Genomic DNA, 168238 nt, shown 5'->3' with positions numbered 1-168238 from the left:
CTACCCATGCTTTTTTTATTATCTTTCTATTTGGCCTATATTCAGCCAAAAAAACTCCATTAGCCTTCGATTCTTCTATTGTCTCACTTATCTGGGTAGATAATGTTCTATCAGGAACATCGATATTGCACCCTACCATACTTAGTAGGAATACACTTGTTAAAATTTTTCGTATTTTTTTATTCATACCATTTTTTAGGGTTATAATGATAATATATGTTGTAAAATCCATTATTAGGAATAAAAGTTCCCAATCCCCCTCCATAGATTCCTATGGAGTTTAACGCATCTTTAACTACATGAAAACAGTTGGATAATATAAAATGATATCTGGATGTGGCACTTTGATATGCAACATTCAATGCTTGGGCTACTTCTCTATAGCTTAGTTTTTTTATAGTCATCATTTTATTGTACATACCTGAAATTTTTTTATCATTCATCATAGATTTAAAGGAAGAAAAATATTTATCAAATTTCTTTGACTCACCCCCAATTATTTCATTTCCATCCAATTGATTACGTCCTTCTTTGGATATAAAGCGATAAGATTCTTCTCCTGAATCTTTTAATTTTCCTCCTATTGCTGAATGACCGTATCCATTTACAGATTTTGTATTTTCAAATATATACAGCTCTCCTCGCTTAGGATCCAGCATTTTATGTGCCACATGATTCAATCCGCTTACAATTAATCCTGTAGCCGCACCTTGCCAGAAATTTCCGTCGGACAATACCGCTCCAAAACCTCCGCTTAAAGTTCCAAAAAATAGTGTTCCGCCTATTGTATTTTCGTCCATTCCTGCAAGCATACCTCCAATTCCTACTGTTGAAGATACCAGACTACTTATGCCTCCGCTGCTGATCCCTTGTTGTATATCTCCCCCGCTTATTCCCTGTATGATTCCTTGTGTCAATCCATTCATAACTCCCTCTATGCCTGAGGCTAATATGTCAACCTGTAAATTTGTCAAGGTTTGCGTAGAAGTACATATTCCGGTTCGTATTACACCCGCCAAGCTTCCTACACCATAAGCAGCAACCCCACCGGCACTGCCCAAGGCTAAACCTTTTAAAAAGCCTCCCCAAAGAAAAGAATCGGTGCATAATGCATAAGTGGTATAAGTTACGGTTCCTATAGCAGCTCCTAATACTGCCGCACCTAACCAGGCTGATCCTGCTAGAGTAAATAACTCTCCGCTCGGGTCGGTATATTTTAAAGGATTATTCAATACATATCCATAGCGATTGTAATTCTGTGAATTGTAAGGATCTTGGATATTATTATCGGGAGATAAAAATTGTTTTAAAACCGGATCGTACATACGTCCGTTCATATGAATCAACCCTACTTGGCTAAAATGTTCATGACCGGTATATCCACGGTCCATAAATATAAGTTTCGGATTTTTAGTTTCTATATTTCCTTGCCTATCGGTTACTTGAATAAGTTTCCCCCAAGGATCATACAATCTTTTTTCAATAATACCTCCTTTTTCATTTGTTATAGCCAGTATGGAACCTTGATAATCTCTATGAAAATAAACTAAAGATTCATCCGTTTTCTGATAATTCCCTTTTTTAAAATTAGTGATATTGGCAGCCGGTGCTTCGTAGGGATTCCCCCCTATATAGGTTATAATCGTGGTTGAATTCTTATCGGTAACAATTTCTACATCTTGGGCATTTGAATAATATTTTTTTTGTACTTCCTTTGAATTTAATTGAAAGGAAGCCGAACTGCGGTTACCATGTATATTGTAGATAAATTTTAAGTCATGAATATTCTTAAATTCCTTATTAGAGCCATAAGATAATTTTTCTACTGCTCTAATTGATGATGGTTTTTTAAATGCGTTGTATCTGATTTGTTGAAGTGGGGCAGTTTCGTAATAATTTCTACCCTTTGAATTAAGATATATGTCGGATTTTTTATAATGTGCCAATGTTTGATATTGATATTCTCCTACATGCGAATTATCGGTAATTCTCCCATCGTTTGCATAGCGAAGAGTATGAATTCCATTGGCATCGTACCAGGCAACTAATCGCTCAAATCGGTCATAATCAAACTCTTCATTCCAATTGGAGTAATTATTGATTCGAGTATTTAAGTTCCCGTTTCTCCAATTAAATTCATATTCAATATCAAGGAGATGAGACCTTCTTGATGAATGCCTCATTCTTGTTATATATCCAGCCTTATCAATAGTATTATGAATATTTATACCATTACCCAACTTAATCGAAAGAGCTTGCATTCTTTCATTGACTCCTGTTATTTGCCAAACAGGTACATATTTTCCATTTTCTAAACGATCTATTTTTTCCAACATTCCGTTGTTTTCATTATAGCCGTAAGCAACTATGACAGAAGAATATAAATTACCATAGTAAACTATTTTTTCTTCCTTTACTATTTTTCCATAAAAATTATATTTATATTTATTTAAATATGTCACATCCTGCGTAATTTCTTCTGTTCCTACCAACAGGTTATTGTTGTTGTAAGTATAATTATACGTAAAACGTTGATTGTTATTATATCCGTATTCTTTTTTCAATAAACCTGTGTTGGAATATTCATAATTAACATTTAGATAATTACCTATATCATCCATTTTTTTAGTGAGTAGTCTTCCGGTGGGTGAATAAGTATAAGTAGTAGTTCCTTCCGGAGTGGATTCTTTCAACAATTCTCCATAATTATTATATTCTTGAGTATAAGGTTTGGTGCTGACCGAAGGATCCTTAAAAGATATTCTTCTACCCCACCCGTCATATAAATAAGTCAGAGTGTGGTCACCATATTTAGCTGTTTTTTGATTTCCGTTGGCAAAGTAGGTATAGTGAATTATCTCACCATTATCGTTAAGCATACGTATATTTCCATTTGCATCTCGAGTTAATGTTTGTTTTTTAACTTCATCATCAGTAGTAACGGACAATCCTTTATAAGTAGTCGTTATGGTTTTACCTGTAAAAAGTTTTTGTTTTACAGGTCGGCTGAATTCGTCGTATTCTATCGTATTCCATCTTAAGGGTTCTTGCCCTTCAATGTATGGTTCACTTTCTTTTATTTTTCTTCCTAATTCATCATATACGGTTTGTTTGGATATATACATTTCAGGTTGATCTCCTTTGATCGTGGATTTTATTTCATTTCCAAATATATCTTTATGTATCCGGGAATATTCATGGGTATCTTCATTGAAAGTGGTTATTTTTATCCCTCCCCCTTCTGTTCTTTCATATAGGGTAATATTAAATAGTGGATCAATTGTAGAACCTATTATTCTTACATCTTCAACTTTCCCCCAATTATCATATCGTGATTCTGTAAGTACACCCTGTGGACTGGTATGACTCAATACCTGCCCCAAATTATTATAAGTGAAATATTCGGTTAGATTATTTATATCTGTTTTTTTAACAACAAATCTTCCGGTAGGATCATATTCTTCTTTAGATGTTCGAGGAGAAACTCCCGGAGCAGATACTGTTTTTTCTATCAAATTGCCAAAAACATCATACTTCATATCCTCGGTTATATAATCGGTACGGTGCCCTTTTTTCATTACCTTGGAAACTAAGTTACCTGAGTAGGAATATTTCTCTTCCGAAGTATATTCATCTCCATATGCTGATATTTGGCTATTGGTTTGAATTAATCTTCCTACATAATATCTGGTATCATAGGCATACGGAAAATCATCGTACGTATAATTTATAGTTTTTATTTCTACTCCATTATCGATGGTTTTTTGTTTTATATTATAAAATCCATCATAACTATATTTTGTTTTAGTTTCAATACCTGTTAAGTAATCTTTTTCATATTGTTTATCAAGTAATTTTGTCCACTTTTTATCACTTGATCTCATGATTGAATATTTAAAATCTTTTTTACTTATTAAATAGTCTTCTTTCCGCTCATTCATAATCAAATTAAGATTATTTCCTCGAGTTATCCAGTTGGATAGCGGGAGACCACGATATTGAGGTGAATATTGAGTAACATTCCAGTTAATTGAAGAAATATTTTGAGATTTCCAACTTGATTCTGCAACTTTTTTAAAACCTAGTAATCCCAATCCTTGAGCATGAGATACTAACCCGAAATATTTGTACTCTTTTTCCCGTTTTTTTCCTCCGGCTGTTATAGAGAGTTTTTTGACAACATCCAAATTAGATGCTTGTGAAATTTCTTTAAAGGGATATTTTTCTGTTAAAGAAGAATGATAAACTCCTTCTATATTTCCTAATCCGTTATTTTTTGAATTAGGTTCCAAAGGAGCATATTCAATTTTAGTAACAATATTTCCATCAGACTCTGAAATGCCTGTCAATAATATATCTTTTCTCAAATCTTTATTAAAAGCGCCTTTCCAAATTTCATTTCCTTGTACAAAAACTAAATTCCCTGTTTTTTGATTATTACTATAATCCGCAAGAAGCAAGGTAATTGGATCACTATATCCGTATTTAGACCATATGCCGGTATCAATGGGTGAGGCAAACATCGGTTTTTGTTCTCCTCCCAAATTCTCATAGTATTGCAAACTTGCTTTTCCGTTTCTCGATCCGTCCCATCCGTTTCCATATGATTCATATATTGAAATTATAAAATCCGATTTACCGTCTTTATTGAGATCTGCTACCCTATAGGTTTTATATCTTCTTCTTTTGGTGTGACTTTTACCTTTCCATAAGGGAAGATATTCTGCTAAATTTTGATAAAAGACTTTTTCAAAATCGTTTCCTTTGGATAAATATAAATACCAGTTAGAAGATCCTTCCTTTTCAGGAATCAAAAGGTCTGTTTTTCCGTCTCCGTTGAAATCGCCAAAAAGAACGGGTTTTATACCATCATATTCCGGTATATTACCACTTACTATAACTTTCAACTCTTTTTCTTTGGTTAGTGTCGAAATACTAAAATCGCCAACTTTTCCATAACCGGCTTTTTTATTAAAACTGATAATATCTGATTTTCCGTCTCCATCAAAATCAATCACATAATTGTTTGTATACATTAAAAAATCAGCTTTATTTAAAACTCGATAACTTTCCTTATCAGGCAATAAGGGATTCATATCAACATAATACGGTAAAATATATTCTTTACTTGGGCTGCTTATACAATGGAGGTTCGGCCTTCTTGAATGTAGATAGTCTCCATTTTTCCGGTAATCTGTACCGTCTATATCACGTAATCTTTTTATACTTTTATCAGCACTCCCCAAAACTATGATCTCAGATATTCCGTCTCCATTAAAATCGCCTTCGATGAAATCATAATATACTTTATTGGTATAAGTAAATTTTTTACTCGGATCACCGGCACATTCATCTGCATGAAAACCTCCGTGCGGATACTTAATTTTTCTAATGTAGTTTTGTTTAAATTTATTTTGTTCCTTATTAAAGTTAGATACAGTCAAAATTAATTCATTATCCGTATGATTTTTGAAATCTGAAGGTGCCAAATAACTCAAATCGTTATTCTTATAAGTTACTATTGATTGAAAATTATTCATTTTACCCCGAGTTAAGGTTGAAATTGGATAATTTAAAAGCTTTTCTGTATTTATCTGAATTACACTACCGCTTTCTTTTCCAAGATTTTGAAATAAATCTTTATACAACTTTCCTCCGGCTATTACATCTACTTGGCCGTTTCCACTGAAATCTCCGATCATTTTTATATACTTTAAATCCCATAAAGCATCGGATTTATCTTTTATATATGAATCAAATGTATTATTTGTTGTATTATAAGAAAAATTAATTGGATTGGACGGTTCTCCATTTCCATTAAATTCTTGTACTGAAACCACTCGTTGGTAATTGCCTGTGATTGCCTTATGATTAATTTGATATTTTCTAAATAATTGATTACCTGCAGTTACCTCTATTTTATCCAATATACGGTTATTGACCATTTTTATTCCATGTACATAAGCAAACTCCGGACGCTCTCTTTTTTTATAATAAAATTGAATAGTGTTACTGTATCCGGTATCTTTCTTTTCATTTTTTCCCCATACTATTTTATTAATATAGGTTGTATTTTGATTCTTGTCATAAAAGTATTCGATATAATTACCTTGTAAATCAACCCATTTTTTTATAAGCCATTCGGTTACACCTCGGGAATCGTCTGATGAACCGTATAATGCCATGGTCCCATCCGGAAAAAGTACTTTAAAATATTTTGGCCTTTTCCCATCTATTCCCGGCATTGATACCATACCCACAGACACAATATAAAGATTCGAATAAATTTCAGTTTGATATACTGTATTTTCTTTTCCGTAGTCTCCTTCTCTAATAACTAAACGTTGTCCATCTAAGGAATACTTATCATTTTCATTAAAATTAACTCCATCCACAAATCCATCAATATCTATTCGGGTAGAAACTAATGAAATAGAAGAAATTCCGGCTATATTCCACCCATACCCGGCTACTCCATTATCTGAAGAGCTGTTGTAAGTTAAAGCTATTTGGGGAGCAACATTTTTTATTCCGGGCGGTAAAGCTATGGGAACTTTATAATTAGTTGACCCGAAAGTGGAAACATTTAATTCTCCTTTAGAATCCGCAAAGTGGGCTAATGGTCCGTTTTCCGGAGGGTACAATTCGTTGCGATCTTCTTCGATGAAATCACCTATTACACGAAGCAAAGGTTTATTAGGGTTCTCGAGATCTTCCTTATCCATTTTATTTTTAATTCCATTTACGTTTTTATCTAAATCATTATCTTCAGATAAAAGCGATTGGGCTGTAATCGGTAGTGTCATAGAGAGAAAGACTGACATACCTAGGGTATATATAAATTTCATTTTTATGTAATTAGTTTGAGGGTTGTGGCTTATTTTTTAATAATGGAGTGATTAATTATTCTTCCATCTGAACAATATATTTTAATATAATATACTCCTGAAGGCCTTTGATTCATTGAAAGAACTGCTTTTTGATCCGAAGCCCTAAATTTAACTTCTTCTATCAGTTTAGCATTATAAGCAGACAATTCTATCTTAACTAGTAAGTTAGCTATTTGAGTATCCCACTTGATGATTAATTCAGTTTCCACCGGATTAGGATATATCTCTAATCCATTTGTGGCAGTATACATTATAGGTTCTTCAAGAATGGGCATGACATCCTCAGGATCCAGCCGTTTGGGAATGGGCTTATGATCACCATCATATTGTAATATTCTTAACTCTTGATTTCCGGAAATATCATAACCAAAGTGAAGACTCTGGGCAGTTAAAGAGATTATTCCTATTAACAAACAGAATAGAAAGAAGAAAAAATATTTCATAGTAATGAATTTAAAATAGTTATTATCTATCAAAGGTATAAAATAAAATTAATTTAATACCATGTAATTATATTTTTATTTAAAAAAATAAGGGATTGCTATAAAATAAAGCAATCCCTCGGGGTTATTTTTGGTTTTTTGTATCTATTTTAACTCTTTAATTCCGAAATTTTTAAAAGCAAAAGCAAATTTATCTGCAGTTTCTTCAATAAGTAAATCAATAGGTTTTCCGGCTCCATGTCCGGCCCTGGTTTCAATTCTTATTAAAACCGGATTTTTGCAATTTTGTTTTTCTTGCAATTCTGCAGCAAATTTATAGGAATGAGAAGGAACTACTCGGTCATCATGATCTCCGGTAGTAAGTAATGTTGCAGGATAGCAAATTCCTTTTTTAACATTATGTACCGGAGAATAGGATTTAAGATAAGTAAACATTTCTTTATTATCTTCTGCTGTTCCATAATCATACGCCCACCCGGCTCCGGCGGTAAACGTATGATATCGTAACATATCAAGAACACCCACAGCGGGTAAGGCAACTTTGGCTAAATTTGGTCGCATGGTCATTACTGCTCCTACTAACAATCCTCCATTGGATCCTCCCGATAAGGCTAAGTATTCTGAAGAGGTATATTTGTTGGATATTAAATATTCACCGGCGGCTATAAAATCTTCAAATACATTTTTTTTCTTTAATTGAGTTCCTGCGTCATGCCACTTTCTACCGTATTCCCCTCCTCCTCTAAGGTTAGCAACTGCATAGACTCCTCCATTTTGTAACCACACGGCAGTCGCTACAGAAAATACGGGAAGCAGACTAATTTCGAATCCTCCATATCCATATAAAAGGGTTGGATTTTTCCCATTGAACTGTGTCCCTTTTTTATAAGTAATTGTCATCGGAATTTTCGTTCCGTCTGATGAAGTATAAAAAATTTGTTTACTCTCAAATTGATGCGGATCAAAGTTTATCTCTGGTTTTTTGTACAGCTCTGATTTTCCGTTTTCCGTATCTAACTTAAAAACGGTTGATGGATATATGTAGCTGGTAAAGGAATAATATATTTCTTTTTGATGAAATTTTCCTGTAAAGCCTGTTGCCTGACCTAATCCGGGTAATGGTAAGGTTCGTATTAAGTTACCATTTAAATCGAATTGCTTCACTTCAGAATGTACATCAACAATATAGTTAGCAAAAAAATATTTATTAGCACCGGTCACATGTAAGACTGATTCAGACTCCGGTATGATCGTTTCCCATTTCGGCTCTTTCTGCCCTAATTGTGTTACATTCAATCTAACCAATTTTTTATTGGGTGCCTGTTCATTGGTTTCAATATATAACCAATCTCCATCGGTAGTGATTACTTCGTAATTATTGGTAAAACCGGTTACGATGGGTTGTATTTTATTTTTATTTTGGGTGTCCAGAATATATAGTTCATTACCCGATGTTGAATTTGCTGCCGTGATTATTATATATCGTTGATCTTCGGAAACCTTTGCATTGATATATCTTCTTGGTGTTTCTTCTCCCCCGAAAATTATCGGGTCTTTGGATTGAGATTCCTTTAAGGAATGAAAATACAAGATATGATGTTCTGTTTTCCCCGATAATTGACTTCCTTCTTTCGGCTTTTGATAACTCGAATAATAAAATCCTTCATTGGATTTCCAAGCTATGTTTGAAAATTTAACGTGAGTTAATGTATCTCCAATCTGTTTTTTAGTTTGGGTTTCTATTACTACTACTTTCCTCCAATCTGAACCACCTTCCGATATTTGATAAGCGGCCAGGCTTCCGTCTTTACTGAAAGAAATATCACCTAAAGAAGATGTACCGTCTTTAGAAAAGGTATTGGGATCTAAAAATACCTCTTCTTTTCCTCCGGAAGTTAATTTTCTATAAAGCACCGACTGAGGCTGCAATCCATTATTTTTATAATAATAGATATAATTTCCTTCCTCAAAAGGTGCTGAAATTCTTTCATAATTCCACAGCTTTTTAAGCTGGTCTTTTAGTTGATTTCTAAACGGTATGTTATGTAAATATTCAAATGTCAACTCATTTTGAGTTTTTATCCATTGTTTAGTTTTGGGAGATTGATCATCTTCCAACCATCTATAAGGAGCCGGAACTTTTTCTCCAAAATATTCGTCAACCACCGATTGTTTTTCTGTACCAGGATATTTCATGTGTTGTGCATTTACGGTTAAGCATGAGACTAAACTTAACGCAATTATTTTTGGTTTTATCATAAAAACTAATTAATAATTATAAAATTAAAAAAAACCTTTAATTAACAAATTAAAGGTTAGATAAAATTATGGATGTTAAAAATATTAAAAGCTGTAATTATATTCGGTCAAATTTTTGAATTCATTAAGTCTATTTTCATATTCCATGGAAGATAACTCTTGTAATTTCTCTGTACCGAATTTTTCAACCGTGAAAGAAGCTAATGCACTTCCCACGATAATGGCTTTTTTCATGTTTTCATAGGATAAATCTGCCGTTTGGGTTATGTAACCTGCAAATCCTCCGGCAAAAGTATCTCCGGCACCCGTTGGATCAAAAACATCTTCTAAAGGCAGAGCGGGAGCAAAAAATATTTTATTTTCATTAAACAATAAGGCACCATGTTCACCTTTTTTTATAATCACTACCTTGGGACCCATGCTTTGAATTTTTTTTGCTGCTTTAACTAAGCTGAATTCCCCCGATAATTGTCGGGCTTCTGCATCGTTTACTGTTAATACATCTACTTTAGAAATAATTTGAAGCAATGAATCCCAAGCGGTATTCATCCAGAAGTCCATAGTATCTAAGATTACCAATTTTGGTTTATCAGTCATTTGTTCTAAAACGGATAATTGTATGGCGGGATGTAAATTTCCTAACATTACAATTTCAGAATTTTTTTGAGAATCGGGTATTTTTGGCTCAAAATTTTCCAACACATTTAATTCGGTGATTAATGTGTCTCGATTATTCATATCTATATGATATTTTCCTGACCAAAAAAAAGTTTTTCCGTCTTCTATTTTTTTTACTCCTTCAATACCTATGGAATTTTTATGAAATACCTCTATATATTCAGGTTTAAAATCACCGCCTATTACAGAAACAAGGTTAACTTCTGCTCCCAGCTTGGAAGCAGCCAAACCTATATAAGTGGCAGCTCCGCCTAAAATTTTATCAGTTTTCCCAAATGGGGTTTCTATGGCATCGTATGCTACGGTACCCACTGCTAGTAATTTCATTTATTTTAATTAAAATTGTGTGTCTACAAAGATAAACCTATTGTAAAAGATAAGAAAAGTTTTACCGAAAAATATATCCTGTTTTATAAAATATTTTTTACTTAAATGCCTATTCTTCAATAGTTATTAAATATATGTTTAAATTAATTCAGGTTGATTTTTATTTTCGATAACTAATTCTATTCTCCTTACGGCTATTTATTTTTTGACTTAAATCCGTAGGATAAGCCTATCCCAAATGTTTGTCTTGTTTGAACTCTTTCTATTTGATCGTGATCATAAATTAAGTCAAAGGTTAGTTTCGTGGATATATGGTTATTGACTTTCATATCTATAACACTTCCAAAATTCACATCAACCCTTTCGGTGTGAGATAAGTAATTGGTAAATAAAGACAAAGCATTATCCCAAACAACATTTTTCATGATTTCAACTTTATATTTAGCGGTAACCATTGCCCCAAGTTCCATAAACATACAGTCTCCGTCATGTTTTAATCCGTAATTATCTTTTTTCTGCAATTTTCTGTCCAGAACAAATGTATTTTTAGAGGTTATGGGTAATAATGATAATTGAAAATTTCCATCCGGTTTATATTCAAAACCAACCCCCAACGTTAAATAGCCCGGAGACATAAAAGAGGAAATTCTGTCTTTGGAAGTGTAATCCGGATGGGCAGAATAATCATATCCGTTAAACATTTGTGTTTTAAAAGACATATCTATACTTGCATACCAATTCTTAGATATGCTCCGTCCATACATCGATTCAAGTAACAAGATATCATCTGTTTTTCTCATCTTATCGTTTTTGTTGTTAACTTGACCATAACCGATAGTTATTGTATTTTTAAAAATATTTTTTCCTTTTTTGTAATCTAAGGAATATTTTATTCTTGCTGATCCTCCAAAAGAATTTGTTCCTCCGGCTATCCAATGTGAAAATGAACTTTGATTTACTATAAGTGAATGGTCTCCACTAATTTTCCAATTTTTAGTTTTCTTGGGAACGGTTACCGTATCTGTAACAGGATTTTCTGTACCTAATTGTTGAGCATAAATAAATTGTGAAAGGATGGATACAAATAAAAATAATAAAATTTTCTTCATCATTCTTGATCGATTTATTGGTTTTAAAAAAAAGTTAAATATAGCAAGTATTCAATTTACGCATTAGTTTACATTTTACTTCGTTATTTATCAATTAAAGGATTGAATTGATATTGTTTTTCTTGTGTTATGTAAGTTTCTTGTTTAATGAAATAAATAATATACGAATATATTCGTATATTATCTAAATTCAAAATTAAATATGCGTATTGTTGATAACCTTACTAATTATTTATTAAAAAATGAGAATTTTTAAGTATTTATTGGTCGCAAAATACTTCATAGAAATATAAATGGAGAGTGTTTTATAGTGAGGTAAAATCAAAATGAACATGAATGCAAAAAAAATAAAAATAACTATAAGAGCTATATCATATATAGCTATTGTTATTATTCAGCTATATATGATGTAACTAAAAGATAAATTTTATTTTTTGCTTTTATAAAGAACCGGATTTAATTCATCATCATTGTACATCTTCATTTGTTTATATACTTTCATATACTTTTTCCCGGCTAAGTAGTCTTCTAAAAGTTCTTCTATTGCAGTAGACAGATCCACATACTGTTGTTGTAAAACGTCTAATTTTTTCTGACAGCTTTCTTTGTGTTCTTGCCCTGCATCCGGACGTTCAACCTCAGCTTTCATATGATAAATCTTTAAAGATAAAATAGATAAACGATCTATCGCCCAAGCCGGACTTTCTGTATTTATTTTTGCATCGGAAAGAATTTGAACGTCTTTATATTTATTTAAAAACCAGCTATCCAAATTTTCTACCCTATCAGTCCTTTCTTGATTAGATTTGTCAATCCACCTTTTTAATCGTAAGGCTTCTATCGGATCAATATTTTCATCTCTAATTAGGTCTTCCAAATGCCATTGAACGGTATCAATCCAATTTTTTAAATACAATAAATGTTCAAGGCTATCTTGAGGATATGGGTTGTTAATTTTCTGGTTTACATCATCTTTTACATGATAATCCTGAATACTTTGGTTAAATATTTCCCAGGCTTTTTCTGTAAATTTCATGTTGTTATTTATTATTTTACTAATAATTAATTTGTGATTAGTTTTCGTCTTTAGAATTGGATGATGATTGAGAATCTTTATTCTTTTCGTCATCTGACTTAGTAGCATCTTTAAACTCCTTCAAACCTGTTCCCAAACCTCTCATCAATTCAGGAATTTTTTTCCCACCAAACAATAATAATACTACAATCAATATTATTACTATAGACATAGGATGTTCAAATAATCTCATAATTTTTTTGATTTGTTTCAAAGTTAATGAATTTTTGAAAATTCTTAACTTCAATAATACATTTTCTATAAATAACTTACATACCGGATAACCAGTTGGATGGATTTTGAGGAACAGTACCTTTCCATACCTGGAACCCTAAAAGGGTGGTATTCGTATCGTCTGTGTAAATTTTACCTAACGCTTGACCTGTTTTTACTTTGTCTCCTACGGAAACAATAACGGTTGAAAGGTTTGAATATAAGGTAAAATAATTTCCATGACTGATCAATACTGCTTTCCCTCCTCCGGGAACTATCAAAATTCTGCTTACCGATCCGTTAAATACGGATTTAGCCAAACTACCCGGTGCAGCAGCTATCTCAACGCCTTGATGCTCTACATAAATATTCGGTACTACCGGATGTGGCGTTCTTCCAAATCCGGAAACCACTGTTCCTGCAACCGGCCAAGGTAGTGAGTTTTTATTGGCTTCAAAATTTCTAGACAGTGTTTCTGAAGCACTCGTATTTATGTTAGGAATATCTAAGGACTTTTTCTTTGCAACTGCTTTTTCTTCTGCAATTTTTGCATCTTGTGCTTTTTGGGATGCTAATTTTTCGGCTGCCGACTTTTCAGCAGCTGCCTTTTCTGCAGCTTTTCTAGCGTCGTCCGCTCTTTTTGCGGCTGCTTTATCATTAGCCTCTTTTTCAGCGGCTAATTTAGCGGCTAAGGCTTGTTCTGCGGCCTTTTTAGCTGCAGCCGCTTTTTGCGCAGCCATTTTTTCTGCCGCCATATGAGCCTCCATTGCTTTTTTAGCTCGTTCTTCTTCTATTGTTTTTTTTCGTAATCTTTCCGCTTCTTCTGCCTTTCTTCTTTCTTCAGCCTCTTTTGCCTTAACAACTCTAAGCTCTTCTGCGATAATCGCTTGAACTTGTCTTTCCAAAGCCTTTCTTTGTGATTGCTTTTGCTTTATTTTTTCAGCTAAATCACCTTGCTCCTTCATATATCGCTCAACTAAAATTTCTTTTTCTTTCTTTTCTGTGTTTAGTTGATTGATTTGGGCTTGTTGTTGAGCCAAAACCTCTAATTTTTCTTTTTTTGCGGCTTCTCTCAATTCGATGGTATGCAAAATTTGCTGTTGTTTTTCATTAATTTCGGCAACTTTCTCATCTTGGAATTCCGAATATTTCTGTAAATATTTTATGCGTCGAAAAGCTTGGGATATGTTTTCTGACGATAATATGAATAAAATCTTATTTTGAACGGATTTATTTTTGTAAGATCGTATCAATACATCTGCATAATCTTCTCTGAGCTTTTTTAATTCTCTTCGTAATTTATTAACTGCTAATTGATTTAAATATATTTCTTCATCTAACACTCTGGCCTCTTTCCGTGTGGTGTTGATCAATTTTGCCCGTACGCTGATTTTTTTATTAAGATTCGCAATATATGTAATAGATGTTTTCGATTCATTTTTACTTGAAATCAAAGCCTTGTTTAGTTCGGCAATCTCTTGTTTTAACTGAGCACTCTGTTTTTGAAGGTCTTCTTTCTTATAGGGTAACTGACTATAGATAAATATAGTTAGTAAAAGAAAGAAAAATGTATATATTTTTTTATTAATAGCCATTAATTAATTTTTCTTTGCGAATATCCCTTTGGAATTTCAAAAGGCGTTTCCATATTAACGAACTCAAATTTATTATAATTCAATGTAATTTTAATCTCTTTTTCTCCTTTTATGAAAATTTTAATATTTCTTGGCAAAATTTTATTCTCAATATTTATATAATCATCATAATCTATCTGTAAATACGTATTTTTTGATGGATCATCCATACGTATCTGTTTCAAATTAAAATTGGAATCGAAGGTAAGTCTTCTTGAAAAATTTCTTGCATCTTTACCGCTGCCTACTTTCATAGTTTTTTTTGAAGTAAGTATATAATAATTATTCTCAATTGAAAAATTAAAATCGTTGATATCTAAAGGAAAAAATAATTTACCTATCAATAAATCTTCAATATTTTTATAGGTTAAAAAATCAACTTTTAAAAGATTATTTAAATAATCAAAATTTGAATCAACATATGTTTTTCCTAATCTTTCGTACATCTTAAATCCTTCCGGATAAATGGAAGCTCTTGCTAAAGGAAGAATTAAAGATGCGTTAGCCCAAATTTGATTTCCTTTATCGATATATAGGGTTAAGGCTACCGAAGGATATGAATTTCCCGATTCTATATCTGCATTGGCTTTTATCTTTAAAGTAGTAAAATCGACAGGTTGAGCAATAGTTTTAACTAAATTTTCAACACTTGCATTCTCAGACTTAATTTCTTTTTCATTGATGGATATTCCTTTTTGGGTTTTACATGAAAATATCAATGCAGAAGCCAAGAATAGAATCAGTAATTTTTTCATATCTTTTATTTAGTTTCCAATACACTAAAGTCACCTAAGCTTAATGATCGAGAGACCCCTATATACTTAGCAGAATTACCAATCATTGAATTGGTAAGATTTCCATGACTGATCTGAGTGTTTTCTTGTATCAACGAATTTTCTATATTACTTTTATTAATTTTAGTTCCATTGCCTAAAGAAACATTGGGACCTATTTTTGAGTTAATTATTTCTACATTTTCACCGATGAAACAGGGAGGAATAATTAAACTGTTTTCAATTTTAGCACTTTCAGGATATAAAGCTAATTCATCTTTTTCATAATTTAAAATTTTAGAATTAGTTTCCACCGTTACATCTTTGTTTCCACAATCCATCCAGTCATCTACTTTTCCAAGTGTAAATTTAGCACCTTTATCTCTTAGAATATCTAAAGCATTGGTCAGCTGATATTCATTAGCTACTTTAATATCGTTATCAATCAGATAATTTATTTCATTCATTAATTTATCTGCATCCCTGAAATAATAAATACCAATAATTGCTAAATCGGAGACAAACTCTTTGGGTTTTTCAACGATTCCTTTTATAATACCGTATTCATCTAATTTCACCACTCCAAAAGCACTCGGATCTTCCACTTTTTTAACCCATATTACTCCATCAGAATTTTTATCTAATTGAAAATCTGCTTTAAATAAAGTATCCGCAAATGCAATTATTATTGGGCCTTTCATACTTTCTTTCGCACAATGAATGGCATGTGCCGTTCCTAAGGGACATAATTGATGATATATAGTACCTTTAGCTCCTAATTTTTCAGCAATACCTATTAATTGATTTTCCGTTTCTTCTCCAAAATCGCCTATTATAAACGCTATTTCTTCTATTTTATCATCCACTACTTTAGCGATGTCTTCAACTAATCTTTGAACGATGGGTTTTCCTGCAATAGGTATCAATGGTTTTGGAATAGTCAATGTATGCGGCCTTAACCTTGACCCTTTACCGGCCATTGGAACAATAATTCTCATAATTTATCTAATTAAAATGTTCTTAAAAAGTTTTTTTAGTATTACTAATTTTATTTGATACCTGAACTTCCATATCCCCCTGTACCTCTCACCGTTTCACTCAGTTCTTCCACTTCTTCCCAAACTATTGTTTCATGTTTTGCTATCACTAATTGCGCTATCCTCTCTCCATCATTTATAGTAAAATCTTCTTTAGAAAGATTTACTAAAATTACCCCTAATTCACCTCTATAATCAGCATCTATAGTTCCCGGAGAATTAGGACAACCAATTCCGTGTTTAATGGCTAATCCACTTCTTGGACGGATTTGCCCTTCATATCCGGGAGGTATTTCAATATATAGTCCTGTAGGTATTATTTTTCTTTCCAAAGGCTTTAATAATACAGAAGCTTCCAAGTTTGCTCTTAGATCCATTCCTGCGGAAAAGGCCGTTTTGTATTCGGGAAGCTCATGCTTTGATTTATTTATAACTTTAATTTTCATTATAATTATCCCTATTTTTATTACTTTACAAAATAATAATAAATTTCACAAATTACAAAAAATAACTTAAATTATCTAATTATTTATTTAAAGGATAGCCATTTTAAATTTACATATAAAAATGTAATATAATAATATACATTTAGCGAAGATATCCTCTTACATACTATTTAAAAATACTAACTTTACAACTTTATAATAATTATAATTTTCTTATAATGAAAGAAATGTTTATTAAAGACCTTACTTCTCGTTATAACTATAAGGGAGAAAAAATAATGCTTGGAAAAGCTATGTTAGATGGCCAAATAGTACCGGAAGTTGAAATATCGGTTCCTTTAAAAATGATAAACAGACACGGTTTAATTGCGGGTGCTACGGGCACCGGAAAAACCAAAACTCTTCAGGTATTGGCCGAGCAACTTTCCCTTAAAGGTGTTCCAACCTTATTAATGGATATCAAAGGTGATTTAAGTGGAATTGCAAAAGCCGGTGATCCTAATAACCCCAAAATACTGGAACGTTATAAAAAATTAGATTTATCTTACCATACACAAGGATTCCCGGTGGAATTATTAACTATTTCACAAGAAAAGGGAGTCAGACTCAGAGCTACGATTACTGAATTTGGACCTATATTATTAAGTAAAATCCTTGAACTTAATGATGTTCAAACCAGTATCATGTCAATACTTTTTAAATATTGTGATGATAAGAAACTTCCCTTACTTGATCTTGACGATTTACGAAAAGTTTTACAATTTGTAACCGACAATGATCAAGGCAAATCGGAATTGGCTCAAAACTACGGTTCAATTGCTCCCAGCTCTTTAGGTTCAATTTTAAGAAAGATTGTTTCTTTGGAACAACAAGGCGCCGGTCGTTTTTTTGGAGAACCCAGCTTTAATACAGACGATTTATTGGAAGTTAGAAACGGGTTGGGAGTTGTGAGTATTATTCGTTTAACAGATATTCAAAATCAACCCCAATTTTTTTCAACTTTTATGTTGAGCTTATTGTCTGAAATATATCAGACCTTTCCTGAGGTAGGTGATCTTGACAAACCTAAACTTGCCATTTTTATAGATGAAGCCCATCTTATATTTAATGAAGCTTCTAAAGCTTTACTTAATCAGATTGAAACTATGGTTAAGCTTATACGTTCCAAAGGGATTGGTTTATATTTCTGTACCCAGGTTCCGGGAGATGTTCCCGATGGCGTTTTAAGTCAGTTAGGATTAAAGATACAACATGCTTTGCGAGGCTTTACCGCAAAGGACAAAAAAGAGATAAACAAAGCGGTAGAAAATTATCCGACTTCTACGTATTATAAAGCCAATGATCTGATACAACAATTAGGTATAGGAGAAGCATTTGTAACTTCATTAGATGAAAAAGGAATCCCTACTCCTTTGGCAGATACATTCATGATCTCACCAAGTTCTCGCATGGATGTACTTACTTCCGATGAAATTGATGAGATTGTAAATAATTCGGACTTGGTTAAAAAATATGCGGAAGATATTAATAAAGAAAGTGCTTATGAAATTCTTAGTGAAAGAATGAATGCCGTTTCTAATGATAAAAATTCTACAACTACAGAAACTCAAACGAACAAAAAAGGAAACACAACTACTCAAAAATCCGAACCCTCTTTATTTGAAAAAATAATGAATTCACCATTTGTTAGAGATATCGGAAGAACATTTGTACGAGAAGGGTCAAAAATGTTTTTCGGAGCTTTAGGGGTAAAAAAAAATACAAGAAGAAAAAATTAATTTTTGACGAGTATAGATATTTTTATATGGACTATGCAATTTTAGATGTGGAAACCAGCGGTGGTAAATTTAATGAAGAAAGTTTAATTGAAATCGCCATATATAGATTCGATGGAGAAAAAATTACAGATTCTTTTAGCTCTTTAGTCAACCCTGAAAAGGAAATACATTTTTATGTTCAAAAGCTCACGGGCATTACGCAAAAAATGGTAAAAACTTCACCCAAATTTTATGAATTGGCAAAGCGAATTGTTGAAATCACGGATGATGCCATTCTTGTTGGACATAATATTAGTTTCGATTATCGTGTAATACGCAGTGAATTCTCTCGTTTAGGATATGATTATCAACGCCCCACCCTGGATACTATCACATTAAGCCGAAATCTAATTCCGGGTATGACCTCCTATTCTTTAGGTAAACTTTGTGATTCGCTGGGAATTCCTGTAAGCGATAGACACAGAGCTCATGGAGATGCTCGCGCTACCGTTAAATTGTTTCAGCTTTTATTAGCTAAAGATTTACATAAAAATATTATTGGATCATCCATAAAGCATAGCAACTACCAATCTTTAAATAAAAAAATACTTTCTTTTTTAGAAAAGCTTCCCCTTGAAACCGGAGTTTTTTATTTTCATGATGAAAATGACAAAATTATATACATCGATAAAGGTTTAGATATATCAACTAAAGCCAGACAGATTTTAACTTCAAAAAGTAAAAGGTCAAGAATTTTACAAGTTAAAACCAAAGAAATCAGTTTTGAGCTTACCGGAAATGAAATTATTGCGAACATAAAGGCTTTAAATGAAATTAAAATTAATCGCCCCCTTTATAAGCCTACTAAAGAAAATTATACTACTATATTCGGTATTTTCTTTACGCCACCCACTTTAAGCATTGATTTTATCAATTTTAAAAATAAAAAATATGCTTTATTCGCTTTTGAAACCTTAGATAAAGCTGAAGATGCATTACTTTCTTTACAAAAAAAAATAGATAGTGGTGTAAATATACTTTCAGAAATAAATTTTCAAGAAGATACGTATATTTTATTAACAGATAAGGGAAGAACATTCGGTGAAAAATCTTTTTTGTTTTTTGAAAACGGTCATTTTAAAGGATACGGTTTTTATTCCCTGCACACACAAATAAAAAATGTAGAACAGATAAAAAAAATAATGGTTCCATCCACCATAAATGCTGAAATTTTACTTCAAATACGTAATAAATTTTTCATTTCAAATAAGTTACAAAAAATTATTATTTCAGAACCCAACCTTTTCAGTTAAATTCAATTTAAACATTTTTTTTAAAAAGTATATCATTCTATTTTTCTATAAGGTGTGTATTACGAATTAATTAATTATTTTATAATATAATCAGTTCTTATTATGAGAAAAAGAAATTTATTACCAATAGATTCTTATTTTTGTAATTATATATACTAAAAAAAGATGAAAGGGATACTTTTGGTCAATCTGGGATCACCAAAAACTCCATCAGAACAAGATGTTCGAGTTTATTTGCGTGAGTTCCTAATGGACAAACGGGTAATTGATGCGCCGTGGTTAATTCGTAAATTCATTGTGGAATGCATGATCTTACCTAAAAGACCTAAAGAATCTGCTCATGCCTATCAAAATATTTGGTGGAAGGAAGGCTCTCCTTTAGTTGTAATTTCAAAAAGAATTACTCAACTATTGCAAAAAAAGTTAAAATATCCCATTGCATTAGCGATGAGATATCAAGAACCTTCCATTCAAAATGGTCTGCTCGAATTAAAAAATCAAGGAGTTTCAGAAGTTTTGGTTATTCCATTATACCCTCAATATGCAATGAGCACAACTGAAACTGTAGTAGAAAAGACTAAAGAAATTCAAAAAAAGTATTACCCGGATATATCAATAAGCTTTCTACCTCCTTTTTATAATGATGAAGAATATTTAGAGGTTTTAAGCAATTCTATAAAAAAACAGCTGCCCGAATCCTACGATTTGATTTTATTCAGTTATCACGGTCTTCCAGAACGTCATATTTACAAAACCGATCCGACTAAGCAGTGCCGAATTGACGATACTTGTTGTTTCGAAAAAGGATTGGCATCTCATCCCTACTGCTACCGACATCAATGCTATTACGTTACCGAAAAAGTTCGCCAAAAATTAGGTTTAGATACATCTAAAATCAGGCAAACTTTTCAATCCAGATTAGGCAGAGATCCCTGGTTAAAACCTTATACTGATAAAACTTTGGAATCTCTTCCTTCTGAAGGGGTATCTAAAATAGCGGTTGTGGCACCTGCTTTTGTATCCGATTGTCTTGAAACTTTGGAAGAACTTGCGATAACGGACAAAAAATTATTTATGGAATGCGGAGGCAAAGAATTTCATTATATAAAATGTCTGAATGAAGATGAGAATTGGATTAACTGGTTACAAGAAAAAATTAACACTTTTTTATATCAATCTTAATCAATGGTTTATCCAATAGAAAATTTAAATTATAAAATTCTTTACTACTTTTGTTTTAATATTCAATTATTTTGAAAAGGTTAATAAAGAATATATTACTTCAGATATCCAAAGTATCTTTTCCCGTTCTATATGGTATCTCAACATTTTTGTATTTTATCATTTATTATATCATTGGTTATAGAAAAAAAATTGTCAGAAATAATCTCTTAATTGCTTTTCCTGATAAAACCAAGGAAGAAAGATTGAAAATTCAAAAACAGTTTTACAGAAATTTTATGGATTTTATGGTTGAACTGATTAAAACATTTTCGATGAAGGAGGAAGATTATGATGAGAGAATCAAATTTGTAAATTTGGAAGTTTCGCAACAATGCCATAAAGAAAAAAAAGATATCATTATGCTTATCGGACATATGTTCAATTGGGAGTGGTTAACAGGAATTTCCATGGATTTAAGTCAGAAGCATTCATATGCCGTATATAAAAAAGTGGCAAATAATTTTTTTGATCAGGAAGTACATGAATCTCGCGCCAGGTTTGGAACTATTCCTCTTTCGGTTAAAGAGGTGGCAAGATCTATGATTAAATTGCCTAATGACGGTTCTCATGTATTTTTGTTTGTTGCGGATCAAAGCCCCTTTAAAAGTAGAATTCATTATGAATTAAATTTTTTTAATCGAATAACTCCCGCATTTAATGGATATGATAAAATTTCTCGAAAAAAAGATTATGCGATTGTGTATGTTGATATGGTTAAAGTGAAAAGAGGAAAATATGAAGCTCATTTGAAACGTATTCTTCCTGATGGCGACCAATTCAGGGAAAACGAAATTGTCGAAAAATTTTACTCTGAATTAGAACAAAATATAAAATCCAATCCAAGTCTTTGGCTTTGGTCTCATAAAAGATGGAAATACACAAGCGGAATAGATTATCAACTTTAGCAATTGCTATACTTAACTATAATGGAATTGGCTGGTTTGAGAAATTTTTACAAAAGGTAATCGATTACAGTCCGGGCTCATCTATTTATGTAATTGATAATGCCTCAACGGATGATTCTATATATTACTTGCAAAAAAATTTTCCGTCGGTAAAAATCATACAAAACAATAAAAATTATGGTTATGCGGGTGGATATAATGAAGGTTTAAAATTTATTTCTGAAGATATTTATTGTTTATTAAATTCTGATGTGCAAGTTACTGAAAACTGGACAGTACCCATTTTAAAATTATTTCAAGACAATTCGAATATTTCAGCTATTCAGCCTAAAATTAGAAGTTACAAGGAAAAAGATTATTTTGAATTTGCAGGAGCTGCAGGTGGTTTTATAGATAATTTAGGTTATCTGTTTTGTCGTGGAAGAGTTTTTTTCAGTCTCGAAAAAGATACGGGACAATATAATGACAACTGCGAAATATTTTGGGCAACCGGAGCTTGTTTATTTATAAGAAGGGAGGATTTTTGGGAAAATGAAGGATTCGATTCCGATTTTTTTGCTCATATGGAAGAGATTGATCTTTGCTGGAGATTAAAAAATAAAGGTAAAATTATTTATTATTGTTCTGAGTCTACGGTATATCATGTGGGTGGTGGCACTTTGGATGTTTACAATCCTGAAAAGACTTATCTTAATTTCAGAAATAATCTTTTGATGCTTATTAAGAATTTACCGTCCGATCAAGTGGTATGGATTATTTTATTCAGGTTGTTATTAGATGGATTAGCAGGAATTAGATTTCTTTTTTCAAATGGTTGGAAACATTGTTGGGCCATCGTTCGGGCTCATTTTGCTGTTTATCAAATGTTGCCTAAATTTTTAAAAAAACGTAAAGCCGGAATCAAAAATTATTATAACAAAAAATACATTATATTTCAATACTTTGTTGAAAAAAGGAATACGTACACGCGCTTAAAATAAATTCTTATTAATTTATTTAGCTATCTACTTTTTTATAACTTTACAAACTGTATATTTTTATAAAACTATGGAATTAGCAAGAATACAACAACTTGAAAATTTAGCCAAAGAATTTGGCACTCCTCTTTATGTTTATGATGCCGATATAATTAAAAATCAATATAACAGGCTAGTTAAAGCATTTAAAAGCGTTAAAAAAGTCAAGTTAAATTATGCGTGTAAAGCTAATACCAATCTTAATATTTTAAAATTCATTAAAAGTATTGGTTCCGGATTGGACACTGTATCCATACAAGAAGTTCAGTTGGGTTTAAGAGCCGGATTCGAACCAAAAGAAATTATTTACACTCCCAACGGGGTTTCTTTTCAAGAGATTAAACAAGCCGTTCAGTTAGGCGTTCGTATCAATATTGATAATCTTTCGATTTTAGAAACTTTTGGTCATGAAATAAAAAATTATCCTGTTTGCATTCGAATTAATCCTCACATTATGGCAGGTGGAAACACTAAAATTTCAACCGGCCATATTGATTCGAAATTTGGAATTTCTATTCATCAGCTTCCTCATGTTTTGCGAATCGTAAATAATACGGGAATCAAAGTGGAAGGAGTACACATGCACACAGGTTCCGATATTCTTGATGTGGAAGTTTTCCTTAAAGGAGCTGAAATACTTTTTAATGTAGCTAAGGAATTTCATGATCTAGATTATATTGATTTCGGAAGCGGATTTAAAGTTGCTTATAAGGAAGGAGATCATGAAACCGATATTAATTATTTGGGTAAAAAATTGGGAGAGCGTTTTAATGAGTTTCAAAAAACATATCCTCATGAATTGACCCTTATGTTTGAGCCGGGTAAATTTTTAGTTAGTCAATCCGGATTTTTTATTGTTTCAGTAAATGTAATCAAGCAAACTACTTCAACTGTTTTTGCTGAAGTTGACAGCGGGTTTAATCATTTGATACGCCCTATGTTTTATAATGCTCACCATACCATTACTAATCTTTCCAATCCTGAAGGAAGACACCGATTCTATACTGTGGTAGGCTATATTTGTGAAACCGATACTTTTGGAACGAATCGAAAGATAAGCGAAATACACGAAGGTGATTTGCTTTGTTTCCAAAATGCAGGGGCTTATTGTTTCTCCATGTCCTCCAATTATAACTCAAGATTGAAACCTGCTGAGGTTTTATTAATAAACGGTAAACCTCACTTAATCAGACGAAGAGAAAATTTAGACGATTTATTAACTACTACGGAGGAAATTTCTATTTAAAAAATTTGGAAAAAGAAAAAAGGTTTGTATATTTGCAACCGTTAAAAATAACCTACCTATAAGGTAGCCGGAGAGATGGCAGAGTGGTCGATTGCGGCGGTCTTGAAAACCGTTGACTGTAACAGGTCCGGGGGTTCGAATCCCTCTCTCTCCGCTAATAAACCCGCTTAAATAGCGGGTTTTCTTTTTTTACGCGGTTTATAGCTCTTTTTACGTTTTTTTACCTGTGCCATATTCTGCCATATTTTACCAATTTTTTGATACCTTTTTAAAGAAAGTATCAAATCTTTTGATACTTTTTGAATATAAAATAGATTAACTCATAGTTACAAAAAATGGCATTTACAGAGTTATATTTTCCTTTTAAAGCGCTAAAAACTATTTCTATCCATTTATTAACACTATTAAAGTCAGTCATAAATCCTTAAATATATTAGCTTGATACTCGTAAGATTTTTAACTAAAAGTATATTATCATCTAAATCTTACGAGTTTATTTTACAATAAAATATATTTTTAAATAAATTATTTTAATGCATAAGATTATTCCATCATAAAACAATCGTTACATTAATTTTAAATGAAATTAAAAATATATACTATTGATATGTTTATTCTTGATTTTTCTTATTTATTTTCTTATTCAACAGTAGTCTTTTACATGTAAAACCTATTACAATAACTAATATAGATATAATTATTCAATAATTTGAGAATACATTTTGTATATGTTCCCCTCGTTGTGAAATAACCTGTTTTACTTTAGTTTCTTTTATTGGTTTACTTTTTTCGACATATGCATAATCTGCCTCATAAATTTGATCAGCGTAGTTATCCGGATCATTGGGTTGATAACTATCTTTGGATTTATTTTTTTTCTTTTCAAATAATCTGTTAGTCCGGTAGCAGCAGCAAAGGCATCGTAATCAATTCCTGCTTTTTTACCTCCAATATATTTATAAACACGTTTATTATACTCCGGATCAGTTGAGATTTCTTTCCTAAATCTTTTTAAATCATAACCTTTTTGGGGACCATTTAAATAAATGTATAAATCGAATATATATTTATCATTCATTTTATTTTCTTTGAATTGATAATTATTTAATTAAAAAAATCTCAATACATTTATATCTAAACTTATTTAATTCAAATTTTTAAAATATAAAAATATTGAGATTTAAAAATCAAGTACCTTTTTTATAATTTTAGATTTGGAAATATCACAATAAAAATTTTCTTATTAATCTATTGATTTCTTATTTTTCCAATGTAAATATCTTAACGGTGTGACCAACAATAATAGCTTCCTTGTTGTGCACAATTTCGGCATTGGTACCCGTCTTTTTTTATTTTAATACATTGACCGTACTGGCAATTTCTTTCTTGTGATACCTTTTCTGAATTTGTAAATGAAGTTAGAAAGCTCACAGCTGTTAAAGTAAAAGATGTAATAATTAATAATTTTTTCATGATTATAGTTATTTAAGGACTTCAAACTCAAAAGTCAATTTTTTTAATAAAAATAAGCTGTGAGTTTGTAGTCTCTTAATTGCAATCTGAAAGAACCTAAAATAAATGAACAAGTATTTTTCCTCCATTGGATATTTGCCATCGTTTCTACTTATTATCATATATATTTAAATTTGGTAGAATTCAGATAACAAAATAAAAAGCTAACAGCTTAATCTTAACCTATAAACTTACTCAAAATTACAAATAAAATAAAATGTGTAATTATAATTACTTTTAATTAACTGAATAAATAATTAATTATTATTATCAAGTGAAATTTATTAAATAATAAATATAAATATTGATCTAATATATGTTAATATTATTAATATCACACATTATCGCACGATTCCTAGTGAACATCTATGGAAACATCAGATGTGATTAAAAACTACTCTTAAAATTGTTGAAATTGCAAATTTAGAATCAAAAGTAAAAGTACCATAAAGGGTAATTATCTAATTTAAGAATTATATTTATTTTCTTTTAAATCAGAATTTCTTTCTAAATTTTAATTTTTTTATTGAATTTAAATACATAAAATTATTACAATAATTCAGTAACCTTTTACTAAAAATATTATTTTAGTTAATCAAACGGAAACTTAAAAAACTATAATGTTTTACATGGTTTCAAACGATTTATTCTCTTGACTGAGAATTAATTCCGTTGGTTTGAGCTGTTTCTATAGCCCAAGCAATTGCATTTGCGGTAAAAATTGAATTATATATAGTATGAATAGGCCCTCCTATATTAACATTTCCATAATTAGGCTTGGGTATTGGATAATAAGGATATGTATAATCGTTAATTGTAACTTTATCTATTAACATAGGATATTTATAAGAACTTGCATCATTTCCATTCATTTTATTGGGATAATTAGTAAGTGACGAATTAAATCCCCCATCTCCAACAAAGATTAAATTATATTTTTTATGTTTAAATGCAGAAATTCTTCCATCTTCAGTTCCTGAAAATATTTCAAGATCTTCTATAGGCAATGATTCTAAAACTACTGTTTGACTAGCATCGTCTCCCCATTTTTTTCCTCGTATGTCTCCAAAAGGACCATTTAAAACAGAATTATCCGCATCTGTAAAATCCCATACAATACCATTTCCTTTTTGATCAGTATACAATGAGCCTTTGATCGGTAAATCAGGATATAAAGCTTTAAAAAAACGTTCTACACGACTTTGATCTTCTATAAAAAGAAGCACAATCCCTTTTCTTTTAAGATACTCTACATAAATTGGAGCTGATTTAAGCGTGATTTCAGATGTTTGCCCGGTAATAAGTATATCCGGTGGATTATCCCCCAGCAACAAATTTTCTAACTCTGTTTCTTTGGGAGAATCTAATATATTTTTATTATCAATCCATCCTTTAAATTTAACTATACTGTTTGGTGAAGGACCAAAATTTTCGGAACTGTTTACCATTAAAGATAAATTACCACCATATGGACCGGTTGACAAAGCATTATATACTCCCGCACCGGTAGCATATAATTTCACATAATCATAATAATAAGTCATGGGTACCGATGCTGAACAACTGGTTGATAATTCACTGTTAGAATATATAGTTAACTCTTTGGTTGAGTAACCTTCCGGAATTCCATATCCTTGCAGCTTTACCGTTTGAGTTATTATATTATTATTGTTCTGCTGTTCATCTCCTTCTAATGTTAAATTTTCAGTCTTAAAACCAATACCATCAACAATATTTGTATATAAAGATAATGGAGCCCCAATGTTAATCGGATTAAAACTTATGGTTACTTCAATATAATTATTAGGCGATAATTGAGATCCACTTGTATAAGATCCCTTAACGGATATAGAAGAACAATCTAAATTATATGCCGATTTCATTACCCGCTGTTTTACAATGACATTAAATTTACATGAATTAACTTCATTTATTTCCTGAGTTGTTAAAGTAAATTCATCTCCTGAATTATTTTCAGGGGTAAAATCTATAGGAGTACCATATCCCGGAATTTCAATTGTGTAAGTCCCTGTTGAAAGAAATTCTCCTGATTTAGAAAAAAAATACCTGTTATCCGGAGAAGAAACAGCATTAATTGTATAGGGTCCCGGTTTAGAAACATGCACCGTTACAGCGATTTTATTTTCCGCGGTAAGAGCTTCATCGTTAACATAATTTCCTAATACTTTAATAGTGGAACAATCTATGCTGAAATCAGCACTTAACTTATTACCGCAAATACTAATCCATCTCGCTTCGATCTTATTCCAGTAATTAAAGCAGTTTTCAGTTGTATTAAATATCAACAAACCATTTTTGCTAACAGCGGTTTCAATAGAATCTCTTTGTTTCTGACTTAGTCTTGGTATTAAAATTCCCTTGTTATTTTTAGGGGAAGAGATATCTAACATGGTTTGGGGATCCGGAAATTCATTTCCGATTCCTACTTGCGCATTAAGTGTGTAAATAAATAATAAGAAAATAATCAAATAGTTAGGCTTGCTCATAATCAAATTTTAGTAGTTATAGTATTATTATTAATTGTATTTTTTAAAATTATAAAATTTTTCACAATTAATTAGCCTTTTATACCTAAAATTTTGAAGATTTCTTAAATTTCTTATATAAAAATTATAAATTATTAATTAGGTTCGTAAAAATTTTAACCCTTTACTTCTTGATAGCTAAAACGTTAAATGTTTAAATAAGAACCATAAAATAATTTATGTAATTAAAATTTATAAAGAACAAAAATGTTTAATTAATAATCAATAGACAATTTATCGGTTATTTAAAATCGATGAATTTTTTTAAATCTACTCTATATAATTACCTATTAGATTTAGTCGGAAATTTTTTAAAACTTACCATCTATTGATTTCAATTTGCAGAATATATTATGTTTTTTTAAGCATTATATGATTTAATATAAAAAATTCTAATTCTAATTTAGTATACATCAAGCTAAACCAGGATAATCTGCTACTAAATTTAAAATAGGTTTTATTTTTTATACCAAGAAAAAAGATATTTTTAAATAGATGGAAGAACAATAATTTATTTTTCCATTAAGAAATTACAAATTTTATCAAATGTAAAGGTAAAACATTCATCAACTTCATCTGAGATTTCTTTTCCACAAGGAAATGGGTCTTCGTGAATATATGTGTATGGATAATCCATTAATTCAATTTTTACCGGAATATCTCTTGCCGTTCCTTGCAATGTATTCATAATTTCGTAGGAAGGAATCACTTCATCTTTAGCCAAAGTAATTACATAAAATTGATCGCTGATTTTTCTAAATGTTTCTTCCCTTTCTTTAATTAGGTTTTTATAACAAAGCATACTCCTGAAATTAGGCCCCTCCGGTTCAGTATACATATAGTGTCGAAGAATCTCGTCTCTTTTCATATGACTTTCCATATGTTCAACAATAAAGGAATATAACCCAACTCCGGCTTCACTATCCAAAATAAATTTGGAGACGGGTGTTAATCGGTTAAATACGGCACCTCCACAAAAAATGGCACATTTGGTATCTGAAAAATAACCGTTTCTGTTGCTCATTTTTAAAACTTCAGCTAAAAAAGCACCAATGGAATAGGCAAAAAAGTCAATTTTAGCATCTTTATCAATTGCCGGATGTAGATCTTCTTTAATATCTTCAACAAAATCTATAACATCGTAATAGGATTGTAAACCCGACCAAATAAACCGTTGAGGTTTATTATTTATACGTGTACTTATTGCTACATTTGAAAGGCTGGAACATATAAGTATGGGAATTCTTTTTTTTCGTTCCTCACTTACCCGATACATTTCTCTGGAATTACTCCACAACAAGGGAGCCCTATTCATATGAAATGCCATTGGAAATAAAACAATAGCTTTTCCGGTTTTTTCTGCTAAATAGGTTGCCCAGGGTAAATACTTACTCCAATACTTTTCATTAAACCCATGAAATAGAATAATTATTTCTTTTGCCTTTTTTTCTTTTTTAGGCATTATTATATGATAACGAAACTCAATATTCTCGGATATATCTGCATCTTTTTTATTAAGCATCTTTTGTATGACATCCGGATCAAGATCGTTAATTGGATTACTTAAGAACTCATAATCATCATTATTACCTAAACCACCTGGAAGTATAAATCGATAATTTGATTTAAATGAAAAGTTTCTAATAACCAAATTCTCGTCTATTTCAATTTCATCCGCTGTATAATTTTCAATTTTCTTTAAATAATTAAACAAGTCTAAATATTTCATTTATATGTTAAAATTTGTAGTTAGGTATTGACTCACAAATAATTATACTATTATTAGGTATTTTAGGCTACAATTATAATAATTTTTCCGAATATATATAGGATATAAACCCATATTTTTTCGCAATAATAAAGATAATTTAATCTTATTATTAAAAAAAATATTCGCATATGATTCAATATTTTCTTAAAAACAAAAAATACATTATAAATATAAATTTAACCAATTAGTTAAATTATAATCATTTTTTTTGAATTAATTTTACAAATAATTTGCAATGGCATAAAATTTGATGTTAAATTACCCTTAATAATATGTTAATATATGCGTTCTTTTAACAAAACTCAGCTAAATAAATTAAAAAATAACTTATTAGAAGACTATATTTGCAAAAATTTTAATAATTAAATATTTTAAAATGTTTATAAATTCTAAAGGATGTTATATACCTACTAAGAGAGTTACTAATAGTTATTTTGCAAAACTTAATGATTTATCAGAAGATTGGTATTTTAAGAGGACCGGGATTTTGACCCGAGCCAGAGCTTCAGAAGAAGAAACTATAGACTACATGAGCATTAAAGCCGTTGAAGATGCTGTTAAAAATTTGCCTTACGACATTAGTGAAGTAGATTTAATTGTATTTGCTTCTTATACACCCAATGATACGGTGGGGACTACTGCTCATATTATTCAAAAAGAGTTTAACATAAACAATGCCAAAGCTTTTTATATATCTTCTGCTTGTTCTTCTGCCATCAATGGTATGGAAATTATTAATTCTTTTTTTAAAAGCAAAATATCTTCAAAAGCATTATTAATAAGTGCTGATAGAAACTCCAGCTATTCAGATGACAAAGACATTCAATCCGGACATTTATGGGGGGATGCTGCCGTTGCTCTATTTTTTTCCTCAGAACCTATGCGTCCAAATGAAGCTGAAGTTTTAGATATTAATACACTTGGTCTTGGTAATATAGGCTATGGACCTAAAGCGGTTACTATGGAGCCTAAAAATGGTTTACATATGCCTTATGGTAAAGATGTATTTACTCAAGCGTGTATATATTTAACAAAGCTAACAGATGCTATAATCAAGAAAAATGGTTATACGATATCTGATCTAACTTATTTTATCGGTCATCAAGCAAATAAAAGAATTTTAAATAATGTATGTCATGAATTAGGGTTAGCTGAAAATAAATCGCTTACAAATGTGGAAGAATTAGGCAATACAGGGTGTGCAAGTGCCCCTTTGGTTTTTGCTCAGAATTATGATATTTTTAAAGAAGGTGATCTTGTATGTCTTTCCGTTTTTGGAGGCGGCTATTCTTGCGGTACATGCTTAATTAAATTTAATTAAAAACTAACTGATATTAATTTTAAGTTCTTACCATTTCAAATTTCATTGCTATAAGAATCATAAAATTTTAATATCTTGTTTATTCAGAATGTATTATAATACATTCTTAAAATTTTATTTTGCTAATTTTTAACTATACAAAATGTAAATTATTGTATAGCCGGATATTGTTTTTTATAATTTTAAAGTGTTGTTCTTTATTAATAAACAGTTCTATGAATTCTAGTAAGAAATAATTTTAAAACACATATCTATTATAAACATAATGTAGTTTATAAATCCGTTTTAGAAACTTTTAGTAATCATGCTAAAAGATTTACAAAACTTATAGAGATCTTTTTATAGATTTTAAATAATTATCTTTTGTTAACTACTTCATAAGTAAGATTAACTAATCATATGTATACTTTTATAAAAGACAGTTAACATTTATATGTGTATTTTCAATTAAATAGTATACTAATATTGATAAATTTTAAACAAGATCTTTATTGGACGATAATGCAAATATTTATTTTTAATAAAATTCTATGAAGCTAGTATAAATATTAATTTTTACTGTTTGGATTTTTCAAATGCTTCACAAATTACTTGATGAATTAAAGGCATATACTCAGCCATATGAGAAATGGCATGTAAATCATCCAACTCCAACACCTTTAATGACTCACCAAATACTTTTTTATAATATTCCGGATAAATAACTTCATCATTTTTAGAGATAATAAGATGTATATTTTTGTTTAAAATATTTTCAGAAGTAGCCGAAAATATTTTTTCTTTCATTTCGGGAGGAATTCGTTTTTGATCTTTAATTTGTTCCGAAGAGAAAACAGGATTAGTCATAACATAATGAATATCTTTGAAGAAATTTACCAAATTCCAAGCAAGATTTGCCCCCATACTGTCTGCCATAATAATTTTATCCCCTTTATCTTCCTCGAAAATTTTTGCTTTTTCTTCTAAAAATTTAGGAATGTCCATAAATTCATCCCATTCCCAATATATAAGGCTAAATTCTTTACTATTGCGATAAAAATTTTGTAAGCAATTGAATTTTTTTCCTGAAGTTTGATATCCGTGAAGAAAATATATTTTTTTCATTTGTAAATTTAGCTTGTCTAGTAGCTATTTAGATAATTATATTTATATAGGCCTATGCAATATCAATTGCGAACTTAATAATCTTATAAACCTCTCTGTTAGTTCATTATAAATTTCATTAAGCTTTTACCCTATTTTAAAATTGACATCTGTAAACCTAATCAAATTTATTAAATTTGTCAATAATATAAAATTAAAAATTATATTATTACATTTATCGTAACTGAAACAGAAATTATTTAAAAAGAACTCATTGTATAAGAAGTTATTTAGTCAGACATTAATATATGGATTAAGCAATGTTTTAGTCCGAGTATTTCCATTTATCCTTACTCCAATGTTAGTGCGAGCTTTCGGTCCGTCTAAATATTCAATATATGCTGATTTTTATTCAGCCGCGGGTATACTTTCTGTTTTACTTACCCACGGAATGGAAACTACTTTCTTTCGTTTTTTTCAAAAATTTAAAGACCACGAAAAAAGACAAAATGCAGTTTATTTTACTTCGTTTACTTCTGTTTGCATTGTTTCTCTCTTATTCTTAGTGTTTGGCATACTTGCCAGACACCCGTTAGCCTCAGCATTTAAACACCCTGATGAGGTAATTTTTTTAGTATGGTTTCTATTTATTCTTGCTGCTGATGCTATTTCAGCTGTTCCTTTTGCAAAACTCAGGATTCAAAACAGATCTTTATATTTTGCTTCTTTAAAAATACTGAATTCAGTAACCATGTTCTTTTCCACAATTATATTAATATTTTGGATTCCTAAACAAATTGAAAATGGTGGAATTGGCGCTGTTTTTTTTAGTAAGATTTACAATTTTGATTACGGAATAGGTTATGCTTTTGCTGCAAACTTATTTGCAAGTATTATTACATTCCTTGCTTTAATTCCTACCATGCTTGATGGCAAATATGCTTTTGAATTTTCTTTATGGAAAAAGATGTTAAAATATGCGTGGCCAATTACCATTGCCGGTCTAGCCGGAATTATTAATGAAACCATGGATCGACAATTTATTAAATATCTCCTTCCGGAAGGCATTGCCGAAGTTCAAATGGGTATTTACAGCGCTGTATACAAAATTGCTACTTTTATAACGTTGTTTAAGACTGCTTACCTGTTGGGTGTTGAGCCTTTCTTTTTTTCTCACGCTGACGACAAAAATTCAGGAAAAACGTATGCTACTTTAATGAAGTATTATGCTATATTTAGTGCCTTCATTTTATTATTCTTAGTAGCCAACTTAGATTGGATCGGTCGTCTTTATATTAGAAACACCGACTACTGGAGCGGCTTCCAAGTTGTTCCTGTTTTATTAATAGGGTCTACATTTCTGGGAATATATCTCAATTTATCCATTTGGTATAAATTATCTGACAATACTCATTATGGTGCTATTATATCAGGAATTGGCGCATTCATAACTGTTGTTTTAAATTTTATTGGATTGAAATATACTGATCTTGGCTATTGGGCGTGTGCGATTGCAACTTTTGTGTCATACTTAACCATGATGCTTATATCCTATTTTTGGGGACAAAAAGAGTATCCTATACCCTACAATTACCGAAAACTGATTTTTTATATAGGAGGAAGTTCTTTGTTAAGCTTTATTGCCTATTATTGCAGCAATCGAATTGTCGTGAGAATTGGGGTCGGTAATATTTTATTTTTTATTTTCTTATACCTGACTTTAAAAATTGAATATAAGGATGTACAAATATTTAGAAAAAAACTTTTAAAACTAAAAAAACGCAAAAAGAACTAATTTTCAGTAGTATTTACTACATTCAATTTTTTCTATCACAATAGATATCTTCGTTATTAAACATTTATCATTCTATAGCCCTACTATCTCTTACATATAATCAAGAACAACCTTAATTGTTAATGATACTTTTTTTAAAAGACAAACAATTTTAAAGTAAAAAATTCAATTTTATTATTTTATATCATTATGATTGATAATTAAAATTTTATAAAATAAATATATAATTTACATTTATTGTTTAACCGCTTATTTAACGTACTTTAACCATAGAATATTTAAATAAATATATTTATTTATTCTATTAATTATAATAATTAAATATATAAATAAATATTTATAATAGCATATTAAAATAAATTTACTATATTTGCATTAATATTTATTTTATCTTATAATTATAATTTTGAGCATTCACAGATAGATATTCTTTCTATGCTGTGAAAACAAATAAAGCGGTCATTGTATGGCCGCTTTAAATTTTTAAAAAGTTTAACGCTGTGATCAATTGTAATAAATCATGCGTATTATAATAAGATCTAATCAAAATTAAATTTCCTTACCAGATCATCAATGTAACAGTTAAATGTATTCTTAGTACTAATAGTCTTAGTTGATCATCAATATTTGGAAATTCTAAGATTATTAATACTAAATATCTTTTTCTTATTTTAAAAATCCATTCAGCAATAGAACTTATATCATTATTTAATTTACCCGAAATCATTTATTTTGAATTATTTTTTATTTATTATCTTTATTGTATAACAAATAAATATAGCATGGTACTATCAAGACAAAGTTTATTTCGCAAAATAGATAATTCACCATTGATTGTATTCCGTATACTATTTGGATTTTTGTTATTGGCGGAAACTTGGGGAGCAATTTTAACAGGTTGGGTAAACATCAATTTAATTACTCCTAAAGTCTTTTTCCCGTTTATTGGTTTTACTTGGCTCCACCCTCTACCGGGATATGGTATGTATGTTTATTTTATTTGTTTAGGTATATTGGGCCTATTGGTTATGATAGGTTATAGATATCGTTTAAGTCTTTTATGTTTTACTATATTATGGACGGCTCAATATTTAATGCAAAAAACAGCTTATAATAATCATTATTATTTTTTAATTCTAATATGTATTATTATGCTCTTTTTACCTGCGAATGCTTATTATTCTTTGGACTCAAGAAGAAATAAAAATATAAGATCTTTGACCATGCCTCAATGGTGCTCATTCGTTTTATTATTTCAAATATCCATTTTATATTTTTTTGCGTGTGTTGCTAAACTTTATCCTGATTGGTTAGATGGAACTTTTACGCGTTTATTATATTCCAATAAAACTAATATCCCTTTAATCGGTCAATTTTTCACCCAAAAATGGTTTTATATTTCTATAGCTTATCTTGGAATTTTATTTGACGGATTGGTTGTTCCTTTAATGCTTTGGAAAAAAACTCGAACGTTAGCCTTACTTGCCTGTTTAATATTTCATCTTGCTAATTCGTTTATTCTAAACGTAGGAATTTTCCCCTATTTTGCCTTAAGCTTTACCGTTTTTTTCTATCCTCCGGAAACTATCCGTAAAATATTTTTCAAAAAGCGTCCACATCTTTCTTTTGAAGAAAAAAAATATAATTACTTTAATAAAAAAACAGTGTATTTTCTCTTAGTAATTTATTTCACCATTCAATTGATTTTGCCAATACGTCATTATTTCATTAAAGGAAATGTATTTTGGACTGAAGAGGGGCATCGATTAAGTTGGAGAATGATGCTGAGACAGCGTAATGGGTTAACACATTTTACTGTTATTGATAAAAAAACTAAAAAAATTCTGCCGTTTCAAATGCAGGATATATTTACTGATAAACAAATACTTAGAATCAATTGTTACCCTGACTTTATATGGCAAGCGGCTCAATATATAAAAGAGGATTTCAAATTGCGTCATAAAGATGTAGAAATTTATGCCGATACTCAAGTATCCGTAAATGATCATCCCTATAAGAGGTTTATTGACCCAAAAATTGATTTAGCAGATGTAAGCTGGGATTATTTTAAACATTCCGATTGGATTCTTTTATATGATGATTACAGAAAATAGATTTTTTATTAAATTTAACAGATAAGTGATAAATTAAATTGATGCTGCTACTTGTTTTGTTTAATATTGTAAAAATAAATTAAATCATATCATTACTTTTTTTGAGATACTATAATCCCAAAAACACCCATTATTATGAGGAGAATACCAACTAACATCATTGAGGAAAAGGGTTCTGAAAACACTACTACTCCTATAATAACAGCGGTAATGGGCTCAAATGCGCCTAAAACTGAGGTAAGAGTAGATCCTATTCTTCTAACCGCCTCAACTAAAGTTATAATTGATACTATGGTGGGAATTAAAGCTAATAATGTTATATTTAGAACACATGAAGTATCTTTTACCGGAAACCATTGAAAAGAACCGGTCAATAAACAGAATATAAGAAGATAAACCACGCCAATAACTTGAATATAAAAGGTATATCTAAGCACCGGCATATCTTTTACGGTTGATTTAACGGATAATACCAGAAAAAATGCATAAAATATTGCTGCTGAAAGAGCAAACACAATTCCTTTGAAATTGATGTGACCTATTCCTTCCCCCAAAGATAAAAGGGCAACACCAACAACAGCCAATAGTATTGATATAAAACCTTTAACGGAAATTTTTTCACGAAAAAAGATTCCCATAATGATGGTAACAAAAACAGGATATAAAAAATGGACGGTAGTGGTAACTCCTCCTCCTAAATACGTATAGGATAGAAAGAAAAAGAGTGAACAAGTATTGCAAAGTAAACTTAGAACTGTTAATGCTTTAAATTCTTTCAAGGAAACTGAAAAATGTACTTTTTTTATTTTCATCAGTATTGCGACAGCAATACATGCCAATAAAAATCGATAAAACAACACCGTATCAAAATTCAATCCTTTTTTCATTAAAGGAATGCTAAATAAAGGAATTAATCCATAGGTCATGGATGAAATAATTGCGCTCAATGATCCTTTAAAAAAGGATCCTTTTCCATATTTTCCAACCAGTGCTTTTGACTTTCTTGGTAAGCGTAATAATATATACCTTGCTGCCCTCATTTTTAGTGCAAAATTTGCTGCAAATGTATTTCTTATATTTCACAAAAAAAACTAGATTATTCAAAAAATAATCTAGTTTACATATGTTTTAATTTTTTTAGACTATCAAATGCCGATTAAATAATTATTCGACTAATGGACAAAGCATTGGATCGTTTTTAGCATCAAAATTATCTGTTAAAGATAATATGAAAGTATAATTTTTATTTCTCTCATCATCCCAATTTGAAGTTAATCCTATAAGATATTTATTATCATTTAAAGTTTGAAAAGAAATGATATTATTATATTTAAATTTCCTATAACTATCAAACCATAAAAAATTTCCATTTTCATCAATTCTAAATAAACATAAAACATCTCTACCCACGGAAGTTGCAAATTCATAAATTCTGCCCCCAAAGATATATCCACCATTTTCCGCTTCGATAATTCCATAAGCAATTTCATTAATTGGCTTATCTTTACCTATATCAAACCCATACAGTTTACTGTATAAAATTGCACCTTTTTCATTTACTTTTGTTATTCTTATATCAGAATGTATTACATATTTTTCCGTAGTCGCTATTATATAATTTCCTAATTTATCTTGAATAAAATTGCCTAATTTATAATCAGAATTTGCAAAAATATTACTTACTAATTTTTTTTTCCAAGTTATTTTACCTTCATCATTAAACTTAACCAGATTCCATTTTTTTTCACCTATTTCATTAATGTCATAGGCTAATACAATATATTGGTAATCTATTGTGTTTATAACATCCACCATCTTTTGGTTATTAAATTGGGACATTGATATTTTCCATTGCTCTTCTCCATTTTCATTTAATTTATATATCCAATTATTTTCTTTATTATATTTTCCTAATAGAATATAACCTCCTTTATTAGCTGATATTAATTTTGAAGATTTTCCTACATTTTTCTTCCATAATATATCACCAGAATTATTAATTTTAACTAACTGATGTTGATTATTACCTAAATTTTTTGTTAATATTAAGAAGCCCGAATTTCCTTCTGCTATGTATTTTCCAATTATACTATCTTTTATTCCATCGGTTAAAATTTTTGACCATATAGTTTTCCCGTTTTGATCTAATTCTGCACTCCATAATCGATTCTTGTAATTAATTTCTTCACCTTTTTCCTCATTTACTTCCAATATTGGACAAAAGAAACCTGTTAAAACAAAACTTCCATTTTTAGTTTTTATTAGTGAGGATATTTCAAAATTTTCAAAAGAATTTTTTTCTACTAATGTTGGAAATTGTGCCGATAAATTAGTTATAAATAAAATACTTATTATTATAATTATATTTTTCATTTTATATTTTCAAATTAAATTATCTACCTTTTTAATACTTTTTGTATATAATGACTGTTTTCGGTTTCAATTTTGATAACATATATACCCGGAGCATACATTGACATATTTATTTTATCTAGTATCTCTCTTCTTTCTATTAGTATTTTCCCGGTAATATCTGTTATAATTATTTTTTTAACTATTTGATTATCGGGTGTTTTTATATATAAATAGGTTTCAACCGGGTTGGGGTATAAATATATTGATTCATTTTTTTTATCCTGATCCTCAATTCCCAGATAAGTCTGATTATCTTTTATTTTAATAACAAAACCATTATTTTTATTCAATCCACTATATCCTCCGAAAATTAAATATTCATTATTTCCCAAATTGGAAATTTGATAATTTCCACATTTTATATTTATATCTTGCTGCCATAGGATATTCCCTTTCTTATTAATTTTAATAAGTTCATTACTTAATAATACAAAAAAGTTATTATCTTCAGTTTCAATTAATTTGCAGCATTGTTTACTAATCTCATCATAGTGACTTTTAAATATAATTTCCCCTTCATCATTTAGTTCAACTATCTGAAGTTTATTATTCTCGTTAAAATATGAAAATAAAAATTTTTTGTTTTTATTAGTGATATAACTAATTTCATTTAAATCCAAAATTTCTTTTTTAATGAGTATATCACCTTCTTTATTTAATTTTAATAAATAATTTTTACAAGACCTGTTATGATCACAGAATTTTGCTATAAAGATATATTCATTATCTATGGTTTCTCTCATGGATAGAGCTTCTATAAATTTTAATTCATTTTTCCACTTTAATTGCCCTAATTTATCAATTTTAAAAAGTACACTATTATCACCAATATTATAATAATCAGAATAGTCTATTACATTTATTATATAACCATCTTCAACAGGTTGAAGAAAATTTATCTCTATTAAGCATTTATCCAACCCACATGAATTATTTTCCCAATTAATCGGCCTGACTACTTTTGAAGAGATTTCAGTCCCATTACAATCTGCATCCATCATCCATACACCACTTCTATCATTTTCCTCTATATCCGAATAGTGATTTCTATCCAGTCCAAAAATTGTATAACCACCCTGTTTTGCTATTATTTTATAAACATATCTATTTCCTCCATAGATATCCTTACCTAAATAGGTTTCTTTTAGATTTTTCCCTAGAGAATCCGTTAAAATTAATTTTGAATGTGAATAAACCTTGTTATCCAAAAAATTTTCCTCTTTAAAAGTAGCTAATGCAAATCCACCATTAGATAGCTTGTTAAAATCCTCGACTAAAGAACCAATTTCTTTATCCCAAAGTACCTCTGCACTTTGCGCATTGCTTTCTTGCAAGATAAGAACACTTGCCCATAGAACTAGTAAAATTTTTTTCATAAATCACTTTTATTTTTTAGTGCATAAAAGTAGTAATCTTGGATAAAATACTCTACGGGATTTTAATATTTATTATAAAAAAGTATTATCCGACTATGAACAAATGGAAACTATGTTGTTTGGAATAATAAATTTTTCTTTAATTTTTATATTTCATAAAAAAACTAGATTATTTTTCAAATAATCTAGCTTTATAATTAATAAAATTTTAAATCACTTTTTTTAATCTTTAATCTTCTGCCGGACACAACAACGGATTAAATTTAGAATTTAAATTATCTGTAATTTTAAAAATATTTGTTTCTGAAAAATAATTCATTGGATTAAACTCTGAGTATATAGATACCATATAGGTATTTTTACCCATTGGAATTAAAGAATCAATAAAATTAGCCTTATTAAGATGAAAAGATTCATACCATTGTACATTTCCATTCTCATCAATCTTAAATATACTACTATCAAAATAAGTTGTTGTATTAAATTTCTCCTCACAGATAAAAAGATATCCTCCTTCTTCCGATTCAATAATTTTTCCTAAATAGGTTGAATAAAAGTCATTACCTATTGCAAAACCATATAATTTATTAAATATTACATTAAAATCTTTATCTAATTTCACTAATCTGATATCTTCTGAACTTAAATTATATTTGACTTCATGATCAGAAGTATCTTCTGTACTGAAAACTAAATAATTACCGGACCTGTCTTGATAAAAATCTAGATTTTTATTAGATTGATAAATGATATGATTAGGTATTTGTTTTTCTGATATTATTTCACCATAATCAGTAAATTCCATTATATAGAAATTTGAAGCATCTGATTTATCTTTCTTTTTTACTAACGCCAAATAATTTCCGTTTAAAGATTTTTGTCTTATTGAAACATATACTGCCTTATACTGATCTTTAGTTATTTCCCATTCTATTTCACCTTCTGAATTTAACTTATATATCCATATATCCTCTTTTTTATTAAAAGTGTTTGAAAGAAAAAAACCTCCTTTACTTGATGCCAATATATTTCGAGGCATTATAATACCTGTTTTCTTTCTAAAATAAATAATTCCTGAATTATCAATTTTGATCAATTGACCATCCTCAGTAAAAATTGAATACCCTTTATCATTCTCTATTAAAAAAATACCTTTTTCACTTGTATTTACCTTTTCTAATTTTCTTGACCATATAACCTTGCCTTCATCAGTTAATTCCTTTATTATTATGGAATAAACATCTTCAAATTCAGGCTCAAAATACCATGTATTTTCTAACAGCACATAATTGCCTTTCGTATTCTTTATAATAGTTTTTACTTGATTCGAACCTTCAAAAGTATTTAAGGTATTAATCTTAGGGTTTTGCGCATATATAACTGTAAAAAATAGTATGCTTAGTAGTATAATTATATTTTTCATTGTCTCTATTTTTTGGTGAATTATTAAATAAAAAATAATTTTTTACTTTTTAAGTATTTTTTGAACATAAACTTTAGATTCGGTTTCAATTTTTAAAAAGTATACACCAGGCAGACACATTGAAACATCTAATTTATCCTGATATGTATTGTGTTCAAACACCTTTTTCCCACTAATATCGGTTACCAATATTTTTTTGATTTTTTCTCCTTTTGGAACATTTATATATAAATAGCTGTCAACCGGATTAGGATATAAAAATACGTTCTCTCTTTTTTCAGTAACATCATCTATTCCTAAGAATGGCTGCTGATCCTTAAGTTTTAAAATATTAAAATTATTAAAAGCTATATATTCATTATTTCCTAAATTAAATAGATTATTATAACCGTAATTATTATTTACTTTTTCTTTCCATATGATTTCTCCTTTTTTATTTATTTTAACAAATTCATTTCCTCCGATAAGATAGCAATCATCATCAGTTTCCATCCAAGTGGAATCATTTTCCATAACCTTATCATAGATAATCTTAGATATCACTTTTCCATCTTCATTTAGCTCAACTACCATAAATTTATTTTCTTCATTTTTAACTGAAAATAAGAGCTTATTTTTTTTATTTGTGATGGGTTTCATTTTAAAATCACCCAACTCAACTATTTCATGTTGAGTCAAAATCTTTCCTTCCTTGTCTAACTTGACATAAAAATTTTTATTGGATGATCTATAACTTTCTTTAATATACCCTATTATACAGTACTCGCTATGAACTGTTTCTTTTAGAACCTCAAGATTTTCAAAACTTAACTTTTCATCAAAATTAACTTCCCATAAAACTTGACCATTCTTATCAAGTTTGTAAACAACTTTAACAAATTGATTGTTTTCATCGTATATTTTTGCTGTAAGTAAGTAGCCGTCACTAATTGTTTTAACAGATAGAATTTCAATCGTTCCATATCCACTTTTATTCTTATCAAAAGATTTCTTACTCCAAATAATTTTTGTTTCTATTACACCACCATTGCAATCGGTCTTCATCATCCATAAATTATCCAATTTATTTTTTGATTTATCTGAAAATTTTTTTTCATCTATACCAAAAATAACATAACCGTCAGAATTGGGAATTATCTTATTAGCTATTCTGATTCCACCATTTAAATCAGTATCTAAGAAATTTTCCTTGATTAATTCACCGTTTGGGTTTAGAAAAAATATTTTAGATAATATCCCTAATGCTAAAGGACAATCTCCAATTAGCGCAACTCCCCTAGATCGGGTTTTGGCCATATCATTAATGCCAGGATAACAAAGATTTCCCTCATCTAATTTTTTCTCCCAAACTGCTTTTGAATTTTGCGCATTAAAATTTTGTAAAGTAAGAACACTTACCCATAAAACTAATAAAATTTTTTTCATAGATCATCTTTTAATTATTAATGGGTTAAAGATAGTAATCTTAGATAAAATATTATCTAGGATTTAAATCTTTTCAAAATTATAATTCTCTTATCATTTACTTTTACAACCCAATAATTCACTTTTATTTTTATTTTATTATTCTTGGATTTATTTTTTATATATATTTGATAAAAAAGAATCCAATTGTATGAAATGGAAAAAAATTTCATTGGGATTAATTTTTCTCTTTATTCTGGGAGTTATACTTAACTTCGGAATTAATAGTTGGATTAAAAACAGTTTACCTGATTTCATTTCTGAAAGAAATGATACACCATATAATTTTAATTATTCTGACGTTACGTATTCGCTCCTCCAGGGAGAAATGAACATAAGTGATATCAATATTGCTCCCAAGTCCAACAAAAAGGGCATTTATACCATCAAAGTAAAGAAAATAGTAATACACGGGGTAAAATTTATACGATTTTTACTGTTCAAAGATTTAGCGGCAGATCTCATCGAAATTGACCAACCGGATATCATTTGTAAACAATATGCCGATTCATTAAATCACAAAAATGATTTAGTAAAATACAAGCTGGGAAATTCAATTCAAATTGGAAAATTTGAAATTAATAAAGGAAATTTAGCTCTTTACGACAAGGCAGACGGAGCTAAAAGAGCTTCTTTACGAAATCTAAACCTTCTCCTTTCCGGGGTATTATGGGATATGGTGGATAATGAAAAACGTATACCGCTTACTTACGATAAAGTAAAATTGGATGTGTCAGATATATTTTATCAGCTCGATGAAATTCATCATTTACAATTAAAAAAGTTTAAGTTTACCAACGGATTTCTTGAAACCAATCAAATACTTTTATATCCAAATATATCCGAAGAGAATTTTAAAACCGGAAATTATTTTCAAAAAACCTTACTTTCTATAAAAGTCCCGACCGCAAAGGTCAAAAATTTAGATTGGGGATATGATAAAAACGGTTACTTTTATCTTAAAACCTCTAAAATTGAAGTTGATTCTACTCATATTGCAATCATTGAAAAAAATTCAAATTCAAAACCTAAAAACATTACGGAGCATATAGACCGAATAATCCCTTTTAATTTGAGTATTGATACCATCCAAATACTTAAATCGAAATTAAATTTCAATAATCATTTAACAAGCAATAATGTTAATATTGAAATTCTAAAAATAATCAACAAAGTTAATGATAAAATCACCCTGGAACGTTTAAAATTATATGATAATTCTTTAATAATAAAACAACCTTATGAAACTAAATCAGCTAAAAACAATGCAGGCAAATTTACCTATTTATTCGACGATGTTCTTGAAATAAAAAATTTCATCATAGCTAATTCACATATACAATATTTCAATCGGGCTAATAACTCATTATTGAAAATGGGAAACATTAATTATTCGATTCATGATATTAATATCAATACGATATTTACTAATACAAAAAAATATATTCCTTTCTCCTACTCAAATTTTCAATTGGAAGCAAACCATATATTTTATACAGGATTTAAATTTTATAATTTCAAAATAGATAAAATGATTTTATCTGACAATAATTTTGAAGCAAAAAATTTAAACATTATTCCTACTATATCTCCACAAAAATTTGCAGCACAAAAAGTAAGCAAAAACCTCTATAAAATCCATATGGATCATATACTACTCCCAAAGATAAAGTGGGATTTGAATAACAATAAATTCAGTTTACAAGCTTCTTCTCTGATTATAAATGAAATGAAAGCTTCAATATTTCAAAATCCAAAAGTTAAAGTCAAATCAAAAAATATACATTTCAACACGTACGACCTGGATACAGAAATTCGTTTAGATACATTTTTAATCGGCAAATCCTCCATCCATCAATATAATGCGGCTAATACAACACTCACTACATCAATAAAAGATTTAAAGCTTTCACTATACGACATTAAGGTAAAAGACTCATCCGATACCCATACCTTCGGTTTCCCTTTTTCTTTTTCAAAATTCAATATAATAGGTAAAAATATTTACCATGATATGGGATCTCATACGTTACAAATGAACCATCTGTTACTTTCCCATACTTTCCTATATGCAAACACTATAAATATACGGCCCAAAAAAAGTCAATTGAATTTTATGAAAAAAAAGGGTATTGATGCTTATACGGTGAATCTTTCCAAAATTGCAATACCCAAATTAAATTGGGGTTCATTAGATAAACAAATAGATTTTATTGCTTCTAAAATCATTGTTGATAATATGCAAACCACTATCCATCAATACGACATTCCTGACAATGTTTACAAACCAGTTTACAAACCTTTTTTCAGCGAAAAACTTAGAAAATTAAAATTTAAGTTAAATATTAAAGAAGTCCATTTTTATAATTCTTCCTTAACGTATGAAGAAGAATCCCTTACTAACAATATTGGAAAAATTTTCTTTACCAATATCAATGCAAAAATCAAAAATATTTCCGGTGGATATAATGTTTCTCATTTACCCGATGTAGTCATAGAATTTAAAAGTACTTTCATGAAATCCGGAAAACTATCTGCCAGTTGGAAATTTAATACATTAAATAAATCGGATAATTTTACCGTTAAAGGAAATTTATACGGACTTCCTGCCGAAAAATTGAATCCATTTATAAAACCTTATTTACATATATCGGCAAATGGAAATATCCAAAAAGTTTCATTTAATTTTGATGGCGATAATACAGTTGGAAACGGTACATTCGGTATGAATTATAAAAATTTAAAAATTACCCTATATAAAAAGGATGGTGAAAGAGAAAAAAAATTCCTTTCTTCTCTTGCAAATCTTGCCTTAATAAAAAATTCAAAAGACTCCCTAAAAATGTCGAAAATTAAAAAAGTAGAAAGAACTAAAGACAAATCATTTTTTAATTTTCTATGGAAACTAACACTCAGTGGACTTAAAGAAACTTTATTGATTTTTTAATAAAAAATAAGATTTACAAGAATAACATATATTAAATTAAACAATGTTTTCTTCATAAAATAAGTAATAACGAATAGCATAAAACATTCAACAAGATAAGTTACAAAAATCGTAACTTTGTTAATTCTTTGAATTACCCCATGCAGAATACATTAAAATTATCAGGATTAGAAGTTTTTACTGTTTATCCTGGAAGCAATTTTATAAACATCGGTGAAAGGACCAATGTTACCGGATCGCGTAAATTTTTAAATCTGATAAAAAATGAAAAATTCGATGAAGCTCTTTCAATTGCCCGAGATCAAGTGGATGGAGGAGCTCAGATCATTGATATTTGCATGGATGAAGGCTTAATTGACGGCGTGAAAGGTATGACTACCTTTTTACGTTTGATTGCTTCTGAACCCGATATAGCACGAGTTCCTATCGTTATCGATTCATCAAATTGGGAAGTCATTGAAGCCGGATTAAAAAACATTCAAGGAAAAGGAATAGTTAATTCCATCAGCCTAAAAGAAGGTGAAGAAGAATTTATAAAAAAAGCCAAAATAATCAAACGATACGGAGCGGCTATGATTGTTATGGCATTTGATGAAGAAGGACAAGCCGATAATTTGGAAAAACGAAAAATTATATCCCAACGCTCCTATAATATTTTGGTTCATCAATTAAACATTAACCCCTCTGATATCATCTTCGACCTAAATATTTTCCCGGTAGGTACCGGAATGAAAGAACACCGAAGAAATGCGCTTGATTTTTTTGAAGGAACTCAATGGGTGAAAGAAAATCTTCCGGGGTGTTTCGTTTCGGGAGGAGTAAGTAATGTATCCTTTTCGTTTAGAGGGAATAATAAAGTTCGGGAATCGATTAATGCTGCATTTCTATATCATGCCATCCAATACGGATTGGATATGGGAATTGTCAATCCCACTCAACTGGCCATTTATCAAGAGATTGAACCGCAATTACTAAAAAAGATTGAAGACGTCTTATTTGATAGAGATGAAGAAGCTACCGAAAGGCTTATAGAATATGCAGAAACTATTGTTGAAAATAAGGATACAAAAGAGCAAAAAATAGAAGAATGGAGGTCGTGGCCGATTGAAAAAAGATTGGAATTTGCTTTGATAAAGGGCAATGCGGACTACATTGAACAAGATGTTGAAGAAGCCCGTTTACAAGCCAATAAACCTTTGGATGTAATTGAAGGCCCTTTAATGGATGGAATGAATACGGTTGGCGAGTTATTTGGAGCGGGTAAAATGTTTCTTCCTCAAGTGGTTAAAACTGCTCGAGTAATGAAAAAGGCCGTTGCATACTTGCAACCTTTCATTGAAGCAGAAAAAAACGGAGAATCTCAATCTAACGGTAAAATACTAATGGCTACCGTTAAAGGTGATGTTCATGATATCGGTAAAAATATAGTCGGAGTCGTATTGGCTTGTAATAACTATGAAATTATAGATTTAGGAGTTATGGTTCCTAAGGAAACAATTATCAAAACCGCCATCCGTGAGAAGGTGGATTTGATTGGACTTAGTGGTTTAATTACTCCTTCTTTAGATGAAATGATCCACGTGGTTGAAGAACTCGAAAGAAGAAATCTTTCATTTCCGGTCATGATTGGAGGAGCTACTACTTCAAAAATCCATACCGCCTTAAAAATTGCCCCTAAATATAGTCATACGGTTGTTCATGTCTTAGATGCCTCTAAATCTGTTACCGTTGCATCTTCTTTACTCTCTTCACAAAGCGAGGATTTTAAGAAAAAAATATCAGAAGAATATGCCCATTTAAGAGAAGGCTATTTAAATAGAAGTACTGAAAAAGAATATCTTACGCTAGAACAAGCTCGTAAAAATAAACTAACTATTGATTGGAATCAATACATTCCCTGTAAACCCAAACAGCTAGGTGTACAGGTTTTTTCTTCCATACTCCTGGAAGATCTAACGGAATATATCGATTGGCAACCCTTTTTCAGAACTTGGCAACTGACAGGAAAATATCCCGATTTGCTTTCAGATGAAGTAACCGGCGATGAAGCCACAAAATTATATCACGATGCATTACAAATGATTGAAAAAGTAATTGCTGAAAAACTATTGCAACCCAAAGCCGTAATTGGATTATTTAAAGCCAATTCCAATGAACAAGACGATATTGAAATTTACTCGAATGACAATAAACTAATTCATACATTTCGAACCTTACGGCAGCAATCTGTAAAGTCAGAAGGAAAACCAAACTTAGCCCTATCCGACTTTATATTACCTAAAAACAAAGAAAATTTACACGACTATATAGGATGTTTCGCTGTTTCTATTTTTGGAGCAGAAGCCTTGGCCAAACATTACGAAACAAACCATGACGATTATTCGGCTATTATGATAAAAGCTGTTTCGGATAGATTTGTGGAAGCCTTGGCTGAATACATGCATCATAAGGTAAGAAAAGAAATTTGGGGATATGCTCCCAATGAAATCTTGGACAATCAATCACTATTTAAAGAAAAATATCAAGGCATACGTCCCGCTCCCGGTTATCCTGCTTGTCCGGATCATTTGGAAAAGCTCACTATTTGGGAATTGTTGGATGTTACGGATCGTATTGGAGTACAATTAACTGAGAGTCTTGCAATGTATCCGGCTTCTTCAATTTCGGGATATTATTTTGCCAATCCACAATCTAACTATTTCGGATTAGGGAAAATTACGCAAGAACAAGTTAAAGATTATGCTAAACGTAAAGAAATAAAACTTGAAGATGCACAATATTGGCTTAAACCTAATTTAGCCTAAGAATCTTACTATTTCACTTTTATTCTTGTATTAAAAAGTAATGAATTAAATATTTATAAAAGCTAAACAAGAGACTACTTTTCTTTATAGAGAACATTACTAAGCCAATAATTCCTTATCTAATATAAAAAGAAAAGGTACATTTGCAATTATGAATATTCTATTAGTTGAAGATGATTTAAGAGTTTCGGAACTGATAAAAAAGGGTCTTGAGGAACAAGGATTTACTCTAACCTTAGCTTATGACGGTTTATCGGCAAAAAATTTGTTTCTCTGCCATGATTTTGACCTGATAATCACGGATATTATATTGCCTGAAATTAATGGAATAGCTCTTTGTAAAGAAATAAGAATGTTAAAACCGGAACTTCCCATTATCATGTTAACCGCATTGGGAACTACCGACGATAAAATTGACGGTTTTGATGCCGGAGCGGATGATTATCTGGTCAAGCCTTTTGAAATGAGAGAGTTGACAGCAAGAATAAAAGCTCTGTTAAAAAGATCATCCAAAAATAAATTAGGATTTATCTTAAAATTTTGTGATCTGGAAATGAATTTGCAGACGAAAATTGTGAAAAGAAGCAATAAAGAATTAAATCTTACCTTAAAAGAATTTAAACTCCTGGAATTTTTATTGCAAAATCAAGGCAGAATTATTTCCAGAACGGAAATTGCCGAAAAAGTATGGAATACTCATTTTGATACGGGAACTAATTTTATAGATGTGTATATTAACTACTTACGAAAAAAAGTAGATAAAGATTTTGAAAAAAAACTTATTCATACTCGCTCCGGTATGGGATTTATATTAAAATCCGATACATGAAAATTCGTACTCAGATCACTCTATTGTTTTCTTTGATTACAGCATCCATATTGCTGATATTTGCCACTATCATTTATATTTCAGCCAAACAAAACAGGGACAAAGAATTTTATTCTTTATTAAAAAAAGAAGCCATAACCAAAGCAAATCTCTATTTTAAAGCGAAAGTCCCCCCACAAACACTTCAACAAATTTATCATAACAATTATCAAACAATTCAAGAAGTTGAAGTAGCTGTATACAATAAAGAATTTCATCTTCTCTATCATGATGCGGTGGATATTGATTTTGTGAAAGAAACTCCTGATATGATTCATGAAATTTATTCCAAAGGAGAGATCAAATTTCATCAGGGCGACTGGCAAGTTATAGGACTTATCTATTCCTATAATAACAATAAATACATAATCACTGCGGCTGCCTATGACCAATACGGATACAATGAACTCAAGTCCTTATTGAGAAATTCATGTATTATCTTTATATTTTCCATACTTTTTATCATCCTTGTCGGATATTATTTTTCTAAAAAAGTATTCCAACCGATTAAAAATCTAACCACGGAAATGAAAAAAATATCAGCCAATCATTTAACGGTTAGATTGAAAACCAAACCTGAAAAGGATGAGCTTTCCGAATTGGCAATTACATTTAATCAAATGCTGAATCGGTTGGAAAATTCTTTTGAAACGCAAAAACATTTTGTTTCCAATATTTCCCATGAATTACGAACCCCGTTAGCAGCCATTATTGCTGAACTGGAACTTTCTTTACATCATCAAAAAACATCGGAAGAATATCAAAGGATTTTGAAAAACGCCTTATCAGATGCTAAAAAAATCACTAAATTATCTAATAATTTGCTTGATCTGGCAAAAGCCAGTTATGATCCCTCTAAAATAACATTTAAGCCAACAAGGATCGATGAAATCCTTATAGATGCCTGCAGTCAAATACAACAAGCAAATGCTGCCTATAAAACAAAATTATTTTTTGAAGATGATTTCATTCTCGATAATGAAACAGTACTAATGGGCAACGAATATTTGTTAAAAGTAGCCTTTATCAATCTTATTGAAAACGGATGTAAGTTTTCCGAAGATCATCTGTGCCATATATCCATTTCAACTAGTAATTCAAAACTTCAACTGAAATTTTCAGACCGTGGAATTGGAATTCCAACGGAAGATATCACCAAAATTTTCACTCCTTTTTACAGAGGAAAAAATAAAAGCTTTACCTACGGAAACGGAATCGGCCTTTCTCTTACTAAAAAAATTATTGAACTGCATTCCGGAACTATCAACGTAACCAGTCAATTGCATCAAGGTACTACCCTTACCATTCTATTATAACCTTTGTATTGCATTCTTTTCTAATAAAATTCTAATTTTTTTTTAAATCTTTTTTAATATTCATTAACAATTAGTTACCTTATTTTTGTATACAAAAAAAATTAAGAATTTTTAAAAAAGGCGGAAAATATGAAAAATATAAAAATCCGAAACATCAACTTACTAATTTTAGGATTATGCTTTATAACTTTTTCATGCCATAAACAAAATACAGAAGAAGAAAAGCCGGAATTTACTGTTAGTGGAAACACAATTATTTTACCGGATAATTCTAACATAAAAAATCACTTAAAAATAGAACCCGTAAAAAGTGAATGGTTAAGCCCCGACTTAGCTACCGTAGGAGTCGTCAGAGCCATACCAACCGGTTATGCGGAAATAGTGCCTCCGTTTGCAGGCAGAATTACCCAATCCTTTGTAAAGCTTGGACAAAAGGTAGACGTGGGTTCTCCCCTTTTCGCCATCAGCTCTCCCGAATATTTCAACGCTCAAAAAGATTATTTTGAAGCACAACAAGAATATTCCTTATCAAATTTAAATCTTAAGAGACAAAAAGACCTATTAGAGCACGGAGTAGGAATACAACGAGTGGTAGAAGAAGCTAAAACCGATTACGAAACCAAAAGATCCGCACTTGAAAATGCAAAAGCTGCGTTAAAAGTTTTTAATATAAATCCCGGCAGTTTAAAATTAGGGCAGCCCTTAGTTGTTACCTCTCCCATCAAAGGGGAAATTATTACCAGCAAAATAGTTATCGGTCAATATATCAAAGAAGAAGCTGAACCTATAGCCACCATAGCAGAATTAAATAAAGTATGGATTGCCGGACAAATAAAAGAAAAAGACTTAGGATTCATAAATAAACTAAAAGAAGTTACTATACAGGCAGACGCTTTTCCCGATAAAAATATAACCGGCAAAATATTTCACGTCAATGAAATGGTGGATGAAGACACCCGAAGTGTTGAAGTATTGGTTGAATGCGACAATTCGGACAGAGCCCTGAAACCGGGAATGTATGTAAACGTTCATTTTAAAAATGAACCGGAAGAAACTTTAACAGTTCCTACCCGGGCAATTTATCAAGAAAACGATGATCAATTTGTATTTGTACAAGTAGATAAAAATAAATTCATCAAGAAAAAGGTTGAAACCAAAGATATTTCAAAAGACAAAACCGAAATAAAAAAGGGAATTAAAGCAGGAGAAAATATAGTGACCGAAGGAGGAATATATTTACTGGAAGCCCAATAAAACAAAAAGAAAAACATGAATAAACTTATTCAAACAACTATACACAAACGTTGGGTACTGGTTGCCCTTTTTGTTATGCTTGCCCTATTCGGGTATTATTCCTGGAAGCACCTTTCCATTGAAGCCTATCCGGATATCGCGGATGTAACATCTCAAGTGGTCACCCAAGTTCCCGGATTAGCGGCGGAAGAAATTGAACAACAAATAACCATTCCGGTGGAACGGGCCCTAAACGGTCTTCCGGGAATGCATGTAATGCGCAGTAAAAGCACCTTCGGACTTTCCATTATTACCATCGTATTTGAAGACGGTGTAGATGATTATTGGGCGAGAATGAGAATACAAGAACGATTAAATGATGTAGAATTACCTTATGAAGCAACTCCCGAATTAGACCCTTTAACTTCTCCTATTGGAGAAATTTATCGATACATTATTGAAAGTAAAACGCACGATTTACGCGAATTGACCGATTTGCAAAATTTCGTAATTATTCCACGAATTAAGCAAGTAGCAGGAGTTGCCGATGTAACAAATTTCGGAGGAATTACTACCCAGTTTCAAATTGAGCTGGATCCCAAAAAACTCGATCAGTATCAATTATCGTTAGGAGAAGTCATTAAAACCATTGAAAATAACAATGTTAATGCAGGTGGAAGTATTTTGCCTCATGGAGATTTAGGATATGTTATTCGTGGAATCGGATTAGTTAAAAACCTGGAAGATATCGGTAAAATAGTAGTCAAATCGGAAAATGGAGTTCCTATTTTATTAAATGACATAGGAAAGCTTAAATACGGAAACATTGAACGAAAAGGAATCTTAGGTTATACAGATAAAAAAAGAAACTATTCTGAGAGTATTGAAGGAATCGTACTTTTATTAAAAGGACAAAATCCATCTAAGGTTTTAGAAGGAGTTCATGAAGCGGTAAACGATTTGAATACTCAAATCTTACCGGAAGGCGTAAAAATACATCCGTTTTTAGACAGAACCGAATTGGTGAACACTACCTTGAATACTGTTTCGCACACCCTGTTTGAAGGGATGTCTCTGGTTATTGTTGTACTAATTGTTTTTTTAGGAAGTTGGAGAGGTGCTTTATTGGTTGCCGTAACCATTCCTCTTTCCCTTCTCATTGCTTTCATCTTGATGTACTTCACACATATTCCGGCAAATTTGCTTTCTTTGGGAGCTATAGATTTCGGAATCATTGTAGACGGTGCCATCGTTATGATGGAAACCATATTGCGGAAACGAGAAGAAGAACCTAATGAAGAATTGCAAGAAAAAACCATTGCACAAAGAGCTGCCGAGGTTGCAAAACCTATTTTATTTTCCACCATCATCATTATTACAGCCTATCTGCCTCTTTTTGCCTTTGAAAGAGTTGAAAAAAAATTATTTACTCCGATGGCTTTTACAGTCAGCTATGCCTTATTCGGTGCCCTGCTCGTTGCCTTATTACTGATTCCCGGATTAGCCTATTTTATATACAGAAAGCCTCAAAAACTCTATCATAATAAATGGCTGGAAAAGCTGACCGATCGCTATTTTATAAACATACAAAGGATTATGAAAGCTCCAAAAAAAATATTTCTTCCTTTAGGAATTTTACTGGGAGTTACTTTTCTACTGGCTTTTTATGTTGGAAAAGATTTTCTGCCTCCTTTGGATGAGGGATCTATATGGCTCCAAGTTCAGCTTCCGCCGGGTATTTCCGTTGAAAAGTCTAAAGAATTAAGCGACACGCTACGCGCACGTACCATGAAATATGATGAAGTAACTTATATCACGGTACAAGCCGGTAGAAATGACGATGGTACCGACCCATGGACGGCATCTCATTTTGAGGTTTCTATTGGATTAAAGCCTTACAAGGAATGGAAAAAAGGAAAAACCAAATACGACCTTATCGTTGAACTGGAAAAAGAATATTCAAAACTTCCCGGTTTTACCGTCGGGTTTTCTCAACCTATGATAGATGGGGTAATGGATAAAATATCCGGAGCTCATAGTGAGCTGGTAGTAAAAATTTACGGAGATGATTTCGGGGAAACTCGAAGAATTGCCGAGGATGTTATGAAAACTTTAAAAACTGTTAAAGGAGCAGTAGATTTAGCTATCGATCAAGAACCGCCCTTACCTCAACTTCAAATAATTGCAAACAGGGACAAAATTGCTCAATACGGTTTAAATGTAGCAGATGTTGCAGAACTTATTGAAGTAGCCATTGGCGGGAAAGCCATTTCTCAAATTTTTATAGGAAATAAAGTTTACGATATTATCTGTCGTTACGATGAAAACAGCAGAAATACGCCTGATAAAATTTCAAATTTGATGCTTACCTCTGAAACAGGAGCCAAAATACCATTATCACAAGTTTGCGATATCAAGTTAAGTACCGGAGAAAGTACCATTACGAGAGAAATGAATAAAAGGCATTTAACGGTAAAACTTAATTTGCGAGATCGAGACTTAGGTAAATTCTTAGTAGAAGCACAACATAAAATAGAAAAAGAAGTAAAATATAATCACGAAAAATACCATATCAAATGGGGGGGGCAATTTGAAAACCAAAACAGAGCTTATGCTCGTTTGGCTTTTATCATTCCTTTGTCTTTGAGTATTATGTTTATCTTATTATACAGCGCCTTCGGAAATTTCAGACAAGCCGGTTTGCTGATGAGCATTGTTCCTTTGGCTTTATTTGGCGGAATGTTAGCATTAAATGTAAGGGGCATGACTTTAAATGTTTCTTCAGCAGTTGGATTTATTGCTTTATCGGGAGTAGCTATACAAAATGGCGTAATTATGATTTCGCATATAAACTTTTTACGAAAACAAGGACAAACACTTCTCCGGGCGGTACTATTGGGTGCAAAAGATCGATTCAGACCGGTACTAATGACCGCAACAGTGGCTATTTTAGGTTTGCTCCCGGCTTCTTTAGCTACGGGTATTGGTTCGGATGTACAACGACCTTTGGCTACCGTAATTGTTTATGGACTATTATTTTCAACTGTTATTACCCTGTTTGCCTTACCGGCTCTATATTATATTATTGAAAACAAATGGGGAAAAGATGAACAAACAGAAGAAATTTAAAATCTGAAATTTATGAAATCAAAGTATACGATTCTATCGATATTCATCTGCCTCCTGTTTATACCGTTAATAGTACCGGCTCAAGTTGTTGATACCACCTTTGCTAAAAAACAACTGAACTATATTGATTTTATTCAGCAGGTTAAGAATAACAATTTGGAATACGCAGCACAAAAATATACGGTAAATCTCGCTGAAGCCGAGGTTGAAAATGCAAAAATTATTCCTGATATTGAATGGAATATAGAAGGAAACAGCAACCAAAAACATATGGGTAACAATTTGGAAACCGGCTTAGGATGGACTATCGAGCTGGGAGGAAAACGAAAAGCCCGTATCGACTTAGCTAAAAGTCAAGTTGATTTAAATCGCTATTTGTTACAAGATTATTTACGAAATTTATATGCGGATGCTTCTTTGCAGTTTTTGGAATGTATTCAAAATAAAAACCTGTTGGATGTACAACTCAATTCTTATAAAACGTTATCCAATTTAGCCGCATCCGACAGTATTCGATATAAATTAGGAGATATTACTCTAACAGATTCTAAACAAAGTAAGTTGGAAGCTCAATTCATGCTCAATGAAGTCTTTAAAGCTGAATCGGAATGGAAAAATTCTTTATATGCCTTAAATTTAGTCATGGGTAAATCTCAAAAAGATACTTTATATACGGCTAACAGCAATTTTACCGACTTTACCAGAGATTTTGATTTGGCTGATTTGATAACAACCGCACAAAATAATCGTGCCGATTTACAAGCTGCTTTACAAAATAAAGAAGTTTCACAAAAAATGTTGAAGTTAGCGAAAGCTAATCGGGTAATGGATTTAGGAATTAGTGCCGGAATGCAATTTAACGGAAAAGCTACTAATGAAGAAGCGCCTTCACCATATCATACGGGGGTAACAGCCGGACTTTCCATACCTCTTCGTTTTTTAAACAATCGAAAAGGGGAAGTGCAAACAGCACATTATACCATTCAACAAGCAGATTTAGAATATAAGCAAGTAGAACTTCAAATTCAAACAGAAGTTACTCAGGCGTATCAAAATTATGTAAATACCAAAAAACAAATGCAGCAGTTTTCCAATGGTTTGCTTTCCGAGTCCAAGGCCATTCTTGAAGGTAAAATTTACTCCTATAAAAGAGGTAATACGTCTCTTCTTGAAGTCTTAGACGCACAAAGAACGTATAATGATGTACAGGAAAATTATTATCAAACCTTATATAATTTCTGTTCTGCATTAGTAAGATTGGAAAGAACTGTAGGTATTTGGGATATAAATTTTTAATTTTCAACCCGATAATCTTTTCATACCCTTGTATTTTTTACAGACCTTAGGTATTTTAAATGGCAGATTATATCTTTGCAAAAATTTTAAATAATTGGTTAAAATAGGAAACATAGAATTACCAGACTTTCCCTTTATTTTGGCACCTATGGAAGATGTTAGCGACCCACCCTTCCGTCGTTTGTGTAAAATGCATGGAGCAGATCTCATGTATTCCGAATTTATTTCCTCAGAGGGTCTGATACGAGATGCCATAAAAAGTAAGAAAAAGCTTGATATATTCGATTACGAACGTCCTATAGGAATACAAATATTTGGCGGAGATGAAGAGGCTATGTCTCTATCTTCCAAAATAGTTGAAACCGTACAACCTGATTTAGTTGACATTAATTTTGGATGTCCGGTTAAAAAAGTTGCCTGCAAAGGAGCAGGTGCGGGAGTGCTGAAAGACATTGATTTAATGGTTCGTTTAACTCGAGCTGTTGTACGAAGTACTCATCTTCCGGTAACCGTAAAAACCCGTTTAGGATGGGATGAATCTTCCATTACTATTGATGAAATTGCTGAACGTTTGCAAGACGAAGGAATACAAGCACTGACTATTCATGCACGAACACGATCTCAAATGTATAAAGGTCACTCCGATTGGTCTCATATTGCGCGAGTTAAAAACAATCCAAGAATTAAAATTCCTATTTTTGGCAATGGTGATATCAACTCTGCTAAAAAAGCGAAGGAATATAAAGACACCTATGGAGTTGACGGTATTATGATTGGAAGAGCTGCTATTGGAAATCCTTGGATATTCAGCCAAATTAAACATTATCTGAAAAACGGAGAAGAGCTTCCACCGCCCGATTTGCAACAACGTATTGAAGCTGTTAAAAATCATGCTAATTGGTCAGTGGAATGGAAAGGCGAACGCACCGGCCTTTTAGAAATGCGTCAACATTATTCTAATTATTTTAGGGGAATTCCTAATTTTAAAATCTATAAAACTCAATTGCTTTCAGCTCTAACGTTAGAAGAATTGAACCAAATATTTGACAACCTCCTTGCTGATCAAGCAATTTAATTCCTATTTGAATTGATGATTTACCTGATTGAGTAAATTTTTATTATTTCTAAAATCTGTTGATAAGGTTGAATTTTTAATCTGATTTATAAAAATATAGCCATCACATTTTCCATAAATTCTTATTCATCGATATTTTTTCTTTATCTTTATCCAGACTATTGATAAAGCTATCTACTAATGAATCAGGAAATTGTACATCTTATTGCCTTACGAATGTGTCCTCATATCGGCGATATGACGATTAAGAAATTAATAAGCCATTTCGGAAGCGCACAAAATGTTTGGTCTGCAAATTCTCAAGAATTGCTTTCAGTGTATCATATAGGTCATAAAACCATTCAACATTTAGGTAAACAATCGCTTTTAGATCAAGCTTATAAAGAGTTTGAATATTGCATTACTAATAATATTCAAATAGTGCATTTATGGGATGATTCCTATCCTACTATATTAAAGGAATGTTCGGACGCTCCTGTAATGCTCTATTATAAAGGTGCTATAAATTGGAAGCTACCCGCAGTAAGCATAGTAGGGACTCGTAAAATGACCTCTTATGGCGAAAATTTTACAAAAAAATTAGTAGAATGCTTTCAAAACAAAAAAATCAATATTGTCAGCGGATTGGCTTTAGGAGTGGATGGATGCGCTCATAAGAAAGCTAATGAACTTGCCATTCCCACTCTGGGAGTACTTGCTCACGGCCTATCTACTCTTTACCCTCCACAACACAAAGGATTAGCTGAAAGAATGATACAAAACGGAGGTATCCTTAGCGAATTTGCACCTAATACTAAACCCGAAAGAGCTAATTTTATACAGCGTAACCGTATCATTGCCGGGTTGTCTTCTGTAACGGTCATTGTAGAATCAGGATATGGAGGCGGTGCCATTTCCACTGTGAAATTTGCTAATTCGTATCATCGTGAGGTATTTGCTTTGCCCGGAAAAGTTACGGATACTTGCAGTCAGGGATGCAACCAGCTTATCAGAAACTTGGAAGCTCAAATACTCACCCGTCCTGAAGATGTGGTATCCTTATTTGGAGAAGCTCCTATAAAAAATTTACAACAAGAATTATGGATTGATCTCACAGATCAAGAATTAAAAATTATTGAATTGTTAAAACGTAAAGGGAAATTGCAAATTGATGCCTTATCTTTAGAATTAAATTTACCTACGTTTCAACTCATGCCGATTTTGTTACAATTAGAACTTAAAAACATCATTGAAACCCTACCCGGAAAATATTTTTCTTTACTTTGATCTCCTACTTATTTTTAAAAAATATCAGTAATAAATAGTGCCCATCCGCGAAAAATTTTAAAAAAAATCAAAAGAGAAAATAAGGTCTAATCACTTATTATCATTGTAAATGTTTTCGGAATCTTAAATTATTTATTTATTACATCCTAAACAACTACTTTGGAAAAATGATAAAAAATTTCTATTAATTTCTTTTCAAGAAATCGATTAAAAAATAATAACCATTATCCTTATCATTTATTTATATATGGTACAGTATATGTTTTAAATATATCTGATCTATAAGTATCAATAGTTAAAAGATTATTCATTACTAATAAAAAAAGGTAACATGAAAACAAAATGGTTAACTGATCCCGCTCACTCCGAGATCTTCTTTAAAGTAAAGCACATGGTAATATCAACCGTAACCGGAGAATTTACCAAATTTCAAGGTTCCATAGAATCTGAAAGTGATGATTTCTCAAATGCAAAATTTGATTTTTCCATCGATGTTGATTCTATCAATACAAAAATTGCTGATCGAGATACACATTTAAAATCAGAAGATTTCTTTGACGTTTCTCATTATCCTAAACTGACTTTTACCAGCGATTCCGGTATTAAAGACAATAAAATCACGGGCATCCTCACTATCAGAGACGTAAGTAAAGAAATTACCTTAGATGCAGATTTTGGGGGAATCATCAAAGATCCATGGAATAATCAACGAGCCGGATTTGAATTTACCGGAAAATTAAATCGTAAAGATTTCGGTTTAAACTGGAGTCAAATGACTGAAGCCGGAGGTTTGGTAGTTAGCAATGAAGTTAAATTGCAAATAAATTTAGAGTTTATCGCTCAATAAATAATATAATAGTAAAAAACAGACTGAATTTAAATTCAGTCTATTTTTTTGTTCGTAAACTACTCTCGATTTTCTCATTTCGATCCTTTTTATTTATTCAATTGTATTTATCTGTTTTAATTGCAAGTGTATACACAAGTAGTTTATAAGAATTCTAATTTTAAGAAACTTATAATGTTTTATGTACTTTTGTATGAAGGTAAATTGTAACATGAAAATAGAAGAACTCATTAAACATAAGATTCTGATCTTGGACGGAGCCATGGGAACCATGATTCAACGTTTTAAATTAAATGAAGAAGATTATAGAGGCGATAGATTTAGAGATTGGAACACAGATTTAAAGGGAAATAATGATTTGTTGTCCATTACACAACCGGATATTATTAAAAATATTCATTTAGAATATTTTGAGGCGGGAGCTGATATTATCGAAACGAATACATTTAATTCGAACCGAATTTCCATGACTGACTATGATATGCAGGATTGGGTACATGAGCTTAATTTTGCTTCTGTTCAAGTGGCTAAACAGGCCCGAGAGGAATATTGGAACAAAAATGGCACAAAACCTCTTTTTATTGCCGGTTCCATGGGCCCGACCTCAAAAACCGCTTCTATTTCTCCTGATGTTAATGACCCTGCTTACCGTGAGGTAGATTTTGATTATTTAGCGGAAATTTATAAAGAACAAGCAGTATCTCTTATTCAAGCCGGAGCGGATATTCTTTTAGTTGAAACTATCTTTGATACTTTAAATGCTAAGGCTGCTTTTTTTGGTATTGAGGAAGCTTTCGATAAAACCGGTAAAAAACTTCCCCTAATGGCTTCAGGCACAATTACTGATGCGGCGGGAAGGACATTATCCGGACAAACGACGGAAGCCTTTTTAGTTTCTTTATCACATTTACCTTTATTGTCCATTGGATTAAACTGTGCTTTGGGTGCTGAACAACTTTTTCAATATTTGGAAATATTGGCTAATAAAGCACCTTTTTACCTTAGCGCCTATCCTAATGCCGGATTACCCAATCCTTTAGGCGGATATGATGAAACGCCGGAAATGATGGCTGAAAAAGTTCAATTATATTTGGAAAATCAACTGGTGAATATTTTGGGTGGATGTTGTGGAACGACTCCTGAACATATTAAGCTTTTTAGTGAATTGGCTTCAAAATATACACCTCGAACCATACCTCTTACCAAATAATGGGCTTTATAATTGTTGTTTTTATAGATTTATTTCCTCGCTATAAACCGTAAAAAAGGAGCTAAAGCATAAAAACTTTAACCCCTTTAACTAACTATAAATATTGATAGGTAAATATATAAGTAAAATTTTATTTTACTTCAATTTGTTTAGGTGCAATTTCTGTTTGTTCTTTCTTAGGTAAAACCAATTTTAAAACTCCATCATGATAGGTAGCATGTATTTTGGCTGCATCTATATTACTGTCATCTAATGTAAAACTACGTTTAAAGCTGGACTGGTAATATTCAGTTCTGTGAGATTTTTTATTATGCGTTTCAGCTTTTTTATCATAACTAATCGTTAATAATCCTTTTTCTAAATTAACTTTAAAATCTTCTTTTTTCAATCCCGGAGCGTATAAATCCACTTCAAAATTGGCTTTATCTTCAGAAATATTTACAGGTGGAAATTTTACTTCTGCTCTATTCCATGCAGGAGCATTTGAGAAAAATTCATCTAATAAATTTCCAAAACTTTTGTTGTTGCTTTTAATTAAATCTGCCATAACTTTTATTTATTTTTTTAAGATTTTTATGTTTTATGATTTTCAAATTACAGACCAAATACTTAAAAAGAATTGTAATTTATTAAAACAAAACCTATTAGATAAAAAGCAAATTTTTAAATAATGTCATTTTGTCTTATTTTTTGATTTAAATATTATTTTTTACGCCATTTTGTCATTTTGTAAATAGATTTATAGTACAGTGTTTTATTTTTTATTTCATTTAACTTCCCTGTTCGTTTTTACTATATTTGCAATCTTAATTAAAAATTTTACTATTTTTTATTACTATTTATTAAAATAACCAGTATCAATATTATTCATGGAAACTTTACACTATTTAGTTGATTTTATTCTTCATATAAATGTTCATTTAGATGAATTAATGCGCAACTACGGAAATTGGGTTTATGCTATTCTTTTTTTAATCATTTTTTGTGAAACCGGATTAGTAATTACCCCTTTCTTACCCGGTGATTCTTTATTATTTTCCGCGGGAGCTCTTGCTGCTTCCAGTGATGAATTTAGCATCTATTTATTAGCCCTATTATTTGTGGTTGGAGCTATTATTGGTGATACGGTCAATTTTGAGATAGGAAAATATTTTGGACATAAACTATTCAGTAATCCCAATTCTAAAATATTTAAGCAAAGCTATCTTCAAAAGACTCATGAATTTTATGAAAAACACGGAGGCAAAACCATTATACTTGCCCGTTTTGTTCCTATTGTTAGAACCTTTGCTCCCTTTGTTGCCGGAATGGGACGTATGAGTTATAAATATTTTATTTCTTATAATATTATAGGAGGCGTTGTATGGGTGTTTATTTTCTTATTCTTGGGATATTTTGTAGGCAATATTGGATGGGTTAAAAATAATTTACCTCTGTTAATGATTTTAATTATTGTAGTATCTATATTACCTGCCATTTTAGAAATTTTACGCAATAAATTTATTGTTAAAAAGGATAAATAAAATGCTAATATTCATGTAAGAGTTTTTATAAAAAATTTTATTTTAATATATTTGTTAAATTATTATCTATAAATGGGTAATAATTTCGTAAAATTTTATAAAAAATCATAAACTTACATGAATATATCTCGTTTTTTTAATATACTCCCTTTTATTTTTATTACTATTACAGGCGCACTGTACCTGATCAACTACTTTTTTGGAGTTATTCCGGAAAATCTTTTTTTCGCTTGTCGTTGGTTATTTATGATTTCAATAATCATCTTTGCATTTAAAAAGAAAAATTTAACCATATGGATTTTTGTAGCGTTACTAGTTGGTGCTTGTTTAGGGTATGATTTTCCGGGGGTTAGCGGAAAACTCGATATATTAAGTAAAGTATTTCTTAAGCTGATAAAAACGATTATTGCTCCTTTGATTTTTGCAACCCTAGTTCATGGTATAGCCAGTCATTCAGATATTAAACAAGTAGGTAGAATGGGTTGGAAATCTCTGGTTTATTTTGAGATCGTTACTACCTTTGCGCTTTTTATCGGACTAGCAGCCATCAACCTCACTCAAGCAGGAGTAGGAACGAAAAAAATAAATATAGCTCATGAACAATTACCACAAGTCGCATCCCAATCTTGGGAAGATATTGTATTGCATATTTTTCCTGAAAATATAGCAAAGTCTGTCGCAGAAGGGCAAGTATTACAAATCGTCATATTTAGTATCTTATTTGGAGTAGCCCTTATAATGGTAACCAAAGAAAAGCGAATGTATTTAGTAAATTTTACAGACAGTCTTGCCGATACGATGTTTAAATTTACTAATATCATCATGTATTTTGCTCCTTTCGGTGTATTGGGCGCTATGGCTTATACTATTGCACATATGGGACTGGATGCATTAATTCCTCTTATTAAGCTGTTATTAACTCTATATGGTGCTCTCATCGTATTTGTTCTCATCGTATTCCTTCCGATAGCTTTACTTATAAAAATGCCTATAAAACGATTCATTAAAGAAATCAAAGATGTGGCATTTTTAGCTTTTTCAACGGCTAGTTCAGAAGCAGCTCTACCCAAAGCCATGATTGCGATGGAAAGACTCGGCGTTCCTCGAAAAGTGATTGCTTTTGTAATGCCGACCGGGTATAGCTTTAATTTAGATGGAACTACTTTATATTTATCCTTAGCCATTATATTTGTAGCACAAGCAACGGGGGTTCATGTATCTTTTACTACCCAATTAATTATGATACTTACCTTAATCGTAACCAGCAAAGGTGTAGCCGGAGTGCCTCGTGCTTCTTTAGTTATCTTAATGGGTACGGCAAGTACTTTTAATCTGCAAGAATGGCCCATTTTAATGATATTAGGAATTGATACATTAATGGATATGGCTCGTGCTACGGTAAATGTTATTGGAAATTGTTTAGCTACTGCTGTAATTGCCCGATGGGAAGGAGAGTTTGATCCTGAAGGAGCAGAAAAAAAGTTGTTGGAAGAAGAAAATGTTCAGAAAGCCTAAGTAAACAATTTTGCTATAACCTATTATTTTCATTTAAATTTATCAGAAACGCTAAATATATAAATTTAGTATTTGACAATCAACCGATTAATGTCTAATTATTTATAATATATCGAATATTATTATCCATTTTTTATGTATGTAGGATAAATTATTGTGATACTGAAAAAGGCATTATTGGCATACGGATGAGTGAATATTTTTGAATATTAACTTATCATTTTTTGTTACAGCTTTTTTAGGTCCTACTGTTTTAAGTAATTAATTTATATTCTTTTGAAGATCGAATTAAAATAAGTCACAACCTTGTAATAGTTTAGAAATTCTTGGAAATATTAAATTACATATAAGGCATAAAAGCTTTTATAACTTCGGGAGGAATATCCAATAATCGGTAATCTTTAGGAGAAACAAATATTAATTGTTGTTTTCCTTTACCCAATAAATTTCCGGCGGAATCGAAAACTTGATGTTCCAAAGTGGCAATCTTTCGATTATATTCCGAAGCTCGTATTTTTACGCTTATCCGTTCGAATTCTCGAGTTTCAGTAATGTATTTATGTTCAAAAGATCGTGTTAATATTAAATAGGTTGTATCTTTTAAATTAAAATCGGGTAATACGTAATTAAAAAATAATTCGCGCGTCTTTCCAACCCAAAGAGCATAAACTCCAAAATAAACATTTCCAACTGAGTTGGTGTCTGCATAGGTTGCCATAAAGGAATGCACAAACCATTTACCTTCAAAATGACTTCCCGTGCTAACTTCCAAGGTTTTCCCGTTAATAGCTGTATGAGTTGCTTTAGATAAATTTTTTAATACAGGAATTTCGGACGCAGCATCTATCACTTCTTCAACTTTCTCTTTCACGACTCGTAGTAAATCAGTATTTAAAACCAACCAAAACACATAGAGTATTGGAAGTATTGAGCCTATGATCATCAATACGGCCATTTGCATAAAATAACCTCCTGCAAATACCACTAATGAAAGTGCTCCAATCGAAAAAAGTTTCACTTGAGGTAAAGAATGTTGTGAATTGGGTACAAAACAACGTGCTATACCTAATGAGGCATAAGCCACAAAAAAAGTGGCATAAAATACCATAAAATATTCCAATTCAAAATTTGCCAATACAGAGAATATCGTAATTAAACCCGCCAAAATATAGGTAGGGATGGGAGAATCTGCAATTCCTTTAGGTATTATGGATAAAACAGGACTATTACTGGATTTGGAAACTTCTTTCACAAACCACCGAGTCGAAACATATCCGCTATCTAAAGTTGTTAATACTGCGAATACTATAAATAAATAATAGGAAAGCGGAACCCATTCGGGAAGTGTAGATCGAAAGTGGATCATATAATTTACAATTTGCTCATGACCGTATTTTATACCTCCCAATCCAATCGATGCCATATTCGGATTAAACCAATTACTGTTAAAAACAAAACTTGCCATTAATCCATGAAAAATAAGCAGGAAAAAAAATATAACGGATCCGAAAAAATATCCGGTACATATATTGGTTTCTTCTTTTCTCATTTGTATAGCTCGCTGCCATTGTTGTAAATCCAGCCAAGGCCCTACAAAAAAACCAACAAAAATGGCTACCATATAGCCTATGAAAATAGGTTTTTGAGTTTCACTTTTTACCCATGCTTGATAATTGTATATTTCTTTAGGTTGTAAATAAGATAATAAGGAAACAATTATGACTAATAAAACTGCTCCAATTAATAGATGCCAGTATTTAATAGATTTAATCGAAAATTCTTCACCCAGTAAACAGGAAGCAGAAATAACCAATGAAACCACAAGTAATAAAGAAAAAATTTGTAATATACTTCCCCCATCATCCCAGCCCGGCCAATAAGAAGTAAGCAAAGGAATAAACAAATATTTTACAGTAGCAAAAACGGTTAACGTAATTGCCAATAACTGATATAAATATAAACTGAGGCGAAACGGCTTATACCATTTTTTATAAAAACGTTCTAATGATTCTTGTCCTTTATCCCGATTGGCAATTTTTTGAGTACCATAACCAAATAAAAATAATCCGATTGAGTTTAACAAAGCAAAACCCAATAGACCTGTTAAACCGAATAAATAAGTTATTTGCACGGAAAAAAACAATCCTAATCCCCACAACCAGGAAAGAGCAACCGAATTTCCCCAAAAAAAAGAATTTATGATTTTAGATTTCATTACTTTTAGTTTAAAGTATATGTTGTTTCATTAATTTATTAATGTCAAAAATAATGCTTAAGAAACTTATAAAGAACATGTTCTATGCCTTTAAATAACTCTTTCAGACTCTCAATTTGTTTTTTTGTAGCTTACAATTGCACCTACATTCAACACTACCGCAAAGATAATAATTATATATAATTGATGAGAGATATCAGCCAATGTACTTCCTTTCATATAAACCAGCCTCATCACTTCAATAAAGTAACGTACCGGATTAAACATGGTAACTATTTGCGCCCATCTGGGCATACTGCTTATCGGAGTATAAAGTCCGCCTAATAAGAAAAATATAATTATAATAAAAAACAACACAAACATGGCCTGTTGTTGCGTAGATGAAAAATTTGAAATTATTAACCCAAATCCGGTAAATGCAATAAGGTAGAAAAAACAAAATATATAAATTATTATAGCATGACCGGCCGGAACTAACCCGTATACCAACCAGGCTATTAGCATACCAACAGTTAGTATAAACATTCCCATAACCCAGAAAGGAATCAATTTTCCTATAATAAAAATATATTTTGGAATAGGAGTAACATTGATTTGCTCAATGGTTCCTGCTTCTTTTTCTTTAACAATATTCAAGGAAGAAAGCGCCCCGCCTATAATACTGAGTAGCATAACCAAAATACCGGGCACCATAAAATTTCGATAATTCATTTCTGTATTATACATATAATAGGGCTTAACAATAATTTGTCCCGAACTTTGAGACTGACTAACCAGTTCCCGATTGTAAGCTGCTAAGATTTGTCCTAAATACGAAGATCCCAATCCTGCTTTTTGTCCGTTTATGGCATTTACCGATAGCATAACATCGGTTGATTTTTCTCTTATAAAGGTATTTTCAAAATTATGGGAAATTTCTAAAATCAAGTCTGCTTCATTTTTTTCGACGATCTTCAATGCATCTGAATAAGACGTTGAATAATTGGCCAATTTAAAATATCCGGATGAAATTACTTTTTGTATCAATTCTCTGGAAGCCGAACTGTGATCGTTATCTATTATGCTTAATAAGATATTTTTCTGTTCAAATGTGGCTGCCCATGGCAATACTAATAATTGAAAAACAGGCATAAAAAATACCAATCTCAAAATAGTTTTATTCCTGAATATCTGAAGAAATTCTTTTTCTAATAAAAATTTTAATGTTCTCATAACCTGTTTTTAAACATTTTGATACTTACCACTAATAAGAAAAGAGTCATACCAATAAGTATCAGACACTCTTGCCAGATAGCAAAAAAACCAAGCCCTTTAATCATTACATCTTTAACGGCAGTAATAAACCAGGTAGCGGGTAAAATGGTTGATATTATTCTAAGCGGCAAGGGCATATTTTCTACGGGAAATATTAATCCAGAAAGCAATAATGTGGGAAGCAATAATCCCATACCCGAAATTAACATGGCAGCCTGTTGGGTTTCCGTTATGGATGAAATTAATATCCCTAACGATAAGGTGGATAGAATGAAAATTGTACATAGAAAAAGAAGTAAAAGTAAATTTCCTTCAATAGGCACTTCCAAGATGGTAACTGATATAATTAATATAGAAAAAACGTCAATAATGGAGATCAGGAAATAGGGAACTACTTTCGCTAATACAATGCTTATAGGTTTTAGAGGAGAAACTAATAATATCTCCATAGTTCCTTGTTCTTTTTCTTTTACAATTGAAATAGATGTCATCATTGAACAAATTAACATAAGAACCAACCCCATAATTCCCGGCACAAAATTATACGCACTTTTTAATTGTGGATTATAAAGCATTTTAACCTGACTTTTAATTACATAAGAACCTGAACTCGCTTTATTCATTTGTTGTTTTTGATATTCCGCTATAATTTGTTGCAAGTAGCTAACAATAGTAGATGCTTCATTAGGATCTGATGCATCTACAATAAGTTGAACATCACTAGTTCCTTGATGATACAAGTCTTTATCAAATCCTTGAGGAATAACCACCGCCAATTTAGCTTTTCCTAGGCGAAAACGTTGTTCAACCTGTTCTAATTTGTCCAGGTAGCCTGTAAGGTCAAAATATTTACTGGCATTTATTTGTTCTATAAGTTGTATGGATTGGATGGTTTTAGAATTATCTAATACAATGAAAGAGGTATTTTTAATTTCTGTCGTAATAGCAAACCCAAATATCATAAGAAGTGCTATAGGCATAATTAAAAGCATAAGCATAGTTCTAAAATCACGGGTGATGTGAAAGATTTCTTTCTTTATGAAACTAAAAAATTGATTCATGCCCTATTCTTATTTTTTCCTTTATTTAGTTAAAATCTATTCTCTTTTTGCTCCTCTTGCCAATATTTGAAAAACTTCATCCATTGTTTCCGCATGATATTTATGACGAAGTCCCGCAGGCGTATCCAATGCTTCAATTTTACCATCCACCATAATTGATACCCGATTACAATATTCTGCTTCATCCATATAGTGAGTTGTAACAAAAATGGTTATCCCGTTATTGGAAGCCTGATAAATCATTTCCCAAAAAGTACGTCTTGCTATGGGGTCTACTCCTCCGGTGGGTTCATCCAAAAAAACAATTTCAGGAGAATGAAAGGTTGACACTGCAAAAGAAACTTTTTGCTTAATTCCCAAGGGTAAGGATTTAACCAAAACATCCCTTTCTGTTTCTAAGGAAAGTTCCTCTAAACATTGTTCCGTTTTTACTTTAATATCTTTAGTGCTCATTCCATAAATACCACCAAATAATCGCATATTTTCTTTAATGGTTAAATCTTCATATAACGAAAATTTTTGGCTCATATATCCGATATTTTTTTTAATCTTATTCGACTCTTTGTAAATATCGTATCCTGCAACAATTCCTTCCCCTGAGGTGGGAGATAACAATCCACAAAGCATTCGTATGGCTGTTGTTTTTCCTGCACCGTTTGCTCCCAAAAAACCAAAAATTTCACCTTTGGATACTTCAAAGCTTATATGATTGACTGCAATAAAATCGCCAAATTTTTTAGTTAACCCTTTCGTTACTATGGTTTTCATTTTTGTTCATTAAATAAATAAAACAATCTTCGATTCCCGGTTCAATTTCTTTTACTTCAGCTCCCTCTATCGTAACCTTTTCATTTTTAAATGTCACGTGCAAATATTCTCCGAATATATAACAGCTGTTTATTTCTTTTTGTTTGCGTAATTGCTGAAGAAGCTTATAATTATTATCAGATCGTACCGAATATAATTTATACGGATATTCTTGCGTAATCTGCTTAGGAGTATTGACAGAAAGTATTTTTCCTTCTTGAATTAGCGCAATCTTATCACATAAACTTGCTTCATCCATATAAGGTGTAGAAACCATAATAGTAATTCCCTGTTGTTTAAGTCGGGTTAACATATCCCAAAATTCTTTCCTGGATACGGGATCTACTCCTGTGGTCGGCTCATCTAAAAATAAAACCGAAGGCTTATGTATTAAGGCACAACATAGGGCTAGTTTTTGTTTCATTCCTCCCGAAAGTTTACCTGCTCTTCTCTTCTTGAAGGGTTCGATTTGAACATATATATCTTTAATTAAATCATAATTTTTTTCTACCGTTGTATTGAATACTCGAGCAAAAAAATTAAGATTTTCTTCAATACTTAAATCTTGATAAAGCGAAAATTTACCGGGCATATACCCGACTCTTTCCCGTATTTGTAAAAAGTTTTTCTTTACATCAAACCCATCTACAAATGCCTCTCCTTTATCCGCCACCAACAAAGTGGTTAATATTCTAAATAGAGTGGTCTTTCCTGCTCCATCGGGACCTATTAAACCAAATAATTCTCCTTTATTAATTTCAATAGATATATCTTGTAAAGCTTCAACCGGAACTTTACCCGTATAGGTTTTTGAAATATTTTGTATGGAAATAACACTCATTATCTTTATTATATCTTCACTAGAATTTATTCTTGTTTTCTTTTAGAAAATGAATTTAGAACTTATCAGAAATCCACATCACCATACATACCTATTTTAATAAGCCCGTCAGTATTTGTTACTGCGATTTTTACCGCATACACTAAATTTTGGCGCTCATCTTGGGTCTGAATAGTTTTTGGAGTGAACTCGGCTTTATCGGATATCCATGTAATAGTGCCCGGATAGGATTTTTGTTTATCTTCAGAAATATTTATAAATACTTTTACTTTCTGTCCTATTTTAATTTTTTCTAATTGTTCTGAAACTATATATGCTCGTAAAAATAAATTTTTAGTATCTGCAATTTTATAGAGTGCTTTACCTTGAGTAACAACTTCTTTTTCTTCAACAAATTTGTTTAAAACAGTACCCTGAATTGGATTAATAATTTTACATTTTTTTAATTGATCTTCTATTTGGGATACTTGAACTGTATTGGTGTTACTTTCTTCATTGAGACTGTTAACCGATGTTGAAAGTGAATTTTCTTGCGCATTTAAAGATTTTTTAAGAACTTCAATTTGTGAATTCGCATCATCCAGTTGTTTTTGAGTAGCTGCATTATCTGCCAATAATCTTTGAATTCTTCTTTTTTCAAATTCAGCTTTCGCAATCTGTTCTTTTATGGAAGAAACTTGGATGGATATGTCCGGTCTTTTTACCTGTATGGCTTTATTGGTAGCTAATAATTGTCTTTTCTTTAAATACAGCTGAATGCTGTCAACATATCCAACGTATTGTCCTTTGGCCAATTGATCTCCTTCCGTTAATTGAAAAGATTCCAATTTACCGTTAGCTTCCGATGAAACAATTACTTCAGTTGCTTCAAACGTTCCCGACGCATCATGCTCAAATTTATTTCGATTACAAGATAACAGGAACATAAACGTTCCCAGGGTAAATATTATTAACTGTCTCATAGTTCTAATTTCCTTGTGTATATTTATAATTATAGATACTTTGTAAATATTGCATTTCATGTATAGACTGTGTTACTCGTGCCTGATTTTCTGCATTAATATCTCCGATTAAATCATTCATATTGTAAATTCCATTTTTATACTTACTCTCTCCGGCCTTTTTAACACTATTCCTCAACCGAATAATTTCATCATCTTTTACCATCAATTGTTCATATTTATTTATTTCATTCTGGATTTGGGTTAGCTGAACATGGGTGTTAAATAAAAAGGTTTCTTTTTGAGATTGAAGTGAATTCCTGTCATTTTTTAGTAATCGATATTCGTTTTTCTTTGTGTATAAGTTTCCAAAATTCCAACTTAAACGCACCCCGCCAATAGCATACGTTTTAAAATCTGAGTTCAACATATTTAAACCGGGTTTTCCATACCCTCCTTGAGCAAAAAGTGAAAATTTAGGCATATTTTTAGCTTTTATCGTACTCTCTTTGGCTTCATATACTAAATTTTGCTTATCATACATCCTTAATTCCGGACGAGAAATCTCTTGATCAAAATTGATACTATTGTCCGGTAATTTCAATTCAACTCCTTGACTTATTTCTTCATGTATAAATAAAGAAAGCATTTTTATATAAGCCATTCGTAAAGTGGTAAGCTCAATTCTTTTTTGATCGGTATTTAATAATTCCACTTTAACCAAATCTAAATCAGATACCATGGCAACACCATTTTTTAGCATGGCACTAACCAGGTTATAATTGGTTTGTAAATCGGAGTTTAAAACATCCAATTGATTTAATTGCTTGTCAATCGTTAGAATTCCAAAATACAATTGATTAATTTTTTCCCTTACAGTATATAAGTTTACTTCAAGCTTTTGCTTTTCAAAATCTGAATTCGCTTGGGTAATTTTTTTTTGAGATCGTATTGCTCCTCCATCCCATAGCAATTGTGTAACATCTAAAGTTATTTTGTATTGATCTTTGTCCATTTCGGGAATATTGTAACCCGGAATCTTTATGGGTATTTTAGTTACTTGAGTTTGATAAGAAGCCTGTCCACCGAGAGAAATTTGCGGCAAGTAATTTTTTGCCAAATTATCCAAAGTATAGTCTTCGGCTAGAGAAATTAAATCATATTGTTTAATTAACGGATAATTTTCTCTTGCTTTTTCCTGACATTTTTCCAGACTTATTACCGATAATTGAGAAAACAACAGACAAGGAAGTAAACATAATTGTAAAAATATATACCTTTTAGTTTTCATAATCTCATTATTATACTAGCTTTAACATTGACTTTAACCAAATTGGAACTAAAGTTTTGCGTTGTTCGATGAAATCAGCAAAACTTTTTTCATCCATTATATTTACATATTTTATAATAGGCTGTCCTATTATCGGAAAAATAGACATGGAAACTAGATTTATAAAAAAATGTATCGCTGTAAAATTCAACTTTTCTTTATTTATTTGCTCATTGATCTGTTTGAACATATAAGTCTCTTGGATAAAACCTTCAGGAATTTTAACCCTATCAAAAAGATGTTGTGGATTAGCCTGTAATTCACTGAATAAAAAAAGAGGCAAATTTGAATTTTTGGACATTCCTTCTATATATCTTAAGACTCCTGCATCTATTTTCTCGGTCAAGGTTGTTTGTTTATTATTCATTATATGTTCCAGATAAGAAAACATTTCTTCTATGCTCTCCTGCATCACTATTTCAAATAAATTTTCTTTACTTCTGTAATAATAATTTAGCAGAGCCAAATTGATACCCGCCTCTTTTGCTATATCTCGGGTACGAGTTAAACCAAAACCTTTTTTTTGAAAAACGCGCTTTGCAGCTTCTTTAATTTTTTGCTCTGTTGAAACATCTCTGACCATATCCTGATTTTCATTTCCAATTTTATAATTTATTCATTGCAATCGTATTGCATTTTTTATACCACTAAATATATTTTAATGCAAATATATTTAAATTTTTGATTTAATCAAATGATTAAATTTTATTTAATGAATAGTTTTTCATAACTATAACTTCTATAATAATTCTTTTAAATGATCAGATATATATCGAAATGAAATTTAATGAATTGAAAAATTAGACAAATAATATTTCTACTAAATAAAAATAAAACAAATAATAATATGAATAAATTATCATACTCAATTATTAAATCAGCATTAAATAAAAATAAATAATTACTATTATAAATAATTTAATATAAATAATCATAATATAAGTATTTAAACTTATAAAATCTAAATTTTGTTAGTTCATAGTATTTGATGTAAATTTGCGTGTCAAATTGTACAAGGATGAAAGAATTTAGTAAAGAAGTATACCTCAAGTGGTTTGAGGATATGACTATGTGGAGAAGATTTGAGGACAAAGCTCGTTCTCTATATTTAAAAGATAAAATCAGAGGTTTTTTGCATTTATATAATGGCCAAGAGGCAATTGCAGCAGGTTTTACTCATGCAATGGATATAACCAAAGACAAGATTATAACCTCTTATCGTTGTCATGCTCATGCATTAGCCATGGGGCTGGATCCTAAAGTAGCCATGTCTGAATTATGCGGTAAAGCCACCGGTTCGTCTCAAGGATTGGGTGGATCTATGCACCTTTTCAGCCGTGAGCACAATGTATACGGTGGACATGGTATTGTAGGTGGTCATATCCCGTTAGGTGCCGGTATAGCCTTCGCAGATAAATATTTTGAACGCGACGCGGTTACTATTTGCTACATGGGTGACGGTGCAGTAAGACAAGGTACTCTACATGAAACATTCAATATGGCTATGAACTGGAAATTACCGGTAGTATTTGTTTGTGAAAACAATCAATATGCTATGGGTACATCAGTTGAAAGAACTACTAATAATTTGGATATTTACCAATTAGGACTAGGGTATGAAATGCCATGCGCTCCGGTGGATGCAATGAATCCTGAGACAGTTGCAGAAGCAGCTTACGAAGCTATTGAAAGAGCAAGAAGAGGTGATGGCCCTACATTCCTTGAGGCTAGAACGTATCGTTTCCGAGGACATTCCATGTCTGATGCTGAGCCTTACAGAACGAAAGAAGAAGTGGAAGAGCATAAAAAAGAAGACCCGATTCTATTCGTAAAACATAAAATTTTGTCTAATAATTGGGCAAGCATCGAAGAATTAGATGAAATAGATAAAAGATTAAAGGATGAAATGAATGAAGTTGGTAAGTTTGCAGAAGATGCTCCTTACGCTGATGATGACGTATTATATAAATATATATACTCTGAGCCGAATTATCCTTTTTTAGATAAATTAGAAAACCAATAAAAACACGAATCAAAACCAAATTATGGCTGAAGTTATAAAAATGCCTCGTCTGAGTGATACCATGACTGAGGGAAAAGTATCTAAATGGAACCTAAAAGTAGGAGATCCTGTAAAAGAAGGCGATATCTTAGCAGAAATTGAAACAGATAAAGCTGTTCAGGATTTTGATTATGATGGTGATGATGGTATCCTTTTATACCAAGGAGTTAAAGAAGGTGATGCTGCACCGGTGGATTCTCTGTTAGCTATTATCGGAAAAGCAGGGGAAGACATCAGCGCATTAATTGGAGGTGCTAATAGCAATTCCACATCTTCCGAACCAACAACTAATAACGACTCTAGCAATACGAATACAAATTCTACCCCTTCTGCTTCTGTAGAAATCCCTAAAGATGTAGAAATTATCAAAGTTCCTAGACTTAGTGATACCATGACTGAAGGTAAAGTTTCTAAATGGAATGTCAAGGTAGGTGATACTATTAAAGAAGGTGATGTTATTGCTGAAATAGAAACAGATAAAGCGGTTCAAGATTTTGAATACGATGGTAACGGCGGAGTTTTATTATACCAAGGAGTAAAAGAAGGAGATTCTGCTCCAATTGAATCTTTATTGGCTATCGTAGGACCTGCAGGTACGGATGTTAGCGGAATTATTGCCGGAGGCTCTTCTGCTTCTACAGCAACTTCTAAACCTGCTGCTTCTGAGCCGGCAGCTGCCGCATCCAATGACTCTAAACCTTCTTCTGAAGCTAATACAGTTTCATCCGGCAACGGTAAAATTTTCGCTTCTCCTTTAGCAAAGAAAATTGCTAAAGAAAAAGGAATTAGCCTAGATCAAATTAAAGGAAGTGGAGACAATGGAAGAATTATTAGAAAAGATGTTGAAAATTTTGTTCCAACAGCTTCTACAACTACAGCTACTTCCTCTTCAGCTAAATCTGCGCCGGTTGCTCCGCAAATAACTCCGGGTGTAGACACTGAAACTCCAAACTCTTCCATGAGAAATGCTATTGCTAAAAGTCTTAGCCACAGTTTATTTACTGCTCCTCATTACAATTTGGTATTTGAAATCAATATGGATAATGCTATGGAAGCTAGAAAAGCTATCAATAGCCTTCCTGATACCAAAGTATCTTTTAACGATATTGTAATTAAAGCCGTTGCAATTGCTTTAAGAAAACATCCACAAATTAATAGTACTTGGTCTGATACTAAAATTATCCATCGTGGAAACATAAATGTAGGAGTTGCCGTAGCAGTTGAAGATGGATTAGTAGTTCCGGTAATTAAAAACACCGATTACTTATCTTTAACTCAAATTTCATCAGCAGTAAAAGACTTAGCCGGAAGAGCTAGAGATAAAAAATTAAAAGCTAATGAAATGGACGGATCTACTTTCACTATTTCTAACTTAGGAATGTTTGGAGTGGAATCTTTCAATTCTATTATTAATCAACCGAATTCATGTATTTTATCCGTGGGAGCTATCATACAAAAACCGGTAGTGAAAAACGGACAAATTGTGGTTGGTAACACAATGCAAATATCATTGGCATGTGATCACCGTGTAGTAGATGGTGCTACCGGAGCTCAGTTTTTACAAACTCTTAAAATGTATCTTGAAAATCCGGTATCATTATTGGCTTAAGAGATTAAAATATTTAATTAAAAAACACTCAATTCTTTACAGAATTGAGTGTTTTTTTTTAACTTTATTTTATTATTACTTATCTTAACTTTTTTAAATATATATTTTTATGTCCAATTTTACTCTTACTATGATAAAACCCGATGCTGTTTCTAAAGGGCTAACGGGAACTATTTTAAAAGATATTACTGAAGCCGGTTTTAGTATCATTGCTTTAAAACTAACCTCCCTCACCTTAGCAGATGCCCAAAGATTCTATTCAGTACATCAAGGCAAACCTTTTTTTGATGACTTAGTGAATTTTATGACCTCCGGACCTATAATTGCAGCTGTTTTAAAAAAGGAAAATGCTGTGGAAAATTTTAGAAAGTTAATCGGTGCTACCAATCCCGATCAGGCAGAAGAAGGTACTATCCGCAAAAAATATGCTGAAAGCACACAACGAAATGCCATTCATGGATCAGACAGCGACGAAAATGCAGCGATTGAAGCTCATTTTCATTTTGCAGAAAGAGAAATCTTTTCTCTCTTATAAAAATCTGTTTTATAGTTTTTTTGTTTTAGCAAATAGATCATACAGGATAATTATTTTACCCATTTTTATAATTTATTAGTAACTTAGGTGCACATAATAAGTATTAAACATGATTAAAGTCTTAGATCTAAAATATGAAGAGTATTCCCAATGGGAAGATCTTTCCGACCAAGACTTAGTAGTAATTAATAAGGCTAAAGAAGCCCGTAATTCTGCTTATGCCAACTATTCTAATTTTAAAGTTGGAGCCGCCTTATTATTAGATAATGGTAAAATCTTAACAGGTAACAATCAAGAGAATGCCGCTTATCCCAGTGGTTTATGTGCTGAAAGGACCGCTATTTTTTATACTATAGCAAACTATCCGTCTGCTAAAATAATAAAAATGGCTGTAGTTGCCGGAAAAGATGATAATAGTTCCATTCCTGTCTCTCCTTGCGGAGCCTGTAGACAAGTACTTATTGAATACGAATTCAGACAAAAAAGGCCTATTGAATTTCTTTTTACCGGTATGAGAGGAAAAGTAATTAAATTTAACCAATGTGCAGATTTACTACCCTTTTCTTTTAATGAAAGTGCTTTATAATTATAATGAATAAACTATAAATGATAACAATAATAACTAAAAATATTTTTCATCTCCCAATAAAATGGCCTGTTTTGAACAAAAATAATTAATATGAAAGTTACAGAACATATTTCCAACGCAAAGGGAAAAACTTTATTTTCCTTCGAAATACTACCGCCTAAAAAAGGAGAAGATTTACAAAATATATTTTCCAATATTGATCCTTTAATGGAATTTAATCCTCCTTTCATTGATGTAACCTATCATAGAGAAGAATACGAATATAGAGAGTTACCTAATGGATTGATACAAAAAATTGTTACAAGAAAACGTCCCGGTACAGTGGGTATATGTGCTGCAATTCAACAAAAGTATAAAGTTGACGCAGTGCCTCATTTAATATGTGGTGGGTTTAATAAAGAAGAAACTGAAAATATTCTTATCGATTTTAATTTTTTAGGTATTGATAATATTTTAGTTTTACGGGGAGATCCTATCAAAAGTGAGGGTATATTTAAACCACACTCCCATGGACATTCATATGCTAATGAACTGGTATCTCAAGTTCAAAACATGAATTCAGGTAAATATCTTCATGAAGAATACGCTCATGGAGCTACTGATTTTTGTATTGGCATAGCCGGATATCCTGAAAAACATTTTGAAAGCCCTAATTTAGATACAGATTTAAATTATTTAAAGCAAAAAATTGATGCCGGAGCTGATTACATTGTTACTCAACTGTTTTATGATAATACTAAATATTTTGAGTTTGTAAAGAAGTGTAGAAATGTCGGAATTACTGTACCGATCATACCCGGCATAAAGCCCGTATCTATAAAAAAACATCTCACTATTCTTCCAAACATTTTTCACATAGATATGCCTCAAGAATTAGTTATGGCCGTAGAAAAATGTAAGGATAATAAAGCAGTATATGAGGTGGGAATAGAATGGACGGTTAATCAATGCAAGGAATTAATGAAGCAAGGAGTTCCCGTACTTCATTTTTATTCTATGGGAAGATCTGAAAATATAAGAAAAATTGCTAAACAACTTTTTTAAATGCAAAAAATAAAATTAAAAAATATAAAAATTTACGCCTATCATGGATGCTTAGAAGAAGAAGCTAAAATTGGTACTTTTTATATAGTTAATGTGACAATACGGTTAAACTTAGAAAAAGCAGGAAGATCTGATGAGCTTAATGATACTGTTAATTACGGAATTGTTGCACAAATAGTTAAAGATCAAATGGCTGTTCGCTCCAATCTTTTAGAACATGTTGCCTATCGAATTATAAGAGAAATAAAATTTCAATGTAAAAAGGTAAAAGCTGTAAAAGTCTCTGTTGCAAAGGTAAACCCGCCTGTACATGTAAATTTAGATCAGGTAAAAGTAACTTTTAAAAAGAAATTTTATTAGATTTTAATTTTAATTCAAAAAAAATTGTAGATTTGCAATCCAACAAAACGGCTTCGTGGCCGAGTGGCTAGGCAGAGGTCTGCAAAACCTTGTACAGCGGTTCGAATCCGCTCGAAGCCTCAATAAAAACCATCTCAAATGAGATGGTTTTTTTATTATTCCTTATTTTGTTTAACTCTTGCCCAATTGGCGATCAATCGATCCGGAGTATTACAAGCTCTTTTTTTAAGCACAAAACAATTTCTTTTTACTGAAAAAGAATTTCGGTCGTAAAGCATATCTTCTTTCATCTCTTCCAATTCTTTCTTTCTACACTCAGCTGCTTTTTCCGAATCAAAAGGTTTTTTTAAGGCTTTTTTATTTACTTCTTCTGATTTTTTAGCTTGTACCCATAACCATTTATTGAAATTGTTTATTTCTCTGGGACCTATAGAGTCAATTAATCCGATCTCTAATGCCCTGGTTACACTTACGGGTAAACATTCTTCGGTTAATTTTCTAGCTTGTTGCTCTCCCACCCGTTTAGGCAAAGTATATGTCCAATATTCTGAACCGTATAATCCCATCGTGGCATAATGAGGATTAAGTATTATTCCATCTCTGGCAGCTACAAAATCAGCTGTTAAAGCTAACATTACTCCTCCCGCTCCGGCACTTCCAGTCACACCGGCAATTACCCATTGTTTCGTATCTAAAAGTTCTAAACATACATCGTCTATAGCATGTATATTTTTCCAGGCCTCTTCTGCCGGATTTTCTGCTGCTTCTATCGTATTAAGGTGTACACCATTGGAAAAAGCATTGTATCCTCCTTTAATTATCAATACATTCGTTTCCTGTTCTTTAGCAAATTGAATAGCTTTTATCATCCTTTCGCATTGTTGGGTACTCATGGCACCATTATAAAAATTAAAGGTTAACTCTCCTATTTTTCCTTTTTGGGAATAATGTATTGTACTGTACTCCTCATTAGATAAAACCGTATCGTACAATGAAAGTGTTAAATCTTTTAGACTTTCTGCTTTTTCTTTTAAAACTTGTACAGCCGGTAGTTTAAAGGGCAATTGGTCTTTAGCTGCTCTTTTTAACGAACCAATCCATAGGCTTTTTTCTCCTGTTCCAATTAAAACTGCATCTTCACGGCGGGCTAAAAGTTTTCCCGCTTCACCTTCACGATGATCCAAATATGCATCATATATATAAAATTTTTCACCTTCTATTTCTGCTAATACACCGGGTATTCCTTCTGCTGAATTTACTATATTTAAAATATCTTTTGCCGAACTAGTCCATTCAAAATGACGATCCGATTGTTTCATATTAGGTTCTAGCCTTCCCTTTACGTTTTCGTTATTATAATCTAATGGGATGGGTTTTTCTTTATTTATAAATTTATCAATAACCTCAAAAATACATTTTATAGCGGCATCACTTACAAAATTGTTATAAAGCTCTGATTTTCTTATTAAAGCAGGTTTTTTAAATTCATGACTTGCCCAAATAGGTCCGGCGTCCATTTCTTCTACGGCTTGTAATGCAGTTACTCCCCATGTGTCAAGATTTTTTAAAATTGCCCAGTCCAAAGAGGAGGCTCCTCTATCTCCTCTAATACCCGGATGGATAATTATGATAGGTCTTGTCTCATTTTTCCAAAGAACTTCAGGTACTCTATCTTTCAAAAAAGGACAAATAACAAGGTCCGGATGGGCAGTTTCGATCGAATCTATAACCTCTTGTTCTGTGGTAAAAAGTAAAAAACTAACCTGATATCCTGCTTCTTTCAATGAAAGCCAGACTCTTTGAGTTAATCCGTTAAAGGCTGACGAAAGCAAGATAATATTTAATGTATTCTTCATGATTTCTAATATTAATTAATTCAAAATATAATTTTTGTTTATCTAACAAATATATATAAATCAATTAAATATTTTTATAATATTAATATAATTTAAATTTAAATTATATTAAATATTTTATAGACTCTTCAAGCTAATTACCTGAATTGATAATAAAAAAGGCAGATTTTTTAAATCTGCCTTTTTTATTATATTTTATAAAAGTTTATATATTTTCAAGTATAATTGCACTAGCTCCTCCTCCTCCATTACAGATTGCTGCCGCTCCATACTTTGCATTATTTTGTTTTAACACATGGATTAAAGTAACTATAATTCTCGAACCGCTATTACCTAAAGGATGCCCTAAAGAAACAGCGCCACCATTTACATTTACTTTTGAACTATCTATGTTTAGTATTTTAGCATTCGCTAATCCAACTACGGAAAATGCTTCATTGAACTCAAAAAAATCAATATCATCTAAAGATAAATTTGCTTTTTTTAGGGCTTTGGGAAGAGCTAAGGAAGGTGCTATGGTGAATTTTTCAGGCTCACAAGCAGCATCTGCATAGGAAATAATTTTTACTAACGGTTGTAAACCTAATTCTTTAGCTTTCTCAGCTGTCATTAGTATTAGTGCTGATGCTCCATCATTTAAAGTAGATGCATTGGCTGCAGTTACAGTTCCTTCTTTTTGAAAAACAGGGGATAATTGTTTCAGCTTATCGAAATTTACATTTTTAAATTCTTCATCTTCTGAAATGACTATGGGATCTTTTTTTCTCTGAGGAACAGTCACAGGCACAACTTCATCTTTAAATTTACCGGATTTCCATGCTAATTCCGAACGTGTATACGATTGTATGGCGAAAGCATCTTGCTCTTCTCTGGAAATATTATACTCTTCTGCACAAGTATCTGCGCATATTCCCATATGATTGCGATCATATACATTTATCAACCCGTCTTTTAGTAAACCATCAACTAACTTTTGATCCCCCAACTTGTTTCCAATTCTTCCTTTTGTTAGATAATAAGGTACTTGCGACATGGATTCCATTCCTCCTGCCACAACTATTTCATTATCTCCTGCTTGAATGGATTGTGCACCAATAATTACCGCTTTCATTCCTGAAGCACATACTTTGTTTATGGTAGTACAAGGGACGTTATTCGGTATTCCGGCTCCCAATGAAGCTTGTTTAGCCGGTGCCTGTCCTACATTGGCCTGTAAAACATTACCCATAAAAACCTCATTGATCAAAGTTTTTTCCAATTTAATTTTATTCAGTGCCCCTTCAATGGCTGCTGATCCTAATTGCACCGCTGAAAGGCTTGATAGACTGCCTAAAAAACTTCCTATGGGTGTTCTCGCAGCAGAAACAATAACTAGTTCTTTCATTTTTTAATGGTAGTATATTTTTAATCTTTAATTTTTACTGTTGACTTGTGGTAAATTTACTTATTTTTACTTTACCATATGGTATTTTGCTTCTATTCTTATCATTAAAGAATGATGAAAATTAATAGAGTACACACAAGAATGTTTTAAAAAATTTTTATGCTTCGTCTAAATTAATGGTTAATGTTTTTGTTTTAGGATGAGCCATACAGGTAAGTATTTTACCTTTATTTAGATCATTTTCTGTTAAGACTAAGTTTTCATCTAGATATACTTCCCCTTCTGTTTTAGTACAAATACATGCTCCACAAACTCCTCCTTTACAAGAATAAGGAGCCTCTACTCCACTATCCAGTAAAGCAGTAATTAAGGAAGAACCGTTATTTATCCAACTCATCGTTTTTGTGATTTTCCTAAATATATAGGTTACTTTTACTTCTTTAACTGTAGAACGCTTGATTTTATCATCAAAAAAAACTTTTTCAACCGGCTCATACAATTCGTAATGTATATTTTTTTTAGGGATACCTTGCTCATAAATAGCATTAGCAAGGGTAACGATCATATCTTTTGGACCACAAATTAGCGCTTCATCCAATTCATCCCAATCCATAATTTGATTGATGATTAGTTTTATTTTGTGAGCATCCAATTTTCCCTCAAAAAATTTATCTTGCATTTCTTGTCGGGTATAAAAAAAATAAGGGAAAAAATTAGTAGGATTTTGTTTTTGTAATTCAGTCAATTCATCTTTAAAAATTGCTTCATTTTCATTCGTATTACCATAAAAAAGATAAAATTGAACGTTAGGCTCATGATATAAGGTATCTTTGATAATGCTTACAATCGGGGCTATACCGCTACCGGAGGCAAATGCTGCCAAAGTTCTTTTTTCATTGGGTCGCGAGGGTATTCCGAAAGTTCCCATGGGAGCAGAAATAGATACAAGATCTCCTTCCTTCACATGGTTTTGCACAAATTCAGATACAAACGCATTTTTAGCCTTTTTTACGGCAAAAGACAGATATCCTTCAAACGGTGCAGTGCATATCGAATATTCTCTTTCAAAGATTTCTCCATTGATCTCAAATTGAAAGCGAATAAACTGTCCCGCTTTCCAACGGAATATAGATTTTAATTCTTCAGGAATTGACAAGTCTAATCGAACACTTCCTGAAGTAAGCGGTATCACTTTTTGTACACGTAAGGAATAAAATCGCATTATTTTATTATTTCTTTTAGGTCTGCAAAAATACCGGATTTAAATTAAAAAAATCTTAAATCGTTTTGAAGGTTTATCCGAAAAATAATGTGATTATTTGAAAAAACAGATTTAAACACAACTTTTACGGTATGGTTTCCGCATGGTTTTGTGAAGAAATTATACTGTCAACAATATATTTAGTATATCCTCTCCAAGGTAATGCTCCGAAATATTCCTTATAGTGCAAGATAACATCCTTTCCGGTAAGCTTCATTAATTGATGTGCCAATTCTTCATTATCCACAGAAAATTCAAATTCATTGGATTGCATACCTCCGGTGGTTCTTGATTTGAATCCGGTTTGAATTAATTTTCCTTCATAAGTTTTAAAAATAATCCCTTTATGCATGATATAATTTAATTGCCCGGACTTTACACTGCTGTCTCCATAAGGTACATAATAATACACATAAAATATTGCAACCCCTAAAACGCTGATAATTAAGAATAGGATTATCATTGATTTTTTCCATGAACCTGATTTATTTTCCATATCGAACTTATGTATTTTTCTGAATTAATTGTATTCATTTTCTTTTTTGTCCCATTAAGTGAATTACCATAGTTCGATACTTATAATCATCGTAAAAATTAGTTTATCAACTCTTTATAATCCAAATTTATTCCAATTCGTACAATTAGTAATATATTTGCAGTTATTTTTTTCACCATACCTGTAACTATGGAAAAATCATCTCAACCAACCGGTACTGCATTTACCTTGTTGTCGTTATTAGCACTATCTCATATGTTTAATGACACATTGCAATCGGTTATACCTGCCATATATCCGCTTTTAAAAAATTCATTGGCTCTAACGTTTACTCAAATAGGTTTGATAACCCTTGTTTATCAAATGTCCTCCTCCTTATTCCAACCCATAATCGGAATTTTTACCGACAAGCACCCTCAACCCTATTCTTTACCCGTTGGAATGACTTTCAGCATGATGGGCGTTATATCGCTGGCCCTTGCCACTAATTTCACTCATGTGCTATTAGCTGTTTTTTTTACGGGATTAGGATCGTCCATATTTCATCCGGAAGCCTCTCGTCTTGCCTATCTGGCTTCGGGAGGTAAGCACGGTCTGGCTCAATCCATCTTTCAAGTGGGCGGAAATTTCGGAAGTTCCATAGGTCCTTTAATTGCGTTATGGATCATAACTCCTTATGGGCAAAAAAATGTGGGATGGTTAGCCATCATCGCTTTATTAGGTATTGGAATAATGCTTGTAATCAGCAAATGGTACAAAAAAAATTTAGTTCTTTTAAAAAACAAAAAAGAATCCGAAAAAAATATCGGAGATCAAAATTCAATAAATAATACTTCATTGCCTCGATCTAAGGTAGTTTCAGCTATAGGTATTTTATTACTACTGGTTTTTTCAAAATATGTTTATATGGCAAGTCTTACCAGTTATTATACTTTTTATCTTATTAATAAATTTGGTGTTAGTATTGATGAAGCGCAAATCTATCTTTTCGCTTTTTTATTTGCTATTGCAGCAGGTACAATTATTGGCGGCCCTGTTGGCGATCGAATAGGTCGAAAATATGTAATTTGGATTTCCATTCTCGGAACTGCTCCTTTTGCTCTCTTAATGCCTTATGCGAATCTTACTTGGACATGCATTTTAAGTATTTTCATAGGATTGATTTTGTCATCAGCCTTTTCAGCCATTCTCATCTATACTCAAGAATTAGTACCCGGAAAGGTGGGACTTATAAGTGGACTTTTTTTTGGTTTGGCTTTTGGAATAGCCGGAATAGCTTCTGCTATTCTAGGTAAAATTGCCGATAAGACGGGTATTCAATACGTATACTATCTTTGCTCCTTTTTGCCTTTATTGGGATTGGTAGCATCTTTTCTACCCGAAACTAAGAAAAGAAATAAATAAGCTCCTAATTTTTTAATTTAATTATTTTTTTTTGTTTTAAAGTTGTTAAAATTATTAGGACCAATCAAAATCGTCAACAATTTTATACTGATTATTAACAGGGTCGTAAGTAAAATACAAGTGTTTAAATCCATTGGTTAATAAAATATATTTGGATTTAATTTGCGTATTATATCGAGCGGCCTGTTCAAAGGTAGTTTGAGTAATAGGTATTTCAGGAGCTTTGCATTCAACCAATAATCTGGGTTCTGATTTTTTATACAGTAAGATATCCATACGTTTAGTTTGTTGATTGAGATTTATTTTTTTTTCGATTATAAACGCTGATTGAGGAATTTTTTTTTCGGTTTTTAAATAAAAAATAATATGTTGCCTTACCCATTCTTCAGGTGTTAGAATTAACCATTTTTTTCTAACTTCGTCAAAAATATACCAAAGAGATTTTTCCTCCTTTATTTGAAAATTATATTTTTTTGGGAAATTTAAAACCGGAAGTTCCATTATTCTAATTATGAAAGAATATAATAATTTAGTCAAAGATATTAAAAATAAAAAGTTTCTGCCTGTATATTTTTTACAGGGTGATGAGCCTTTTTACATCGATAAACTTACCGAATTACTGGAAGAAAATGTCCTAAAGGAAGAAGAAAAGGCTTTTAACCAAAATATTATTTACGGTACAGAATCTGATTTGGATCAAATTATATCTTTGGCAAAGCAATTTCCAATGGGAGCCGATAAACAGCTTATAATAATTAAAGAAGCAAAGGGGCTGCCTTTTGACAAATCCGAAGCCTTTGATAATTATATAAAAAATCCTCAGCCTTCAACTGTATTGGTCATCAATTATAAATACAAATCTTTAGATAAAAGAAAGTCGGCAACTAAATTACTCAGTAAACAAGGATATATTTTTACAAGCGAAAAGCTATATGACAACCAAGTACCCACTTGGATCGGTTCGTTATGTCAGTCTAACGGTTTGGAAATTGACGAAAAATCCAGGATTTTACTTGCCGAATTTTTAGGCACTGAACTTTCCCGTATTGATAACGAAATTCAAAAACTTAAATTAATTGTAGGTAATTCCAAAAAGATAACTCCTGAAATCATTGAACGAAATATTGGAATTAGTAAAGAGTACAACAATTTCGAATTAAGAAAGGCCATCGTTGAGAAAAATACGAAACAGGCTTATAAAATAATAGACTATTTTGAAAAAAACCCAAAAGCAAATCCTATTGTTTTGACTTTTGGAACATTAATAAGTTTATTTTCCAATATTCTTATCGTACACACTTTACCGATAAAAACTCCACAAAATATAGCTAAAGAACTTCGTATTAACCCTTTCTTTGCTAATGAGTATTTAATCGCCATTAAAAATTATTCTTTAAAAAAAACTACTGCATGTATTGCTTATTTGCGAGATGCAGACATGAAATCCAAAGGAGTGGATGTGTCATCTCATGCAACTTCAAAAGATATTTTAATGGAAATGTTATATAAAATACTTCATTAATCAAAACATATTCATTACATACTATTAAAAATTATTTAAACAACATATATCGGGTTTTAATTATATTAATTACTTTTGATGTATTAAATTATTTATACCATGTCAGAATTAAAAATAATTGCAACCATACAAGTAAAACCTGACTATCTTGACGATGTTAAAAAAATATTGTATTCCTTAGCAGATGGCTCCCGCAAAGAAGAAGGTAATGTATCTTATGATTTACATGAAAGCATAAAAGATCCTTCTAAACTTTTTATAATTGAAGTATGGAAATCCCAAGAGGCTATTAATATTCATAATAATACCAAGCTATTTAAAGATTTTATAAAATTCATTGATGGCAAATATGATGTTTTAAATATTGATTTCATCAAACAAATTTACTAGACATATAAGATTATGTTATTAATTTATATAGTAAACCCTTCATTTATATAGGATAATATAATTGTAATTTATTATTAGTGCTTTATTATATTTTTTATAAATTTGTACCAATCAATATAAACAAAAATGATTCAAACACATATACATCATCATCATTATTTACACACTTACAATCAGGTGAGGTAAGTAATTTTGTTATGCAAAATGTCAAAATAAATAATAGCCGCCTGAGTTTTCGGGCGGTTTTTTTTTAGGATCACTTCAATAGAAAAAAATTTAAAAACTATGGCTAATGAGTAAACTGAAAATTGCTATCCAAAAAAACGGACGGCTAAGTCAAAAATCACTGGAATTATTGAGTGAATGCGGAATAAAAATTCCAAATGGTAATCAGAAATTGAAAACTGTATCTACCAATTTTCCTATTGAAATCTTATTTCTTAGAGATGATGATATCCCACAATATGTAGAACAAAATGTAGCCGATATTGGAATCTTAGGTGAAAACGAAGTTTGGGAAAAAGACCGAAATGTAGAAATCATAAAGAAATTAGGTTTCGGGAATTGCCGAATGTGTTTAGCTATACCGAAAGAAGAAACATATACCGGAATTGCTTATTTTAATAATAAAAGAATTGCAACTAGTTATCCTAAAATTTTAAAAAAATTTTGCAAAAAAAACAATGTAAAGGTTGAAATTGAAGAAATCGGCGGAAGCGTTGAAATAGCTCCGGGAATAGGTTTGGCTAATTGCATTTTCGATATTGTCAGCACCGGAAGTACACTTCTCATGAACGGACTAAAAGAAGTGGAAACCGTTACTAAAAGCGAAGCAGCCCTTATAAAATCAAAAAAACTCTCTCAAGACAAACAAGAAATTCTAGATAAATTATTGTTCAGAATTCAATCGGTACTATATTCACGAGAAAATAAATACATCTTGTTGAATGCTCCTAATGAAAACCTGAAAGACATAATTTCTTTATTACCCGGAGTTAAAAGTCCTACTATTTTACCCCTGGCAAAAGAAGGATGGAGTAGCATACATTCTGTAATTAAAGAAGATAAGTTTTGGGACATCATAGAACAATTAAAAGAATTTGGAGCGCAAGGAATTTTAGTCATTCCTATTCAAAAAATGATTCTTTAAATTTTTATAATAAAAGGAAAAACCCATTCAGTTTACTTAACAATTAACCATTTTATCTATTAATAGAGCTCAAAAATGAACATTATAAAATATCCTCCTGTAAATGATTGGCACCATTTAGTCAAAAGACCTGAAAATGAAAAAGTTTCATTATATGAAACCGTAAAAAATGTATTTACCGATGTAAAAAATGAAGGCGATGCAGCCTTAAAAAAATATACTCTTCAATTTGACCAAGTGTCTTTAACTAGCCTTACTGTCTCCGAACAAGAACTTTTTGAGGCGGAATCATTAGTTTCTGATGAATTGAAGCAAGCCATCATACAAGCTAAATCCAATATTGAAAAATTTCATTTTTCTCAAAAAGAAAAGAAAAAAATTATTGAAATACAATCCGGTATCGAATGTTGGAGGGAATCCAGAGCTATAGAAAAAGTTGGATTATATATTCCCGGAGGGTCTGCACCCCTTTTTTCGACCGTTTTAATGTTGGGAGTACCCGCTACCATTGCAGAATGTAAAGAAATTGTATTATGCACCCCTCCCAATAAAGAAGGCAAAATACATCCTGCTATTTTATATGCAGCAAAAACAATAGGTATCAAAAATATATATAAGGTAGGAGGTGTTCAAGCCATCGCAGCGATGACAGTAGGTACTGAATCCATTTCACCAGTCTATAAAATTTTCGGTCCGGGAAACCAATATGTAACCGCGGCTAAACAATACGCCCAAGAATTTAAAGTTAGTATAGATTTACCTGCAGGGCCCAGTGAGGTATTAGTAGTGGCCGATTCGTCCGCTAATCCTGCGTATGTTGCTTCCGATTTACTCTCACAAGCAGAGCATGGCCCTGACAGTCAAGTTGTATTTCTAACCACGGATTCAGAAATTTTAAATCAGACCCTAGCCGAGATCAATACTCAACTTGAAAGTCTTCCTCGAAAAGAAATTGCTAAAAAAGCTTTACGTAATAGTCTAGGTGTTTTATTGAATTCCTTAGAAGAATGTTTTCAATTGAGTAATCTTTATGCACCGGAACATCTGATCTTGGCTATTGATCAAGCCAAAAACTATACACACTCTATTGAAAATGCGGGATCTGTATTTTTAGGCAATTACAGCTGTGAAAGTGCCGGAGATTATGCAAGCGGAACGAATCACACATTGCCTACTAATGGCTATGCACGAAATTACAGCGGGGTTTCTCTGGATAGTTTTTACAAAAAAATCACTTTTCAAGAACTAACCAAAGAGGGATTGCAAAAGATCGGAAATACTATAGAATTAATGGCTGAAGCTGAAGAGCTGCAAGCCCATAAAAATGCGGTGAGCATACGTTTACGAACCAATTAAATTAATTTATATATTTTATTTAAAAACAAATAGGGTAGAATTAACGCTTTTAATTCAATAAAAATAATAACCATGAAAAATATAAATCAACTGGCCCGTCCCAATGTGCTTGCCATGCATCCGTATTCTTCCGCAAGAGATGAATCCGGAGGAATAAAAGGAATTTTTTTAGACGCTAACGAAAACCCTTTTGGAAACAATAATCGTTATCCGGATCCCTACCAAAAAGATTTAAAACAAAAATTAAGTGAAATTAAAAATATTGCAACGGAAAAAATTTTTATTGGGAACGGAAGTGATGAAATAATAGATCATATTTATCGGGTATTTTGCAATCCCGGTAAAGACAAAGCCATGTTTTTCAGTCCAACTTTCGGAATGTACCAGGTAGCAGCAGAGTTGAACGATGTTACGATTGTTGATATTCCTCTAACATCCGATTTTCAAATCAATATCGAAGAAGCTCAAAAATATTTCAACGATGAAAATCTAAAAGTAATTGTTATTTGTACTCCCAACAATCCGACCGGCAATGCGATTAATCCAAAAGATATTGATTTTATACTAAAAAATTTTAATGGAATTGTTGCAATCGATGAAGCGTATATAGAATTTACCGACCAACCTTCCTATCTGGAAAAAATGGATCAATACCCAAATCTTGTACTATTCCAAACGCTCAGTAAGGCTTGGGGTATTGCGGGAGTACGTATTGGTATGGCCTATGCTCAACCTGAAATTATTCATTTACTTAATAAAGTAAAGCATCCATATAACATCAGCGAATTGAATCAAAAGGCAGCTTTGGAAGCGCTGAATCAAAGCAGTGAATTTGAAAAAAGAAAAAAAATTATTCTTGAAGAAAAAGAAAAATTGCGTTCTGCTTTGGAAAAGCTATCGCTAGTAACGAAAATTTACCCTTCGGATACGAACTTCTTGCTCGTTGAATTCTCCAATTCCAATCAAGTTTTCAAACAATTAATGCAAGAAGGTATCATTGTACGAGATCAATCTTCCAAAATTAAAAACAGCCTTCGTATTACGGTTGGCTCTCCGGAAGAAAATTTAAAATTAATTAATTCATTATCTAGGCTAAACGATACCTTATGAAAAAAGTATTATTTATAGACCGTGACGGCACTTTAGTTATTGAGCCTCCGATAGATTACCAATTGGACAGCTTGGAAAAATTGGAATTTTATCCCCTGGTTTTCCAAAGCCTTTCCAAAATATCCCGTGAAATGGATTACGAATTGGTTATGGTAACCAATCAAGATGGATTGGGTACCGAATCCTTTCCTGAAGAAACTTTTTGGCCTTCACAAAATAAAATCATCAAAGCTTTTGAAAATGAAGGAATAACGTTTTCTGAAATTCTGATAGACAGAAGTTTTGAACATGAAAATCTCCCTACACGAAAACCCGGAACGGGAATGTTAACTCATTATATAAAAGGAAAGTATGATCTCTCCCATTCGTATGTAATTGGTGATCGATTAACCGATGTACAATTAGCAAAAAATTTAGGCTGTCGTTCTATATATATGGGAACGGAAGAAAATTCCGGTGCAGAATTACAAACGCAAAGCTGGGACGAAATTTATCACTATTTAAAAAAGCAACCCCGAAAAGCTAAAGTGATTCGTAATACTAAAGAAACCAAAATTTCCGTGGAAATAAATTTGGACGGTTCGGGAAAAAGTTCCATATCCACAGGCTTAGGCTTTTTTGATCATATGTTGGAACAAATAGCCAAACATGGTTCTATGGATTTATATATTAAAGTCGATGGAGATTTGAATGTAGATGAACATCACACAATAGAAGATACGGGAATTGTTTTAGGTGAAGCTATTTTACAAGCGCTTGGAAGTAAAAAAGGAATTGAAAGATATGGATTTCTGTTGCCGATGGATGATTGCTTGGCTCAAGTAGGCATCGATTTCGGGGGGCGTCCGTGGATCGTTTGGGATGCAGAATTTAAAAGAGAAAAGATCGGAGAAATGCCAACCGAAATGTTTTATCATTTTTTTAAATCTTTTAGCGATAATTCGAAATCTAACTTAAATATAAAAGCGGAAGGAAGTAATGAACATCATAAAATAGAAGCTATTTTTAAGGCCTTTGCAAAAGCTATCAAAATGGCTGTTAAACAAACCGATGATAATTTTGCCATTCCAAGCACAAAAGGCAGTTTATAAAATACAAAAACTTATTTTTTACTTTTTACCGTTTATTTCTTAAGTTTTAGATAATAAAGTAATTCAAACATTTAAGAAAAATTCATACTTTCAAAAATTATAAAAAAGGCTTGTGAAAAATGATAGCAATTATAAAATACAATGCAGGTAATATTAAATCAGTACAAAACGCACTAACACGCTTAGGGGTTGAATCTGTTGTGACCGATGATCCCAACACGATAATACATGCCGATAAAGTAATTTTTCCGGGAGTAGGCGAAGCCGGAAGTGCTATGTCATATTTGCAGGAAAGAGGTATGGATATTTTAATAAAATCGATTACACGTCCTTTTTTGGGGATTTGTTTAGGCCAGCAGTTAATGTGTTCTCATTCGGAAGAAGGCAACACCCATTGTCTAAATATCTTCGATGTTAACGTTCGAAAATTTCCTTCTACCGATATTGTGCCTCATATGGGTTGGAATACAATCTATGATTTGAAGGGAGAAATTTTAAAAAAAAATACTGACCATGATGATGTATACTTTTTGCATAGTTACTATGCGGATTTATGTGCAGATACTTCTGCTACCTGTACTTATATTTTACCGTTTAGTGCTGCTTTACAAAAAGACAATTTTTTTGCTACTCAATTTCATCCCGAAAAATCGGCAGATGTGGGAGATCAAATATTAAAAAGTTTTATTGAACTGTAATTTCCTGTTCAGATAAAAAGTTATCATTCAATCAATGGTATGTTACGAGAAAACCCTCGTAACTTTAATAAAAAATAATATAGCTGAAATAAAAAAATGAGAATTATACCCGCCATAGATATTATTAACGGAAAATGTGTACGTTTAACTAAAGGAGATTATTCTACGGAAAAAATTTATCGGGAAGATCCTTTGGATGCCGCTAAAGAATATGAGGATATCGGAATTCAATATTTACATGTGGTAGATTTAGACGGCGCAAAATCCAACCGAATCATCAATTATAAAACACTCTATAAAATAGCTTCCCAAACAAATTTAAAAATTGATTTTGGAGGGGGCTTAAAAAGCGATGATGATTTGAAAATTGCATTTGAAAATGGAGCTTCACAAATTACGGGCGGAAGTATTGCCGTAAAAAATCCTGAATTATTTCTTTCTTGGCTTTCAACTTTTGGAAATGATAAAATTATTTTAGGGGCAGATTGTAATCATCGAATGATAGCCACCCAAGGTTGGACAGAATCTTCCTCTTTAGATGTAGTTGATTTTATTAAAGAATATGAGAAAAAAGGCATTCGTTATGTAATTTGCACAGATATTTCCAAAGACGGAACTTTAGAAGGCCCATCAAATGAATTGTATGAAGAAATCCTTCAATCGACTTCCATACATTTAATAGCCAGTGGGGGGGTGTCTTCGCTGGAAGATTTGCTTAAACTAAAGGAACTAGGTTGTGAAGGCGCTATTATCGGAAAGACTATTTATGAAGGAAAAATCAAATTGAAGGAACTTAAGCAATTTTTATAAAACGGGTAAAGTAATTTTATAGAAACTTTGTATGGTTACTAAACAATCGCTTTAGACTTTTCATGCAAATTTTAATTTTTTAAAAAAAATATATAAAGAAGTGCTAAAAAAACGTATAATTCCTTGTTTGGATATAAAAAACGGCAGAACTGTTAAAGGAGTAAATTTTGTGAGCCTCACCGATGCCGGAGATCCGGTAGAATTGGCTAAAGCTTATGTACAACAAGGAGCAGATGAATTAGTTTTTCTGGATATAACCGCAACTATTGAAAACCGTTCCACCTTGCTTCACTTAGTAGAAAAAATTGCTAATGAAATTAACATTCCATTTACGGTAGGAGGAGGAATAAATTCCGTGGAAGATGTATTTTCTTTAACTCAAGCCGGTGCAGATAAAGTAAGCATAAATTCTTCAGCTGTAAAAAGACCGGAATTGATTTCAGAAATTGCTTCCCGTTTCGGAAGTCAATGCGTGGTAGTTGCTGTGGATACCAAAAAAGAAAATACAGGTTGGAAAGTGTATACTCACGGGGGAAGAACCCCGACTACGATTTTAACATTAGATTGGGTAAAAAAGGCGGAACAACTGGGAGCTGGTGAAATTTTACTTACTTCCATGAATAGTGACGGCACGAAAAACGGATTTTCTCTTGATATTACGCATGATGTTGCATCTAGCGTAAATATTCCCGTTATTGCTTCAGGAGGAGCCGGTACTAAAGAGCATTTTTCGGATGTATTTTTAAACACTAAGGCTTCGGCGGCTCTGGCTGCCAGTGTATTTCATTTTAATGAGATTCCCATTCCCGAATTAAAAAGATTTTTAAAAACTAAAAATATTCCTATACGATGAAATTAGATTTTGATAAAAGTAACGGATTGATTCCTGTAATTATTCAGGATGAACTTACCCTGCAAGTACTCATGCTGGGTTATATGAATGAAGAAGCCTTTGAAAAAACAAAAAGGGAAGGAAAAGTGACTTTTTTCAGCCGCTCCAAAAATCGATTATGGACGAAAGGAGAAACCTCCCATAATTATTTATGGGTAAAAAAAATTGATATAGATTGTGATCACGATACTCTTTTAATTAAAGTTTCTCCTGAAGGACCTACCTGTCATACGGGAAGTTATTCTTGTTTTGAGGAACAAAATGCAAAAGGATTTGTATATAAATTACAAAATATAATCAGTCAACGAATTGACGAAAAAGTAAACGGGTCGTATACCTATCAACTTTATCAAAAAGGAATTAACAAAGTAGCACAAAAGGTAGGTGAAGAGGCTGTTGAAGTTGTTATTGAAGCAAAGGATACGGATGATGTTTTGTTTAAGAATGAAGCAGCAGATCTGCTATACCATTACCTTATCCTTTTGAAAGCAAAGGGTTTTCAATTGGAAGATATTGAAAAAGTATTATTTGATCGAAACCATTAAATATAGGAACTGCAATTAAAAATTGCAGTTCATACTCTAATTTTTTCTATTTGTTTTTAACGCGTTGACTCATTTTCTTTCGGGTTTATGCCTTCTTTTTCAAATAAGTCTAAAAATTGATATTCATCCAATATATTTACTGTTCCCAATTGTTCAGCCTTTTTAAGTTTCGATCCGGCTTTTTCTCCTACTACCAAATAATCTAAATTTTTACTTACGGATGAAATATTTCTTCCTCCATTTTTTTCTACCAATTCTTCGGCATGTTCTCGTGTGAAAGCGGTTAATTTCCCTGTAAATAAGAAGGTTTTTCCTTCTAAAATATGGGAGATTTCTTCCTGAGAATCTTCTGTTTCGAAATGTAAACCTGCTTTTTTTAATCTGTCAATGAGTGCCAAATGTTCGGGTTTGGCAAAATATTCTTGAATGCTTATGGCTATTTTATTTCCTACATCAGCTGTATTTTCCAGTTCTTCTAACGTCGCATTTTGTAATCCCTCAATTGATTTAAATCTTTTAGCCAGTTTCTTGGCCATGGTTTCTCCTATATGACGAATTCCCAACGCATATAAAACTTTTTCAAAAGGGATTTGTTTTGAATTTTCGATACCGTCAATTATATTTTGAGCCGATTTATCGGCCATTCTATCCAGTCCGATTAATTGTTCTTTTTTTAAGGTATAGAAATCCGAGATATCTTTGATCAATCCATTTTCATAAAGCATTGAAACCGTCTCTGCTCCTACGCTGTCTATGTTCATGGCCCTTCTGGAAACAAAATGTTCCATTCTTCCCATCACTTGTGGCGGACAAGCTTTTTCATTGGGACAAAAATGAGCAGCTTCTCCCGGTTCCCGAACTAAAGGTGTACCGCAAGCCGGACAATTCTTAATAAATTCCAGCTTAATCGTGCCCGGTTCTCTTTTATCGTAATTCACATCCACAATCTTGGGTATAATTTCCCCTCCTTTTTCTACAAAAACGATATCATTGATTCGTAAATCCATATTAGCGATAAAATCTTGATTGTGAAGAGAGGCTCTTTTTACTGTGGTTCCTGCAACTAACACCGGTTTCAAATTGGCTACCGGAGTTATTGCTCCCGTTCTTCCTACTTGATAGTCAACACTTAATAATTGTGTTTCTACTTTTTCGGCCTTGAATTTATATGCAATGGCCCATCGAGGAGATTTAGCCGTATAACCTAGTTCTTCTTGTTCTGAAATGGAATTTACTTTTATTACGACTCCGTCAATCTCAAAGGGAAGATGATATCTTTCCGTATTCCAATGTTCAATAAATGCCGTTACCTCTTCTAGATTGGTACACAATCGGGCATAATTTCCTACTTTAAATCCCATGTCTTTAGCATGTTGCAAAGAGTCCCATTGGGTACTGTATCCTCTTTCATCAGTAAGTACATAATACAAATAGCAATCGAGGCCTCTTTTTGCCACCGCCTCGCTATCCTGAAGCTTTAAACTTCCACTAGCCGTATTTCTTGGATTGGCATAGGGTTCTAATCCTTCTTTTTTTCTTTCTTCATTGAGTTTATCCAAAGATTTTTTGGGCATGATTATCTCTCCTCTTATATAAAAACGTTGCGGATATTTACCTCTGAGATGAAGCGGAACAGATCGAATAGTTCTCACATTATGGGTAACATCATCCCCTTGAAAACCGTCACCTCGGGTAACTGCTTGAACTAGCTGTCCGTTTTCATATAATATACTGATGGATAATCCGTCGTATTTTAATTCACATACATATTCTACTTTTTCATCTATAGATTTGGCTACTCTTGTTGCCCAATCTTTGATATCGTCAAATGAGTAACTATTATCGAGTGAATACATCCTTCTTTCATGTCTTACGGTAGGAAAATTCTTAGTTATTTGCCCTCCTACTCTATGGGTAGGTGAACCGGGACTGTCTAATTCCGGATTTTCTTTTTCTAATTGCCTCAGCTCATTCATCATCTGATCAAACTCATAATCCGAAACATCAGATTGATCTAATACATAGTATTTGTAATTTAAATCCGTTAGTTCCTTCCTTAAAAATTCAATTCTGTCTTTAGTATTACTCATATTTAGAATATTTATTCAAATTTATAAACAATGGTTGATATGTTAAATACTAAAGGATACTATTTAGTATACTAAGTATTTTTTATCTATATTTTTATAAAAATCGATGCATTTTAGATTAAATTATACCAAAATACACAAATCATGCTCAATTTTCATTTATAAGGGATTATGCAAAATACATCGTATAATTTCTTTAGTTTTTATGAAATGATTTATTAATCGGGTTAGATACTAAACTTTTCGGTTACATATAAAAATATTTACATAAATTTGTTCTGTTAACATTTTTAAATAAATACTATGTCTCACGGATTATTAAAGGGGAAAAAGGGAATTATTTTCGGGGCGCTAGATTCTAACTCCATTGCATGGAAAGTTGCAGAACAAGCTCATGCAGAAGGAGCTGAATTTATCCTTACTAATTCCCCAGTCGCTCTTAGAAAAGGGGAACTTAACGCATTGGCTGAAAAAACCGGCTCTGATACGGTTCCTGCTGATGCCACTTCAATGGAAGATTTGAATAAACTTTTCGATCATGCTCTTGAAAAATTCGGAAAGCTTGATTTTATTTTACATTCTATAGGAATGTCTATTAATGTCAGAAAAAATAAAGATTATACTGATATAAATTATGAATGGTTAACTAAAGGCTGGGATATTTCTGCTGTTTCTTTCCATAAAGTTATGAAAACTGCTTGGGATAAAGACGCTATGAATGAATGGGGTAGTATTTTAGCTCTTTCTTATATTGCCGCTCAAAGAACTTTTCCCGGCTATAATGATATGGCTGATAATAAAGCTTATTTGGAAAGTATTGCAAGAAGTTTCGGTTACGAATGGGGAATCCGTAACAAAGTTAGAGTTAATACAATTTCTCAATCGCCTACCCCTACTACTGCCGGAAACGGGGTAAAAGGTTTTGGTGGATTTATTGAATTTGCTGAAGAAATTTCTCCGCTTGGTAATGCTACCGCTGAGGAATGTGCAAATTATTGTATTACGTTATTTTCCGACCTAACCAGAAAAGTAACTCTTCAAAATCTTTTCCATGATGGAGGTTTCTCCAATGTTGGAGTTAGTGAAAGAGTTATGAAACGTTTTGAAAAATAATTGGTTAATAAAATTCTATAAAAAAAAGAGGCTTATTTTAAAGCCTCTTTTTTATAGAAATACTTTTATTTCAGTTTCGGTTGTAATTTAATTACTTGGTCATCATTAATATGATAGTATTTAATTACAGCGTTATAATCTTTGTAATCAATAGGCATTTTACTACTAAATGCATTACCGGAAGAGCTTCCCGGGATGATAACAATTCTAAAAACTTGTTTATTAATTAATCCAGGAGTTAAAGTCAAATCATAACTTCCACCGGCATAAATATTAAAATCTTCAATACTAAAATCATAATCATAAGAAAATTCGCTTTCAGTAATCCCATCATTATTCAAATCAACATAAAAAGTTCGAGGTATAAGTTGCCATACATCTTTACCGGAAGCATTTTCAGCAGAAAGCCTATATATTAATAAATGATCTCCGTTTATTATGGCCGGTCTAAGCTCTCCGTTGATCACCCAACCCAATTGACTGTCAAATCTAAAAGAACTTTCAATTTCAAATACTCTTGAAATTGTATCCGTGTTAACTACAACACTTCCTTTGTCATCATCGTCACTGCAACTAGTTAAAAATACAGTAAAGCATAATGTTAGTACTACTATTGATACTATTTTTTTCATAAAATTATATTAAAAAACTAATTTACATATTTTTCTTATAACAAAGACAAAAATGAGGGAATTAAGTTTAAAATCGTATCTTTGCATGTTTAAAATTTAACAAGAAAATGATATTAGTCCAGAATCTAGGTTTACATTTTGCAGGATCTTATCTATTTGAAAATGTAAATTTTAGAATTAATAAAAATGATCGTATTGGATTAGCGGGTAAAAATGGTGCAGGTAAATCAACTTTATTAAAAATTTTGTCCGGTGAGCAACCTTCAACTGAAGGAAATGTTGAAAAAGAAGGAGAAGTTCGCATTGGATTCTTAAAACAAGATTTAGATTTTGAGAAAGGAAGAACCGTATGGGATGAGGCAAAACTGGCTTTCAAAGAATTAAATATAATCAATGAAAAAATTGATACAATCAATCATGCTCTTGCTACAAGGACCGACTACGAATCTGAGGAATATCACAAGCTTATTCATGATTTAACCGATCTAACCGATCGATTTTCTCATTTAGGCGGCTACAATATTGATGGAGAAATTGAAAAAATTTTAAAAGGGTTAGGTTTTAAAGAATCCGATTTTAATAGGCTTACTGATGATTTTTCAGGAGGATGGAGAATGAGAATTGAGTTAGCTAAACTCTTATTGGAAGAAAATGATGTGCTGCTTCTTGACGAGCCTACCAACCATTTAGATATTGAATCCATCATTTGGTTGGAAAGTTTTTTAATTACTTATAGTGGAGCGGTGGTGCTGGTATCACACGATAAACAATTTTTAACCAATGTTACCAATCGAACCATTGAAATTTCCAATAAATCCATACAAGATTATAAAGCAAATTATACCAAATACCTTATTTTAAGGCAAGAAAGAAAGGAAAAACTTCTTCAGCAACAAAAAAATCAAGAACAAGAGATTAAGCGTACGGAACAATTAATCAATAAGTTTCGTGCAAAAGCTAGTAAAGCTTCTTTTGCTCAATCTCTTATGAAGAAATTAGATAAGGTAGAACGCATTGAGGTGGAAGATGAAGACATAACTCGTTTTAATATTCGTTTCGAACCGAGTATTACTCCCGGAAAAATAATTTTTAAAGCAGAAAATTTAGGTAAATCTTTCGATACTCATACTATTTTTGAAAATGCCAATTTTCACATCGAACGTGGAGAGAAAATAGCTTTCATCGGTCAAAACGGTCAGGGGAAAACTACTATGGCTAGAATTATGGATGGCTTATTATCTTATCAGGGTAAACTTGAAATAGGCCACAACGTTCAAATTGGATATTTTGCTCAAAACCAATCTGAAGAGCTAAATGCTTCTAAAACTATCTTAGAAGAAGCTGAAGATTCGGCTACAGAAGAATCTCGTCCTAAAGTTCGAGACTTGTTAGGTTCATTTCTTTTTCAAGGAGATGATGTACATAAAAAAGTGTCTGTACTTTCCGGAGGGGAAAGAAATCGATTGGCTTTATGTAAATTACTTCTTCGACCTTTCAATACGTTGATAATGGATGAGCCTACAAATCACTTGGATATACAATCTAAAGCGATATTAAAACACGCCTTAAAGAATTTTACGGGGACACTGATTTTAGTATCTCATGATCGTGAATTCTTAGATGACTTAGCCGACAAGATTTTTGAATTCAGAAATGGAGAAGTTAAAGAATTTTTAGGTAATATCAATGAATATTTAGAGTATCGTAAAAAAGAAAATATGAGAGAAGTTGATATCGAAAAATCAACTACCCGTAAAGTGACTTCAGAAAATACACCTACTAAAGCTTCTCAGGAAAAGCAATTTAAATCGAAAGAACAAAAATCTTTAGAAAATAAATTGTCTAAACTTGAAAATGACATTGAAAAAACAGAACAAAAAATTTCTGCTTTTGAAGATTTATTTAGTAAAGAAAACCCAAAAGAGGAAGATATTAAGGAGTATTCTGAGTTAAAGGAAAAGCTTACCCGAATTACTCATGAATGGGAGAACATGTTTTCTCAATTAAACGGATAGGTATGGTATGATTTCCTTTTAAAGGATAGTTACCTATTATAAATGAAAGTAATTATATTTTGCAATTAACCCTTTGTTCATCAGTATAATAAAACTCTATGTAAAGGGTTGTTTTTTTTACCTTAATTTTTCAATTATTGGACTATAGAATTAAATTTAAATTAATAGTAACAGATTAAAGTAGGAATCTTTAAATTTGTTACTTAATTTCTTAATTTTAATTCATTTTGACTATAATAACTTTTACAATTATTCTATTTTTTGGAGCAATTGCAGCGGGTACTCTGGGTTCTCTTACCGGACTTGGCGGCGGAGTAGTCATAATTCCTCTATTAACTCTGGGTTTTGGTGTTGATATTAAATATGCTGTTGGAACCGCATTGGTTACTTCGATAGCTACTTCTTCGGGGGCTGCAGCTGCTTATATTAAAGAAGGAATGACTAATGTGCGTATTGGAATGTTTCTTGAGATTGCTACCACCCTGGGAGCAGTTTTAGGTGCCTTACTTGCTGTTTTTCTACCTACTTCCGCAATTTATATAATTTTAGGTTTCACTCTTATCTTTTCATCTGTCATGACTTTAAGAAAGAAAAATGCATCTATAGATTATACTGCTCCGGGGAGTAAATTAGCTACTACATTGAAATTAAACGGAACGTATCCTACTCCTGACGGAATTAAAAAATATAATGTTCGAAATATTGGTGCGGGTTTTTCTCTAATGACGATAGCCGGTGTGCTTTCCGGTATCTTAGGTATTGGATCGGGAGCGCTTAAAGTATTAGCTATGGACACGGCTATGAAAATACCTTTTAAAGTATCGACTACTACTTCTAATTTTATGGTAGGGGTTACTGCAGCCGCCAGTGCAGTTATTTACTTTCAAAGAGGTCAAATTGATCCCTTTCTTGCCATGCCTATAGTGGTAGGGGTTTTGTTTGGAGCTTTTCTAGGTTCAAAAATATTGATGGCTATAAACGTTCAGCTGTTACGTAAAATTTTCAGTTTGGTTATTGCTATTCTTGCAATTCAAATGATCTATAGAGGATTGGAACCTTCATTGATTAAATGGTTTCCACATATCAATTTTCCTAAACTTTAAGCTGAGTGTGTTATGAGTAATTTATTTTCGAGAAAATTTTGGGAAGAACGTGATGTAGAGCTTTATATTGGTAAGTTGCTTCGTTACGGAGTTATTCTTTCTTCTATTATTACTATTACCGGCGGAGTAATTTATATATCTCAACATCCGGATCAACAACTCAATTTTAAAACATTTGTAGGGGCCCCAAATTATTTGAGGGAATTATCTACTTTATTACCCGCTGTTTTAAAATTGGACGGGTTAGCAATTATTCAGCTGGGAGTTGCCGTTTTGATCGCCACTCCTATTCTACGGGTTGCTTTTTCAATAGTGGCTTTTGCTATTGAAAAAGATCGAATGTATATTGTTATAACCTGTATTGTTTTAGCTATTATCTTATCAAATATGATTTTTGGTCTGGAAGGATAAAAACTAACCGGAAATTCTAATTTACTAATCACTGCTTACAGATTTTCATGCAGCAAAAAATTAAACATATAGTCTCCGAAAGTACCTTTTTTATTTTTGGTTTTTATTTTAGTCGTGGCTTACGTATTGCTCTTGCTATTGTAATCCCCCTACTCGCCGGATGGTTTTTTAAGAGACCCGATATTGGTATAGTTGCTTCTTCCGGAGCTCTTGTAGCCGGACTGGGAGATAATCCCGGATCTATTCGTGTTAAATTTTATACTCAATCTATTGCCGCTTTATTTTACTTTTTAGTGGTTTTTGTGTGTCAGTTGTTGATATCGCATGAAATTATTTTCGGTATTTGGATTACTTTGTGCGGCTTTTTCTTTTCCATGTTTTTTATTTACGGCTCCCGTGCGGTTAGTGTAAGCACCTCTTCTTTATTATGTGTTGTCTATGCATGTAGTTTTGAAGCTAACCATATCATAACTAATACGTTGGGAATGATGATGGGTATTGTATGGTATGGATTTATTTCTTTGGTTTTATGGAGAATTCAACCGTATAGGGTGATTGAACAAAAAATTAGTGAAAATATTAAACTTTTAAATGAGTATACAGAGCTAATACATGAGTACTTTTTGTTAAAAATTAAAAATCCTGCTAATAGTCAAAAACAAACTGAGATTTTAAATAAGCTGTTTGAAAAACAAACAAAAATACACAGTACTCATGAGGATATCCGAGAAAATCTTTTTAAACTGCGGATTAATGCTAAAAGTTTTTCTGCAAAAGGTAGAAAAATGACTTTAATTTTCAGCGCATTAATCGATCTGTATGAACAACTTTTATCATTAAATTGTCAAGATGACAAGTTGATTCAATCTCTGGTTAAAAGTGGTCTAAAAAGAGATTTTGAATATCATTTAGCCAATATGGAAAAAATCCTCTATGAATTAAGTTGGTCTATAAATTTCCATAAAAAGGTCACTGTAACTATTGATACCGCTCCACTGGATCGTTTTAAAGAAAAAATACTTTCGATTGAAGAAAAGGAAAAAAATAATGAGAAATCCGTTATTGATATCAATGCTTTAAAACATGTTCGTTTTATTTTTAAATCATTTTATAAACAAACCGGTTTTATTAAATCACTTATCAACGGAGAGTTTAGATCGGAGAGAAAACAATATGAGGATTTGGATTTGGAAAAGTTCACCAGACAATATAATTATAGCTTTTCTACATTTAAAGCTAATTTAAATCTTAAATCCAACATTTTTAAACATGCTTTACGAGTAAGTGTCGCCATATCGGTTTCTTATATAATTTGTACTTTACTTAAAATTGAGTATTTTGCTTGGGTATATTTAACCATCATTTTAATTTTAAAACCTTTTTATGGAAATACGAAAAACTCTTCTATTCAAAGGTTGCAAGGTACTCTAATTGGAGGAGTATTAACGTTGGGTCTCCTTCTTGTTACACATAACATTTATGTGATTTCTATAGTAACTTTTATTTGTATTGTGGGCGCTTATAGTTTTATACCTATCAGTTATAGAACGGGGGTTGCTTTTGTTACCATATTTGTTATACTCCTGATTTTTCTGGAACACAGCGGAAGTGATGGTTGGACAAATATTTATCATCGATTGGGAGGAACAACGATTGCCGTTGTGATCAGTTTTATTTTAAGTTTTTCTTTTCTTCCTACTTGGGAATATAAAAATCTTCCTGTATTGATTGAAAAGTTATTGAAATATAATTTAGATTATTTTACAAAAATAACTTATAATTTATTGAATGTTGATAAGCTTTCTGATACCGATATAAAACTGTCCAGAAAGGACGTTTTGTTGGGAACTTCCAATTTATCAAGTACTTTTCAAAGAATTGTATCAGAACCTAAAATTTCAAAAAATTACAAATCCGATATATATAATATTCAAACTTTTATAAACCTTCTTTCTACAAGAATATCATCCCTTAGATCCTATATTAATGAAAACAGTAAAGCATCAGATATAGATAAACAGTTGATCTCATCTATTGAAAATACTTTAAATAAATGTTTACTAAATATCAAAGGGTCTTCCTTTGATTGTGATACGGAATGTCAAGAAAAAGAGGAAGAATTGAATGTTTTGGCGGATGATCAATCATTAATTTCTTACCAGCTTCGGGAAATTAATCTTTTATCACAGCAAATTTATTCCTATATAAATAAGCTTAATAATTTTCAGGAGTGGAAAGATTCTAAAAGGGATTTTTCTATTTAATGAAATTCGCAAAACCTTTGTAAGCATACATAATTAAAAGGTAACGAAATAGTTTACCGGCTAACATAGACAGGGATACGATATAGACATTCGATCTCATATATCCTAAGGCTACAGGTATGATATCTCCAATAATGGGTAAAAAAGAAAAAAAGGAAATATATGCTCCTTTTTTATTTAATTTTTGAGTGGCTTTATCAATTTTTGTTTTATTTATTTTTAAATATTTTTCAATCCATTCAATTTTACCCAGCCTTCCCAGGTAGTAACCGGTCATTCCTCCTAACCAGTTTCCAATGGTAGCTATTAGAATACTTATCCATGGATTCCCGCCCATAATGAGTATTCCTGTAAGAACTGCTTCGGAGCTAAAGGGTAAAATGGTTGCTGCAAGATAAGATGCAATAAATAATCCTATATATCCATAGTCTACTAATCCGTCTAACATATAAAATTACTTATTTTATATTCATAAAATCTATCTTATCATCTTTTATCCTTTCATAAATTAAGTGATAGGCTTTTTCTTTGAGTGATTCTTTCGTTTCTCCATTCGGATACAATATTTTTACACGCTCTACTTTAACTTTACCCGGATATCCTAAATTAAATACAAATGGAAACATATTTTTTAGATTATGAAATGCATAAACTACAATAGGACTATTACAATAAATTGAAGCTATAAATGCTCCATCTTTAAATTTTTCCAATTTTATTTTTCTCTTGGGAACCCCTCCTTCAGGAAAGATAACCACATTTTTATTTTGTTGGGTTAATTCTTTTTTTACGGCAGAAAAAACTGCTTGTTTGCTTTGTCTACTGGATCTATCTACCAGGATGGATACTTTTTTATAAATTCTTCCGAATACGGGGTATTTTTCCAACTCTTTTTTTCCTACAAATATGATCGGATGATGAGGGTGAAGTACATACATTAAGACCACGTCTATTAAGGAAGTGTGATTGGCAATAAATATGTAATTTTCTTTAGGATCTAAATTTACTTCCGATAGTAATGAATAGGTAAATCCCGATCCATAGAAAAGCACCCATCCCCACATTCGCATAAAGAAGTAGGTTAGCTTATTATTTTTCTGATAAGTCATCAGATAAATTACCACACCAATGGTAAGTGTGCAAAGGGCAGCTAAAATATAAAACCAGATTCTCCAAAGTATGGTAGCTACAGTCCTAAGATATTTCATATTTAATCTATATGAACTTCTAAGAGTTTTGTTTGTAAAAGGGGTTTTACTTCAACATTCTCAACTTCCGCAGGAAGCAACACCGTATCCCCTTTTTTAAGGGTTACGGGTAAGGTCTTATTCAATAGGGTGCATTCTCCTTCTAAGCAAATCAATATACGAAATGAATTGGACAAGTTATTTAAAATTTTATTTTCTGTAACTTCCATCGATGAAACCGTAAAATATGGAGATGCTAATAGTGTTGTCTCTCTTGCATCTTTATCATAATGTAAAAATGGATCTTCAACAAAAGAATAATCCATTACCTCTTTAGCTTGATCGAGGTGTAATTCTCTTTTTTTTCCGTCTTTATCAATACGATCATAATCGTAGATTCTATACGTCACATCTGAATTTTGTTGGATTTCAACTACTGAAATTCCTTTTCCCATAGCATGAACTCTACCGGACGGTATATATATAACACTTCCGTTGTCAGGGTGTATTTTTCTGAGGATTGTATCTAAAGTATTTTTTTCAATATTTTCCGTGAAAATAGTCTTATTTGTTCCTTTTTCAAATCCTAGTATAATCTCTGAATTGGGCTCTGACTCCAATACATACCACATTTCCGTTTTCCCGAAAGAATGATGGTGAACTGCTGCATACTCATCATTTGGATGAACTTGAACAGATAAGGGTTGAGCTGCATCTAAGAATTTAATGAGTAAGGGAAATTTATCTCCATATTTCTGATATACTTTTTTCCCTACTAAACGGTCTTTATACTCTTTGATTAAATCGTCTAAATTTTTACCCTTTAGGCTTCCGTTGCTTACTATACTAACATATCCCGGAACTGTTGAAATTTCCCAGCTTTCTCCCAGTTTTTCTTCCTTACTTTCTTTACCGAATTGTTTTAGTTTATTTCCCCCCCATATTCTGTAATGGTAGGAAGGTTGAAATACCAATGGATATAGTGACATACTTATGTTAATTTATATGCAAAAATACAATTTTAAAATTTTATTTATCTTATTTTTAATTTAACTTAACGTAAATAGAAAATCAAAATCTTCTTCAGAGCCCAGTTCTTTAATGGGTTGATTGTATTTAAAAATTCTTGCCGTTCTTTCTCCTATCAACTTTAACTTTTCATTTTCATAATGCAACATAGTACCTTCTCTTAATCCTACTACATATAAATTATGATTTAAGGTTATAAACTCTCTAATTCTTTGTTCACGGGTTTCTCCACCAAAATCGTCAGGATGTGTATCTATATAATGAGGATTAATTTGAAAAGGGATCAAATTTAAGGTTTGGAAATTTTCCGGTTCAACTACTGGCATATCATTAGTTGTTCTCAAGCTGGGACATGCAATATTGGATCCTGCACTCCAACCTATATAGGGTATTCCCTCTTTAACTCTTTCTTGGATAAGCGAAAGTAATTTTTCTTGTTGTAATTTTTTTACCAAATTCCAGGTATTTCCCCCTCCTACGACAATTGCGTCTGCCCTTTTTATCGCTTCTTTTGGATCTGAAAAATGATGTATACTTTTCACTTCTATACCTATTTCTTTCCATCCTTCATTAACTTTATTTTCGTATTCTTCATACGAGAAAGTTACTGCTGCAAAAGGTATAAATATTATAGTTATTTTTTCAGTACCCAGGAATGATTGTACTTGTTTTTTTGAAAACTCAAGATATTTTTCTCCAACATTTGTGGAATTACTGAGTAATAAAAGCTTCATTTTTTTACTATTACCAATCATTATTAAAACAAATAATTTTTCTTTATTTATCACATAAAATTAATCATTATGAAAACGTTATTAGCTATAACTAATGTTATAATTCAAGTAATAAATTGTTACATTTTAAAGTCAAATATAACTAGAAATTAACTCAAATTCCATTTTATGAATTGAATAAATAAATTTGAAGTAGAATATGGTTATTTCAATTCGTTAAATTTTTATTACTGTTGGTTACAAATATCATTTTATCAATTTAATTTTATATATAATTTTGAAAAAAATTATTTAAATGAATACTATTAATTCTTTGGCAGAGCGATTATTGGGTAGAAAATTAACTAAAAGTGACGGAGTTAAGTCTCCGGAACTCGATAAAGTTGAAAGTAAATTGGGTTTCGCACTGCCTGATATTATTCGTGATCTTTATTTGATGACCGGAAAAAATGGAATGTTGATGGAATCATTCAATCGTTTTGCTTTACCTACGCAACTTCAAAGAGATGATAATAAAATAGTTTTTTTAGAAGAAAATCAAAATATATGCTATTGGGGATTTGAAATTGATCCGGAAAATACTAATCCAAAAGTATATCAATTGTTAAATGAAAATGAATGGTATGAGGAACAAATTCCGCTGATTGAATTTTTAAAAGTCATGTTGTATTATCAATGCGCTCAAGGTGGATATGAATATTTAGGAATTTCCAACATTTCAGAAGAAGATTTTGAAATTTTCATCCATACGGAATGGGAAGATGTGGTAAGGTATAACGGTTTACAAATTTATTGGAAACCGGATTGTTTACTTTGGTATGTTTACAATAAAGAGAATGTAAGAATTGAGGATATTTATTTTTCTGCAAGATCTGAAGAAGCATTCCTTACGCATGCACAAAAATATGAATTGGAAATTATTTAATATACGTTTTGCTACGCAAGTACTTTACTAGACCTATGATTTATTAAAACAAATCTATTGTCCACAAATACGTAATAAATTCCATATAAATCTGTTTTTCAAATTATCAAAAATTAAGATAAATGTAAATAATGTATTTTAGTTTTATCTATTTAGTAATTTATTTTATAAAATTCTTTTAAAATTGCAATGATTTAATTTATTTTTTGAATATTCTTATTTCTAAAAGTAGTACTTTTACAAAAAAGGTATTTAATGGCAGTAAAAATAATTAATCAGTCCAATTATGAATGGATAGACCTACTTAATCCTACGAAAGAAGAAATGCAAAAGATTGCGGAAAAATGCAATCTTAATTTCTATAATCTAGCAGATAGTTTAGAGCCTAATCATTTACCAAAATTTGAAACTGAAAATGGCATTAATTTCCTAATATTAAGAGTAGTACATAAAAGCGATAAAAAAGACACCAATATTGAAAGTCTTTCCAACAAAATTGCCGTTTTTTTTAATGATTCTTTACTAATTACTATACACCGTATTGAAATGCCCTTTATCGATGATATTGCCAACAAATGTCAAAGTATGGGACAAACTTTCTCGACAAATATGGTTATTATAAAAATTTTAAAAAGTGTATTACAAACTTATAATGATTCCATATTACACATTATTAATAGATTGGAATCTTATGAAAATAAACTTTTTTTAAAAGATCCCTCTTCCAAAGTTTTGCAAAGCATTTATTCTTTAAAAAGAAAAACCAATCTTTGTACTAAACTTTTAATTCTTTCGGATGAGGTGATTAATTCTATTAAACCCTCTAAGCAAGAAAAGGCTGCCCATCAAGATGCTAAGGATTTATATCTAAAGTTAACAACTCTTTATGAACAAGTAATAGACGACCTCAATAATTTACTCAATTTATATATTTCCCTATCTTCACAAAAGACCAATGAGATAATGAAAACACTTACCATTTTCTCAATATTCTTTATGCCCTTGACATTTATTGCGGGTATTTACGGGATGAATTTTCATTATATGCCTGAACTGGAATTTAAATTGGGGTATCCGATCATATTATTGATTATGTTTATTATTACCCTGATTATTTATTATTGGTTGAAGAAAAAAAAATGGCTTTAAAACTTTTTCAAAAAATTTCAATTAATTTGACTTAAGTACTACGATCTCAAAACAATTTCCAATTTGTGAAATTTTACTTTTAACTCTTTTTTTATAATCATTTAAGGTTTTTAAATATTTTTTTATTTATAAGATAAAATAATACAAGAGGATTTTAATGCTAACGAGTCAAATAACTATGATTAGTTATTCTTTTAATTTTCTATAGGTTAAATCTAAACTAAATATTTCTCCTAGTAAATAATTGAAAAGACTACTTAATCAAAAAAAAATTGTTGATAAATCAAGTGACTTTTAAATTTTACATTAACGTAAAATTTCTAATTCCTATTCAACAGATTATAATTATTTTTGTATAAAAATTGTCAACATGTATAGAACCAACACCTGCGGAGAACTTAATGAATCAAATATAGGACAAAAAGTAATTCTTGCCGGATGGATCCAAACTATTCGTGATAAAGGATTCCTTACCTGGATAGATTTACGCGACCGATATGGAATCACTCAACTTGTTTTTGATGAACAACGAACCGATAAGGATCTAATTGATAAAGCAAAAAAATTAGGTCGTGAATTTGTTATTCAAGCCTCAGGAACAGTAATTGAAAGATCCAGCAAAAATCCTAATTTACCTACAGGTGCTATTGAAATTTTAGTTGAAGAATTATCCATACTTAATCCATCGTTGGTTCCTCCATTTACAATTGAAGATGAAACGGACGGGGGCGAAGAATTACGTATGAAATACAGATATTTGGATATAAGACGTAATCCGGTTAAAGAAAAATTAATTTTCAGAAGTAAGGTTGCTCAACTGGTAAGAAATTATCTATCTCAAGAAGGTTTTATTGAAGTGGAGACCCCTGTCTTAATAAAGTCTACACCTGAAGGAGCACGAGACTTCGTGGTGCCGTCTCGTATGAATCCCGGACAATTTTATGCCTTGCCTCAATCGCCTCAAACTTTTAAACAATTACTTATGGTTGGAGGCCTAGATAAATATTTTCAATTAGTTAAGTGTTTTCGTGATGAAGATTTACGTGCTGACCGCCAACCCGAATTCACTCAAATTGATTGCGAAATGTCTTTTGTTGAACAAGAAGATATTCTCAGAACATTTGAAGGTCTGACCAAACATCTTTTAAAAGAGCTGAAAAATCTTTCTTTTGATAAATTCCCTAGAATGACTTATGCGGAAGCAATGAAGAAATACGGTAATGATAAGCCGGACATTCGATTCGGAATGGAATTTATTGAATTCAATGAAGAATTACAGAACAGCGGTTTTAAAGTATTTGATGAAGCGGAATTAGTGGTTGGTATTAATGTTGAAAAATGTGCTGTTTATACTAGAAAACAGCTGGACGAATTGACCGATTGGGTAAAAAGACCTCAAATTGGTGCATCGGGATTGGTTTATATACGTTACAATGAAGACGGTAGTATTAAATCTTCTGTAGATAAGTTTTATTCTGAAGAAAAACTAAAAGTTGTCATACAAAAAGCAAATGCTCAACCCGGTGATTTGATCTTAATTTTATCGGGGCAAGCTCATAAAGTACGCCCTCAATTAAGTGCGCTACGTATGGAATTGGCTGAACGTTTAGGCTTACGAAATCCTGAGGTTTATGCTCCTTTATGGGTTGTCGATTTTCCGTTACTAGAATGGGATGAGGAAGAAAACAGGTATGTTGCCATGCATCATCCGTTTACCTCTCCAAAACCTGAAGATATTCCTCTTTTGGATACCCACCCCGGAGAAGTTAGAGCCAATGCTTATGACCTCGTTTTAAACGGTAATGAAATTGGAGGAGGTTCTGTTCGTATCTATAATAAAGAATTACAAGGGAAAATGCTTTCTTTATTAGGATTTTCTCAAGAAGAAGCCGAAGCTCAATTTGGTTTTTTAATGAATGCTTTTAAATTTGGTGCTCCTCCTCATGGCGGAATAGCTTTTGGCTTTGATCGTTTTGTAGCTATTTTAGGAGGACAAGAAGTAATCCGAGATTATATTGCATTTCCAAAAAACAATTCGGGAAGAGATGTTATGATAGATGCTCCTTCCTATATTCATGAGCAACAATTAGAGGAATTAAACTTAAAAATAACCAAAGAATAAATCAATTCTTATAGTATACCTAGTAAAAAATAAAAAGCAAAATTTTTGTAACCAAAAATTTTGCTTTATAAACTAAATAAAATAAAACCAATTTTGTGAGAACACACAGTGAAAATTACTCCTTTACTTTATTTATATAAAGTAAATTTTTCATTTATCAATTCAAAGTTATGTTTTTTATTTAGAATGATTTTAAATAATTATATGATTTAAATCATATAATCTAATAGATAGCATTTAGTTAGCTAAATACAACTTTTTAAAAATTATACTTACTAAGCTAAGCGAACCCATTTAATCTTTACTATCAATATCCACGTCATTGTTTTGCCAATTTTCTAATGTAGGCAAATTCATTGAGTTTGTTTCTAATACCGGCATATTAGTTTTGATATCAGGATCATTTGCTTTTACAGATTTTTTGTTGCTTTCCTTTTCTTTATCTTTAAAGAATTTTAATAAATCTGCAGCCTTCTTTCCCTCTTCTTTATCTTTATATAAGACAGCAATGTGTTCTAACGATTGTTCAAACTCTTCTTTATTTCCTAATTTTGCATCGCAAAAAGCAGAAAGTAAGGCAAATTTAGCTATTATCTCATCTTTGGGATATTTGGAAAGTGCCTGAATTGCCATGTCTTTTACTTCTGAATAGTTACCTCTTTTGTATTTTTGATAGGCATTTTCATAAAACAAGATTGCATCTGAAGAATTAGTTTTTAACTCATTAACTTGAGGATGCAAAATAGCGTAAGCATATTTAGTATCAGGATATTGGCTAGTTATTATATCTGAGTATTTTTTTGCTAACACTTGATTTTCTCCTTGATTAAATCGATACAAGTTATACATTGCCAAAACTTTTATTTCCTCATTGTAAGGTTGAGTTGATAATAAATGTTCTAAAGTGGAGGTAGCTGATTTTACATCATGTAACTGATCGTAATATAAAATTCCTAATGATAATTCCACAGAATCTCTCTGATTTTTTAAAACATCTATTTCTGATTGACTTTTAGGTAAATTTTCTGTATAATATTCAACCTCAAATCGTCTAGGATTCTTAGAATCCGACTGACCCGATAATTGCGTTTTAACATCATCTAAATTAGAAATCTTATTGCTTATTCGCCAGTTATCCTCCAACATTCTATCCCCCCATTGTTTTCTAAATTCTGATTGACCTACTTGCTTCAGGTTATTATTATAAAAATACCATTTTCCTTTGGTATTGGGTGTAATCATCGTAAATGCAGATGTTGTATTTTCAAACGATTCGGTAGCAAACTCGGTAATATTTTCTCTTCTTTGATTCTTTTCTTGTTGTAATCTTTCTTTTTCTTCTTTTTCTTTTAGTTGATTTATATATTTTTGATAATAATTATTTCTTTGCTCGGGTAACATTTTAGCAACCGTTATAATACTATCATTCTTTTTTACTAAATAATATTTTTTGGTTACTTCTCCTAAAACTTTATTTTTAGCTGTTAATTTTCTTTTCATTGCCGGATCAACAAATCTTGAAATTGCGCTATCATAATAGGCACTTGCATAGACATAGTCAGGTTTTGAAAAATAATTATCTCCTATTTCTTGATAAACTAATGCTCGTATTTGAGGATCACTCTCTTCCTCTTTTAAAGAGGCAAAAAAATAGTTCATCGCATCTTTATTTCTTTCTTCTTTTAGGGAAGTTAGACCCATTGCATAGTATATTTCATTTTTTCTGGATTGGTACAATCCTTTTTTGGTTAACCCTTTTAAAAATTTAATTCTATTCGTATAAGCTAAGCTATCCTCTTTTTTATACAATCTAGATAAAGCAATTTGTGATTTGATCTCCAACTCGGGAGTAGATTTTTTCTTAAAAGCTAAATTATAATAGTTTCTTGCCAAATCCTTTTCGTTCAATTTTTCTGATAATTGACCTTGAATAAAACTAAAACGAGCTTGGTTTGTATTGCATTTATTATATTTTTTTGCAACGTCTAGAGCTTTTACAGCTTCAGAATATCTTTTTTCATCAATTAAAAATTGAGAATATATTTTAGAGATAAATTTTGCATCTCTTTTTTTTAATTTTTGATTGATGAGTTTTTCATAAATCTCATTCGCTTGAAAAGAATTTCCTGACTGCGCTTGTGCTAAGGCCATATAACCTTCAACTTGAGCTTTTTTTGTATTTTTTACTAAAGTTGAATTCATATAATTCAAATAATTAAGAGATTCAAACGGATCTCTTTTATAATAATAAGCTCTGGCTAATAAAAGATAAGCCTCACTCATCATAGAATTATATTCTTTTCCTTTTATAAGCATTGAGTGTTTTTCGACGGCTTTCTTTCCTTTTTCTATAGCTTTGTCATAACCTTGCGCTTTTGAATCATTACCTGCACCTAACATCTTTCCAAAAGCGTCAGATAAGGAATTTATGGCTCCTTGGGCATCTAAATTTTTTAAATTATCTTTTAGTTCTCCTGATAGATTTGCAGTGTTATTATCTGAACTTGCTAAGAAATTATCAAGAGAATTTTCTTTTTCCTCCACAAAAGGATTACCCGGTTCTACCGGTAAAATGGCAGAAAAATTATCCCTGTATCTTGAGTTTCTTGATTTCAATTCTTCATTTAATGCTTCTTGCCCGTTGAATAAAGTATTGTTCCAAGTAGTAATCCGATGATACGTACGATGAGTTATCCCGTTTTTTTTGGTTGAGCAGCCTCCCAAAAGGCTTAAAATCAGAATTGAATATATAATTTTCTTCATTTATTTCTTATAATTGACAAAGCTAATAAAAAAACGAAAATTTATTAAATTTGTTGTTTTTAAATGTCTACTATTTCACTTATTATCTCTTATCTTATAAAACCTTAAATATAAGCTAAATTTGTTATTAAAAATAATTATAATTTTTATATTAAATGCGCAAATACATTCTAAACAAAAAATATCAGGAAAGCAAAGATGAATTATTAAACATTATCAATAATTTTGATAGTTATGATGAAATACTTGGAAACCCGGAAAGAAATGTTATAAAAAAAGTTCCTTTTAAGGGAGATTATATTACGATTAAAAGTTTTAAAAAACCTCACTTAATAAATAAATTTGTATACCGATATTTTAGAAAATCCAAAGCTAGAAGATCTTTTGAACACGGAACAAAACTTTTGGAATTAGATATATTAAATCCTGAACCTTTAGCCTATATTGAAAATTTTGATATCATGGGTTTAACTTCCAGTTATTACATATCAAAATATGTTTCCTATGATTTTACCTTGCGTGAATTATATGATCAACCGGATGGTTTTGAATGTGTGAAAGCCTTTGCTCGGTTTTCCTACTATGTTCATACTAAAGGGGTTTATATTAAAGATAATACACCCGGAAATACTCTTATTATCCGTAAAAATAACGATTACGAAATGTATTTGGTAGATTTAAACAGAATGGAATTTCATGAAGAGTTATCTTTTGATATTAAGATGAAAAGTTTATCAAATAATATTAAGGAGCAACCCTATCTGGACCTATTAATTGAAGAATATTCTAAGGTTTCCGGATATCCTTTACATGAAGTAAAATCTAAAATTGATCATTATCAGAAAGAATTTAATCGTAAAATTGAATCGAAAGCAAAATTTAAACGTTTTTTAAAAAAAATATTTAAATAGCTATCATTTATTCTTGATTTGAATTTGATTTTTTATAAATAATCAGGAAGTCACGAGCTAATCTCTCTTTGTATGATTTGCCGGAAGGAGCCACAGTATTTAAATCAACATACGAAACTTTTTTAACGTTATAAATTGAGCTTAATTCTTTAATTAAATTTTCCGTATCTTTTTGAAAGCAAAGGACTCCGACATAATTTTTATTTTTTAATACCAATTGATCTCTAATTCCTACCTTGTCAATAGATGGAATCTTATCTTCGTAATCCCAAACAATTTCGGGTGACATGTATTTATAATCATACAAGGTCATTTTATTCGCAGTAAATCTATGCAAATCTTTTACAGATTTGTAATTGGGATTATACAAAAAACTTTTGGCTAGAGGGAAAACAAAAATGATAACCACACATTGTAATAGTATAATTGAATTAAATACACGGTGCCAAGATTTTTTAATAAGGAAATACATAATACTAATTCCTACTATAAATAAAACCAGGGATGAGTATAAAGCCCAATCGGATTGTCGCGTAATTTTTTCTTTAAAAAATAAATATATTACCAAAGGATAAACAATTCCTACTAAACCTAATAACCCAAAGTTTATCTTAATCAACACAGAATCTTTTTTATTTTTAATTCCCTTAAGAATGAATTCTATATAGAATCCTGTATTCAAAGCAAGGGGAATTAAGGTGGGCAAAATATACCGTACTTTTTTTTCCGGAATAAAACTGAGTAAAAGCAAGGAAAATAGTGTCCACAGTAAGGTAAATTGATAGGCTTTAAGGTTGGAAACCTTATTTTTCATATAAGGATAAAAGAGAGCTACTAAGGAAGATATCGTCCATACTCCGGATTGAGTAAAAAAGCTCCAATAATAAAAAAAGGATTTGGAGTTATAATCATTAATCCATCGGGCCGTTTCTTTTTTTGCCATTGAATTCAAATGTTCCGGATCCATCCAATGTACATAAGCCGACCAAGAAAGGCCTCCTATAAGACCAATAAGTATATATATACATAGTGGTTTTAAAATCTTTTTATTTTTAAAATTAAATTTGTAAATAAACCCATAAGAAATTAAAAACGGAAGCAGCAAAGCATATAATGAAACAGGACCTTTACTAAGCATAGAAAAAGCAAGAAAAATTCCTCCCGGTATTGAATTTTTTATTGTACCGTTTTTCAAACGTAATAAATTCCATAGATAAAATATGGAAACAATCATAAAGCTGTGACAGTAAATATCCCATTGGTTATCTCTACCTGCAAAATAAACGTAAAAAGAAGTTAATAGAATCAATCCGTTTTGAAAACCGGTTTGCCCCGTAAGCCCTAATTTCAGTGAAAATTTATAGATATAAAATACGAGGAGCATGGTCACAAGAACTACGGATATACGTAAGATTGCCACCGAATGAAATCCGAACAAATACCCAAAAAAAGCAGTCATCCAAGTTGGAAGAGGTGGTTTTTCATACCTTGGTTCTCCGTTTAATGTAGTTAAAAACCAATGTCCGTCTTGCACCATTTCTCTTGCAGTGATAAAGTTTCGTGCCTCCATTATATTAACCGGCATGACTCCTAAGTTTATCCCTAATATAATCAGAGAAGTGCAAAACAATATTGTTATATGCTTAGTGTTATTATTTTTCATGCATATTTTATTTTATTTAAAATGATATTTTTAAATAAAAAATTTTCATTACTATATAATCGAAAAATAGTCAAATATATTTTATTAACTATTTTATTTAACTATCACTTTTCTTCAAAATAATTATGTTTCTTGTATAAACAATAATTCCTATGATATGCCCGGCAAATAAAACAGGGTCTTTTCTGATAATTGAATAAATAAAGATCATCAATGATCCGGTAAGGCTTAAAATCCAAAAGCCCATAGGTAATTCCGATTTCTTAATTTTTTCCGAATAAATCCATTGATAGATAAATCGCATAGTAAACAAAACTTGTCCGAGGCTTCCCCATATAAGTAACCATAAGGGTATATTTTCCCTGCTAAAAAGTTTATGTAAATCAAAAGCACTGTTCCAAAGGCTAAATATAATTGCCACTACAGGAAATAAATATAAAATATATCTAAAAACTACATGATATTTCATCCAGGCATCATGAAGCTGAATATTCCTAATGTAAATGTAATAAGTTATCAACTGCCCTAACATAATTGAAAAATCATGTCTTAAATATCCGTAAACGAATAAAAAGAAGGAAGCAACAAGACTTACCTGCCAAAAGATGAGATCAGAAGTAACCTTTTTATTTTTTTCTGCTGAAATCCATTGAATTATCATTCTACTTGAAAAAAGTATTTGTGCAAGAAAACCTAAACTTAAGGTAAAATACTTTACAAATAGATCATTAGAAAAAAAATTCTCAGCTAAGATATTTTTCATATTTTTCTCTCAGCTACTTTATAATTGATATATTTATTTTTCATCCAAATGTAAGCAAAGCAATCACTTAGAGGCCCAATCAGACGATTCCATAAATGAAATTTGGATTTACCGGCTATTCTTTCGAAATGCTGAACCGGAAGTTGTTTAATTTTCCCGTTTTGAAGTAATATCATTGCCGGTAGAAAACGATGCAATCCTTTAAACATCGGAATTTTTTTCGCATATTCAGTTTGAATAATTTTTAATGGACACCCCGTATCATCCATCCCGTCATGAGTAAAAGCACGTCGGATTCCATTCGCAATTTTCGATGAAAGATTCTTAACTTTACTGTCTTTCCTGTTGGATCGAACTCCTGTAACCAATTGGTATTGATCCGCATAATCTAAAAGAATGTTGAAATCCATGGGAGATGTTTGAAGATCTGCATCAATATATCCGACCCATTGTGTATCGGCATAATCAAATCCGGCCTTTATTGCGGCACTTAACCCATAATTTTTATCGAATGATATATAAAAGAATTCTTGATTTTCGTTGCAAATTTTTTGAATTACCGAAAGACTTGAATCTTTAGAACCGTCATTAACAAAAAGTACTTTTGACTTTTTCTTAGCAGCATGTAGAAATGCCAACATTTCTTCTTTAACTCGTTCAAGATTATCTTCTTCATTAAAAACCGGTATGATTACCGTTAATTCATATTCCATGTATGTGGGATGTAAAATAATTATCAAATTTATTAAAAAAATAGTGAATTTAAAATTGGAGAGTTATGTTTTAAAAGATGATAAACGACATTTTATTATAATTAAACTTATTATACCTTTGAGAAGATTATTAACAATAAATTAAGTATAAAAATATGAAAGTAACTGTAGTAGGCGCCGGAGCTGTAGGGGCTACTTGTGCTGATAACATTGCAAGAAAAGAAATAGTTGACGAACTAGTAATCGTTGATATAAAAGAAGGTTTTGCCGAAGGTAAAGCTTTAGATTTAACACAAACCACATCACTTTTAGGATTTGACACTACTATTACGGGAAGTACTAACGATTATTCTAAAACTGCCGGATCTCACGTTGCCGTGATTACTTCAGGTATTCCCAGAAAACCGGGAATGAGTCGTGAAGATCTTATTGGTACTAATGCTGGAATTGTTAAAGATGTTGCAACTAACATATTAAAATATTCTCCGGAAGCTATATTGGTAATTATTTCGAATCCTATGGATACTATGACCTATTTAGCTCTTAAATCTTTAGGATTACCTAAATCTAGAGTTATTGGTATGGGAGGAGCATTGGATTCATCTCGATTCAAAACCTACTTATCTTTAGCTAGTGGAGCTTCTCAAAACGATATTCAAGCTACTGTTATAGGAGGACACGGAGATACAACGATGATTCCTTTAACTCGTTTTGCTTCTTGTCAAGGGGTACCTTTTTCAAAAATATTATCTGCAGATAAATTAGAAAAGGTTGCTTCTGATACAATGGTTGGTGGTGCTACATTAACTAAACTATTAGGAACTTCAGCATGGTATGCTCCCGGAGCTGCCGGAGCTGCAGTCGTTGAATCCATTATTAGAGACGAGAAAAAAGTAATTCCTTGTTCCGTTTACCTAGACGGTGAATATGGTGAAACCGATATTTGTATTGGAGTACCTGTAGTTTTAGGTAAAAACGGTATTGAAAAAATTGTTGAATTGGAACTCAATGATACTGAAAAAGCTAAATTTAAAGCTTCAGCTGATGCGGTAAGGAATATGAATAATGTTTTATACGAAATGAAGGTTCTATAAAGTTGTAAAAACTAAATAAATTTAAAACAGCTTATTAGTAAGCTGTTTTTTTTTCATATAAATTTAACATCTATATTATAATCAGTTTCTCTACTACAAATCAGAAGAAATAATTTCAATCTAATTAACCGTTCGTTAACTTCATAAATTTATTTATTTGAAATTTTTGATTTTTTTTAAATAAAACATATATCAAAAACGACTTTTGTTTGTTCTGACTATATTTATATGATTGAATTATTAAAGATTGATTATTGATCTATGTAGCTAACAATTATTTATTTTTGTATAGTAAATTTCAAAGTAAACCAGGAAGATTATATATGACAATTATTGAATTATATTCCATTTTTTTGCAATCTTCAGGAATTGCAACGGACACCAGAAAAATTGAAAAAGGCAATTTATTTTTTGCTTTAAAAGGAAATAATTTTGATGGAAATAGATTTGCTGAACAAGCAATACAGAATGGTGCTTTAGCTGCCGTTGTAGATGATATTGATGTATCAAATCCTGAAAAAGGCATTTTCTATTTTGAAAATTCTTTAGTTGCTTTACAAAATTTAGCAAGATATCACAGAAATCAAATAAACATACCTGTTATTGGTTTAACCGGAAGTAATGGTAAAACTACTTCTAAAGAACTAATAGCTTCCGTTTTAAATGAAAAATTTAAGGTTTTATACACACAGGGTAATCTAAATAACCATATTGGAGTACCGCTTACCATCTTATCTATAAATCCCGAGCATGAAATTGCTATTATTGAAATGGGGGCCAATCATCGTAAAGAAATTGAATTATTAAGCGGTATTTCACAGCCAACAATTGGCTATATAACAAATTTTGGTAAAGCTCATTTAGAAGGTTTTGGAGGTAAAGAAGGAGTAATTAAAGGAAAATCAGAACTTTATGCTTTCTTGAGAGAGTATAAAAAAACAGCTCTGATAAATACCGACGATCCTTTACAAGTTTCCTTGAGTCAAGGAATAGAAAAAATAACTTTCGGTTCTCATGGCTCATATACATTCTCTTTATTAGAAAATAACCATCGGGTTAGCATTCAATATAAAGACCTTGTAATTAATTCTCAACTTACCGGTCAATACAATTTTACAAATATTTGCGCCGCTTTTTCCTTAGGGCTTTATTTTGGTATAGATATAAATACGATTAAAAAAGGAATAGAAAATTATTCCCCTCAAAATCAACGTTCACAAGTTGTAGAAAAGGAAAATGTAGTTTTAGTATTAGACACCTATAATGCTAATCCGAGCAGCATGGAAGTATCCTTAGAAAATTTCTCTCATTTCAAAGGAACTAAATCTATAATTATTGGAGATATGTATGAATTGGGCAGCGAATCGGTTTTAGAACATCAAAAGATTGTAAATCTTGCAGAAAAGTTAAATTTTGATTTTATTTATTTAGTTGGTGAAAATTTTTATTCTACCAAGACAACGACTACCAGAGTTCAAAAATTTCATACAACTAATGATATGAGAGAATATCTTAAAAACCATACCCTTCCAACGCAAAATATTTTATTGAAAGGTTCTCGCGCCATGGCTTTAGAAAGGCTCATCGATTTTTTACCTTAAAATTCTTTAGGAGTAATTTCTAGGGTAAATTATTATCATATAAAGTGTTTATTACATCATAAATTTTTTACCATTTATTTAAAGTTTTAATCAAATTTTTTGTTTTTATACATAAAAAAAGAGGCTAATAAGCCTCTTTTATCTTGTTCTATCTTAATTCTTATTTTATTCCTAATTTAGCTTTAACATCATTTAGAATATTTGGTCCTTCAGCATATAAAAGAGATGGTTGAGAAGTATCAAAAACATAAAGGTAACCTTTAGCTTTAGCAACACTATCAATCGCATCTTGTGCTTTTTTCATGATAGGCTCATATAAATCTGCTTGTTTTTTATCTAAAGCTTTTGCTGCTTCTTCTCGTAAAGCTACTAGACTTTGTTGATCTTTTTGGAAATCTTCTTCGTATTTTTGAAGTTGATCTTTCATCTTTTCAAGATCAGCTTGTGATTTTCCTTGCAAATCTTTTTGAATTTTTTCATACTTAGCAGAAAAACTGTCTTCTTGTTTTTTAATTTCTGCCTTTTTTTGGTCTGCTAATGTTTTTAATTGATCATCAGCTGCTTTTTTTTCAGGCATCAGGCTTAATAATTCCATTGAATTAACATGAGCTATATTTTGAGCTTTAACTAATTGAAAAGCTCCAACAAATGCAGTTAAGAGGAATACTAATGTGATTTTCTTCATTTTTATTCTAATTTTATTATTTACTTGTTTTATCATTAGTTTGATTATTATTTTGAGTTTTTTTCTTAGGTATATATTTACTACCATATCCTGATTTTGGTTGCGATTTAATGGTAGTTTTAGACTCTTTATTATTTACTGTTTTACTTTCTTTATTCTTAGGAGCCGGTGCAGTTATTTCATGTACATCTTCCTCCTTAGGATAATCTTTACTTTTTACGTTATTTATATTTTTTTCCTCTGAAACTTCATCTACTTTTTCAGAAGAAACTTCATTTACTTCCTCTTTTTGAATTTGTTCCTTTTTAGTTTGTTTGTTTTTAGGAACATACTTTCTTCCCCATCCTGATTTTTGTTGCTTTTTAGTAGACTCTTTATCTTTTTTATCTATTGCAGTTTCATCAGAATTCTTAGCATTTTTAATTTTAACTTCTTTGTCATCAACTTCATCTGAATTGGATATCATAGAAGATGATTTACCATTTTTATCCTCTTTCTTTTTGGTTGCAATTCCTAATTGTTTCAACACTTTATCTGTGATGTCATATTTGGAATCTGTATAAACCATAATTAAATCTGACGATTTGTCTAAGATTAAATTATATTTATCTTTTATAGCTATGGCATTTATTGCATTCCAAATTTGATCTTGTATAGGTTTAACCAAATTAATTCTTAGATTGACTGATTCTCCTTTTGATCCGAATTTTTTTTCAATAAATTCATGAAGCGCCTTATCTGTGCTATCAATTGACATCAACCTTGACTTTTGCTGATCCTCTGTTAATAAAACCTTTTCATTCTCATACTCAATACGAAGTTTTTCTAACATGGATTGTCTGTTAACAATTTCTTCCTGCCATTTTTTAACTTCATGGTCAAGTCTTTGTTCTGATTGTTGATATTGCGGTAATTGTTTTAAAATATACTGCGTATCTACGTAAGCCATTTTTTGAGCAATGCCAAAACTAAAAAGCAAGAGCAGAGCATATGTCAATGTTTTCTTCATGGTAACTATATATAAGGCTTTTCTAAAATCATACCAAGTTTTTATAAACTTTATTTTGCTATAAATATATTATTATAATTCAATATAAGCAAAAATCATCTAAAATTGTTGACCAAATATGAAATGGGTTTCCCATCCATTGGCACTGTTTGAATTAATGGTTGAATCAAATCCTTTAGCAAAATCAAAACCTAACATTCCGAATTGTGGCATAAAAATTCTAATACCAAAACCGGCAGATCTTTTTAGCTCAAACGGATTAAATGATTTATTATTGCTCCAAGTATTTCCTCCTTCCGCAAATGTTAACGCGTAAATTTTCGTAGCTCCTCCTAATAATACCGGATAACGCAATTCCAACATAAACCTTGAATATGAAGTACCCCCTCCTAATGGGGTAATGTCTTCACCGGAAACTCCTCCGAAGGATGTAGCATCTCTATACCCACGTAAAGGGATAATTTCTCTACCATCAAATCTATTTCCATATAGCCCGGTTCCTCCTAAATAGAATCTTTCAAAAGGAGGAATTCCTACTTTAGAATTATAATTACTTAAAAATCCGAATTCTCCTCCTGCTTTTAAAACAAATTTACCTACTAATTCCTGATACCAATAGGCTTTCATCTTTATTTTATAATATTCCAGCCATTTGTATTTTTCCTTATCGGTTTTTTTGCTGTAATCTTCATTGTTAAATGCGGAATATGGGGGAGTAAATTTCACTGAAAGCTCAAATTCAGAACCCATTGTAGGGAATATAGGATCAAATCCTGCTGAATATCTACCTAAACTTGCATAAAAACTGAAATTGTTACTTTCTCCATTATCCCATGTTGTATATCCTAAGGCATTTTCATCTGCTATATTAAACGGATAATTTCTAAAAGAGTATAATTGATAATTGATACCATAGGAAAGCCTGAAATAATTATCCGGCCAATTTAAACGAGTGGTTAATCCCACTTGACCTCCATATATATTTAGTTTGTTTCTTCCTTCTGCATAATAGTTATTGTAATTCAATATCGTGCTGTAAAGAGAAACAGTCATGGAAGTAGGCCTTTTACCTGTAATCCATGGTTCTGTGAATGAAATGCTGTAATTCTGATAATTACTTCCTGCTTGGGCTCTTAAAGATATACTTTGTCCATCACCGGAAGGAATAGGTTTCCAAGCTTTTTTCTTGAAAAAATCATTAAATGAGAAATTTCCAAAAGTTAAACCTAAAGTTCCAATAAAACGATTTCCTCCATAACCTCCTTGTAATTCTATTTGACTGTTTGTTCCCTTTTCTTCTAATTTATAATTAACGTCTACCGTACGAGTTTCAACATTCGGTGTAATATCAGGGCGCAAAGTCTGTGCTTCAAAGTATCCCATTTGGGCTAATTCCATAATGGTTCTTTGTATATCTTCTTTTGAGAAAAGATCTCCGGGTCTTGTACTCAATGATCGTTGGATCACGTGATCATGGGTTTTGGTATTTCCTGAGAAAGTAACTTTGTCCCAATAAGCTTGTTCTCCTTCTCTTATTTTAATTTCAATATCTATCGTATCATTTCTAACTGCTTTTTCAATGGGAACTACATTGGCAAAAACATAACCGTTATTATAATATAGTGTTGAAATATCATCGTTTTTTTCTGATCCTGATACTTTTTTATTGAAACCTACTGCATCATAGGGTTCTCCTTTTTTATATCCGATAACTTTTGAAAGTGTCTCACTAGAATATGCAGAATTTCCTGAGAAAGTTACATTTCCCAGATAATATCTTTTTCCTTCTGATACATGAACATCTATATCAAAATTCTTTTTATTAGCTCTGAGTACAGTATCTGAAGTTATTCTCGCATCTCTAAAACCGTACGATTGAAAAGTTTCAACAACTCTATTTAAATCTTCCAGGTATTTTTCAGGAACATATTTTGATTTCTTCCAAAAGCGATAAAATCTTTTTTGTTTAGTATTTTTGAAAGCTCGTGATCTGACGGTTGAAGCTTTTAATACTTTAGTTCCTTCTATTTTAATTGTTTTAACTTTAACTCTAGGACCTTTATCTATAGTTACATTCCAATTGACTAAGTTAGGATCTGTTGGATTGGTCGATTCTTTTATTATTGCTTTGGCATCCGGAAATCCTTTATCTGTATATTCATTTCTTATTGAGTTTTGAAGTTTAGAACGCAGATCATCGGTAATTTTAGCCTTTGTTTTAAGACCATTGTCTTTTATTAACTTTTCGCCTTTAGATTTACTGATTCCATGAAATTTTACAGTACCTAAATCCGGAAGTGCTACCAAATTTATACGAAGGTACACCTCATTGTTGATTACTTTAGTTAAAAAAATTTCTACGTTAGCGAAAAGCTTAGAATCCCAAAGTTTTTTGACTGCCGTGTTAATTTGCATTCCCGGTATTTCCACAAAATCTCCTTCATACAACCCCGTATACCTCATGATTTGATTCTTAGAATATTTATCGGTTCCGGTAATTTTGATTTCTTTAATACGTAAAGCAGAATCGTCTTTTTTAATAGGGTCTATATCTTTTTGAACATCAGCCTTTGGTTCTTGTGGTGATATTTGAACACTGTCTGCAACCTGACCAAATATAAATATGTTTACTGAGAATAAAACGGCCGCTAATAATTTCTTCATGTACACTTTTTACTTCTTTTACTTTACTTTTAATTGTTCACTTATTTTCCCGAATCTTCTTTCTCTGCTCTGATAAAAATCTAATGCTTTTAAAAATTCTTCTTTATTAAAATCAGGCCATAATGTATCTGTAAAATATAATTCTGCATATGCTATTTGCCAAAGTAAAAAATTACTTATTCTTTGCTCTCCACTCGTTCTAATGAGAAGATCTACATCCGGTAGATCGTTTGTATATAAATATTGATTAAAGGTATCTTCATTTAATTGTTCCAAAGATATTTCGTTATTTGAATAATCCAGAGCAATTTTTTTGGCAGCATCGAGAATTTCATTTTTAGCCCCATAACTTAATGCCAATGTCAATGTGCCCCTTTGATTATTGCATGTATCTTTGGTAAGCAGGATTAATTCCTCTCGGACGTTAGTTGGAAATTTATCAATATTGCCGATAACTTTAACTCTAATACCTTTTTCTTTTAATTTTTTTGTTTCTTTTTTTATAGTGTTAATCAATAGACTCATCAAAGAATTCACTTCTAAAATAGGTCTATTCCAATTTTCTGTTGAAAAAGCATATAAGGTAAGATAGGGAATATTTGCATCATCACAAAATTCAATCGCCTCTCGAACTGCTTTAATAGCATTTTGATGGCCAAGACTACGAATCATACCTCTTTTTTTAGCCCATCTTCCATTACCATCCATAATAATGGCAACGTGTTTAGGCATTTTATTTTCTTCTATAAATATATCTTTTTTAGACATTAATAATTATAATTTAATAACAATAACATGGAGGTCTTCCAAATGTGTAAGTAAGATTTATCCCCCATATTAAATACCAATCGTTACTTTTATATGTATTACCTGTTTGATGTTTTCCTATGATTTTAGCATTTCTTCTATTTATCTCATCCTTAAGCTTAGGGTCTACAGTACTTATATTGTTTAATTGAGGATCTATGTTTATAGTTATATTTTTGTTTTTTATAGAACTATAATCAAGATTATCCTGGAATGTATATCTTGCTCCTATTTCAAGAGATAATAACCAATCGTATTTAATTTTAAATTTATATCCCACGCCAAAAGGAATATTAAAATCGAATTTCATAGATTTCTTATAATTTTCTTCTGTTACAAAATCCTGAAAATTTAAAGGATTCCTGTAAGAACCATTATAATCTTTAGCTCTCGTATGATTGATTGTATATTTCCTGTCATAAAAACCATACCCGCCTACTCCGGCAAATATATATGGAGAAGAACCTGAATATTTTATATCATTGATATCAAAGAAATAATATTCAAATAAAACTGAAGTTTCAAAAATGGTATTACTTCCTGATATTTTTCTTTTAAATCTATAATCTTCACTTGCTTTCTCATCGTCAAAATAGACTCTGTTATAAATTAAATTTAAACGTAAACTTTGTCTATTATCTAAATTATACCTATAAAGTACTCCTAATGAAATTGGAATTCTATACCTATCCATAGGGAATATTTCAATATAATCGGTTTTACCTATATCACCAATTATATTGGCTCTTCCAATAGATATTCCTACTTCATTACGTTGGGCTTTTATATGCATTAAACAACAAGTACAAATCAGAATAACCAGTAAGAAAACTTTTTTCATTTTAATTTAATATTATTTCACGTAATTGCATAATTGCTTTAAACGTGAAATAAAGTCATTTTGTTGCATTATCCTCTGCAATATTATATATCTTCTCAAGCAACAAAGATAATAATTCTTTTTATGTTTATACTCTTTATTTTGTTATTAACTTATTTTTAGTATATAACCTTTATTTTAATTATCTTTTTACCTCTTCTTTATAAAATAAAATGGAAATTTCAAATTAAAATATGTAAAATTTGATTATTTTTGAAACCTAATGTCCAAAGTTACTGAACAAATTAAAATTCCAATAGCAGATGAAATGAAGCTTTTCGAAAAAAGGTTCTATGAATCCATGAAAAGTAAAGTTCCATTATTGGATAGAATCACCCAGTTTATAGTTAGAAGAAAAGGTAAGCAAATGCGTCCCATGTTTGTTTTTTTAACAGCTAAGCTTACCGGTACTGTAACGGATAAAACGTATCGGGCGGCTTCATTGATTGAACTTATCCATACAGCCACACTTGTTCATGACGATGTAGTAGATGAAAGCTACATGAGACGAGGTTTTTTTTCAATAAATGCTTTATGGAAAAATAAAATTGCTGTTTTAGTGGGCGATTATCTCCTATCAAAAAGTGTATTATTAGCTACTGATAATCAAGATTTTGATTTATTATCTATTATTTCCAGAACTATACGAGAAATGTCTGAGGGAGAACTACTGCAATTGGAAAAAAGTAGAAAACTTGATATTACGGAAGAGGTCTATTTTGAAATTATACGCCAAAAAACAGCTGTTTTAATATCTGCCTGTTGTGAATCGGGAGCACGTTCTACCTATGCTTCGGATGAAAATGCTGAAAAACTTCGCCTTTTTGGAGAATATACCGGAATTGCATTTCAAATAAAAGATGATTTGTTTGATTATACAAGTACTAATTTAATCGGGAAACCGGTCGGTATTGATATTCAAGAAAGGAAAATGACACTTCCATTAATTTATGTGCTTAACAACGCAAGTAAAGAAAATAAAAAATGGTTGATAAATTCCATTAAAAATCACAATAAAGATAAAAAAAGAGTTGCTGAAATAATCAAATTTGTAAAGGAAAACGGGGGGATTAATTATACGATTGATAAGATGAATGAGTATAAGCAAAAAGCGCTCGATATTTTAGTTAATTTTCCAAAAAATGAAAATAGAGATTCATTGGAATTGATGCTTAAATACGTTATTGAAAGAAAACACTAAATTACCTCGACTTATTTCTTCAATTTGCAATTATTTTCATATTAGTAAAATCCAAAAAATTCTTGATTTCTTTACTTTACCTCTCGCTAACATAAAAATATGTATACAATTATATTTGAATGAGATTAGGAAATTTAAAAAATAATTAAATCATTTTTCAAATTTCCTAAAGTCATTTACTAGTTTAATTTATTTTCTAAAAATAAATAAAAGGCATATTCCAAGGCTATTTCTTTTAAGGATTCAAAACGTCCGCTAGATCCTCCATGCCCTGCATCCATATTAGTTTGAAGTAATAAAAGGTTAGAATCTGTTTTCATATCCCTAAGTTTAGCCACCCACTTGGCCGGTTCCCAGTATTGTACTTGAGAATCATGTAAGCCGGTTGTTACCAACATATTGGGATATTCTTTATTTTCAACATTATCATAAGGTGAATAGGATTTCATATAATTATAATATTCTAGTTGATTCGGATTTCCCCATTCATCGTATTCTCCTGTCGTTAAAGGAATACTGTCATCTAACATAGTTGTAACTACATCTACAAACGGTACATCTGCCACTACACCATGAAATAGTTTGGGGGCATAGTTAATAACAGCTCCAATTAATAATCCACCGGCACTACCTCCATTGGCATATAAATGATTTGACGATGTATATTCTTTTTTGATTAAATATTCAGCACAGTCTATAAAATCAAAAAATGTATTTTTCTTTTTTAACATTTTTCCATTTTCATACCACGGCCTTCCTAAGTCTTCTCCTCCTCTCACGTGAGCAATTACATAAATAAAGCCCCGATCTAACAAGGACAATCGTATGGAGCTAAATGTTGCATCCATAGAATATCCATAGGATCCATAAGCATACAATAACAAAGGGGTATTTTTAGATGGCTGAGTGTCTTTCTTCATCACTAATGACAAAGGGATTTGTTCTTCATCACGTGATTGAACCCAAATTCTTTTAGTAACATAGTTATCTTTATTAAAATTACCCAAAACTTCTTGCTCTTTTAAAACCTTTTTTTCTTTGGTGCGCATATTAAAATCAATATCGCTCCATGGGGTGGTCATTGAAGTATAACGATATCTGATAATATCTGTATCGAAATCTCTGTTTACAGAAGTTCCTACTGTATAAACTTCTTCTTCGAAAGGTATCTCATAATTAATTGAATTATCCCAACTCTTAATTTTTATATGAGTTAACCCTCCTTCTCGTTCTTCGGTTACTAAATAATTTTTAAATAGTTCAAAACCCTCCAATAAAATTTCCTTATTATGTGGTATTACTTCAATCCAATTTTCAATTGAAGTATCCGTTATAGGGGTCTTCATTAATTTAAAATTAGTTGCCCCGTCTTTGTTCGTAAGAATATAAAAAAATCCTTCATAATGGTCAAAAGAATATTCCAATCCCCTGATCCTTTCTTGAAATATTTTCCATTCAGCTTCGGGATGATCGGCAGGAATAAATCTATACTCATCTGTTAAGGTACTTCCGGAGGCTATTACAATATATTTTAAGGATTTAGTTTTGGTTACATAGACATTAAATGTTTCGTCATGTTCTTCAAAGACCAAAAGGTCTTCCTTTTGAGAAGTTCCTAAAATATGTTTATATATTTTAGATGAACGTAAAGTTTTAGAATCTTGTACGGAATAAAAAATGGTTCGGTTATCATTGGCCCATACTACATTTCCTGTGGTATCTTTTAATTCATCGGAAAGTATTTCGCCGGTTACCAAATTTTTTATTTGAATGGTATATATTCTTCGACTCACTGTATCAACTGAATAACAAGCCATGGTATTATCCGGACTAACGCTAACACTTCCGATTTGGTAAAATTTATGTCCTTTGGCCATCGCATTGACATCAAACATAATTTCTTCTTTGGCTTCTAAAGAGTCTTTTTTTCTTATATAGAGAGGATATTCTCCTCCTTTTATGTATTTGGTTGTATACCAATATTGATTGAATTTATAGGGAACGGACTCATCATCTTCTTTTATCCTGGACTTCATTTCCTCAAATAATTTTTTTTGCAATAAGTCGGTAGACCTCATCTGCTCTTTTGTATAAGCATTTTCTTCATCCAAATATTGTATTACTTCAGGGTTTTCTCTATCGTTAAGCCAATAATAATTATCAATTCGAATATCGTTATGAGTAATTAATTTTTTAGGAATTTTTTTTGCTACCGGTGCCTTCATAGATATTTTAATTATATAAAGATCAAAAATAAGAGTAATACTATAGAAAATCAATTATATTATTCATTTTATTTAAAAACATATTTAATTAAAACAGATCTATTGTATTCGTAAGTAATTGTTATTAATTTAAAAATTAATTTATCTCATTAGGCTAAAAATTTACCTTAAACTTAATACGTATAAATTGGTAATTTGTGCAATTATATTTTGACATTATAAGAATAACCATATATTTACATTTATTTTTAAATTTAATAATCAATGATTTTAACTACAACTAACTCTATTGAAGGATTTACAATCAAAGAGTACAAAGGTATTGTTTCCGGAGAAACCATAATTGGTGCTAATTTTATTAAGGATTTTAAAGCCAATCTTACCGATTTTTTCGGTGGCCGATCTAACGCTTATGAAAAAGTATTAGTTGAAGCTAAACAAACCGCATTAAAAGAATTGGAAGAAAAAGCAATTCTTTTGGGAGCTAACGCTGTAATTGGTATTCATATTGATTATGAAGCCTTAGGAGCTAAAGGCAGTATGTTAATGGTTTCGATCTGTGGCACTGCAGTTATAATTTAAAACCCTGTTATTTATTAGATTTATTTTAATATTTATCTTTTATGGATCCTTTTATAGCAATTCCCAAATGGAAATAGATTATAAAATGTTACCATATTATTTAAAATAAAAAATTTACACAGAGCTTAGACTTTAAAATCTGTTTCGGGATTTTCAGGAAAAAATTTTAATGAATGGGTAAAATATGAAATGAAACATTAGAGTTCAACTATTTTACTCATTTATTTTTATTTATAAAAAAGCCTGTATCATCTACAAGTACCTACGCAGGATGTTTTAACTTAAATAAAAAAGTGGAATTCTAACTAATGAATCTTTCTCTGAGCCATCCGAAATAACTTTCCCGAAAAATAAAACAGCTAAATTTTAAAAAAATGTATAAATTCTCTATATAACCCGATACAAGACAGCTTTTATTTATATAAATTAGATTCTGAGCATATGATTATTTATAAGTTTGTACCTCTTGATAAAAATAATGAATTATATCGAACGCTGTTTATAAATTACATGAAAATTCATTTTTGATTATCCACTATTTTAAGAATTTTCATTTTCTAAGTATTATTGCACTTTTACCAAAGAAATTTGCCATATTTTTGTTATAAAAATGGTCATTAGTTTCCTTTAAATCACTTCTAAAAATAGTTTCTGGTTTAATCTTAATAGGCTTAACATAGATTGTATCTTCTTTAGAATTGCGTATAACTTCATACCTTTCCTCCATTTCTTTTTTATATTTTATCATATCACCACTTACTATGTCTTTATAAGAATGATATAGATTATTTGTTAAATCATAAATTTTCTTATCTTGAATAGCAAATACATAACTAAAAATAGTTACAAATAAGATTACTACTAAAAAATAGGGTGAAATTTTAATAGTATCGAAATAGGGCATTATAACTATTTTGTGTGCTATAATCATGGAGAAGATTAACATCTCGAAGAAAATCACATTTACCGTTCGCAAAGGCGGAAAAAAACCTACGGACCATAAACTTGGAAAAGAACCTAAAAATAAAACAGCTAGTAAAAGAAATATAAAAAATGCTATGGAATGTTTTAAATATGGAAAATTTCTTTTTTTTAGCCATTCCCTTATATTAAATAATACTAAAAGTTGAATTATAAAAACTAATATAAAATACCTTACTATGATCGTTATAGACTTTTTTATAGTTTTTAAAATACATTGAGACAGAGACAAATGATGAGCAATTGTTGATGAAGACCTAAGTTGATTTCCGGGAGATGCAAAAATGAGCAATGTTAATGCCCCCGCAAATATAAACAATGACAAATATAATACATCTATTTTCTTATTATTAAAATATGAATAGACGAACAATAGGAAAATAAAAACATCTATATAGATCATGGATATTTCATTGCATCCAATAATTAAAAATACTAATACAAAAACAATGATCTTATAAAAATAACTATCGCATTTTTTTGCCTTTATTATGCTTCCTATAAAAAATAAAGAAAGAATATTACCTAAATTATAGGTAGCTGAACCCGCCAACCAGTAAAAAGCCGAGGTTATATCCGGTAACATAAAAAAATAGGTAAAGCAAAATGTAGCCATCAAAACGACTGTCATTTTTTTATTCCCTGAAATCTGATAAAACATAAAATTTGATCCCAAGACAAATAAAAATATCATTAAGAATGAAAGTACGTGATATCCACCAAACCATCCAAAATATATTGGATTAGTAATTAATATTCCGGTTGCTGTATACCTACTACCCCAATACATATATTCATAAACTTGTACATCTAAAAAAGATCTCGATAAAAGTTTAATGGCATATACATAATCATCAAGTATGGGTTCTGAATAAAAACTTAAAAGTAATAAGGGAAATAAAGTTGCTAAAAATAATATTATTATACTCCAATTAAAAAATTTGTAGGGAAAGGTTGATTTCATAAAATATGCTTACACGCTATATACCCCGCAAAATTATTAAATTTAAACTAAAAATAAATAATTTTGTCCCATATTGAAATATATATAATAATTATATGATATTTATATTATAATATACAATTAATGTAAACCACATTATTATTAACACATAAAAAACAACAATTATTATCTATTAAGCCATAATTCAATAAAAATTATAATATATAATGTTATTATTTTTTATTAACAAAGTATCTTAGAGCAATAATAAAGAATATAATTATAAAACATTAAATTATAATGTCAACTATTTCAAAATGAAAAAACTCTCAATAATGAGAGTTTTATATTAATTTAATTTTGTGTTGAGTAACTTTTACGCATCAAGTTCACCCGCAATCACGTTTAAACTTCCTAACGTAATAATAGCATCAGACAGCATTTGGTCTTTGATCAATTCCGGATAGGCTTGGTAGTAAATAAAGCAAGGTCTTCTAAAATGTAATCTATAAGGACTTCTTCCTCCGTCACTAACCATATAAAATCCTAATTCACCATTTCCTCCTTCAACTGAATGAAAAACTTCACCGGTAGGAATATCTGTTTCTCCCATGATAATTTTAAAATGATAGATAAGAGCTTCCATACTGGTATAAACATCCGGCTTATCCGGTAGATAATATTCGGGAACCTCTACATGATAATTTCCTTCAGGTAAATTTTCATAAGCATTTTTAACCAATTTGAAACTTTCCCTCATTTCTTGCAAACGAACCATGAAACGATCGTAAGCATCTCCTGAAGTCCCAATAGGAATAATAAAATCAAAGTCATCATAAGAAGAATAAGGGCTCATGACTCTCACATCATAGTCTACCCCTGCTGCACGTAAGTTTGGACCGGTAAATCCATAATTCAAAGCTCTTTCAGCTGAAATACCTCCTACCCCGATCGTACGATCCATAAAGATTCGGTTTCTTTCCAATAATTTAGCGAATTCTTCCAATCTTTTTGGAAATTCTGCAATAAATTCTTTAATTAATTGATGGAATTTTGGACTAAAATCACGCTCAAACCCTCCAATTCTTCCAATATTAGTAGTCATTCGAGCTCCGCAAACCTGTTCATATAGGTCATATATCTTTTCTCTATCCTGAAATACATAAGTAAATCCGGTTAAAGCACCTGTATCAACTCCCATTACTGAATCGCAAACCAAATGGTCCGCAATTCTTGCCAACTCCATAATAATGATACGCATATAATCAATCTTTTTGGATACTTTCACGCCCAAAAATTTTTCCATGGTCATATGCCATCCCATATTATTTATAGGAGAAGAGCAATAATTAAGTCTATCGGTTAAGGTGGTTATTTGTGAATATGTTCTTCTTTCAGAGATTTTTTCAAATGCACGGTGAATATATCCAACGGTTGATTTTGCTGAAACAATCCTTTCCCCATCCATTAATATCTTATTTTCAAAAATACCATGAGTTGATGGGTGTGTTGGTCCTAAATTTATTTTTTGTAATTCTCCATCGACTTGTTCCTTCACAATGTATTTGTCCACTGAATTGGATAAATCGACCAAATCACTTATATTTTTTTGTTTAGACATTTTTTATTTCTAACTTTTTTAGTTTACTAATTATCTACCGAACATGGCATCATTCTTATCTGTACGGGTAGTATCTTCCAGCGTATATTGTTTTAAAAGCGGATGATAGTCCATATCATCCCTGTTTAAAATCCTTGTTAAATTAGGATGTCCTTTAAATACTATTCCGTAAAAATCAAAAGTTTCTCTTTCCTGCCAGTTAGCTGCAGAATAAATTGAGGTAACCGAATCAATTTCAGGATTCTCAATAGAAAAGAATGCTTTAATTCGTATTCTAAAGTTGTTTATGAAACTATGTAGATGGTAAATAACTCCTAATTCCGATCCTTTATTATTGGGATAATGTATTCCGCACACATCAGTTAAAAAATCAATTTTTATCTCATGATTTTTAATAAATGTTAGTAAGGAAAGTACAATATCTTTTTTTATTTCAATGGTTAAAATTCCATCCGGCTCGTATGCCCTTATAATACCATCACCAAACTCATCTGATATGAGTTGCAATACCAATTGATTATCTATAATTTTTCCTTCCATGATTACGATATTTCATAGGATTTTAACAACTCTTTATATTCAGCAGATTCTCTTCTTCGTAAGCTTTCATTTCTAGCTATTTCTTGTATCTGCATAAAACCTTCTATAATTTGTTCGGGTCTTGGAGGACAACCGGGCACGTATACATCTACAGGTATGACTTTATCTATTCCTTGCAATACAGAATAGGTATCAAAAATTCCACCGCTGGAAGCACAAGCTCCAACAGCCATTACCCATTTAGGTTCTGCCATTTGAGTATATACTCGTTTTAAAACCGGAGCTAATTTTTTGGATATCGTTCCGCATACCATTAAAAGGTCTGCCTGTCTTGGCGAAAAACACATATTTTCTGCTCCAAAACGCGATAAATCATAATTGGCAGCTTGTATAGCCATAAACTCAATTCCACAACAAGAGGTAGCAAACGGTAACGGCCATAAAGAATATGACCTTGCCAATCCTATAATTTTATCAAAACTTCCGGCAAAATATCCGGGCCCACTTACTCCTTCAGGAGCATCAACAATCTTAACTTTTTTTTCTGCCATGTCTTTTTTAAAAAATATTTAAAATAGATATTTTATTCCTATTTTTCCCAATCTAACGCCCCTTTTTTAACTACATATACGAATCCTAAAAGAAAAACCGAGATAAAGGTTAATACTGCTAAAAAGCCTTCTACTCCAAAATCTCTGATGTTCAACGCATAAGGATAAAAGAAAATAATCTCAATATCAAATAGTACAAATAATATTGCTGTTAAAAAATATTTAACTGAAAAAGGCGAACGGGCATCACCTTCATAAGCAATCCCGCATTCAAAGGTATCATCCTTAACTTTACCGTGTACTCTCGAACCTAACATTGCTGAACCGACCAGTGCTATCACACTGAAACCCAAAGCAACTGCAACCTGTATAAGTACCGGAACATAATCTATAGGTAAACTCATCCTTTCTAATTTATTATACTTTTTAATTTAGATTGCAAAGTTAATATATTTTTTAGAGTTGATCTCTATTTAAACCTGTAAACATCACCTAATTAGTCCTTATTTTATTCATATTAAAAAATCGTTCAAAAACACATATCTTATTATATTTCAACTGTTTATAAAAAAAGATAATATAAAACACCTTTTTTATTTGTAATTGGTCTAAATTAAAATTATATTTGCCCAAAAATAAAAATTATTATGAAAAAAACATACATAGCTTTTGTTCTTTTATGTTTAGGGCAGCTTCTAATAGCGCAATATACATCAGGGATCAAAGGATATTTATTTGATGTAGAAGACAAACCGATAAAAAAAGCAACTTTCTACATTGACGGTGAAAAAATTTCTGAGATCGACAATCAAACCGGTTTTTTTGAAATATCGGGATTAAGTGATGGATTTCATAAATTGACCATTTCTTCTCCTAAATTCAATGATTATAACGAATCCTTTATTCTCAATCCTGATGAGGTAAAAGAAATTAATATAACATTATACGGTAAAGGAGATATTGATGATGTTACTATATACGGAACTAAACAAATACATGGTTTAGACATGATTACTCGTTTGCCGGTTGCTCCGAGAGAATTACCACAAAATATATCCGTAATTTCCAGTGAAATTATTAACGAACAGGGTGCACTTACTATAACCGATGCAGTTAGAAATGTTCCGGGGGTTAATTTATTCGGTACTTATGGGGGGTCTTCGGAAAGTATGTCTATCAGGGGATATCGTGGAACTCCTGTATTGAAAAACGGAGTTCAGGTTGATTCCGATTTTCGTTCTGCTTCTCTTTTGACTGATATGCAAGGGGTATCAAGCATCCAAGTTTTACGTGGATCAGCTGCTATAACTCAAGGTATTGGTAACGGATTAGGAAGTCCGGGAGGTGTAATAAATGTAGTTACCAAGACTCCATTATTTTTAACCGGTGGAAATGTTGCTATTGAAACCGGTAGCTGGGGTTTATTTCGACCAACTTTTGATTATCAAACCATTTTGGACAAAAAAGGTACTGCTGCATTCCGTTTAAATGGTGCATATCAAAGAGCGGACAGCTATAAACCAAGAGTTTACAATAATAGAGTTTATATAAATCCTTCTTTTGAATGGAGACCGGATGATAGAACGACTGTTACTTTAGAAATGGATTATATTAATAACAATATAACTCCAGACAGAGGTACTGTAAATTCAACTGATGCCGATAAAAATAATTTATTAGATACTACCCATAAATTTTATGGTTGGACAACGGATAATCAAAATACTAGGACTACTACCTATAGCGCCAAAATTGTACGAAAATTAAATGAAGTATTAAGTTTACGTGCCTTATATGCGGCCTCTATAAATAACGAAGAAACCTATGGATTAGGTTCTTTAGCTAGTCCTTATACTTTTACTGATAAATCTACAGGTCGAAAAGTTTCGGATTTTTCAAGACGTACAAGAACTCTAACTTGGTCTGAAAGTGAAGATAAAAACAAAGTGATTCAGATTGATTTAATTGGAAAAAATTTATATACCGGTAAAGTTAAACATACTTTTCAAACAGGATTTGATTACAAGATCAATAATACAAATTCTACCACTCACGGAAAATACAGAAAAGATAAAGACGGTAAAGTTATTTTAGATCCAAAAACCGGTTTGCCTCTTATTGACAGATCCATTGAAGTAGATGTTATTAATATATTTGACAAAATACCTAACGTATTACCTAAGGGAATCAATAAATCATCTTTTGATGCCATAGCTTCTACCAGCTCCAGCGAATCCGAAGTTTATGGTATTATGATTCAAGATGCTGTTGAAATTAATGAATATATAAGAGCCAATGTTGGATTGCGTTATAGTCAAGATGCTAAAAAACCCAATATAGGAGCTGCTAATGAAGCATGGGATCCTTTTGTAGGAATTATGGTTAGTCCTGTAAAAAATATAAGTCTTTTTGGTAATTATGCTACTACAACCAATTTGCGTTCAGCAAGTAATCCTACTAAAGATGGAGGAACTATTGGATCTTCAGTTACTAACCAATTTGAAGTTGGAGTGAAATCTGATTGGTTTAATAAAAAATTGGATTTCAATGTAACCTATTATTTTATTAAAAATAATGATATTTCATATCAGATATACGAAAATGGAGTGGGGACAGGCTTTTACTCTAAAGCAGGTGATTTACGAAGAAACGGTGTTGAAATTGAGGCAAACGGGCATATTTTGGAAAATTTACAAGTAATTTTAGGATATTCTTATTCGGATGTCCAATATAAAAACAGCGTTGCTTATGTAAATGGTTCCAGACCTATGAATGCTCCTTATTCTACCGCTAACGGATGGGTACAATATTTATTTAACCGAGGAACATTAAAAAACCTTGTTTTGGGTGTAGGTGTTTATTATGTGGGAGATCGCCCTATTAATGACTACAGTTCAAACTTAAGAGCAGATGGACATGGTTCAACACCGGGTATTAAACCTTTCAACATGCCGGATTATACAACTGTTAATGCTCAATTGGGATACACGTATAAAAAAGTTGGTTTGAAATTTTTCTTTAATAATATATTCGACAAAATTGGTTATACTTCATATTATAGAGGAGGTTATATTAATCAAATTGATCCTAGAAATTTTAAACTTCAACTTTCATATAATTTCTAATTTTTTCATAAAATAATTTTTAATTACACTATAAAAACTACCTGTAAAACAGGTAGTTTTTTGTTTAAAAAAATTTTTATTTCTTGATAATTCAATATGATATAAATAGGATTGATAATTTTTGAAAATTAACTTATGACTTATACAACTTTTGCCAGGTTTAAAATTCTGTATGTATTGCCTATTTTTTCATCTGTATATTAAAAACATGTTTTCATTTTCTGAAACAAAATTGAATATATGAGTTATTCTTAAAATAGAATGCTTTCTCTTTTTCAATTCATATACGACCTAAGAAATTAGAGTTCAAATACCTTTTTATATTTATTGCATTTCTGTGAGATATTTCCAATACCTTTTAGGCATATGTTGTTTTTGTAGTTTCAAATTAATTCTCTCTTTTATAGATAAAGCTTGAAAGTATTTTTTCCACGATTCTTGAAATAAAATTTCTTTTGAATCTAATAATTTTTCGTTGGGTTGTTCAGAATTAAAATATTCATTATCGCTTTCCAAAGTCATTTCAATCACTACTTTTCCATCATAATAAAATCCATAATTGCGGTTTAAATCATAAATAATCCAACACTGTGAAGCAAATCGATCTTTAAAATGAGGAATCGCCAATGGTAAACTATTATAAATTGGATATACGGGAGCAAAATAAATTCCGTCTTTTGACTTTTTAAATCTTACAAATTGTTTCCAATTATAACCTTCTTTATATACTTTTTTAGCCAAATTATGAATGTTTATAATGACTTCATCCCCAAAATCAGTATGTCCTGTAAATTTTGTATCAATGGCTTTTTTAATAAATTTATATAATAGCCAATCTCTATCTTCTTGTTCTGATAACCATACAGCTTGCATTATATTAAGAGATTCTTTAGACATCTTTTTCTCTAAATATGCCCAAGTTTTACTAACAATTTCTTCTCGTGTTTGTATTTCAAGTAATTGATCAACGAACAACGGGGGTATTTCTCCCGATTGAATTAATAGTTCAGGAAAAAGTTTTCTTTCGTATGCTTCATAAATTACACATAAAAGCCCATCCAACGATTTATCGTAAGAGAATACAATCATAATTTAATAGCTTTTTTAAGGGAAAATCAAAGATATTTGATTGGTGTTTTGGGAAGTATGTTTTTTGTTTACAAGTATTTTTTTTACGAATTCAGGCTTTATTTCATTAATTGTTGTTCCTGACGAATCTCTACATGTAATAAAATATTGGGCTCTTTTTATGATAACACCTATTTTTTTTAATTGATACCTATCTAATTTACCAAACTTACGGGAGGCTATAATCAATTTAGCCGATTTAATTCCGATGCCGGGCACTCGTACTATTTGCCTGTATTCTGCTGTATTTACATCAACAGGAAACATTTCGGGATGTCGAAGAGCCCAGGATAATTTTGGATCTACTTCCAAATCAAGGTTTGGGTTTGTATCATCAATTATTTCATCAGCCGTGAAATGATAAAATCTCATTAACCAATCCGCCTGATATAATCGATTTTCTCTTACTAGAGGCGCTTGTTGTAAAGCAGGAAGTCTGTTATCATGAGGATTGACCGGTATGAATCCCGAATAATACACTCTTCTCATACTTGATTGCATATATAAAAGTGAAGAAACTTTCAATATATCCTGATCGGTTTCATTGGTTGCTCCAATAATCATTTGTGTACTCTGCCCGGCAGGGGTGAATTTAGGAGTAGATTTATATTTTTTCTTTTCTTCTTTATATTCTAATACCCCATTTTGAATGTACTTCATAGGTGCAAAGACACTTTTATGGTCTTTTTCGGGAGCTAAAAATTTGAGATTTTTTTCTGTGGGTATTTCAATATTTACGCTGAGCCTGTCTGCATATAATCCGGCTTGTGTAACTAATTCTTTACTGGCGCCAGGGATGCTTTTCATATGGATATATCCATTATATTTATGAACCGTTCGGAGTTCTTTAATTACCCGCACCATTCTTTCCATTGTATGATCCGGACTTTTAACCACTCCTGAACTTAAGAATAAGCCTTCTATGTAATTCCTTTTATAAAATTCTAGGGTTAATTCCACCAATTCCTTAACGCTAAACGAGGCTCTTTTTATATCATTGCTTTTACGACTAATGCAGTAGGCACAATCGTACATGCAATAATTGGTCATCATAATTTTTAATAAGGAAACACATCGTCCATCTTCAGTAAATGTATGACAAATTCCTGAAGATGAGGTTGAGCCTATACCTCCGACTTTACTCTTTCTTCCAACTCCACTTGAGGAACAAGAAACATCATATTTAGCTGATTCTGCTAAAGTTGCGAGTTTATTGATAATTTGTTCATTCATATATAACAAAATTACAAATACTGCTATTTTTAAGGAAATATTAAATCATAAAAGAAACTTAAATATTTAATTAACAACTACTTAAGATAAATTTTTTATTTAGTTTTTTTAAATTTAGCCATTAAAAAAAACTATTTTCATAATTGGATGTTATTGATCATTTAATTATGCCAAGTTGTGTTTATTAACTTGCCATAATTAAATGATTGATTTTTATTTTTTATTCAATAAGTTTAGTATTTTTTTAATCAGTGATTATGTCCGGATTCCATTTCTCCTGATTGTAGATAATAAACCCCTGAAATTACAAGTTCTTGATGAGGATCTAAATTAGTCACTTCCACAAAATTATTATTTGAATTTCCAATTAGTACTTCTTTTTGTTCTATTTGATTATTTTTTCTAATAAATACATAATTTTTACCTTCTTCTTCATATACTGCCTCTTTAGGTACAGTTAGCACTTCTTTACTTTTATTAATTATATATGCATTTACAAATCGATTTTCATAAAAATTTGTATCAGGCAATTTTGTTTGAATATCTGCATGAACCTGTATGGTGTTGTTTTCGGTACTTGTTACTTTTCCTATGATATGAATTGTTCCTTGTAAGGTATCTGAAATTTCAGGCAATGTGAATGCAATTTTTTGTCCTACAAAGAGGGTTGAAGCATATTTTGCGGGAACATTTAATTCTACATGTAGTTTTTCCTGATTTATTATTAAGAATAATTCTTCTGTGGTAGTGATTTGTTTACCGGGAGAAATTTCCTTTGCTTGAATAAATCCGCTTAAAGGACTTATAATTTTTAATTCCGGATTAATTTTTCCTGTTTTAATTATAGTAGCAGGAGAAAATCCCAGTAATTGTAATTCTGATTTCAGACTTTCATATTCTGCAGTTGAAACTTGATATGCTGCTAAAGATTGCTCATACGATTTTCTGCTAATTGCATCACTTTCTAATAGGGCATTTTTTCGCTGATAATCCTTATATGCCAAGTTCATTGTATAATAACTCTCTAAAAATTGTTTTTGTAAAGAGATAAATGAAGGGTTATTTACCGTTGCCAATTCTTGCCCCTTACGAACGAAATCACCGGTTATGAAGTTTATTTTTCCAATAAATCCATCTACTTTACTATGTATAGATGCCTTATTTTGAGGCAAGGCATGTATGACACCGGTAACCATAATTTTGGATTCAATGGGACGTAATTCTGCAGTACCGAATTTTATATCATTGGTTTTAATCTGTTCTTCGCTCAAGGTAATTCCTGAATGTACACGGGATTCATTTTCGATAGAGTTTTCTTTATTTTTGGATGAACAGGAATAACTAAGCAATATTGAAATAAAAAATAGTATTATATGAGTTATTATTTTCATGATGGATAAATTAATTGGATTGTGTTAAATAGTTTAGCTCAATTAAGGTTTGATTGTAGTTGTTCAATAAATCTAAATAGGTGGTTTGAGCATCTATAGAAGATTTTAATATACTGCAATATTGCAAATAGTCTATTTCACCATATTGGTATTTAATCGTCGCTATTTTTATCATTTTTTGTAGTTCTTCTGAATGTGAAGTTCCAAATATGCTTAATTCCTTATCTAAATATTTTTGCTGCTTTTTTAATTGCCTGATTCTTAAATTTAAATTTCGTGTGATCTCCTTTTTTTTAAATTCAACATTGTTATTTTCAAGAAGAGTCTGTTCTTTAATTTTTTTATAAACATTGTTAAATAAGGGAATGCTTATATTAACCACACCCGCAAAATAACTGTTTTTGTGTTCAATGCTTTGCATTAATCCGCCAATTGAAAATTCAGGTAATTTTTTGGCTTTTTCCAGAATCAATATTTTGTTATTAACATGCAGCTCTTTATCTAATTCATCCAAGTATAGATTATTCAAACTATCCGTCAAAGGATTATTTTCTAATTTTTTAAATGATTCAAGAGGTACTATATTTTCATCAGCACTTATTCCACATAATGAATATATCTTATTTTCAACTTCCATATTTTCTTGCTCATTTATAGTTTTTTGCTGAATTACTTGTTCTAATTCTACCTTAAAAAATTGTTTTTCCATATAATCCGTCTCTCCTTTTACATATTTTAATTCAGCTTTCTTTAATCCTTCTCTATATATAGAATCTATTCGGGTAAATAAATTATTCTTTTCTAAGATATAAATCCATTTATTATATAATTGTTCTAATTGATAGGTTATTATATGTTTTTGTAAGTTAGATTTAGCCGTTAACCATTCTAACTGGCTTTCAATAAGGCTCTTTTTTTTAGTTTGTGAAAATAGATTTCCTAAATCTTGTGACACTTCCCATTGATAATCAGCATCTTTATTGTTGAATTGTCCAAAACCGATAGTCATTGAAGTAGAATTGACTGTATAGGCATATTTTTTTTCTATCTTTTCTTTCTGAATTTGCAATTGACTAGATTTAAGCTCTCTATTTTCCTTATAAGCTCTTTCTACAAGGTAGGAAAGAGAAACTTTTTTTTGAGCATTCACTGAGCCAATACTGCCTAAAAAAATTAGTATGATTAGCATTTTTTTTACATTTATATTCTTTTGAAAATTTTTATTTTCAAAAACATAATATAAAGCCGGAATAACGAGTAAGGTTAATAAAGTTGAGGTTACTAATCCTCCGATAACTACAGTAGCCAAGGGTCTTTGTACCTCTGCTCCGTTTGATGTTGACATGGCCATTGGAATAAAGCCTAACGTTGCAACCATTGCTGTTATAACCACCGGACGCAGACGATTTAGTCCTCCTTTTTTAATTATTTCTTTGAGTGAAGTATAGTTGCCCGAATTTTTCAGTCTATTTAATTCACTTACTAACACGATTCCATTTAAGACAGCTACTCCAAAAAGGGCAATAAAACCTATTCCTGCTGAAATGCTGAACGGCAATTCACGTATCCATAAAGCTATAATTCCTCCTATGGAAGCCAGGGGTACGGAGGTAAAAATTAATGTTGCATCTTTAAAGCTTTTAAAGGTTGTATACAATAATATAAGTATGATTAGTAAAGCAATGGGAATTGCAATGCTCAGTCTCGAAGTTGCTTCTTGTAAATTTTTAAATGCTCCACCATATTCAATGGAATATCCCGGTGGTAATTTGATGTTATCTTCTACTCTTGATTGAATTTTTTGTACCAGGGAATTTATATCGGAATTACGCACATTTACTCCTATATTAATTTTTCTTTGTGCTTGTTCCCTTGAAATCATCATTGGTCCGGATTCATAATTCACGGTTGCCACTTCGGAAACGGGAATTAAATTTTGGGTAGCCGTACGTATTGGTAATTGATCTAAATTTAAATCTTTTCTATATTTTTCATCCAGTCGCATTACTAAATCAAAACGGCGTTCTCCTTCCATTATAACCCCTGATTTTACTCCTGCTACCCAAGATCGGATTACTTCATTTAAGGTAGTTATATCTAATCCATATTGTGCTAACTTATTTCTATCATAACTTATTTTCATTTGTTTTAGCCCTTCGGTTTGTTCTACTTTTACATCGGCTGCTCCTTCTATTTTATTTATAGTCTGAGCCGTTTGATCTGCCAACTTTTTTAATTCTCTTGCATCTTCTCCATAAATTTTAATTACTATGTCTGATTTTGCTCCTGTCATAAGCTCATTAAATCTTAATTGTATTGGTTGAGAAAATTCAAAAGAAGCCCCTAATATTGTCGACAACTTTTCTTTTATTTTTTCCACTAATTCATCTTGTGTTTTGGCTGAAACCCATTGTTTTTTTTCTTTTAAAACAATCATGATATCTGAATCTTCTATACCCATTGGATCCGTTGGTATTTCGGCCGTTCCTATTTTTGAAATTACATGTACTACCTCCGGAAAATTGTCTTTAATTATCTTTTCAACTTTTGAAGTAGTGCGTATACTCTCTTCTAATGAACTTCCGGGCTGTATGCTCATTTGCATAGCTATATTTCCTTCTTGTAAGGTGGGAACAAATTCGGCTCCCATATTAGCGAAAACCAAGAGAAAAAAAAGCCAGATTACAAAAATGCTACCTATGAGAATATAGGGTATTTGCAATACTTTATCTAAAACAGGCAAATAAATTGATTTTAATTTATTCATGATTTTATCTGCGAAGGTTACTTTGTTTTCAATATTTTTTTTAAGGACAAATGTTGACAATACGGGTACATAGGTTAATGATAATATAAAAGCTCCAACTATGGCAAAACTAACAGTGAAGGCCATGGGCCTAAACATTTTACCCTCTATTCCCTGTAAAGTCATAATGGGAATAAACACTAAAATAATAATAAGGATTCCGAAAGCTGCTGATTTATATATTTCTCCTGCTGTTTTAGATACTACGTTATCTAATTCTTTTTGAGTAAGCTTTTTTCCTAAATAGTTTGCATGTAAAACTGAAATGACCGATTCTATAATTATAATTGCCCCGTCTACAACTATTCCAAAATCTATAGCTCCTAAGGAAAGTAAATTTGCTGAAACTCCGAATAAATTCATCAGTATCAGCGCAAATAATAATGAAAGTGGAATAATGGATGCTACTATTAGCCCAGCTCTTATATCGCCTATTAAGATAATTACAACTAACATTACTATTATTCCACCTTCTAGTAAATTTTTTTTAACGGTTGAAATAGTCTTTTCTATAAGATTTGCTCTATCTAAATAAATATAAAGATCTAAACCTTCGGGTAATGTTTTTTTAATTTGATTGATTCTTTCTTTTACCTTGTTAACTGTTTTATAAGAGTTTTCTCCTTTTAACATCAACGTGATTCCTCCAACCACTTCTCCCTTTCCATCCATTGTCATAGCTCCAAATCTTTGGGCTGAAGCATATTTTACAATCGCTATATCTGAAATTTTAATGGGTACTTGATCTTTTACTGTTATAACCGTATTTTCAATATCTTGAAAATTTTTTAGTCTCCCTTCTGTTCGTATGTAGAACAAATTATGCTTTTGTTGAATGTAACCGGATCCGGAATTTTGATTATTTTTCTCTAGTGCATTATTAACTTCTTCTAAAGTGATATTGTAACTTTGTAATAAGATGGGATCTATAGCTACTTCATATTCTTTAACTTTTCCTCCAAAACTTGAAATTTCTATTATTCCTTCGATTCCGTTGAGTTGCTTTTTAATTATCCACTCTTGAATTGTCCTTAATTCCTCAAGATTATAAGTAGATTCATATCCGGGATTAACTTTAATTATATATTGACAAATTTCTCCTAATCCTGTAGTAATAGGCATTAATTGCGGTTCTCCTATTCCATCGGGAATTTCGCTTTTAGCGATATCTATTTGTTCTTTAACTAGCTGTCTGGCTTGTATTATGGGAATGTTTTCTTTAAATACAACGGTAATTATGGATAAACCAAATCTTGAAATAGATCGTACTTCTATAGCTCCGGGAATATTTCTTAATTCTGATTCAAGAGGTATGGTTAATAATTGTTCCACTTCTTGTGGAGCTAAGGTAGGTGAGGTAGTTACTACCTGCACTTGATTATTGGTTATGTCAGGGGTAGCATCTATGGGTATATGTTTAAGAGAATATAGACCCCAAACCATTAATACTACTACTCCCAATGCAACCAATAATTTATATTTTATTGATAAATCAATTATGGTTTGAAACATGATTAAATTGTTTGAATTATGAATTGAAATGGATCATTATTCTCATTATTTAAACAAAAGTTTAAATAATGAGTTGTAATTCATCTATACTATTTTTTATGTTAAAATTAACTGTTACTTAATTTTTTGAATAGAAACTTTAGTTACGGAGAATAAGAATTAATAATATATTTATTATCTCCGAATACTTAAATCAGTTGGAATTTTAGGGATTTATTAATGGGGGAGCTCTCAAACCTCTTCCTAAAAATTTATCAGAAGTGGTTTTTGTATATGCATAGTAGAAATTTGAATCTTTATTCGAAGAATTTAATAATAGAAAATTATGCCCCAAAAAAGATTCCGGTATAATATAAATGAGTTGTTGAGAAAATTCATAATTAGAGATAGATAATTTAAAATCGTCTAAATTTTTTTCTCCTAAATTTATATGTTTGATTATATCTTCGAGTTTCTCGAATAAGTTTATAGAATGAGTATTTTTAGCCTCAGATAAAAAACATTCGTGAAAAACAATTTCAAATTTAACCTTGTGCTGATGAGGAACAAAGGAATGTGCTACAATTAGTAACGTAGCAAAAAATATGAATATTTTACTTATTATTTTCAAACATTACAAAAATATATATTTTATTAAAATAAATTATATGTTTTATGTATTATTTTACTATAAAAAATTAAATTGCTTTCTTATCTCCTCCAATAGTCTTAAATACGGTTCTCAAGATTATAATCATATCTAAATAAAAAGTCCATTTTCTAACATAATAAATGTCTGCAATTATTCTTTTTTGCATATCTTCTCTGGAATTTATTTCCCCTCTAAAACCTTTTACTTGAGCTAATCCGGTAATTCCAGGTTTAACATGGTGTCTACGACTATATCTTAATAAAAGATCATTATAATAAATATCTTGAACAACCATATGAGGTCTAGGTCCAACAACAGACATATTTCCTTTCAATACATTAAAAAACTGAGGCATTTCATCTAAACTTGATTTTCGTAATATTCTACCTAATTGAGTAACTCTGGAATCATCTTTCACAGTAGCTTTAATGTCATTATCTTTACTGTTTTTCATCGTTCGGAATTTATAGCAATAAAATATATTCCCTCCTAATCCCACTCTTTTTTGAGCATAGATTACAGGTTTGCCCGATTCTAGCAAAATTGCTATTGCAATAAGAGGGTATAGCCAACTTAAAATAAAAATTATTACAAACAATGAAAATAGAATATCAAATAGCCTTTTGATAAATTGATTCCAAAAATCATCTAAAGGAAATTTTTTAAATAACAATATTGGATACGTATCATAATATTCTAAATCCAGACTATAAAATGAATTGTATAAAGTGCTTGGAATAAATCTAATTTCTATATGAAGTTTTTGTGCTAATACGACTAATTGATCATGAACAGAATGCGAAAGTTTACCGTTTAATGAAAAAAATATTATTAATATTTCTTCTTCAAGTATAAAACTTTTTAACTTTTCTAAATCAAATTTGTATTTATTTTTTTCTATATCATCTTCAATGTTTGCTAAAAAACTTCCACAATTTACATATCCATAATCTTTTCTTTTAGACAAAAATTTTATAAATGATGGGGTATTATTATTCTCATCAATAAAAATAACTCTTATATAATTTCCTCCTAAAGTTCTATAAATTTTTAAAAATAGAAAAAGAACAGCTCTAATAAAAAAAGTAATCAGAAATAGAGATATTAAAAAATATATAGTCACTTTATTTGAAAATAGATCATCCTTTTTTAATCCTGACACAAAAAAGGTTATGACACCAAATAAAATAATCTGAAAAATGTTGTTTTTTAAAATTATTCCAATACCGGTATTCCTTTTAATCTCATATAAATGGGTTTTCAGTGAAATAAAATACCAGCTCATCAAAAGTAATATTAACGCCTTATAATGTGCATCTAATAATTCTCTTAATGAAACAACATATATACCTAAATGATAATATTGAATTTTTAAAAAATGAAAGAATAAAATAATTATGAAAACTATATCGAACAATAGTTGTAAAAAATAACTATTTTTTAAATATCGAGTATACCTCATACATCCTATAATTTATAAAAAAAAAATAAATTTATTAATCGATAAAAATAGTTATTTTTTCTTAAACCAATATTTTTTATTTTAGTATTTTAGTTTGTTTTAATATGAACATAATATTTACATAAAAATTATTAATTTCACAAAATTATGGATAAAATAAAAGTTTTACATGTTGTTGAGGCCCTTGGTGGGGGTATTTATACGTATATCAAAGACTTAACGATTTTTTTTGGAAAACAATCTAATTTATTTGATACTACTATTGCATATTGTGGAAAACGTCGTGAAGTTGCTAATATAGATATTAAAAAGGAATTATCTAACGGGGTTTCATTAATTGAATTAGATATTAATAAAGAAATTTCTTTAAAAGATTTTAAAAGCATATATGAATTATTAAATATATGTAAATCATTAAAACCTGACATTATACACCTTCATTCATCTAAAGCGGGAGTAATTGGAAGATTTGTATCCTTATTTTACAAAAAAGCAGTTGTATTTTATACTCCTCATGCTTATTCTTTTTTACGTAAAGATATTTCTTATTTAAAAAAAGAATTTTTTTATTATATAGAAAAATATACTTCCAAATTTTTTGGGGGAACGACAATTTCATGTGGAGATAGTGAATTTGAATATGGAAAAAAATTCGGCAAAACATTATTGGTAAGAAATGGGATTAATATTGAAGCTATATCAGATAAATTTAAACGTAAAATAATTAAAAATAATCGGTTAGTTATAGGTATCATTGGAAGAATATCACATATTAAAAATCCTTGGTTATTTAATAATATTGCCAAAAATAACCCTGATATAGATTTTTTATGGATTGGAGACGGAGAATTACGAAATGCTATTACTTCCCAAAATATAACTATAACGGGTTGGTTAAATCGTGAAAATATTTTTGATTATTTAAACCAATTAGATATATATATTCAAACATCCTTATGGGAGGGACTACCTATTGCCCCTTTAGAAGCTATGGCATTTCAAAAGCCGATTCTAGCAACAAATATAATTGGAAATAAAGATATCGTAAAACACGGAGAAACCGGATTTTTATTTACGAATGAAAATGATATTCAAGAATTTATTAATATCTTAAAAGATCATTTAACCCGTGAAAAAATGGGCAAATTAGGATTAGAAAGATGTATGGAATATTTTGATCTTAATAAAAATTTTACTCTTTTAAAAAATATTTATCTTGATTCCGTACATATAAATACCCAAAAAAACTAACTAAAATACAGCTAAATACGATTCCATCAAAACGAATTAAAAAATCATCTGTTATATTGGCTACTATAAATGATAGAGAATAATAAATTATTAAAGAGTTATGTAATTTAAACCCAATATAAAGTGGTAATGCCATAAAAATAATTAACAACACCAGGCCTACAATTCCAAACCTTATTAAATAATCTAAGTATTGATTGTGAACCGGAAATTTATATTTAAATAAAAACATCTGGTCTGTTTCATAGTAGTAATCAAATAATTTTCTTTTCCCGTCTGAGGCTCCTACTCCAAACCAAATATTCCTTTTAGACAAGTCTAAAGCTGATTTCCAAATACTTATTCTTGTTACTAACGAATTGTAAATTTCACCTTCAGGATTTTCAACCTCATCAAGTTTTCCAATTTTATCCATGTTTCCAAATGAAACCGTTGTATATTTCTTTATTGTATATGGGAAAAGTGTTATAAAAATGACTATAAAGATAAAAACTATGGCTGTAATTAAAACGCTTTGTTTAATAGTAAATGAAGATTTAAATTTATATAAGGTTATAAATATTGAACCCAGTATTGAACTACAAACAGCTATCCGCGTATTGATTAAGAAAACAAAAACCAACAACATTATGTAGGTTATAAAATTAATAATTTTTTCGAAACGCCTTTTTGAGGTGATTTTATAAAAATTATATAAGGAACAAATACAACAAAACGATACAATTAAATTAAGTGCCGGTGCATGATTATTGTCTATACTTCTAGAAAAACTATATCCCATATCCCATACATCAATTCCATTAAAATAATTAATTATATTATCTTGATATAAAACCACATACCTAATTAAAAAACAGATTAATATTAAGCACAAAATTTTCGCCCAATAATTAATTATTTTAAATACATCAATTTTAAAAGGTGATAAAAGAATAAAAAAAGGAAAAAATAAATAGATAATTTTTTTTTCTAAAGATTTAAAACCATAATAAGCATAATCATTATTCCAAAACATTAAAACTTCAATTAGAAAAGGCATCGATAATAAAATTATCAACCCGTTAAATTTTATTTTGACTTTAAATTTAATAAAAATAAAAAATTGGAAAACGATATAGGCAATAATTAAAATCGTACAAATCGATCTGAATAGTATAGTACTTAATATTAATATTAAAAAAATAAAATTTATCTGTTGAAAATTATTTTTTTTTAGCATCATAAAATAAAATAAAATAAATCAATGGAAATATACCTGCTTTATGTCTTATGGAGGATCCTAAGTCTGGCTCAAATAAGCCTTGAACAATAAAAAATGAAAATGTTATATAATATGCCCAATTAATATTATTATTTTTTTTAGCCCTCAAGATTTGGTCAAATTTTAAAGATAAACAAAAAAATAATCCTAGTTGCCAAATTGCAAATATAATTATCTGGGGTGATGTAGAGAAAATTGATGTGATAGGAATATTTACTACTATAAAACCATATAATATTGACACGACTTCCCCATACCATGTATTGGTCGGTAACGGAGGAATTATAGCTGATCTTGATTCTTCTTTTATTTTAGGATCATCTAATCTCTCTTCATTTAATTCCGTGCGGGTTTTATCAGACATATATCCTTTATTACCAATATTATGCACAAAACTTATAAGAATGATAACTAACAATCCGAAGATAATAATTAAAAATGTATTAAACTTAAATTTTAAAAAACTTAAAACACTAAAAGATATACATAAAATTAAAATTGCATAAAAATAAGTCCTAAATATCATTGCAAATAATATTAATGATGAACATATTATTATTCTATTTTTTAAAATATCTTTTTTATTCCTAATTATAAAAACAAGAAATGCACAAAATATAAATGAAATAAATTCCTTCGTTTGCATTGATATATATATGCCAATTACAAAAAAAGAAAAATACATGATAATATTGGTCATTTTTGCTTTATCAAAATTTGAAGGAATTCCTATTTTAGTTAAAATATATATTAGAATCGGATATTGTATTAAAGCAACTAAAGGAAAAGGCATCCATCTCATCCCTGTAATGGAATAAAAAAAAATTGAAAACTGAAAACCTCCTATTATTCCACTTAAATTCCATGGATTATGAATAATCGTTAATGCATCGGAAAAATATTTTTTAGGTAATATAAAGCTACTGCTAATGGCTATAATTAAACCTAAAAAAGCAAAACTAAAAAATATGAATTTACTTTTTGTAATCTTCAGATTATTCATTAGTATTTAAAAATTTAAATATTTGTAATGAAATTGTATCCCATTTAAGAGATAGTTTCTTTTTATGCATTTTCTTAATTAAATAATCTCTTTGAGATTGATTTTCAATTAAATGTACTAAACCTTTCTTTAATGAATCTTTATTGGGCTCAACCCAAATACATTCATCTTGATCTAATTGTTCATTAAAACCTCCAACATTTGTACAAACCATAGGTAATTCTGAACTAATCCCGAGAGTTATAACTCCCGATTGTGTCGCTTCCAAATAAGGTAAAACTAAAATATCTGCCCAATTTAAAAGTCCACCTATTTCGACATCAGATAGGTATTTATCCTGAATTTTTAATTTATCCGTATCTTTAATTTTTAAATCATAAATGCTTTTTCCGGCAATTATACATTTATCTATTTTATCCCTTATATCTTCAATGACCTCAGCTAAAAGCTCTACACCTTTATAAGGACTAATTCTTCCTATAAAAAGTATATTTTTCCCCCTATTTATTTTAGAAGGAGAATCAACTAATGATATTGTTTCAATCAATCCATGAGGAACTATAATACTCGTTTTAATTAATTTTAACGTTTTTTCCACATTAACTTTAACATAGTTTGTTAAAAAAATTAATTTAGAGCTCAATCTAATATTTAAATTAGAATATTGTTGAAGCAAAAAACCGTTTTCACCTTTATGCAATATACCATCATGTACTGTCAATATTACGTCGCGACCTAATAATCTAAAGAGCAATATAAATGGTAAATTCCATAAATGAAAATATGGTAAATATAGAATTCTGTAATTTTTCACTATTTTAGGTAAAAGAACTAAACTATAAAATGGGAGTATAAAAAGTGTATTTAAAATAAAGGAAAAAGCTGATTTATAGGTTATTAATGATTTTTGATTAGGTATTGAAATACCTTCTATAGCATATTTAGATTTATAGTAATCGTAACTATTTTCAGGAAAATGTAAAACTATATTATCAGAATATAGTGGTAAACTTCCTGTCCTACCTAAAGATAAGATCATAATCTTACTACTCATTTCACATCATATTTTAATCCTAAAATTATTTTAAATATCATCTTCACCCTATCCCATTGCCCTCGTCTTATTCTATTAATTATGACGGGTACAAAACTTAAATAAACTGATGGTAAATGATACCATTTTAAGTTTTTCTTTGCAAAAACCAATTTATTAATTAACAAATAATAATCTGAAAATAAAGTTTTAGATTTACCTTCATTATTTCCGTTATCTATAGTTGTTCCGTGTTTATGATAAATATATAAATCAGTAAATATTATTGATTTCCAATCTTTTTTCTTTGCTCTACTAGTATAATCCCACTCTTCAAAATACAAAAAATAATCTTCTTCGAGAAATCCTACTTCCATAAAACATTCTTTTTTTATAAACATTGAAGCTCCTATGGGTATTAAATTGTATATTGCTTTTTTAGGAATATCCGAATAATTCATGCATTCATATAAAGGAAAGGTATGAGCAAGCCAATCACTATATTTATTAGCTACACATTGTAATATTTCCGGCTGATTATAATAACACAAAGAATTTCCTATTATACCGATATATTTTGGTATTTTTTCAAATTTTTTCGAAATATTATTCAAAAAATCTACGGCTACTACTGTATCATTATTTAAGAGCCAAATATAGTCATATTTATCCTGTTTTTTTAAATATTTTAAAACAATATTATTTGCAGCTGAAAATCCTTTGTTTTCCTTTGCTCTAATAAATACAATTTTTTGTTCAATATCTTTTAACTCATAAAATTCTTCTTCATTTAAATACAACAAATCTTGACTCGACTTTTCTGAAATTGGAAAAACCAATTCTGGGAATTTGGTTTCTATATCCATGGAAATGTTTTGACCCCATTTCTTAAATATTTCATAATCATCATTTTTTGATGAATTATCTACAATAAACAATTGAAAGTTTTGATTGGTAGATTTTAATAATGATTCCAAACATTCTATAGTGTCTGAACATCCATTATAATTTACTATAATAATTTTATACTCCAATTTTATTATTTTTAATACTATCAACTAATGATTTTAAACATATTTGCCATGAATTATCAGAATGATCCTTATCAGGATATTTTAAAAAATAATCATTATCATTAATTATTTGTTCTAAAATAGATTTTAATTCTTCATCATTATTTTGTCCCACTAATTTTCCAAAATTTTGATTTTTTTCTATGGTATCTTTTGCCCCACCTACATTCGTTGAAATAATATAATTATTAAATCTATATGCTTCCGTATATACTAAAGCAAAACTTTCCGTAATCGAAGTTAAAACAAATACTTTTGCTTTATTATAATACTCCCATAAATCCTTTTTCTCATAAATTGATCCTGTAAAAATAATTTTATCTTTTAATTTTGGATTTTTAATATAAAATTCATTTATACTATTTTTAAACTTATCTTCAATTGGGCCTATTAAAAAAAATTTCCAATCCTTTAATTCAGATAATTTTTCAATAGCTTTTAAAAACATTAATGTATTTTTTTCAACCGCACCTATTCGTCCAACCGTGATAACTATATTTTCTTTTTTTGTAAAAGGAATTAATTTAATTGACGATTTTTCAAGCTCCTTTTCATCGAATCCATTTCTAACTAAAAATATTTTTTCTTGTATATTTAAGTGATCTATCCACAATTTATATACTTTACTCGTTTCTAATGAAATATAATCACTTTGATTGAGCAATTTATTATATAATATATTTTTAAAATATGACGCTTTTTTTCTCACTTCTACAATATCTTTTCCACCATCCACTTTTAAATAAAACTTCCCATTAGGATTGATCATTTTATATAAAACGCATAATATGGCACTTGTAAACCTGAAATGAAAAGTCATTAATAAATCAATCTTTTTACCATTCTTAATAACATAAAGCAATGAAGATAAAAAAAATGACGTATTTTGTAATTTATTTAGCTTAAATATATTTATTAAGGAACGTAATTTAACTCCCTTGTAGCTATTATTTTTAAATAAATTATTTGTTTTAGTTTTTTTATATACTATGGTTACTTCATAGGATAATTCTTTTCCAAGATAATAAGGGACTAGAAAAACATCTTTTCCTAAATGTTCTTTTTCAAAATGAGCAAAAATTAAGGTTAAATTTTTAAATTCCATTTATTTAAGTGTTGATTAAAATAAAATAAAACATTTATTCCTAACAAAGGAGTGAAAGCTAAAATAATAATTGACATTATCCCGGTTTTAAATAAGAGTGAAAAATAAATATTATTAAAATGGATAAAATGGTTTATGATTTCTCCAATTACTAGTAATAATATTAATAATAAGATAGATTTAAATAGATATAAAAATATTTTCTTCTTATTATGAATAGATATTATATAAAGCATTATAAAAGCTATTAATAAATGAAAAAGACCTATAGATACGGGAAACGTAAATTGATAATATAGTTTATAAAAATAACAATTAAATATAATAATTCCTATTTGAGTTAAAACTCCCAATACCGCTTGTTGTTTATTTTTTAATTGAGAAATCATTACCGGTGATATATAAACATATAAACAAATGGCTATAAAAGATATGGAATATAATTTAGTTAAATGCGAAATTTGTTCTATGTTACTTATGCTAACTACTCCTTTTTTAAAAAATATATAATTAATCTCATAAGCATTTAAATATAGTAAGGGAACAAAAAAACTCACTATTAAAATTATAAATTTCAAGTAATTATAAAAGGAAGTATAATATTCTTCCCATTCTTTTCTATAAAAATTTTTAGTAAGTTGAGGAATTATGACTGTTAATATAATACTAGTAAAAACAACCTGAAATAATAAAGTGAATTTTTGTGCATAATCAATCATTGAAACAATACCTACTCCCATTTTATTGGATAAACTTTTTTCAATTAATGAATTTATTTGACCAACTATATAAGGAAAATAAAAAGGGATACCAAATACTATAAATACCTTCGCTTGAGATATAAAAGTTTTATTCCATTTAAAAATAGGTAATAATTTATTTTTTCTTAAAAAATAAATTATTACTAAAGATAAAATTAGTAAATTAAAGTATTGACCCACATATAAAGAGAAAATACCTATATATGATGTACCAAAATATATTATCCCTAAGTTAAAAAATGATGTAAAAAATGATGTTATTTCTGGTATATAAAATATATTATTTGCATTTAAGATACCTATACCGATTGAAGTAAATTGCGTAAACAAAATACTATAAAGTAAAATATTAACAAATAAACAATATCTATTTAGTAATAAACCATCCACAGTGAATAAACTATGAATAATATTTTTACCGTAAAAGAAAAAAATAACTACTAGTAAAATAACCATAATAGTATAGACAAGCAATAAAGAACCCGTTTTAATTAATGCTGATTGAACCGATTCTTCCTCTTTAACTTGAACATATTTTATCCTAAAAACATCTGATATAGGATTAAAAAATGTATTGTTTAAATTGACTATAAATGCAGTAGCTATAATCCATATATCCCTATCTAAAGATAATCCAAAATACTTTGCAGAAACACTAACAATTAATAAATTTATAACAAGAGTAAGTGCCTTTATAATAAAGATGTTTAAACTAATTTTGCGTGATGAAATCGCCATTTCCTATTGAATAATTTACAATCAAATAAAAGAACTTTTATATCTCTACCCATAAAATAGAAATAATTTATTGCCCATATAATATTTATTAAAATATAGTCTATAAATATGATTGATTAAAATATTTCATTATATTATATATAAATAGCAAACTATATGTAAATATATTTTTAATAAATTAATACTTTGAAGATTTAACCAATTAAAAACTCTTAATTAGTAAAAAGTATAATTAAGAGTTTTATAGAAGTATTTATCTTCTTATTTGCTTTTTTGTGCAGTTTTAATACCAGAATCATTCCACCATTTTCCGTCAGGGGTTCTAACGAAAACGTCTCCAGTTTTACCATCAAAAACATAGGTTCTTAATCCTTCAGCAGACTCAATAACTTGGAAAGAATACCTGTTTGGTGGCGCCACTTCTTGACCGTTAACCGGTTTATCACAACTAGTAAGTAGTAGAGTTAGCCCTAACATGAAGATTGAAATAAATTTTATCATATTTTTTTTATACAAATATAGATAATTTAAATTATTATATTCATCTATTGAGCAATTCTTTTAAACTATCTTTCCATTCAGGGATTGAAATTCCAAATGTATTTTTAATTTTAGTTTTATCTAACAAGCTATACTGCGGTCGTTTTGCGGGAGTAGGATAGTCTGAAGTAGGAATAGGATTGATTTTAATTTTAGATTTACTTATTTTTTTTATTTCTTCACTAAATTGATACCAAGAACATTCGCCTTCATTTGAAAAATTGTATATTCCATAAGCTCCTATATCATTTTGTATAATAGTTAAGATAGCATCTGCTAAATCTAATGCATTTGTAGGAGATCCTATTTGATCGTTAATAACATTTATTTCTTCTTTTTCTTTAAATAATTTTAACATCGTTTTCACAAAATTATTCCCAAAAGGAGAATATAGCCAAGCCGTTCTTATTATATATGTTTTTGGATTATAGTATTGAGCTAGTATCTCTCCATTTAATTTGGTTTTACCGTAAATACCTAAAGGTGCTACTGGATCATCTTCTTTACGTGGTGTTGATTCATCTCCTGAAAACACATAATCTGTTGAAATATGTATGAAAGTAGCTTTTTGAGAAGCACTTGCTTTTGCTAAGAACTTAACAGCATCAGCATTAAGTTTTTCGGCCATTTCAATATCTGTTTCTGCTTTATCAACAGCAGTATAGGCAGCACAATTAATTACGTAATCAAACTTGTTTGAAAAAAAATACGTTTTTACAAATATTTCATCTAATATATCTAACTCTTGAACATCTGTAAATGTAAAACTATAATTTGCAAGAGGTTTCTCTTTTAATCTTTGCTTTAAAGATCTTCCTAATTGCCCATCTCCCCCTGTAACTAATATTTTTTTCATAATCTATTATAATTCAACGGGTTTGAATTCTTTAAAAGAAATCGCATTTAAGTCTTTTTCAGAAATAATTCTATCCCCAGCATCAATCCCCCAATCAATATTTAAATCTTTATCTAAAGGATTAACACCCAGTTCACTTTCCTTATGATAAAATCCTTCACATTTATAAGCAAAAATAACTGATTCTGATATTACTGAAAATCCATGTAAAAAACCTTTCGGTATAAACAGTTGTTTCTTATTGGTTGCCGATAATTCAACTGATATATATTGCCCGAAAGTCGGAGAATTTTTTCGTACATCAACGGCAACATCAATTACCTTACCTTGCAATACGTATACTAATTTAGCTTGAGAATAGGGGGGTAACTGCTGATGTAAACCTCGTATAACCCCATATGAAGACTTAGAGACATTATCTTGAACAAAATTGGGTTTATATCCTACTTTTTTTTCAAATGTATCAAGATTAAATGTCTCCATAAAAAATCCGCGTGAATCTTCAAAAAATTGCGGTTTTAAAATATAGCATCCTTTAAGTGTGGTTTCAGTTACTATCATCTATTTTTTTAACTATTTTTTTTATTTTGTTTTCTTAAACTTTCCACTCGTTCCTCAAACAAATTTTCCGGTATACTTACACATATTTCTTGAAACAAATCCAAAAAATTTTGCGGTTGAACTTCAGATTTTCGGGTAGATAAATTAAAATATATTAAAGTAACCCATAAAACAGCATGTGTCAAACTTTTGTCTTTATTTAACATTAACACTTCAACTGTGTTAGTCCTGTCTGTATATTTTACTATTTTACTAGTAATTATAATATCTTTATTATATCTAACTTCTTTGATATAAGCAATCTGATTTTGTAAAGCAACCCATAAACATCCGGTTTTTTTAGATTGTTCAAAATTATCTAACTGATAATTATCTAAACAGTGATCCTCCCTAGCATTTAGCATATAATCAAAATAACGAAGATTAGAAAGATGACCTATAGGGTCACAATCTGCAAATCGTACTCTGTATTTAGACTCAGGTTCTTTTACTTTCATAATGTGAATTTTATGATTTACTATTTGATCATATTATTAAATTAAAATTAAATACAATTTAATTTGAAAGTTACTAAATATCTATAACTAACAAAAATTTTTAAAGAATCCCGTTTTAATTTATAAATGATTACTTTTTTAAAAATATAAAATTATTATTCACTATACCTATTTACAAGTTTTGTTATTATTTCTAAATCACTATTTTCTAAACCAACATATAAAGGCAAACATAAAATTTTTTCTGATATGGACTCTGATACTGGCATTTTATTACCTTTAACATAATTTATTGTATTTAATGAAGGGTAAAAATAACGTCTGGGTACAATATTTTCTTCTGCTAATTTTTGTAATACCTTTAATAGTATCTTTTCAGAATTAAATATAACGGGATAATAGCTGTAATTCCACTTAGTATTTTCTCTTATTTGAATTGATTTTAATCTACTAAAATCTAAAGATTCATTGTAAAAATCTACTACTTTTTTCCTTTCAGCAATTATATAATCAATATAATGTAATACGGACAAGCCCATTGCTGCTTGTAGTTCAGATATTTTAGCATTAATTCCTACACCACATATATCATTGGTTTCAGTGTATCCAAAATTATGATTATAATTTAACCTTTTCATCAATTCTGAATCTTTGCAAAATATAGCTCCTCCTTCTCCCGTATGAAATAGCTTGGTAGCATGAAAACTACAGGTACTTATATCACCATATTCGAATACGGATTTGCTGTCATGCTCTACTCCAAAACAATGCGCTGCATCATAAATAACCTTTATTTGATATTTCTTTGCAATTTTTTCAATTATTTTTACATTGCAAGGATTACCAAACACATGGGTTGCTAATATTGCCGTAGTTTTATCTGTAATTGCTTCTTCAATCTTATATTCATCTATAGTCAGATGATCCGGATCAATATCCACAAACACCGGTTTACAGCTTTCCCATATAATGGCGGAAGTAGTGGCCACAAAGCTAAAAGGTGTAGTAATAACTTCTCCTCCCTCAGCAATATTTTTCAATGCTATTTGAATAGGGACGGTACCGTTATTAGTAACTAATATATTAGTAATATTTAAATACTTCTTGAGTTTCTCTTCAAGTTTTAAAACTAATTCACCTCTATTGGTCAGCCATTGATTTTTCCAAACTTTATCTAAATATGTATTATATTCAGATAAAGGAGGTAAAAATACCTTAGTTACATTAATTCTTTTTTCCAAAATCAAAAAACGCCTTTAATTATTAAAATTTAAAAATCAAAAATATAACAAAATTTATAATTCTCACAATGAATATACATAATTTTATATTTAGAGCATAATTTATTGAATACAAACATTTAAAACAATTATTATAATAGCGTCAATAACGTTTATATACTCCATATATAAATCTGCTATTTATTTTTATTTACCTTTGCAAAAAATATGATATGTCAAATATTATAGCGCTTGTAGGAAGGCCTAATGTAGGAAAATCTACTCTTTTTAATCGATTACTACAAAAGAGGGAAGCAATTGTTGATAGTGTGGCCGGGGTTACTCGTGATCGGCATTATGGAAAAAGTGACTGGAACGGAGTCGATTTTACTGTTATTGATACCGGAGGTTACGTAGTTGGATCAGAAGATATTTTCGAAGAAGAAATAAGAAAACAAGTTGAACTTGCTGTAGATGAAGCTTCTGCGATTATATTTTTAGTTGATGTAACAGAAGGCATCACCGATATGGATAAAGAGGTTTCCAATCTTTTAAGAAAAACAGACAAACCTGTCTTTTTAGTTGTTAACAAAGTTGACAATGCTATGTTGGAAACGGAAGCCATGGAGTTTTATTCATTGGGAATGGAGAAATATTATACTATATCAGGAATGACGGGTAGCGGTACAGGAGACCTGCTGGATGATATAGTTGCCACATTTAAAGAAGATGATTATGTAGACCCTTTTGAAGGCTTGCCGAGAATAACCATTGCAGGAAGGCCTAATGTGGGAAAATCAACGTTTACCAATGCTTTATTGGAAAACGAGCGTAATATCGTAACAGATATAGCCGGTACTACCAGAGACAGTATCGAAACCTTATATGAAAAATTCGGATATAAATTTGTATTGATTGATACCGCCGGTATGCGGAAAAAAACTAAAGTAAATGAAAACCTTGAGTTTTATTCCGTAATGCGTTCCATACGTTCAATTGAGGATTCAGATGTTGTAATCTTAATGATAGATGCAACCTTAGGTTGGGAAAAACAAGATATGAACATCTTATTTTTAGCCCAAAAATACCGAAAAGGAGTTGTTATCGTCGTTAACAAATGGGATTTAGTTGAAAAAGAAACCAATACCTTAAAACAATTTGAAAATTTTATAAAAGAAAAGATTGCTCCATTTACGGATGTACCCGTCATTTTTACCTCGGCTATTACTAAACAGCGTGTGTATAAAACGGTAGAAACTGCCATGAAAGTTTATGAAAATCGTTCACGCAGGATCAAAACCAGTAAATTAAATGAAGTTATGCTTCCTATAATTGAATCTACCCCCCCGCCAAGTATAAAAGGTAAATATATAAAAATTAAATACTGTACTCAGCTTCCCACCAGAACTCCACAATTTGCATTTTTTGCAAATCTGCCGCAATATATCAAAGAACCCTATAAACGATTTATTGAAAATAAATTACGTCAAAATTTTGAATTGACAGGTGTACCGATTGAAATATATTTCAGACAAAAATAAATTCCATAATAAATAAAAAGCATCTCATAATAGAGATGCTTTTTTTATAATAAATACTTTTAATGATTAGAAAGGATATTCAAATAATTCACTTTCATGATAGTATGGATTACCTTTAGCTTCTAAATTAAGCTTACTTATAGAATACATTACAGTAAATATAAATAGTCCCAACATAAAAATAAAAGCCCCAATTTCTAATAGTCCTATACCCCAGAAAGCACCAACTGTTCCCGGCATAATAATATTAAACATATCCAAATAATGACCGAATAGTACCACACAAGCCATAATAGGGACAATGACATAATTTCTCTTCACTTTACTGCTTACTAATATCAAAAACGGTAAAACTAAATTCGGAATCAACATGGTAAAATAAGTAGGTCCATATAACTTGTATCTTCCAAAGAAATATACCGTTTCCTCAGGAATATTAGCATACCAATACAACATAAATTGCGCAAACCACAGATAAGACCATAAAAGACTAAATCCAAACAAAAATTTAGCAAGATCATGCATATGATTATCGTTAAATGCTGGTAAAAAACCTTTCTTTTTCAGATATATGGAAATAATCAACATCACTCCAACGGAAGAAACCAAACAGCTGATTAATACATACCACATATATAAAGTAGAATACCAATGAGGATCAATGGACATTAACCAATCCCATGCCCAGCAAGCGGAAGCCAAAGCAAAGAAAACAATAGCACCTACACTCCAATTGTATACTTTTTTATAATCGGAAACTTCTTTAGTTTCATCCAACTTTCTCGTTAGAGATTTTATTTTCCATAAAAAGAAAATACATCCGGCTACATAAATCAGCGTTCTAATAACAAAAAACGGTCTATTTAAAAACGGTTCCTTAGATTTTATAAGTAAATCGAAATGCGAAGAATTAGGATCGGTTAAAGACGGATCCATCCAATGATATAAATGATTCAGTCCTCCGTGTTCACCACCATATGATGAAAGAAGAATAAATATGACCATTAATAAACCGCCAACAGGTAAAAATGAAGCTATACCTTCCATTACTCTGATAACAACAATAGACCAACCGGCATTACCTGCATGTTGTACAGCAGCAAAAAACAAGGCGGTAGCTGAAATACCGAAAAATAACATCAAAGAAACAAAAAATGCCGACCACGGTCTGTTATGAATCTGATGTTCAGCATGTTCAATATGTTCTTTGGAGTGCGCAACATCTCCTTTATAAACTGAATTCATGGGTTGAGCTCCCGCTAATTCTTCATTATGATGTAAAATTTCCTTAACAGCATGTTCATCTATACGTGAATTCTGATAATACCCTATACCAAAGGCTATCAATCCTACTACGATTAATACTATGGACGTTAATTTAAGACTTGATGAAAATGTATATCTCATAGCTGTATTATTGTTCTGTTGTTTGTGTCTGTTCTGCAGAGTTTGATGTTGCAGAAGGTTTAAATTCGTTTATTACATATTCTGCAACTCTCCACATATCTCCGGGTAAAAGTTGCCCCGCATAAGATCCCATGGCATTTCTTCCATGTTCCATAACATAATGTACAGATCCGACTGTTATATCCCTATCCTTATAATTAGGTACTCCCGAAAATGCTCCGGATTGAACAATATCACCTTGTCCGTCTCCGGCTGTACCATGACAAGCCGAACATGTTTTTATATATAAATCTTTTCCTCTGGCTAAGTCCTTATCTTTGTTTAAAGGGTTTAGCGGTGAAACCGTTATTTTTTTAGAAGCATCATATCCTTCAGGGGTATTTGGCAAATCCATAGGTAGAATTCCTTCGGGATTTTGAGCTATGGTTCCGGGTACAGGCGCTAATGCGGTTGCTCCTCCTTGTTTTGAAAATAAAGGAACCGTCGTGCCTTGTTCCCCATAAGCAATTACTGCCTCTTGATAAGGATCATAGGCTACCGGATAGTACATATCTGGAAAATAAACCAAACTGGGTTTTTTCTTACTACAAGAAATTATAAACAAACTTCCTGTTATAGCAAAAAGAATATATTTAGTTATTTTTTTCATCTTCAATTTTTTTTACAGTTATTTCCTCAACACCTGTAGCAATCAAAATTTCCTTTACTTGGTCGTAATTTTGATTAGAAATTTCAACTAAAAATTTATCATCGGTAGTCCTTGGATCAGGATTTTGAGCTTTTTGTCCCGGATAATGCTTGTTTAAAATAAGGTATGTTATGGACATAAGGTGAGCGGCAAAAAATACAGTCAACTCAAACATAATTGGAATAAAAGCCGGCATATTTTCTGTCCAAGTAAAACTCGGTTTTCCTCCTATATTTTGCTGCCAATCATAATTCATCGTATACCAAGTAAGCACAGAAGCAACAGCTAACCCCATAGCTCCATAGAAAAAAGCAAATTCAGACATTCTCGATTCTTTTAATCCCATTGCCTTATCTAATCCATGTACCGGAAAAGGTGTATAAACTTCATTAATTTCAATTCCTCTATCACGAAGTTGCTTAACCCCATCTATAAGGAGATCATCATCTCCGTATAAACCGTAAATAATTGTCTTAGTGGTGCTCATTTTCTAAATGATGTTTTTTATACCCTTCACTTGATGTTTTTATAATTGTCTTCAATTCTGCCTGCGCTATAACAGGGAAAGTCCTTGCATATAATAGATATAATACTGAAAAGAAACCTATTGTTCCAATGAATATTCCTACGTCTACAAAAGAAGGTTGGAACATTGTCCATGCACTCGGTAAATAATCACGTGACAGATTGATAACAATAATGTCAAATCTTTCAAACCACATACCGATATTTATAACAATGGAAACAATGAAGGTCCATAGAAAATTTCTTCTTAATTTTTTTATCCAAAGAGAAGCAGGAATTAATACATTACAAAGGATTAATAACCAAAATGCCCACCAATATGGTCCAGTGGCAGCTCCAACTGAGAAATAAGTAAAATCTTCATATCTGCTACCTGAATACCATCCGATAAAGAATTCTGTAATATAAGCTACTGTTACCATTCCTCCCGTCACAACAATTACAATATTCATATATTCGATATGCTTTTGAGTGATATAATCCTCTAAATGACATACTTTTCTCACCACGCTAAGCAAGGTTTGAACCATAGCAAAACCGGAAAATATAGCACCCGCAACAAAATACGGCGGATATACTGTTGAATGCCATCCTTTAATAACTGAAGTTGCAAAGTCAAAGGAAACAATGGTATGAACAGAAAAAACTAAAGGAGTTGCAAGACCTGCCAAAACTAATGAAACTTCCTCAAATCTTTGCCAATGATTGGCTTTTCCTCCCCATCCAAAACTTAATATAGTATAAATCTTTTTAGTTACCGGTTTAACCGCTCGATCTCTAACCATGGCAAAATCAGGAATTAGTCCGATATACCAAAAAACCACAGAAACCGAAAAATAGGTACTGATGGCAAATACGTCCCATAATAAGGGGGAGTTGAAATTGGGCCATAAAGTTCCGAACTGGTTAGTTATAGGAAATACAAAATAAGCTAACCATATACGCCCCATATGAATACATGGGAACATGGCAGCCTGAACCACCGCAAAAATAGTCATGGCTTCCGCAGAACGGTTAATGGAAAGTCTCCATTTTTGACGGAAAAGCAATAATACAGCAGAAATCAAAGTTCCTGCATGACCTATCCCTACCCACCAAACGAAATTTGTAATATCCCATCCCCAATTTATCGTTCTGTTTAGTCCCCATACCCCTATTCCGGTACCTATCGTATAAGCGATACACCCTACACCATAGATAAAGGCTACTAAAGCAATATAAAAAGCAAACCACCAAAGTTTCCCGGCTTTGGTTTCAATAGGACGGGCAATATCTTCCGTAATGTCATGATAGGTTTTATCCCCTAAAATTAACGGCTCGCGAATAGGTGCTTCGTAATGTCCTGACATAGTAACTTTCTTAAAATTTTTATGATTCTTTTCTATTCCTAATTTTGTGCTGATAGAATACATTAGGTTTTGTACCTACTTCTTCTAACAATACATATTTCCTTTTATCTTTTGATAGCCTTGCAATTTCTGATGAAGGATCATTAATATCTCCAAATTTAATTGCTCCGCTAGAACAAGCCAGTGAACATGCTACCTGGAATTCTCCATCTTCCACTTTTCTGCCTTGTTTTTTAGCCTCTAAGATGGTAGCCTGAGTCATTTGTATACACATGGAACATTTTTCCATGACTCCTCTGGAACGAACAACGACATCAGGATTTAATACCATTCTTCCTAAATCATTATTCATATTATAGTCAAACTTATTGTTAAGCGCGTAGTTGAACCAATTGAAACGACGTACTTTATACGGACAGTTATTGGCACAATAGCGTGTTCCTACACATCGATTATAAGCCATATGATTTTGTCCTTGTTTTCCATGAGAGGTAGCCGCTACCGGGCAAACCGTTTCACAAGGTGCATGATTACAATGTTGACACATCACCGGTTGGAAAATTACATCCGGATTAGTTGGATTAGGCTCAATTAATTCCTTATACATAGGAACTTGATCCAAATTTTCCAAAATTTCTTCTTTTTGCTCTATTTGCTTTTTAGAAGAATAATATCTGTCTATCCGTAACCAATACATGTCTCTTGACATCCTTATTTCTTCTTTTCCAACTACGGGAACATTATTTTCGGCTTGACATGCTATAATACAAGCACCACATCCGGTACATGCATTTAAATCAACTGAAAGGTTAAAATGTGGACCGTCTGTACTGTCATAATCTCTCCATAGATCTACTTTATTCATAGGAACTTCTCCTACGTATGAATCCATTTTTAACGGCTCATTCCATTTTTTAGGATCCTCGTTTAAGAAAGTATCTAAGGAAACTTCTCTTGCTATTTCATACCTGCCCATTAAGGTGCCTTGCATTTGCATTGACGCAAATTCATGAATTCCTTGAGTCGGTTTAATAGTTATATTATATTGAATTAAATTAGAGTTAAGATAAAAAGGATAGGCATTTATTCCGGTTTGACCAACTTTTCCGGATTTTGATTGACCGTAACCTAAGGCTAATCCAATCGATCCTTTAGCCTGTCCCGGTTGAATTAATGCCGGAACACTTTTTATTACTTTTCCATTAACCGTTAAATCTACTAAGGAACCATCCAATTGCATTCTGCCATTGGTCTCATTCTTAATTCCTAATTGTTTAGCATCTTCTAATGAAATTGTAATATAGTTATCCCATGCTAGACGAGAGATAGGATCCGGCAACTCTTGCAACCAAGGATTATTTGCTTGAACTCCGTCTCCAATAGCTGTTTTAAGATATAAGTTTAATTCAAATGTTCCCGCTTTAATAGCTGCTAAGTTAGACAATGCCTGTTCAACATTTCCTCCGATTACATTTAATTCTGTAATTTCGGATGTTTCATTGTATCCATTATATAAAGCCTGATTAAAACTATAACCTAATTTAGTTCCTAACTGCGTTTGCCAATATTGTTTTAAATAATTATAATAAGCATTGGTTTGCTGAGGTGTTGCTGTAGTAGTATAGGTAGAATTAAACGGAGTGGTTGCATCTTGAACCGTATCTTTTTTAGATTGAGTAGCTAAAGAATCAACCGAAGGAGTCGAACCAACGGGAGCAATTGTGATATTTTCTTTAACCGCATTTGTTTGTAATCCCGCATTC

General features: G+C 30.8%; 134 protein-coding genes and 2 tRNA genes (1 of these 136 only partly in view). 58 read left to right on the top strand and 78 right to left on the bottom strand.

Features of this window, described 5'->3' with window-relative positions:
- Nucleotides 1-179 precede the first annotated feature (179 nt).
- From GFU93_RS10050 to dut, 11 genes are all read right to left on the bottom strand, one after another.
- Nucleotides 180-6848, bottom strand: a complete 6669-nt coding sequence (locus GFU93_RS10050; protein WP_160569137.1) for an RHS repeat-associated core domain-containing protein — start codon at nt 6846-6848, stop codon at nt 180-182.
- A gap of 29 nt (nt 6849-6877) precedes the next feature.
- A complete protein-coding gene (locus GFU93_RS10045) occupies nt 6878-7333 on the bottom strand; it encodes a T9SS type A sorting domain-containing protein (RefSeq protein WP_160569134.1) in 456 nt (151 codons plus the stop codon).
- Nucleotides 7334-7477: 144 nt separating this feature from the next.
- Nucleotides 7478-9592 carry a prolyl oligopeptidase family protein gene (locus GFU93_RS10040; protein ID WP_160569132.1) on the bottom strand — a complete coding sequence of 705 codons (2115 nt, stop codon included), beginning with the start codon at nt 9590-9592 and terminating at the stop codon, nt 7478-7480.
- A gap of 84 nt (nt 9593-9676) precedes the next feature.
- Nucleotides 9677-10597: a PfkB family carbohydrate kinase gene (locus GFU93_RS10035; RefSeq protein ID WP_105296609.1), complete on the bottom strand. Its 921-nt coding sequence runs from the start codon at nt 10595-10597 to the stop codon at nt 9677-9679.
- A 194-nt stretch (nt 10598-10791) separates the two neighbouring features.
- A complete protein-coding gene (locus GFU93_RS10030; protein WP_160569130.1) occupies nt 10792-11709 on the bottom strand; it encodes a DUF3078 domain-containing protein in 918 nt (305 codons plus the stop codon).
- Nucleotides 11710-12133: 424 nt separating this feature from the next.
- The gene (locus GFU93_RS10025; protein WP_160569129.1) at nt 12134-12742 is read right to left on the bottom strand and encodes a DUF4254 domain-containing protein; all 609 of its coding nucleotides are present in this window, start codon (nt 12740-12742) and stop codon (nt 12134-12136) included.
- A gap of 37 nt (nt 12743-12779) precedes the next feature.
- Entirely contained in the window at nt 12780-12974 is a 195-nt protein-coding gene (tatA, locus tag GFU93_RS10020; RefSeq protein ID WP_160569127.1) for a twin-arginine translocase TatA/TatE family subunit, read from the bottom strand.
- Between the two features lie 76 nt (nt 12975-13050).
- The gene (locus tag GFU93_RS10015; protein ID WP_160541854.1) at nt 13051-14589 is read right to left on the bottom strand and encodes a murein hydrolase activator EnvC; all 1539 of its coding nucleotides are present in this window, start codon (nt 14587-14589) and stop codon (nt 13051-13053) included.
- On the bottom strand, nt 14589-15383 hold the full coding sequence (locus GFU93_RS10010; protein WP_160569125.1) for a DUF4292 domain-containing protein: 795 nt from the start codon (nt 15381-15383) through the stop codon (nt 14589-14591). The genes GFU93_RS10015 and GFU93_RS10010 overlap by 1 nt, the downstream gene beginning before the upstream one ends.
- 5 nt (nt 15384-15388) lie before the next feature.
- Nucleotides 15389-16399: a sugar phosphate nucleotidyltransferase gene (locus GFU93_RS10005; protein WP_160569123.1), complete on the bottom strand. Its 1011-nt coding sequence runs from the start codon at nt 16397-16399 to the stop codon at nt 15389-15391.
- A gap of 50 nt (nt 16400-16449) precedes the next feature.
- A complete protein-coding gene (gene dut, locus GFU93_RS10000) occupies nt 16450-16884 on the bottom strand; it encodes a dUTP diphosphatase (RefSeq protein WP_105296616.1) in 435 nt (144 codons plus the stop codon).
- A gap of 218 nt (nt 16885-17102) precedes the next feature.
- On the opposite strand from dut, the gene GFU93_RS09995 reads away from it, so the two are divergent.
- From GFU93_RS09995 to GFU93_RS09965, 7 genes are all read left to right on the top strand, one after another.
- Entirely contained in the window at nt 17103-18662 is a 1560-nt protein-coding gene (locus GFU93_RS09995; RefSeq protein WP_160569121.1) for a helicase HerA-like domain-containing protein, read from the top strand.
- Between the two features lie 26 nt (nt 18663-18688).
- The gene (locus GFU93_RS09990; protein ID WP_160569119.1) at nt 18689-19954 is read left to right on the top strand and encodes an exonuclease domain-containing protein; all 1266 of its coding nucleotides are present in this window, start codon (nt 18689-18691) and stop codon (nt 19952-19954) included.
- 165 nt (nt 19955-20119) lie between these two features.
- Complete coding sequence (hemH, locus tag GFU93_RS09985; protein ID WP_160569117.1) at nt 20120-21136, top strand: ferrochelatase; 1017 nt, start codon at nt 20120-20122, stop codon at nt 21134-21136.
- Nucleotides 21137-21207: 71 nt separating this feature from the next.
- Nucleotides 21208-22083: a lysophospholipid acyltransferase family protein gene (locus tag GFU93_RS09980; RefSeq protein ID WP_160569114.1), complete on the top strand. Its 876-nt coding sequence runs from the start codon at nt 21208-21210 to the stop codon at nt 22081-22083.
- The gene (locus GFU93_RS09975) at nt 22047-23063 is read left to right on the top strand and encodes a glycosyltransferase family 2 protein (RefSeq protein WP_160569112.1); all 1017 of its coding nucleotides are present in this window, start codon (nt 22047-22049) and stop codon (nt 23061-23063) included. The genes GFU93_RS09980 and GFU93_RS09975 overlap by 37 nt, the downstream gene beginning before the upstream one ends.
- 67 nt (nt 23064-23130) lie before the next feature.
- The gene (gene lysA, locus GFU93_RS09970; RefSeq protein ID WP_160569110.1) at nt 23131-24345 is read left to right on the top strand and encodes a diaminopimelate decarboxylase; all 1215 of its coding nucleotides are present in this window, start codon (nt 23131-23133) and stop codon (nt 24343-24345) included.
- A 69-nt stretch (nt 24346-24414) separates the two neighbouring features.
- Nucleotides 24415-24499: transfer RNA gene (locus GFU93_RS09965), tRNA-Ser, on the top strand.
- Between the two features lie 618 nt (nt 24500-25117).
- Here GFU93_RS09965 and GFU93_RS09960 read toward each other — a convergent pair.
- From GFU93_RS09960 to GFU93_RS09945, 4 genes are all read right to left on the bottom strand, one after another.
- A complete protein-coding gene (locus GFU93_RS09960) occupies nt 25118-25423 on the bottom strand; it encodes a hypothetical protein (protein ID WP_160569108.1) in 306 nt (101 codons plus the stop codon).
- Nucleotides 25424-25626: 203 nt separating this feature from the next.
- The gene (locus tag GFU93_RS09955; RefSeq protein ID WP_160541843.1) at nt 25627-25818 is read right to left on the bottom strand and encodes a hypothetical protein; all 192 of its coding nucleotides are present in this window, start codon (nt 25816-25818) and stop codon (nt 25627-25629) included.
- Between the two features lie 683 nt (nt 25819-26501).
- Nucleotides 26502-28364 (bottom strand): hypothetical protein, encoded by a 1863-nt coding sequence (locus tag GFU93_RS09950; RefSeq protein WP_160569106.1) that lies wholly within the window; start codon nt 28362-28364, stop codon nt 26502-26504.
- Nucleotides 28365-28914: 550 nt separating this feature from the next.
- On the bottom strand, nt 28915-30132 hold the full coding sequence (locus tag GFU93_RS09945) for a DUF6051 family protein (protein WP_160569104.1): 1218 nt from the start codon (nt 30130-30132) through the stop codon (nt 28915-28917).
- A 418-nt stretch (nt 30133-30550) separates the two neighbouring features.
- Between GFU93_RS09945 and GFU93_RS09940 the strand changes: the two genes are divergently transcribed.
- Nucleotides 30551-31495, top strand: coding sequence for a 3-oxoacyl-ACP synthase III family protein (locus GFU93_RS09940; protein WP_160569102.1), 945 nt, complete (start codon nt 30551-30553; stop codon nt 31493-31495).
- Nucleotides 31496-32050: 555 nt separating this feature from the next.
- Here GFU93_RS09940 and GFU93_RS09935 read toward each other — a convergent pair.
- Complete coding sequence (locus GFU93_RS09935; RefSeq protein ID WP_160569101.1) at nt 32051-32599, bottom strand: hypothetical protein; 549 nt, start codon at nt 32597-32599, stop codon at nt 32051-32053.
- A 253-nt stretch (nt 32600-32852) separates the two neighbouring features.
- On the opposite strand from GFU93_RS09935, the gene GFU93_RS09930 reads away from it, so the two are divergent.
- On the top strand, nt 32853-34373 hold the full coding sequence (locus GFU93_RS09930; protein WP_160569098.1) for a lipopolysaccharide biosynthesis protein: 1521 nt from the start codon (nt 32853-32855) through the stop codon (nt 34371-34373).
- Nucleotides 34374-35155: 782 nt separating this feature from the next.
- Complete coding sequence (locus GFU93_RS09925) at nt 35156-36487, top strand: HTTM domain-containing protein (protein WP_160569096.1); 1332 nt, start codon at nt 35156-35158, stop codon at nt 36485-36487.
- A gap of 92 nt (nt 36488-36579) precedes the next feature.
- Here GFU93_RS09925 and GFU93_RS09920 read toward each other — a convergent pair whose 3' ends face one another.
- From GFU93_RS09920 to GFU93_RS09900, 5 genes are all read right to left on the bottom strand, one after another.
- Entirely contained in the window at nt 36580-37527 is a 948-nt protein-coding gene (locus tag GFU93_RS09920) for a DMT family transporter (protein ID WP_160557048.1), read from the bottom strand.
- Between the two features lie 124 nt (nt 37528-37651).
- Nucleotides 37652-38860: a hypothetical protein gene (locus GFU93_RS09915; protein WP_160569094.1), complete on the bottom strand. Its 1209-nt coding sequence runs from the start codon at nt 38858-38860 to the stop codon at nt 37652-37654.
- Nucleotides 38861-38883: 23 nt separating this feature from the next.
- On the bottom strand, nt 38884-40278 hold the full coding sequence (locus tag GFU93_RS09910; protein WP_160569092.1) for a T9SS type A sorting domain-containing protein: 1395 nt from the start codon (nt 40276-40278) through the stop codon (nt 38884-38886).
- Nucleotides 40279-40507: 229 nt separating this feature from the next.
- Nucleotides 40508-41701 (bottom strand): hypothetical protein, encoded by a 1194-nt coding sequence (locus GFU93_RS09905; RefSeq protein ID WP_160541833.1) that lies wholly within the window; start codon nt 41699-41701, stop codon nt 40508-40510.
- 42 nt (nt 41702-41743) lie between these two features.
- Nucleotides 41744-43126, bottom strand: a complete 1383-nt coding sequence (locus GFU93_RS09900) for a T9SS type A sorting domain-containing protein (protein WP_160569090.1) — start codon at nt 43124-43126, stop codon at nt 41744-41746.
- Nucleotides 43127-43316: 190 nt separating this feature from the next.
- Between GFU93_RS09900 and GFU93_RS09895 the strand changes: the two genes are divergently transcribed.
- The 11 genes from GFU93_RS09895 (at nt 43317) to GFU93_RS09845 (ending at nt 61156) form a co-directional block, all read left to right on the top strand.
- Nucleotides 43317-46112: a hypothetical protein gene (locus GFU93_RS09895; RefSeq protein ID WP_160569088.1), complete on the top strand. Its 2796-nt coding sequence runs from the start codon at nt 43317-43319 to the stop codon at nt 46110-46112.
- A 140-nt stretch (nt 46113-46252) separates the two neighbouring features.
- Complete coding sequence (gene metH / locus GFU93_RS09890; protein ID WP_160569086.1) at nt 46253-48916, top strand: methionine synthase; 2664 nt, start codon at nt 46253-46255, stop codon at nt 48914-48916.
- 151 nt (nt 48917-49067) lie between these two features.
- Nucleotides 49068-49745 carry a response regulator transcription factor gene (locus GFU93_RS09885; RefSeq protein WP_160569084.1) on the top strand — a complete coding sequence of 226 codons (678 nt, stop codon included), beginning with the start codon at nt 49068-49070 and terminating at the stop codon, nt 49743-49745.
- Nucleotides 49742-51100, top strand: a complete 1359-nt coding sequence (locus tag GFU93_RS09880; protein ID WP_160569082.1) for a HAMP domain-containing sensor histidine kinase — start codon at nt 49742-49744, stop codon at nt 51098-51100. Before GFU93_RS09885 ends, GFU93_RS09880 begins: the two co-directional genes overlap by 4 nt.
- 129 nt (nt 51101-51229) lie before the next feature.
- The gene (locus GFU93_RS09875; protein WP_160569080.1) at nt 51230-52354 is read left to right on the top strand and encodes an efflux RND transporter periplasmic adaptor subunit; all 1125 of its coding nucleotides are present in this window, start codon (nt 51230-51232) and stop codon (nt 52352-52354) included.
- Between the two features lie 15 nt (nt 52355-52369).
- Complete coding sequence (locus GFU93_RS09870; RefSeq protein ID WP_160569078.1) at nt 52370-55462, top strand: efflux RND transporter permease subunit; 3093 nt, start codon at nt 52370-52372, stop codon at nt 55460-55462.
- 12 nt (nt 55463-55474) lie between these two features.
- Nucleotides 55475-56758, top strand: coding sequence for a TolC family protein (locus tag GFU93_RS09865; RefSeq protein WP_160569076.1), 1284 nt, complete (start codon nt 55475-55477; stop codon nt 56756-56758).
- Between the two features lie 94 nt (nt 56759-56852).
- Nucleotides 56853-57833, top strand: a complete 981-nt coding sequence (dusB, locus tag GFU93_RS09860) for a tRNA dihydrouridine synthase DusB (protein WP_160541825.1) — start codon at nt 56853-56855, stop codon at nt 57831-57833.
- Nucleotides 57834-58013: 180 nt separating this feature from the next.
- On the top strand, nt 58014-59099 hold the full coding sequence (gene dprA / locus GFU93_RS09855) for a DNA-processing protein DprA (protein ID WP_160569075.1): 1086 nt from the start codon (nt 58014-58016) through the stop codon (nt 59097-59099).
- A 331-nt stretch (nt 59100-59430) separates the two neighbouring features.
- The gene (locus tag GFU93_RS09850) at nt 59431-59946 is read left to right on the top strand and encodes a YceI family protein (RefSeq protein WP_160564473.1); all 516 of its coding nucleotides are present in this window, start codon (nt 59431-59433) and stop codon (nt 59944-59946) included.
- A 211-nt stretch (nt 59947-60157) separates the two neighbouring features.
- Entirely contained in the window at nt 60158-61156 is a 999-nt protein-coding gene (locus tag GFU93_RS09845) for a homocysteine S-methyltransferase family protein (RefSeq protein WP_160569073.1), read from the top strand.
- A 130-nt stretch (nt 61157-61286) separates the two neighbouring features.
- On the opposite strand, the gene GFU93_RS09840 is transcribed toward GFU93_RS09845, so the two are convergent.
- Nucleotides 61287-61703, bottom strand: coding sequence for an Hsp20/alpha crystallin family protein (locus GFU93_RS09840; protein ID WP_160541821.1), 417 nt, complete (start codon nt 61701-61703; stop codon nt 61287-61289).
- A 322-nt stretch (nt 61704-62025) separates the two neighbouring features.
- Between GFU93_RS09840 and GFU93_RS09835 the strand changes: the two genes are divergently transcribed.
- Both GFU93_RS09835 and GFU93_RS09830 read left to right on the top strand, forming a co-directional pair.
- Nucleotides 62026-62679, top strand: coding sequence for a DedA family protein (locus GFU93_RS09835; protein WP_105296649.1), 654 nt, complete (start codon nt 62026-62028; stop codon nt 62677-62679).
- Between the two features lie 117 nt (nt 62680-62796).
- Nucleotides 62797-64194: a dicarboxylate/amino acid:cation symporter gene (locus GFU93_RS09830; RefSeq protein WP_160569071.1), complete on the top strand. Its 1398-nt coding sequence runs from the start codon at nt 62797-62799 to the stop codon at nt 64192-64194.
- 340 nt (nt 64195-64534) lie between these two features.
- Here GFU93_RS09830 and GFU93_RS09825 read toward each other — a convergent pair whose 3' ends face one another.
- The 8 genes from GFU93_RS09825 to GFU93_RS09790 form a co-directional block, all read right to left on the bottom strand.
- Nucleotides 64535-66409: a thioesterase family protein gene (locus GFU93_RS09825; RefSeq protein WP_160557033.1), complete on the bottom strand. Its 1875-nt coding sequence runs from the start codon at nt 66407-66409 to the stop codon at nt 64535-64537.
- A 111-nt stretch (nt 66410-66520) separates the two neighbouring features.
- Complete coding sequence (locus GFU93_RS09820) at nt 66521-67621, bottom strand: ABC transporter permease (RefSeq protein ID WP_160569069.1); 1101 nt, start codon at nt 67619-67621, stop codon at nt 66521-66523.
- Nucleotides 67618-68724, bottom strand: coding sequence for an ABC transporter permease (locus tag GFU93_RS09815; protein WP_160569067.1), 1107 nt, complete (start codon nt 68722-68724; stop codon nt 67618-67620). Before GFU93_RS09815 ends, GFU93_RS09820 begins: the two co-directional genes overlap by 4 nt.
- 36 nt (nt 68725-68760) lie before the next feature.
- The gene (locus GFU93_RS09810) at nt 68761-69492 is read right to left on the bottom strand and encodes an ABC transporter ATP-binding protein (RefSeq protein ID WP_160569065.1); all 732 of its coding nucleotides are present in this window, start codon (nt 69490-69492) and stop codon (nt 68761-68763) included.
- The gene (locus tag GFU93_RS09805) at nt 69461-70372 is read right to left on the bottom strand and encodes an ABC transporter ATP-binding protein (protein WP_160557030.1); all 912 of its coding nucleotides are present in this window, start codon (nt 70370-70372) and stop codon (nt 69461-69463) included. Before GFU93_RS09805 ends, GFU93_RS09810 begins: the two co-directional genes overlap by 32 nt.
- 65 nt (nt 70373-70437) lie before the next feature.
- Nucleotides 70438-71334 (bottom strand): HlyD family secretion protein, encoded by an 897-nt coding sequence (locus tag GFU93_RS09800; RefSeq protein WP_185150480.1) that lies wholly within the window; start codon nt 71332-71334, stop codon nt 70438-70440.
- 4 nt (nt 71335-71338) lie between these two features.
- Nucleotides 71339-72604 carry a TolC family protein gene (locus GFU93_RS09795; RefSeq protein ID WP_160569063.1) on the bottom strand — a complete coding sequence of 422 codons (1266 nt, stop codon included), beginning with the start codon at nt 72602-72604 and terminating at the stop codon, nt 71339-71341.
- A gap of 10 nt (nt 72605-72614) precedes the next feature.
- Complete coding sequence (locus GFU93_RS09790) at nt 72615-73226, bottom strand: TetR/AcrR family transcriptional regulator (RefSeq protein ID WP_160569061.1); 612 nt, start codon at nt 73224-73226, stop codon at nt 72615-72617.
- A 435-nt stretch (nt 73227-73661) separates the two neighbouring features.
- On the opposite strand from GFU93_RS09790, the gene pdhA reads away from it, so the two are divergent.
- From pdhA to GFU93_RS09755, 7 genes are all read left to right on the top strand, one after another.
- A complete protein-coding gene (gene pdhA, locus GFU93_RS09785) occupies nt 73662-74666 on the top strand; it encodes a pyruvate dehydrogenase (acetyl-transferring) E1 component subunit alpha (protein ID WP_105296659.1) in 1005 nt (334 codons plus the stop codon).
- A gap of 22 nt (nt 74667-74688) precedes the next feature.
- Nucleotides 74689-76314: a 2-oxo acid dehydrogenase subunit E2 gene (locus GFU93_RS09780; RefSeq protein ID WP_160569059.1), complete on the top strand. Its 1626-nt coding sequence runs from the start codon at nt 74689-74691 to the stop codon at nt 76312-76314.
- A gap of 109 nt (nt 76315-76423) precedes the next feature.
- Nucleotides 76424-76849 (top strand): nucleoside-diphosphate kinase, encoded by a 426-nt coding sequence (locus GFU93_RS09775; RefSeq protein ID WP_160569057.1) that lies wholly within the window; start codon nt 76424-76426, stop codon nt 76847-76849.
- Nucleotides 76850-76958: 109 nt separating this feature from the next.
- A complete protein-coding gene (cdd, locus tag GFU93_RS09770; protein WP_185150479.1) occupies nt 76959-77435 on the top strand; it encodes a cytidine deaminase in 477 nt (158 codons plus the stop codon).
- 93 nt (nt 77436-77528) lie between these two features.
- Nucleotides 77529-78482, top strand: coding sequence for a methylenetetrahydrofolate reductase [NAD(P)H] (metF, locus tag GFU93_RS09765; protein ID WP_160569054.1), 954 nt, complete (start codon nt 77529-77531; stop codon nt 78480-78482).
- Nucleotides 78483-78842: a dihydroneopterin aldolase gene (gene folB / locus GFU93_RS09760; protein WP_160569052.1), complete on the top strand. Its 360-nt coding sequence runs from the start codon at nt 78483-78485 to the stop codon at nt 78840-78842. It abuts the gene before it with no gap.
- A gap of 49 nt (nt 78843-78891) precedes the next feature.
- Nucleotides 78892-78962 (top strand) — tRNA-Cys (locus tag GFU93_RS09755).
- A 35-nt stretch (nt 78963-78997) separates the two neighbouring features.
- Here the strand turns inward: GFU93_RS09755 and GFU93_RS09750 are convergent.
- From GFU93_RS09750 to GFU93_RS09735, 4 genes are all read right to left on the bottom strand, one after another.
- Nucleotides 78998-80698 (bottom strand): enoyl-CoA hydratase-related protein, encoded by a 1701-nt coding sequence (locus tag GFU93_RS09750; protein ID WP_160569050.1) that lies wholly within the window; start codon nt 80696-80698, stop codon nt 78998-79000.
- Nucleotides 80699-80903: 205 nt separating this feature from the next.
- Nucleotides 80904-82082, bottom strand: coding sequence for an acetyl-CoA C-acyltransferase (locus GFU93_RS09745; RefSeq protein WP_160569048.1), 1179 nt, complete (start codon nt 82080-82082; stop codon nt 80904-80906).
- 157 nt (nt 82083-82239) lie between these two features.
- On the bottom strand, nt 82240-83304 hold the full coding sequence (locus GFU93_RS09740) for a 2Fe-2S iron-sulfur cluster-binding protein (RefSeq protein ID WP_160569046.1): 1065 nt from the start codon (nt 83302-83304) through the stop codon (nt 82240-82242).
- A gap of 124 nt (nt 83305-83428) precedes the next feature.
- A complete protein-coding gene (locus GFU93_RS09735; protein WP_160569044.1) occupies nt 83429-83839 on the bottom strand; it encodes a hypothetical protein in 411 nt (136 codons plus the stop codon).
- Between the two features lie 189 nt (nt 83840-84028).
- On the opposite strand from GFU93_RS09735, the gene GFU93_RS09730 reads away from it, so the two are divergent.
- The gene (locus GFU93_RS09730; protein WP_160569042.1) at nt 84029-85243 is read left to right on the top strand and encodes an MFS transporter; all 1215 of its coding nucleotides are present in this window, start codon (nt 84029-84031) and stop codon (nt 85241-85243) included.
- A gap of 54 nt (nt 85244-85297) precedes the next feature.
- Here the strand turns inward: GFU93_RS09730 and GFU93_RS09725 are convergent, their stop codons facing one another.
- Nucleotides 85298-85744 carry a type I restriction enzyme HsdR N-terminal domain-containing protein gene (locus GFU93_RS09725; protein WP_160569040.1) on the bottom strand — a complete coding sequence of 149 codons (447 nt, stop codon included), beginning with the start codon at nt 85742-85744 and terminating at the stop codon, nt 85298-85300.
- 10 nt (nt 85745-85754) lie between these two features.
- Here GFU93_RS09725 and holA point away from each other — a divergent pair, with 10 nt between their 5' ends.
- The 10 genes from holA (at nt 85755) to hisIE (ending at nt 94807) form a co-directional block, all read left to right on the top strand.
- A complete protein-coding gene (gene holA, locus GFU93_RS09720; RefSeq protein WP_160569038.1) occupies nt 85755-86765 on the top strand; it encodes a DNA polymerase III subunit delta in 1011 nt (336 codons plus the stop codon).
- A gap of 99 nt (nt 86766-86864) precedes the next feature.
- Entirely contained in the window at nt 86865-87155 is a 291-nt protein-coding gene (locus GFU93_RS09715) for a putative quinol monooxygenase (RefSeq protein ID WP_160569036.1), read from the top strand.
- A gap of 292 nt (nt 87156-87447) precedes the next feature.
- On the top strand, nt 87448-88305 hold the full coding sequence (gene hisG / locus GFU93_RS09710) for an ATP phosphoribosyltransferase (protein ID WP_105296672.1): 858 nt from the start codon (nt 87448-87450) through the stop codon (nt 88303-88305).
- Between the two features lie 75 nt (nt 88306-88380).
- On the top strand, nt 88381-89661 hold the full coding sequence (gene hisD / locus GFU93_RS09705; RefSeq protein WP_160569034.1) for a histidinol dehydrogenase: 1281 nt from the start codon (nt 88381-88383) through the stop codon (nt 89659-89661).
- A gap of 72 nt (nt 89662-89733) precedes the next feature.
- On the top strand, nt 89734-90771 hold the full coding sequence (gene hisC, locus GFU93_RS09700) for a histidinol-phosphate transaminase (RefSeq protein WP_160569032.1): 1038 nt from the start codon (nt 89734-89736) through the stop codon (nt 90769-90771).
- Nucleotides 90768-91862 (top strand): bifunctional histidinol-phosphatase/imidazoleglycerol-phosphate dehydratase HisB, encoded by a 1095-nt coding sequence (gene hisB / locus GFU93_RS09695; protein ID WP_160569030.1) that lies wholly within the window; start codon nt 90768-90770, stop codon nt 91860-91862. Before hisC ends, hisB begins: the two co-directional genes overlap by 4 nt.
- Nucleotides 91863-91981: 119 nt before the next feature.
- Entirely contained in the window at nt 91982-92560 is a 579-nt protein-coding gene (gene hisH, locus GFU93_RS09690) for an imidazole glycerol phosphate synthase subunit HisH (protein ID WP_160569028.1), read from the top strand.
- 96 nt (nt 92561-92656) lie between these two features.
- Nucleotides 92657-93370 carry a 1-(5-phosphoribosyl)-5-[(5-phosphoribosylamino)methylideneamino]imidazole-4-carboxamide isomerase gene (gene hisA / locus GFU93_RS09685; protein WP_160569026.1) on the top strand — a complete coding sequence of 238 codons (714 nt, stop codon included), beginning with the start codon at nt 92657-92659 and terminating at the stop codon, nt 93368-93370.
- A gap of 100 nt (nt 93371-93470) precedes the next feature.
- A complete protein-coding gene (gene hisF / locus GFU93_RS09680; RefSeq protein ID WP_160564522.1) occupies nt 93471-94223 on the top strand; it encodes an imidazole glycerol phosphate synthase subunit HisF in 753 nt (250 codons plus the stop codon).
- Nucleotides 94220-94807: a bifunctional phosphoribosyl-AMP cyclohydrolase/phosphoribosyl-ATP diphosphatase HisIE gene (hisIE, locus tag GFU93_RS09675; protein ID WP_105296679.1), complete on the top strand. Its 588-nt coding sequence runs from the start codon at nt 94220-94222 to the stop codon at nt 94805-94807. The genes hisF and hisIE overlap by 4 nt, the downstream gene beginning before the upstream one ends.
- 56 nt (nt 94808-94863) lie before the next feature.
- Here the strand turns inward: hisIE and ligA are convergent, their stop codons facing one another.
- Complete coding sequence (gene ligA / locus GFU93_RS09670) at nt 94864-96897, bottom strand: NAD-dependent DNA ligase LigA (protein WP_160569024.1); 2034 nt, start codon at nt 96895-96897, stop codon at nt 94864-94866.
- Nucleotides 96898-97200: 303 nt separating this feature from the next.
- On the opposite strand from ligA, the gene GFU93_RS09665 reads away from it, so the two are divergent.
- The gene (locus GFU93_RS09665) at nt 97201-98010 is read left to right on the top strand and encodes an enoyl-ACP reductase (RefSeq protein WP_105296681.1); all 810 of its coding nucleotides are present in this window, start codon (nt 97201-97203) and stop codon (nt 98008-98010) included.
- A gap of 65 nt (nt 98011-98075) precedes the next feature.
- Here GFU93_RS09665 and GFU93_RS09660 read toward each other — a convergent pair whose 3' ends face one another.
- Nucleotides 98076-98642 (bottom strand): hypothetical protein, encoded by a 567-nt coding sequence (locus tag GFU93_RS09660; protein ID WP_160541790.1) that lies wholly within the window; start codon nt 98640-98642, stop codon nt 98076-98078.
- Nucleotides 98643-98749: 107 nt separating this feature from the next.
- Here GFU93_RS09660 and GFU93_RS09655 point away from each other — a divergent pair, with 107 nt between their 5' ends.
- From GFU93_RS09655 to GFU93_RS09640, 4 genes are all read left to right on the top strand, one after another.
- On the top strand, nt 98750-100657 hold the full coding sequence (locus GFU93_RS09655; protein ID WP_160569022.1) for an ATP-binding cassette domain-containing protein: 1908 nt from the start codon (nt 98750-98752) through the stop codon (nt 100655-100657).
- Nucleotides 100658-100884: 227 nt separating this feature from the next.
- Entirely contained in the window at nt 100885-101760 is an 876-nt protein-coding gene (locus GFU93_RS09650) for a sulfite exporter TauE/SafE family protein (RefSeq protein ID WP_160569020.1), read from the top strand.
- Between the two features lie 12 nt (nt 101761-101772).
- Nucleotides 101773-102171, top strand: coding sequence for a DUF1634 domain-containing protein (locus GFU93_RS09645; RefSeq protein ID WP_160541787.1), 399 nt, complete (start codon nt 101773-101775; stop codon nt 102169-102171).
- A gap of 47 nt (nt 102172-102218) precedes the next feature.
- Entirely contained in the window at nt 102219-104435 is a 2217-nt protein-coding gene (locus tag GFU93_RS09640) for an FUSC family membrane protein (protein WP_160557004.1), read from the top strand.
- On the opposite strand, the gene GFU93_RS09635 is transcribed toward GFU93_RS09640, so the two are convergent.
- Genes GFU93_RS09635 through pepE form a run of 4 tightly spaced genes read right to left on the bottom strand, consistent with a single transcriptional unit; the run spans nt 104428 to nt 107385 of the window.
- The gene (locus GFU93_RS09635) at nt 104428-104883 is read right to left on the bottom strand and encodes a YqaA family protein (protein WP_160564532.1); all 456 of its coding nucleotides are present in this window, start codon (nt 104881-104883) and stop codon (nt 104428-104430) included. The two genes, GFU93_RS09640 and GFU93_RS09635, sit on opposite strands and share 8 nt — an antisense overlap.
- Before the next feature lie 10 nt (nt 104884-104893).
- The gene (locus tag GFU93_RS09630; protein ID WP_255448674.1) at nt 104894-105643 is read right to left on the bottom strand and encodes a 1-acyl-sn-glycerol-3-phosphate acyltransferase; all 750 of its coding nucleotides are present in this window, start codon (nt 105641-105643) and stop codon (nt 104894-104896) included.
- Nucleotides 105644-105645: 2 nt separating this feature from the next.
- Nucleotides 105646-106611: a type I phosphomannose isomerase catalytic subunit gene (locus GFU93_RS09625; RefSeq protein ID WP_160569018.1), complete on the bottom strand. Its 966-nt coding sequence runs from the start codon at nt 106609-106611 to the stop codon at nt 105646-105648.
- Nucleotides 106612-106671: 60 nt separating this feature from the next.
- Nucleotides 106672-107385 (bottom strand): dipeptidase PepE, encoded by a 714-nt coding sequence (gene pepE / locus GFU93_RS09620; protein WP_160569016.1) that lies wholly within the window; start codon nt 107383-107385, stop codon nt 106672-106674.
- Between the two features lie 295 nt (nt 107386-107680).
- Between pepE and GFU93_RS09615 the strand changes: the two genes are divergently transcribed.
- The 3 genes from GFU93_RS09615 (at nt 107681) to aspS (ending at nt 111581) form a co-directional block, all read left to right on the top strand.
- Nucleotides 107681-108310, top strand: a complete 630-nt coding sequence (locus tag GFU93_RS09615) for a hypothetical protein (RefSeq protein ID WP_160569014.1) — start codon at nt 107681-107683, stop codon at nt 108308-108310.
- 255 nt (nt 108311-108565) lie between these two features.
- Nucleotides 108566-109459, top strand: a complete 894-nt coding sequence (locus tag GFU93_RS09610; RefSeq protein WP_160569012.1) for a CorA family divalent cation transporter — start codon at nt 108566-108568, stop codon at nt 109457-109459.
- A gap of 370 nt (nt 109460-109829) precedes the next feature.
- Entirely contained in the window at nt 109830-111581 is a 1752-nt protein-coding gene (gene aspS / locus GFU93_RS09605) for an aspartate--tRNA ligase (RefSeq protein WP_160569010.1), read from the top strand.
- Nucleotides 111582-111875: 294 nt separating this feature from the next.
- Here aspS and GFU93_RS09600 read toward each other — a convergent pair whose 3' ends face one another.
- Entirely contained in the window at nt 111876-114344 is a 2469-nt protein-coding gene (locus GFU93_RS09600) for a hypothetical protein (protein WP_160569008.1), read from the bottom strand.
- 155 nt (nt 114345-114499) lie between these two features.
- On the opposite strand from GFU93_RS09600, the gene GFU93_RS09595 reads away from it, so the two are divergent.
- A complete protein-coding gene (locus tag GFU93_RS09595) occupies nt 114500-115255 on the top strand; it encodes a Kdo domain containing protein (RefSeq protein ID WP_160569006.1) in 756 nt (251 codons plus the stop codon).
- A gap of 7 nt (nt 115256-115262) precedes the next feature.
- Here the strand turns inward: GFU93_RS09595 and GFU93_RS09590 are convergent, their stop codons facing one another.
- The 3 genes from GFU93_RS09590 to GFU93_RS09580 form a co-directional block, all read right to left on the bottom strand.
- Nucleotides 115263-116918: a glycosyltransferase family 39 protein gene (locus tag GFU93_RS09590; protein ID WP_160569004.1), complete on the bottom strand. Its 1656-nt coding sequence runs from the start codon at nt 116916-116918 to the stop codon at nt 115263-115265.
- A gap of 97 nt (nt 116919-117015) precedes the next feature.
- The gene (locus tag GFU93_RS09585) at nt 117016-117681 is read right to left on the bottom strand and encodes a lipid-A-disaccharide synthase N-terminal domain-containing protein (protein WP_160569002.1); all 666 of its coding nucleotides are present in this window, start codon (nt 117679-117681) and stop codon (nt 117016-117018) included.
- Nucleotides 117678-118394: a glycosyltransferase gene (locus GFU93_RS09580; RefSeq protein WP_160569000.1), complete on the bottom strand. Its 717-nt coding sequence runs from the start codon at nt 118392-118394 to the stop codon at nt 117678-117680. Before GFU93_RS09580 ends, GFU93_RS09585 begins: the two co-directional genes overlap by 4 nt.
- 155 nt (nt 118395-118549) lie before the next feature.
- On the opposite strand from GFU93_RS09580, the gene mdh reads away from it, so the two are divergent.
- Together mdh and murF are read left to right on the top strand one after the other, a co-directional pair.
- On the top strand, nt 118550-119488 hold the full coding sequence (gene mdh / locus GFU93_RS09575; protein WP_105296699.1) for a malate dehydrogenase: 939 nt from the start codon (nt 118550-118552) through the stop codon (nt 119486-119488).
- A gap of 323 nt (nt 119489-119811) precedes the next feature.
- A complete protein-coding gene (murF, locus tag GFU93_RS09570) occupies nt 119812-121089 on the top strand; it encodes a UDP-N-acetylmuramoyl-tripeptide--D-alanyl-D-alanine ligase (RefSeq protein ID WP_160568998.1) in 1278 nt (425 codons plus the stop codon).
- A gap of 160 nt (nt 121090-121249) precedes the next feature.
- Here murF and GFU93_RS09565 read toward each other — a convergent pair whose 3' ends face one another.
- From GFU93_RS09565 to GFU93_RS09545, 5 genes are all read right to left on the bottom strand, one after another.
- On the bottom strand, nt 121250-121774 hold the full coding sequence (locus GFU93_RS09565; protein WP_158254198.1) for an OmpH family outer membrane protein: 525 nt from the start codon (nt 121772-121774) through the stop codon (nt 121250-121252).
- A 16-nt stretch (nt 121775-121790) separates the two neighbouring features.
- Nucleotides 121791-122783 (bottom strand): OmpH family outer membrane protein, encoded by a 993-nt coding sequence (locus GFU93_RS09560; protein ID WP_160568996.1) that lies wholly within the window; start codon nt 122781-122783, stop codon nt 121791-121793.
- A gap of 99 nt (nt 122784-122882) precedes the next feature.
- Nucleotides 122883-125447 carry an outer membrane protein assembly factor BamA gene (gene bamA / locus GFU93_RS09555; protein WP_160568994.1) on the bottom strand — a complete coding sequence of 855 codons (2565 nt, stop codon included), beginning with the start codon at nt 125445-125447 and terminating at the stop codon, nt 122883-122885.
- A gap of 18 nt (nt 125448-125465) precedes the next feature.
- On the bottom strand, nt 125466-126215 hold the full coding sequence (locus GFU93_RS09550) for an isoprenyl transferase (protein WP_160556989.1): 750 nt from the start codon (nt 126213-126215) through the stop codon (nt 125466-125468).
- Nucleotides 126216-126228: 13 nt separating this feature from the next.
- Nucleotides 126229-127095, bottom strand: coding sequence for a DUF6089 family protein (locus GFU93_RS09545; protein ID WP_160568992.1), 867 nt, complete (start codon nt 127093-127095; stop codon nt 126229-126231).
- Between the two features lie 262 nt (nt 127096-127357).
- Between GFU93_RS09545 and GFU93_RS09540 the strand changes: the two genes are divergently transcribed.
- Nucleotides 127358-128335, top strand: coding sequence for a polyprenyl synthetase family protein (locus GFU93_RS09540; protein WP_105296706.1), 978 nt, complete (start codon nt 127358-127360; stop codon nt 128333-128335).
- A gap of 179 nt (nt 128336-128514) precedes the next feature.
- Here the strand turns inward: GFU93_RS09540 and GFU93_RS09535 are convergent, their stop codons facing one another.
- A complete protein-coding gene (locus tag GFU93_RS09535; RefSeq protein WP_160568990.1) occupies nt 128515-130560 on the bottom strand; it encodes a S9 family peptidase in 2046 nt (681 codons plus the stop codon).
- 264 nt (nt 130561-130824) lie between these two features.
- Between GFU93_RS09535 and GFU93_RS09530 the strand changes: the two genes are divergently transcribed.
- Nucleotides 130825-131142 carry a YbjQ family protein gene (locus GFU93_RS09530; RefSeq protein WP_160568988.1) on the top strand — a complete coding sequence of 106 codons (318 nt, stop codon included), beginning with the start codon at nt 130825-130827 and terminating at the stop codon, nt 131140-131142.
- A gap of 550 nt (nt 131143-131692) precedes the next feature.
- Here GFU93_RS09530 and GFU93_RS09525 read toward each other — a convergent pair.
- From GFU93_RS09525 to GFU93_RS09505, 5 genes are all read right to left on the bottom strand, one after another.
- Entirely contained in the window at nt 131693-133087 is a 1395-nt protein-coding gene (locus tag GFU93_RS09525) for a DUF6056 family protein (protein ID WP_160568986.1), read from the bottom strand.
- A gap of 355 nt (nt 133088-133442) precedes the next feature.
- Nucleotides 133443-134687, bottom strand: coding sequence for an NADH-quinone oxidoreductase subunit D (locus tag GFU93_RS09520; RefSeq protein ID WP_160568984.1), 1245 nt, complete (start codon nt 134685-134687; stop codon nt 133443-133445).
- 30 nt (nt 134688-134717) lie between these two features.
- Nucleotides 134718-135212, bottom strand: a complete 495-nt coding sequence (locus GFU93_RS09515) for an NADH-quinone oxidoreductase subunit C (protein WP_105296884.1) — start codon at nt 135210-135212, stop codon at nt 134718-134720.
- Nucleotides 135213-135229: 17 nt separating this feature from the next.
- On the bottom strand, nt 135230-135778 hold the full coding sequence (locus tag GFU93_RS09510; protein WP_055424507.1) for an NADH-quinone oxidoreductase subunit B: 549 nt from the start codon (nt 135776-135778) through the stop codon (nt 135230-135232).
- 38 nt (nt 135779-135816) lie between these two features.
- Nucleotides 135817-136182, bottom strand: coding sequence for an NADH-quinone oxidoreductase subunit A (locus GFU93_RS09505; protein ID WP_105296712.1), 366 nt, complete (start codon nt 136180-136182; stop codon nt 135817-135819).
- A 243-nt stretch (nt 136183-136425) separates the two neighbouring features.
- Here GFU93_RS09505 and GFU93_RS09500 point away from each other — a divergent pair, with 243 nt between their 5' ends.
- Nucleotides 136426-138903: a TonB-dependent siderophore receptor gene (locus GFU93_RS09500; protein ID WP_160568982.1), complete on the top strand. Its 2478-nt coding sequence runs from the start codon at nt 136426-136428 to the stop codon at nt 138901-138903.
- 324 nt (nt 138904-139227) lie between these two features.
- On the opposite strand, the gene GFU93_RS09495 is transcribed toward GFU93_RS09500, so the two are convergent.
- The 6 genes from GFU93_RS09495 to GFU93_RS09470 form a co-directional block, all read right to left on the bottom strand.
- Nucleotides 139228-139992, bottom strand: coding sequence for a TIGR03915 family putative DNA repair protein (locus GFU93_RS09495; protein ID WP_160568980.1), 765 nt, complete (start codon nt 139990-139992; stop codon nt 139228-139230).
- A 15-nt stretch (nt 139993-140007) separates the two neighbouring features.
- Nucleotides 140008-141264, bottom strand: a complete 1257-nt coding sequence (locus tag GFU93_RS09490) for a putative DNA modification/repair radical SAM protein (RefSeq protein WP_160541760.1) — start codon at nt 141262-141264, stop codon at nt 140008-140010.
- A gap of 248 nt (nt 141265-141512) precedes the next feature.
- The gene (locus GFU93_RS09485) at nt 141513-142655 is read right to left on the bottom strand and encodes an efflux RND transporter periplasmic adaptor subunit (RefSeq protein ID WP_160568978.1); all 1143 of its coding nucleotides are present in this window, start codon (nt 142653-142655) and stop codon (nt 141513-141515) included.
- 10 nt (nt 142656-142665) lie between these two features.
- The gene (locus GFU93_RS09480; protein ID WP_160568976.1) at nt 142666-146973 is read right to left on the bottom strand and encodes a CusA/CzcA family heavy metal efflux RND transporter; all 4308 of its coding nucleotides are present in this window, start codon (nt 146971-146973) and stop codon (nt 142666-142668) included.
- 205 nt (nt 146974-147178) lie between these two features.
- Nucleotides 147179-147583, bottom strand: coding sequence for a hypothetical protein (locus tag GFU93_RS09475; RefSeq protein ID WP_160568974.1), 405 nt, complete (start codon nt 147581-147583; stop codon nt 147179-147181).
- 67 nt (nt 147584-147650) lie between these two features.
- The gene (locus GFU93_RS09470; protein WP_160568972.1) at nt 147651-149066 is read right to left on the bottom strand and encodes an exopolysaccharide biosynthesis polyprenyl glycosylphosphotransferase; all 1416 of its coding nucleotides are present in this window, start codon (nt 149064-149066) and stop codon (nt 147651-147653) included.
- 147 nt (nt 149067-149213) lie between these two features.
- Between GFU93_RS09470 and GFU93_RS09465 the strand changes: the two genes are divergently transcribed.
- Nucleotides 149214-150317 (top strand): glycosyltransferase, encoded by a 1104-nt coding sequence (locus GFU93_RS09465; protein ID WP_185150477.1) that lies wholly within the window; start codon nt 149214-149216, stop codon nt 150315-150317.
- Here GFU93_RS09465 and GFU93_RS09460 read toward each other — a convergent pair.
- Nucleotides 150259-151356, bottom strand: a complete 1098-nt coding sequence (locus tag GFU93_RS09460; protein WP_160568970.1) for an O-antigen ligase — start codon at nt 151354-151356, stop codon at nt 150259-150261. The two genes, GFU93_RS09465 and GFU93_RS09460, sit on opposite strands and share 59 nt — an antisense overlap.
- Nucleotides 151357-151519: 163 nt before the next feature.
- A complete protein-coding gene (locus tag GFU93_RS09455; protein ID WP_160568968.1) occupies nt 151520-151942 on the bottom strand; it encodes a hypothetical protein in 423 nt (140 codons plus the stop codon).
- A gap of 319 nt (nt 151943-152261) precedes the next feature.
- Between GFU93_RS09455 and GFU93_RS10155 the strand changes: the two genes are divergently transcribed.
- Nucleotides 152262-152396 (top strand): hypothetical protein, encoded by a 135-nt coding sequence (locus GFU93_RS10155; protein ID WP_255410565.1) that lies wholly within the window; start codon nt 152262-152264, stop codon nt 152394-152396.
- 177 nt (nt 152397-152573) lie between these two features.
- On the opposite strand, the gene GFU93_RS09450 is transcribed toward GFU93_RS10155, so the two are convergent.
- The 9 genes from GFU93_RS09450 to GFU93_RS09410 form a co-directional block, all read right to left on the bottom strand.
- Complete coding sequence (locus GFU93_RS09450; RefSeq protein ID WP_160568966.1) at nt 152574-153635, bottom strand: glycosyltransferase family 4 protein; 1062 nt, start codon at nt 153633-153635, stop codon at nt 152574-152576.
- Entirely contained in the window at nt 153632-154648 is a 1017-nt protein-coding gene (locus GFU93_RS09445; RefSeq protein ID WP_160568964.1) for a glycosyltransferase family 2 protein, read from the bottom strand. Before GFU93_RS09445 ends, GFU93_RS09450 begins: the two co-directional genes overlap by 4 nt.
- The gene (locus GFU93_RS09440) at nt 154638-155792 is read right to left on the bottom strand and encodes a glycosyltransferase (protein WP_160568962.1); all 1155 of its coding nucleotides are present in this window, start codon (nt 155790-155792) and stop codon (nt 154638-154640) included. Before GFU93_RS09440 ends, GFU93_RS09445 begins: the two co-directional genes overlap by 11 nt.
- Entirely contained in the window at nt 155774-157291 is a 1518-nt protein-coding gene (locus GFU93_RS09435) for a lipid II flippase MurJ (RefSeq protein WP_160568959.1), read from the bottom strand. Before GFU93_RS09435 ends, GFU93_RS09440 begins: the two co-directional genes overlap by 19 nt.
- A gap of 261 nt (nt 157292-157552) precedes the next feature.
- A complete protein-coding gene (locus tag GFU93_RS09430) occupies nt 157553-157768 on the bottom strand; it encodes a hypothetical protein (RefSeq protein ID WP_105296726.1) in 216 nt (71 codons plus the stop codon).
- A 64-nt stretch (nt 157769-157832) separates the two neighbouring features.
- Nucleotides 157833-158687 (bottom strand): dTDP-4-dehydrorhamnose reductase, encoded by an 855-nt coding sequence (gene rfbD, locus GFU93_RS09425; RefSeq protein WP_105296727.1) that lies wholly within the window; start codon nt 158685-158687, stop codon nt 157833-157835.
- 6 nt (nt 158688-158693) lie between these two features.
- The gene (rfbC, locus tag GFU93_RS09420; protein WP_160568957.1) at nt 158694-159248 is read right to left on the bottom strand and encodes a dTDP-4-dehydrorhamnose 3,5-epimerase; all 555 of its coding nucleotides are present in this window, start codon (nt 159246-159248) and stop codon (nt 158694-158696) included.
- An 8-nt stretch (nt 159249-159256) separates the two neighbouring features.
- The gene (locus GFU93_RS09415) at nt 159257-159745 is read right to left on the bottom strand and encodes a thioesterase family protein (RefSeq protein WP_160568955.1); all 489 of its coding nucleotides are present in this window, start codon (nt 159743-159745) and stop codon (nt 159257-159259) included.
- Between the two features lie 155 nt (nt 159746-159900).
- Nucleotides 159901-160992, bottom strand: coding sequence for a DegT/DnrJ/EryC1/StrS aminotransferase family protein (locus tag GFU93_RS09410; RefSeq protein WP_160568953.1), 1092 nt, complete (start codon nt 160990-160992; stop codon nt 159901-159903).
- Nucleotides 160993-161198: 206 nt separating this feature from the next.
- On the opposite strand from GFU93_RS09410, the gene der reads away from it, so the two are divergent.
- A complete protein-coding gene (gene der, locus GFU93_RS09405) occupies nt 161199-162506 on the top strand; it encodes a ribosome biogenesis GTPase Der (protein ID WP_105296731.1) in 1308 nt (435 codons plus the stop codon).
- A 66-nt stretch (nt 162507-162572) separates the two neighbouring features.
- Here der and GFU93_RS09400 read toward each other — a convergent pair whose 3' ends face one another.
- The 5 genes in view from GFU93_RS09400 to GFU93_RS09380 are tightly spaced (at most 19 nt apart) and all read right to left on the bottom strand, a layout consistent with a single transcriptional unit that may run on beyond the window.
- Nucleotides 162573-163913 carry a quinol:cytochrome C oxidoreductase gene (locus GFU93_RS09400; protein ID WP_105296732.1) on the bottom strand — a complete coding sequence of 447 codons (1341 nt, stop codon included), beginning with the start codon at nt 163911-163913 and terminating at the stop codon, nt 162573-162575.
- 7 nt (nt 163914-163920) lie between these two features.
- Entirely contained in the window at nt 163921-164562 is a 642-nt protein-coding gene (locus GFU93_RS09395; protein ID WP_105296733.1) for a cytochrome c, read from the bottom strand.
- Nucleotides 164546-165088, bottom strand: a complete 543-nt coding sequence (locus GFU93_RS09390) for a DUF3341 domain-containing protein (RefSeq protein ID WP_160541743.1) — start codon at nt 165086-165088, stop codon at nt 164546-164548. Before GFU93_RS09390 ends, GFU93_RS09395 begins: the two co-directional genes overlap by 17 nt.
- Nucleotides 165075-166475 (bottom strand): NrfD/PsrC family molybdoenzyme membrane anchor subunit, encoded by a 1401-nt coding sequence (gene nrfD, locus GFU93_RS09385; RefSeq protein ID WP_160569153.1) that lies wholly within the window; start codon nt 166473-166475, stop codon nt 165075-165077. The genes GFU93_RS09390 and nrfD overlap by 14 nt, the downstream gene beginning before the upstream one ends.
- A gap of 19 nt (nt 166476-166494) precedes the next feature.
- Nucleotides 166495-168238: the 3' portion of a TAT-variant-translocated molybdopterin oxidoreductase gene (locus GFU93_RS09380; RefSeq protein ID WP_160568951.1), read on the bottom strand. Its footprint extends 1448 nt past the window's final position; 1744 of the gene's 3192 nt are visible here — the last part of the coding sequence; its start codon lies off the right edge, out of view; its stop codon occupies nt 166495-166497.

Source organism: Apibacter sp. B3546, assembly GCF_009827885.1.
GTDB lineage: Bacteria > Bacteroidota > Bacteroidia > Flavobacteriales > Weeksellaceae > Apibacter.
This window is presented reverse-complemented; position numbering and strand designations above follow the sequence as displayed.

Coding starts and splice junctions, on each gene's coding strand:
- GFU93_RS09780 (WP_160569059.1), top strand. CDS start 74,689: ATGGCTGAAGTTATAAAAATGCCTCGTCTGAGTGATACCATGACTGAG.
- GFU93_RS09940 (WP_160569102.1), top strand. CDS start 30,551: ATGTTTATAAATTCTAAAGGATGTTATATACCTACTAAGAGAGTTACT.
- GFU93_RS09665 (WP_105296681.1), top strand. CDS start 97,201: ATGTCTCACGGATTATTAAAGGGGAAAAAGGGAATTATTTTCGGGGCG.
- GFU93_RS09905 (WP_160541833.1), bottom strand. CDS start 41,701: ATGAAAAATATAATTATACTACTAAGCATACTATTTTTTACAGTTATA.
- GFU93_RS09895 (WP_160569088.1), top strand. CDS start 43,317: ATGAAATGGAAAAAAATTTCATTGGGATTAATTTTTCTCTTTATTCTG.
- GFU93_RS10025 (WP_160569129.1), bottom strand. CDS start 12,742: ATGAAATTTACAGAAAAAGCCTGGGAAATATTTAACCAAAGTATTCAG.
- hisD (WP_160569034.1), top strand. CDS start 88,381: ATGAACATTATAAAATATCCTCCTGTAAATGATTGGCACCATTTAGTC.
- GFU93_RS09470 (WP_160568972.1), bottom strand. CDS start 149,066: ATGAGGTATACTCGATATTTAAAAAATAGTTATTTTTTACAACTATTG.
- GFU93_RS09490 (WP_160541760.1), bottom strand. CDS start 141,264: ATGAATGAACAAATTATCAATAAACTCGCAACTTTAGCAGAATCAGCT.
- GFU93_RS10050 (WP_160569137.1), bottom strand. CDS start 6,848: ATGAAATTTATATATACCCTAGGTATGTCAGTCTTTCTCTCTATGACA.
- GFU93_RS09750 (WP_160569050.1), bottom strand. CDS start 80,698: ATGAAGAATACATTAAATATTATCTTGCTTTCGTCAGCCTTTAACGGA.
- GFU93_RS09525 (WP_160568986.1), bottom strand. CDS start 133,087: ATGAAATCAACCTTTCCCTACAAATTTTTTAATTGGAGTATAATAATA.
- GFU93_RS09830 (WP_160569071.1), top strand. CDS start 62,797: ATGAATATATCTCGTTTTTTTAATATACTCCCTTTTATTTTTATTACT.
- GFU93_RS09995 (WP_160569121.1), top strand. CDS start 17,103: ATGAAAGAAATGTTTATTAAAGACCTTACTTCTCGTTATAACTATAAG.
- hisB (WP_160569030.1), top strand. CDS start 90,768: ATGAAAAAAGTATTATTTATAGACCGTGACGGCACTTTAGTTATTGAG.
- GFU93_RS09600 (WP_160569008.1), bottom strand. CDS start 114,344: ATGAAGAAAATTATATATTCAATTCTGATTTTAAGCCTTTTGGGAGGC.
- GFU93_RS09815 (WP_160569067.1), bottom strand. CDS start 68,724: ATGAATCAATTTTTTAGTTTCATAAAGAAAGAAATCTTTCACATCACC.
- GFU93_RS09950 (WP_160569106.1), bottom strand. CDS start 28,364: ATGAGCAAGCCTAACTATTTGATTATTTTCTTATTATTTATTTACACA.
- GFU93_RS09975 (WP_160569112.1), top strand. CDS start 22,047: ATGGAAATACACAAGCGGAATAGATTATCAACTTTAGCAATTGCTATA.
- GFU93_RS09960 (WP_160569108.1), bottom strand. CDS start 25,423: ATGAATGATAAATATATATTCGATTTATACATTTATTTAAATGGTCCC.
- GFU93_RS09660 (WP_160541790.1), bottom strand. CDS start 98,642: ATGAAAAAAATAGTATCAATAGTAGTACTAACATTATGCTTTACTGTA.
- GFU93_RS09460 (WP_160568970.1), bottom strand. CDS start 151,356: ATGCCTTTTCTAATTGAAGTTTTAATGTTTTGGAATAATGATTATGCT.
- pepE (WP_160569016.1), bottom strand. CDS start 107,385: ATGAAGCTTTTATTACTCAGTAATTCCACAAATGTTGGAGAAAAATAT.
- GFU93_RS10155 (WP_255410565.1), top strand. CDS start 152,262: ATGATAATATTGGTCATTTTTGCTTTATCAAAATTTGAAGGAATTCCT.
- GFU93_RS09850 (WP_160564473.1), top strand. CDS start 59,431: ATGAAAACAAAATGGTTAACTGATCCCGCTCACTCCGAGATCTTCTTT.
- GFU93_RS09455 (WP_160568968.1), bottom strand. CDS start 151,942: ATGTCTGATAAAACCCGCACGGAATTAAATGAAGAGAGATTAGATGAT.
- GFU93_RS09560 (WP_160568996.1), bottom strand. CDS start 122,783: ATGAAGAAAACATTGACATATGCTCTGCTCTTGCTTTTTAGTTTTGGC.
- hisC (WP_160569032.1), top strand. CDS start 89,734: ATGAAAAATATAAATCAACTGGCCCGTCCCAATGTGCTTGCCATGCAT.
- GFU93_RS09900 (WP_160569090.1), bottom strand. CDS start 43,126: ATGAAAAAAATTTTATTAGTTTTATGGGTAAGTGTTCTTACTTTACAA.
- GFU93_RS09520 (WP_160568984.1), bottom strand. CDS start 134,687: ATGTCTAAACAAAAAAATATAAGTGATTTGGTCGATTTATCCAATTCA.
- GFU93_RS09945 (WP_160569104.1), bottom strand. CDS start 30,132: ATGAAATATTTAGACTTGTTTAATTATTTAAAGAAAATTGAAAATTAT.
- GFU93_RS09415 (WP_160568955.1), bottom strand. CDS start 159,745: ATGAAAGTAAAAGAACCTGAGTCTAAATACAGAGTACGATTTGCAGAT.
- GFU93_RS09630 (WP_255448674.1), bottom strand. CDS start 105,643: ATGAAATATCTTAGGACTGTAGCTACCATACTTTGGAGAATCTGGTTT.
- GFU93_RS09870 (WP_160569078.1), top strand. CDS start 52,370: ATGAATAAACTTATTCAAACAACTATACACAAACGTTGGGTACTGGTT.
- murF (WP_160568998.1), top strand. CDS start 119,812: ATGACAATTATTGAATTATATTCCATTTTTTTGCAATCTTCAGGAATT.
- GFU93_RS10045 (WP_160569134.1), bottom strand. CDS start 7,333: ATGAAATATTTTTTCTTCTTTCTATTCTGTTTGTTAATAGGAATAATC.
- GFU93_RS09435 (WP_160568959.1), bottom strand. CDS start 157,291: ATGGCGATTTCATCACGCAAAATTAGTTTAAACATCTTTATTATAAAG.
- GFU93_RS10030 (WP_160569130.1), bottom strand. CDS start 11,709: ATGATGAAGAAAATTTTATTATTTTTATTTGTATCCATCCTTTCACAA.
- GFU93_RS09910 (WP_160569092.1), bottom strand. CDS start 40,278: ATGAAAAAAATTTTACTAGTTCTATGGGCAAGTGTTCTTATCTTGCAA.
- GFU93_RS09400 (WP_105296732.1), bottom strand. CDS start 163,913: ATGAGATATACATTTTCATCAAGTCTTAAATTAACGTCCATAGTATTA.
- GFU93_RS09800 (WP_185150480.1), bottom strand. CDS start 71,334: ATGAGACAGTTAATAATATTTACCCTGGGAACGTTTATGTTCCTGTTA.
- hisA (WP_160569026.1), top strand. CDS start 92,657: ATGAGAATTATACCCGCCATAGATATTATTAACGGAAAATGTGTACGT.
- metF (WP_160569054.1), top strand. CDS start 77,529: ATGAAAGTTACAGAACATATTTCCAACGCAAAGGGAAAAACTTTATTT.
- GFU93_RS09535 (WP_160568990.1), bottom strand. CDS start 130,560: ATGAAGGCACCGGTAGCAAAAAAAATTCCTAAAAAATTAATTACTCAT.
- GFU93_RS10015 (WP_160541854.1), bottom strand. CDS start 14,589: ATGGCTATTAATAAAAAAATATATACATTTTTCTTTCTTTTACTAACT.
- GFU93_RS09805 (WP_160557030.1), bottom strand. CDS start 70,372: ATGAGTGTTATTTCCATACAAAATATTTCAAAAACCTATACGGGTAAA.
- GFU93_RS09845 (WP_160569073.1), top strand. CDS start 60,158: ATGAAAATAGAAGAACTCATTAAACATAAGATTCTGATCTTGGACGGA.
- GFU93_RS09585 (WP_160569002.1), bottom strand. CDS start 117,681: ATGAAAAATATCTTAGCTGAGAATTTTTTTTCTAATGATCTATTTGTA.
- GFU93_RS09885 (WP_160569084.1), top strand. CDS start 49,068: ATGAATATTCTATTAGTTGAAGATGATTTAAGAGTTTCGGAACTGATA.
- bamA (WP_160568994.1), bottom strand. CDS start 125,447: ATGAAGAAATTATTAGCGGCCGTTTTATTCTCAGTAAACATATTTATA.
- tatA (WP_160569127.1), bottom strand. CDS start 12,974: ATGAGATTATTTGAACATCCTATGTCTATAGTAATAATATTGATTGTA.
- GFU93_RS09500 (WP_160568982.1), top strand. CDS start 136,426: ATGAAAAAAACATACATAGCTTTTGTTCTTTTATGTTTAGGGCAGCTT.
- GFU93_RS09465 (WP_185150477.1), top strand. CDS start 149,214: ATGGATAAAATAAAAGTTTTACATGTTGTTGAGGCCCTTGGTGGGGGT.
- mdh (WP_105296699.1), top strand. CDS start 118,550: ATGAAAGTAACTGTAGTAGGCGCCGGAGCTGTAGGGGCTACTTGTGCT.
- cdd (WP_185150479.1), top strand. CDS start 76,959: ATGATTAAAGTCTTAGATCTAAAATATGAAGAGTATTCCCAATGGGAA.
- dprA (WP_160569075.1), top strand. CDS start 58,014: ATGAATCAGGAAATTGTACATCTTATTGCCTTACGAATGTGTCCTCAT.
- GFU93_RS09840 (WP_160541821.1), bottom strand. CDS start 61,703: ATGGCAGATTTAATTAAAAGCAACAACAAAAGTTTTGGAAATTTATTA.
- GFU93_RS09935 (WP_160569101.1), bottom strand. CDS start 32,599: ATGAAAAAAATATATTTTCTTCACGGATATCAAACTTCAGGAAAAAAA.
- GFU93_RS09390 (WP_160541743.1), bottom strand. CDS start 165,088: ATGAGCACCACTAAGACAATTATTTACGGTTTATACGGAGATGATGAT.
- hisG (WP_105296672.1), top strand. CDS start 87,448: ATGAGTAAACTGAAAATTGCTATCCAAAAAAACGGACGGCTAAGTCAA.
- GFU93_RS09440 (WP_160568962.1), bottom strand. CDS start 155,792: ATGGAATTTAAAAATTTAACCTTAATTTTTGCTCATTTTGAAAAAGAA.
- GFU93_RS09790 (WP_160569061.1), bottom strand. CDS start 73,226: ATGGTCAGAGATGTTTCAACAGAGCAAAAAATTAAAGAAGCTGCAAAG.
- GFU93_RS09485 (WP_160568978.1), bottom strand. CDS start 142,655: ATGAAAATAATAACTCATATAATACTATTTTTTATTTCAATATTGCTT.
- GFU93_RS09990 (WP_160569119.1), top strand. CDS start 18,689: ATGGACTATGCAATTTTAGATGTGGAAACCAGCGGTGGTAAATTTAAT.
- GFU93_RS09545 (WP_160568992.1), bottom strand. CDS start 127,095: ATGAAAAAAGTTTTCTTACTGGTTATTCTGATTTGTACTTGTTGTTTA.
- GFU93_RS09590 (WP_160569004.1), bottom strand. CDS start 116,918: ATGAAAAATAATAACACTAAGCATATAACAATATTGTTTTGCACTTCT.
- GFU93_RS09925 (WP_160569096.1), top strand. CDS start 35,156: ATGGTACTATCAAGACAAAGTTTATTTCGCAAAATAGATAATTCACCA.
- GFU93_RS09825 (WP_160557033.1), bottom strand. CDS start 66,409: ATGAAATCTAAAATCATAAATTCTTTTTTTTGGGGAAATTCGGTTGCT.
- GFU93_RS09565 (WP_158254198.1), bottom strand. CDS start 121,774: ATGAAGAAAATCACATTAGTATTCCTCTTAACTGCATTTGTTGGAGCT.
- GFU93_RS09875 (WP_160569080.1), top strand. CDS start 51,230: ATGAAAAATATAAAAATCCGAAACATCAACTTACTAATTTTAGGATTA.
- GFU93_RS09795 (WP_160569063.1), bottom strand. CDS start 72,604: ATGAAAACTAAAAGGTATATATTTTTACAATTATGTTTACTTCCTTGT.
- hemH (WP_160569117.1), top strand. CDS start 20,120: ATGAAAGGGATACTTTTGGTCAATCTGGGATCACCAAAAACTCCATCA.
- lysA (WP_160569110.1), top strand. CDS start 23,131: ATGGAATTAGCAAGAATACAACAACTTGAAAATTTAGCCAAAGAATTT.
- GFU93_RS09745 (WP_160569048.1), bottom strand. CDS start 82,082: ATGAAAGAACTAGTTATTGTTTCTGCTGCGAGAACACCCATAGGAAGT.
- GFU93_RS09635 (WP_160564532.1), bottom strand. CDS start 104,883: ATGTTAGACGGATTAGTAGACTATGGATATATAGGATTATTTATTGCA.
- GFU93_RS10005 (WP_160569123.1), bottom strand. CDS start 16,399: ATGAGAATTATTGTTCCAATGGCCGGTAAAGGGTCAAGGTTAAGGCCG.
- GFU93_RS09920 (WP_160557048.1), bottom strand. CDS start 37,527: ATGAGGGCAGCAAGGTATATATTATTACGCTTACCAAGAAAGTCAAAA.
- der (WP_105296731.1), top strand. CDS start 161,199: ATGTCAAATATTATAGCGCTTGTAGGAAGGCCTAATGTAGGAAAATCT.
- rfbC (WP_160568957.1), bottom strand. CDS start 159,248: ATGATAGTAACTGAAACCACACTTAAAGGATGCTATATTTTAAAACCG.
- GFU93_RS09835 (WP_105296649.1), top strand. CDS start 62,026: ATGGAAACTTTACACTATTTAGTTGATTTTATTCTTCATATAAATGTT.
- folB (WP_160569052.1), top strand. CDS start 78,483: ATGCAAAAAATAAAATTAAAAAATATAAAAATTTACGCCTATCATGGA.
- GFU93_RS09530 (WP_160568988.1), top strand. CDS start 130,825: ATGATTTTAACTACAACTAACTCTATTGAAGGATTTACAATCAAAGAG.
- GFU93_RS09865 (WP_160569076.1), top strand. CDS start 55,475: ATGAAATCAAAGTATACGATTCTATCGATATTCATCTGCCTCCTGTTT.
- GFU93_RS09645 (WP_160541787.1), top strand. CDS start 101,773: ATGAGTAATTTATTTTCGAGAAAATTTTGGGAAGAACGTGATGTAGAG.
- GFU93_RS09740 (WP_160569046.1), bottom strand. CDS start 83,304: ATGCGATTTTATTCCTTACGTGTACAAAAAGTGATACCGCTTACTTCA.
- nrfD (WP_160569153.1), bottom strand. CDS start 166,475: ATGTCAGGACATTACGAAGCACCTATTCGCGAGCCGTTAATTTTAGGG.
- aspS (WP_160569010.1), top strand. CDS start 109,830: ATGTATAGAACCAACACCTGCGGAGAACTTAATGAATCAAATATAGGA.
- pdhA (WP_105296659.1), top strand. CDS start 73,662: ATGAAAGAATTTAGTAAAGAAGTATACCTCAAGTGGTTTGAGGATATG.
- GFU93_RS09495 (WP_160568980.1), bottom strand. CDS start 139,992: ATGATTGTATTCTCTTACGATAAATCGTTGGATGGGCTTTTATGTGTA.
- GFU93_RS10040 (WP_160569132.1), bottom strand. CDS start 9,592: ATGATAAAACCAAAAATAATTGCGTTAAGTTTAGTCTCATGCTTAACC.
- GFU93_RS09430 (WP_105296726.1), bottom strand. CDS start 157,768: ATGTTAGGGCTAACTCTACTACTTACTAGTTGTGATAAACCGGTTAAC.
- hisH (WP_160569028.1), top strand. CDS start 91,982: ATGATAGCAATTATAAAATACAATGCAGGTAATATTAAATCAGTACAA.
- GFU93_RS09715 (WP_160569036.1), top strand. CDS start 86,865: ATGTCAGAATTAAAAATAATTGCAACCATACAAGTAAAACCTGACTAT.
- GFU93_RS09540 (WP_105296706.1), top strand. CDS start 127,358: ATGTCCAAAGTTACTGAACAAATTAAAATTCCAATAGCAGATGAAATG.
- GFU93_RS09580 (WP_160569000.1), bottom strand. CDS start 118,394: ATGGAATATGAATTAACGGTAATCATACCGGTTTTTAATGAAGAAGAT.
- GFU93_RS09550 (WP_160556989.1), bottom strand. CDS start 126,215: ATGTCTAAAAAAGATATATTTATAGAAGAAAATAAAATGCCTAAACAC.
- ligA (WP_160569024.1), bottom strand. CDS start 96,897: ATGAGTAATACTAAAGACAGAATTGAATTTTTAAGGAAGGAACTAACG.
- GFU93_RS09725 (WP_160569040.1), bottom strand. CDS start 85,744: ATGGAACTTCCGGTTTTAAATTTCCCAAAAAAATATAATTTTCAAATA.
- metH (WP_160569086.1), top strand. CDS start 46,253: ATGCAGAATACATTAAAATTATCAGGATTAGAAGTTTTTACTGTTTAT.
- GFU93_RS09775 (WP_160569057.1), top strand. CDS start 76,424: ATGTCCAATTTTACTCTTACTATGATAAAACCCGATGCTGTTTCTAAA.
- hisIE (WP_105296679.1), top strand. CDS start 94,220: ATGAAATTAGATTTTGATAAAAGTAACGGATTGATTCCTGTAATTATT.
- GFU93_RS09610 (WP_160569012.1), top strand. CDS start 108,566: ATGGCAGTAAAAATAATTAATCAGTCCAATTATGAATGGATAGACCTA.
- GFU93_RS09615 (WP_160569014.1), top strand. CDS start 107,681: ATGAATACTATTAATTCTTTGGCAGAGCGATTATTGGGTAGAAAATTA.
- GFU93_RS09810 (WP_160569065.1), bottom strand. CDS start 69,492: ATGAAAACCATAGTAACGAAAGGGTTAACTAAAAAATTTGGCGATTTT.
- holA (WP_160569038.1), top strand. CDS start 85,755: ATGAAAGAATATAATAATTTAGTCAAAGATATTAAAAATAAAAAGTTT.
- dut (WP_105296616.1), bottom strand. CDS start 16,884: ATGAAAATTAAAGTTATAAATAAATCAAAGCATGAGCTTCCCGAATAC.
- GFU93_RS09640 (WP_160557004.1), top strand. CDS start 102,219: ATGCAGCAAAAAATTAAACATATAGTCTCCGAAAGTACCTTTTTTATT.
- GFU93_RS09730 (WP_160569042.1), top strand. CDS start 84,029: ATGGAAAAATCATCTCAACCAACCGGTACTGCATTTACCTTGTTGTCG.
- rfbD (WP_105296727.1), bottom strand. CDS start 158,687: ATGAAAAAAATATTAGTTACAGGGGGAGATGGGCAATTAGGAAGATCT.
- GFU93_RS09655 (WP_160569022.1), top strand. CDS start 98,750: ATGATATTAGTCCAGAATCTAGGTTTACATTTTGCAGGATCTTATCTA.
- GFU93_RS10010 (WP_160569125.1), bottom strand. CDS start 15,383: ATGAAAAAATTACTGATTCTATTCTTGGCTTCTGCATTGATATTTTCA.
- GFU93_RS09915 (WP_160569094.1), bottom strand. CDS start 38,860: ATGAAAAATATAATTATAATAATAAGTATTTTATTTATAACTAATTTA.
- GFU93_RS09450 (WP_160568966.1), bottom strand. CDS start 153,635: ATGAGTAGTAAGATTATGATCTTATCTTTAGGTAGGACAGGAAGTTTA.
- GFU93_RS09955 (WP_160541843.1), bottom strand. CDS start 25,818: ATGAAAAAATTATTAATTATTACATCTTTTACTTTAACAGCTGTGAGC.
- GFU93_RS09505 (WP_105296712.1), bottom strand. CDS start 136,182: ATGAGTTTACCTATAGATTATGTTCCGGTACTTATACAGGTTGCAGTT.
- GFU93_RS10035 (WP_105296609.1), bottom strand. CDS start 10,597: ATGAAATTACTAGCAGTGGGTACCGTAGCATACGATGCCATAGAAACC.
- GFU93_RS09395 (WP_105296733.1), bottom strand. CDS start 164,562: ATGAAAAAAATAACTAAATATATTCTTTTTGCTATAACAGGAAGTTTG.
- GFU93_RS09880 (WP_160569082.1), top strand. CDS start 49,742: ATGAAAATTCGTACTCAGATCACTCTATTGTTTTCTTTGATTACAGCA.
- GFU93_RS09820 (WP_160569069.1), bottom strand. CDS start 67,621: ATGAGAACATTAAAATTTTTATTAGAAAAAGAATTTCTTCAGATATTC.
- GFU93_RS09735 (WP_160569044.1), bottom strand. CDS start 83,839: ATGGAAAATAAATCAGGTTCATGGAAAAAATCAATGATAATCCTATTC.
- GFU93_RS09595 (WP_160569006.1), top strand. CDS start 114,500: ATGCGCAAATACATTCTAAACAAAAAATATCAGGAAAGCAAAGATGAA.
- GFU93_RS09625 (WP_160569018.1), bottom strand. CDS start 106,611: ATGTCACTATATCCATTGGTATTTCAACCTTCCTACCATTACAGAATA.
- GFU93_RS09480 (WP_160568976.1), bottom strand. CDS start 146,973: ATGTTTCAAACCATAATTGATTTATCAATAAAATATAAATTATTGGTT.
- GFU93_RS09510 (WP_055424507.1), bottom strand. CDS start 135,778: ATGGCAGAAAAAAAAGTTAAGATTGTTGATGCTCCTGAAGGAGTAAGT.